The organism is Cellulophaga sp. BC115SP (assembly GCF_009905545.1).
Taxonomy (GTDB): Bacteria; Bacteroidota; Bacteroidia; order Cytophagales; family Spirosomataceae; genus Flectobacillus; species Flectobacillus rivi.
Genome location: NZ_JAAALB010000008.1, coordinates 1 through 221,486, shown reverse-complemented (window position 1 = coordinate 221,486; position 221,486 = coordinate 1). Strand labels below are relative to the sequence as shown.

At 37.6% G+C, this 221,486-nt stretch carries 164 protein-coding genes; 74 read left to right on the top strand and 90 right to left on the bottom strand.

Annotated features, from left to right (window positions below; all coding sequences use genetic code 11):
• The coding region (locus GVN22_RS27725) for a hypothetical protein (protein ID WP_205690827.1) at positions 1-325 on the top strand (325 nt) is incomplete at its 5' end.
• A gap of 72 nt (positions 326-397) precedes the next feature.
• A complete protein-coding gene (locus tag GVN22_RS09130) occupies positions 398-709 on the top strand; it encodes a hypothetical protein (protein WP_166550713.1) in 312 nt (103 codons plus the stop codon).
• Between the two features lie 57 nt (positions 710-766).
• Here GVN22_RS09130 and GVN22_RS09125 read toward each other — a convergent pair whose 3' ends face one another.
• Entirely contained in the window at positions 767-3,163 is a 2,397-nt protein-coding gene (locus GVN22_RS09125) for a TonB-dependent receptor (protein ID WP_166550712.1), read from the bottom strand.
• Between the two features lie 24 nt (positions 3,164-3,187).
• Complete coding sequence (locus GVN22_RS09120) at positions 3,188-4,324, bottom strand: DUF4249 domain-containing protein (protein ID WP_166550711.1); 1,137 nt, start codon at positions 4,322-4,324, stop codon at positions 3,188-3,190.
• Between the two features lie 320 nt (positions 4,325-4,644).
• On the opposite strand from GVN22_RS09120, the gene GVN22_RS09115 reads away from it, so the two are divergent.
• Entirely contained in the window at positions 4,645-6,924 is a 2,280-nt protein-coding gene (locus tag GVN22_RS09115; protein ID WP_240915590.1) for a penicillin acylase family protein, read from the top strand.
• A gap of 311 nt (positions 6,925-7,235) precedes the next feature.
• Here the strand turns inward: GVN22_RS09115 and GVN22_RS09110 are convergent, their stop codons facing one another.
• The 9 genes from GVN22_RS09110 to tilS form a co-directional block, all read right to left on the bottom strand.
• Entirely contained in the window at positions 7,236-8,075 is an 840-nt protein-coding gene (locus GVN22_RS09110) for a universal stress protein (RefSeq protein WP_166550710.1), read from the bottom strand.
• A gap of 115 nt (positions 8,076-8,190) precedes the next feature.
• Positions 8,191-9,591, bottom strand: coding sequence for an MBL fold metallo-hydrolase RNA specificity domain-containing protein (locus GVN22_RS09105; protein WP_166550709.1), 1,401 nt, complete (start codon positions 9,589-9,591; stop codon positions 8,191-8,193).
• Between the two features lie 270 nt (positions 9,592-9,861).
• Positions 9,862-10,224 carry a DUF86 domain-containing protein gene (locus GVN22_RS09100; RefSeq protein ID WP_166550708.1) on the bottom strand — a complete coding sequence of 121 codons (363 nt, stop codon included), beginning with the start codon at positions 10,222-10,224 and terminating at the stop codon, positions 9,862-9,864.
• Positions 10,214-10,516, bottom strand: coding sequence for a nucleotidyltransferase family protein (locus tag GVN22_RS09095; protein ID WP_166550707.1), 303 nt, complete (start codon positions 10,514-10,516; stop codon positions 10,214-10,216). The genes GVN22_RS09100 and GVN22_RS09095 overlap by 11 nt, the downstream gene beginning before the upstream one ends.
• A gap of 48 nt (positions 10,517-10,564) precedes the next feature.
• The gene (locus tag GVN22_RS09090; protein ID WP_166550706.1) at positions 10,565-11,443 is read right to left on the bottom strand and encodes a TraB/GumN family protein; all 879 of its coding nucleotides are present in this window, start codon (positions 11,441-11,443) and stop codon (positions 10,565-10,567) included.
• A 58-nt stretch (positions 11,444-11,501) separates the two neighbouring features.
• Positions 11,502-11,927, bottom strand: coding sequence for a hypothetical protein (locus GVN22_RS09085; protein WP_166550705.1), 426 nt, complete (start codon positions 11,925-11,927; stop codon positions 11,502-11,504).
• Positions 11,928-11,960: 33 nt separating this feature from the next.
• The gene (locus GVN22_RS09080) at positions 11,961-12,542 is read right to left on the bottom strand and encodes a hypothetical protein (protein WP_166550704.1); all 582 of its coding nucleotides are present in this window, start codon (positions 12,540-12,542) and stop codon (positions 11,961-11,963) included.
• A 46-nt stretch (positions 12,543-12,588) separates the two neighbouring features.
• Positions 12,589-13,080, bottom strand: a complete 492-nt coding sequence (locus GVN22_RS09075) for an RNA polymerase sigma factor (protein WP_370520402.1) — start codon at positions 13,078-13,080, stop codon at positions 12,589-12,591.
• 209 nt (positions 13,081-13,289) lie between these two features.
• A complete protein-coding gene (tilS, locus tag GVN22_RS09070; protein ID WP_166550703.1) occupies positions 13,290-14,618 on the bottom strand; it encodes a tRNA lysidine(34) synthetase TilS in 1,329 nt (442 codons plus the stop codon).
• Positions 14,619-14,648: 30 nt separating this feature from the next.
• Between tilS and GVN22_RS09065 the strand changes: the two genes are divergently transcribed.
• Together GVN22_RS09065 and GVN22_RS09060 are read left to right on the top strand one after the other, a co-directional pair.
• Positions 14,649-16,358, top strand: a complete 1,710-nt coding sequence (locus GVN22_RS09065; RefSeq protein ID WP_205690826.1) for an OstA-like protein — start codon at positions 14,649-14,651, stop codon at positions 16,356-16,358.
• A gap of 243 nt (positions 16,359-16,601) precedes the next feature.
• Positions 16,602-17,258: a T9SS type A sorting domain-containing protein gene (locus GVN22_RS09060; protein WP_166550702.1), complete on the top strand. Its 657-nt coding sequence runs from the start codon at positions 16,602-16,604 to the stop codon at positions 17,256-17,258.
• Positions 17,259-17,335: 77 nt separating this feature from the next.
• Here GVN22_RS09060 and coaE read toward each other — a convergent pair whose 3' ends face one another.
• The 6 genes from coaE to nusB all read right to left on the bottom strand — a co-directional run bounded on the left by coaE (position 17,336) and on the right by nusB (position 21,356).
• Positions 17,336-17,932 (bottom strand): dephospho-CoA kinase, encoded by a 597-nt coding sequence (gene coaE, locus GVN22_RS09055; RefSeq protein WP_166550701.1) that lies wholly within the window; start codon positions 17,930-17,932, stop codon positions 17,336-17,338.
• A 56-nt stretch (positions 17,933-17,988) separates the two neighbouring features.
• Positions 17,989-18,663 carry a hypothetical protein gene (locus GVN22_RS09050; protein WP_166550700.1) on the bottom strand — a complete coding sequence of 225 codons (675 nt, stop codon included), beginning with the start codon at positions 18,661-18,663 and terminating at the stop codon, positions 17,989-17,991.
• An 82-nt stretch (positions 18,664-18,745) separates the two neighbouring features.
• Positions 18,746-19,057: a preprotein translocase subunit YajC gene (gene yajC, locus GVN22_RS09045; RefSeq protein ID WP_240915583.1), complete on the bottom strand. Its 312-nt coding sequence runs from the start codon at positions 19,055-19,057 to the stop codon at positions 18,746-18,748.
• An 85-nt stretch (positions 19,058-19,142) separates the two neighbouring features.
• A complete protein-coding gene (locus tag GVN22_RS09040) occupies positions 19,143-19,583 on the bottom strand; it encodes a DUF1573 domain-containing protein (protein WP_166550699.1) in 441 nt (146 codons plus the stop codon).
• Between the two features lie 72 nt (positions 19,584-19,655).
• A complete protein-coding gene (locus GVN22_RS09035; RefSeq protein ID WP_166550698.1) occupies positions 19,656-19,955 on the bottom strand; it encodes a YtxH domain-containing protein in 300 nt (99 codons plus the stop codon).
• A 243-nt stretch (positions 19,956-20,198) separates the two neighbouring features.
• The gene (nusB, locus tag GVN22_RS09030; protein ID WP_166550697.1) at positions 20,199-21,356 is read right to left on the bottom strand and encodes a transcription antitermination factor NusB; all 1,158 of its coding nucleotides are present in this window, start codon (positions 21,354-21,356) and stop codon (positions 20,199-20,201) included.
• 378 nt (positions 21,357-21,734) lie between these two features.
• On the opposite strand from nusB, the gene GVN22_RS09025 reads away from it, so the two are divergent.
• From GVN22_RS09025 to GVN22_RS09015, 3 genes are all read left to right on the top strand, one after another.
• The gene (locus GVN22_RS09025) at positions 21,735-23,522 is read left to right on the top strand and encodes an ABC transporter ATP-binding protein (protein WP_166550696.1); all 1,788 of its coding nucleotides are present in this window, start codon (positions 21,735-21,737) and stop codon (positions 23,520-23,522) included.
• A gap of 164 nt (positions 23,523-23,686) precedes the next feature.
• A complete protein-coding gene (locus GVN22_RS09020; protein ID WP_166550695.1) occupies positions 23,687-24,496 on the top strand; it encodes an ion transporter in 810 nt (269 codons plus the stop codon).
• A 379-nt stretch (positions 24,497-24,875) separates the two neighbouring features.
• The gene (locus tag GVN22_RS09015; RefSeq protein WP_166550694.1) at positions 24,876-26,039 is read left to right on the top strand and encodes a sigma-54 dependent transcriptional regulator; all 1,164 of its coding nucleotides are present in this window, start codon (positions 24,876-24,878) and stop codon (positions 26,037-26,039) included.
• Between the two features lie 83 nt (positions 26,040-26,122).
• Here GVN22_RS09015 and GVN22_RS09010 read toward each other — a convergent pair whose 3' ends face one another.
• From GVN22_RS09010 to GVN22_RS08990, 5 genes are all read right to left on the bottom strand, one after another.
• Complete coding sequence (locus tag GVN22_RS09010) at positions 26,123-26,650, bottom strand: DUF1643 domain-containing protein (RefSeq protein WP_166550693.1); 528 nt, start codon at positions 26,648-26,650, stop codon at positions 26,123-26,125.
• Positions 26,651-26,922: 272 nt separating this feature from the next.
• Complete coding sequence (locus tag GVN22_RS09005) at positions 26,923-28,191, bottom strand: APC family permease (RefSeq protein WP_166550692.1); 1,269 nt, start codon at positions 28,189-28,191, stop codon at positions 26,923-26,925.
• Positions 28,192-28,340: 149 nt separating this feature from the next.
• Positions 28,341-28,883, bottom strand: coding sequence for a nuclear transport factor 2 family protein (locus GVN22_RS09000; RefSeq protein WP_166550691.1), 543 nt, complete (start codon positions 28,881-28,883; stop codon positions 28,341-28,343).
• Between the two features lie 441 nt (positions 28,884-29,324).
• On the bottom strand, positions 29,325-30,794 hold the full coding sequence (locus GVN22_RS08995; RefSeq protein WP_166550690.1) for an amidohydrolase: 1,470 nt from the start codon (positions 30,792-30,794) through the stop codon (positions 29,325-29,327).
• A gap of 57 nt (positions 30,795-30,851) precedes the next feature.
• Positions 30,852-31,577 (bottom strand): nitroreductase family protein, encoded by a 726-nt coding sequence (locus GVN22_RS08990; protein WP_166550689.1) that lies wholly within the window; start codon positions 31,575-31,577, stop codon positions 30,852-30,854.
• Between the two features lie 292 nt (positions 31,578-31,869).
• Here GVN22_RS08990 and GVN22_RS08985 point away from each other — a divergent pair, with 292 nt between their 5' ends.
• On the top strand, positions 31,870-34,266 hold the full coding sequence (locus tag GVN22_RS08985) for a TonB-dependent receptor (RefSeq protein ID WP_166550688.1): 2,397 nt from the start codon (positions 31,870-31,872) through the stop codon (positions 34,264-34,266).
• A 140-nt stretch (positions 34,267-34,406) separates the two neighbouring features.
• On the opposite strand, the gene gldD is transcribed toward GVN22_RS08985, so the two are convergent.
• The 5 genes from gldD to pyk form a co-directional block, all read right to left on the bottom strand.
• Positions 34,407-35,054, bottom strand: a complete 648-nt coding sequence (gene gldD, locus GVN22_RS08980; protein ID WP_205690825.1) for a gliding motility lipoprotein GldD — start codon at positions 35,052-35,054, stop codon at positions 34,407-34,409.
• A gap of 374 nt (positions 35,055-35,428) precedes the next feature.
• Positions 35,429-36,208, bottom strand: coding sequence for a TIGR00266 family protein (locus GVN22_RS08975; protein ID WP_095160179.1), 780 nt, complete (start codon positions 36,206-36,208; stop codon positions 35,429-35,431).
• Between the two features lie 175 nt (positions 36,209-36,383).
• Positions 36,384-37,115, bottom strand: a complete 732-nt coding sequence (locus GVN22_RS08970; RefSeq protein WP_166550687.1) for a 1-acyl-sn-glycerol-3-phosphate acyltransferase — start codon at positions 37,113-37,115, stop codon at positions 36,384-36,386.
• Between the two features lie 184 nt (positions 37,116-37,299).
• A complete protein-coding gene (locus GVN22_RS08965; RefSeq protein WP_229241890.1) occupies positions 37,300-38,106 on the bottom strand; it encodes a LytTR family DNA-binding domain-containing protein in 807 nt (268 codons plus the stop codon).
• A 622-nt stretch (positions 38,107-38,728) separates the two neighbouring features.
• Positions 38,729-40,201: a pyruvate kinase gene (gene pyk, locus GVN22_RS08960; RefSeq protein ID WP_166550686.1), complete on the bottom strand. Its 1,473-nt coding sequence runs from the start codon at positions 40,199-40,201 to the stop codon at positions 38,729-38,731.
• A 430-nt stretch (positions 40,202-40,631) separates the two neighbouring features.
• Between pyk and GVN22_RS08955 the strand changes: the two genes are divergently transcribed.
• Positions 40,632-41,492 (top strand): SMP-30/gluconolactonase/LRE family protein, encoded by an 861-nt coding sequence (locus GVN22_RS08955; RefSeq protein WP_166550685.1) that lies wholly within the window; start codon positions 40,632-40,634, stop codon positions 41,490-41,492.
• Between the two features lie 102 nt (positions 41,493-41,594).
• Positions 41,595-41,891, top strand: a complete 297-nt coding sequence (locus tag GVN22_RS08950) for a putative quinol monooxygenase (RefSeq protein WP_166550684.1) — start codon at positions 41,595-41,597, stop codon at positions 41,889-41,891.
• A 96-nt stretch (positions 41,892-41,987) separates the two neighbouring features.
• Here GVN22_RS08950 and GVN22_RS08945 read toward each other — a convergent pair whose 3' ends face one another.
• The 5 genes from GVN22_RS08945 to GVN22_RS08925 all read right to left on the bottom strand — a co-directional run bounded on the left by GVN22_RS08945 (position 41,988) and on the right by GVN22_RS08925 (position 47,804).
• Positions 41,988-42,500: an acyl-CoA thioesterase gene (locus GVN22_RS08945; protein WP_095160185.1), complete on the bottom strand. Its 513-nt coding sequence runs from the start codon at positions 42,498-42,500 to the stop codon at positions 41,988-41,990.
• Between the two features lie 108 nt (positions 42,501-42,608).
• On the bottom strand, positions 42,609-42,917 hold the full coding sequence (gene nuoK, locus GVN22_RS08940) for an NADH-quinone oxidoreductase subunit NuoK (protein WP_095160186.1): 309 nt from the start codon (positions 42,915-42,917) through the stop codon (positions 42,609-42,611).
• A gap of 7 nt (positions 42,918-42,924) precedes the next feature.
• Positions 42,925-43,419 carry an NADH-quinone oxidoreductase subunit J gene (locus tag GVN22_RS08935; RefSeq protein ID WP_166550683.1) on the bottom strand — a complete coding sequence of 165 codons (495 nt, stop codon included), beginning with the start codon at positions 43,417-43,419 and terminating at the stop codon, positions 42,925-42,927.
• Between the two features lie 71 nt (positions 43,420-43,490).
• Positions 43,491-45,125: a 4Fe-4S binding protein gene (locus tag GVN22_RS08930; protein ID WP_166550682.1), complete on the bottom strand. Its 1,635-nt coding sequence runs from the start codon at positions 45,123-45,125 to the stop codon at positions 43,491-43,493.
• Between the two features lie 264 nt (positions 45,126-45,389).
• Positions 45,390-47,804 carry an alpha-ketoacid dehydrogenase subunit alpha/beta gene (locus GVN22_RS08925; RefSeq protein ID WP_166550681.1) on the bottom strand — a complete coding sequence of 805 codons (2,415 nt, stop codon included), beginning with the start codon at positions 47,802-47,804 and terminating at the stop codon, positions 45,390-45,392.
• A gap of 452 nt (positions 47,805-48,256) precedes the next feature.
• Here GVN22_RS08925 and GVN22_RS08920 point away from each other — a divergent pair, with 452 nt between their 5' ends.
• Positions 48,257-48,733 (top strand): DUF1573 domain-containing protein, encoded by a 477-nt coding sequence (locus GVN22_RS08920; RefSeq protein WP_166550680.1) that lies wholly within the window; start codon positions 48,257-48,259, stop codon positions 48,731-48,733.
• A gap of 323 nt (positions 48,734-49,056) precedes the next feature.
• On the opposite strand, the gene GVN22_RS08915 is transcribed toward GVN22_RS08920, so the two are convergent.
• The 3 genes from GVN22_RS08915 to GVN22_RS08905 form a co-directional block, all read right to left on the bottom strand.
• The gene (locus GVN22_RS08915) at positions 49,057-49,797 is read right to left on the bottom strand and encodes a LytTR family DNA-binding domain-containing protein (RefSeq protein ID WP_166550679.1); all 741 of its coding nucleotides are present in this window, start codon (positions 49,795-49,797) and stop codon (positions 49,057-49,059) included.
• Between the two features lie 323 nt (positions 49,798-50,120).
• A complete protein-coding gene (locus GVN22_RS28400; RefSeq protein ID WP_166550678.1) occupies positions 50,121-51,161 on the bottom strand; it encodes a histidine kinase in 1,041 nt (346 codons plus the stop codon).
• Between the two features lie 176 nt (positions 51,162-51,337).
• On the bottom strand, positions 51,338-51,523 hold the full coding sequence (locus tag GVN22_RS08905) for an HTH domain-containing protein (protein WP_166550677.1): 186 nt from the start codon (positions 51,521-51,523) through the stop codon (positions 51,338-51,340).
• Positions 51,524-51,833: 310 nt separating this feature from the next.
• On the opposite strand from GVN22_RS08905, the gene GVN22_RS08900 reads away from it, so the two are divergent.
• From GVN22_RS08900 to GVN22_RS08885, 4 genes are all read left to right on the top strand, one after another.
• Positions 51,834-53,939, top strand: a complete 2,106-nt coding sequence (locus GVN22_RS08900; RefSeq protein ID WP_166550676.1) for a prolyl oligopeptidase family protein — start codon at positions 51,834-51,836, stop codon at positions 53,937-53,939.
• A gap of 90 nt (positions 53,940-54,029) precedes the next feature.
• Positions 54,030-54,536 carry a histidine phosphatase family protein gene (locus GVN22_RS08895; protein WP_166550675.1) on the top strand — a complete coding sequence of 169 codons (507 nt, stop codon included), beginning with the start codon at positions 54,030-54,032 and terminating at the stop codon, positions 54,534-54,536.
• Between the two features lie 539 nt (positions 54,537-55,075).
• Positions 55,076-55,486: a hypothetical protein gene (locus GVN22_RS08890; protein WP_166550674.1), complete on the top strand. Its 411-nt coding sequence runs from the start codon at positions 55,076-55,078 to the stop codon at positions 55,484-55,486.
• A gap of 58 nt (positions 55,487-55,544) precedes the next feature.
• Positions 55,545-55,889, top strand: a complete 345-nt coding sequence (locus tag GVN22_RS08885; protein WP_166550673.1) for a hypothetical protein — start codon at positions 55,545-55,547, stop codon at positions 55,887-55,889.
• 83 nt (positions 55,890-55,972) lie between these two features.
• On the opposite strand, the gene GVN22_RS08880 is transcribed toward GVN22_RS08885, so the two are convergent.
• From GVN22_RS08880 to GVN22_RS08870, 3 genes are all read right to left on the bottom strand, one after another.
• Positions 55,973-57,892, bottom strand: coding sequence for an auracyanin family protein (locus GVN22_RS08880; protein WP_166550672.1), 1,920 nt, complete (start codon positions 57,890-57,892; stop codon positions 55,973-55,975).
• 54 nt (positions 57,893-57,946) lie between these two features.
• Positions 57,947-59,782, bottom strand: coding sequence for a family 16 glycoside hydrolase (locus GVN22_RS08875; protein WP_166550671.1), 1,836 nt, complete (start codon positions 59,780-59,782; stop codon positions 57,947-57,949).
• 279 nt (positions 59,783-60,061) lie between these two features.
• Positions 60,062-61,174, bottom strand: a complete 1,113-nt coding sequence (locus GVN22_RS08870; protein WP_166550670.1) for a tetratricopeptide repeat protein — start codon at positions 61,172-61,174, stop codon at positions 60,062-60,064.
• 775 nt (positions 61,175-61,949) lie between these two features.
• Here GVN22_RS08870 and GVN22_RS08865 point away from each other — a divergent pair.
• The 9 genes from GVN22_RS08865 (at position 61,950) to GVN22_RS08825 (ending at position 73,428) form a co-directional block, all read left to right on the top strand.
• Complete coding sequence (locus tag GVN22_RS08865; RefSeq protein WP_205690824.1) at positions 61,950-62,531, top strand: RNA polymerase sigma factor; 582 nt, start codon at positions 61,950-61,952, stop codon at positions 62,529-62,531.
• 69 nt (positions 62,532-62,600) lie between these two features.
• Positions 62,601-63,419 (top strand): anti-sigma factor domain-containing protein, encoded by an 819-nt coding sequence (locus tag GVN22_RS08860; protein ID WP_166550669.1) that lies wholly within the window; start codon positions 62,601-62,603, stop codon positions 63,417-63,419.
• Between the two features lie 117 nt (positions 63,420-63,536).
• A complete protein-coding gene (locus GVN22_RS08855; protein WP_166550668.1) occupies positions 63,537-64,202 on the top strand; it encodes a lysoplasmalogenase in 666 nt (221 codons plus the stop codon).
• A 361-nt stretch (positions 64,203-64,563) separates the two neighbouring features.
• On the top strand, positions 64,564-65,145 hold the full coding sequence (locus GVN22_RS08850) for an RNA polymerase sigma-70 factor (RefSeq protein WP_095160236.1): 582 nt from the start codon (positions 64,564-64,566) through the stop codon (positions 65,143-65,145).
• A 48-nt stretch (positions 65,146-65,193) separates the two neighbouring features.
• Complete coding sequence (locus GVN22_RS08845; RefSeq protein WP_166550667.1) at positions 65,194-66,231, top strand: FecR family protein; 1,038 nt, start codon at positions 65,194-65,196, stop codon at positions 66,229-66,231.
• 48 nt (positions 66,232-66,279) lie between these two features.
• A complete protein-coding gene (locus tag GVN22_RS08840) occupies positions 66,280-68,202 on the top strand; it encodes an STN and carboxypeptidase regulatory-like domain-containing protein (RefSeq protein WP_166550666.1) in 1,923 nt (640 codons plus the stop codon).
• 449 nt (positions 68,203-68,651) lie between these two features.
• The gene (locus GVN22_RS08835; RefSeq protein ID WP_166550665.1) at positions 68,652-71,381 is read left to right on the top strand and encodes a TonB-dependent receptor; all 2,730 of its coding nucleotides are present in this window, start codon (positions 68,652-68,654) and stop codon (positions 71,379-71,381) included.
• 22 nt (positions 71,382-71,403) lie between these two features.
• Positions 71,404-72,228, top strand: a complete 825-nt coding sequence (locus GVN22_RS08830; protein WP_166550664.1) for a hypothetical protein — start codon at positions 71,404-71,406, stop codon at positions 72,226-72,228.
• 207 nt (positions 72,229-72,435) lie between these two features.
• A complete protein-coding gene (locus tag GVN22_RS08825) occupies positions 72,436-73,428 on the top strand; it encodes a sterol desaturase family protein (RefSeq protein WP_166550663.1) in 993 nt (330 codons plus the stop codon).
• Positions 73,429-73,488: 60 nt separating this feature from the next.
• Here GVN22_RS08825 and GVN22_RS08820 read toward each other — a convergent pair whose 3' ends face one another.
• On the bottom strand, positions 73,489-73,950 hold the full coding sequence (locus tag GVN22_RS08820) for a hypothetical protein (protein WP_166550662.1): 462 nt from the start codon (positions 73,948-73,950) through the stop codon (positions 73,489-73,491).
• 183 nt (positions 73,951-74,133) lie between these two features.
• On the opposite strand from GVN22_RS08820, the gene GVN22_RS08815 reads away from it, so the two are divergent.
• From GVN22_RS08815 to GVN22_RS08795, 5 genes are all read left to right on the top strand, one after another.
• Positions 74,134-75,648, top strand: a complete 1,515-nt coding sequence (locus GVN22_RS08815) for an oligosaccharide flippase family protein (RefSeq protein WP_166550661.1) — start codon at positions 74,134-74,136, stop codon at positions 75,646-75,648.
• A 202-nt stretch (positions 75,649-75,850) separates the two neighbouring features.
• A complete protein-coding gene (locus GVN22_RS08810) occupies positions 75,851-76,180 on the top strand; it encodes a hypothetical protein (RefSeq protein ID WP_166550660.1) in 330 nt (109 codons plus the stop codon).
• Between the two features lie 87 nt (positions 76,181-76,267).
• The gene (locus GVN22_RS08805; protein ID WP_166550659.1) at positions 76,268-76,558 is read left to right on the top strand and encodes a cell division protein ZapA; all 291 of its coding nucleotides are present in this window, start codon (positions 76,268-76,270) and stop codon (positions 76,556-76,558) included.
• A gap of 327 nt (positions 76,559-76,885) precedes the next feature.
• Complete coding sequence (gene rny / locus GVN22_RS08800; RefSeq protein WP_166550658.1) at positions 76,886-78,463, top strand: ribonuclease Y; 1,578 nt, start codon at positions 76,886-76,888, stop codon at positions 78,461-78,463.
• Between the two features lie 103 nt (positions 78,464-78,566).
• A complete protein-coding gene (locus tag GVN22_RS08795; protein WP_166550657.1) occupies positions 78,567-80,021 on the top strand; it encodes a DNA/RNA non-specific endonuclease in 1,455 nt (484 codons plus the stop codon).
• A 365-nt stretch (positions 80,022-80,386) separates the two neighbouring features.
• Here the strand turns inward: GVN22_RS08795 and GVN22_RS08790 are convergent, their stop codons facing one another.
• Entirely contained in the window at positions 80,387-85,945 is a 5,559-nt protein-coding gene (locus GVN22_RS08790; RefSeq protein WP_166550656.1) for an alpha-2-macroglobulin family protein, read from the bottom strand.
• A 331-nt stretch (positions 85,946-86,276) separates the two neighbouring features.
• On the opposite strand from GVN22_RS08790, the gene GVN22_RS08785 reads away from it, so the two are divergent.
• Both GVN22_RS08785 and GVN22_RS08780 read left to right on the top strand, forming a co-directional pair.
• Positions 86,277-86,714 carry a GNAT family N-acetyltransferase gene (locus tag GVN22_RS08785; RefSeq protein WP_166550655.1) on the top strand — a complete coding sequence of 146 codons (438 nt, stop codon included), beginning with the start codon at positions 86,277-86,279 and terminating at the stop codon, positions 86,712-86,714.
• Positions 86,715-86,931: 217 nt separating this feature from the next.
• The gene (locus tag GVN22_RS08780) at positions 86,932-88,257 is read left to right on the top strand and encodes a DEAD/DEAH box helicase (RefSeq protein ID WP_166550654.1); all 1,326 of its coding nucleotides are present in this window, start codon (positions 86,932-86,934) and stop codon (positions 88,255-88,257) included.
• Between the two features lie 114 nt (positions 88,258-88,371).
• On the opposite strand, the gene GVN22_RS08775 is transcribed toward GVN22_RS08780, so the two are convergent.
• From GVN22_RS08775 to GVN22_RS08755, 5 genes are all read right to left on the bottom strand, one after another.
• A complete protein-coding gene (locus GVN22_RS08775; RefSeq protein ID WP_095160217.1) occupies positions 88,372-89,337 on the bottom strand; it encodes a hypothetical protein in 966 nt (321 codons plus the stop codon).
• Positions 89,338-89,595: 258 nt separating this feature from the next.
• Positions 89,596-90,636 carry a biotin synthase BioB gene (bioB, locus tag GVN22_RS08770; RefSeq protein WP_166550653.1) on the bottom strand — a complete coding sequence of 347 codons (1,041 nt, stop codon included), beginning with the start codon at positions 90,634-90,636 and terminating at the stop codon, positions 89,596-89,598.
• A 121-nt stretch (positions 90,637-90,757) separates the two neighbouring features.
• Positions 90,758-92,533 carry a signal peptide peptidase SppA gene (gene sppA / locus GVN22_RS08765; RefSeq protein WP_166550652.1) on the bottom strand — a complete coding sequence of 592 codons (1,776 nt, stop codon included), beginning with the start codon at positions 92,531-92,533 and terminating at the stop codon, positions 90,758-90,760.
• A gap of 532 nt (positions 92,534-93,065) precedes the next feature.
• Complete coding sequence (locus GVN22_RS08760) at positions 93,066-93,680, bottom strand: inorganic pyrophosphatase (RefSeq protein ID WP_166550651.1); 615 nt, start codon at positions 93,678-93,680, stop codon at positions 93,066-93,068.
• Between the two features lie 113 nt (positions 93,681-93,793).
• Positions 93,794-94,471, bottom strand: a complete 678-nt coding sequence (locus GVN22_RS08755) for a TatD family hydrolase (protein ID WP_166550650.1) — start codon at positions 94,469-94,471, stop codon at positions 93,794-93,796.
• A 210-nt stretch (positions 94,472-94,681) separates the two neighbouring features.
• Between GVN22_RS08755 and GVN22_RS08750 the strand changes: the two genes are divergently transcribed.
• The 4 genes from GVN22_RS08750 (at position 94,682) to GVN22_RS08735 (ending at position 99,150) form a co-directional block, all read left to right on the top strand.
• Positions 94,682-96,160, top strand: coding sequence for a cryptochrome/deoxyribodipyrimidine photo-lyase family protein (locus tag GVN22_RS08750; protein WP_166550649.1), 1,479 nt, complete (start codon positions 94,682-94,684; stop codon positions 96,158-96,160).
• Between the two features lie 127 nt (positions 96,161-96,287).
• Positions 96,288-96,863, top strand: a complete 576-nt coding sequence (gene def, locus GVN22_RS08745; protein ID WP_095160223.1) for a peptide deformylase — start codon at positions 96,288-96,290, stop codon at positions 96,861-96,863.
• A gap of 50 nt (positions 96,864-96,913) precedes the next feature.
• The gene (locus GVN22_RS08740) at positions 96,914-97,789 is read left to right on the top strand and encodes a DMT family transporter (protein WP_166550648.1); all 876 of its coding nucleotides are present in this window, start codon (positions 96,914-96,916) and stop codon (positions 97,787-97,789) included.
• 281 nt (positions 97,790-98,070) lie between these two features.
• Positions 98,071-99,150, top strand: a complete 1,080-nt coding sequence (locus tag GVN22_RS08735) for a M15 family metallopeptidase (RefSeq protein ID WP_166550647.1) — start codon at positions 98,071-98,073, stop codon at positions 99,148-99,150.
• Between the two features lie 215 nt (positions 99,151-99,365).
• Here GVN22_RS08735 and fmt read toward each other — a convergent pair whose 3' ends face one another.
• Positions 99,366-100,289 carry a methionyl-tRNA formyltransferase gene (gene fmt / locus GVN22_RS08730; protein ID WP_205690823.1) on the bottom strand — a complete coding sequence of 308 codons (924 nt, stop codon included), beginning with the start codon at positions 100,287-100,289 and terminating at the stop codon, positions 99,366-99,368.
• A 427-nt stretch (positions 100,290-100,716) separates the two neighbouring features.
• Here fmt and greA point away from each other — a divergent pair, with 427 nt between their 5' ends.
• From greA to GVN22_RS08710, 4 genes are all read left to right on the top strand, one after another.
• On the top strand, positions 100,717-101,190 hold the full coding sequence (gene greA / locus GVN22_RS08725; protein ID WP_166550646.1) for a transcription elongation factor GreA: 474 nt from the start codon (positions 100,717-100,719) through the stop codon (positions 101,188-101,190).
• Positions 101,191-101,425: 235 nt separating this feature from the next.
• Positions 101,426-103,489: a BatA domain-containing protein gene (locus GVN22_RS08720; RefSeq protein ID WP_166550645.1), complete on the top strand. Its 2,064-nt coding sequence runs from the start codon at positions 101,426-101,428 to the stop codon at positions 103,487-103,489.
• A 115-nt stretch (positions 103,490-103,604) separates the two neighbouring features.
• Entirely contained in the window at positions 103,605-104,075 is a 471-nt protein-coding gene (locus tag GVN22_RS08715) for a redoxin domain-containing protein (RefSeq protein WP_166550644.1), read from the top strand.
• Between the two features lie 67 nt (positions 104,076-104,142).
• Positions 104,143-104,736, top strand: a complete 594-nt coding sequence (locus GVN22_RS08710) for a hypothetical protein (protein ID WP_166550643.1) — start codon at positions 104,143-104,145, stop codon at positions 104,734-104,736.
• Positions 104,737-104,914: 178 nt separating this feature from the next.
• Here GVN22_RS08710 and GVN22_RS08705 read toward each other — a convergent pair whose 3' ends face one another.
• From GVN22_RS08705 to GVN22_RS08680, 6 genes are all read right to left on the bottom strand, one after another.
• Entirely contained in the window at positions 104,915-107,746 is a 2,832-nt protein-coding gene (locus GVN22_RS08705) for a T9SS type A sorting domain-containing protein (RefSeq protein ID WP_166550642.1), read from the bottom strand.
• 293 nt (positions 107,747-108,039) lie between these two features.
• Positions 108,040-110,868 carry a T9SS type A sorting domain-containing protein gene (locus GVN22_RS08700; protein ID WP_166550641.1) on the bottom strand — a complete coding sequence of 943 codons (2,829 nt, stop codon included), beginning with the start codon at positions 110,866-110,868 and terminating at the stop codon, positions 108,040-108,042.
• 286 nt (positions 110,869-111,154) lie between these two features.
• On the bottom strand, positions 111,155-111,598 hold the full coding sequence (gene rplI / locus GVN22_RS08695; RefSeq protein ID WP_095160600.1) for a 50S ribosomal protein L9: 444 nt from the start codon (positions 111,596-111,598) through the stop codon (positions 111,155-111,157).
• An 87-nt stretch (positions 111,599-111,685) separates the two neighbouring features.
• The gene (gene rpsR / locus GVN22_RS08690; protein WP_095160599.1) at positions 111,686-111,937 is read right to left on the bottom strand and encodes a 30S ribosomal protein S18; all 252 of its coding nucleotides are present in this window, start codon (positions 111,935-111,937) and stop codon (positions 111,686-111,688) included.
• A 65-nt stretch (positions 111,938-112,002) separates the two neighbouring features.
• The gene (gene rpsF, locus GVN22_RS08685) at positions 112,003-112,365 is read right to left on the bottom strand and encodes a 30S ribosomal protein S6 (protein ID WP_095160617.1); all 363 of its coding nucleotides are present in this window, start codon (positions 112,363-112,365) and stop codon (positions 112,003-112,005) included.
• Positions 112,366-112,570: 205 nt separating this feature from the next.
• On the bottom strand, positions 112,571-113,539 hold the full coding sequence (locus GVN22_RS08680; RefSeq protein ID WP_166550640.1) for a hypothetical protein: 969 nt from the start codon (positions 113,537-113,539) through the stop codon (positions 112,571-112,573).
• A gap of 217 nt (positions 113,540-113,756) precedes the next feature.
• Here GVN22_RS08680 and GVN22_RS08675 point away from each other — a divergent pair, with 217 nt between their 5' ends.
• On the top strand, positions 113,757-114,422 hold the full coding sequence (locus GVN22_RS08675) for a YggS family pyridoxal phosphate-dependent enzyme (RefSeq protein WP_166550639.1): 666 nt from the start codon (positions 113,757-113,759) through the stop codon (positions 114,420-114,422).
• 153 nt (positions 114,423-114,575) lie between these two features.
• Here GVN22_RS08675 and GVN22_RS08670 read toward each other — a convergent pair whose 3' ends face one another.
• The 5 genes from GVN22_RS08670 to GVN22_RS08650 form a co-directional block, all read right to left on the bottom strand.
• Positions 114,576-115,292: a peptidylprolyl isomerase gene (locus GVN22_RS08670; protein WP_166550638.1), complete on the bottom strand. Its 717-nt coding sequence runs from the start codon at positions 115,290-115,292 to the stop codon at positions 114,576-114,578.
• 67 nt (positions 115,293-115,359) lie between these two features.
• Positions 115,360-116,286, bottom strand: coding sequence for a hydroxymethylbilane synthase (gene hemC, locus GVN22_RS08665; RefSeq protein ID WP_166550637.1), 927 nt, complete (start codon positions 116,284-116,286; stop codon positions 115,360-115,362).
• Positions 116,287-116,345: 59 nt separating this feature from the next.
• Entirely contained in the window at positions 116,346-117,470 is a 1,125-nt protein-coding gene (locus GVN22_RS08660; RefSeq protein WP_166550636.1) for a DNA polymerase III subunit delta', read from the bottom strand.
• A 98-nt stretch (positions 117,471-117,568) separates the two neighbouring features.
• The gene (locus GVN22_RS08655) at positions 117,569-118,747 is read right to left on the bottom strand and encodes a GlmU family protein (protein WP_166550635.1); all 1,179 of its coding nucleotides are present in this window, start codon (positions 118,745-118,747) and stop codon (positions 117,569-117,571) included.
• Between the two features lie 344 nt (positions 118,748-119,091).
• Positions 119,092-119,337 (bottom strand): type B 50S ribosomal protein L31, encoded by a 246-nt coding sequence (locus GVN22_RS08650; RefSeq protein ID WP_095160592.1) that lies wholly within the window; start codon positions 119,335-119,337, stop codon positions 119,092-119,094.
• A gap of 821 nt (positions 119,338-120,158) precedes the next feature.
• On the opposite strand from GVN22_RS08650, the gene GVN22_RS08645 reads away from it, so the two are divergent.
• The 4 genes from GVN22_RS08645 to GVN22_RS08630 all read left to right on the top strand — a co-directional run bounded on the left by GVN22_RS08645 (position 120,159) and on the right by GVN22_RS08630 (position 125,704).
• Entirely contained in the window at positions 120,159-122,630 is a 2,472-nt protein-coding gene (locus tag GVN22_RS08645) for a ribonucleoside-diphosphate reductase subunit alpha (protein WP_166550634.1), read from the top strand.
• A 213-nt stretch (positions 122,631-122,843) separates the two neighbouring features.
• Positions 122,844-123,296: a regulatory protein RecX gene (locus GVN22_RS08640; RefSeq protein WP_166550633.1), complete on the top strand. Its 453-nt coding sequence runs from the start codon at positions 122,844-122,846 to the stop codon at positions 123,294-123,296.
• A 311-nt stretch (positions 123,297-123,607) separates the two neighbouring features.
• Positions 123,608-124,780: a pyridoxal phosphate-dependent aminotransferase gene (locus GVN22_RS08635; RefSeq protein WP_166550632.1), complete on the top strand. Its 1,173-nt coding sequence runs from the start codon at positions 123,608-123,610 to the stop codon at positions 124,778-124,780.
• A 75-nt stretch (positions 124,781-124,855) separates the two neighbouring features.
• Complete coding sequence (locus GVN22_RS08630; RefSeq protein WP_166550631.1) at positions 124,856-125,704, top strand: prephenate dehydrogenase; 849 nt, start codon at positions 124,856-124,858, stop codon at positions 125,702-125,704.
• Between the two features lie 56 nt (positions 125,705-125,760).
• On the opposite strand, the gene GVN22_RS08625 is transcribed toward GVN22_RS08630, so the two are convergent.
• The 4 genes from GVN22_RS08625 to GVN22_RS08610 form a co-directional block, all read right to left on the bottom strand.
• The gene (locus GVN22_RS08625; protein ID WP_166550630.1) at positions 125,761-126,363 is read right to left on the bottom strand and encodes a DUF4230 domain-containing protein; all 603 of its coding nucleotides are present in this window, start codon (positions 126,361-126,363) and stop codon (positions 125,761-125,763) included.
• Positions 126,364-126,678: 315 nt separating this feature from the next.
• Positions 126,679-127,956, bottom strand: coding sequence for a glutamyl-tRNA reductase (hemA, locus tag GVN22_RS08620; RefSeq protein ID WP_166550629.1), 1,278 nt, complete (start codon positions 127,954-127,956; stop codon positions 126,679-126,681).
• 422 nt (positions 127,957-128,378) lie between these two features.
• Positions 128,379-129,212, bottom strand: a complete 834-nt coding sequence (locus tag GVN22_RS08615) for a group 1 truncated hemoglobin (RefSeq protein WP_166550628.1) — start codon at positions 129,210-129,212, stop codon at positions 128,379-128,381.
• Positions 129,213-129,716: 504 nt separating this feature from the next.
• Complete coding sequence (locus GVN22_RS08610) at positions 129,717-130,142, bottom strand: heavy-metal-associated domain-containing protein (protein WP_166550627.1); 426 nt, start codon at positions 130,140-130,142, stop codon at positions 129,717-129,719.
• Between the two features lie 396 nt (positions 130,143-130,538).
• On the opposite strand from GVN22_RS08610, the gene GVN22_RS08605 reads away from it, so the two are divergent.
• A complete protein-coding gene (locus tag GVN22_RS08605) occupies positions 130,539-131,450 on the top strand; it encodes an NAD(P)-dependent oxidoreductase (protein ID WP_166550626.1) in 912 nt (303 codons plus the stop codon).
• Positions 131,451-131,866: 416 nt separating this feature from the next.
• On the opposite strand, the gene GVN22_RS08600 is transcribed toward GVN22_RS08605, so the two are convergent.
• The 6 genes from GVN22_RS08600 to GVN22_RS28395 form a co-directional block, all read right to left on the bottom strand.
• Entirely contained in the window at positions 131,867-135,838 is a 3,972-nt protein-coding gene (locus tag GVN22_RS08600) for a T9SS type A sorting domain-containing protein (RefSeq protein WP_166550625.1), read from the bottom strand.
• Positions 135,839-136,017: 179 nt separating this feature from the next.
• Positions 136,018-137,091, bottom strand: a complete 1,074-nt coding sequence (obgE, locus tag GVN22_RS08595) for a GTPase ObgE (RefSeq protein ID WP_205690822.1) — start codon at positions 137,089-137,091, stop codon at positions 136,018-136,020.
• Positions 137,092-137,622: 531 nt separating this feature from the next.
• Positions 137,623-138,195 carry an adenylate kinase gene (locus tag GVN22_RS08590; protein WP_166550624.1) on the bottom strand — a complete coding sequence of 191 codons (573 nt, stop codon included), beginning with the start codon at positions 138,193-138,195 and terminating at the stop codon, positions 137,623-137,625.
• A 336-nt stretch (positions 138,196-138,531) separates the two neighbouring features.
• Positions 138,532-139,311, bottom strand: a complete 780-nt coding sequence (locus tag GVN22_RS08585; RefSeq protein ID WP_166550623.1) for a DUF3050 domain-containing protein — start codon at positions 139,309-139,311, stop codon at positions 138,532-138,534.
• 149 nt (positions 139,312-139,460) lie between these two features.
• Positions 139,461-141,557, bottom strand: coding sequence for an ATP-dependent DNA helicase RecG (gene recG / locus GVN22_RS08580; protein WP_166550622.1), 2,097 nt, complete (start codon positions 141,555-141,557; stop codon positions 139,461-139,463).
• 2,097 nt (positions 141,558-143,654) lie between these two features.
• Positions 143,655-143,711, bottom strand: coding sequence for a hypothetical protein (locus GVN22_RS28395; protein ID WP_370520404.1), 57 nt, complete (start codon positions 143,709-143,711; stop codon positions 143,655-143,657).
• Positions 143,712-144,195: 484 nt separating this feature from the next.
• Here GVN22_RS28395 and GVN22_RS28390 point away from each other — a divergent pair, with 484 nt between their 5' ends.
• The 6 genes from GVN22_RS28390 (at position 144,196) to GVN22_RS08550 (ending at position 151,599) form a co-directional block, all read left to right on the top strand.
• Positions 144,196-144,564: a gliding motility-associated C-terminal domain-containing protein gene (locus tag GVN22_RS28390; RefSeq protein WP_370520403.1), complete on the top strand. Its 369-nt coding sequence runs from the start codon at positions 144,196-144,198 to the stop codon at positions 144,562-144,564.
• Positions 144,565-144,859: 295 nt separating this feature from the next.
• Positions 144,860-147,283, top strand: coding sequence for a gliding motility-associated C-terminal domain-containing protein (locus GVN22_RS08570; RefSeq protein WP_166550620.1), 2,424 nt, complete (start codon positions 144,860-144,862; stop codon positions 147,281-147,283).
• Positions 147,284-147,581: 298 nt separating this feature from the next.
• Positions 147,582-148,133 carry an NADH-quinone oxidoreductase subunit NuoB gene (gene nuoB, locus GVN22_RS08565; RefSeq protein ID WP_166550619.1) on the top strand — a complete coding sequence of 184 codons (552 nt, stop codon included), beginning with the start codon at positions 147,582-147,584 and terminating at the stop codon, positions 148,131-148,133.
• Between the two features lie 28 nt (positions 148,134-148,161).
• Positions 148,162-148,650, top strand: a complete 489-nt coding sequence (locus tag GVN22_RS08560) for an NADH-quinone oxidoreductase subunit C (protein ID WP_166550618.1) — start codon at positions 148,162-148,164, stop codon at positions 148,648-148,650.
• 119 nt (positions 148,651-148,769) lie between these two features.
• Entirely contained in the window at positions 148,770-150,605 is a 1,836-nt protein-coding gene (locus GVN22_RS08555) for an ABC transporter ATP-binding protein (protein WP_166550617.1), read from the top strand.
• A 121-nt stretch (positions 150,606-150,726) separates the two neighbouring features.
• Positions 150,727-151,599, top strand: a complete 873-nt coding sequence (locus tag GVN22_RS08550; RefSeq protein ID WP_166550616.1) for a glycosyltransferase family 2 protein — start codon at positions 150,727-150,729, stop codon at positions 151,597-151,599.
• Positions 151,600-151,790: 191 nt separating this feature from the next.
• Here the strand turns inward: GVN22_RS08550 and GVN22_RS08545 are convergent, their stop codons facing one another.
• Positions 151,791-152,819: a hypothetical protein gene (locus tag GVN22_RS08545; RefSeq protein ID WP_166550615.1), complete on the bottom strand. Its 1,029-nt coding sequence runs from the start codon at positions 152,817-152,819 to the stop codon at positions 151,791-151,793.
• 188 nt (positions 152,820-153,007) lie between these two features.
• On the opposite strand from GVN22_RS08545, the gene GVN22_RS08540 reads away from it, so the two are divergent.
• Positions 153,008-153,205 carry a helix-turn-helix transcriptional regulator gene (locus GVN22_RS08540; RefSeq protein ID WP_166550614.1) on the top strand — a complete coding sequence of 66 codons (198 nt, stop codon included), beginning with the start codon at positions 153,008-153,010 and terminating at the stop codon, positions 153,203-153,205.
• Between the two features lie 123 nt (positions 153,206-153,328).
• Here GVN22_RS08540 and GVN22_RS08535 read toward each other — a convergent pair whose 3' ends face one another.
• On the bottom strand, positions 153,329-154,309 hold the full coding sequence (locus GVN22_RS08535; protein WP_166550613.1) for a glycosyltransferase: 981 nt from the start codon (positions 154,307-154,309) through the stop codon (positions 153,329-153,331).
• A gap of 116 nt (positions 154,310-154,425) precedes the next feature.
• On the opposite strand from GVN22_RS08535, the gene GVN22_RS08530 reads away from it, so the two are divergent.
• Positions 154,426-155,235, top strand: a complete 810-nt coding sequence (locus GVN22_RS08530) for an FkbM family methyltransferase (protein ID WP_166550612.1) — start codon at positions 154,426-154,428, stop codon at positions 155,233-155,235.
• 269 nt (positions 155,236-155,504) lie between these two features.
• Here the strand turns inward: GVN22_RS08530 and GVN22_RS08525 are convergent, their stop codons facing one another.
• The 5 genes from GVN22_RS08525 to GVN22_RS08505 all read right to left on the bottom strand — a co-directional run bounded on the left by GVN22_RS08525 (position 155,505) and on the right by GVN22_RS08505 (position 162,503).
• Positions 155,505-156,665 (bottom strand): glycosyltransferase family 87 protein, encoded by a 1,161-nt coding sequence (locus GVN22_RS08525; RefSeq protein ID WP_166550611.1) that lies wholly within the window; start codon positions 156,663-156,665, stop codon positions 155,505-155,507.
• A gap of 86 nt (positions 156,666-156,751) precedes the next feature.
• Positions 156,752-157,537, bottom strand: coding sequence for a polysaccharide deacetylase family protein (locus tag GVN22_RS08520; protein WP_166550610.1), 786 nt, complete (start codon positions 157,535-157,537; stop codon positions 156,752-156,754).
• Positions 157,538-157,749: 212 nt separating this feature from the next.
• Positions 157,750-158,475 (bottom strand): glycosyltransferase family 2 protein, encoded by a 726-nt coding sequence (locus GVN22_RS08515; RefSeq protein ID WP_166550609.1) that lies wholly within the window; start codon positions 158,473-158,475, stop codon positions 157,750-157,752.
• A 33-nt stretch (positions 158,476-158,508) separates the two neighbouring features.
• Entirely contained in the window at positions 158,509-159,255 is a 747-nt protein-coding gene (locus GVN22_RS08510; protein WP_166550608.1) for a glycosyltransferase family 2 protein, read from the bottom strand.
• Between the two features lie 146 nt (positions 159,256-159,401).
• A complete protein-coding gene (locus tag GVN22_RS08505; protein WP_166550607.1) occupies positions 159,402-162,503 on the bottom strand; it encodes an AAA family ATPase in 3,102 nt (1,033 codons plus the stop codon).
• Positions 162,504-163,142: 639 nt separating this feature from the next.
• Between GVN22_RS08505 and GVN22_RS08500 the strand changes: the two genes are divergently transcribed.
• Entirely contained in the window at positions 163,143-165,386 is a 2,244-nt protein-coding gene (locus GVN22_RS08500) for a beta-N-acetylhexosaminidase (protein WP_166550606.1), read from the top strand.
• 67 nt (positions 165,387-165,453) lie between these two features.
• On the opposite strand, the gene GVN22_RS08495 is transcribed toward GVN22_RS08500, so the two are convergent.
• The 3 genes from GVN22_RS08495 to GVN22_RS08485 all read right to left on the bottom strand — a co-directional run bounded on the left by GVN22_RS08495 (position 165,454) and on the right by GVN22_RS08485 (position 168,370).
• Positions 165,454-166,077, bottom strand: a complete 624-nt coding sequence (locus GVN22_RS08495; RefSeq protein WP_166550605.1) for a hypothetical protein — start codon at positions 166,075-166,077, stop codon at positions 165,454-165,456.
• A 95-nt stretch (positions 166,078-166,172) separates the two neighbouring features.
• On the bottom strand, positions 166,173-167,213 hold the full coding sequence (locus tag GVN22_RS08490) for a sugar phosphate isomerase/epimerase (protein WP_166550604.1): 1,041 nt from the start codon (positions 167,211-167,213) through the stop codon (positions 166,173-166,175).
• A gap of 278 nt (positions 167,214-167,491) precedes the next feature.
• Positions 167,492-168,370: an NmrA family NAD(P)-binding protein gene (locus tag GVN22_RS08485; protein ID WP_166550603.1), complete on the bottom strand. Its 879-nt coding sequence runs from the start codon at positions 168,368-168,370 to the stop codon at positions 167,492-167,494.
• A gap of 82 nt (positions 168,371-168,452) precedes the next feature.
• On the opposite strand from GVN22_RS08485, the gene GVN22_RS08480 reads away from it, so the two are divergent.
• On the top strand, positions 168,453-168,827 hold the full coding sequence (locus GVN22_RS08480) for a helix-turn-helix domain-containing protein (protein WP_166550602.1): 375 nt from the start codon (positions 168,453-168,455) through the stop codon (positions 168,825-168,827).
• A 201-nt stretch (positions 168,828-169,028) separates the two neighbouring features.
• Positions 169,029-170,363, top strand: a complete 1,335-nt coding sequence (locus GVN22_RS08475) for a PAS domain S-box protein (protein ID WP_166550601.1) — start codon at positions 169,029-169,031, stop codon at positions 170,361-170,363.
• Positions 170,364-170,531: 168 nt separating this feature from the next.
• Here GVN22_RS08475 and GVN22_RS08470 read toward each other — a convergent pair whose 3' ends face one another.
• From GVN22_RS08470 to GVN22_RS08455, 4 genes are all read right to left on the bottom strand, one after another.
• Positions 170,532-170,954 (bottom strand): toxin-antitoxin system YwqK family antitoxin, encoded by a 423-nt coding sequence (locus GVN22_RS08470; protein WP_166550600.1) that lies wholly within the window; start codon positions 170,952-170,954, stop codon positions 170,532-170,534.
• A 279-nt stretch (positions 170,955-171,233) separates the two neighbouring features.
• The gene (locus GVN22_RS08465) at positions 171,234-174,830 is read right to left on the bottom strand and encodes a VCBS repeat-containing protein (protein WP_166550599.1); all 3,597 of its coding nucleotides are present in this window, start codon (positions 174,828-174,830) and stop codon (positions 171,234-171,236) included.
• A gap of 303 nt (positions 174,831-175,133) precedes the next feature.
• Positions 175,134-176,930 (bottom strand): RagB/SusD family nutrient uptake outer membrane protein, encoded by a 1,797-nt coding sequence (locus GVN22_RS08460; RefSeq protein WP_166550598.1) that lies wholly within the window; start codon positions 176,928-176,930, stop codon positions 175,134-175,136.
• 64 nt (positions 176,931-176,994) lie between these two features.
• Positions 176,995-180,177 carry a TonB-dependent receptor gene (locus GVN22_RS08455; RefSeq protein ID WP_166550597.1) on the bottom strand — a complete coding sequence of 1,061 codons (3,183 nt, stop codon included), beginning with the start codon at positions 180,175-180,177 and terminating at the stop codon, positions 176,995-176,997.
• Between the two features lie 1,839 nt (positions 180,178-182,016).
• Between GVN22_RS08455 and GVN22_RS08450 the strand changes: the two genes are divergently transcribed.
• The 4 genes from GVN22_RS08450 (at position 182,017) to GVN22_RS08435 (ending at position 189,339) form a co-directional block, all read left to right on the top strand.
• On the top strand, positions 182,017-184,803 hold the full coding sequence (locus GVN22_RS08450; protein ID WP_166550596.1) for a DUF1553 domain-containing protein: 2,787 nt from the start codon (positions 182,017-182,019) through the stop codon (positions 184,801-184,803).
• Positions 184,804-184,877: 74 nt separating this feature from the next.
• On the top strand, positions 184,878-186,359 hold the full coding sequence (locus GVN22_RS08445; RefSeq protein WP_166550595.1) for a DUF1501 domain-containing protein: 1,482 nt from the start codon (positions 184,878-184,880) through the stop codon (positions 186,357-186,359).
• A 248-nt stretch (positions 186,360-186,607) separates the two neighbouring features.
• A complete protein-coding gene (locus GVN22_RS08440; protein ID WP_166550594.1) occupies positions 186,608-187,681 on the top strand; it encodes a twin-arginine translocation signal domain-containing protein in 1,074 nt (357 codons plus the stop codon).
• A gap of 206 nt (positions 187,682-187,887) precedes the next feature.
• Entirely contained in the window at positions 187,888-189,339 is a 1,452-nt protein-coding gene (locus GVN22_RS08435) for a c-type cytochrome domain-containing protein (RefSeq protein ID WP_166550593.1), read from the top strand.
• Positions 189,340-189,540: 201 nt separating this feature from the next.
• On the opposite strand, the gene GVN22_RS08430 is transcribed toward GVN22_RS08435, so the two are convergent.
• Complete coding sequence (locus GVN22_RS08430) at positions 189,541-190,068, bottom strand: hypothetical protein (RefSeq protein ID WP_166550592.1); 528 nt, start codon at positions 190,066-190,068, stop codon at positions 189,541-189,543.
• Positions 190,069-190,556: 488 nt separating this feature from the next.
• Between GVN22_RS08430 and GVN22_RS08425 the strand changes: the two genes are divergently transcribed.
• On the top strand, positions 190,557-191,243 hold the full coding sequence (locus GVN22_RS08425) for a DUF4397 domain-containing protein (protein WP_166550591.1): 687 nt from the start codon (positions 190,557-190,559) through the stop codon (positions 191,241-191,243).
• A gap of 244 nt (positions 191,244-191,487) precedes the next feature.
• Here the strand turns inward: GVN22_RS08425 and GVN22_RS08420 are convergent, their stop codons facing one another.
• The 8 genes from GVN22_RS08420 to GVN22_RS08385 all read right to left on the bottom strand — a co-directional run bounded on the left by GVN22_RS08420 (position 191,488) and on the right by GVN22_RS08385 (position 208,526).
• Positions 191,488-191,712, bottom strand: a complete 225-nt coding sequence (locus GVN22_RS08420; RefSeq protein ID WP_166550590.1) for a ferredoxin — start codon at positions 191,710-191,712, stop codon at positions 191,488-191,490.
• Complete coding sequence (locus GVN22_RS08415) at positions 191,705-192,952, bottom strand: peptidase U32 family protein (protein ID WP_166550589.1); 1,248 nt, start codon at positions 192,950-192,952, stop codon at positions 191,705-191,707. Before GVN22_RS08415 ends, GVN22_RS08420 begins: the two co-directional genes overlap by 8 nt.
• Before the next feature lie 315 nt (positions 192,953-193,267).
• Positions 193,268-198,637 (bottom strand): T9SS type A sorting domain-containing protein, encoded by a 5,370-nt coding sequence (locus GVN22_RS08410; protein WP_166550588.1) that lies wholly within the window; start codon positions 198,635-198,637, stop codon positions 193,268-193,270.
• A 52-nt stretch (positions 198,638-198,689) separates the two neighbouring features.
• Complete coding sequence (locus GVN22_RS08405) at positions 198,690-204,101, bottom strand: T9SS type A sorting domain-containing protein (protein ID WP_166550587.1); 5,412 nt, start codon at positions 204,099-204,101, stop codon at positions 198,690-198,692.
• Positions 204,102-204,267: 166 nt separating this feature from the next.
• Positions 204,268-205,395, bottom strand: coding sequence for a lactonase family protein (locus GVN22_RS08400; protein WP_205690821.1), 1,128 nt, complete (start codon positions 205,393-205,395; stop codon positions 204,268-204,270).
• A 246-nt stretch (positions 205,396-205,641) separates the two neighbouring features.
• Positions 205,642-206,262, bottom strand: coding sequence for a PepSY-like domain-containing protein (locus GVN22_RS08395; RefSeq protein ID WP_166550586.1), 621 nt, complete (start codon positions 206,260-206,262; stop codon positions 205,642-205,644).
• Positions 206,263-206,366: 104 nt separating this feature from the next.
• Complete coding sequence (locus tag GVN22_RS08390; RefSeq protein ID WP_166550585.1) at positions 206,367-207,605, bottom strand: exonuclease subunit SbcD; 1,239 nt, start codon at positions 207,603-207,605, stop codon at positions 206,367-206,369.
• Between the two features lie 99 nt (positions 207,606-207,704).
• The gene (locus GVN22_RS08385) at positions 207,705-208,526 is read right to left on the bottom strand and encodes a DUF3667 domain-containing protein (protein WP_166550584.1); all 822 of its coding nucleotides are present in this window, start codon (positions 208,524-208,526) and stop codon (positions 207,705-207,707) included.
• A 588-nt stretch (positions 208,527-209,114) separates the two neighbouring features.
• Between GVN22_RS08385 and GVN22_RS08380 the strand changes: the two genes are divergently transcribed.
• The 12 genes from GVN22_RS08380 (at position 209,115) to GVN22_RS08325 (ending at position 221,464) form a co-directional block, all read left to right on the top strand.
• Positions 209,115-210,317 (top strand): pyridoxal phosphate-dependent aminotransferase, encoded by a 1,203-nt coding sequence (locus tag GVN22_RS08380; RefSeq protein WP_166550583.1) that lies wholly within the window; start codon positions 209,115-209,117, stop codon positions 210,315-210,317.
• 196 nt (positions 210,318-210,513) lie between these two features.
• The gene (gene nhaD / locus GVN22_RS08375) at positions 210,514-211,803 is read left to right on the top strand and encodes a sodium:proton antiporter NhaD (RefSeq protein ID WP_166550582.1); all 1,290 of its coding nucleotides are present in this window, start codon (positions 210,514-210,516) and stop codon (positions 211,801-211,803) included.
• A 220-nt stretch (positions 211,804-212,023) separates the two neighbouring features.
• Complete coding sequence (locus GVN22_RS08370; RefSeq protein ID WP_166550581.1) at positions 212,024-212,959, top strand: fasciclin domain-containing protein; 936 nt, start codon at positions 212,024-212,026, stop codon at positions 212,957-212,959.
• Positions 212,960-213,072: 113 nt separating this feature from the next.
• Positions 213,073-214,119, top strand: coding sequence for a sensor histidine kinase (locus GVN22_RS08365; protein ID WP_166550580.1), 1,047 nt, complete (start codon positions 213,073-213,075; stop codon positions 214,117-214,119).
• Positions 214,116-214,880: a LytTR family DNA-binding domain-containing protein gene (locus GVN22_RS08360; RefSeq protein WP_166550579.1), complete on the top strand. Its 765-nt coding sequence runs from the start codon at positions 214,116-214,118 to the stop codon at positions 214,878-214,880. Before GVN22_RS08365 ends, GVN22_RS08360 begins: the two co-directional genes overlap by 4 nt.
• A gap of 4 nt (positions 214,881-214,884) precedes the next feature.
• A complete protein-coding gene (locus GVN22_RS08355; protein ID WP_205690820.1) occupies positions 214,885-215,598 on the top strand; it encodes a hypothetical protein in 714 nt (237 codons plus the stop codon).
• A gap of 260 nt (positions 215,599-215,858) precedes the next feature.
• The gene (locus tag GVN22_RS08350) at positions 215,859-216,557 is read left to right on the top strand and encodes an ABC transporter ATP-binding protein (RefSeq protein ID WP_166550578.1); all 699 of its coding nucleotides are present in this window, start codon (positions 215,859-215,861) and stop codon (positions 216,555-216,557) included.
• Positions 216,558-216,645: 88 nt separating this feature from the next.
• The gene (locus GVN22_RS08345; protein ID WP_166550577.1) at positions 216,646-217,581 is read left to right on the top strand and encodes an HlyD family secretion protein; all 936 of its coding nucleotides are present in this window, start codon (positions 216,646-216,648) and stop codon (positions 217,579-217,581) included.
• Positions 217,578-218,717, top strand: a complete 1,140-nt coding sequence (locus GVN22_RS08340) for an FtsX-like permease family protein (protein WP_166550576.1) — start codon at positions 217,578-217,580, stop codon at positions 218,715-218,717. The genes GVN22_RS08345 and GVN22_RS08340 overlap by 4 nt, the downstream gene beginning before the upstream one ends.
• 180 nt (positions 218,718-218,897) lie before the next feature.
• On the top strand, positions 218,898-220,220 hold the full coding sequence (locus tag GVN22_RS08335; RefSeq protein WP_166550575.1) for a TolC family protein: 1,323 nt from the start codon (positions 218,898-218,900) through the stop codon (positions 220,218-220,220).
• A gap of 5 nt (positions 220,221-220,225) precedes the next feature.
• Positions 220,226-220,630: a hypothetical protein gene (locus tag GVN22_RS08330; protein WP_166550574.1), complete on the top strand. Its 405-nt coding sequence runs from the start codon at positions 220,226-220,228 to the stop codon at positions 220,628-220,630.
• A 180-nt stretch (positions 220,631-220,810) separates the two neighbouring features.
• Positions 220,811-221,464, top strand: coding sequence for a MarR family winged helix-turn-helix transcriptional regulator (locus GVN22_RS08325; RefSeq protein ID WP_166550573.1), 654 nt, complete (start codon positions 220,811-220,813; stop codon positions 221,462-221,464).
• Positions 221,465-221,486: the final 22 nt, after the last annotated feature.

The window sequence follows — 221,486 nt, the reverse complement described above, 5'->3', positions numbered from 1 at the left end:
CAAAGAGGCAAAGAGGCAAAGAGGCAAAGAGGCAAAGAGGCAAAGAGGCAAAGAGGCAAAGAGGCAAAGAGGCAAAGAGGCAAAGTTATTTCACAACAATCTAATGACCAATAAATTAGCTATATTTTTTTATTTTTTTGCCTCTGCTTTATTGAGAAAAATCACTCATTCACAATTCATAGTCAGTACTGTACGAAGGATTTTAAAACTGTCTATTTCGGATATCGGATGTGGGATTTCGGAAGTGAATCTTTTATATTTTGTAAAAAATAGAGGTATTTTACTTTATTTCAGAAATCAGAAATCCCAAATCCGCAATTATTAGAAATCCTTGGTACAGTCCTGATTCACAATTCATCATTCACTCATTCACAATTCACCAAATCACTCAATAAATATGGAGAATATCCTAGTCATCAGTCGTCATCCCGAAATCTTGGGTGTAGTGGTGCGCTTGATTAATCAACAGCCCGATTGGAATGCCATCGGAACATGTGTTGATCAAGACGCTCTACAAATTTTTCAGAAAGAAAATATAGCCTTAGTACTTTTAGGAAATGGCATTTTGCCAGACGAGGAGGAAAAACTAAGAGCTGAATTATTGGCTATCAATCCCGCAGTTTTGATCATCCAACACTATGGAGGAGGAAGTGGTTTATTGGTTTGCGAAATTCGCCAAGCACTTGAACATAAGGCCATTATTGGATAAACTATTCTAAGAATAAAATTTAAAATTCATCTCTTAGAATAGTTTATTTTACTGATTTTACATAAAATGAAAATTGTAAGTCAACGAAGGTATTGGCGAACCAAAAATCGTTAATTGATACGCTTTTATCCCAGCTTCGGTGCGTAAATACACTGAATAGGCATTTTTGCGACCATATAAATTATACACGGTAAAAGTCCAACTTCCCTCCCATCGGCGTTTGCGCATACTTGGATTTCGGATTGTCCATGAAAAATCCAAACGATGATAATCACTAATACGAGCATTGTTGCGATCCTGATAAAAAGGATAGGTCACGCCATCAAAAACTACAATCCCTGTAGGAACAGTAAATGGTCGTCCAGTATTATACACCATCGTAAAGCCAAATTCATGATGCGCTCCTTGCCCAATAATCAAGCTGGCGTTGAAGCTATGCGGTCGATCAAAATTATTAGCATACCATTTTCCACCATTGACTTGCTCCTCATATCGGTCGCTTTGCTTGATTTGATTCAAACTTCTTGAATAAGTATATCCTAGCCAACCCGTCAAATCACCTTTCTTTTTACTTAACATTACCTCCAAACCATAAGCCATACCTTTACCTTGTAATACCTGTGTTTCGAGATTTGGTTTTAAGACAAAATCTGCCCCAGGTTTGTAATCAAGTACATTTTCGTTGCGACGATAATATCCTTCCATCGAAAATTCATAGATATTATCCTTAAAATTTTTGAAGTAACCCAAAGAAAACAAATGACTACTTTGCGGACGAATATAGTCGTTGCTGGTAGCCCAACGCGATGTTGGCAGAGGCGTTGTCGTATTTGAAACCACCTGTAAATACTGGCGAATAAAGTTGTAGCCAAACTTCAGTGAAGATGAATTAGTTAAGGAATATTTTGCCGAAATACGTGGTTCAAGCCCGCCATAAGAAGCTATCACTTGTCCAGACCCATATTTTGTAGAATCAATTACAGTAAAATCTGAAAGTGGAACACCACTTTGGTAACGTCTTACAGTACCTGCTCCCATTGCCCAATATTGAGCATATCTTAAGCCCACAGAAACACTCAACTTAGAATTTACAGTCATTTCATCTTCTCCATAAATACCTGCCTCTATACTATTTTCATCTGGAATGGTAATAGGGTTTACACTTGTTGACGCATTAGGCACCAAATTCCCCGGACTGATTTTATACCAAATAGACGAAATCCCACCTGTCAACTTATGTTTTTCATTGGGATTATAATGTAATTCTGATTTGAGCTGACGATACAAAATTGCCGATGTAATATCTACAGTATTACTCGAATTTAACTGGGGCAACATCGTCTTAGGCTGATAATTTGTATAAATAGCCGACGTCTGCCAATCGAGTTGACTACTAAACAAATGAAACCATTTCAATGACGCATTTAAAGATTTGTAATCATACTGCGTAGACGTTGCGTTGATATTGTTGACTGTACCCAACAAATCCGTCTGGAAAAAATCTTTACTAAAATATCCTGAAAAGGTAAAAGTATTTTTCTGATTAGGTTGAAAGAAAAACTTCGTGGCAATATCATAAAAGTTTGCTCGAATATTTTTAAGACGCTCAGAACCCAACTGAAACAAAAAGTCATTAAATGAGCCTCTGGTAGACACCAACATGCTCAATTTGTTTTTAATCAAAGGAGTTTCGATACTCAAACGATTAGAAACCAAGCTTATTCCTCCACTTAGCTTTGTCTGTGTAAGACTAGGATTTTGTAGTGTCACATCCAACACCGACGCTGTTCTACCGCCAAATCTGGCAGGAATACCGCCTTTGTACAACTCTACACCGCTAACGGCATCGGGTGTAAAAACGGAAAATAATCCAAATAGGTGGGTAGGATTAAAAATGGGTGTATCGTCCAACAAAATCAACGTTTGATCGGTAGTACCTCCTCGGATATTTACCCCATTGGCGGCCTCTCCAACCGATGTCACGCCTGGCAACATTTGAATTCCTCTGAGTACGTCCACCTCTCCCATAATTGCAGGGATTTTTTTAATGGTTTTCATACTCATGGGCGTTACCCCCAAGAGTGTTCTATCTACGTTTTTGGTAGCACCTTGTGTCGATACAACTACTTCATCAAGTTCTTTAGCAATATTTAACAGACTAATGTCTAGTTTCAATTCAGCTTTTTTAAAAGTTATCCTTCTTCGAAAAGTTCTATATCCTACCATACTAATGGTTACCGTGTATTCGCCATAAGGCACCAAAGAAGAATAGCTCCCATCTGCTTGGGTATATACGCCTTGGTTATCAATTTTGACGGCAGCACTTTCTATAGGCTTTCGATCAAGAGAATCTATAATTCTACCTGTAAATGATGTGTACTGCTTTTTATTACCGCTTTGCGAATAACCTCCAAGCGACAAAAGCATAAATATGATGAGTAAAAAATGTTTCATGGTCATTTTGGTAGGGTTCAACAATTATTGTTGCCAACCTTTAGGTTGAATTGGCGTTCGATTTGCACTTGGGACACAGCCAGCAGATGGCGGCCTTGTAGGAGGATTAGAAGGTTCCTCCACAATAGAATGCCCAAAAATCAAAGCCATTGGCCCTACGGCGTCGCTTCGGTCAATCCAAAAACTATATTTTTGCACATTTGCGACACCAAAATATCCTACCACTTTCTCATCTGGATTTGATACATTCTGAATATTTCCAACAATCGCAGAAGGAGGTGTGTCGGCTAAGCCTCCTGTACCTTGAGTAAGCTGACGAACCAATTGGTAAAACTTATACACTTCTAGCGAAACACTAATTTGTTCAAGATTGACCAAGCAGCCATAGTCGTTGTAAAAAGGAATTTGAGCAACCAATTTATCTTTAATCAATTTTCCTTGAGAAGCCCTATCATCTTGAATCATGACTTTCGAATTATGCAAAATAGCATAGCAGGCAAACTCGCATGGATAATCATAATAAGACTTATTCAACCCACGAGGTGCGGTAACGCACGATTGCGTTTTGTAATCCAATACCGAGTTATTACAAGTTTTACAAAATGCCAGCTTTTCGTAATGAGTATATCTCCACAAATAAAAATTGTTTGCAGTTGGGTCGTCCTGAAAATCTACGTACAATTCTGTAGCGGAGGTGTAAGTTTTACCATCATTTGACAATACACTTTGTAAATTAAATTGCTTTTTGACTTTCAAAATCGGCGGGGTGGCATTGATTTTCTCTGGGGTTGACTGGTATTTGTCACCTGTTTTTAATTCAAATGCTAACCGATAGGAATAATTAGGATTTAGTTTGAAGTCAGGGAAAGGAATCAGTCTGCCCGAGGCTAAGATTTTCAGTGGGATTTCTTGTTTAGTTTCTTCCACTATCACAGAGGCTTTTACAACATCTGCATCTAAGATTTGAGCAAACTCATTGGAATAATTAGAATAGTAAATCTGAATGGTATCGGGAGCGGCTTGATTATCACTCAAAAAGCCTTCCACAACCAAATGTTTTCCATCTTTTTCAAAATCATATTCGTAAGGGTCTACGCAGGAACATAGCCCCACGGCGATAAGGACGACCCAAAAGTATAGTCGTAAGTAGTTTTTTTTCATAGAATGATAGTTTCTGAAGGTATTAAATTGGCTTGGGCATACCGAAAAATAGTATTGATCTATCTCTCAACGAGCCCGTTACACCGATATATTTCATTTTGCACTAAAGTGCAATCAATTGGATAGTTGGATACAAATGTACCCGAAAGGCTTATTTTATTTTTATTTTTTATTAAAAAATCACAAAAATCATTTTTCAACGAGTTATCGACCAAGTTTTTCGACAAAGCCTCATTTGTGAGTCTTAAATAATTTCTATTTTTACTCAGAAAAAAATTAAGTGTTATTGGTCTTTCGATATTTAAGACAGCCTGACACGCATGACGCAAAGCATTGCGTATCTACAAGCAGAAACAATTTTACTTTTGCTAAAATCATTCACTCAATTATCAACAGCACTCATCAACAATCCTATGAAAAAAATCTCATTACTACTTTTTTACCTTTTACCATTTGCCCTGTTTGCCCAAAAATTTAATAAAGTCGAGATTGCTCGATGGGAAAAGCAAGCACAACAAGTGCAAATCATTCGTGATAATTGGGGTATTCCGCATATTTATGGCAAAACTGATGCTGATGCGGTTTTTGGTTTGCTTTATGCGCAATGCGAGGACGATTTCAAGCGAGTTGAAATGAATTATATCGAAAAGCTAGGACGCCTCTCTGAAATAAAAGGAGAAAGCCAGCTTTATGAAGATTTACTTATCCGTATGGTTATTGACTCTTCGGAAGCAGTAGCTGATTATCAAAAGGCACCTCTTTGGCTTAAAACCCTACTCAATGCGCACGCCGATGCCATCAATTATTATCTTTACAAACACCCAGAAGTAAAACCTGCCTTGCTGACTCGCTTTCAACCTTGGTATTCGTTGCTATGGACAGATGGCAGTATTGGGGCTATCAATACTGCTGATGTTACAACCAACGATCTAAAAAGCTTATACGAAGGAAAAGACGCTTTAGGCTATTTTTACCAAAAACCTGTAGAAGAAGAAATCTTGACAGGCTCGAATGGCTTTGCTTTTTCACCCAAAATCACTGAATCAGGTAAGGCTATTTTGTATATCAATCCGCACGTAACCTTTTATTTCAGACCCGAAGTACACGTAATTAGCGAGCAAGGACTTAATGCCTACGGTGCAGTTACGTGGGGGCAGCTATTTGTTTATCAAGGCTTTAATGAAAAATGTGGCTGGATGCATACCTCTAGTTATACCGATATTGCGGATACATATCTTGAAAAAATTCAAAAGAAGGGTAACACTTGGGTATATCTTTATGAAGGCAAAGAGCGACCTGTAAAAATCAAAAAAGTAAAAATTGGCGTACTGAAAAATGGCAAAATTGAAGATAAAAACTTTGATGTCATGTACACACATCACGGTCCTGTAATGGCAAAGCGCAATGGACAATGGATTAGTGTGAAAGCCAATAACCGCTCGATGACAGGCTTGATTCAAAGTTGGCAACGTACCAAAGCCAATAGTTTTGCTGAGTATAAAAAAACGATGGATTTGTTGGCAAATACCTCCAATAACACAGTCTATGCCGATGCGGAGGGAAATATTGCTTATTGGCATGGCAACTATTTGCCAATTCGTGACAACAAATACGACTGGTCAAAAGCTGTCGATGGTTCTATTGCAGCTACCGAATGGAAAGGATTACACCCAGTAAAAGAGTCGCTACATGTTTACAATCCAACTAATGGCTGGCTTCAAAACTGTAATGCAACACCTTATACCGTAGCAGGAAGTAATAGTCCCAAACGTGTCGATTATCCGAAATACATGGCTCCAGATGGTGAAAATTTCAGAGGAATAAATGCAGTAAGAGTTTTGAGTAGCATTCCAAAGTACAATTTAGACAAAGTCATTGAAGCGGGTTATGATACCTATTTGGCGGCATTTGAAGTACTTGTACCTGCCTTGATAAAAGCGTACGAAAAAGAAAGTCAAAATAGCAACTATTCGTCTCTAGCCGAACCTATTGAACAATTAAAGCTTTGGGATTTTCGTACTAGCAAAAGTTCTATTCCGACGGCATTGGCAATCGAATGGGCCACAAGACTACAGTCTGCTATAGCCCGAGTACAAGTCAAAGATGAGCTAAAAGCCGATCAAGTAGGTCGTACTGAACAATATGTAGCCACAGCATCTACCAAAGAACTCCTAGACCCAATGCTAGAAACCATCCAAGACCTTCGTAACCGTTTTGGTACTTGGCAAGTTGCATGGGGCGAAATCAACCGCTTCCAACGTATTTCGAACGATATTGAGCAAAAGTATGACGATAGCAAAGCGAGTATTCCAGTACCATTTGCCTCTTCGGCTTGGGGGATGCTTCCTTCTTACACAGGAAGATATTATGGCACCAAAAAACGATATGGTGTCAATGGCAATAGCTTTATCTGTGTCGTAGAATTTGGAGAAAAAGTAAAAGCTAAATCTTTATTGGCAGGTGGTCAAAGTGGTAACCCTAACTCCATTCACTTCTTCGACCAAGCCGAAATGTACACCAACGGTCAATTCAAAGAAGTTCTTTACTACAAAGAAGACGTCATAAAATTTGCCGAAAGAATCTATAATCCAGGGAAATAATTATGAGTGGTGAATTGTGAATGGTGAATTTGGATTTGTCCTAAAGCATCAATTGTGGGTATTGATATTGGATTTCGGAGACATAGTTTTTTGAAAATACACTAAAATCCAAAGTGAGTACCTCAAAATTTTTGGCGCTTCAGCAAGAGTTCAAAATCAACTTACACTTATTCACAATTCTTCATTCACAATTCACAATTAAATAAAAAAGCATCAACAAAATTTGTCGATGCTTTTTGAAATCCCTAATACTTATCTCTCTCTATGAAACTAGAATTGAATAGTAAGGTTTTACACTTCTATCCACTTTCTTAAATATGTGTAATAAATACAGGTACTTTCAGATTTTGTAAAAGCTCTTCTGAAGTACTTTTATGTAATATTCTCGACAATACATTTCTGCCATACGATCCCATCACGACGATTGATGTACGATGTGTATTGATATAATTTGCCAGCATTTCGCCAGGATTACCGTGTGGTAATACTTCAAAATGGACTGTACTTACTTGTTTTTTCAGAAAATTCATAAACGCCTCCTCACGAGGAATTGTCATGGAACCTTCTTTTTCTGCCACAGATACTACTGTAAATTCTTTATAGCGCTTGGCAGGAAACAAGTACAAAAATTGTTTTATCGCAAAAACCGATGACGCTGAGCCATCATACGTCAAGGTAATGTGATGAATCGGGTCTGGGTCTTCTGGCACTACGATAACAGGGCATTCGGCATCTTTCAAAAGCTCTTTTACAAACTGATTATTGGCTTTTTGCTTTTCTTCGGTAAACGAAACCTCTCCTCCTACAATAATCACATCCGCAAAACGACTTTCACGTACCAAATCATAATCAGGAATACCCATGTCTTTTACAACCTCATAATGTGGGTAAAACTCCTTGCAATACCACTCAAACTGCTGAATATTTTTGTTGAGTTCTACTTCTTCTTCCTCTGCCAATTTCAACAAGGGACTTGCATCAAAATAGGGTTGACCTTCCAACACGGTAGCCGAAGCGCCATAGCGATAGTACAAATCGTGTAGAAAAACGCCCGTAATAACCGAGCCACTATCTTTGGCCAACTGAATGGCATAATTTACTGCTCCTTTAGAGAAATGAAGACCATCAAACGCTACGATAACTTTTTTCATGACCAATGCTGTTTAGGTTGAATTTCTATGTCAAAACTACAAAGCATTGTTTTATTACTAAATGACGCTAATCACTTCATTATGAGACAGAAATTAGTCGCATTTCTGAGAAAAATCAGACATGAAAAGATTGGTGAGGGGCGGGTATATATACCTCCACAAATCCTTTTTTGATAAGTCTTCTTTTAAAATGCTCTTGTACCTCGGGCTCGCCATGCACGACAAAAAACTGCTTGACCAACTGTGGATCTTGGCAAGACAAAAACTGTGACAAATCTTCATAATCGGCATGTGCCGAAAGACTTTTTATCTCAGCTATTTCGGCTTTTACCTGATATTCTTCTCCAAAAATAGTGACATTCGAAGGACGTAATTTGAGTCTTCCCCCCAAAGAATTGGGTTCACAATAGCCTGCTAACAAAATGGTATTTCTGGAATTTTGAATAGAATTAGCAATATGGTGTTTTACACGTCCAGCCTCTGCCATTCCTGATGCCGAAATGATAATACAAGGCTCTTTTTTCTGGTTTAAATCTTGAGAAGATTCTTTATCAGTTATATATCTTAAGGTCGAAAAGTCAAATGGATTTTCATCATGTTCCATGTATTTCAACAGTTTTTTGTTAAAACACTCTGGATGATTGTAAGTAATTCGCGTTGCCTCAGTAGATAATGGACTATCAACATATACATTCAATGAAGGGATATTGCCACTTTCAATCAAACGATTTAAGATATACACTAGCTCCTGTGTGCGTCCAACACTAAAGGCAGGAATAATCAATTTACCTTCTCGCTCAAAACAAGTTCTCAGAATAACTTTGATAAATTCTTCTTCCGAAACTTGTGCATCATCATGCAAGGAATCTCCATACGTAGATTCACAAATAATAATGTCTGCTTGTGGAAAAGGAGCTGGTGATTTCAAAATAGAATCGTTGTACCTACCCACATCGCCTGTAAATGTCAAATGCTTAATTTCCTCATCTTCTTTAATTTTGAGATTTACCACCGCTGCCCCAAGGATATGTCCTGCTTCGGTAAATTTGAGTTGAATATCCTCATCGATTTGATGCCATTCGTCTAGTTCTTTGGGCACAAATCGTATCAAACAACGCATGACATCCTGTGTTTCATACAAAGGCTTTAAGGCTGATTTGTTAGCGTCTCGACGTTTTTTGTTGATAAACTTAGCATCAGTTTCTTGAATATGAGCTGAATCTAACAAGAGAATTTGAGCTAAATCTTTGGTAGGATAGGTGCAATAGACTTTCCCTTTATAGCCTTCATTAACCAGCTTAGGAATCAGACCTGAGTGGTCGATATGAGCATGTGAAAGCACCATATAGTCAATTTCGGCAGGGTCAAATCCAAATTCTCTATTAAGCGAATCGGTTTCGTTACCTCTCCCTTGAAACATCCCACAATCCAATAAAAGTTTTTTGCCGTTTTTCAGCGTGATTAAATGCTTGCTACCTGTAACAGTCTGAGCAGCACCGTGAAATGATAGTTTCATAGCTTTAGATAAGTTTGTTTTTGGATGAAAACTCTATATACTAAAGGTAGAACGAAACATCACACATTATTCTTAGCACCGTCAATAAAAAAGATGATATAAATCAAGTGAGGAGTAGGCTTTGAGGTATGGGATTTGGGTTAGAATTAGAGTAGTAAAGCCAAAAATAAAAGCATGGTAAGTGCTTGATTCTACAACACCTACCATGCTTGGTATATATATCATGTTTCAACTTGTCTCTTCTAAAGAGCTATAGATTAAGTGAATATATCATTCTATGTTTTGATTAGAGTCGTCCGTATGTAGTATTGTTTCTATCTCAGTCTGTAATTTTGGAATATATTTAATGACAATACTCCAAATCATCTCATCAGAAACAGAATCATATCCATGAATAATTCTGTTGCGCGTATCAACTACCTTACGTGCATCACTAATCTGAATATTTTCATTAACTTTCAATATTCTGTTGATTGCCTCTCCTATAATCTCTATGTTTCGCTCTACTGCCCTTCGCGTACGTAAATCATTTTGATAAACAGCGTAAGTTTTTGGAATATCGATAAAAAAGCTATCAATCTCATTTATTGCATTGAGTATATCGTAAAGCCAAATTTTCACCTCATTTTCCATAAATTATTTTTTTTTGTTGAGTGATTTTCTCTCTAAAAAAAGGGTTTTTGATTGCTTTTTCTTCAAGCAAATCAACAGGCTTTTGAAGGAGCGTTTGTAATGAATACTTTAAATCGAAATAATTATCGGCATAGTCCTCTAATGCGATGTTCTCAAAATCTACAATTAAGTCTATATCACTATCTGAGCTAAAACGACTTGTCAAAACTGAACCAAATACATATAATGATTTTACCTTATGGGATTTACAAAGGTTTACAATCGAATCTATATGTTTTTCAATTGGAGTCATCTCATTCAAAGATAATAAACTACGGTAAATAAATAGACCAAAAACATCTTATTTCACAACAGCTTTCACCGTATATCCTTCTTTTCTCAATAAATTAATCACTCCATTTTCGCCAGGCAAGTGCCCTGCTCCTACCGCAAAAAAAGTAGATTTTTCATGAATAACTTTTTTGATTCTTGGTACCCAATTTTTATTTCGGTCATTCAATAAGTTCTTTTCAAACTCCACATCCATCGTTGAAGAGGAGGTCATATCTTTGAGTAAACCCTCTAGGTTTTGAGATTTATAATCCTTGATCATTTGGCTAAAAGTATTTTTATCGGTATTCCAGTTTTTTACCATTTTGACCAACATCATATCTGCTTGTTGCTCGTATCCCATTTTATCAATGGCCGACATTTGTTCTTCGACCGTCTCTAACCCCAACACCTCTTTCTTTTGAGCTTTCGCCATTTCTACAAAAGTCATTTCGTAGCTTTTGATAGGACAGTTAAGCATTTTCATCACCGTCATTGAACTCAACGCAAAAGGTTTTAACTTTTGTACCTTATCGACATTTATCCCAATAGAATCTTTAAAAAACTGTGATACCAACTGATAATCTCCCTCCTTCATCAGCGATTTGAGCGTTGTCCCTTCAGGCATAAACATCATTTTTTGCATATCCATCATCATCGAAGGCTCGTCCATATCCAACTCCAAATACACTTGTGATGCTTTTGTTACACTTTGTTCAATACTCTGATTCATGACAAAATCCTTTGGGCAAATAGCGTGTATCGTTCCAAAAAGATAGGAAGGCTTAGAAAGTCCATTTCCAGAAATTTCCCATAACAAAGAATGCTGTTTTTCTTGTGCATACAAGCGCGGAAGCAACAATGCACTAAAACATAAAACGATGAGAAAACATTTAGCTAAATAAGTCATGTTGAGTTATGAATTTTGAGTGAAGAGTTTTGAGATTCTACTTTCTTTTACCATTACCTTAGTTTTTCTTCGCATTATTCAGAGAGGTATAGTAGAAGAAAAAGGCAACAAAAAAGCCGATTGGTAATCCAAGCCAAAAACTTTTAATAATCCATCCTAATACGATTCCAAAAAGTAAACCTACCAATAAATAAACCGTTGCCTTTGCTTCTGGGTCGTATTTGTACTCCATAAAGAGATACTGACGTAATTCTTGATAATTACTCAAAAACTCCTCTGAAGGTTCTGGATTTTTGGTTGAAATAGCCTCAATTGTTTTTTTCAAAAGTCTCAAAGCAGTTTGTTGCTGAGCACTGTTTTTCAAAGACTTATTAAGTTTATTAATGATTTTATAAAGCTCAATTACCTTATATTGCTTTTTTTGCTCAGTTGAAAAACTTTCTACTTTTTGTGCTAATAAATTTTTGAGAATATCTGTTTGCATAATTCATGTTCTATTTGAACCACAAAACTAAAACTATTCATTCAATTCTTGCAAAATGCTTTCTAATCGTGTTAGGTGCTGACCATAAAGACGATTGATATACCAACGCATCAACCACCACATCAAAGGAGCCATGCCAACAGCTATTATCGCCGAAGTTTTTATGCCATCTTCCAAAGGACTCAGAATAAGATATGCCCCTAAAAAATTGGCAAATGGTATCAACAATATATTCAGCCAAGTATAGGCTTTGATATAAAGCTTAAACTGTTTAATCAGTTGTGTCAAAGATTCTTTTAATGAAATATCAGCCATTGAAATAGACTTTAAGCGAAACAAACCCCACAGGTAAAACCCTAAACTAGCTATCATAAAAATACCCATCGTTAGCCCTCCTATTCTCCAATGTTCTTCAGCATAAAACAAGGTATAATAAAACCATGCGATTACCACGAAAATAGAAACCAGCAGTTCATACCAGATATTTCGAACCAAACGTTCAATGATATTTTGAGAGCTTTGCTTGGTTAGCCGCAATAAAGCCTCAGCATCCATTGAAGGCTGAGATTCTTCACCTGCATTTTGCCAAATATGTTTTAAATCATCTAGTTCCATGTTGGATATTGTAATTTGAAATGGAGTGATTTAACGGAATAAATTACTATTTTCGACCTATTTCAGTTCTCAATTTCTCTCTGATCCGAGTCATTTTTACTCTAACATTATTGGCAGTTATCCCCATAATATCAGCAATTTCTTCATTTTCTTTTTCTTCAAAATATAACATCAACAAGGCTTTTTCTACCGAAGAAAGATATTCCATTGCTTTGTACAATAGTTGCAGTTTTTCCTCTTGTGCTGAATCAGATATCCAATCAGGAATATCATGATGAAGTTCGTCAAGTGATTGAGAAATAGGTTTTCGTTTAATTTTCCGTAAGTCTGAAATCGCCACATTGAGTGCTATCTGATATACCCAAGTAGAAACTTTGGATTCATGTCTAAACTTTGGGAATGCCTTCCATAACTGTATTACAATTTCTTGAAAAAGATCTTCTCGACCATCAAGGTCACGGCAATACATCCCACAAATTTTGTGGATGATTGCTTGATGAGCCTGTAATGCCGTAACAAATTGTTTTTCAATGGACACGTATGAGTGCTGAGTTTTGAGTGATGAGTTGTCCTTTGTCCTTGCCTAAAATAGTTTGTACTTAAACTCATTTTAAGGAATTTATGACATTTGTCGTCATAACTATGGAAGAATTACAGGAATGGTCTATTTTCTTGTAAAAAGTATAAAAAAATACCCCCGAAAGACACAAATTCCTTCGTGGGTATATTCTCTATTTATTTTCAACCCTAACTAAAACACTCAATCAACAAAATACGAGTAGTTTTATCCGTTACCTTAAAACGGTCATCTACACGCTGGTTGACCACCCACATAGTTGAGCCATTGGAGGTAAGCAAGTAGGTTTCTTTTTTCAGATTTAAAGGCACTTTTTGGTCTGTCAAGAAATCACTTATCAATTTTTTCTTATTCATTCCCAGTGGACAAAACCAATCTCCTTCTTTGTATTTACGAAGTTGTAGCGGGAAACGTACTTTGTCTGCATCCAAGCATGCGTACTTTTTCGCAGTAGGTACTTTATAATCTTCTGGGCGATCAAAAATCTCAAAATCTAATTGGAAATTATCTGTTCTAACCTTAGTATCATTTGCTTCAATGACGCGACTTTCGAAGCTAGTCAAGTTTTTGAGCGTAATAACCAATTCGGTTCTATCCTTCACCAACTCATGCGTAGGTGATAAGAAAGTGCGACCAGGTTCTTTGTCAAAACTAGCAAAAATCTCTTGACACTGCTGATAAGTAAAGTTGAAAGGCTTCAGCAACTCCGTCAGTTTCACTATCGGTTGAGAAAGCGTCTGAATCGCTTTGTAATTCACAAAAAACACTTTGCCATCACTCCAAACAATTTGCTTACGAAGCATTTCGATTTCTTGATAAAAAATCTCCTCCACTGCCGCAATACGCTCTACCGTCTGTTGAATAGTCTGCTCCAAATTTGGATTGATTTGCTTCAATAAAGGCACTACTTCATTACGAATCAAATTACGTTGGTACTTATTAGACTCATTTGAAGAGTCTTCACGCCAAATAATTTGATTTTCAACTACATAGTCAAATATTTGTTCCTTTTCGGCAAACCAAATTGGGCGAATGATTACGCCATTTTTAATTTGGATACCGTGCATACCTGCAATACCTGTACCTTTTGTAAGATTCAACAAGACTGTTTCTAATACATCGTTTTGATGATGCGCCGTTGCGATGTAGTCAAACTGATGCTGCACACGTAATTTTTCAAACCACTGGTATCTCAAAATTCTTGCAGCCATTTGGATTGAAACCTTCTCATTTTCAGCAAATTCAGCTGTTTGAAAAGTAGTTACAAAGAACGGAACTTTGTATTTTATAGAAAGTTTTTTTACAAAAGTCTCATCTTCGTTTGATTCTTCTCCACGAAGTCCGAAATTACAGTGTGCAATGGCAAAGTCTATTTTGGCTTTGCTAAATAAATCACACATTACTACTGAGTCCATTCCACCACTTACAGCCAAGAGGACTTTATCGGAAGAATTAATCAGATTTTTGTTGTTAATAAACGTTAAAAACTCGTCAAGCATGGTTTTATTGGCTAATTTTGTAGCTCTAATATGATGCGACAAAGTTACTCTAAAATACAGCAAATCGGGACATTTATCGGCTCGATTCCTTCTTTTGAGACAAAGAAATCTTTTTTTGCCTCAAAACCGTATATCCTTTTGTTCATGATTTTCAGTCTTTTGGGCTTTCAATCAACTTCTTTTGGACAAAGTCAGGTAGAAATCATCAAGGCAGATAGCTTGGTGGGACAAAATACCCCTTTCATGCAAATTCGTAAGCTTTTGGGCAATGTAGCGCTACGTCAAGGTACCACTCTGGTGTACTGTACACAAGCTATTTTGAATGAAACAACTAATGTTTTGGAAGCTTACGGAAAAGTAAAAATCATTCAAGCTGATACGGTAACAATCACAGGCGATACAGCCTATTACTTTGGTAACGACCGATTGGCGAAAATGAACGGACGTGTCAAACTCGATGATGGCACTATCATTCTGACAACCAAGCAGATGGATTACAACCTCAATTCTCACGTGGCATACTACAATACCAACGGGAAAATTGTGGATAAAAAAAGTACTCTGACCAGTCGTGAAGGTTATTACAATACAGTTACCAAACTTTTTGATTTTAAGCATAATGTTAAAGTGGTAGACAAAGATGGTTCACTTACTGCCGATTCGCTACGATATAGCACACTATCGAAGGAAGCCTTTTTTATTGCACCCACGACAATTGTGAATAAAAAAGACACCACTTATGCCAATCCAGGGAGTCAGTATAATACCATTACAAAAATTGCCAATCTAAAAGGACGTTCGACGGTCAAGACGGATGACTATGTCATGACTGCCGATACGATGATTTATGACCCTCCTACCGAGATTGGGATTGCCAATGGAAATATCGTTTTTGTTTCGAAAAAAGATAAAGCAATTCTTACAGGAGAGCATGGGCGATACGCCAAGAAAATAGGAGTTACCAGAGTTTTTGGGAGAGCTTTACTGAAAAATGTATTTGAAAATGATACCCTTTTTCTGACAGCCGATACCTTGGTGTCATTGGACAATAAGGAAACCAAAACTCGTAAGCTTTATGCGTACAAAAAGGTACAGGTATATAAATCTGACCTTTCGGCCAAATGTGATTCGCTAAGTTATAATGTATCTGATTCGACAATTTATTTTTATCAGAAACCCATTCTTTGGAATAATAAAAACCAATCAGAAGCTGATTCTATCAACATTTTGTTGAAAAATAACAAAGTGCACGTCATGAATATGAAAGGCAAATCTTTCGTAGTTTCGGTAGATACCCTCAATAATTACAACCAAGTAAAAGGTCGTAAGATTGTAGCCAACTTTACCAAAGATTCGAAGGTAGAAAAGGTAAGCGTCGATGGAAATGGAGAAAGTATTTATTTTGCCATAGATGATAAGAATAAGCTTACTGGGATGAATCGTGTTCAGTGTAGTAAAATGAATATGTATTTTGGAAAAAGTAAAATCTCTAAAATTGCATTTTTAGCCAAACCCGATGGCAAATTCATGCCTCCCAAAGAAATCAAAGAAGATGATAAAGAATTGGATGGTTTTAGGTGGAAAATTGCAGATAAGCCTAGTAAAGAAAGTATTTTGAAAAAAGTAGCTTATATCGCACCTGTCGAGACTAAACCTGTACCAAAAGATTCTGTCTCACAGAAGAAAAGCCCCGTTAAAACGCCTGCAAAGCCGTTAGCTAAAAAAAATATTAAAAAATAGTTAGTGATAGTATAATTGAAATATTTTACTATATTTTTGTGTAATAGTACTTGTACGAATTTATTGTGTAAATCGTAAAAAAAATTTTACTTTAGGAGCAACCTTTTCATACATTTATCAGTCTATAGTATAAAGTTTGTATGATTATTGCTTGAAAATAGAAAAACACCAAGCATTATTAAATTTATCATTACAACCTTCCTTATTTTTTGTTTTAAAATTTATTAATATCAATTAGATGAAATGAAACTTCTACAAAAATACATATTGGGTAGTTTATTAATGCTGACAGCAGTGATGTCGAGCATTGAAGCTAGCGCCCAAACCGAAAATAAATATAAAAGCCGTTTGGATATGAAGCCAAAGCAGAAAACTAGCACTTCAGCATCAACGGTTTCATCTTTGAGAAAATCTACTTTTTCTTATTTTCAACCTTATTCGAATACACTTGATCGTGTTGATCGTGGTATTCATTTACAGCGTTCTACTGCTATTAATCAGTATTTTTCTAACTCGTTATTGTCGCAACAATCAGCTAAGACTGTAGCAAAAAATGAGGTTACGAATAACAATGCTGTAGCCGAGACAGCTCGTACAGAGGAAGCATTGAACGCAGAAGAACATTTGTTCTCTAATGATAAACTTTGGGTATCTAATATTTTCCCAAATCCAGCAGACGACCACGCAGATATTAATTTCAATATCTCTTCGCAAGTAAGTGAAGCAAAAATTACTTTCTATAATATTTTGGGAAGTGAAGTAAAAGAAGAGATTTTGGAAAAAGATCAACGTAAGTCTAGAATATCGACAAAAGACTGGCCAAATGGCATTTATTTATATCAATTGACAGCAGATGGACGCTCATTAGTAACCAAAAAATTGTTAGTGAGACACCAATAAAATATTGTAGTGTTAAAAGGTTTAAAAGAGGCTATCTTTTCGGATAGTCTCTTTTTTTGTGCTTTCGTGAACGCCTCTTATTTAAGCAAGCTTTGATGAATCTGCAAAATCTGAGGAATTACTGGAGTTTGATCATCATTTTGAATAAGCCAATCCGAAAATTTGATTCGCTCAGTATCTGAAAGTTGTCTTTCGATAATTGCTCTTATTTCTTCTTCTGAGCGATTATCTCTCAATTTGACACGTTGTACTCTTAAATCAATCGGAGCAATTACACTAATAATTTTATCACATAGATTACCATCGCCTGCCCCTTTTAATAGGGCTGCCTCATACAATACATAAGAAGCCTCCTGATGTTGTATTACCCAGTCTTGCGCATCTTTGCGCACAGCAGGGTGCACAAGGGCATTGAGCTGTTGTAATAATGCTGGTTGTCCAAAAACTTGCGAAGCTACCCAAGTACGATTATAGCTTCCATCAGCCAAATAAGCCTCAGTACCTAACAACGCAATAATATCATTTTTGAGCTCTTGATTTTGGATAATAATCCATTTTGCTCTCGAGTCAGCTTCGTAAATGGGTACGCCCAATAGCGAAAATACTTTGGCGACAGTACTTTTTCCTGAGCCAATACCTCCTGTAATACCTACAACAACGGGTTTTGTTTTCATGTGATAAAAAGATAAAAAAATAGCCGATAGACAACTATCGGCTACTAATTTATGAATTACTTCAATAATTCTGCAACTTCAAAACTCACCGAAACACGTTCTTTATTGGCTTTGAGATAAGAATTTTTAGGAAGTGGAATTCTTATTTCATCGTCATAATTATCTTGAATTCGGCGGCCTGGTACTTTGACACTAAGCGTCTCTCCTAGTTCGTTTAAGGTACTTTCTGGACCTTCCACTTCAATTGTACTAGGATTAAGATTAATCACGCTAGAAACAATGTAGCGATCCTGCAAAGGAATATTCAAACTATCAACACGCAACCTAATGGTGCGTTTTACTTTTTTGTCAAACTCCAATTCAAAGCGGTCGGTTACAACATAATTTACACGAACATCTTTGATATAATCTGAAAGAGAGTCGGCTAACGAACCTGTATTTAAAAACTTTGTTTTTAAAGGTTTATTAATCGAGTAATATACGGGTGCTACATCCAAAGCCAAGGCTTTTCGTAGCAAACTCCATCCGTTACCTGTTACATGTACTGTAATTTTTTCGGGTAATGGCTGAGTCGGGATATACAGAGAATCGTTGTACGTAAAACGAAGTGGAAACGAAATCTTTTGGGAATAACCGTCTTTATTCAATGCGTTCATTATCCAAAAAACTGTTGCAGCCAAAATGCTTAAAAAAAACGCACGATAGTCTGTTTTAGAAGTATTTGGTTTCATCGAAAATTAAATTTCAGTCAGAAAAGAGAAATGTAAATCTTCACACCCACTCTATTTCCTTAGATGAAGTGCTCTCAACTACTTATTCAGCAGTTAATTGAGAAGAAGCATCTTTAGAAATGGCTGTCTTTAGAAATACAATACGTACGCCTTTGCTAGCATCAACCTCAACAACAACTGTTTTTTCACGAACCGAAACGATTGTTCCGTGAGCACCACCTATTGTAACTACTTTGTCACCAGCTTTAAGTGCATCAACATAAGATTGTTGTTCTTTTTGTTTCTTTTGTTGAGGACGAATCATGAAAAAATACATGATCACGAACATACCAACAATCAAAAACAATGATGACATATTACTACCTGCTACTTGTAAAAGAATTGAATTCAACATAAAATTTTTACCAATTTGAAGATTTAACATTTGAAAATATTCCCAAATATGGGAATTATTGGGATTCTTTTGTGTTCAGAAATTCTTATTTTCTTTTAAACACTTCTACTTTAAAGCTAAATGTATTTTCGGAAGGCACCGTGTTGGCATACGCCGTGATGGTTTTATTCTGTTTACCTTCTTTATTTTTACTGTTAAACTTCACCGTAATAAAGCCTTGTTCACCCGGAGCTACTGGCTGTGTTGAATAAGAAGGTGTAGTACAACCACAAGAAGTACTAACATTACTAATTACCAACGGCATGTTACCAGTATTTTTGAATTTGTAGGTATGAACGACAGAATCGCCTTCGGTAAGTGTGCCAAGATCGACAAATGGAGTGTCAATTTGCATCACAGGGAAGCTGTCGGCTGTAGGGCGAAGACCCGCCAATGAATCGGCTAAAGCTTCGCTAGGTGATTTTTGTTTGTTTTGGCAAGCTGCCAATGCTACAAGTGCTGTAGCAACGATAAGAATTTTTTTCATGATGATAAAGGCAAAAAGAAGAACAGACGATTGGGGTGTGTATTGACCAACCGTCTGTATTTTTGAGTTCTATTAAGCTTTTGCTTTAATTTGATTCATCATATTCTCTACATCTTCGAGTAGTCTTTCCGCTTTTTCACGAGCTTCATTTACTACTTTCTTCCCTTCTGATTTTGCCATTGTTTCAGGAATTTCTTTTCCATCAATCAAATCAGTGATAAGGTTTTGTAGTTGGTCACGATATTTTTGCAATTGGAACAACAATTTGCTACGAGTATTTTCTCCTTTATCTGGAGCATACAAGATGCCCAACACCGCACCAACAGCAGCACCTGTCATAAATGCCCAAAAGGTCTTTGATGATTTGCTCATGAGTTGTTTTCGTTAATTAGATTTATAACTGAACCAAGTGTTAAGACGTTAGTAGAGCGGTAAGCTATGGCAAAATAGGTTTGATGTCAGCTAACACGTTTTATCATCTAATTTTCAAACATATATCGTAAACATTGCTGTTTACAATCCATTTCGCACCATAACCAGGCTACTAATCGCCTACTTTTATTATTCAATGAGTTGCGAATATATACATCAACATCCACAACTCATCAATCAAAATTATTTATTATCAATCAAACCACGACCAGACTTACGAACGATACCGTCCTCAGCAAGTTTTTGAGAAAGTACATCTAACAAACCGTTCACAAATTGTCCCGATTTTGGCGTCGAGTAATTTTTAGCAAGCTCGATGTATTCGTTGATAGACACTTTTACTGGGATACTTGAGAAATGAATCATTTCGGCCAAGCCCATTTTCAAGATAATCATGTCGGTCATTGCCAAACGGTCAGCTTCCCAGTTTTTGGTTTGCTCAATGATGATTTTTTCATATTCATCGTCATTGTTAAGCGTTTGGTCAAATAGGTCGGTAAAGTAAAATTTATCGTCGTCCCAATTCAAGGCTAATGGCTGTAACACCAATTCAGCGATGTTTTGGATTTTGAAAGTCTTCGTTGTTAAGCTTTTCAAAACATCTTTATTCTCGCCCCAATTTAAGTCTTTTTCTTCAAAATACGCCACCACAGAGTGATGTTTCAAAATGAAAGTCTTAAGAATATGTACAACAATGGCTAAATCTTCTTCAAAATTATGCTTTGATGTACGAAGGTACGATTGGAATTCGGTATCTGGCAAAACAGCATCCAAGAAAAGTTTACGGATAAAGTTTTGGTCATCTTCTGTCCAACGAAGGTCACGTCTGATAATTTCGTTTTCGAAGTTAGGAAGATTACGAAGGGCAAGAATTACTTGGTTTTCGCCAAAACGAGAAGTTTTATGTTCACTTTCCAAAAGGCGACGTTGTTCGTCCCAAACGGCAACATCTGCCAATTCGACCAACAACAAAAGTAATTTCAAATAATTATCATAGATTTTTTCTACTTCTTCAATCATAGCGTGCTTGATACGCACACGGTCGCGTTTTACCGCATCGCGATAAATTGCTAATGCTTGTCTTCCTGCATTTTTCGAGTCAGCAGGAATATCCTCAGCTTTAACCTCACCCTTGAACAATTCTTCGAAATAGAGTTCAGCCAGCTTGCGTAAACCTTCAAGTTTAGGCATCTGTTCTTCTTTCGGAATCATTAAATCAAGATTTGGTAAAAATTGCTCGGCAATATAATCGAAGGCTAATTGATAATTGGCACGTTCCACTGTGCGGAAGGCATAGATAGTTTGGAATGCTTTTGTACGGAGTAAGCGTCGGTTGACCATTGGATATGCAAAGAACGTTTTTTGTAAATTTTTAACTGCACCATACCTTGGCGCTGAAATTCAGTGTGCAAAATTAGTATTTTTTTTAGAAACATACATTAGTAAAAAGAAAAAAAGCTTCGATTTTGAATAGTGATTTTCGCATTTGGAAGATTAACTCTCAAAATTGTCCATTCTTTTCGCAATTCTTTCTAAATCAACTCAAAACCTCAGGGAGTACCCATTCAATTATGAGGGATAAGCAAAAAAACAAAATCAAATATCCGAAATCCACAATCATCTAATTATGTTTGTAGAAGATTGTACAATAGACCCAAAAACATATCAATGTATCGACATCGCTGGAAACTATTGCGAATGGACATTGGTTAATTATACATGAAAGCATTAAAACATCTCAATAAGTATTTCTTCCAATATAAGTGGTATTTGATTCTGGGTACGCTTTTTACATTTATCTCCAATTTGTTTGGAGTAGTGCCTGCCCAAATTGTTCGCTACGCTTTAGATTTAGTAAAAGAAACAATCTCTCTTTATTTTCTGTATGATGGATTTGGCGCACAAACCGTCGTATATGAAATATTTGCTTTCTCGATTTTGCTCTATGGTTCTTTGATTCTCATCATGGCATTACTCAAAGGGATTTTCTTATTTTTTGTAAGACAAACCCTCATCGTGATGTCGCGCCATATTGAGTATGACCTCAAAAATGAAATTTATCATCATTATCAAACTTTGCCTTTGAGTTTTTATCGTAAAAACAATACGGGTGATTTAATGGCTCGTATTTCGGAGGATGTCGGCAAAGTAAGAATGTACGTAGGGCCAAGTTTGATGTACGGACTCAACCTAATTTCGGTATTTATTTTGGTGGTTGGATATATGCTTTCAGTGAATGCCAAGCTAACTTGGTATGTACTATTACCTGTGCCATTTTTGTCGGGGAGTATCTATTTTGTCAATACTATTATCATTCGTAAATCAGAAGAGATACAAGCCAATCTTTCCAAAATATCCACTTTTGTACAGGAAGCTTTTTCGGGGATTAGAGTGTTAAAAGCTTTTGTTCAGGAAGAGCCGTCTACAGTAGCCTTTACGAAACAATCGAATATTTATCGTGAAAAATCATTGGATTTGGTAAAAGTTGATTCTCTATTTACGCCATTGGTTTCTATTTTGGCAGGTTTGAGTTCTGTATTGGTTGTGTATATTGGTGGACAAGAAGTAATGGCTGGTCGCCTTACTCCCGGCAGTATCACAGAGTTTATCATGTATGTGTATATGCTCACATGGCCGATGATTGCTTTGGGTTGGACAACTTCTCAAATCCAACGTGCGGCAGCTTCACAGCAACGTATCAATGAATTTTTGAATATCAAAACTGATATTGTTTCAACAAAAGATATTTCGCAGCCCATCGAAGGAGCGATTGACATAAACCATGTAAGATTTGTATATCCAGATTCAGGAATTGAAGCGCTACATGATTTTAGTATGCATGTAAAGGCTGGAGAATCAGTGGCTATTTTAGGTACTACAGGATCAGGTAAAAGTACCGTTGCAAACTTGCTTTGTAGAATGTACGATACCACGGAAGGTCAAATCAAAGTAGATGGTTTTGAATTAAAAGAATGGAATGTACAGAGTCTCCGTGGTCAAATCGGTTATGTACCTCAAGATGTATTCTTGTTTTCTGATTCTATCAAAAACAATGTACGTTTTGGTAGCCTAGATATGTCTGATGAGCAAGTCATTCAAGCAACCAAAGATGCCGATTTATACAATAATATCATGGACTTCCCCGAACAATTTGATACTGTGTTGGGCGAAAGAGGTGTTACATTATCGGGTGGTCAAAAACAGCGTTTGTCTATAGCCAGAGCCATTGCCAAAAGTCCAAAAATTCTCATTTTGGACGACTGTCTTTCAGCGGTAGATACCAAAACAGAGCATCAGATTTTGAACAACTTACAAGAAATTATGAAAGGCAGAACATCAGTAGTAATTTCTCACAGAGTATCTTCCGCTAAGTTGGCCGACAAGATTATCATGCTTGATGGCGGTCATGTTATCGAGCAAGGCACGCATGAGGAACTTATGGCAAAAGAAGGGGCGTATAAAGAACTTTTTGAGAAACAACTTCAAACAGAAGAAACTAATTCGTAAATTGGAGCTAACCTTTATAAAATTTTGGAGTGACGATTTAGCTTTAAGATATTCAGCAAAAACGCTCTGCTTGTAAAGGCAGGGCATTTTTTGCTTTAGTATTACTAAATTTGCTCAAACAGATTCCTAATCAGTCATTATATTCTTGAAAACGATAAGTGCTTATGCAGCATACATTCAAACACAAAGTATATCACGTCTTAGAGGTAGCAAGAGGGAAGAAAAATGGGGTCAACTGGCTGGTCAACATTCTAATAATGAGCATTATTGCACTTAATACCCTAGCCATTATTCTCCATTCTGTCCGAAGCATTCGTCGAGAGTTTGATGAAGTTTTTGTTGATTTTGAATATTTTTCAGCTGTATTTTTCACTGTTGAATACTGCTTACGATTATGGGTTTGTACCGAAAATGAAAAATATAAACATCCTATTTGGGGGCGTTTGCGATATATGACTTCGACAGGTGGTATCATTGACTTACTGGCTATTCTACCTTTTTACGTATCTCACTTTACTTCTGACACTGGATTGATTCGTATTTTGAGATTATTTAGGGTATTTAGGTTATTTAAATTTTCACGATATGTCCATGCCTTGAGAGTCATTGAAGGTGTAATTAAGGAAAAAAGAGAAGAATTGGTATTGAGTTTAGTTTTCTTAATTTTTCTACTACTTATAGCCTCCTCGGTGATGTACTATCTCGAAAGTCCAGCACAGCCTAGAGTTTTCTCGAGTATTCCTGCAACTTTATGGTGGGGCATAACTACCATAACATCAATTGGTTATGGAGACATTTACCCCGTAACGATTTTAGGAAAAGTATTCGGCGGGATAATAGCAATTTCAGGAATTGCTATCATTGCATTACCTACGGGTATTTTAGCTTCAGGATTTGCTGAGCATATCAATATTCATAAAAAAGAGAGAGAAAAACATCGCTTTTGTCCACATTGTGGCAAAGAGCTACCATAAACTCTTAACAATAATCAATTTTTTGAGTTCAAATACCTGAAAACTACGTATAGTATGTATCTTTCTGGAAGATTTATGGAAAAATAGTCACTTTCAAAAGTCATTGAACTCAAAGATATTCAAACCCTTTGAATGCCCTGGGCGAAAGAATAGTCTTCATACTAAAAAAGACGAGCAGTTATATAATTTTTACTTTGATAAACCATAATTAATGGCGGCTGTGTAGGTATATTTTTGTTAGAAAGTTAATAAAACTTCATATTATCGAGGTATTTTAGTCTAAAAGCTTCAAAATTTGTGTATTTTTGACAATTACTAATATTGAATATCCAACCCTAATCCAAACGAACCAGTTCGCCAGAAAATTTTAAATCTGCCTATGGCAAAACTATTAATAATCGACGATGAAAAAGCCATCCGTGGCGCCTTACGTGATATTCTTGAATATGAAGGATATAGCGTAGAGGAAGCAAGTGATGGAGAACAAGGGCTAGAAATGGTCAAAAACCATGACTATGATGTAGTTCTTTGTGACATACGAATGCCCAAAATCGAAGGTTTGGATTTGTTGCTACGTGCCACAGAAATGGGCAAAGGGACTCAATTCATTATGATTTCGGCTTTTGGCAATGTGGAAACAGCCGTAGAAGCAACCAAACGTGGAGCCTTTGATTTTATTTCGAAGCCACCAGATTTGAACCGCCTATTGGTGACAGTACGCAATGCCTTGGAAAGAGGTAAAATGATTACTGAAACTAAAGTGCTCAAAAAGAGAGTATATAAACTCAATGAAATTGTTGGAGATTCGGATGCTATTCGCCGAGTAATTGATACTTCTGATCGTGTAGGACCTACCGAAGCTCGTGTGTTGATCACAGGACCGAATGGTTCGGGAAAAGAAATGGTAGCCAAGCGTCTTCACGAAAGAAGTAATCGTGCTCACATGCCTTTAATCGAGGTAAACTGTGCGGCGATTCCTTCCGAATTAATTGAATCAGAACTTTTTGGCCATGAAAAAGGAGCCTTTACCTCTGCCATCAAACAACGAATCGGTAAGTTTGAGCAAGCGGATGGTGGAACTTTGTTTTTGGACGAAATTGGAGATATGAGTTTGTCGGCTCAGGCAAAAGTACTTCGTGCTTTGCAAGAAAATAAAATTACACGTGTAGGTGGCGATAAAGAAATCAAAATCAATGTGCGTGTTTTTGCCGCTACTAACAAAAACTTACAGTTAGAAATTGCAGAAGGACGTTTCCGTGAAGACTTATTTCATCGTCTAAACGTGATTCCTATCCACGTTCCTGCCTTGAATCAGCGTCCTACAGATGTTCCTTTGTTGGTTGATAAATTTTTACAAGATATTGCCGACGAGTACGGTCAGCCAACCAAAGAAGTAACTGATGATGCCATGAAGTATCTTCAAGCACTTCCATGGACAGGTAATGTACGCGAGCTTCGCAACGTAGTGGAACGCTTAGTGATCATGTGCGGCGATGTTATCAACCTCGATGACGTAAAACTCTTCGCTATGCCAGTCATTTAGATTGAGGATTGTTGATTTTGGAATTTTTATATACAAAAGAGAGATGGTCGTAAGACCATCTCTCTTTTGTGTTACATTCTATCTTATTTAAGTTTCTTTATATACTCTTCAATATTAAAATCTGTAAATCCTGAAGCATAGGATGCGTAAAGAGGATGACGAGGATGCCCTGTCTTTGTTAACTCTCCTATTTTAGTCCAACTTATATTATAATCTTTTGATAGTATATAAATAGCTTTAATACAATCAGTAAAGTATTTGCGTAGTTTTATCTTTTCACTCCAACTTGCTAAAATCACAAATGACTCTCTACTATTTAATAATTTTGAAATTTCTTCAATATTCCGAGAAAATAAATTTTCATCCATCTCTGAATGTAAATCATTAGGATATGTAGCTCTTTGTGGATAAAGATTTAGCATAATAAAGCTATCAAATCCATTACCCTCTGCAAAACCCATTACTCTATTAATAGTACGGTCAGGAGTTTTTTCATCAGCAGTATTTGGATTTAACCCAATAACTATTAGAGGTTTCTTTAACATACTTCCCAATATGAAGCGTGCTGTATTATCACTAGTCTTTTCATAAATTTCAATATTATATTTCATTTTTTGCCTTTTAAAATGTTCGAACTTTTTGACAAAATACGATTAAATATTGTAATCACTAGATGACTAATAAGTTAGAAGTTCTCTTAAGGATTTTTTGAAATCCCGCTGTTTGAGCCGAAGGCGAGTTTCGGGATTTCTTGACTTTCTTTTGTTACTTTTCTTGCGTCAAGGCAAGAAAAGTAAGGAGTGGCGAATAGAAATATAGTTACTATTACACAACCCTATTCACTTTAACATTTGCTCAACTTTAACTCTATTTATACTCTCATTTACATTCTCTTCGACCATAAATACGTTATCGCTCCAATTAGCAAAATCCCTAAGCCAATAAAGCTTTCTTGCGGTTTGTCATAAATGATAAATAACAGAACGATTATACTAAAGCCTACATACAAATACTGAATATAAGGGCTCAAGGGACTTCTGAAGCGGTCACCCTCGTGGGGAATCTTCAAGAAACTTGCTACGGCGATTGTTCCCATAAGTTGCAATACAAAAGACGAATAGAGTAATATCTGTTGTAAACTTCCAGATAGCAATAAAATCAAAATCACTGCACATAATAACCATATCGCTCGAATTGGTACATCGTGTTTATTAGTTGGACGAATCCACTTCCATAAAGTATAATGCTGCCCCATTGAGTGTACAATTCTAGAACCTATCCAGATATAAGAACTCATCGTGGCAATCAATTGAAAGCCAATACCTGCGCTAATCCATTTGTTGGCCGTTGGACCTAAAATATTCTGAGTTGCTAAAATCGCTACTTCAGCTTGACCCTTTAATTGAGTATAGGTACCAAACTTCAGAAATACTAACTGTAAAAGAACATATACGATAATCACGCCTAAGGTGCCAAAAATCAAAGCCTTGGGTAAGTCTTTACTAGGATTTCGTATTTCTCCTACGATGTACGCAGCCGCATTCCAGCCTGTGTAGGCATAGGTCACATAAAGGAGTGAAACGGCAAAACCTGTCTTGGTAATTTCATTCCAAATTGGCACTTGGACATTAATAGCATTTTGAGGAATCGGTGCATACCAAATACCTATTCCTAATAAAAAACCGATGAAAAGTACCTTTACAACGGTTGTAATATTCTGAAAAACACTACTATGTTTGAGTGAAAATGAGTGCAATAAACTGATTAAAATAATCAGCAAAACGATATACCAACGCAAATTCGGGATGTCAAACGGGCTCAAATAGGCTTCCATTGCAAGGGCTGCAATAGCTACAGGAGACGAAAAGCCTACAATCAAAGAAGCCCAAGCGGTGAGATAACCCCAGAAAGGATGAAAACCTTTACTGACAAAAATATAATCGCCACCAGATTCATTATAGTGCGTCCCTAGTTCGGCGAATGTAAATGCGCCAATCAATGCTAAAACACCTCCTAACACCCACAGCAATACAATACTCCAAACATTTTGTACATCGACTAATTGATATCCCAAACTGGTAAAAACACCCGTTCCAACCATATTGGAAATAACTAACATAGTGGCGGTCTTCCATCCTATTTTGTGCGACATAGGGCTTTTCTTTAAATAATGTCAAATATTTATTCAAATATAAAGGCACAAAGCATTTTACAGCTTTGTGCCTTTATTCCTTTTTAAATACTTTTTACAAAGTAAAATTCAATCTTGCAAAAATGGATGCTCATTTGAGGTGCAAGCAATTACTGTTTCTTTTCAGACTTAACAGAGGACTTTTTATCTTTTTCTGAAACTATAGTTTCTTCTTTGACAGTACTTGTTGAGGCTGGCATACTTGTATGATTTACCATTTTCCATTCACCTTTGATTAACTCTACAATTCTTAACTCTTGAGAAGTTTCTTTCTTACCATCCAGAGTTTTTACTTGTTTATAAGTTACCCAGACATAGGTAGGGTTTACCTTTCTAAAGTTTGTTTTTTCTCTTGCGAAAGTAGGCTTTGCTCCTTTTTTACCTTCATTAAACCAAGTGGTTGCCCAAGAGCTCAAGGCATCCCAACCATCCTTCACAATCAATTGACCTTTTTCATATTGGGCAAAGTATGTCTGTGGAGTTTGACGATAAAGTGTCATCCATGTTTCGTAATCTTTGGCGTAAAAAGCTTTAGTCTCGTCGGCTATTAGTTGTTTAATTTTACTTTGGTCCTCGGGACTAAGAGTATTTTGAGCCTGAGAAAGGTTCACAAAAAGTAATAAAGCAATGCAAAGAGATCCTAGTATTTTCATAAGTAAGAATGAGTAAAATTAGATTTAAAATTATAAGGCCTTATAATAAAGGTAATAGATTTTGGATGAAAAATATCCGTTCTGTTTCTAAAGATTAGGGAGTTTTGCTTAAAATCAGTATCAACTAAATAGTAACGAATGATTTCATAAAATGTCATTCTTAACATGAATTTTTTCTTGCAAACATGAGTTATACCTAATTTAGTGTTTGAACGATTTGGCGAATGAGTGATTATTCTTGATGAAGAAATTTACCTGTTAAGAGGCAATACTTTGCGTCATAACAGGTATCATTCTGAAATATAATATCAAAAAATAAGCGGTCGAAAATAACTTCCAACCGCTTTCTTAACTTTACTATGCTATATATAACTCAGTTTGAGAAGCAAAGCATTGCATCTCTACCAGTAAAATAATCGCTCAATTGTGGGTGACTTATATTTACTTTCTATAATCCAAAGCTGGTTTTCTATCGCCCAACAAGGCTTCATATTTAAAGTCCGCTCCTCCTCGTTTTTCGAGCCACTCAGCTTTAGCTTTATCGATAGTCGCTTGGTCATTCATCAAGTCAAGCGCTGTGATTGCTAGCGTTTTTGCGGCTACAATCATCCCTTTTTGACCAATAGACATACCACTTGCTGCGGTAGATTGCCAGCTATGTGCCGACGAGCCTGGCACCCAAGTTGCAGTTCCTAAACCAACGGTTGGTACTACCCAACTCACATCGCCTACATCGGTCGAACCTCCTGAAGTTGCACTCTCTGAAGCATCATTAAAATTCTTTATCTTAGCAGCATTGTTAATATCTTGCTTTTGCTCACCAAGAGTTTCAGCTATTTTCTCTGCAAATTTTTTCTCTTCCTCATTGTACACAACTCCACCTACTTTTTGCATATTTTGATGAACAAGCGTTGCTAAAGTTACGTTAGGTAAAAGATTATATACACCTCCCAATACTTCCCATTCAACTTTTGTACCTGTACCTAGTGCTGCACCTTGCGCGGCATTTTCAATTCGTTTCCAGATACTCTGTAAAATTGCTCTGTCTTTGTGGCGAGCATAATAATACACCTCAGCATAAGCTGGCACTACATTTGGCGCCTCTCCACCCTTGGTAATTACATAATGGATACGAGTATCTTGTGGAATATGCTCACGCATCATATTAATCATATAGTTCATCGACTCTACCCCATCAAGTGCCGAACGACCACGCTCGGGTGCGGCCGCTGCGTGCGATGCGATGCCTTTAAAACGGAATTTAGCATTTTTATTCGCCAATGACGTACTTGCATCCGCCGCATTCGCTGAACTTGGGTGCCAGTGCAATACCACGTCTACATCGTTGAAATACCCTTCGCGAACCATATATACTTTACCCGAACCACCCTCTTCGGCTGGACAGCCATAAATTTTGATGGTTCCTGGCTTACCTGATTTTTGCAACCAATTCTTTACTTCAATAGCCGCCGCCACCGACGCGGTACCAAAAAGGTTATGTCCACAACCATGTCCTCCTTTTTGATTAGGAATAGGTTTGATTTCTGGGGTAGCTTCCTGCGCCAAGCCTGGCAATGCATCATATTCACCCAAAATACCTATTACAGGTTTTCCTGCACCATAAGTTGCTACAAAGGCCGTTGGTATCCCTGCAATACCTGCTTGTACCTGAAAGCCCTCTTTTTTCAATTGCTCTTGCAATAAAAGAGAACTTTTTTCTTCCATATAGCCAAGCTCTGCATAATCCCAAATTTGTTTTGAAATCTTGGCATATTCATCGAATCGTTTGTCAAGATTACCAATCATAGCTTGCTTCTCAGCTTCCAAAGGATTCGCTATAGCAGCCTTCTTTTTTTGTGCCATACTTGCGAATGATAACATCGAAAGCACTAACAAAACGCATTTTTTCATAAATAAAGGTAAGTTTTAGTTTTAGTAAAGTGAATGTTGTGGATTTTAGTATTAATGTCAAATTTTCCGAATCACTTGCTCAGATGGCACTCTTGTTCTTGCTGCATAAACGCCATCTTCTGTTCCTTTGCCACAAGCCACAATCATACAAACCTCCGCTCCTGCTGGCGCACCAATCAATTTTTTGACCAAACGACTATCAAAACCTTCCATCGGACAAGTATCATATTCGTGCGAAGCCATACTCAACATAAAAGTTTGGGCTGCCAATGCACATGATTTGTGTACCATCACTCGTTGGTCGGCATGCGATGAGACTCTCAGAAAGGGACGATTAAATCCTTTGACTAGAACAATAAGCTTGCGAAGCAAAGTCATAAAGCCAAACCAGTCATTGCGATAAAACAATGGCATCAGTTTGCCATAATAATCCATCGCTCGTTTATCACGACCTGAAAGTTCTTTTCCTTGAAATTGCTTTTTGAGATTGTCCAAGTTCCATTGTGCCATATTTTTCCAACGGTCTTGGCGAGTCAAGAAAATAATCAAATGAGGGGCTGTTCGAGCGGCAGACTGATTGAAACAGGCCTTGGCTATAGCTTCTTTTTTGTCAGGACTACTAACCCACACAAACTCCCAAAGTTGCATATTACTGCTATTGGGCGAAAGCGTGGCCAACTCCAAACTTTTCTGGATAATCTGCTCGTCTATTTCAGCTTGAGCATCATATACTCGAACCGAACGGCGATAGTCAACAATCTTGGCAAAAAAATCTTGCTGCATGTGTCGTATGTTGATGAATTAAATTGGGCTTGTCTTACAAAGTTAAAATTCTTAGGCAAAAAACAAAGCAAAATCAAGGTATATCTCCATTAAAAAATCATTTTGATACAATTAAAAATAGCGATTAAACTTTTCTTTCTTCTGATTTTTAGACAAATAAGTATTGACAAATATATTTTTTAGCCTATTTTTGCATAAATTTTTAGACTAATCTAAAAATTAAATAAACCAAAACTAAACCATATCTCATCTTATAACTTTCTAAACCCAACAAAACCCTTGTTTCACTCTCATGAAAAAATTATTACTATTACTTGGCATATTGTATTCTATTAGTACTCAAGCACAAGTACGACTCCAAGGCAATGTGATTGCTTCTGACACAAAAGAAGAAATCATTGGCGCCAATCTGTATTTGGTAGAACTTCGTCGTGGCACTCTGAGTCAATCCGCTGGAAAATTCAGCTTTGAGGAAGTCAAAAAAGGGAGTTATATGCTTCAGATAAGTCATATTGGATACAAAACTTTCACTCAAAAAATCAGCATAAAATCAGATACTACTTTTCAAATTGCCCTCACGCCAAGTGCAGTTTCGCTCGAAGAAGTCATTGTCTCTGGCTCGGCAAGCAAAACGGTTGTTAAAGAAAGCCCTATTCCCATTGCCGCACTCTCTAAAACACAATGGCTTCAATCAGGTAGTACCAACCTTGTCGATGCAATTAGTAAACTCCCTGGCATGTCGCAAATTACCACTGGCGCTACATTGTCAAAGCCTATTATTCGTGGACTTGGCTTTAATCGAGTTATTACGATGCACGATGGAGTTCGTCAGGAAGATAATCAATGGGGCGAAGAACACTCATTACACATCGACGAATATTCAATCGATCGATATGAGATTATTCGAGGAGCAGGTTCGTTGATGTACGGCTCAGATGGTATAGGAGGCGTTATGTCAGTCATTTCAATTTTGCCTGCTGAAAATACGCCTTTAGCAGGAAACATTTTGTACAATTATCAGAGTAATCAAGGATTTCATGGAGTATCTGGTACTCTGGTACACAATCAAAATGGCTTACTTTGGCAAGCGAGATTTAGTATGAAAGATGGGCAAAACTATCAAAATAAATATGATGGTCGAGTTTGGGGTTCAAACTTCAATGAGCTCAATTTTTCAGGAATAGTCGGTGTACAAAAGAAATGGGGATACTCCCGTTTGTACTTTTCAAAGTTTGGTCAAAATATCAATATCATCGATGGACAACGTGATTCACAAGGGCATTTTGTCAAAGCTATTTTAGAAAATGGAGAAGAAAAGTTAGTTACTGTATCTTCTCAAGAGCTTGAGGGACGAGCCATTAACCCCAGTAATTCGCAAGCGCTGAGCAATTATAAGTGGACAAGTAGCTCCTTATTTCAGTTGGGTGCTTCCTCTTTGAGCTTTGTTTTTTCTTACACTCAAAACCATCGTCGTGAATATGGAAATATTTTCAGACCTTCTGAACCTGATTTATATTTCTTTTTACAAAACTATTACTACGATATTCGCTTACATTTGCCCGAACGCAATCAATGGGAAACCAGCATTGGTAGCAATGGTTTATGGCAAAACATGAATAATAAAGGTAATGAAACGCTATATCCTAATTTCAATTTGGCAGATAAAGGCATTTTTGTTTTTTCGAAAAAGAAATGGAATAATTGGATTATTAGCGGAGGACTTCGCTATGACTATCGCCAATTAAATATCTCACAACTTTATGTAGATGCGAATGGCAAATTTCAGACATCGCCTCAAGGAGCTGTAGAGGAGCGTTTTAGTGGACTCAGTAATTCTTACAGTAATATCACAGGAAGTTTGGGTGTCGTTTATAAACTCAATTCAAACCTAAGTCTGCGCACCAATACCGCCAGAGGCTTCCGTGCACCATCTGTTCCAGAATTATCATCAAATGGCGAACATGCAGGGACCTATCGTTATGAAATTGGGAATGTAAATCAAAAATCGGAAGTTTCTTTACAAACAGATATTGGTTTTACATGGGAAAATCGCCAATGGTATCTTGATGTGAGCTGGTTTAGAAACCAAATTCAACACTATACTTATTCTGAAAGAGTTCAGGCGCCAAATGGAAAAGATTCTTTAATTAATCAAGTGCCTGTGTTTAGATATGTACAGGGCAATGCGCTTTTGCAAGGCTTGGAGGCGACTATCAACTTTACTCCTGTACCATGGCTGAGTTTCAATCAAAGCTATTCAATGGTAAAAGGCATTAATCAACAAGCCATTAACGACTCGTCAAAGTATTTGCCATTTATGCCACCAGCGCGATGGATTAGTCAAGTAAAATGGAGTAAAAAAACTTGGGGAAAATATGTGGAGAATGTGTATTTCTTAGCAGAATTAGAACATCATCAAACCCAAAATCAGGTGCTTTTGGCTTACAATACCGAAACGATTACACCAGCATATACCCTAGTAAATCTAGGCACAGGTATGACTTGGCGGAACAAAGACAAAAAAACAATTGCGTCGCTCTATATCAATGTCAACAACCTCTTTGACTTGGCATATCAAAACCATCAAAGCCGACTAAAGTATCTCGACACAAATCCCATTACTCAAAGACGTGGAGTTTATAATATGGGCAGAAATATCAGTATAAAATTGGTCGTACCGATTAAGTAATTGTGAATTTTGAATGAGTGACTTGTGAGTGTTTTTGTGAACTAGTACAAACCTTCCATCATTTTCTAGTCTTTCTGTAAGAATTTTAAATAGGGCTTTTTAAGAAATTCACAATTCTTCACTCACCATTCACAATTCCACTAATGCCACTGCAAGGTATTAATCAAGCGAATGACGTCTGTTTTGAGATAGTCAATTACAGGAGCTAAAGAATCACTTTTTGTGGCTGTATTGAAATACAAAGCACCTCTTAGATAATGCTTGGTGGAGTCGGTCGTATAGAATTGCACATACGTTGGCACTTCGCCTTCTAATTCTATCAACTTAGCCGTTTTGCCAGACTTAGTTTTCATAACCAAATCTTTGATAGAATAAGCCTTAATATTATGCCTTGCTGCCAAACGGTGAGCATCGTCAATAAGTTTAGCCAGCTTTTGTTGGTCACCATTCAATGACTTATAAGTCAATTGAATCATTGCTTTCATTTCTGGATAATAAATATAAATCCAGTGTGGCTCCGCCCATCGAACAGTATCAGGCTTAATAATCGCATACTTCGAGTACTCAAAGCTATATGGGTGCTTTTCAGTTAGCATTTGATATTCAGCTTTGGGTAAATCAATACGATTATAGCCTTTGGGCTTGGGCGTAAAACCATCATCATCTTTTTTTTGACGACAAGCAGATACGCTCATCAAAAGGATGACTAACAAAGCAGAAAACCTCACAGCCATCAGACCATGAGGTTTTCTTTGAATCGTATATGTATGAATTTTTTTGAGATTCATTACAAAAGTAGTTATTGGTGATTGTGTCCTATTCCCTATAGCTAGAAGCTTTGGATAGGCTGATAATACTTGCAAAACTACATTATTCAAGTATAAAATCTAAGAGGGTGTTTAAATTTTGAAAGTTCCTTAAAATAAACACCTCATAGTTTGTTATATCTTTTTTATGAAATCCTACTGTTTGAGCCGAAGGCGAGTTTAGGATTTCATGACTTTCTTTTGCGGCCGCCGCTGCGGTTACTTTTCTTGTGTCAAGACAAGAAAAGTAAGCAGTTGCGAAGGGATTTTTTATTCCTTTTACAACGAAAAAACTCAAATATGTATAAAGAGGAAACGTTCTTATGTAAACTTTATTGCAAAATTTACACCTACGATTAATCTTCGAATAAATTACCTAATCCACCCAATACCGAACCACCTTCCTTGTTGGTATTTTGACCATACGGTGAAAGTGTACGAATTAATTTAGAAAGAGGCATTGATTGAATCCAAACACGTCCTGTGCCACGCATTGTAGCCAAAAATAGCCCTTCTCCACCAAATACCATTGATTTCAAATTACCTGCACGTTGAATGTCATAACTCAAGGTTGGTTCAAAGGCTACGATACAACCTGTATCAATTCTAAGGGTTTCATTGTTCAAGTACTTTTCGACAATAGTACCACCAGCGTGTACAAACGCTAAGCCATCGCCTTGTAGTTTTTCAAGAATAAATCCTTCGCCACCAAAGAATCCAGAACCAATACGTTGGTTGAATGTAATAGATACCTTCGTACCTAAAGCTGCACACAAGAAACTATCCTTTTGAGCAATTAAAGTATTGCCAGGCATAGTAGCCAAATTAATAGGAACGATTGTACCTGGGTGGGGCGCTGCGAAAGCTACTTTACGTTTACCATAACCACGGTTGGTAAAGTGCGTCATAAACAACGATTCTCCTGTCAACAAGCGACTCCCAGCTTGGAAAATTTTACCCAAAACAGAGTTATCAGCATTTGAGCCGTCGCCCATTTTAGTTTCAAAAGTAATACCATCTTCCATATAAACCATGGCGCCTGCTTCGGCTATCACAGTTTCGTTAGGATCTAATTCAATTTCTACAATTTGGATATCTTCACCAATAATCTTGTAATCAATTTCGTGCGAGTACATAGTTTGTTTTAGTTTTTAGATTCAGTAAAACGTTAATCTTATGATGCAAATTAAGATAAAGAATTAGTTCTAAAAATAACATTTGTGGATAATTGGCAAATTTGTTGAGTAATCGGTGTTTAAAACTGACGACCTTATCTCTGTCAAATATCCGTACTTCAAAAACTAGCAAGTATTAGGAGTTGTATTCCAAAAGCGTACTTTGAATTACTTGAAATACCTCTTCTTTCAAGGTCTCTACATCTTCCTGAGTTTTTCCTATTGTTGAAATAGGCTCATGTACAACCACACGCAAAGGCATACGAGTCAACGAAGGATTGCTATCAAACATAATTTTGTAGTTATTCACAAACGTAACTGGCACAATAGGCACCTGTTGTTGTATTGCCATTACAAAAGCCCCATCTTTTAGAGGTTTGTGCATCAATGGAGGCTTTTTAGACTTGATTCCACCTTCAGGGAAAATCACGATACTTCGTCCATTTTGCAAAGCTCTTACCGAACGAGTCATCGATTTGGCTCGACTACTACGGTCTTCTCTGTCTACCTGAATATGTAGTTTAGAAAACATATATCCAAACAGAGGCACCTTCTTAATAGCACTTTTACCCACAAATGCGTAGTAGTTTTTCAACACAATCCCCATGGCAGCAATATCCAAATACGAAAAGTGGTTGGCACAAAAAACATAAGCTTTTTGTGTATCTGGTTGAAAACGGTATTCAACACGAATAGGAACTCCAATAATTGGAAAATATAGTTTTCCCCACAAACGATTCAGATAATGAGCTTTAGGTTTCCATGATTCTTTTTGAAGAAATAACCAGAAAAAAGGAAACAACAGCAAGAAAATAAATATCAGCCAAAATGCTGCCCAGATATTATAAAGAGTTTTAAAAATACGCATAGAGACAAAATTAGAGAAAAGTCTTCAGTTGAGAGAAGATAATTGTCAGGAAAGAATTGAGGAAACAATAAAAAAGCTTGATAGCTGTTGCTATCAAGCTCCTAAAATATTGTATTGCAAGAATCATATTTAGTCTGTACATATTGCTAAAATCATAGATATGAGTTATCAATATGTAACTTATTTAGATTCCCATCATTTCTTTGAAGGCTACTGAGTTTCTGGTCGAAATCTCTAGTTCGATACCATTATTCAATACCACTTTCATACCACCTTTGTAGTAAGAATCTATATCGTGGATATACTCAGTATTAATGATTTGCTGACGATTTGCTCTGAAGAAAATCGTAGGATCGAGGCGTTCTTGGATTTTATTTAATGAACGGTGAATCATCGGACGATTATTGCCAAAATGGAAACGGCAATAGTTACCAACTGATTCAATCATAAATACTTCAGACAATCTAACGAAATAGCACTTTTCGCCATCTTTCAAGAAAATACGTTTGTCGGGTGACAATCGACCTTCTGAAACGGCTGCTGTAGCTCTTTCTTGCTGAATTTCTGAACGTACTTTCTCAATCGTTTTAGCCAAACGCTCTGTCTTTGTAGGCTTCAGAATATAGTCCATTGCCTCAGACTCAAATGCTTGGATTGCGTATTGATTATAGGCCGTTACAAACACCACTTTTGGAACAAACTCTAATTCCTCTAGTAAATCGAAGCCATTTTTTTCTGGCATTTCAATATCTAGAAAAATCAAATCAGGTTGAAGTCGGTGTATTTTCTCCAAAGCCTCATCTACGTTCTCAGCTTCATCAATGATCTGAATGTCTGAAAACTCCTGTAATAAGTACTTTAGCTCTTGGCGCGCGAGTCTCTCGTCATCTACCAAGATAGTTTTAATTTTCTTACTCATCGGTTGTAAATTTAACAAGTCGTGATAATGGCGGTTACCAGCTCTTGGAGAATAAGGCAGTCTATTAGCCATACCTGAGTAACTGATTTTCAATTAATTAACAACAACAGTTCAACACCTGTGAACTAATCAGGATTGATATTTTAGTAAATACCTCGGATTTATTGCTAATATAGCAAATTCTATTGCATTTTGTTTGTGTCCTCATCGATTATTTCGAAAAACTCAGCCCTATTTTTAGTCAAATAGATTCGAAAAATCGTCTTTGCTCAAAATGTTAATTTTTTCTTCAAATGATTAAAAATTAACATCAAAAACCATGAGGATTGCTAAGGAAGTTTTACCAAGTTGCTTCAGGAATAACTGTGTCAAATCCCATTTCTCACGACTATCATGTATTTTATGGATAAAATTAACAACTTTCTTGACAACTATACCTACCGTCTAATAAGAAATAACGACAGTCTCTTTATTTCCCCTCTTACAACTGATTTTTCACAAAGCTCCATTTTTAATAGTTTATTCCCATAAAAATACAATCATTCCCTTATCATCTCCTAATAAGCTCCATAAATCTCGAGTTTATTGCTCAATTATTACCATTTGGTAACTACCAAATTTATGATTTCAAAAAATATAATAATAAAAAAGACGTACCCGAAGGATACGCCTTTTCTTTTATGGGAAGGTAATATTATTCAACTACACCTAATTGTACAGTGTTAGTTTTCAAATCTTTGTTTGAAGGAACGCTCAGCGTAGTTACATAAGTATCTCCTTTTGCGAGTAATCCTTTTGCTACCAAGATGTCAGTCATACCATTTACAGTAGCTTCTACATCTTTTCCATCAGCTTCGTAATAGAATACTTTAGCACCCCACAACAATCCCATCACAGTCATGATAGCTTTGTTTGATGTGAATACATAAAGGTTTGCTTTTGGACGGTGAGCCGACAAACGGAACGCAGTGTAACCACTGTTTGTGATACAAAGAATCGCTTCTGCTTTAGTATCACGTGCCAAACGACATGCACTAGCAATCATTCGGTCGTTCAATGCGTATTTAGAATCATTGTGTGCCAATGAGTGGTTTTTGAAGTAAATAGCAGCCTCGTCTCCTTTTACGATTTCGATTTTGTTTTGTTGTTCTTCAACCACCTCTTGGATGTGAGCCATTGTTTCTACTGACTTCACAGGGTAAGTACCTGAAGCAGACTCTGCACTCAACATCGTTGCAGAAGCACCTTGCAATACTGCATTAGCAACGTCAGAAGTTTCAGCACGTGTAGGAACTGGATTCGTAATCATTGATTCCAACATTTGTGTTGCAACGATTACTGGCTTACCAGCTTGCGTACACTTCTCAACCATTACGCGTTGCAAATGAGGTACTTCAGCACCATCCATTTCAACACCCAAGTCACCACGAGCTACCATGATAGCATCAGTAGCGGCAATAATTTCGTCTAGGTTATCGATAGCCTCTGGTTTCTCGATTTTAGCGATAACTTTAGTATCTTTTCCGTAAGCAGCGATTTTTTGTTTGATATCATAAATATCATCAGCTTTACGTACGAATGAAAGCGCAACCCAGTCAACACCATTGTCCAAACCGAAGTACAAATCTGCTTCGTCTTTTGGAGTCAAACATGGCAATGACACTTTTGTACCTGGAAGGTTAATACCTTTTTTAGACTTCAAGATACCACCATAAATTACTTCGGTAACTACCTCTTTTTTCTTTTTGTCTACTGCTAATACTTTTACTTCTAAGTTACCATCATCCATCAAGATACGCTCTCCTGGATTTACGTCTAAGTACATTGAAGTGTAAGTAGTACCTACTCTTTCTGATGTACCTACAACGTTTTCGTCCATTACGAAAGTAAGCGTTTTTCCAGCAATCAATTCTACGCCATTGTTTTCAACAAGTTGAGTACGAATTTTCGGACCTTGTAAATCTTGAAGAATTGTTAGGTTTGTACCTAATTCTTCAGAGACAGCTCTGATGTTCTTTACTCTCTGAAGGTGGTCTTCATGAGTACCATGCGAGAAATTAAGTCTGAATATGTTTGCACCTGCTTGGGCAAGTTTGGTCAACATCTCTGGTGATTCTGATGCTGGGCCAATCGTAGCTACAATCTTGGTCTTTCTTTGATAAGACATCTTTCGGTTACAGTTTAAGGGATATGATTGGGGAAAGTTATCGAATTCTTCTACTTTTTACAGCTATTGAGCTCTCGACAACTCGACAAAAAATTCAAATGATGTTGCAATTTACAATTTATGAATCGAAAATAGAATCTTATTTTGAGTATTTATTCCGAACCCTAGCTTTAGGCATCATAAATTGCATCTAAATTAGGCAAATTTGGAATAATATGCACCAAACCGAAGAAAGTTTGCAGTTTATTTCTTTTTAGTTAACATGATTTCGAATGTATTCTTACAAAAAGAATATATTTTGGTTAGATCTATCCTTGTTGCTCTTCTAGCGTTTTTTCGCTCTTCCTTTATCTTGTGGCAATTCAAAACTTTTAAATTTCCGCTATTACTCCTATCTTCGAATCTACTATCCAATTTTTTCTAATCAACTATGTTAAAGTCAACTTACCTCGCTTGCGCTATCGCAGCTATCGGACTTTCTTCTTGTAGTCCCAAAACTTTATTCCAAGCACAAGATTTCACCAAAGAAAATCTTTTTACTCAAAACATAGAAGGTCCTAACTTTGACTCCAAGGGACAACTTTATGTCGTTAACTTCCAAAAAGATGGTACCATTGCCAAGGTTATGCCTGATGGCTCATGTGAGTTATTTCTTACATTGCCACAAGGAAGTACGGCCAATGCTATCCAATTTGATGATAAAGGTGCTATGTACTTAGCGGATTTCTCAGGACACAATGTGCTGAAGGTAGATATGCAAACAAAAGCGGTATCGGTATTTAGCCACAACGACCGTTTTAATCAACCAAATGATATTTGTATTACTCGTAAAAATGTTCTTTTTGCCAGTGATCCCAATTGGAAGCAAAGCACAGGTCAAATCTGGCGAATCGATACAGATGGCTCTTCGCATTTGTTGACATCGGATATGGGGACAACCAATGGTATTTGCTTGAGTCCCGACGAAAAGACGTTATATGTCAATGAAAGTATCCAGCGAAATATCTGGGCATTTGATGTCGATGCTCAAGGAAATATCAGTAACAAACGTCTTTTTACCTCCTTTAAAGATGGAGGTTTAGACGGGATGAAATGTGACAAAGCGGGTAATTTATATACTACACGCTGGGGATTGGGTAAAATTCTAATTTTTAATCCTTCGGGACAATTGATAAAAGAAGTCACTACCAAAGGAAAACAAACTAGTAACCTCGTATTTAGTCCAAACCAAAAAGAAGCATTCGTGACATTACAAGACCGTAAGGGTATGGAAAAATTTAAGATAAAATAACAGGGTATCAGTCTTATGGCTATCAGGCAAAATCAAACATATTGCCTGATAGTCGCAAGATTGATACGCTATAGCCATAACAAAACAAAACCCAAGAATAAGATGATTATTAGAATTGTAAGAATGACTTTTCAGGAAGATAAAGTGGATGATTTTCTTGAAATTTTTAATAACTCCAAAAATAAGATTCGGCATTTTGAAGGCTGCCATCACCTCGAATTACTCAAAGATGCCAACCTACCAAATATATTTATGACTTATAGTTATTGGGAAAGCGAAAACCATTTGAATCAATATCGTGATTCTGAGCTTTTTCAAAAAACTTGGGCAGCAACTAAGGCATTATTTAAAGAAAAGCCTATTACCTTTTCGTCAGAAAGAGTAGAAATCATTGAGTGATTTGCGATTGAGTGAATGAGTGATTTTATATATAATCAATCATTCACTCAATTATTCAATTTTGAATAACTTATGTTATATCGTTACTCGAAACGTTTATTCGAAAATCGATTTTAGTTCGACAGCATCCTGAGCTTTCATACGACCAGCCAATACCAAACGCAATTGACGACGACGTAATGCTCCTTCGTACAATGCAATTTCATCTTCAGTTTCAGGAACAGCCTGAGGCACATCAATAGGGCGCCCTGATTGGTCCACTGCCACAAAAGTAAAAAAGGCTTTATTGGTTGAAACTCGTTCTTTTGCAGGAATATTTTCCGCCCACACATCAATCACCACTTCCATCGAAGAACTAAATGCACGAGTCACTTTAGCTTGTAGTGTTACTACACTTCCAAGTGGAATAGACTCCTTGAACGACACGTTGTCAACAGACGCTGTTACTACGATTCGGTTCGAGTGTTTTTGTGCACAAATAGCTCCTACTACGTCCATCATTCTCATGAGATTTCCACCCATCAAATTTCCAAGCGTATTGGTATCGTTTGGAAAAATCATTTCGGTCATGGTAGTAAGCGATTCTGATACTGGTTTGCTCTTTGCCATTGTTTAAATAAAAGTAATTTCTACCTATTACTAGATTGATGAAGTTATATATATCAGACCTGGGCAGACAGGCTTGAATTCGAAAGAGAGAAGGATAATCGAGAGAATCTATTTCTTCAACTCATTTATCTCGTCAAGATTAACGGTTTTGAAATGTTCATAAACTTTCAAAACAATAGCCAAAGCAATTACTGCCTCACAAGCTGCCACAACGATTACGAATAAAGAAAATATTTGACCTTGAAGACTAGGATCATTTTTACTAAAAGCCACCAAATTCACATTGACAGCATTGAGCATTAATTCGATACCCATCAGTACCACAATAATGTTTCGTTTGACAACCACCAAAGCAAGTCCGATGCTAAACAACAAGGCACTTGTAAGTAAGTAGTAAGGCAAAAAACTGTTATCCATGAATTGATTAATTTTTAGTTTTGGTACTTAAATACGCTGCTCCAATCAGTACTGCCATCAATAATATACCTGAAACTTCAAAAGGCAATACATAGTTGGTCATTAGCTCTACTCCTATCGTTTGAGTAGTAGAAGTAGGTTCTAAAGCCTCAAATAGGCTATCTTGAATGGTCAGAAATCTTGCTCTACCAAAAGTATATAACAAAGTGGCACTAAAACCCAACATCACAAATACCCCAAGAACTCGGTTGGAACTTTCGGTGGTAATATCGTTGCGTCCACGGCTTTTATTTCCTTGTTGATTGGTTAGCATTACGCCAAAAATAAGGAGTACTAATACACCTCCGACATAAACTAAGATTTGGGCTACAGCCAAAAAATCTGCCCCTGCCAATACATACAATGCCGATACTCCTAAAAATGTACCAAGCAAACTAAAGGCTGCATACAAGACATTTTTGGTAAGTAATACGACCAAAGCCGAAGCTAAAGTCAATACCATGAAAGCTATAAATACAAATTGTATCAAAACTCTTGAGATTTATGGTTGGTCAAATATCTATTTCAAAAACCTTATTCTGGTCTTTTAAATTTTGGTCGAAACACAGGACGAGGCTTAGGCGCTTCTTCATTCGTAGCAGTATCTTCCTGTTTGGTCTCTTCTGCTTTTGTTTCCTCTTGTTCCGCTTTAGCAACTGGCTCAGTTATTTCTTCTTCTGTCTTTGCAGGAGCTTTAAACTTAGGTCTAAAAGCTGGACGAGCAGGTTTGGATTCTTCCGCTGGTGCTACAACTTCTGGAGCTACTTCTGCACTGGCCTCTACAACTGGCCCAGATGCCTCCTCTGCTGGCTTTGAGGCTGGCTTAAATTTTGGTCTAAAAGCTGGACGAGCAGGTTTGGATTCTTCCACTGGTATTTCAACTTCTGGAGCTACCTCTGCACTGGCCTCTACAACTGGCTCGGATGCTTCATCTACTGGCTTAGTTGCTGGCTTAAATTTTGGTCTAAAAGCTGGACGGGCAGGTTTGGATTCCTCAGCTGGTGTTGTAACTTCTGGAGCTACCTCTGCACTGGCCTCCACAACTGGCTCAGATGCCTCCTCAGCTGGCTTTGACGCTGGCTTGAATTTTGGTCTAAAGGCAGGAAGAGCTGGCTTGGATTCTTCTGCTGGTGCTCCAACTTCTGGAGCTACCTCTGTACTAGCTTCTACAACTGGTTCGGATGCCTCCTCGACTGGCTTAGTTGCTGGCTTGAATTTTGGTCTAAAAGCTGGACGAGCAGCAGGCTTTATTTCATCGGCAGCAGTTGTAGCATTTTCATCGGTAACTTCTGTCGTATTTCCAACAGAAGTTTCGGTTGAAGGTGCAACCTTCATTTTTGGCTTAAATGCTGGACGAGCTACTGGTTTCGGCGTATCTTCTGTAGAAGTTTCGTCTGTAATAGGCTTCGACTCAGAGCTTTCAACCTTCATTTTGGGTTTAAAAGCAGGTCTTGGTGCTGGTTTTGGAGCTTCGGCAGTAGCTTCAGTTGCAGACTCAGCTGGAGTTTCAGTATTAGCTACAGGACGAGTGGCAGGCTTAAATGCTGGTTTTGGCGCAACTTTCGGTTCTACTTTTTGAGCAGCAGTTTCCTTTTTGAATGCCTCTTTCTCGAGCATATACTGCTCATACAATTTTTTCTTTTCGTCAGCTTGTTCCTCTGTAAGATTTCCAAAAGCAAAATTGTGCTCGGTAATGTCAAATACAGAAAAGTCATACTCTTTTTTCATGGTAAGACATTCGGTAGGACATACCGTCGTACATAAGCCACAGAAACAACATTTTGACATATCAATATCAAACTTGGCAGCATACAAACGAATCGCCGAGCCATCTGAGGCATAACTGACTACACCAGTTGCTTTGATAGGTTCAATTTCTATACAATCGACAGGGCAGATTTTAGCACATTTATCACATACAATACAATCATCCATTTCGTTATGCAACTGATAACGCCCATTATCTGGTACTGGTAATTGCTCATAAGGATATTGAGTTGTGACAATTCCTGTTTTTTGATCGAAATACTGTGGGTCATCTACAAAAATCGGTTTGCGACTTTGACGAGCATCTTTAAAGTGTTTGAAGGACAAAGACAACCCTTTCAAAGAAGTTTTGATACCCTCTTTGATATTTCCCCAATATGTATTGTTAGCTCCTTTTTGCATAATTTGGTACAGAATAATATCATTTGGAGAGTTTTTTGATAAAATTTTATTCTTAAAATTTTACTTCTCCAGACAATTACCACAAAACTACTCTATAAAATACTGATTTTATAGAGTAAACCATTTTTTTTGGAAAATGAATCCGAGAGGATAGTTTTTAGTATCAATTTGTACCTGTAAGATGAGTATTCTTTATAAAAAAATTCGGTAAGAAGATTCTTACCGAATTTTTTTATAAAGAATATTTTTCCCAAAATGTAATCCCTAATATAAATCAGGGAAACGACTTGGTTGAGCCTCTGACATCATTTCATATACAGCATCAAATACCGTATCAGCATTAGGTTTTGAGAAATAATCGCCATCAGAAGTATAGGCAGGACGATGCGGTTGGGCAGCAATACAAACAGGTTTTGAATCGAGCCAACGATACGCATTCTGTTTGTCTAATACCTCTTCCATCATATATCCTGTACCTCCGCCCGGCATATCCTCATCGGCAAAAATCACTCGATTCGTTTTCTTGATTGACTCTACGATTTTGTGTCCTAAATCAAAAGGCAATAAAGTTTGAACATCTATTACCTCTACTTCTATGCCCACTTGTGCCAATTGAACTGCCGCTTCCATTACGATACGACACATAGAGCCATACGTAACAATGGTAACATCACTACCTTCACGAAGTATATCAGGAACTCCCAGAGGCACGCGAGTATCATGCAAATTTGAAGGCAGTTTTTCTTTGAGTCGATAACCATTTAGGCACTCAATCACAACAGCAGGATCGTCGCTATTAAGCAATGTATTGTACATGCCTGCCGCTTGAGTCATGTTGCGTGGCACACACAAATGTACCCCTCTCAAACCATTCAACAATACGCCCATTGGCGAACCTGAGTGCCAGATACCCTCTAAGCGGTGCCCACGAGTACGCACAATCATCGGAGATTTCTGTCCTCCTTTTGTACGATAGTGCAAACAAGCTAAATCATCTGATAGAGTTGCAAATGGGTAAAATATATAATCTAAATATTGAATTTCTACAATTGGACGTAGCCCACGCATAGCAGCTCCAATACCTTGTCCTACTATGGTCATTTCACGGATACCAGTATCGGTTATTCTCCACTCTCCGAACTTGTCTTGTAATCCTGCAAGTGTTTGATTAACATCACCGATTTTCCCTACGTCTTCACCAATAATAAAAACTCGTGGGTCTGTTGCTAACCAATGATCAAAGTTTTTATTTAAAACTTCACGACCGTCTACCATAGGAGCATCTTCATCGTAGATAGCTGGTTGTGCTGAAATATTGAAAGCCGATTTGTCAGAAGTTGAAAATTGAAAGGAGTTAAAGCGATCAAAATTAGCCTCTTTTGACTTTTCAAGCCATTCTATTAATCCACGTTTAGCAGGAAAATTTTCGAATCTTAGCAAACGTAACGCTTTCTTTACCGCCACCACGCTATCACGATGGATAGGATTCATGGTTTTACGAAGTTCTTCTGCTATTTGCTTGATTGTAGCACCATTTTTACTTTCTGCTGCCGCTTGATTCATCAAAGAAAGTGCATCTTCTTTTTCAGGCTTAATCGAGTCCATATAGGCCTGCCAAGCATCTTTCTGTGATTTACGAGCGATTTTTACCGCTTCTTGATCAATTGTTAATAGTTCTTCCTCTGTAGCAAAATCATTATCCAGAATCCATTTTCTGAAATGGGTATTACAGTCAAAGTCTATTTCAAATTGTAAACGTTCGGGAGATTTATAGCGCTCGTGAGAGCCAGAAGCAGAGTGTCCTTGTTGTTGAGTCACCTCTTCCACGTGAATCAAAGAAGGGATATGGTTTTCACGAGCCAGCTGAGCTGCTTTATGAAAAGCCTCCATCAAGCCTACATAATCATAAGCCTTTACGGAAATAATTTCAAGACCTGCCTCATCGTCTGTTCGTTGATAGCCAGCCAGAGCCTTTGAAATAGAATGCTTGGTAGTTTGATATTGAGTTGGCACCGAAATTCCATAACCATCGTCCCAAACTGCCATTACTAGTGGTATCTGTAAAACGCCAGCGGTATTAATGCATTCTAAGAACATACCTTCAGAGGTAGAAGCATCACCAATCGTCGAAAAGCATACTTCATTGCCTTGTTTAGAAAACTTTTCAGCTATTTCGCCCTGAAGTTCTGGAACATTACGATAGAGCTTTGAAGCGTACGCTATACCAATCGCTCTTGGTATTTGTCCAGCAGTAGAAGATATACCAGCAACAGAATTAAATAATTTTGTTTGGTCAACCCAATGCCCATTAGCATCTAGCCATTGTGTAGCATGGTGGTTGTTCATAGTACGCCCGCCAGTGTGGGGGTCATGCGCTTTATCAGGATGACCGTACAGCTGTGCGAAATACTGTTGCCAAGTCAAATCACCTACAGCAGCCACAATCGTTTGGTCACGATAATACCCAGAAATAAAGTCACCTGCCTTCATGGCTCTTGCTAGGGCAATTTGGGCGAGCTCTTTGCCGTCACCATAAATACCAAACTTGGCACGTCCAGCAAACACTTCTTTCCTTACTAGTAAAGAACATTCACGGCTAATACGTGCAAGACGGTAATCCTCGATAACCGACTCTTTTTTAAATAAAATTGTTTCTGACAGTAGTTCGTTTTCCAACACGGCAATTTCGGGCTGATAAAAATAGAATTAAAGATACAGTTGATGGTGTGTTTAAGACTTATAAGTTAGAATCAAACATCTACCCTTTGGCTTAAAGCTGTATCAAAAATAAGATAATTTAATTAGTATAACAAACAGTCGAAATTTTGGAGAGTTGTTAATAATTTGTTAAAGGTTCTCAAAGATTTTGCCAACCTTTTGATGTAGTTTACTTTTGTTTCGGAATAAATCAATTCACTCAAGAAAAACTGAAGTAATATTTTGAATCTGTATTATTTTATACTTTTTTCAAAAAAATATAATTTTTCAGTCTTTTTTTAGAATAAAATCCGCTTAAAGCTCATTAGTTTGGTCCTTTAAATAAGTTTTGCGGAAACAAATTCCTTACTTTTTCGTATATTTATTACGAAAGCTTGTAAAGCTATTTAATAACAACTAAACATTCTGTTCAAATGAAAAAACTATTTTTCTTTTTCGCATTTTTGTTCACTGCAACATTGGCAAATGCACAAGGAGTAATCAAATTCAAAACTGAAAGTCACGATTTTGGTAAAATCGAAGAAGGAACACAGGCTACTTACACATTTGAATTTACTAACACTGGTACTGCACCTGTAGTAATTTCTAATGCTCAACCTTCTTGCGGATGTACAACTCCAGATTGGACTAGAGAACCAGTACTTCCAGGAAAAACAGGGAAAGTAACTGCTTCTTTTAACTCAACTGGTCGTCCTGGTGCTTTCAACAAAACTGTTACAGTTATCAGTAACTCAGAAACTCCAACAATCGCTTTGACAATCAAAGGTGAGGTAGCTCCAAAAGGAACTGCAACTGAAGTAGCTCCTGCAGTGGCTCCAGTACCAACAGTAACTAAAAATGCTGCTCCTGCTGCTCCAGCAAAGCCTGCTAAGAAAAAATCTGGTAAATAATCGGAAGATTCTTTAGCTGAGGCTCCATCGGTTTTCTAAAAAATATTTGATAGAAATCCCTTTTAGCCTCTTAATCATACAAAAAGGTGTCGAAATTTCGACACCTTTTTTGTATTACAGCAGTATATGGTCGTTGAAATGATTTATATTAATGTGTATTTTACCAAACTGTTGCTCTTACGGAGCCGAGGTAAATGATTGACTATCGCTTTTCAATCTTCTGGATAAACAGGTATTTCTTTGTTATATAAAATTCGTTTTGAATATTTATCCAATGAAGCGTAAGCTATTTTAGGCAAGGACAATTCACAATTCCGCACTTGTTAGCTTTGCCCTATTCTTTTGAAGAATTCTTCAGAATAATGCTCGCTTACAGGTATTTGCATATTGCCTATTTTGATTTTGAGATTACGAATAGACTCAATTTTAGGCATTGCTACGATATACGATTTATGAATACGGAAAAAATGTTCCGTAGGAAGTTTCTCTTCAATAGCCTTCATGGTCATGCGAGTCACTATAGGTTTGGTAGAGCCTTCCAAATGAATTTTGATATAATCTTTCAGTCCCTCAATATACGTAATGTCTGATATTTTGACTTTTACCAAAGAATAGTCAGCATTGACAAAAATAGAATCTGTTTCATACACCAATCCTTTTTCTTTTTCCTCGACTTCCGTAACCTGAGCGCTTTTTAATTTCAGGTTATGTAAATCGTAAGCTTTGTTTACAGCTTTTAGAAACCTATCAAAAGAAACAGGCTTAAGTAGGTAGTCTACCACATCCAAATCAAAGCCCTCTAATGCGTATTGTTGATAAGCCGTAATGAAAATTACCATTGGAGGTTCTTTGACACTTTGTAAGAATTGAACTCCTGTAATTCCAGGCATTTGAATATCTAAAAAAACTAAGTCAATCGACTCATTTTGAAGTGTTTCAATAGCATCAAAAGCATTTTTACAACGTTTTACTAAGTTTAGAAAGGGAACTTTGTTGATATTATCTTCCAATAAATCTAGGGCGAGGCTCTCGTCGTCCACCGCTAGACAGTTTAGTTTTATCATATTTTGAGAAGTATTTGAAAATCAAAAAGCAACTAATAAGCTAATGGGCAAAATGACATTAATATTACCCGCATTAGGCATTAAGCGTTATGCTGTAGACCAAAAGGTTAATAATATTTTGAATGAGACAATAAAAACCTTTTTGCCTAATGCTTACAGCTAATTGCCTATAGCATTAAGACTATTAGTTACCGAAAAGAGTTGCCTTAGGCTTCACGAAAGTATGAAAAGTACAGCATTTTACTAACCTTGTGTGACCTAGACGCAATACATTTATAGCCTAACAACAGCTAGATTAGGCTAAAATACAAGAATCCTCCGACTTAAACTTCAATGTGTAGACGAACGTCATACCAATGACTGTCCTGTGTGATGATGAGTTGGTGTTGTTCTGGATATAATAAGGTTAAACGACGTTTTACGTTACTGAGACCTATGCCAGAGGCGTGGTCTTTGGCTTCGGGTTTAGGATTTGTTTTATTTTTTACCGAAAATACCAAGCCTTTATCATCTACCTCCATAGCAATATGAATCTCTGGGCTTAGAATCATACCAATACCATGTTTGAAGGCATTTTCAACGAACGGTATAATGAGCATGGGTTCGAGTAAAATATTCGATTCTTTTTGGGGTTTCTGAAAAGAAACGACAACATCATCTCCAAAGCGAATCATTTGTAAGTCGATATAGCTTTGTAAATATTGAATTTCTTTGCTCAATAATACTTTTGTCCCTTCAGACTCATACAACATATAGCGCATAAGTTCTGAGAGCTTAATGACCACAGGTTCAACCATATCAGGCTTGCGTCTTGATAAAGATACAATGCTGTTGAGCACATTGAACATGAAGTGTGGGCTTATCTGCGAACGCAAAAACGAAAGCTCAGATTTGAGCCTCTCATTTTCTTGTTCTTTGCGAACTTCTTCTTTGTGGATATTATCGGCCATAATGCGGTAGCTGGTGCTAATTGCCAAGACAAACAACGTTTGGAATATAGTACCCAAACGAGGGAACCTTGTTGCATTTGGTCCAAATAATAATACCTTCCCTAAACCATTTAAGTAAAAAAGTGTTGTCATTGCCACAATTAGCGCAATGATATACAACCACACGTTATTACGTTTTGTCCAAATCTTGGTGATCAAAACTTGCGAATTGAGATAGAAGAATGGGATATTGAGCATACTCAACAACGTAAAATACATGGTTGCATTTGCGTTGGGCGGAGGCAGGCTAGGATTGATTTTGGGAGGATCTGGCGTTGTTCCTCTTAGTAAATACGGCAATGACAAGAAGCATATCCACCCAATAATGTGGAAAAGCACTTGTTGTTTGTTGATATTTTTGATAGAAATAGTCACACTCAGTTTTTTCTACAAACATAAGTACTTTACACTTTCCTCCCAAAAGAGAAGTGTAAAGTATTGTATTTCAACGACGAAAATGTTTTTTCTTGAGACAAGGAAGCTGCTAGTTATTCTATTCTAAGAAGTACTGGATTGTTTGTGGAACATTATTCGGATTTCTAATGAATATGCTAAATGGAGACTATTACTTTCCAATATCCGCCGTTGTCGCCTCCAACTCTTTCGATTTTGTTTTCTGTTTTCAAGCTTTTAATAGCTCTTTCAATAGTTCTCTGGCTTTTGTCTAATTCTTTTGCTAAGGTTATTGTAGTAATATGAGGATTGTGATTGATTAGTTTAAGAACCTTCTCCGACATTTTCTCCGACATTTTCTCCGACACAATTATTTCTTTTTGTTTGATTTCGAGGGTTACACTCGCAAAATCATAATTAAATGTGGGAGTAGATAGACCGTAGATGATGCACTCATTGATAATTCTTATAGTACCACGTCTCTACATGTAAAAGCCAATTAATAAGACTGGTGACACTTCCGAAATCCCACATCCCAAATCCGCAATAGTTGTACAGCCCTGACTCACAATTCCGCTAGGGCTATCTAAAACTCAAAATTTATCCGTATTTTCGAAAAAACTCTTATTCAACAAACCTAATTCTTCATCGAAAATGAACAAATCCCTTTCGCTAGTATCAGCCTTGGTACTGGCTCCTATGTTAAGTATGGCGCAGTGGAAATACCCCGAAACAGCAAAAGTAAATCAAGTCGATAATTATCATGGTACACAAGTAGCCGACCCGTATCGTTGGCTCGAAGATGACCGTTCTGCCGAAACAGCACAATGGGTAAAAGCTCAAAATACATTGACTTTTGATTACCTCGAAAAAATTCCTTACCGTAACGCCCTCAAAAAGCGTATCGAGGAGGTGTTCAATTATACAAAGCTTTCGGCTCCTTCTCGCAAAGGCGAATGGTTCTATTTTTACAAAAACAATGGATTACAAAATCAATCAGTGTTGTATCGCCAAAAAGGTTTGAATGGTGCGCCAGAGGTGGTGCTTGATCCTAACCAATTATCGCCCGATGGTACTACTCGTTTGCAAAGTTTTGTGATATCTAAAGATGGCAAATATGCAGCCTATACCCTTTCAAAAGGTGGTTCGGACTGGCAAGATGGCTATGTGATGGACTTGACAACGAAAACCAATTTGTCAGAAAAAATCGAATGGATTAAGGTTTCTACGATTTCTTGGCAGGGCAATGGCTTTTATTACAGCCGTTATCCCAAACCAGAAGGAAGTGCACTGGCAGCCAAAAATGAAAATCACCAAGTTTGGTTCCACCGTGTAGGTACATCACAATCTGATGACCAATTGGTCTATCAAGATTTGAAAAACTTACAACGTTTCCACTATTTGCAGGTAACAGAAGACGAAAAATTTGCTATTTTGATTGTCTCTGACCGTGGTAAAGGCAAAGAAGGAAATGCGCTTTTCTACAAAAAAGCAGGACAAGAGTCTTTCCAACCTATCGTGGCAGAAGTTGATAAATTTAGCTATTCGGTAATCGACAATATCGGCGATGAGTTTTTGATAGAAACCAATGAGAATGCTCAAAACTCGAAAATTCTTCGTTTTAATCCTGCCAATAAATCTTGGAAAGTAGTTATTCCCGAAAAAGCTGAACCGCTTCAAGGTGCTCGTACTGCGGGCGGAAAATTATTCCTTTCTTATCTCAAGGATGTAACGACTCGTGTATATGTACACGCAATGGATGGTAAATTAGAAAACGAAGTGAAATTGCCAGGCTTAGGTACTTGTTCGGGTTTTGGAGGCAATGCCGACGATAAGTTCGTATTTTATACTTTCACGTCGTTCACTTTTCCTCCGACAATATACCGCTATGATATTGCTACCAAGAAAAGTACAGTATTTACTAAACCTGAGTTAAGTTTTGACCCATCTGCGTTTGAAACGAAACAGATTTTTTATACCAGTAAAGACGGAACCAAAGTTCCTATGTTTATTACTTACAAAAAAGGACTTCAGCTCAATAGCCAAAATCCAACTTTATTGTATGCTTATGGAGGTTTCAATGTAAGCTCATTGCCAGCTTTTAGCGCTACTTTGATTCCTTTCTTGGAACAAGGTGGGGTATATGCTTTGGCAAATATTCGTGGTGGAGCTGAATACGGTGAAAAATGGCATGAGGCAGGAATGAAGCTCAAAAAGCAAAATGTATTTGATGATTTCATTGCTGCTGGCGAATACCTAATTGCTCAGAAATATTGTGATAATCAGCATTTGGCACTAAGAGGAGGCTCAAATGGGGGCTTGTTGGTAGGAGCAGTGATTAATCAACGCCCAGACTTATGTAAAGTGGCGTTCCCGCAGGTAGGAGTAATGGATATGTTGCGTTATCATAAATTTACCATCGGTTGGAACTGGTCTCCAGAATATGGTAATTCAGATGATGCTACCGATTTCAAGAATTTGTACCAATATTCTCCATTGCACAATATCAAATCGGTGGCATATCCTGCCACTATGGTAACTACCGCCGACCATGATGACCGTGTTGTACCAGCGCATTCATTCAAATACACAGCCGAGTTACAAGCAAAAGCAGGGTCTGTATCTAGTAACCCTTTGTTGATTCGTGTAGATGTAAACTCTGGTCATGGGGCAAGTAATACTGCCAAAAGCATCGAGCAAACAGCGGATATTTATGCGTTTTTGTTTTATAACATGGGCTTCGTTCCGAAAAAATTGTAAAGAGGGGATAGGGATTAGGCAAAGAGGCACTAGTGAAAAATAAAAATACTCTTTGCCTAGTGCCTCTTGCCTAACCCCTCTCAGAAAACTATGCTACCAAAAATCATTTTTGCTTCTCTATTTTGGGTAATGCTAAGTTTGACAGCTTGTCAGACCACCCAGAAGATTTATGTGGTTCGCCATGCTGAAAAAGATGTGGCTTTTCAAGGAAATGACCGTATGCGTCCACTCAATGCTCAGGGACACCAACGCGCTGGAGCTTTGTATCAACGCTTAGCAAAAGCTGGTATTCAAAAAATCTTTGTAACAGAGTATTTGCGCGTGCAACAGACCGCTGATTCGCTTCGTATCAAAAATCGGATAGACACACTTTGGTATAGTGCCAAAGATGTTGTTTTGTCAGACGATTTGGAAAAAGTAGGTGTTCAAAACAAGACTGTTTTGATTGTTGGGCATAGTAATACGGTTCCTGATATCATTCGAAAATTTGGTGTAAATTTTGAAACCAAGATATTGCCAGATACAGAGTATGATAATCTATATATTATTAGCAGGAAGAAAGGCAAAGTGCTCAAGTTTGAAGCAAGTAAATATTAGTGAATAATAGGATGAGAAGTCCCCTGTATAGCTAGACTATGCAGGGGATTTTTGTTTGGTACAAAAAAATATTGAAATATTTATAAGTAAAAATGCTTATTTCTTTTTTGGAGAAAGTACCCTTAATTATACCGACATTTGTCAATTTTTGTATGAATAATTGCTATAACAATAGTTTTTGTACCTTCTTTTGGAAAAAAGAAATAAAATCCAGTTATAAGCATGCTAAATATCAACTTCCAATAAATTAAAGTACAAAAAAATATTTGAAAAATTTAGTTTTTATGTTTTTTGAAAAGAGGGCTTTCAAAAAATGCTGGTTTTGAAATAAAAAGTGATTTTTGTTGATAAAGGGTATTTTAAAAGTAGTATTCAGTTCGAAAAAAAGCCTAAAATCACTAGAAAAAGGGCTAAAAATCAACTTTTTGTCAAAAAATGAGGTGCTTGACATTGATTTTTTTTATTGTAAACTTTCGGTCGTAATTCTTACTAGAACAACAAACGAAACAAAATAAAACCACAATAAAATAAGAAAAGATATGGAAGCGACGATGAAAGCAAATCAGTTTTTGACTCCTAATTTATATACAAGCATAAACGAGGTAGAGATCTTAGATTGTTTAGTTGACTTTGGATATATGCCAAAAGAATTCAACCAAAATCAAGTTATCTCATTCGTAAAAGATGAGAATTTTTACCTAGTACTATTTATGGTACGCGAAGATGGACAGAAGGGTTTCTTAATGTATGAAATATTAGATTTTACTATGCACGAACAAGAGCTCTATATGATGTCTCATCTTTTCAGAAACTTAGTAGCGTCTAATAAAAATAACTATACTTATCGTAAGGCTCAGTACAAACTAGACGAAATGTTAGGTATGGTTCCTACATTCAGAGCGTTGTACAAAAAACGTTTTGATGTAGATGATTATGGAATGGCTGCATAAGTTTTTCTTGATGTGAATTTTCTGAAACAAATCACATACAATTAAAATTTATTGAATCATGAAAGTATCAGTTTTTGGGGCGGGTTTGTTGTTGATGGCAAGCTTTGGAGCACTCGCCCAAGAAATCCCAGCGGGTGACCCTGGTTACAACACTGGCAACTACAAGCACCCCAACAAGGCGGCTGCGGCTGCCAAAAAAGCAAAGTACATTACACAAACCGAGCAGGTAGTTTCGAACAGGAATTACAAGCAGAGTTTAGGAAGTAAAACGGTAGAAAGTGGTTTAGTAATTGAGAGAACGTCGTCAACGGAGCCTGTTAATTACAAAATGCCATACACCAAGAAAGTCAAAAAATCTACAATTGCCCTTCAAGATACTAGTAAAGGTGTTGCGGGAGAGTAGTGAAGATTAATTTTAGAATGGTGAATTATGAGTTGTGAATGAAAGTAATTATTCACAATTCGTAATTCACCATTCTACATTATTTAGTCGTGATTCTCCAATTTGTTCAAATCTGCTTGAGCCTTCTTCTTGCCAAGCGCATTAATCCACGCTGCAATTTTTAGTACATCAGCCTTTGGCACGTGTGTCATCGATGCCATTTCTGTGGCATAGTCTGGCCAGTTTTCTGGTTTTGGGTGATATACCAATTCCAAAATTTGCTCATTTGTATAATTTCGTTTCGCAACCTCTGTAAACGGAGGTCCTACTACACGTGTAGCTTCTGCATGACAACTGGTACAAGCATGTTTTTTCAATAAAGTCGCTACTTGTTTGCTATCAATTAAACCTGCATCTGCTACCTTTTTAGTACCATTGATAGGAGTCGTCTTTTTCGCTGGCGTGCTTGTACTTGGTGCTGGAGCAGTGCTAGCTTTTACTTTCTGAGATTCTGTTAACTGAGCCGCTTCGCCATCAGGAATATTGTTGAGCGTATAATACCCGACTTCATGCAAAAGAGGTTGTCCTTCCTCGTTTAAGATACCCGATGGGCGAACTTCATGGATATATCCTTTGCGTAAGTTGTCAATTACTAAACGAACCTTCTTGCGGTCTGCTGATACAATAATCCCTTTCAATGGGGTCTTTTCTTGATTAATAATCGGACTACCGTAATTGTGGTGATATTTGTATGTGAAGCTTTTTAGCTCATAATTTGCTGCATCAGCGGCAGTTTTAGCATCCACAGGTTGTGTAAATTCAATCTCAAAACCATCTGGTCTTGCGCTAATTGTTTTCATTTCGAAAGGCAAACGACCATTCCAAACCAAGCGCTGTAAACCATATAAATCTTTTCCAGTAGAACCCCAACCACGTGAAGTCATCCCTACGAAAATAGAACCATCGTTACCCCAACGTGCACGTACTGTACCTGATTGAAAACCTTCGCGGAATGGATAACAAGCACCTTGATATTTGCCATTTACTTTCTCCAAACTCATACGCATGGCTTTTGATTGTCCTTGGTCAAATACGATGTATTGCCCTTGGAATGGACCAAATTTGCCATTGGTTTCATCTTCAATCATGTCAGCTGTCGAAATACCCATGATAGCATGAGGGAACCACACTGCTGGTAATTTCAAAGCCTTTACTTTCTTGGCAGCTTCGTACATAGGCTCGCCAGTATCAGGAAGGTCCTCTCTCGTTAATTTTAAAGGAGAATCTGGTTCTTTTGTCCAATACAAACCACCTGCGTTTCCTGCAAAATCCCCTTTTTCAAGATGTGTCACACGTCCTGAACCAACCCAGTCACCTTGGTTTTCGCCAAATAAAACATCTCCATTAGAGTTTACTGTAAAGCCTGCTGGTGAGCGCAATCCTGTAGCAACTGGCTCTAGTTTACCATCTTTGGTTACTTTTACCAACCATCCACGCCATTTGGCCAATTTACCTTCTCCATAACCTACCCATGCCACGTTGAAAGTAAGATACATATCGCCGTTTTTATCAAAAACTGGACCATAAGAATACTCGTGGTAGTTACCAGATAAGTCCCAATTGGCTACATTTTCGTATAAATCAGCTTTGTCGTCGCCGTCGGTATCTGTTAATTTAGTCAATTCACCACGTTGTGTACAGTAAAAAGAACCATCACGGTATGCCAAACCTAATGATTCGTGTAAACCGCTCGCAAAGAGTTTGTAACTAGGTTTTGTACCATTAGTTTGGTAAGGGTTTTCGATAATCCAAACTTCACCACGACGTGTACAAACACCCAAACGACCGTCAGGCATAGGAGCAAGACCACCTGCCTCTAAGCGAATACCATCAGGGATGGCAACGGTTTTTATTTCATAAAAATCTTCTTCTGTTAAAGGCTTTGGTTTATTTTGTGCTATTCCCGAAGATGCTCCAAGTCCCAAGAGTCCTAGGGTGAGGAGTAATTGATAATATCTTTTCATAAATCTTGAATGCTTAAATAGAAATGTTGAAAAATCTGTGAATACAATGATTTCTTAGAAAGTCACTTGATAACTTACCTCTTTTAATCCACTCACAGGAATCAATAATTGGGTTTTGCCGTTTGACTGACGAACCACAGCTTGCTGATTGGCAGTATCGCCCAATAGCTCTATATAATACGTTTGGTTATTAATGGCATACAAATTTTTACCAACATTCTTAATAACTTCCCCTTCTGCCACAAGTGCGTACAATGGCTGTGAACTGATTGCATTGCCTCCGATTTGTAAACGACGAACCAAGCCTTCGTTTTTCGTAGAAGAAATCGTTTGGTCTTTGATAGACAAACCATTGTATTCATAAGTAAATACAGGATATGCCACGCCATTTTCTTGCTTAATGAGCTGGTAACCTTTGTATTTCAACTCAGTTTTATTCAAAGAATCTGGAAAAGAAGCATTGGCACTAGCAATAAAAGCCAACGGGAATTTACCATTTGACTGTACCGTAACACCCATTGGTGCGGCAGTTTGAGGCTCGCCACGGTCATGCCACATTTGTGTCACATCCAAAAATTTACCTCTCCAACATTCCAAGAAACCTCCTTGGTTAAGGTCATAAGAGAAGTTTAACCCTCCTGGCAAACCTACACTAATAGCATGTGTTTTTTTACGGTCATTATATACAACAAAAGAGCGTTGTAGTTTTGGCTCTTGGTCGATTGTGATTTCTACTAATGGAGTAGCTTCTGGTTCTGGCAGTGACGTACGCTCAGTGATAGACTGACGATGTGTACCTACACGTTCAACAAAACATCCTAAAGCTCTAGGACCCCAACCGAAGTCTTTAGCATAATATAAGGTATATTTATGAGCCCCAGCTGATAAGGTTCTCTTACCTTGTACGTCTTCATTGTACCAGTGACTACCTGTAGTAATTGTGTCTCCATCAATCAATAATGCTCCTGTTCCTGTCCAGTTGGTAGTGAAGGTATAAGTATCCTTTTCTGGAATAGTAATTGTTCCATCAAATCTCAGCAAAAAGTCAGATTTTGCTTGAGCTAGTTTCATAGAAGGTTCTTTCGTAGTTCCAGTAGCTTCAGGCTTTTGATCTTTTACCTTGAGGTCAGCCAATTTGCCTTTGTAGTAAGCATAATCGGCAGTTCCCATTTGAACTAGTGGTTTGTCAAAAACTTCATAACGAATATTTTTGAAAGCAACTTGACCGTGGTCTCCTTGAATCATCAATGGCGCTTTGCTGGTTTCTTGAGTCGAAACTGCGCCACGAGTTACACCCAAAAGCTCTACGTTTTCGTGAAGCAAAACGCCATTTAACATGATTTTGACAAATTTCGCATTGGCAATTTTTTTGCCGTTAGCGTCAAATCTTGGTGCTTGAAAATCAATTTCGATATGATTCCAAAGCCCTGGTGCTTTGATAGCATTTTGGCGTGGAGGATGTCCTTCATAACCTTCTTTTCCTGCACCACGTGATTCGTCCCAACGGTGGTAAATAGCACCAGCATCGCCATCACTTGGGCGAAGTTTTAACCAGCTATCTAAAATTTGAACTTCATAACGGCTTTGTAAATAAATACCCGAATTAGAACCCTTGGGAATCATGTAGTCGAGCGACAAACGAATGTCACCATGTTCCAAAGCAAATACCAAATCGTCAGTACGTTGATATTTGGCTGCTTTTAAGGTATTGACCAAAATACCTTTTCCTGGACTTGTTACAAGTGCTTCGCCTTGCGGTGTTCCTACAATTTGCCCTTCGATAGACCAGTTGGCACTAGGTTTTTGGAATTGGCTCAAATCATTGAGCGGTATTTCGGTTTGTGCATACACCGAAACTGGAAATAGGAGAAAAAATAGTCGCTTCAACATTAGGATGAATAGTAGTTTTACTAGTTAGTACAAGGCACAAAGCACGCATTCCAATGAGCCTTTTGACGGTTGAGGATTGTTGGTTTTGTGTTTAAGATTTTCTAATAATCAAATATATCAGTGAATTTATAGAGTTCTACACTGTTCTATATTGGTAAAGATAAAAGACGTTTTCTTAAAATTTGAATATTTTTAGAAAAAATGTACTTAAAGTGACAGAGATACAAATCGAAAAATGAATTACCTATTGAGTTTTTAACCTTTCAAAGCAGTATAACTCTATTCTTTACAATTTTGCCAATACAATTTCTCTGCACGTTTGAGACCTTTAGATGACAAGAAACTCCAATCCATACAAGCATATTTCATAATTCCTGCTGACTGGTAGCATTCGGCACGTTTATAAAGTGCATCAATAGAATCTTCAGTCATCAAAATACATTTGGTGAGTAAGCTCACCGCCTTGTCATACTTTTTACGAGCCATTAGACCCATCGCACGATTGTAGAAATTGTCATAAATCTCAGGATCGTAGGCAATAGCCTTAGGATCTTCTTTTTCTGTTTGAAAAGCATATTGGATTCTTGACTTATAGTTTTTCTCTTTCCATCTGGCGGGAAGCCATTTTCTACTAGTGTTTTGTATTGCTGCTATTAGATAAGGATTATATTCAGGATTTGTACTTGAGGTAATGACAATATTTTCAACTAATCCTCTGGTCGTCACATCAAATGAAACCTCAAAACGAGTATTGATATCTTTGGGCAAATGTGATACAAACTCATCTTCGATGAAGTTGTACGAAACGCCATAGGTGTCGTCAAATGCCTGTTCAAAGTCTGGTACATTACGTAGCCATTCGGAGTTGCCTCTGAATTTGGGATAGACTTCTTGGTTAAATAAAAATATAGTATCCTTTTTAGGAGTATCTACAACAATATTGGGTTTGATTAGTTTTCGCAAGTAAATGTCGCCAGGCGTATCCTTCGTAGCCAAATAGTGAAATCTAAATTTCTCGCCTTCATCCATATTTTTGGCATAAACACTAAATGTCATTTCATAATCATTGATTTTATCGATTTTGTAAATGGCTTCATTAATTGTAACCAACGAATCGATAATACGATAGCGAAATGAAGCAGCTTGTTCACCTTGCACAAATGAGCCAGTTCCATTTTTTCGAAATATTAAGCACATCACTGTTTTTCGTTCGGCAGCAGGGTCTTGCAAAATGCTACCATCTTGCATATCTACATAGTTTTTCTCCCAATTGTATTTGGTTAATAATTGAAAGACTCGAACAGGATAACTTAAAGAATCAATTTGAGATTGAGCAATGATGACGGTCTGGACAAGGCATACTAATAGAAAGGACAAAACATTTTTTTTCATAGGACTATCGTGTTTGTAAGCGGGTCATAAAAGTTGATATATAAGGTATTTGAAAAGAGGTGAAGTTGATTTAAGGATAAGGTCAAAAGTTTGATTGTAAAATAAATGTAAAAAATAGTAGTTTCAAACAATCCAAACCTAAACCATTCTCGTAAGTCTGTTTAAAGACATCAATCAATAATAATTATTTATGAAACAGCTTATGTTCTCCACAGTTTTGCCAGGAACAAATGCTGTATTTTCTGCTCAGACTCAAAATACTGCAGCTTTTGGCCAAACGAAAACCCTGCTATCAGGAAATGGAAGCAGGCAACCAGTCCCGAAACGGCAAGCTACCTAATCGGTCGTAATTCTGAAATGAACGTATTAATGAGAAACTTCATTTGAGTAGTTGAGCAATCAAATTGAACATTTGCAATAGTATAATTTTTCGAACAACCTTGATTCTAAGTAATTGTAAAATATATAGGCCTGCTTGCCAGTGTCCACAAATATTTGTGAGATTTGGAGAGATGGAATAATCCAATGACGATCAGAATACTACATTTTGAAAAAATTGTAAGATTCCATCTCACCAAATAAATAGGTGTGGTTTAATAATGGGTAATGTGCAAAGGGCTTTCAAATCTGAAAGTCCTTTGTTTTTAGATAGTTAATTCAAAACATTTTTCTATCTTTGTTTTTACCCTATCATACTCTATTAGACTAATTCATTGACAGCCTCACTAAATATTTACGTCCCATTATTAATTTAGAGACCATTAAACACACCCCTATGTCAAAGCGAAAAACAGTCATATCTGAAGACTCATTGGTGGCTTTATTGCGAAATAAAGACCAGCGTGGTTTTTCGATTCTGTATGATAATTATTCTACTGCTTTGTTTGGAGTCATACACAAAATTGTACACTCCGAAGAAGTAGCTGCAGATGTTATGCAGGATTCCTTTGTGAAAATTTGGAAAAATATCGATGGTTACAATCAGTCGAAGGGTACACTATTTACTTGGATTCTGAATGTAGCGCGCAATACTGCCATTGATAGGATTCGCTCTCAAGAGTATCAAAACTCTCAGCGAAACCAAGACTTAGATTCAACTATAAATTTGATCGACAGTCAAGGCTCTAGTCAGTTTGATGTAGATGCCATTGGCTTAGGTAAAGTTGTCGAAAAATTAAAACCAGAGCATCGTCTAGTAATTGATTTGTTGTATTTCAAAGGCTATACACAAGAAGAGGTTTCAAAAGAGTACGGAATTCCATTAGGAACAGTGAAAACGCGTGTTAAGTCAGCTATCAATCATTTGAGAGAGTACTTTGTCAGTTTTTCATTGATGCTTCTGACATGGCTTATTTAGAGGAAATCAAATAGCCATTCCAGTTAGTATTAAAAGTTGGATCTTTCCCACTATAAAATTTTTTTAAAAATGAATATTCAAGAATATATAGCATCAGGTGTTTTGGAAAGCTATGTGCTCGGAAATACCACTGCCGATGAAACAGCAGAGGTAGAGAGCCTAGCCCAAGCCTATCCAATCATTCAGCTAGAAATAGACACTATCCGAGATAGTATTGAAGAATATGCCTTAAAATTTGCAAAAACGCCTCCTCCCGAGCTGAAATCAAGAGTGATGAATGCACTACTGGAGTTGGAGGAAGCCGAAAAGGCAAATATACAGGCAGTTGCTCCAGAGACCAAAGTAGTAAACTTTACTCCTGAAAGTAAAGGTGCTTCTTTCTCATTCAAGTACGCAGCTTCATGGGTACTACTTGCATTGAGTATAGCAGCCAACTGGTTTTTGTATAGCAACTGGCAAAAATCAGAGGATAAAGTGGTAGCCTTAGAGTCGCAAACACAAATTTTGGCAAGCAACGAACGTGCTCTCAAGGCTAGTTACCAAGAAAACATCAATACCTTGTTGAATCCCGAAACGAAACGAGTGCAATTGGGTGGGCAAAAACCTGCGCCAGATGCCCAAGCGATTGTTTATTGGAACTCTGCTACGCAAGAAGTGTATTTGTCTTCGGTAAAATTGCCTGTTGCTCCTGAAGGAAAACAATATCAGCTTTGGGCAATTGTGGATGGAAAACCTGTAGATGCAGGTTTGTTAGATAATCCAGAGACTTTTGAAAAAATGAAGTCGTTGGGCAATGCTCAGGCATTTGCGATTTCGCTAGAAGCCAAAGGTGGTAGCACCACTGAGGCAGGACCGAAAGGCGAGATTTTTGTACTTGGAAATGTATAGGTTTAAAGTTGAAAATAAATTGAGTGTAAAAACCTCGCAGGAAAATTCTTGCGAGGTTTTTGTTTGAATAGCGAATAAATCGCAACTTCACAAAATACTTGATTCCTATATTTGACTATGAAAAACCTTAATGCCCAAAGGATACTGATACTCTTTGGTATCATATCTGCTCTTGAATTGTTCTTCTTAATTTTTCCATCTGAAAACTTTCCCATTCGGTATTTTACCAAACCTCTACTTTTACCCTTGTTGATATTATATGATTATCAAAATCAACAGGATAGAAAGCCATTTTTCTCTACATTCCGAATTGCCCTTGCCTTTGCGTGGCTGGGCGATGTACTTCTGATGTTGCCCAATGCTTTTGTGCCAGGCTTATTGGCTTTTTTGATGATGCAGATACTATATATCAGGATTTTCTGGCAAGATTGTGCCACACCTCGAAAGGGTTTTGTTTTCTGTCATTTGTGGATTATGTTACTATTAGTGGGCTATCACCTGATGATTATGTTGCCTGTTTGGCCATATTTGGGCACTATGCAGATTCCAGTATTGGTATATTCAATCGTCATAAGTATTATGGTTTTAGCAGCTATTAATCGCATAGGAGAGATGCCAAATGCGCTAAAAGTTGCTGTTGGGGCGGTGTTGTTTATGGTATCTGATAGTTTGATTGCTATTACCAAATTCGGTTCAGATTTTGCTTATAGCGGCTTTTGCGTTATGTTAACTTATATCGTTGCCCAATATTTGATAGTAAAAGGTAGAGAAATACCGAAATAGTAGATACAAATCGTAGCAAAAAATTGTGATGTATGTTGTATCTAAAATACTTGCAGTACGACAAGGATGAATCAAAAGCTTATTTTTTAAAAAATTGAAAAAAGATAGGGGATATATACTAAATGGTTGTCATAGAAGTAATTAAGGAGAGTTAATGAAAATATTATTTTTATACGTTATTTATAAGCTCAGGAGATTTATTAAAATACCCTATACCTTTTATAACTAATAGATGCCGTTTAAAACTAATTGCTTAAGATTAAAAAGTGAAGCTGTGTAACTTTGTGATGTCTTGATTAAAATTGCTTTTTTTAATCAAATTGATTTTCTTTAAACTTAAATCCATCACAAGCTCTTGGCCTTGCAACTTACTGATACCGACATACTCGAAGCAATTCGACAAGGAAATGAACGTGTTTTTGAAGTAGTCTTCCGAAAATACTATCAAGCCTTGTGTAATTATGCCTTTGGCCTTCTCAAAGATATGGACGATGCCGAGGAGATTGTACAAGGGATGTTTCTGAAAGTATGGGACCAGCGTCAGGACTTAGAAATAACTGTTTCGCTGAAATCATATTTATATCGAGCTGTGCATAATACTTGCTTAAATCGTATTAAGCACCTCAAAATTCAAGATACTTATCGCCAGCATGTGGGAGATTTTATGGAAAATAACCACGTGTCAGCTACCGATGAATTATATAAAGCAGAATTAGAAGCGCGTATTGCCGAGGCCATCGAAAAACTTCCAGAACAATGTAGATTGATTTTTCGGATGAGTCGTTTTGAGGAACTTAAATACCAAGAAATTGCTAACGAACTTCAACTGTCGGTAAAGACGGTCGAAAATCAAATCGGAAAAGCGCTCAAGATATTAAGACAAGAATTAGCAGAGTATTTGCCAAGTATTCTTTGGCTTGGACTTTTGTTATTTCACCACTGATAAAAAGATTCTTACTTGTGCCAAGCGTACACTTGGCGTTGAATAAATATGGCAGAGCATCAAAACATAGACGAACTTTTAGCAAAGTATTTGGCAGAAGAAAGCCCAGAGGAGGATTTTTCCGAAATCCAAGACCATCTGAATGAGCTTCCTGATGGAAATACCGTCTTTGAACATTCCAAAATTATTTGGGATGCCAGCGCTGCATTTCAACAAAAAAAACCTTGTGATATAAATGCTGCTTGGCAAAAAGTCAAAAAGCAAATGTCTTGTCCTTCCAAATTGGAAGATCATACGCCAATTGTTCATCTCAACGAGTCTTCCACCATTATTCGTCCACTCTCCGAAAAACGAGTAATTCCTTTTCAGAGAGTGATAGGTATCGCAGCAAGTGTAATTGTATTGATGGGAGTATTGCTTTTTCTCTTTTGGAAACCAGCACCTGAGTCAGCACCGCTACAAGAATCAATTGCACAAGAAAAAGTACTTAATTATACTTTGCCTGATGGCACTAAAGTGAGCTTGAATCGTGGTTCGAAAATTTCGTATCCTTCTACTTTCGAAGGACAAACACGTGAAATTACTCTGCAAGGGGAAGCCTTTTTTGATGTCGCTCATGATGCCCAACATCCCTTTATTATTCATGCACAAGGAGCAGACATAAAAGTATTAGGAACATCCTTTAATGTAAATGCCTATTCGAAACAGGTAAAAGTCTGGGTAAAAACTGGTAAAGTTCAAGTCAAAAAATCTGCTTCAGTTATACAATTGCTCCCTGGCGAGCAAGCGGAAGTCCAAGGCGACGATGTTGTACGCTCGGCCAATGTAGATGCCAATCAAGCTGCTTATTTTTCTCAAAGTTTTAATTTTGAAAATACCGATTTATCTTCTGTTGTAACGACCTTAAGTCAAGTTTATGGGGTAAAAATAACCTTAGCCAACGAGGCGATGAACCATTGTAAGCTGACTGTAAATTTTGAAAAAGAGTCTTTAGAAAATATTCTTGCCGTAATTGCTACAACTTTTGACATAAATGTACAAAAGCAAGGTCAAAATTTCGTTTTAGAGGGAAAAGGTTGCCAATAATTTCCTAATTTTGGAGCCGCATAAACTCTCTTTAAACAACTTGTATCTATGTCTTTTAGTGTACGAAGCATAATAGCGTTTTGGACTTTGTCTGTATGCTTATTGGTACACTCCAATGCACTTGCACAATCTGCGAATCTTGAACGGGTAGTCACTGCTCGTTTTTCGGACGTTTCCGTAGAGGAAGTTCTGTCCTATTTGTCTGCTCAGGGAAATTTTAAGTTTTCATATAATTCGTCATTAATCGATGAAGACAAATCTGTTGAGTTAATTCTTGTCAACAAAACCATTCGTGAAGCCATCGGTTTGCTATTTAAAGGAACGATTCGGTACAAAGTGCAAGGTCAGTATGTGATTTTGCTCAAGGCCGAGCGCGACCCTCTATATATTAGTGGCGTGGTGTACGATGCTATATCGGGTAAAAAACTTCCCAATGTCAGTATTTACGAACGCAATAGTTTGGCGTCTACGGTTACCAATCAGAATGGTTATTATCGTATAAAGCTCAATCATACAAAAACTATTTTTAAATTGTCAGTATCAGGCCCAGAATATGAATCACAGACTTTGGTTGTCAAGCTTTTACAGTCAGAAACCAAAGATTGGGCACTTCAACCTAAGGTCAAACAGCCAGAATTGCCCTTTGATGATAATTCACCCTATTTCCCCAACTTGATCGACACGGTTGCAATCCCCAAAGAGGTTCCCATCTTAGTGCCTAGAGTGCCAGTGACAGGTTTGCTACTTTCTGAATATAGCGTAGCGGATACCACGGATAATATTTTTCCGATTTATCGAAAAGATTCTAGTCGTTTATTTCGATTTTGGGATGAAATCAAGTCGAGATTTAGCAAAATGATGATTGCTCGAACTCAAAGAATCCACGACAAAAACGTAACAGATACGCTATCTCGTCCTTTTCAACTATCATTATTGCCATTTCTAGGAACAAATAAGCTCCTTTCAGGAAGTATCGAAAACAGAGTTTCGGTCAATATTGTGATGGGCTATTCGGCAGGAGTTCGCAAAATGGAATTCGGAGGTGGTCTGAATGGTGTACGCCGAAATGTCAACGGTTTTCAGTTTGCGGGTGTAGGAAATATTGTAGGGAAAAATGTAACAGGTGTGCAAATGGGTGGGGTTTTCAATACAGTTTTGGGCGAAACCCAAGGTGTTGCGATGACGCTGGGCTGGAACCATACATGGAAAAATATGACGGGTTTACAAGCCGCTGGTCTTATCAATATTACACATAAAGAAACCAGAGGAGCGCAATTGTCAGGTGTGTTAAACGTAACAGGCAAGCTGTCGAAAGGTCTTCAAATGGCGCCAATCTTGAATGTTGTGCTCAAAGAATCAAAAGGATGGCAAGTGGGGCTTCTTAACTTTTCACATAAAATCTCGAAAGGAGGACATCAAATTGGCTTTTTGAACTTTAGTGATTCATCGGCCACCGCACCAATCGGCTTTTTGAGTTTTGTGGGCAAAGGTAACGGCTATAAACGATTTGAAGTAGCTATAGATGAGATACAGTCCGCTAATATCACTTTCAAAACGGGTGTTCCTGCATTTTATAATATCTTGACGCTTGGCTCCAATTTTGTTCGTGCCTACGAACTGGTAAATATTGGCTATGGTTTCGGACGAGCCTATAAACTAGGAGGAAGATGGATGATGAATACCGACGTTACGAGTGGACTGATGGTTGAGTACAATCAGTACGGAGAGGTTAACCAAGGGGTTTTATGGCGCTTTGATTTAGGCTTCGAAAAATTTCTAGCACGTAACTCAACGCTCACCTTTGGACCATCTATCAAAGCGCTGGTAATTGACCCCGCCAATTCATCGTATGCCAATGGTAAACCATTCAAAAATATGCCAACTTATCAGGCGATTCGTTCTACAGAAAGATTTACACTTTGGTATGGTTTTCAGATGGGATTACGCATCAAACAACGATATGGAGACTAATGTGGTGCTGAGTGAGGAGTTGTCCTTTTTACTTGCTCCCAAAAAGCGCCGTAGGAGAGAGAAAATTCAATCTAACCGATATTCTTTCTCACCTACAGCGCTCTTTTTTTAATAACTAGGGGATACACTTTTCTTAATAATCAGACCTCTCTCTACATTTTGGGAAATTGCGGAAGGTAACGCAACTTATGTTGGACAAGTATAACTACTTTTGTCCAAAACATTTCTCACCCCCAAAACACCCTTTGTGCCTTTGCCCCTCTGCCACTTTGTGCCTCCAATAACAATATCGCCGAAATTCCCACTTCCATCTACAAACCTATGCGATAGAGCGATTTCTTATATTGAAATGGCAACGTTTAACGGTTCTTCTTTAGTCCCTGATATTGGGAAAATGCAAAAACTGCATCATAAAAGATTAACCAATTTTATTCGTTACACTATCAAGCATGAGAAAAATACTATTACTGTTCGCATTGATTTGCATTCAATGGTCTTTTCAAGCGTGGGGTCAACAAACACCCATTTCGGTCAATACGACAGGAATTACCATTGCCGATGAATTCTATAATAATGCTCTTCTTTCTGAAATTTGTCAGGATTTAACTAAAAAAACAGGGGTAAAAATAGATGCTGACCCTACCCTTCTGAGCAAATACCGCATTAGTTACTGGTTTCAGAAAATCAAAGCAGAAATTGGCTTTACTAATGCGTTAAAAAATACAGATTTGAAGATATATGTCGACGAAAACAGTATCCTTCATATCGTACCCAAATCTCAAAAAGTTACCGTTGCCAAAGCCATTACCGAACAACAGTACAAAGGCAAATCAGAAAAAACAAATTTTAGTATTTCTGGTAAAATCGTAGATGCGCTCACTGGCGAATCACTAGCTTTTACCACTGTTACTGTAAAAGGTAGAAAAACTGGTGTGCAGACCAATGTTGATGGGCTTTTTACAATACAAAAAATACCTTCCGATACTAGTGCCTTGGTGATTAGCTATATAGGTTACAGAACCTTGACTTATTACCTGAACCCCCAAACACCAACTAGCAACCTTCGTATTGATCTTGTACCTGCCAACGAGGAACTAGACGAAGTAAAAGTAACAGGCGAAAAAACCGAAATCATGAAGGTCAACGAAACCGTTGGAATGTTTATGATGACTCCTAAAAACATTGCGAAGCTTCCCAATGTCGGTGAAAAGGATATTTTTCGAGGTTTCCAGCTAATGCCTGGGATTAGTGCAGCCAATCAATCATCATCGGGCTTGTATGTACGTGGTGGTACGCCAGACCAAAATCTCGTTTTGTACGATGGTTTTACGGTGTACTATGTCGACCACCTTTATGGCTTTTTTAGTGCCTTCAACTCCAATGCCATCAAAGATGTACGTTTGTTCAAAGGAGGTTTTGAGGCAAAATATGGTGGTCGTGTATCCAGTGTAGTTGATATAACTAGTAAAGACGGTAACCAAAAAGAGTTTAACGCCACCGCTGATGTCGGTTTGTTGAGTGCCAATATTTTGGCGGAAGGCCCTATTACAAAAAAAATGACCTTCGTGGTAGCAGCTCGCCACTCATGGGCTGGACCGATTTACAACAAAATCTTCAATACCTTCAAAGCTCAACAAGCTGCTAATAGTAGCAACAATGCAGGCTTTACAGGCGGATTTGCTCGTAGATTCCAGTCTGGACAAACGGTATCATCTTACTTTTATGACCTCAACGGAAAGGTTACCTACCGTCCTACCCAACGAGATAACATTACATTGAGTTTTTATAATGGCGAAGATTTTTTGGATAATTCACAAAATCTTTCACTTCCATTTGGTGGCGGTCGAGGAGGTGGTTTTGCCAATACCGATGTATCAAACTGGGGCAATACAGGTTCAAGTTTGAAATGGTCACGCCAATGGACTGAGCGTTTTTATACCAATACCCTCTTTAGTTTTTCAAACTATTACAGCAACAGAGATAACACCAACCAGAATACGATTACTCGTACCGACGGCACAACTCAAAATGTCAAGTTTGGTTCTTTGGAAAACAATGACTTAAAGGATATTTCTTTTAAATCAGATTTTGAATATCGTCTATCATCTCATCAGTTAATTGAAATGGGCGTGCAAGCTAGTCATTTGCAGATAGATTATGCCTACAGTCAAAATGACACCACTGTAATTTTAGGAAAAAATGATAGAGGAAATTTGATTTCGGCCTACCTCCAAGACCAAATCAAATTTGGTGATAGTAAATTGGTGTTGAAACCAAGTTTAAGAACCACTTATTACGACGTAACCAAAAAGAACTATTTAGAACCTCGACTTTCAGCGACTTTTTCTTTAACCAAAAAATTGATGCTTAAAGGTGCATTGGGACAATACTATCAGTTTGCCAAACAAGTGGAGCGCGAAGATATCACCAATGGTAGCCGTAGTTTCTGGTTGTTGGCCAATGACAGCTACTTACCTGTGACATCTTCTAAGCACTATATTATTGGGGCTAGTTATGAAATAGACGATTATGTATTTGACGTAGAAGCCTATTACAAAGACATCGACAACGATACTCGTTACACCCTGCGCTTTGTACCGACAGTAGGCAGAGGTTTGTCTGCTAGCGAAACCTTCTTTACGGGTACAGGAAAAGTAAGAGGTATTGACTTTTTGATTCAGAAAAAATTTGGAGACTACACAGGTTGGATAGGCTACACCTTAGCCAAGTCAGAAAAAAGTATTGTACAGTTTTCAGCAACGCCGTTTCCTTCTAACTACGACGTTCGCAATGAATTCAAAAGTGTAAATATGTACAAAATGGGACACTGGGATTTTTCTCTTACATGGATATATGCCTCTGGTATGCCATATACCTCTATTACAGGTGGCTATATCATCAAATTGTTGGATGGTACCGAAAAAGACTACACGAGCCCATCAACGACCAACGCCAATCGTCTGCCAGACTCACACCGTATGGATGTGGCGGCTACCTACAACTTCAAACATGGCAGTATTGGCTTGTCTATTTATAATTTATATGGTCGCCAGAATGTTTGGTACAAAAAATTCCAAACCATTACCGACAGCGATACCAACGAAAAGTATTTGTCGGTTACCAATGTGAATTACTTGGGCTTTACGCCAAACATCACCTTTACTTATAAATTGAAATAATCCGTAAAAGCATTTACATATCATGAAAATATATCATTTCATAGTAGCCATTTTGTTGGGAGGCATCTTATCGAGCTGTAGTAATGAAGGCTCAGTAGAAGTTACCGACAATGCAGTAATAGAAGCGTATCTTGTGGCTGGGCAATATATTACCATGCACGTCAAAAAAGAAATCCCATACAGTGACCAAAGTATCAGCTCAGAAGAACCAATAGATGGGCTCAAAATTACAGTAACTGGAGATGGAAACACGTATTCACTTGTATCGCTAGGAAATGGCGACTATCGTTCAGATACTACAGTAAAACTCAAGGTTGGCGTGAGTTATAGCATGAGTTTTGTCTATAATGGAAAAACCATTTCTGCCACCACGATTATTCCCAGCAAACCCGAAAATTACGCCCTTGACCAAAGCTCTATTTATCTATCACAAATTGATTTAAGTAGCGGTGGTAGACCTATGGGCGGCATGGGCGGAACCAACATTCAGGTAACTTGGGACAACACCACGAGCGATTATTATTTTGTAGTGGTAGACAATATCGAGACAGACCCAACACCCATTTACATTTTGGCTGATGATGCTGACTCTACTATGTTCACACGTAGATTTAGAAGTCAGCCCGTACAAGGAACATCCACCAGTGTAAACCCTAACGAGTTTCAATACTTTGGTATGCACAATGTGATATTGATGCACGTAAACCCAGATTACGCCGCTTTATATCGCAGTTCAGGCTCAACCTCACAAAATATTAGCACCCCTCCTACCAGTATTACGAATGGTTTGGGGGTATTTACAGGAGTAAATGCAGATACACTCAAGTTTGAAGTAAAACAACGATAATATAAAGTATTCTACGAAAAAACACTTCATTTAGTAAAGTATTCGTAGAATATTTCTTTTTTTACAAAATCTATATTATAAAAAATATCAATAATAACCATAAATAAACGACTATAACCTATAATCCTCACAAATCAATAAATCAAAGTAAAAGTTATTTAATTTTATTTATTTTGCAAAAAACTCAATTATATAAAGTTTTACGCTATGCAAAATAACTTAAATGCTCTAAAAGACCTACTACACGAGCTCATCATTTTTTTTAGAATAGAAGGCCTTTTCGCTATTATTCATGATGGTAACTGGCGAGCATTCAAAACTGTCGACGGTATCTTTACATTGTTGATGCCATTAGCTCCCATTATTATTGTCGCAGAGATTTTCCTTCTTATCATTACCCATCAATTTAACAGAAAGTTTTATAAAATACCTTTCCTTATTATTATCATTAACCGTATCCTTGAAAAGGTTTTAAAGTTATCTATTACAATTTTCTTTATCGCTTTATTCAAGGATTATGCGTTATTCCATCTTAGTTTAAAATGGTATTTTATACCCTTGGGCTATCTTATTTATGAACTAAATTCATTTATAAGACATTATGCAGCACACAAAATCAGACTACTTTGGTGTAGTCATGCAGTACATCATTCTGCGACAGAGATAACTTCTTCTGTTACTTTAACTACTGCATATCTCGAAAACATCTATACAGATATTTTTGCAGCCAGTTTTTGTACCTTAATGGGATTATCCCCTTCATTATTCTTTTTCGTAATGATTCTGGATAGTATCTGGGGTGCGTTCGTTCATGTCAGTGAAAAAGCCCTCAAAAATGGAAGACTTGGGTTTCTGGAAAAATTAATCCTAACGCCATCGCACCATAGAGTACACCATGCTAGCAACGACCTGTACATGGATACCAATTTTTGCTCAATTATCAACATTTGGGATAGACTTTTTGGTACTTATCAAGAAGAGAAAACCTACGAACCCGTTAAATATGGCATTACAAGACCAATGGATGCCAATAACTTTTGGGACGTTTATTTCGGCGAATATGTGGCATTATGGAACGATGTAAAAAATGCCAATGGTATTAATAAAATCAAATACATCTTTATGCCTCCAGGATGGCATCCTAATGGCGAACAACAAACCGCTGCCATATTGCGACAAAAAGCAATAAATCGAGAATAAAAATAAAGCCTCCATGTCATAGAGAAGACATAGAGGCTTTATTTTTATTCATGTTATTTATTATTTCTTCTGACCTCCAAATTGGTATCCTACTCCCAACCAAGAACGAATAATGCCACTTGTACCTTGAATGTTATTGATGTAAGGCGATATTTCGTAATTAACACTTAATTGTGGTAATTTTTCTAAAGGATAAATTCTTGTTCCTATCGAGCCAAAATATCCTTTGATCAAATCATCTTTATTGACAATAGCTCCAACAAACCCAAAGTTTACCCCACCCCCAACGTAAAAATTAGCTTTCCCTGCCTTTGCTACATTCAGCATCAAAGCTGGTTCAGTATTCAATGATGAAGAAAAGGAATTTAATTGAAAACGGCAGTCTACCCATAACCTTTTGGTTGCATTGCTCGATACCGAAAGTATATTATTCCAAGGGTAATAACTAACGGCTTGCGCCTGAAGCTTTATTGTACTAGTTAAGGTTAATATCAAACCTAAAAACAAGAGGCTTTTCCTCATAATTTTGATTTTTTAGTATAAATAAAAATGATTCCTATAAGTCCACAAACAATGATAGCAGCTCGAAACCGCTGAGCTGATTTATGTCAAAGATAAAAGAAGTCTTACGGCGAACCAACAATAAATCATCAACTCTCTGTAACTTTGCCTCATTGATAAAAAATACACTGAACTCTCTCTGATATGTCAGTTTTAAAAAAATTGGCGGGCGAAACCGCATCTTATGGAATTTCTACCATTTTGGGGCGTTCGCTCAATTTCCTATTAGTATTTATTCATACTGCAGCATTTCTGCCCGAAGATTTGGGTATCAATGTCAAGCTATACAGTTATGTGGCTGTAGCTAATATCCTTTATACTTATGGCATGGAAACGGCTTTCTTTCGCTTTGCCGCCGAAGATAAGACTCGTTACTACAATCTCATACAAACTGCATTATTGGTTACCAGTACCATTTTTTCAGGAGTACTGATTCTTTTTTCGTCTTCAATTATCACGAATTTAGGTTACCCACATCGCGAATTAGACCTAATATGTTTAGCTGTGCTCATTTGGATAGACTCTATTACTGCTATTCCTTTTGCACGCTTACGATTAGAAAAAGCCACTAAAAAATTTGTCGCTGCAAAGATTATCAATATCCTCATCAATGTTGGACTCAATATCTTTTTCTTATTGGGTCTGAAAAAAATCTCAGAGGGCGACTACCTAACATTTTTACAACCATTAGCCCAAACGTTGTATGTTCCTTCGATTGGAGCTGGCTATATCATTATTGCCAACCTGTTGGCGAATATGTCCTATATCTGGTTATTGAGAAAAGAAATCTTCGATTACAAATTTGAGTTTGAATGGCCACTTTTCAAGGAGCTATTGGTATATGCGTATCCTATTATGATTATGGGTTTAGCAGGTATGGTCAATCAGGTTTTTGACAGAATTCTGTTAGAGCAATTTTTACCAGAAAACTTTTACCCAGGTCGTACCTCGCGCCAAGCCTTAGGAATTTATGGCAATGCCTATAAACTTTCTATTTTTATGGCTTTGTCGACACAAGCCTTTAGATATGCAGCCGAGCCTTTTTTCTTATCAAAAAATAAAGAAAAAAACTCTACCGAGACCTTGGCCGAAGCTACCAAATGGTTCACCATCGTTTGTATTTTTATCTGGCTGGGCGTATGTCTTAACCTTGACTGGCTCAAAAAGTTATTCTTACGCAAGGCCATTTATCAAGAAGGCATTACGGTTGTTCCTTTGTTGCTCTTGGCAAATTTATTCTTAGGAGTATATTACAATATTTCTGTTTGGTTTAAGTTAAATAACAAGACTTATTTTGGCACGATTATTACTTTTATAGGTTTGGCAGTAACTGTGATTTTAAACATCGTACTGATTCCTAAACTTGGATACATGGGATGTGCTTGGGCATTTCTAATTTCATGTTTTACGATGACTGTACTTTGTTATTATTGGGGACAAAAGTATTATCCTGTTCCGTATAGAATCAAATCGGCAGTTGGTTACATTGTCAGTGCAGGGGCGCTAATTTATTTTACATTATCGATACCAATCGCAAATCTTTGGATTTCTATTCCATACCATGCCTTGTTATTGGTTCTATACACAATAGGAGTAATTGTAGTAGAGCGTAAAACTATACTTCCTCAAAAATGGCAAAAACGCTTTAAATTGAGTTAAAATGGTCATTTTACCTAGAGATTTTGGGCATTAAGCCCGAAGAAAAACCATTCAATAAAAAAAGGCTGATAATTGCTCAATTATTTAAGAGAAAATTAAGAAATTTGTATTAGTTTTAGTTTTTTGTAATACATAAGACTATTTTCTTCATACAATCCGATTAACACAGTAATTCTTACTTTATTCAAAATCCATTTTGCTCATGACCGAATTTCAGATAAGAACCATTATTGATTCCTTAGAAGTAAAGCTAAGGAAATTGGTCATGGCCTATACTGAACTGAAGGATCAGTTGAAAGAGTCGCAAAAGGAAAAAGAATTACTTAAAAAGAAGATAATCGAGATTGAAAAAGAGAATTTAGATTTACAGAAAAAATTAAACGAACAGTCTAAAAACTTTAAAAAGTCAGATAAATTTACTAAGATTGTAGCGAACAATCTCAAAAACGCAGGTGACCCTGCCGAATTGAAGGAAAAAATCGACGAATATATTTTGGAAATAGATAAGTGTATTAGTCAACTAAGCGTTTAAAAATCTCTAGGTAACTGGATATAGCATATATAAATTTATAGCTCAGACAAAGCCGAGACGGTATGAGTCATTAAAAATCCTAAACCAATGGCAGATAAAATCCCTTGCAATATCAATGTAGGTCTTAAGGAGTTCAACCTGATGGTAGGACGAGAGGAGGAAGAGTACGTTCGCAAGGCAGCAAAGTTGATTAATGAAAGAATGGATTTTGTGAGAGAAAAAGTTGGTCTCTCCGAATCATACGAACTACTCGCTTTTGTAGCATTAGATTACGCCATCGACAATCTAAAGTTTGACAACAAGCACTCTGATCTCCAAAAAACTGTAATGACCAAAATATCAGAAATGGATACTCTTGTTGATTCCATTTTAAAGTAAAGTCTTAAAGTATATTCGTGTGCACTAAATGTTTTGCTTCTCCATACTGAATATTTTAGAAAGTATTTTTAAGCCAAAACATCAAGATAGATTATTTAATTAGAATATTTTGATACAACGCCTTGCTTCACAGCTCGAGCTTCAAGATATATGGTATTCTAGTATCTGTATTTTTATAGATATTGGCTAATCTTCAGCTTTGATATTCCCCCTCTTCGGTAATTGCCTGTTTTAGTATTTTTTTTCACAATCGTTATTTAACTATTGACTTATGCTCGCTACCGAGCTTGATTCACTAATAAAGCGATTCTAAAACGGTATTCTAAAATGTTAACTCCAATCATTGCTGCTGTAGTTTCTCTTGTGGCAGGTATATTTCTTGGCAAAGTGATTTTTGCAAAAAATACACAAAAAATCGAAGATGAGGCTATCGCCAAAGCTTCAGATATTGTAAAAAATGCTGAGTCTCAAGCTGAAAATATTAAAAAAGATCGTATTCTCGAAGCAAAAGAGAAGTTCCTTAAGTTAAGAGCCGAATTTGAAGATGACTCTAACAAAAAGAAACAAATCCTTATCCAAAACGAACAAAAACTCAAAGAAAAGGAACGCAGCATTCAACAATCGATGGAGCAAACTAAGCGCCTCGAATCTGAATTGAATAGCCAACGCCAATCGTTGAACGCGAAGGATGAAAATTTAAAACGTAAGTTAGAGGAAGCAGACCGTAAACGTGACGAAGCTGAAAAAATGTTAGCTTCACAAGTAGCTCAATTAGAAAAAATTGCAGGTCTTTCTGCCGATGAAGCTCGTCAACAATTGATTGACGCATTGCGTGGTGAGGCTGAAACTAAGGCATCTTCTATTATCAAAAATACCATCGAAGAAGCGAAGTTGACAGCTACGAAAGAAGCTAAAAAGGTTGTTATTGAAACGATTCAACGTACAGCTGCCGAAAATGCTATCGAAAACTGTGTGTCTGTATTCAACATCGAATCTGATGATGTAAAAGGTAAAATCATTGGTCGTGAAGGTCGTAACATTCGTGCATTAGAATCAGCTACTGGTGTTGAATTTATTGTAGACGATACTCCAGAGGCGATTATCATTTCAGGTTTTGATCCTGTTCGTCGTGAAATTGCTCGTTTGTCATTACACCGTTTGGTACAAGATGGTCGTATTCACCCAGCTCGTATTGAAGAAGTTGTAGCTAAAACGAAGAAAAATATTGAAGAAGAAATCATCGAAATCGGTGAGCGTACTGTAATCGATTTGGGTATCCACGGTTTGCATCCAGAACTCATCAAGATGGTTGGTCGTATGCGTTTCCGTTCTTCTTATGGTCAGAACTTATTACAACACTCTCGCGAAGTAGCCAAACTTTGTGCTACTATGGCGGCTGAATTAGGCTTGAATGCGAAGTTGGCTAAACGTGCAGGTTTGTTACACGATATTGGTAAAGTATGGCCAGAAGAAGCTGAATTACCACACGCTATCTTGGGTATGCAGCTAGCAGAAAAATACAAAGAGAATGTAGAAGTTTGTAACGCTATTGGTGCTCACCACGATGAAATTGAAATGACATCTATGATTTCTCCAATCGTTCAAGTATGTGATGCAATCTCTGGTTCTCGCCCAGGTGCTCGTCGTGAAATGATGGAATCTTATATGCGCCGTTTGAAAGAACTTGAAGAATTGGCAACAAGCTTCAATGGTGTTCAAAAATGTTACGCTATCCAAGCTGGTCGTGAACTACGAGTATTAGTGGATTCTGAAAATGTATCTGACGAAAAAGCAAGCATGTTGTCGTACGATATTTCTCAAAAAATCGAAAAAGAAATGCAGTATCCTGGTCAAATCAAGGTAACTGTAATTCGTGAAATGCGTGCTGTAAATTACGCGAAATAATTTCACACAATAAATTCACAAAAGCCTCATTAAACTAATATGTTTGATGAGGTTTTTTTATGTCAAACTCTTTCACCCCAAATCCATATAATTGTTATTTCCTATGAAAACACACTTTCAATCATTATTTAAAAACCTAACCATTTTCATTGCTAGTTCGTGGTTGTTCTATTCATGTGTGAGCGTTTACACACCAAACAATACGAATACAAACACGAATACCAATACCAACAAGACTACTAATGTAGTTAAGGTAGTCAGTAATTTTCCAGAGAACTTTGACCAAGTAAGTAAAAACAAATACGAAACAGCAACTATTACCACTAATTCTGGAGATTGGTATTTTGAAAATGCCATGATGGGAAGTACTGACAATGACGTCAAAAATGGAGCAAAAGCGATTCGTATCAAAGAGGATGGCTTAGTTCGTTTTGATACAGACTTGACATCAGGTATTTACCAAATCAAATTGAAGGCGGGGCTATATCAGTCAGATAAAACCGCTGCTTTTGAAGTTCGTATTTCAACCAATAGGGGGAATACTTGGAACAAAATCGGTAACACGATCACATTGACTGATAAGTTTTTAAAAGACTTTACTTTTACGGTAAATACTACTGTTCCAACCCGATTTGAAATAGTAAAAGTGGATGGCACCAACGGACGATTGAACATCGACGACGTAAGTATTTCGGCTTACTCAGGGAGTGTTTCGCCAACACCCAACCCATCTCCTACCCCAACACCTACTCCCAATCCAAGTCCAAAACCTAATCCTAAACCAGCACCCAATAACGTAGCGACAAAGGACAACAATTTGTTGCTGGGCAACCCAAACAATGCCATCAGCAATACCAGCTATTCGAATAATTTCTTGATGTTGAAAAACTCGTATGCTTTATCTTACAACAAATCGAAAGCAACAGCCAATTGGGTAAGCTGGCATGTAAGTGCGGCATGGAAAGGCGATGCTCAAAGACAAAATGATTTCAGACCCGACAGCTCTCTTCCTCAAGGTTGGTCGGCAGTCAATACTAGAGACTATACAGATTCGGGTTTTGATAGAGGACATATTTGTCCGTCAGACGACAGAGATGGAAGTGTCGAAGAAAATCAGGAAACATTTTTGATGACCAATATGATGCCTCAAGCACCAGATAATAATCGTGGTGTTTGGAAAAACTTAGAAGAATATGGACGCAGACTCGTAGAGCAAGGTTATGAATTATATGTCATCGCAGGTCCTTATGGTCAAGGTGGCTCTGGTTCAAATGGTGAAGCTCAAACCATTGGAAACAAAAATACCATTGTAGTACCTAAATCCGTTTGGAAAATCATTGTCGTATTACCTGTTGGACAGAACGACTTATATAGAATTGGCACAGATACTCGTGTGATTGCAGTAAATATTCCAAATACCAACCAAGCTGGAGCTTCCAATTGGCGTGACTATCGTGTATCCGTAGATGCCTTGGAGAAACTCACAGGCTTTGACTTTCTTTCAGATGTACCAAAAGATATTCAAAGTGTAATTGAAGCGAGAGTGGATAATAACTAAGATGGCTTTAGGCTTTTAGTATAACCTACTAGGGTGCGACTTAAGTCGCACCCTAGTAGGAAAATTTTAGAAATACTACACTACAGCAAATGAGTAATTATGTGAAAATTTGTATTCTAGCCGTAGAGACGCAATGATTGCGTCTTAAGATGTATCATAGGTTAAAAGTAATCACCTACTCACTATTAGGAGTGTACTAAGGCTTATAAAAACCACTTATTTCGGATATCGGATGTTGGATTTCGGAAGTGTAACCTTCTATATTTTGTAAAAAATAAAGGTATTTTTCTTTATTTCCGAAATCAGAAATCCAAAATCCGCAATAGTTAGAGTTCCTTCGTACAGTTCTGACTCACTATCCTCTATTACTCAATAACCACGCTCTTCTCTCCTTCTCTTCCAAAAAATACAGGGAAATACATGAGTTCTATTTTGGCAGGATTAAGACTAAATTTGCCTGCAAAAGTACTGGTTAACTCTATTTCATAGCGATACTTTCCTGCACGGATTTTGGTAAAATAATAGTTCTGCTTATTCTTATATTGCTCGGTATAATAGCTGTTGTTAAACCAATAATTTTGCACCTCTTTGGTATACATACAACCAGCAGGGATAGGCACTTCGAGCATGACATAATCAGCATCTTTCTTTACTTCTACCTCCACTATCAACTTGGTTTTTTGAGCCGTTTTTAGCTTGGTTTTATTACCTTCAAAATAGGTATTTACCACAAAATCTGATTCAACCTTTTTAGGATGAGTATTTTGTTTTTGCTCAAATACACTCACAAATACTGGTGCTGACGACAAACTCTTCACTTTGACTTTATCTTTTACCACAATCTCTTTTTGATATGGAAATGTAGTTTCTACCGTCGTTTTTCCATCTATTTCTATTTGTAAACTTGGTTTTGAAACCGTACCATCCACTTTGACATCTTTGCCCAACACTTCGAGTACCAAAGCACTCTCATACGTATTGCGCCAGTAGCCTGTGTTGTTTCGTACCTCATAAAAATACTGGCGAATCTTATTGAGCTTGCTTTCGTATCCGCCTACTTGTTTGAGTATTTGATATACTTTTAAGGTATTCAAAAATTCATTCTCGTAAACAAATACTTCTCTCATACCGTAATAAATACCGCCTAAAATAGTCGTTTTTTCTTCTTTGAAAATATCCGCCAAGTCTACTTTTTGACCTTGTGAAAGTAATAGGAGTTTGTAGTTAATTTTATCGGTCAGTATTTTCACAGAGTCGTATTTAGGTAAAAAGGCATTTACTTTTAGCAAGGTGTCAAGTTTTCGAAGTAAAAGGAGATTCTTTAATTTTTCAGAAATAGACTTGTTATCTACTTGATATAATTCTTTTTGTGCATATAACTTAAAGTCAAATTTGACCTCAAAACCTTGTTTTTGCGCCTGATAAAGTGTTTCTACTACGTGGCCAGAAATCCACGAAGAGGTTGGTGCAATACCCCACCATCCCCATTTTTGTTCGGTATTGACATTGGTTAATAGCTGAGAAATAATCTTCCTCACATCTTTTTCATAAGTAAAAGCCTTTCCTTTTTGTAAATCTATACGATGTTGAAGCAAATAAGCTTTGAGCTTCGAAGCCAGTTGTTCATTACAATAGTATTGATAGTTATGCAAATGCTTGATTTCTTGCTCGTACACTTCCAGCGAAGTTGCCAAAGCCGAAATATTGAGGCTAGCTTGTTTGGCATTATAAGTCAAACTGGAATCCTTTTCCAATACCTTGAAAGTTCCTGTGGTTTCAATCGTTCCTTGTGGATATACGGGAACTTTACGTTCCTCCGCATCTTGGATATTGGTTTGGGTTTTGATACCAAAGTATAATGCAAGGGTATCTTTGGTAGATGCCTTTACAAATACTGAGTCCATTTTTGAGCCTAATACGCTTATTTCGTTCGACTTGAGAGATACTTCTTTTTGTTTAAACTGCGTTTTTACCTTCAAAGAATCCGTTCTGTAGTTTTTTACTTTTCCATAAACCTGCACCGAATCACCCTCTACCAAAAATCTAGGTACAGTAAGATTGGCTGAAACCGCCCTAAAACTTTTAATGACAGTCTGCATCATACCTGTTTGTCGATTGGCACTTGTGGCAGCTATACGTGTATTCCAAGTGGTAAGATCATCGGGAAACTTTACTTTAAAATGAGCCTTTCCTTGGTGGTCGGTGGTTAGTTTAGGTTGCCAAAAAGCATCATCCTTAAAGTTTTTACGAATGGCTGGGGTTGTTTCTACTGCACCTTTTTTCTGTAATACAAAAACACCACCTTGGGCACGTGAGCCATACAAAGCCGTAGCCGTTTGTCCTTTTAATACTTCTGATACTTCATATTCTCGATCATCATATTCATTAACTAGTTTGCCGTTGAGTACATACACAGGCGGAAAAGCTTGCATATCGTCATCAGTTCTAATTTCAGGGGGTAAAAATTTAAGACTTGAAGTACCTCGGATAGCTACTCCCGCCACCCTACCCACGAGTGCTTGTTTTAACTGAGCGCCATACCCCACTACAACAACCTCATCTAAGTGTGTTTCACTCTCGAGAAGAGTAATATTATTCAAAATAGCATTTTTGACAATATATTCGGTAGGACTATAACCAATGGCAGTCACCACTAAAACCGAGTTAGGAGGACATATCAATCGATACTGTCCATGCTGGTCTGTCATTACACCTTTTTTAGTACCTTTTATATTAATCGAAACTCCTGAGATAGGTTGGTTTTCTGAATCTGTTATGGTTCCAAAAATTGAATTTTCTTCTGTGCTAAATCTGTAATTAATGGGTGTCTCTAATTGATATATCTGTTTTAGTTGGTTAAGCTTACTGGTTTCAAATCCGTATAAACTTTGTAATACCAGACCATTCATTCTCTCCGATTTATGGTTAGATTTTTGAATATCGTTATCTGAGATTAGTATAGCGTTCAGACCTCCTAAATACAGTTTTCGTACAGGTATTTCAGAAAAATCATTATTATTCCAAAGTAAGTAAAGTGTATATTCACACTGCTCTAGCTCATGCATCACCGATGTGCTTGCAGGATAAATACGAATAAAATTAGGTTCGTTATCTTTGAAAAGAATAATATGTTTGAGATATCGATTTTCTCTAAACGCTTTGTATAAGAGGTTTAGCTTCGTATGATTTTCAGTCGTTGTGGAGGGAACTTTGTATTGAGCTACAGGTTTAGCCTCTTTTTCCTTCTCTATTTTGTCTTTCAATAAAATTTCTTCTTCGGTCCATGCCACTTCGTCAAAATCTATATGAGTAGGTACGTCTTGAGCTTGATTAATATTTTCAGAAGAGTTAAAATTATAGCTTGTATAACTTTCATTCGGTTTCATTTTGATAATAGGAGCTAATACTTCGTAGCGATATCCTTTTTCAAATTTGAACTCTAGTGAAGAAATGTTAGGTGCTAAAAAGTCAACTTGGGTTTCAAATACGGGACCTATGATTTGTTCCTCAGGTTGTTTCTTATCAATATAAAATACTCTTTCTTTTTGTTTGATATAGCTATTTTTAGGCAGTGAAACCGTTTTTCTGATTGGCATCAACAAATCATTCAGCATAGCTAGCTCAGGTGGCGTGGCCATCGAACTCAAAGGCGTAACTTCTATATTTGGATGACCTTTAGTAGGGTCTATTCCTAAAATCGTTTTATGATTGGGTTTAAAGACCACATTGTTTAGCTCAACAATTTTGGTTGAGGTACGAATCAAAAGGTTGTGAGGCTGGTTGTCTGTCTGAAAGCTATATCTCTGTGACTGGGCAGCTAAACCCAAATACACGGGAACGTGGTCAACTACCAGATACTTGATGTCTTGGTATTCCCCATTTTCTATGATATATGGTGCAAACTCCGTTCGGTTTTCGACAGGAATAGTAGCTGTAAACAAGCCATTTTGGGGAAATAAGAATTGGTAAAACAAGCTATCTCTCACAGCAAAGCGCTCCAGCCAATCTGGCTTTTTGATAATAGTGTTACGATACTGATCTCGAGTATCCTTGGTAAAAAAATTATTAAAGACTTTCCGAGCTTTATATATTTTACTGTAATTCTTCAAGTAGGTATCTGATGACTCCTTAAACTTATTGGTAAAAGCAAAGGCGGTAAGGTCAACATTAGGTTGTGGCTTGTCAAAAGCATCTTTAACCGAAACAGTCATATCCACCTCCTGCCCAGGCGAAATCACAGAGGGGGCGTCTAAGTCAAGTTGGAGTAATTTGTCTGAGAACCTGAAAACATCACTGACTGTTTTGACTTTGTCATCTTCGAGATAATGATAAGCAATAGAGTAATCCCTTTTTCTTTTAGCATGAAAAGAAATACTTTTAGACGTTGTATCAAAGCTTTCTTCCAGCTTTCGATTTTTGTAGTACAAAGCGTACCAAAATGGCGTATGCTCAGGGTTTTGAATAGTTACTTGTAAAGAGTCTACATTTCTAGAGGCAGTAACACTAAAAGGTATTGCTGCTTGCCTTTGTTGTTTACTGCGAAGCTCTTCAGGAGTTCTTTTACGAGAATAATAGTTTAAATAGGCAGTTTTGGAAAAAACTTTATTATCTGTGGTTATAAAATCGACTGTGATTTGAAAACTTCCAGAAAAGTTTTTCTTCAAGGAATCAGGAAAAGTGATAGTTTCTTTGCCCGAAGCAGGCATATTTCCCGATTTTGTCCAATACAACGTAGGGACAAATACCTGTTGGGTATCTATTTTATAGATATGTTGTGTCTGAACTTTTAAGCTGTAGCGGGCGTCACTTATGGCTATACCATTTTCATCAAAGGCCGAAAGAGCCAATTGAATCGTATCGCTTTGATAATAAGCATTTTCATCAATCTTTATCTCAAATAACTCAGCATTAAGAGCATAATCTGCATATTGAAAGGATGTGGAAGCTAACACATCCTCATCCATAAATCGTAAATATTGTCTTTGGTTTAGTTTGAGCTTGAGACTATCTGCCAATACAAAGTATCCTTCAAACAAACCTTTGCGATAGGGTTTGAGCTTAGTAATAACCTTTTTAGAATATGCACCGATTTTTACGTCTAAAAACGGCTTATCCAGATAGCGCCCTTTTCTATCCATCAACACCACCTTAAAGCGAACAGTATCTTTGGGTAGATATTTGGGTTTGTTCAAAAACACTACAGAGTTTTGTTGCCATTCACTGTATTTTTGTTCTAGTTTTTGCTCTTTCTTCTCTTCAAAATAGTTACTAAACCCCTCACGAAACATTGCTTGGATATTTCGAACAAAAGTGGGAGGATTATGATATTTTATCCAATTGACAAGCGGAAAGGTAAGATATTTCAGAGGAAAAGAATAGACTATACGGTTTTTGAGTTTTTTGGCATAAGAAGGATAGTTTGTTGTTATGATTTCATAATAACTTTCACCTTCATAATCTATTTGTAATAATCCTTTATTATGGCGTTTGGGGAGCTGATAAAGCCCTTTTTCAGTTGAAAATTTTACTTTTTTACCTTCCAAAAACACCTGCGCGTTATTAACAAAACGATTATTATCCCCAATCAATACCACATTAAAATCAGTTTGATTGTTGAGTAATTGTAGCTTAAAAGGACGATTTTCTAGGAGTTCCAACCTCAATCGGTCGTGGTCGAGCGAAGCAATGAGGTAGTTCCCTGATTTCTTAAAAGATTCATCCAGAGCAATGGTATCTACACAATTGTTGAAATATGAAGAATCTACAATACTCAAACTATTGAGTGTAATATTCTTGGTTTGCAAGCTATTGAGGGCATAAACCAGCCGATAATGACTTTCTTTTGAAGCTTTGTGAAGGAATTGAGCCAGTCCAATCTGAGAAAATGATAGGATAAGACATAGAACTGTCAGGTGTTTTTTCATAGAGATTTTGGTATATTGTATGTGTTTTTCAAAGATAATGGAGACGAATAAACAGTTTTAAACTGTTTAAAAAAGTAAGTCCAAGACTAAGTCTTGAACTAGGCACTTCAATTTTTTCCAGTAATCAGAGGTTTAAAATCGTCTTTTGATAAATTATTTGAAGTTAAAGGCTTATCGCTGAAATACAAACAATAAAGTTAAACTATTAGGTGTCCAGCTCTGGGTATTCGGCAAAAATATATCTATGGTTATAAAAAAGCATTTTGAAACTTTTGCCTATTGCCTAAAACAGACCAATTAAATTTAAGTTTTCAATAAACATTCATCAACTATGATTGAAATAAATGTGCCACAGAGTGCAGAACAGTGGGAGAAATATTATGATTTACGTTTTAAAATCTTACGTGAACCATGGGGACAGCCCAAAGGTAGTGAAGTGCTCAAGGACGAAGACGAAGCTACGCATGCTATGGCTGTAGATACTGAAAGTGGACAAATTTTGGGCGTGGCTCGTCTACAAAAAAATAGCCCGACCGAAGGACAAGTTCGTTGTGTGGCGGTCTCAAAAGAAGCCCAAGGCAAAGGTGTTGGCAAGCTTTTAATGGCTTATCTCGAAGAGGCAGCTCGTCAACAAGGCATGACGCAGATTGTGCTAGATGCTCGTCAAAATGCCGTTGCTTTCTATAAAGCCATTGGTTATACCATTATTGCAGATTCGTATTTGCTTTTTGGAGAAATCCCTCATTTTAAAATGACGAAGGATATTTAGTATTTTTCATCCATCTGTAGAGGTATCTATTCTGTAATTTTTCAAACTAAACCAAAAACTAGTTAACTGAAAATCAAAACAATAGCGATTACATTTTTAGACTATTTCCAAGAAATAATCTTGATAAAGAATAGCTTTTTACCAAAGATATATCGTAACTTTGTAAAAATTAGTACTTCATAGCTCGGCCAAGGTCGAGCTATCGACTTTTACAACCATGACATTCGAAGATTTAAATATCAATACGTTCTTATTAAATGCCCTCAATGATTTAGGGCTCACAGAACCAACTCCCATTCAAGAGCAGGTTTTCTCGGTAGTAATGTCGGGAAGAGATGTTTGTGGCATTGCCCAAACTGGTACGGGAAAAACCTACGCTTATTTGTTGCCCGCTCTACGACTTTATCAATTCTCCAAAGAAAAACACCCTCAGATTATCATTTTGGTGCCTACTCGTGAGTTGGTTGTGCAAGTAATGGAGTCTGTAAAAGCACTTACCACTTATATGACGGTGCGTACTGTAGGGATTTTTGGCGGGGTAAACACCAAACCACAAACGGCAGAATTACTCCAAGGAGTAGATATCTTGGTAGCAACACCAGGGCGTTTGGTGGACTTTTTGATGAATGGAACCATTAATCCTAAAAACGTAAAACGTTTGATTATTGATGAGTTCGACGAAATGCTTAATTTGGGTTTCCGCGCTCAATTGACAGTGATTTTTGACAAATTACCTTCAAAACGTCAAAACTTACTTTTCTCTGCTACGCTTACCAAAGATGTTGAAACTTTAGTCGAAACCTTCTTTAACTCCCCTGTTCGTATTGAGACAGAGGCAGTTGGTACTCCACACCAAAACATTACCCAATCTTATTACTTTGTTCAAAATTTTTACACGAAAGTAAACCTTTTGAATCTTTTGTTAAAAAATGACGAAAGTATGACGAAGGTATTGGTATTTGTGGCAACCAAAAAGTTAGCAGATACTTTGTATGAGCAATTGCAAAAAACTCTTCAACATAAGGTGGATGTTATTCACTCAAATAAGAATCAAAACCACCGTTTCAATAGCGTTGGCTTATTTGAGTTAGGGTATTGCCAAGTATTGATTGCGACTGATATTATTGCGAGAGGTTTGGATATTGATGAAGTTACGCACGTAATCAACTTTGATATGCCAGATATGCCTGAAAACTATATTCACCGCATCGGACGTACAGGTCGTTATGACAAAAAAGGGATTGCGATTTCTTTTGTTACTAAAAATGAAGTAGAATATTTGAAGCAGGTAGAAACGCTCATGAACATTGAGTTGCCTATTTTGGATTCGCCAGAAGGTTTAATGATTTCAGAAAAATTGCTAGAAGAGGAAATTCCGAAGGCAAAAATGAAGTTTATTACCAAGCTTCCTGATATTTCTGACAATAGTGCATATCATGACAAAACGGATAAAAATAAAAAGGTAAACGTAAGAAGAGATCATAAGGCTGAAATGAAGCGTAAATATGGTAAGTCTTACGAAAACCGTTCTCGCAAATCGTAAGAGAGAGAGCGTTTTATTCTACAAGTTTTTAATCAAAAAAGGGTTCGGAAAATATTTTCCGAACCCTTTTTTGATTAATAGCCAATAAACTTCTATGGTTTGAAATAGATAGCTCTATTTTTGAATTTTCACATCAAAAACTACCTTTCCTTGGGCATAAGCCGCTGTACCTTTGGTAATAGATTTTACACGAATCAAGCCTTTCTTCACTTTGGTTCCTGAGCCTTTTGAGTAAGCATATATTTTACCTTCTTTTACCAAAACTGATTGTTTGGTTGAAGAAATACTTAAAGCTTGTAAGGTAGTGTTATTAGCGGCATCGAAGTCGATACCTACTGGAGCTTCTTGGAAATAAGTAGCATTGCCACCCGCTGTCGAAGAGCCTCCACAATCAGTATTTGATGCAGGTACAGTTGTCGAATATCCCTGTAAAACTCTTTCTGGGTTTGATAAAAATTGTGGTTCGTCAGCCGTACGAGTCGACGCATAAGTGATATCCACAAATTTGATATTTGAATCTATGTCACACACTTTGTACACAACACCTGTTGAAGAAGCAAAACGTGAGCCTAAATCATTGCTTTGTGCACCAAGCTCGATATTATTCCAAGAAGCAATTTGTTCTTCTGCTCCAATAGAAATTTTAAGGGTTTTACGAGAAATTGCACCACTATTATCTTGTACATCAAAATGAATATAGTTTACGCCAGTACTCGCCGAAACGGTATATTCAAACGTTTGAGTTTGTTCGTCTACATTTTTCAATTTCACCTCAAACAAAGGTTGGTCGGTAGTACCACGATAATTTGCTTTGTCTGCTACATAAACACGAGCCACACGAGGCTTGCCACCATCTGGTGATTTTTTGATTAAAAGCGTTACGGTTACGTTGTCGCCCGAACCTGCCAATACCTCTGGATTAGCATTGAGCGTTGGGTCGGTAAAGCTTACATCCAATTTGCCTGTAGCCGCAGGTAGTTCATTGTTTGGGCCAGGAGCCACCACATCAGGAATGGTATTACATGAATAAAGAACAGCAAAAGAGGCTAAGAATAGAATTAAGAAAGCAATTTTTTTCATGATGTTTGAATTGTGTTTTGAATGAGATTGCTGAATAATCACAGCAGTATGGTAAACGGAAAATGTTCAATGTAGACAACCATATAACTGCTAGGTCACGAACAAATGCATAGATAGTTGATTAAACGGTAAAAAAAATAGGACTTTCCTTAAAAAGTCCTATTCATTACTAAGTTTATTTCAATCTTGATTTTGAGTAAATAGGGGCTTTACAATAGAGCGAGGCTATTTCCCAACTTCTTTTACTCTTTATCAATATTAAGAAATTACAACTTCTTCAATGCCCAAAGCTTTGCCTGCTGTTGGGGTTACTTGGAATTCAACTGGAGCTTTACTCTCATCTTTGAATGCTTTGCGAGGCTTGATACTCAAGATTTGGAATAACTCTTTATCTGAATTCACATTAGGGTTTGGCGTTGTCAACAACACGTCTCCAGAGAAAACGGAGTTAGCACCTGCCATAAAGCAAAATGCTTGACCTTCGTAAGAAAGCTCCAAACGACCAGCCGACAAGCGAACCATTGATTTTGGCATGATAATACGAGCCGTTGCGATTGTACGAACCATATCCCAAACCGAAGCAGGGTCTTGTCCTTCAAGTGGTGTACCAGCAACTGGTACAAGGTTGTTGATAGGTACTGAATCTGGATGTTTTGGTAAGTTAGCCAAGGTTTGAAGCATACCAACACGGTCTTTCGACGATTCGCCTAAACCAATGATACCACCCGAACAAACAGAAAGATTTGCTTTACGCACGTTTTCTAGCGTATTCAAACGATCGTCGTAAGTTCTAGTAGAAATAATATCATCATAATGTTCTTCTGAAGTATCTACGTTGTGGTTGTATGCGTACAAGCCTGCATCTTTCAACTTTTGAGCTTGTTCTTCTGACAACATACCCAAGGTACAGCATACTTCCATACCCAAAGCATTTACGCCTTTCACCATTTCCAACACTTTGTCGAAATCACGGTTGTCACGAACCTCACGCCAAGCCGCACCCATACAGAAGCGAGAACTACCTGCATCTTGTGCACGTTCAGCAGCAGCCATAACCTCCTCAACTTCCATCAATTTCTGAACTTTTACGTTCGTGTGGTAGCGAGCCGCTTGCGAGCAGTAAGAACAATCTTCTGGACAACCACCAGTTTTGATTGACAACAATGTACTTACTTGTACTTCTTGTGGGTCATGGTGTTGACGGTGTACAGTAGCTGCACGATATACTAAGTCTAAAAAAGGAAGGTTATAGATTTCTTCAATCTCTTCTCTTGTCCAGTTATTTCTAATCATATCCATATTGTTTGCAAATTGATACGCTGCGACACATCGCAATCGTGTTACACAATACCAAAATTAAAAAGGACTTCCCGTTCCACCAAACGAGAAGCCCTTTTGTGTAGCATATTTAGCAAAATAACTATTTGAATTCAATCGCAAAAGGCATCAAAGCCAAATAGCCCTCTTGTGTCTTAACTTTCTGAACCTGTTTTACATAAGATGCCATTTCACCAAATTGTGCTTTCAAGAATTTAGCTTCCATTTCATCTTCTTTCTTATCCATAAGTTCTTCGAAGAATGATTTTGGTGTTGGATAATATCTTACTTTGTAATCATCTGTTTTCACTTTAGCCATTTTGGCAGCAATTTCGATAGCCTTGTTTAAGTCTCCCAAAACGTCCACCAAACCATTTACCTTGGCCTGCTCACCTGTCCAAACACGACCTCCTGCCAAAGATTTCAATTTGTCGATGTTCATGTGACGACCTTGAGCAGCTTTTGAAGTAAAGGTTTCATAACCTGCATTTACACGAGCTTGGAACCAGTTTTTCTCAAAATCAGTCAACTCTCTTGTTACCGTAGGAAAATCTGAATGGGCATTGGTATTCACACGATCGTGAGTGATTCCTAATTTATTTTTAAAGAAGTTTTCAAAATTGAAGAACTGTGCAAAAATACCGATTGAACCCGTAATCGTAGTTGGCAATGCTACAATGGTATCTGCTCCCATAGCCATATAATATCCACCAGATGCGGCATAGTCACCCATAGACGCCACTACAGGTTTTACTTTTTTGGCTAACTGCACTTCATGCCACATCACATCCGAAGCCAATGAAGAACCACCTGGGCTATCGATACGCAATACAATAGCTTTTACTTTTTTATCGTCACGTGCTTTGCGAAGTTCAGCCACAAAGTCATCTGAACCGATATTTCCTGAACTTGCTTTAGCTCCCTCGATAGTGCCTTCTGATACTATTACGGCAATACGGTTGTCAGAATCATTGAAAGGAATAGCAGATTCAGCTTTCATGAATTTACCTAAACCAACATAAGTCAATTTGTCATCGGCATCGATACTCAACTTCTTTTTCAAGGCTGTTTCATATTCATCCAAATAGCCAACGTTTGTCACTAGCTTAGACTGTAATGCACCTTTAGGTTCGTAAGCGGTCAACTCATCAGCTACTTTTTTCAATGCCTCCGCACTAATTCCTCTTGAAGTAGCAATTTGAGACATGATTTGGTTATTGATCGACCCTAGCAATTCGTTGTATTGAGCACGGTTTTCCTCGCTCATATTTTCACGAATAAAAGGCTCAACCGCCGATTTGAATTGTCCTACACGAAATACCACTGGCTTTATATCCAGTTTATCAAGCGTTCCTTTAAAGAACGAAATCTCTGCACTAATACCATTAAAATCTAGCCCCCCTGCTGGGTTCAAAAAGATTTTGTCTGCCACCGAAGTAAGGTAATAGCCTTTTTCTGTAAAAGACTCTCCGTAAGCATAGATAAACTTCCCTGATTTTTTGAATGCCAACAAGGCATCTCTAATTTCTTGTAATTGAGCATATCCAGCCATAGGATAATGCGCTTGAAGAGAAATCCCTTTGATATGTGTATCGACTGCCGCACGTTTGAGCGCTTCACGAATTTGTACCAAACCGATTTCGTCGCTGTTATCGGCAAAAGGACCACCAAGGTTTTTCAAAGGATTTTCATCCTCTGCCACATTTTCAACAATGGGATGATTAAGATCTAATTTTAAGACAGTGTTCTCTTTCAAGGCTGTTTTATCCTCGCTACCGCCAATGGCTGCTGCGATGCCTATCAAAATAAAAAAGCCAAAAAGGAAGAAGAGAAAAAGACCAACAATGGTCGCAAATACATTTTTGAGGAATCCTAGCATACTTTTAAAAGATGTTAAAGAAATACCTTACAAGTAGTTCTTTGAGAATGTGTTATTACGTTTTGGTTTTGTGTATTAGTAGTCAACTTCAGAGCAAGGCAATTGAAATATCCCTGAAAGTTTTAATGTTACTCAAACTACAAAGTTAAATTTTATACGCATTGTACAAGTATTTTGTTTGAAGTATTGAGTAAATGACAATTTGTAGTTTCAATCACCCAAAAATAAAATAGAGCTAAGGTATCTCTAGCAATTTGTGTTGTGTGGAAAAAGACAGGGATAAAAGGTGTAGGTAAAACATAAAAATAAAAGCCCAAGCAACAAGGTTGCTTAGGCTTTTAACATATTAGTTTTGAGACATAAAGTACTCAATTAATTTCGATGCGCTATTAACGTCTTTTTCAAGCACCTGTAACTCAAACTGAGCATCTTTCGAAACCTCCGCTTTGATACCTGCCAACGACAAGCGTGACTGAATATCTTCGGCAGAACCAAGTGTTTCAAACTCAGCAATTGTTACAAGCTCTAAGCTTCACCCGAACATGTTACGGTAATCTTCACGAGATTTCAAGATTACTTGGTGAGCTACTTCGCTACCATAAACATCGTCGATATCTACAGCTACTTTTTCTTCACCTGGGATATTTTTGTAAGTCAAGAAATAGTGAACCAAACGGTCGATAATGCTTTTTGGACAATCTTTGATGTCTTTCCATTTACCGTACATTGAGTCGTCCTTCAATACAGCAATGATTTTGTCATCAGCTTCACCTTTGTCAATCATACGAATACCACCGATAGGGATAGCTTCACAAATGATGTCACCATGCGTAATAGCGCGTTCAGAAAGAACTAAGATATCAAGTGGGTCACCGTCACCTTTTTCAATGTCTTTACCAGAAGCGTTACGAGCTAAATCTGCCGTTAATTCTCCACAGTAAGTTTGAGGCACAAAGCCGTACAAAGCAGGTACAATGTTAGAGAATTTTTGAGGACGGTCGATTTTCAAATACCCTGTTTCCTTGTCGATTTCGTATTTTACTGTATCAGTTGATACGATTTCGATAAATGAGTTAACAATTTTCGGCATATCCTTTCCGATTTGGATACCATGCCAAGGATGGGCTTTATAAAAATTACGTTGCATAAGTAATAATTGCAGTCTCCACTGCGGGTTGTTGGTGAGATTACCCACGGTCTTTCATCAAGGATAGAGGGCGAGGGTATTCCTCGGCTAGTTACTGATTGATAGCCTTGATGTTAGACTATTAGTTTAAAATTAGCGTATATTTTTTCTTGTAAATATTCAACTTCAACCTCTAATTGCTTAGAAGCAGCCACAAAGATACTTGATATTGTGCAATTCTTATCGTCTGTCTCAAGAAATAACTGCTTAATTGGGATAGATGTGATTAAACGGACAGCATTAGATTTATCTTGTAAAAGTGCTGAACCCAAAGATATATACATTTGATGCTGAACAAGTTGCTTTAAAATTTGCTCATTATTGTTAAAGCCATGAATCAACCAAGGGGACTTAGGTCGTAACAATTTTTTAATTTGGATTATTTCCGAAAAAGCTCGCACGCAATGAATCACTATAGGCTTCTGTAATTCTTCAGCGATTTGGATTTGTGTTTTAAAGACATTTATTTGAAAAGTCCAATCTGTTTGACAGATTTTGTCCAAACCACATTCGCCAACAAACAAGACTTTGGGATGAGCTAAAATCCTTTTTAACAAAGCCAAATCCGCTTCTAGTTGACCTTCTTTCAAATACCAAGGATGTAATCCTGCCGAAAAATATTGATTTGGCAAAGAGCTTTCTATCTGCTTTATCCAAACCTCCATAGGAATAGACGAATCTATAATCAGGTTTTCTACCTGAATAATAGCATCGTCCGCTTCGATATGATGAGTGTGGATATTGAGATACATGCTTTTATTGAGTAATGAGTGATTGGTGATTGAGTGATTTTTCCAAAAATCTATCTTGGTGATTCGCAAAACATTGCGTCTCATCACTTCAAAATTAAAACAATTCTTCCACAAATTGATTTATCATAGACAGGTTACCGTATTCGGCAATGAGCTATGGTTTATGCTTTTCGTTCATTAGCCCATGTTAAAAACGAAACATTATATTCAATGTCATCTATCTCGGTTATTTGGTTCAAAAGAGATTTACGATTGCTCGATCACCTGCCTTTGCAAAAAGCGATTGAATCGGGGAAGTCACTATTGCTTTTGTATATCTTCGAACCAAGCTTAATCCAAGATGTACATTATAATCCACGCCATTGGCAGTTTGTGTGGGAGTCGCTCATTGATTTACAGAAAAGACTTTTCCATATAAATCCCAATGCCAAACTTTGGGTAGTTAGAGATGAAGTTTTGCCCTTTTTCCAAGAACGCCTTTCCTCCTATCCTATTCATTCGTTATACTCTTACCAAGAAACAGGGATTGCAGCAACTTTTGAGAGAGATAAGAAACTTTCAAAGTACCTAAAAACACAAGATATTCCTTGGTGCGAATATCAGTGCAATGGTGTAAGAAGAGGGCTCATGCATCGTGAAGATTGGATGAAATCGTGGTACGCTTTTATGCATGAAGCTCAAGCTATGCCTGACTGGTCGGAGGCTACGTTCTCAGACATAGATTTATCAGGTATTGAAATCACAAATTTTCAAGACATTTGCCCCAATTACTCTCCTGCGCAGCCTATGCAGCCTGGAGGCGAATCTTATGCCCAAAAATATATGCACAGTTTTTGGAAAGAGCGGTGCAGATTTTACTCAAAACATATTTCAAAACCACTCGAAGCTCGCAAATCCTGTAGCAGACTATCTCCTTATATTGCTTGGGGAAACCTTTCCATAAAACAAGTGTATCAGGAGAGTTTACAACAAAGTAAAAAATATCCCTTTCTTAAAAACCCACTAGAAAACTTTCGTTCGAGACTACGCTGGCATTGTCATTTTATCCAAAAATTTGAATCTGAAGAACGTATTGAGTTTGAAAACCTCAATCGTGGATATGATGATTTATTTTTTTCTGATAATCATCAACATTTTGAGGCTTGGACAAAAGGTCAAACAGGCTACCCTCTTGTGGATGCTTGTATGCGCTGTTTGGTAAGTACTGGGTATCTCAACTTTCGAATGCGTGCTATGCTTGTATCATTTTTGACCCATAATCTTGCCTATCATTGGAAGCCAGCGGCTTTATTTTTGGCTCAACAATTTCTAGACTTTGAGCCTGGCATTCATTATCCACAAATTCAAATGCAAGCTGGAGTAACAGGCATCAATACCGTCAGGATTTATAACCCTACCAAGCAAGCCCAAGATCATGACCCTGAGGGAATTTTTATCAAACAATGGGTTCCAGAGCTAGCCAATTGTCCTGTAGCATTGATTCATGAGCCTTGGAAATTGACCCCTATGGAGCAGCATTTATATCAAATAGAAATCGGAAAAACCTATCCTTTTCCTTTGATGGATATAGAAAAAGAGCATCAAAAAGTAAAGGAGCGGATTTGGGGACACAAAGCCAAATCGGAAGTTAAGCAACACAAAAAGGCTATTTTGACAAAACATGCGATACCTTTTCAACAAAAGTCTTGATTTAGGCTCAGCTAGATTGCAAAGAAGTGTAGTGCAAAGCTGGTTTTTTCTGTACCTTTGCATCCAAATTCTGAAATAACAAAGATAGTCCTCATGATAGGACCTATACACAAAGCAAATTAGCACAATGATTTATCCGATTATACCTTACGGCGACCCCGTTCTCAGAAAAGAAGCTGAAGATATTGAAAAAGGCTCGATTGATGTTAAACAATTAGCCGAAGATATGTTCGAAACCATGTATGCGGCTTCTGGCGTAGGTTTGGCTGCTCCACAAATTGGTATGAGCATCCGTATGTTTGTCGTAGATGGTCGCCCATTCAATGAAGGCGAAGATCTTGACGAAAGAGATAAAGATCCTTCGGTAGTTGATTTCAAAAAAGTATTCATCAATGCTGAAATCTTAGAAGAAGATGGCGACGAGTGGGGTTTTGAAGAAGGTTGTTTGTCTATCCCAGGTATTCGTGCAGATGTTTACAGACCAGAATTTGTAAAAATCCATTATTACGATACCGATTGGAACGAACACACAGAAGTTTATGAAGGTCTAGCAGCTCGTATTATCCAACACGAATACGACCATATCGATGGTATTTTGTTTACCGACCACCTTAGTCCTGTCAAAAAACGTATGCTTAAAAATAAGCTCAGTGACATTTCGAAAGGCAAGGTAAAAGTTGACTATAAAATGAAATTCAAATAGCATCTATCCCAAATCTAATAACACAGATTTGGGATTTTTTGTAACTACTCATGAAAAATATACTTGCAGGCTTATTCTTTGCGATGTTGTGGGCTTCGGCATCGGCTGCGACCAAAATTGGATTATTAGATGCCCAGCCATTCGTAATAGGCAACTGTCGATTCTTTATTGCGGGGTTTATCATGTTGAGTGCGAGTTTGATTTTCCAAAAATCTAGACTCCCACAAGGGAAAGAATGGCAACAGCTAGCTATTTACGGCTTTTTGAATGTGACCTTATATTTGGGATGCTTCGTCTTGGCTATGAAAAAAGTTTCTGCTGGTATTGGTTCGCTTTCTACGGCTACCAATCCTTTGATTATTAGTGTCATTTCTGCGATTTGGATGAAACGAGCTATCAAAAAAGGAGAACTAACAGGACTAATTTTAGGGATTGCTGGCGTAGCTATTGCGACTTATCCTTTATTAGTAAAAAGCTACGCAAGCGTAGATGGACTATTGATTTTGGCAACTAGTATGATTTCCTATTCAGTAGGTACGATTTATTATTCGCAACAAAAATGGGATTTACCATTATTGACAATCAATGGTTGGCAAGTGCTTATAGGAGGCGTCATGTTGCTACCTGTTACGTTTTTGATGACAGACTGGGAAAACAATCACTATACAGTACGCTTCTGGAGCTCGGTATTTTGGTTGGTTGTTCCAGTGTCTATTGCAGCAGTACAGCTTTGGTTATATTTGCTTAAAACAGATGCAGTCAAGGCTTCACTTTGGTTATTCTTGTGCCCTATTTTTGGTTTCTTATATGCCTCTGTCCTCCTCGAAGAGCCTATTACCACTTATACTTACATAGGAACGGCATTGGTAATTTTGGGTCTTTATGTAGCACAACGAGAAAAATTTCAGTCTAAATCATCAACCTAGGCTCGAATTGAATTAATTTGGCTAAAGAAATAATGTTGAATGGTGAACTAGTACTGTACCAAGGATTTTAAACAATTTCAGATTGGGGATTTCTGATTTCGGAAATAAGGTAAAATACCTTAATTTTTTACAAAATAGAGGAGCTTACATTTCCAAAATCCCCAAAAGTAGTTAATTCATCCGCAATCTAGTCGTCCCCAAAACAGATATTTTTTGCCGAACACTTACGGCCTAATGCACATAAAAAACCGAAAGCCCATTATAATCCCGATACGCTATTTATGTTAAGAATCCCTAAACTATTATTGCCTTTATTATCTCTTTCTTTGCTTGCCTGTAGTTTTTTAAAAGATTCTGTAGAAGACGCCACATGGCAAGACCTAGGCTGTGATACCACACAAAAAGTAAGCACTTTGGCTATTTATGACATGGTGCATCCTTTTTATGAAACAGATACTTTTTTACAACTCAATATCAAACCCACTGCTATCTACGTAGCCACAGTGGGAGTGCGTCAGGAGGTTGAAATGACTGCTTACAAGCTTGATTCGCTTAATCAAATCACGGCGATACCTAATCCAGCAGGAACTATCGGAGTAACACCTACTTGGGTCGAGCAAGCTTATTTGGGAGCACTCATTCATACGCCTCATTACTTGTACGACCGTTGGACGAGAATTCTTGAAAATGACCGTGCCATTTTCCTAGCCAAACGAGATTCTATCAAAACCATAATGGCCGAAAAGCACAGTAGTATCAAGGTTATTTCTGATTTACGCTCTATTGCCAACCAACGCAAATATCTATCTCGCAAACGTACCGCCTCGCCTGTATCTATGCATAACTTTGGTTTAGCTGCAGATTTTGCCATTTTTAGAGGTCACCGAATCTCGAATACGCTTGCCAACTACAAACCTTTGGATACACTCACTGCTCAATATGGACTCACTTGGGGAGGTAATTTTGTAGGCTTTATGGACCCTGGACATATCCAATATTTTAAGAATGGAGCAACTTTGGTTCAGAAATACCCTGTATTAAGATTTGAATTTGAACCCTATCGCGAGTTTTATCTCAATACTGTAGAAAAAGCAGTAAAAGCGGGAAGAATAAATCGAGTAGTTGATACAGCGGATTTATTAACCTTACTTAATGAACTTCGCAGAAATCAACCTTGTGCTTGTGGAAAAATCAAAAAGCAAATAAATACCAACACCTTAGAAAAAGTCAAGGTATTACTTCAAACAACGCCATACAACTCATTAAACGATATTGTATTGATTGGAGATTTGAGTCATCAAACGCTTTCACTTGTGTCAGCAAAAGGCATTATTACCCTAGAGCTAGGAAAATGGAGATAACGGAATGGCTTTACAACTTTGTCAAAGACTACACTTTGACAAAGTTGAGCCTAGTGTAATTAGGTATTTATCGCTAAAATTAGTGAATTAAGCAGAGGAAAAATCCTCAAAGTTATGCTTGCATAACTTTATGTCTTGCAAATGTAAGACGCTTTATCACCGTAAACAACCTTTTTAAGATAAAACTTTTGTTAACTATTTATATAACAGCACACTTACAACTTATATCCTCTCAAGAAATCTTGAATACCCATACGCTTCTTCATTTCTAATTGAAGCTCCTCAATGGCTAGCCAACCTTCTGCACATTTAAAATAAAGATAGCTTTTATGATCACTTACCCACTGCCCAACTGGAATATCCTCGTTGGATTCAAAATCAGTCACAATACTTGTTTTATAAACTTTACAAGACTTATCACCTAGGAAAGTCCATGCGGCAGGATAAGGCGACAAACCACGTACAAAATCGTACACTACTTTAGCAGGTTTTTCCCAATCAATCTGGCAGGTTTCTTTAAAAATCTTCGGTGCATGATGTAATACTTGATTTTCGTTTTGAGGGTCTTGAGGATAACTCCCCGACTCGATAGCACGTACCGTTTTGAGAACCAGTTCCGCACCTGTATGCATCAATCTCTCATAGACAGTACCAACGTTATCGTCTTCATGAATAGGTTCTTTTTCTTGAAAAATCACAGAACCTGTATCTATTTCATGTTTCAAAAAGAAGGTAGTCACACCCGTTTCTTTTTCTCCGTTAATAATGGCCCAGTTGATTGGAGCAGCGCCACGATACTGAGGCAACAATGAACCATGTAAGTTAAATGTACCCAAAGGTGGCATTTGCCAAACCACTTCTGGTAACATTCGAAAAGCAACTACAATTTGTAAATCTGCCTGATAACTTTTGAGTTCTTCCAAAAATGCAGGTGCTTTCAACTTTTCAGGTTGTAGAATCGGAATGTGTGGTGCATTGTTCAATACATATTCTTTCACAGCCGACATACCCAATTTTTGTCCACGACCAATAGGCTTATCTGGAGCTGTTACCACAGCCACTACCTCACAACCATTGTCTACCAAAATCCTTAAACTTTCTACCGCAAATTCGGGCGTACCCATGAATATAATTCTCATATTTTTTTGATTGTCTATTTTTCTCAAAAATCTAAAACGCTTTTTGATAGCCTCTTTTCACATTTTATAAAACAATTTATCATCAAGTTTCGTTAATGAAAAACAGGGTTAAAAACAGGTAGTTATATTTATTCTTTTAAAAACACAAAATGTATTTCTTTTTTGAAAAAGCGTAAAAATAAGCTATCTTTGTAATCTCAATTCACACAAAATGAAAAGAACACAAGCAATAACGGCACAAATATAACTTCGATTTTCTACAAAGGTCTTAAAATCTTGTAGAACGGTCAGAAGCCGTTCTTTTTTATTTGTCTGAGTTGAAACTTTAATTGGGAATTCCGTCTTTTTGCTGGCAAGAAATTGTCAGTAATTTTTTTTGTATTCACCACCAAATCAGTCTAAAACATTTTAAACATAGCAGAAAAGTATGGCAAAGGTACAGTATTATACGCAGGAAAAACTTGATGAGCTAAGAGCAGAACTTCATTACCTTAAAATTCAGGGGCGTGCAGATATGGCTAAACAAATTGCTGAAGCTCGTGACAAAGGTGATCTCAGTGAAAATGCGGAGTATGATGCGGCCAAAGATGCACAAGGATTATTGGAATTAAAGATTTCTAAAATGGAAGAAATCGTGGCTAATGCACGTGCTTTAGACGAATCTACTATTGATATTTCTAAAGTCTCTATTCTATCGAAGGTAAAAATCAAAAATCGTCGTAATGGAATGGAAGTAACTTACACGATTGTATCGGAAGAAGAAGCTGATTTAAAGGCTTTTAAAATCTCTATTTCTTCGCCATTTGGAAAAGGTTTATTTGGTAAAAAAGTAGGTGATGTTGCCGAAATCACTGCTCCTGCTGGAAAACTAGAATTCGATATTTTGGAAATTTCTCGCTAATATTCTCTGCTTTACTTCCTCTAAGCTTTTAATCTAGCGAAAAGTCCATAAATATTTTGGAATAAATTTTGCAAAAGCCCTCATTGAGATAAATCAATGAGGGCTTTTTTGTAGTTTTATGATAATATTCAAAACATTACCCTTCAAGAATGTAACGAAGTGCTTGCTTAGCAAATTTTTTTGAGCATCTATCGTTGTCAAACTAAAACCCTGAAATAAGACCTATATTTCGTACATGCAATTTTTATATCCTAGTTTTTTGTGGGCTTTGCTAGCGGCAGCCATTCCTGTTATTATTCACTTGTTTAATTTCCGCAGGACCAAAAAGGTTTACTTTACCAATGTCGCTTTTTTAAAAGCCGTTAATACGACCACTTCATCTTTTCGTAGACTCAAGCATTTGCTCATTATGGCGGCTCGAATCCTTGCGATTATTTGCTTGGTATTGGCTTTTGCGCAGCCTATTCTTACACCAAAATCAGGGAATATTGCTAAAAGTGCTGGTTTGACGAGTATTTACATCGATAACTCTTTATCGATGCAAAATGAATTGAACAAGAAAAGTTATCTCGATAAGGCAATCAGTAAAGTAGAAGAACTGTTAACGGCATTTCCACAGGGTTCGAGACTTCAATTGGTTACTAATGATTTTTCAGCACAAGAACACAGTTTGAATAATGCCCAACAAATCAAAGAGCGTACTACAACGATTGATTATACACACACACCTCGCACCGTCGAAAACGTGCTCAAGCGCCAAATCAGTCTTGCAGCCAAACATCAATCTCAAGGTGGCAATCAATTTATTCTTTTTTCTGATTTTCAAAAAAGTACTGCTGGCACTCTTAATCGCTTAAAAGTAGATACTTCGAGTACGGTTTTTTTAGTTCCTGTGCAGGCCAAAGCTATCCAAAACGTTTTTGTAGATTCGGTTTGGTTGAATACTCCTTTTATCAGAGAAATGCAAGTAAATACGTTGACGGTAAAACTCTCCAATACTGGCGAAAGAGCAGTACAAAATCTTCCCGTAAAATTATTTGTCGACGAAGTACAAATTGCCTCTGCCATAGCCAATATAGATGCTCATGGCACTACCACTGCTAATTTTAATTTTACTGTAAAAGATAAAGGCTTCAAAAAAGGAAGAATTTCATTTGATGATACGCCTGTTACCTTTGATAATGACTATTACTTTGTTTTGCACGCTGCTCCCAAAATTCGAGTATTACATTTGTTTGGACAAAGCGCTCCAGAAAAATTTGTACAACACGTTTTTGAAAATGATAGTGTGTTTGTCTTACGCAGTATTTCTGCTAGTAATGTAGATGTGGGCCAAATCAGAACTGCAGATTTGGTGGTACTCGAAGGAGTACAGGTAATAGATGGTAGTTTGAGCGTTAGTTTACAAGATTTTATCAAAGCTGGCGGTTCGGTCATGATTATTCCTCCTAGTGCACCAGATATAGCCAATTATAATTCATTTTTGGGGAAATATGGTATTCGTAATATTCAACTTAAGTCGAACACACCATCAGAGTTAAGTATTTTGGCAGAACCAAGTAAAGCTGGGGGATTCTTTGGAGACATTTTCGATAGTTCAAATCTTCGTGCTATGCTACAAATGCCTTCGCAATCGGCGAATTTGACATGGCAAGTTGCTGGTGAAAAGCTCTTACAGTTTCGCAATGGTATGCCTTATTTGAGCAGTACTAGCGTAGGTCAAGGTGAAATATATTTGGTGGCATCTCCACTCGCCAAAGAATGGGGAGATTTTGCTCGAAATGCTTTATTTGTACCTATTATGTACAAAATCGGTGCGCTTAGTGTGCGTCAAGAACCTTCAGCGTATTCATTCAAAGACAATACTTTTACACTTGAAGTAGACAATGCCAATGCTAACACAAGCTTTAAACTCAAAAAAGGAAAACTTGAGCTAATTCCAATTCAGCAACTCAATGGCAAGCAACTAACGATTGAACTTCCTAAAGCAAACCAACTCAACGAGGGTCAAGAAATTGAATCAGGCTACTATGAGTTGATGAATAATGGAAAAGTTGATCGTATTTTAGCCTTCAATCATGACCATAGCGAATCACAAATGGAATTTTATTCGAGTGAAGAGTTAAAATCTATTTTTGGTACTCAGAAAAACGTACAGGTTTTTGACCAAATTGACGATACAGATTTTGTCAAAACATTTAAAGAACAAAACTTTGGAAAAGCTTTGTGGCGTTATTTCTTGATTGGAGCACTTATCTTTTTGGCAATAGAAATCTTACTAGTGAGATTTTTCAAATAATTTGTGGAAAGAGCTTTTATTAGTGCTAAAAGCTATCCAAAAACATTTTTGCAATCACTTAGTTATTTTATAAAATCAAGGTTTGCTTGATTTCACATCTAAAACAATTATCAAAATGGCATTACAAAAAGGCGATAAAGCTCCAGCATTCACGCTTTATAACACAGAGAAAGCTGAAATTTCATTGGCAGATTATCAAGGCAAAAACGTAGTATTGTTGTTTTTCCCATTTGCATTTACGAGCGTATGCACAGCAGAATTATGTGAAATGCGCGATAATATTCTTACCTACTCAAGCCTTAAAGCTGAAATTTTGGCGGTATCGGTAGATTCTTTATTTACTTTAGGAAAATATAAAGAAGAGCAAAATCTTCCGTTCCATTTGCTTTCAGACTTCAATAAAGAAGTTTCAACAGCTTATGAAAGTATTTACGATACATTTGCTTTCGGTACCAAAGGTGTTTCAAAACGTTCAGCATTCGTGATTGATGGCGAAGGTATTATTCAATACGCTGAAGTATTGGAAAGCGCTGGCGATGTTCCAAATTTTGCCAATGTAAAAGAAACATTAGCATCACTGGCTTAGTTTAAGAGTAATGAATGGTAGTTTATTTTTTACAACTACCATTCATTCACATCCATATCTTTTACTTATGCTAAAATATCTTACCATATTCGTTGGTGTACTTTTAGGGTCTGGTTGTTTTTCACAAACAACAGACCCTAATTTGTTTTATAAAGAGCAAGTTCGAATCAATCAAGACGGTATGAAAGTATTGGGAGGTTGGGCAGCAGCGAATATGATTGCTAGTGGCATAGCCACTGGACAAACACAAGGAAGTGTCAAGTATTTCCATCAAATGAATATTTATTGGAATATCGTGAATGGGGGCTTAGTGGCACTTAGTACGCTGCAAGCAAATAAACAGCTTCAACATCTACCCAACAATTGGGAAGCAAATAGAGTTACACAGAAGAAAATTGAAAAGCTTTTTCTCATCAATACAGGGCTTGACTTAGTGTATATCGGTACAGGAGCATATTTACTGGATAAAAGCTCAGCGAGCTGTAGTTCCTCCGAAATGCTCAAAGGATATGGACAATCACTGATTTTACAGGGAGGATTCTTATTCTTATTCGATGGTGCCATGTACTTACTTCACCATAAACATGGTGTAAAGCACAGCAAGCTCCTCAACCAAATAGCTTTTGATGGACAGAGGATATCCATCACATGGGTGTTTTAGATTTGAGATTGAGAGAATAAGCGATTATTGTTTATTATAGATTCTATTTGATGAGACATCAATATATCTAAATACTCATCTTCTTGATTTCAGTATCAAAAAAGGCGGTCGAAATTAGTTTTCGACCGCCTTTTTTGATACCATATTTTAAAATGCTATTCTTTCCACACAACTATACCTAGCGATTAATTTGTACATGTTTAGTTGCCGTAAAATTATCATTCCTGATTCGTATCAGATACGGACCTTCGGGCAACTGTGTTAAATTAATATCCTTTTTAGTTTCGAAAGTTGCTATATCAGATGCATAAACAAGCGAACCACGGTTGGTGTACACTTCAACTTTAAGATTTGCCCAAGGGTAGCGAGTATCTAAAGTAAAAGCTCCATTACTTGGATTTGGATACACTGAAAAGCCTCCATCTTCATACAACTGTATATTTTTTCTGTCGGAAACGGGAGAAAGACAAAATTTCGTTCCGTAGCTCAGAGTTGAATAAAGCTTTTTGGCTGTTACTTGAACATCGCCTGGGTCACTTAACTTAATTTGGCTAGTCGAGCCGTCTAGCTGCGTACCATTTAATGTCCAAATGTATTGTTCTGTTTGAGGATTAGCCACGCCAATAGAATAAGGACTATAACGCACAATTTCATCTACCGAAACTTTAGCAGGAGTAGGTTTTACTGCTACGTAAATCGGTGAAGATAGAGCCGAATTACAGTTGTTATTATCCGTTTGGAAAGCTTTAAATGTTCCAGATAAAGTCACATTAAGATTCTGTACGAGATATTGAGCTGTTTTGCCACCTTGCACTGCTACCCAAGTAGGATAGTTTCCATTCGCCAAAGCCATTTGTAGCACAGTGTTATCACCATCACAAAAAACAGTATCCTTGCTCCAAGAGGTTATAGGTGTTGCAGGAATTTGATTGACCTTAATCGTTAATGGCGATGAACTCAAAGAGAAACAACCTTTAGCATCTACGGTTTGTACCGTATAATTTCCACTTTGACGAACATTGAGAGTTCTCGTTGTAGTACCAGTATTCCATTTATAACTTACAGCTCCTGTATTTGAAGAAATTAAATCGACACTAGTATCCGAACAAAAGGTAGTTGGACCATTTGGGACAATATTAGGAGTAGTGGGTAAAGGATTGACCTTTACAACAACAGCATTGGAAGCAAAGGACGAGCAACCCTCCGAGTTGATAGTTTGAACGGTATATGCTCCTGACTGATTTACAGAAATCGCTGCAGAAGTGGATCCTGTAGACCAGCGATAGGCTAAATTTTGTCCCGAAGATGTTAAAGTAACCTGTGAGTCTGCGCAAAACTCTAAGGCACTATTAGCACTAACTGTTGGTTGAGCAGGAGAAGCTTTCATGAAAGTTGTTAACGGAGCTGATTGCGTCAAACAGCCAAAATTATCGACAGCTGTAACGGTATAGTTTCCTGCATTATTAAGAGAAATACTTTGTCCTGAGGCTCCAGTACTCCAACGAAATGCAACGCCATTTGAAGCCGAAACGGTCAACCCATCGTTCTGACATACCCCAACAGTTCCTGAAGGGTTTGTTGTAACAGTTTGAGGACTAGTGGTTCTTACTAAAATGGGCGAGAACTGCATCACATTTCCACGGCTGTCAATTGCACGAGCGTAATAGGTACCATTAGAAAGTGTTACTTTTTGTTGAGTAGAGAAAATAGCACTTTCGAAATTCACACTGCGAGACCATTGATATTGATTATAACCAGATGGCATTGTTACATCCAGGGTATTATTTCCACAGGCAAAAGACAATTGAGGCTGTACTGTTGGTGCTTGTGGCACTGAATTCTGGAAAAAACTATCATTAAGAGAGTTACTCCAAGCTTGTCCTAACTGTAATAGCCCATCACCATAAAAGTGTAAACAATCCGAGCGACCGGGATTTTGTATATTATCGGTATAGGGGCCTAGGAATGCATTGGTCATACTAGACGCTACAGTGCGTTGTGCAGCCAATACAGGCTCCCATGACTCAGATGCATTGGAAGGGTTACAATTATTGGGCGCAACACTAGCAGAGGTTTGTGAAATAACCCAAGCAATATTTTTTCCAAGGTGTTCTCTTGTTTTTGAAATGATAACTTGAAGTTTTGCCGTGTAATCAAATTGGGATGTTTTGTATGGGAAGTTATCTGTTTCTCCCTGACACCACAATATTGACCGAGCCCCCAGCAATGGAACAAAATAATGTAAAACTGACTCTAAGCTACTGTAAGGTAATTGGTTAGGATAGTACCCTCCAAGATATATATTATATGCACTACCTCCAATAGAGGTCACAAACCAAGAATCAATAGAAGTACCATTAAATCCAGCATTTAGGAAAAGAATAGGAACATTGAGCCTAGCAGCCAACAAATCCCCAAGTTTTCCCCAACAATAGGCACCTTTCCCTCTAGGAGCAATATAGGTATCGGCACTTAGTTGCGTAAATGGACTCAATGTCGCATAAGAAGTCCCTCCGTTTATTTGGTCATTGGCGTTGCCAAACGTATTTACTCTATCGTCTTGAGCCCCTTGCTGCCCCATATTAAACAGACCTTCAGCATTGGATTGCCCTGCAATAATAAACACCTCACCTACTCCAAATCTATCGACAGAAGTAATATTTCCTACAACATTATTGTTGAGCACACCTCTAATTTCCATTCTATACCATCCTTGATTAATGGTCATCGAACTTGAAAATCCTCCATTCGTTGGAAAGTCCTTCAGCGTTTTCCAATCACTCCATTCCCCAGGATTACCTTGACCTGTATTGATAGCAATTAATCTAGCTTCAATTCGGTCTACTTGCTGTTCGTATGTTCCTGAAACAGTAATTGTGGCAACACCAGCATTATTACGTTGATAAACAGCACGGTTTAGCGGGGAAGTAACAGTAAACTGCCCTAAACTTACACTAACACTTCCCAATAAAATAATAATGACACCTAATAATTTTTTCAAAAAAAGCATAAATCTATATTCAGTTTTTATTCCTTCTAAAATCTACTAAGGCTTTTGCAAAACTTGTTTATTTTAAGTTAATGCACGGTTAATTATATTATTTCTAAATGCAAAAATCTTACAAAGAAATCGCTTATCTGGCATATTACTATCCTAATCATAATCAAACTTAGTAACTGGTAATGAACATTTACAAACAAACATCACTTTATAGATGATTTAAGGTTGTCATCTATAAAATGATGTTTGTTACAGGTAATATATAGTGGATAACTTTATAGGAAATAAATACTTGCCACTTCCTAACGTGTAATAATAAGCTGCTTAGTTAAACGGTAATTTTGAGAATCTACTCTTAGTAAATAATTACCAGTTGGCAGGTTGCTTAAATCTAACGTTCGACGGCTATTAAAATCAAATTTTTCGGTTGCATATACTTCTATGCCAGCCATTGTATATACTTTTATAACGACACCTTCTAGATTATATTTACTATCTACACTAAACACTCCACTTGTTGGATTTGGATAAATAGAAACCCCTTTATCATCAGGAAACTTAAATTCAGTTGTCTCTAATATCGAACTAGATTTAGTATCAAAATAAGTTACCAATGATGTTTCTGAGGATAAACATACCAATGGAGACGTTGATGCTAATATTGGATATCTTCTTTTTGACTGCAATGTATAAACTCCTTCAGTTATAGCACGAATCAAAGTATCCTTTGTAGCAAGCGCTTGCCCACTTAGACTCCACGTGTATTCATCAACAGGTTGTATTGAGCGTGCGGCCAATAAATATGGTCCTACTCTGTAAATAACTGGAGGTACAGGCTTCGCTTTACGAACAGCCCAAATAGCATTAGAAGGTTTAGAGTAACAGCCTTTCGCATCCACTACGTATCCTTTAACCAATGCTGTTGTAGATATATCAATGGATGAAGCATTCTCTCCACTCAAAGCTGCATTTCTCTCCCAATTAAACCCAACATAATTGGCGTTAGCAGGAGTCAACGTAATACGTGTTTTAGAACCTTCACAAAACACAGTATCTGAAGTAGCCCTAATGGTTGGGCTAGTAGGCAAAGGATTCACTACAGTAGGTACACCAATCGATGATGCCGAATAACACCCGTTTGCTCCAAGTGTACGCACACTGAATGTTCCTGCTGTTTTAATATCTACATCTTGTGTTGTTAAACCATTGCTCCAAAGGTACCCTACAGCATTTACATTTGAAGAACTTAACTTAGCACTTTGTCCATCACAAAATTCTGTTGAGCTTTTTAATGCTATCGTTGGTTGTACAGGTCTTGGTTTAGAAACTAGTGTTACACCATTTGATAGTGGTGACAAACAAGCATTTTGATCAATAATACGAACAGAATAGGTGCCATTGATTCCAATGTTCAATGTTTTAGTTCTTGCAATAATAGTATTAGAATTACTTGCAACCCATTCATATAACGCACCATCAGACGAAGTAAGTCCAACCGTTGTACCTTCACAATAATTCAAATCAGCATTGACCGAAACAGTCGGTGCTGCAGGAGAAGTATTGGCCTTTACTGTAAATGATGGGATTTGAATAATGTTACCATTGGGCTTGGTAATTTTGGCAAAATATGTACCCGAACCAACTGTTACATCTTTGGTATTACCCATAATTTCATAATTACTACTTACCCATTGATAAGCAGAATATCCAGCAGGTAAACTTAAGCCAAGCTTTTGATCTGAAATACAGGTCAGATTTACAGCAGGAATTGTATCTGCCATAATTGGTGCATTTAAATCAAAGAAATTCCTAGAGTCATTACTACTCACTGGGCTAGTTAAAGAACTAATCCAAGAATTAGCGGCATCATCTAAACCAGCTCCTGTGAAGTGAACGCATTGATCTCTATCTCCAATTTTATCAACTTGGATATTATCTGTAAAAGGTCCTGGGAAAATAGGAGAAAATGATTGATCAGCAATCGCAAGATTTTGAGCACGAACAATAACAGGAGATGGTTTTGGAGGCAAAGCTCCAGCAACGCCACAATTTAGTACACCTGAATAAGATGTTCTAGCCACCACCCATGTTAAGTTATCGTTTCCTAAATCTTGACGAGTTCTAGTAATCAATCGCTTTAAATTATCTAGATAACTGGCTTCTGTTACAGGCAAAGGTTTTTGTTGAGAAAGTGGCAACGAAGCATTTTGTTGCTCTACCGAAAGATTTAGGAGGTTTTGAGTTTCCCCTTCCATCCACAAAATTGCCCTTATACCCATATTAATCCCATAGTATCCCAATACTGCTTTTAAATTAGCATAAGGGTAACCAGGAGCATATCTATTTATGTTACTTGAATCAAATTGAAAATCACTCGGTACCCCAACAGTAGGGTTTTCAGCACTTTCACGCCAAACTCGTACAGATGCGCCACCCCAAGCCACATTAAAGAATACAATAGGTACATTTAATTTAGCGGCAAGTGCATCTCCTACTTTTCCCCAATAATAGGGACCAATACCCAAAGGTCCAATGGTTACATCTTTAGATAGCTGAGAAAACTCAATAATAGAAAACGAATCTGTAGTAGTAGTAACAAAACTTTTATTTTTAGAGTCAAAGTTCTTAATATAGGAAGAAGGTGTACCGTACCCGGGGTCATTAATAAAGTTTGCGCAATTGACACGATCATCTGAAGAGGCAGTCTCATTTGCCGATCTCAAGCCACTACCGCCAGCATTAGACTGACCTGCGATTACAAAGACCTCTCCAACGCCTACTCGTTCAATACGGCTTACATTACCTACAACAGCACCACGAAGTAAACCTCGTACTTCCATCGAATACCATCCTCCTGTTAAAGTTACGGTCCCTTTAAAAAGTCCTCCTCTTGGGTTTGTTTTAAAAACAGTCCAATCAAGAGCTGTTCCTTGTCCAGTTTTTACAGGAATAAATCTTACTTGAAGTTCGTCTACGGGTTGTGAATAACTTCCTACAATAGTAACAATAGCCTTATTGGCTAAATCTCTTTGAATTACTTGACGTTGTACAGGAGAGGTGATGGTAATCTGGCTTACTACAGCATGGCTTATAAACCAGAAGCATAGTAGTAATGGTAATTTTTTAAGCATATCCACTTTAGATTAAATAATGGAGGGTTTGAGTCGAACGTTTATTAGAATTTCTATAAAGACATCAAGAAAACCGATATTTGTTATATCCATTTTACATAGACGGCATTTTAGTCGATTTGGTTGCTCTAAGAATTCATAAAACTTATCTTTCTTTTGTGATTCAAGAGACAATATTCAAAAAACCAGTGTTTTAGAATAATCCAACAAAAATAAGAAAAGCATCCCAGTATTGGGATGCTTTTCTTATTTTTCTACAAAATTCGAGTAGATGGCATCGTAATGATTAGTCAGCTACTACTGTGAATTTCACTTTATGTTTCACATCTTTGTGAAGGTCAAGTGTTGCAGCGTATTCGCCTACAAACTTAACTTCAGAATCCAAAGAGATTTTCTTACGATCTACTTCAAAACCTTTTTCCTTCAATGCTTCAGAAATTTGAAGAGTCGTAACACGACCAAAGATTTTACCACTTTCACCAACTTTAGCAGCGATTTCAAGTGCTAACTCTCCGATTGAGTCAGACAATGTCTGAGCATCTAACTTGATTTTCTCAAGTTTGTGAGCGATTTGTTTAATGTTCTCAGCAAGAATTTTCTTGTTTGATGGCGTTGCCATTACTGCGAAACCTTGCGGAATGAGATAGTTACGACCATAACCAGGCTTTACCGTAACAACGTCGTTTTTATAGCCAAGACCTGCGATGTCAGTCTTTAAGATGATTTCCATTTTTGTAAAAGATTTTTAGTCAATGATTGCAAAGACAATCCTAAACTTCTAACTCTAATTTTTTGCGTATCGACAACGCGACAATTACTATTTCAAACCGTCTGCTACGAATGGCATTAAAGCCAAGTGACGAGCACGTTTAACAGCTTGAGCTACTTTTCTTTGGTATTTCAAAGAAGTACCTGTGATACGACGAGGAAGAATTTTTCCTTGTTCGTTAACCAACTTCAATAAGAAGTCTGGGTTTTTGTAGTCGATATACTTGATGCCTGATTTTTTGAAACGGCAATATTTTTTGCGTACTACGCTTTTGTCAACTGGTTCGTTTACTAAAGTCATGATTTCTTAAGTTTAAGTTGTGAATCGTGTTTTTTAGAAATGCTAAAACATTTCAATTCAACAGCTTATTCAGCTTTCGCTTCTTGTTTTTTACCTACTAAACCTTTTCTCTTGCGGTCGTTGTATTCAATCGCATGTTTGTCAAGTACTGTTGTCAAGTAACGAATTACTTTTTCATCACGCTTGTATTCAAGTTCCAATTTAGCAACGATTGTTGGTGCTGCAGTGAACTCAAAAATTTGGTAAAATCCAGTGTTTTTGTTCTGAATAGGGTACGCCAGCTTACGAATTCCCCATGCTTCTTCGTTAACGATTTCAGCACCGTTATCGGTCAAAACTTTTTTGAATTTTTCAACGGCGTCCTTTGTCTGCTGTTCTGACAAAACGGGAGTTAAGATGAACACCGTTTCATAATTACGTAATTCCATAAAAATGATATATTTTATAAACTGTTTTTTAAAAGGATTGCAAAGGTAATTATTTTCAAACAATTGTCAAAATTTTCTTACGAAAGTTTTGACAATCAAGCTAATATACCCTAAAATAATAAGCGATAGAAAATAAGTATCGGGCAATTTAGCACCTACAACCTATCTTCTACCGCTTATTATATTGGAATGATGAACCCTTTTTCTACTTCACTTCAAAAGTTCCTTCTCCAATCTTAAAGCCTTCTGCATACAACTCTATGGTGTGTTTGCCCTCTTTATAAGCCTGTCCACGACTGTAGATAAATTCTACTGATTGATGCGAGTCATCATATACAATACGTTGTTTGGCTGTGTAAGTCAAATCACGACCGCGATACCCAAAATTACCTGACCCTGTAGCCATATCAGCAACAGTACTACCTGAAGGATCGATGATTCTTAAGTAAATCACTTTTGCTTCTTTGTTGGTCAACGGATTTTCTTGTAAATAGAAGGTAATTCTAATTTTATCTACCTTTTTCGATTTATACACCCCTCCATCGCTCTCTTTTCCTTTATTAGAAATAGCATAGACGTTGATATTTTCGGCACGAAGCGCTGCGGCTTGTGTAACCTTATCGGATAGTTCTTTATTTTTTGCTTCCATTTCACGCTGACGAGCAGTGAAGTTATTAGCTGAATCAAATAAGGCTTTTTGCGCTGACGAAATACCTTCACGCAACAACTCCGCCTCACGGCTTAATGAATCATTTTGAGCTACCAAAATGCCATTTTCTTTACGTAAACGAGTTATTTCATGTTCTTTTTGGCCTAATAATGCTTCGTACTTTTTAATCTTTGCTTCATATTGCTTCATTGAAAAACCTTTATCCAACTTTTCAAGTGCAAGTTTGTCTTCACTTAGTTGTTTTTTAGCTCGTTCTAACTCTCGTACATCTCCTCCCAAACGCTGTATTTCGGCAATTTTCATATTGAGCTGATTGGCAATCGAGTCTAACTTTGTATTGGCCGTCAATAATTCCTCCGCGTGCTCTAGTTTCAAATCTTCAATATCTTTATTGTGTTGCCTCTCACGCAAATACAAATACCCCAAAGCAACAGTCAGCATGGCGAGTACAGCAACGGCTACTTTTAGTTTTTGTTCACTTTGTCGATTTGGATTATACTCCATTGTTATTTGATATTTATGAGTTTGATAATCTTTAATGAGCAATTACAAAAGCTCTTAAAAGTATAAAAAAAACGTTATATGAGCATATTTAATTTTACAAAGCTAAGATATTACCGCAAAAACTAAAAGAACTTGTAGGGTATTACGACAAAGTAGTCAAATTTTACGCTTTCTGTGCTTTATCTTTGTATCATATTGCAAAACAATCCTACTCAAGATGACTATTGCTCAAAATATAGCTGATATTAATACGCAACTTCAAGGCACCCAAGCACACTTGATTGCTGTGACCAAAACCAAACCCATAAGCGATTTAGAACAAGCTTATCAAGCTGGTTGTAAGGTATTTGGAGAAAATAAAGTTCAAGAAATGGTATCTAAATGGGAAGTGTTACCCAAGGATATTCAATGGCATCTTATTGGGCACTTGCAATCCAATAAGGTAAAATATATAGCTCCGTTCGTTAGTTTGATTCATTCGGTAGATTCTTTTAAGTTGTTACAAGAAATCAACAAGCAAGCTGTTAAAAATGAACGGGTTATCGATTGTTTGCTTCAAATCTATATTGCCCAAGAAGATACCAAATTTGGACTTTCCGAAGAAGAGGCTATTGAACTACTAGAATCTCCAGAATTAAAGGAACTCCAACATATCCGCTTGGTTGGATTGATGGGAATGGCAAGTAATACCGATAATCAAGAACAAATTAGGGTAGAATTTAAAAGCTTAAAACAGCTTTTCGACCGTATTGCAAAGACTTATCAATTACCTAACACGGCTTGGAAAGAGATTTCGATGGGAATGTCAGGAGATTTTTTGATTGCCGCCGAAGAAGGGTCAACTCTTGTGAGAGTGGGCTCTGCTATCTTTGGACATAGATAAAATTGAGTGATTGTGCGATTTAGTGACTGAGTGATTATTTTTAATTTACATACCCGTGAAGACACAAAGTATTACGTTTTTACAGGCAAAATTCATATAAAAATAATCACTCATTTACTCAATCACCACTCACTAAATTCAAGATGACTCCTATTACAACCAATCTGTGTAACCATATTGAGCCGTAATCTTTTTCTTCTTTATTTTCTTACAAGAAATCTTCATCGCAATATCCTTCAAAGGGCGGTTATTGCTATCTCTTTTTTGAGTAGCCACCGAGTCAATTACCCAAAGGTTATCTAACACCTGTCCGAATACTGTATAATTCCCATCCAAATGTGGCGTCCCTCCTATTGTTTTATACACTTGCTGTTGCTCGGGTGTATAAGTACGCAAAGGACTTCTTTTCATTTGTTCTGCTAGTGTTTTGTCATCCCAAACTTTACCCTGTACTACATAAAACTGACATCCTGAAGACGCTTTTTCTGGGTTATTATCTCTAGCAGCCGCGATTACTCCTTTTTTATGAAAGATATTGGGTAAAATTTCAGCTGGAACTCTATATCCTACATCGCCTTCGCCTAGCATGGTTCCTTGTGCTGCTCCTTTTGACTTAGGGTCACCACCTTGAATCATAAATGTGTTGATAACTCGGTGGAAAAGTAGGCCATCATAGAATTTTTTATTGACTAATTTCAAAAAATTCTTTTTGTGCAAAGGTGTTGAGTTATACAAAATCCCATGCATATCTCCCCAGGGAGTACTAATAGTCAATAAATAATCTCTACGTTTTTTGAATAATTGCGCCGATGTGACCTGACTAATTCCAAAACACAATAGACTTAATAACAACAATCGGTTTAGTTTCATATATAGCTCTAGTTTGTTGATGACGAATTAGAGGTATCTAAAAGACGAGATACTTTGCCTAATCGGTTTATAAATTTGCTTTTATCTCTTGCAAAATACGTCCTCCACCCAAATCTAAAATTTTCTCGGCCAAAGCAAAACCAACTTCCTCTGGATTTGAGCCTGAAAGAACCTCTTTGATAATTTCTTTTCCGTCCAAACTAATGATACCTCCTGTCATCGAAATGGTATTTGTTTCGGCATCATATTGAGCCAAACCAAACACAGGAATACTACAACCACCTTGCAAACGCTTCAAAAATGCTCGTTCGGCCAATAATTGTTTTTCAGTATGTGGGTGATTCAATAAACTTCTAATCTTGCCTTTGATGTCTGCATCCAAATTTACCGCACATTCAATCGCTACCGAACCTTGTCCTACAGCAGGCGTAAAAGTATCTGTGGTAATCAGTTGAGCAATATGCTCTTCGTATCCCATGCGATGCACACCTGCAAATGCCAACAATAAAGCATCACAAACACCACTTTCGAGTTTGCCCATACGAGTTTGTAAATTACCACGCATATCTACGGTTTTGATATGCGGATAAAAATGCTTGAGCATTGCCACACGACGAGTAGAGGACGTTCCAACAACAAAAGGCTGTCCGCTTTCCAAGGTCAAGCTTTTGTCAAAACTAATCAAGACATCGTTGACTTTTTCGCGTTCTGAAAACGCAATAATTTCGAAATTTTCACCTAAATCAGACTGCAAATCTTTCGCCGAGTGTTGAGCAATATGGATTTCACCAGAAAGAAGTTTTTCTTCTAACTCTTCTGTGAAAACACCTTTTGAGCCAATTTTTGATAAAGAACGATCCAAAATTTGGTCGCCTTTTGTTTCAATAATCACAATTTCGACTGGTAAACCACCTGCCTCTAATGTTTCTTTAACAAAATAGGCCTGCCACAAAGCTAATTTCGACCCTCTCGTTCCTAGTTTAATCGTTTGCATGCTGATATATAATTAGTATGTTGTGATGAGTGAGATTGTTTTCATCCACCAGAATTTCTTTATTTCTGTTTAAATAATTTGGCAATCTGTAAAGACAAATCTAAGTGCAGGATTTTGGCACGAGCATTTCTTTCAAGGTAATAATGTGTTTGTGAAAACTCACCACTAATCAACTCTAAGGCACGTAAATTAACCGCTTTTGAAAAATTTTGTACAAAAGTTAACTCATCGCCTTCAAGTCTCACGAGACTTTCTGCACCGCTTTTCCACATCAACAAATCTCTAAAGATATTCAGTCCATACTCCATCATACCTTTTTGGTCTTCTTTTGAAAAAGCATCAAACTCATCTGCCAATTTAACCAATGCTGCCACATCGGGCTTGTAAGCCATTCGCATCCAATTGGCAAACCATTGATGTTTTCCTTGTCCTTGATTTTTACTCAAGGCCAAAGCCTTATTGAGATTACCTTCCGACAAATAAGCGACCTGCTTGGCACGAGAACTTTCCACATGAGCCTTCCCGGCTAAATACGAAGTAATATCCTCATCCGAAAATTGTGGGATACTCACACGTTGAGTCCTTGATAAAATAGTAGTCAACAACTTGTTGGCGTCATTGCAAACCAATAAAAAAAGCGTTTTGGCTGGTGGTTCTTCAAGGATTTTGAGCAAAGCATTCGCAGAGCTTTGGTTGAGCATTTCGGGTTGCCAAATCAACAAGATTTTATATTCAGCCTCAAATGCTTTTAAGGATAATTTTTGTATAATTTTTCTGGCTTCCTCTGCCGAAATATTGCCTTGTTTGTTTCCTTCTACTCCTATATGTTCAAGCCAATTGGGCAATGCCCCGTATGGTTGTTCAGCTGTAAACTCACGCCAAAGAGGCAAATAGGCGTCAGATTCTGCTTCTTTTACCTTCTTTGTCGTTGCTGTTGGGAAAATATGGTAAAAATCAGGGTGAACTAACTTGCGCATTTTAGCACAAGAAGCACAACGCCCACAAGCATCATCGGGTTGTTTGTCCTCACAATTGATATAGGTAGCGTACGCCCAAGCCAATGCCAAATTACCCGACCCCACTGGCCCATGAAACAACTGCGCATGCGCAACATGATTGCTCTGCACCGAATGAATAAGGGTCTTTTTAATGGATGATAAACCGGGTATTTCTCTAAATAACATAACTTTTGAACTGGCTTTGAGCTATTGGGAAAACAAATTGCTTTACCCTTTTAGACTTTCTATTTATTTTCCTGAAAATATTTAGGAAGCATTGAATCTTAGAATGCGCTACGATGCGCTTCAGTTTGTTCAAATACTGCTTTTAGAATATTTTCTTCTATTCCTTCAAAAACACGCCCTCGGCGCTCCAATACTGCACGAGCCACTTGGTTGGCTTTGCGCAAATGGTAGGTTTTGAACCCTGCGCTACCACCCCAAGCGAAGGATGGTATATGCTTTGGCTGGAAATCTGCTCCAAAGATATTACAATTTATGCCAACCACCGTACCTGTATTGAACATTGTATTGATACCACACTTAGAATGGTCACCCATAATCAGTCCTGCAAACTGCAACCCTGAGTTTTCGAAACGATTTGTAACGTAACTCCAGAGCTCTACTTTCGAATAGTCATTCTTCAGGTTTGAATTATTGGTATCTGCTCCCCAATTGCACCATTCAGCAATGACCGAATTTCCCATAAAACCTTCATGTCCTTTATTCGAGTTCCCAAATATGACGACATTACTTACCTCTCCGCCCACCTTACAACCTGGACCTATGGTAGTATTAGGTCGCATTTTGCCATCAAGATTTACGACAGAACCTTCCAAAATAGCAAAGGGTCCTTGAATTTTGGCACCTTCCATGATAATGACATCTTTGCCAAGGTAGATAGGTCCTTTCTCGGCATTGAGTGTAGCAGCTTTAATATTGACTCCTTCTTCTACAAAAATTTGCGATTCGTTATATACCGCTGTAAAACGGTCAGTTATTGGCTGAGAAGTTCGTCCACGAGTTATTCGAGCAAAATCGGCTTTGATTTGTTCCCCATTTAAAAGAAATATATCAGTCAATTGGCGAATAATCGTCGCAGTACCATCCCACTCTATCACCTCAATGGTATCGAGCGTGTCAAGCAAAGATGCCGATCGGTACGCCAAAGTAACACCCTCTAAGCTTAAAAGTTGTCCTGAGCTTAACCCTCGAATAGCCTCCAATAAAGCTGCATTAGGGCAAACGGCTCCGTTGATAAAGATATTATCTGATTGAAGTTGGAGTGGATATTTCTCTTGCAGATAATCTTGTGTCGCAAAAGAAACCGAATCGTCGAGATAGTCTTGCCATTTTTCGGTAATGGTATCTATTCCAAAACGGATTTCGCTAACTGGACGCACAAAGGTAAGAGGAAGCAAAATCGCTCTAATTGAGGAGTCATCAAATATGATATAATTCATCGGTATATATAAATTTGAATAGAATGAGTGTGTTGCACCGAATTTTTGCTGTGTTCCAGCAAACCTAAAAGATTCTTGGAGAGAATACTAAATTTTCGAATTAAATTAATGAGCTATCGACGATAACGATGTGTTAAGAATAGCCCAATCTGATTCATAGTACTTTTCTAAGTTTCTCAAAAATTCAGTACTTTTTTTATTGTGTTTGATTTTGCCTCAAAAATACGCAATATATTACTTGTTGTAAACGTCTTTGAATTGATTTTTAAAAACAAAAGCCTCTTAGCACGAAACTAAGAGGCTTTTTGGTACAACATGTAAGCCAAAGAGACTTTGTTGTGAAATTATTTCTTCTGACCGAAACGTTTGTAGAATTTATCAACACGTCCAGCAGTATCAAGCAATACGTTTTTACCAGTATAGAATGGGTGAGATAAAGAAGAAACCTCTAGTTTGAATACTGGGTACGTTTCGCCTTCAAATTCTGTTGTTTCAGTAGTGTTAACGCAAGACTGAGTCAAAAATTTAAAGTCAGCAGACAAGTCATGGAAAACAACTGGTCTGTAATTTGGGTGAATGTCTTTTTTCATTTCTATTTTTTAGTTTTGAGACGATTCCCTGCCGTCTCGGTTAAATTGAAGCGTTTCGACAAGTCGTGGCTGGGAGGTTAGCGTTATCAGTAGGCCAATTATCTGAAGATAAGGCGATAACGTTTCACAAACAAGAGTCTCGAAACGGGACGCAAATTTACATTTTTTTTAGTGCTTTCAAAAACTTTTTTTCATGAAAATATTAATAGACAGCCGTTTACTCGCTAAAGATTTTTTTTTGAAAAAAATATTGTAGTAATATTCCAAGTTGCACTTTGTCTAGTGAACTGATTATCTAAAGTTTGAGTTGTACATTATAAATAATCGCTAGAGATGGCCTTGCGAGAACTATTTTTTTTCATTGCGTTGGGTAGATAAAATTACTAACTTTGAAGAAGAGAGAGCCTCACAGAAAACCAAACATCTCCGCTCAGTTTGAGCTAACTATTGTTTATTATTAAATCATTTTGACTGACAAGTTTCTTGATGCATCAGATTTGTACAGCTCAATAATGAACAATCTCGTTAAAAAACGCCTACTCCAAATTTCCTTAGTTTGGTAAGTAGAGCATCTAGGCCATTTTACTGCTAATACATTAATAATCTGCAAATTGAAAAAAGATTTGCAATTAGTAAAAGCTAATAAATTCGTAGCTTACGTGGACAGCTACGCTAAATTTCAAATGTTCATCGTTTACAAGATATTCGATAGATAATGTTATAATCTTTTAAGTGAAAGTTTAAAATGTGTCTATCACCCAAAAATCCTTTTAGAAGAAAATTAGTGGCTAATGCTTTAACCCCTAAAATCAATAGTTGATATGTACGTTATTAAAAGAGATGGCAGACGTGAGTCTGTAAAGTTTGACAAGATTACCGCTCGAATCGAAAAACTTTGCTACAGCCTCGACCCTTACTTTGTGCAACCGTTGGAAGTAGCCAAAAAAGTAATTACTGGCTTGTACGACGGTGTGACAACGACTGAATTAGATAACTTGGCTGCCGAAACAGCGGCTTCGATGACTACCAAGCACCCTGACTATGCGGTGTTGGCAGCGAGAATCGCTATTTCGAACTTGCACAAGAATACCCAAAAGTCCTTCTCAGCAACGATGAAGAAGTTGTACAACTACGTCGATCCTAAGACTGGTGAAAATGCAGCTCTTTTATCGAAAGAAGTTTATGATGTCATCAAAAAACACGCTGGTGAACTAGACGCTGCTATCATTTATGATCGTGATTTTGGCTATGATTATTTTGGTTTCAAAACTTTAGAAAAATCATATTTGCTCAAACTAGACGGTAAAATCGCTGAACGTCCACAACACATGTTGATGCGTGTAGCTGTAGGTATTCATTTCGATGATATAGAATCAGTACTTGATACTTACAACCTTCTTTCTGAGCGTTGGTTTACTCATGCTACTCCTACCCTTTTCAATGCTGGTACGCCAAAACCTCAAATGTCATCTTGTTTCTTATTAACAATGCAAGACGACTCTATTGAAGGTATTTATGATACATTGAAACAATGTGCTAAAATTTCACAATCAGCGGGTGGAATTGGCTTGAGCATTCATAATATCCGTGCTATGGGTTCTTATATCAAAGGAACCAACGGTACTTCAAATGGTATTATCCCAATGCTTCGTGTATTCAACGATACAGCTCGTTATGTTGACCAAGGAGGTGGAAAACGTAAAGGTTCTTTTGCTATTTATTTGGAACCTTGGCATGCTGATGTATTCGATTTCTTACAACTTCGTAAAAACCACGGTAAAGAAGAAGTTCGTGCACGTGACTTATTCTATGCACTTTGGGTACCAGATTTATTCATGAAGCGTGTGAAAGACAATGATGTTTGGTCGTTGTTCTGTCCTCACGAATGCCCTGGCATGGATGAATCTTACGGTGAAAAATTCGAAGAACTTTACACTAGCTACGAAAAAGCAGGTAAGGCTCGTCGTGTAGTAAAAGCACAAGATTTATGGTTCGAAATTTTGGAAGCACAAACTGAGACAGGTACTCCGTTCATGCTTTTCAAAGACCACGCAAACCGTAAGTCAAACCAAAAGAACCTAGGTACTATCAAGTCTTCAAACTTATGTACTGAGATTATCGAATATACTTCAAAAGACGAAGTAGCGGTATGTAATTTGGCTTCTTTGGCTTTACCAAAATTCATTAAGCAAAATGAAAGAGGGTTCTTAGAATTCGACCACCAACGTTTGTATGAAGTAACAAAAGTGGCGACTAAAAACCTCAATAAAATCATCGACCGCAACTACTATCCAGTAGAAGAGGCTCGTCGCTCAAATATGCGTCACCGTCCGATTGGTTTGGGTGTGCAAGGTTTGGCAGATGCCTTTATCTTGTTGCGTATGCCATTCGAATCTGATGAAGCTCGTCGATTGAATAAAGATATTTTCGAAACGATTTACTATGCTTCGATGGAAGCTTCGATGGAACTTGCCATCAAAGAAGGTTCTTACGAAACATGGGAAGGCTCACCTATCTCACAAGGTATTTTCCAATTTGATATGTGGGATGTAACGCCTGATTCAAATCGTTGGGACTGGGAATCGCTTCGTAAAAAAGTAGTTGAAAATGGCGTTCGTAACTCTTTATTGGTAGCTCCAATGCCAACAGCTTCTACTTCTCAAATTTTGGGTAACAACGAATGTTTCGAACCATATACTTCAAATATTTATGCTCGTCGTGTATTGTCGGGTGAATTTGCGGTGGTAAACAAACACTTGTTGAAAGACTTAGTGAAATTAGGTTTGTGGAGTGATTCTATGAAGAATAAATTGATTTCGGCTAATGGTTCGGTTCAAGGTATTCCAGAAATCCCACAAGACTTAAAAGAGCTTTACAAAACAGTTTGGGAAATCAAACAAAAAGCAATTATCGAAATGGCTGCTGACCGTGGTGCTTATATCTGCCAGTCTCAGTCATTGAATATCCACATTCAAGACCCGAACTTCGGTAAGCTGACTTCTATGCACTTCTATGCATGGGAGAAAGGTCTTAAAACAGGTATGTATTACCTACGTACTAAGGCCGCAGCTGATGCTATCAAATTTACAGTTGAGAAGCAAGCCGATGTAGCCATCGAGCACGCAAACGTTGTACACGAACATGACCTTAATTATGAGGCCTATGCTGCCAATGCGAAAGCTAGTGCCAGCACGTTCAACATTCCAGGACTGAACAACGTAACAGAACAAAACTGGTCTGCGATGCAATGCTCTCTTGACGACCCAGACGGTTGTGAAGCATGCGGGTCTTAATTATTGGCTTGGGGCTTTGTAGCGAGCTATTAGTTTGCTGTACTAGCTAAAGCAATCTAAAATCCCTCAATCTGTCATGGATTGAGGGATTTTGTGTTAAAATTGAAAGGTTACAAAAGAAAAGGCATATATGTTATTGAGGATGTTATGCTAAACTACCCGATAGCTAACTGCCTAAATCCTGAATCACTACTTACACTTACCTACATTTCTATGAATAAAGAAATTCTCAAAAAAGCCGCAGGATTCTGTGCGTATCAGGAAAGAACCCATCGAGAAGTCAAAGAGCGACTCGACGAATGGGGCGTGTGGGGTGATGAAGCCGATGAAATAGTAGTTTGGCTTATTGAGAATAACTATCTCAACGAAGAGCGATTTGCCAAAATTTTCGCAGGGTCTAAATTTAGAGTCAAAAAATGGGGTAGACTCAAAATTCGTCAAGAACTAAAGATGCGTGGCGTATCCGATTATTGCTTACAGGTGGGCATGAAAGAAATCGACCCCGATGAATATATTCAAACGTTGGAAGATGTTCTTCACAAAAAAAGAGGTGAGATTAAAGATACCAATCCATTAGTAGTCAAACAAAAATTGCTTCGTTACGCTCTGAGTAAAGGATACGAGCAGGATTTAATTTGGGATGCCCTAGGTCGAATCGTACTTTAATAACTTGTAGAACCATGTCTTTGGCATTGAGATTTTTAGCTCTTTTCAACAAATTCTCTTTTTTTTTGTCAAATAATTTTTTTCAGACTACCTTTGAAGTCATGAACCAGTCAATCAACACATACCGTGCTTATTATTACTACGCTTTGCAGGCTTAGTCGGTTGTGTTATGACTTTAATTTGAAAAAATCAAAAAACTAATAATACACAAGCCGACTCAGTGAGTCGGCTTTTTTGTTAACCAATTATTCGATAGCCCTGATTATTTAGTAAAGAAAAACTTTTACTAAATAATATGTCCTAGTAAAACAATGAACATAAAACCAGCATCCCGCATGAACTTGGTTCAGGAGTACTACTTCTCTACCAAACTAAAACAAATAGCAGATATGCGTGCATCAGGCATTGATGTGCTCAATTTAGGTATTGGAAGCCCAGATTTGCCACCGTCTGTCGAAACCATCGACGCATTGACAGACAGTGCTGCACATCCCAAACACCACGCCTATCAAAGCTATGTGGGGATTCCTGCTTTGCGTGAAGGTTTTGCTCAGTTTTATCAAAAATTCTATGGCGTAACACTCAATCCTGTTAATGAAGTATTGCCTTTGATTGGTTCGAAAGAAGGTATTATGCACATTGCGATGGCATATCTGGAAGCTGGCGACGAGGTATTGGTACCCAACCCTGGCTACCCAACCTACCGAGCAGCGTCGCTCCTAACAGGTGCTACTGTGGTAGATTATGACTTGGCTGAAGACAATGGCTGGTTGCCTGATTTGGATGCTTTGGCACAGAGAGATTTGTCAAAAGTAAAATTGATGTGGGTCAATTATCCACACATGCCAACGGGTGCACAAGCTAATACTGCATTTTTCGAAAAACTCAGAGATTTTGCGATTGCTCATAACATCCTGATTGTAAACGACAACCCATATAGCTTTATCCTAAATGATTCTCCACAAAGTATTTTGGCGGTTGAAGGCATGAAAGATGTGGCGATTGAGTTGAACTCTCTTTCAAAATCACATAATATGGCTGGCTGGCGTATGGGGGTTTTAGTTGGAAATGCCGAATTAATAAGTCATGTGTTAAGATTCAAATCGAATATGGACTCTGGTATGTTTTTACCATTGCAAATGGCAGCAGTAAAGGCACTCCAAAATCCTCAATCTTGGTATGACTCTTTAAACGAGATTTATAGACAACGTCAAACCAAGGTGTTTGAAATTATGGAGTTGTTGGATTGCAAATATGACCCAAAACAAATAGGAATGTTTGTATGGGCTAAGATTCCTGATTCATATACCAATTGCTATGAGCTTTCAGACGAAATTCTATTGGGCTCGGCAGTATTTATTACCCCAGGAGGTATTTTCGGAACGGCTGGTGAAAGATATATTCGTATCTCGCTATGTGCCGAAATCACTCTGTTTGACCAAGCTATCCAACGCATTCGTCAATCGAAGGGAATCTGTTCTTAGGACAGCGGGCTAAGTTTTTAAATATATTTCAACATTTATCGGAAACGATAATTCCATCATTGAGCATTTACAAAAATGAATATATCAGTAGTCGGACTTGGTCTTATTGGTGGATCAATGGCCTTAAGTCTTAAAGAAAGTGGGTTTGCGGATTCGGTTATTGGCGTAGATAACAAAACCGAACACGTTATCAAAGCCCTCGAACTCCAGTTGGTCGACCGTGTGGCTTTGCTTAATGATGCCATCAAACAATCAGACATTATTATCTTGGCTGTCCCTGTAGATGCTTTGGTAAAGCTTTTACCTGAAGTTTTGAATCATGTTTCTGAAAATCAGGTAGTCATAGAAGTAGGTTCCACCAAAAAACCTGCGGTAGATTCTGTCAGAAATCACCCTAATCGTGGAAATTTCATTGCTACTCACCCCATGGCAGGTACTGAGTTTTCGGGACCAGAAGCGGCGATTCGAAATTTGTTCGATAATAAAACTTGTGTGCTCTGTGATGTACAAGATTCGAAGCCAGAGCTCGTGAAGATGATTGAAAAAATGTACACCGAGGGACTAAAAATGCGATTGACTTATCTTGACTCGGCTGCACATGATGTGCATACTGCCTATATCTCGCATATCTCGCATATTTGTTCATTTGCTTTGGCCTCTACAGTTTTGCAAAAGGAAAAAGATGAAGAAAGTATCTTTAACTTAGCAAGTTCTGGTTTTGAGTCAACAGTACGTTTGGCAAAATCGAACCCTGATACTTGGATTCCGATTTTCAGACAAAATCAAGATAATATCATCGATGTACTGGACGAGTATATCAATACCTTATTAAAATTTAAAGGTTTGATGTTAGCCGACGGTTACGACAAATTCAAAGACTATTTGACTCAAGCTAACGATATTAAACGTATTTTGAATAAATAAGAGAAGAAGAAAGGGGCAATAGAATTATTCTATTGCCCCTTTCTTCTGTTTTGACTTTATTTCAATCTTCTTGGCGTATCCTTCATGGCATATTTAAGGACTACTTTTTTTCCAGAAACTTTTTCGATAAAAGGTTTCAACATCTGCTCAGCGGATTCTTTAGTTTGTTCCAAAATACCCATCGATTGAGCTGATTGTTGCACCTGAACTTCGGCTTTTTGAAAAGCTTCATCTACTAATTTTGCCTCATCCATGAAGGCAAATTGTGTATCATAAACCTTCGATTTGGAATGGTCTATTTTGTAGTTACAAATCTCAGGTTCAGGCAGATGTACAACTACTGTATCCTTTAATTCCTGTAAATCGGCTACTTTGATTTTTGTTAAATCGATACAACCTGTGGCTTCACCTGTCACAATTAGCAAGACTTTGGCATCTGGTAAAAAATTCTTCTTGATTTTAGATTCTACTACATCCCTAAAATTATATTTTACCAGTTCTATTTTACCCATTGAGGTAATCTCTTGAAGTAAAATATTATGACTTACCTCTGGCGCTTCAGCATTGTCATTTTTCAAAAATTTATATTGTTCCCAAAGCCAAATTCCACCAGCAATAAGGAGAAACAGCAATAGCAAACGGATGATTGTTTTGAGCATAGCCTTAAAAATTAATTGTGTATTAGGCTTGTACGAAGGATCATAAAAATCATTTATTTCGGATATCGGATGTTGGATTTCGGAAGTGTAAGCTTCTTTTTTTTGACAAAAAAGGTATTTTAGTTTTTTCCGAAATCTGAAATCCAAAATCTGAAATTGTTTAAAATCCTTCGTACAGTACTAATTGTGTATCGGTAAATGTAAATAGGGTATTCGACATTTTTACATTTATCAAGGTAACAAAAAAAGCCTACAAATAATTGTAGGCTTGAGGAATATTATCTTTATTAAACGCTATCTCTTAATCGCAAAAAATTAATGAGAATAAGACGATTCATTTTGTTTTTCTAAATCAAAAATCTCGTTGATAACATCTACCAATTGGTCAGCTTCGCCACGTTTACATGCAGCTTTAAGTTGTAAAACTGGCATCTTGATAATTTTCTGAACGATACCCATCGTGATTTTATCAAGTTTCTCTGACTCTTCTGGAGAAAGATTTTTCAAATGACGTGCAAGCTCTTCTTTACGGATTTGCTCTAGGGCATTTTTCAATTTATTGATGGTTGGAGAAACCACCATTTCTTTTGACCAATCTTCAAAACCAGCAGTAGCTTCTGAGATAATTTGTTGAACGTGAGGAATAGATTCCAAACGAGTTTGTAAAGCCTCATCCGCTCTTTGGCGTAGCGTATCAATATTGTAAACCAATACACCTGGGATCTCTTCCAGATTTTCCTCCACACTACGAGGTACAGATAAGTCAATAAAATATTTGAAAGTAAGAATTTCCATTGATTGAATCATCTCTTTAGTAATCAATGGTTTATCAATCATGACAGATGAGATAATCACATCAGCACGTTTGATTTCTTCTTCCATATCCACAAAATCAGCAATACGGAAATTATGTCCTTCGGCAATGGCTTCGGCTTTAGCACGAGTACGGTTCATAACCGTAATCTCAGCAAATTCTTTGTCTGCCATATTCTTGCAAACATCGATACCGATTTCACCAAGCCCTAGAATTAATACTTTTGGTAAAGCAATATTTTGAGTCATCTCCTCAGTCAATGCTACGGCTGCATACGACGTAGAAGCTGCTCCATCACGGAAGGCAGTTTCTTGCGCGACACGTTTGTTAGCAAAGAAAATCGTATGCATCAAACGGTGCAAAAATGGACCAGCCATATTTAAGTCAGCCGCAATTTGATACGATTGTTTTACCTGATTCGGAATTTGAAGGTCGCCTACTACTTGTGAGTGTAGACCAGTAGCCACTTCAAACAAATGCTGTACAGCATCTGCTTGAGCATTGTATTGTTGGAAATATGCAAAATATTCGTCAGTCGTAGCAATGCCTTTATCAAGCAACAAAAGCTTTATAATGTCAGTATTGCGGTTTTCCTCTGACACATAGTAAACTTCCGTACGATTGCAAGTCGACACCAAAATAACTTCTTGGATATCGAACATATCTCTGATTCTGAGGGAGAAATTTTTGATTTCATCCTCATTCAAAGCCACTTGCTCACGTACCGCTAAGGGAGCTGACTTATATGATAAACTGATTGATTTGAATTGATTTTGCATAACACTTAACTATTCCAAGCACAAAATTACAACATGAATAGACATTAATAACTCCATTTTTCGCTAATTATTTATACTTAAACATAATTTAGAATGAGTATAAATAATTACAAGATTTTGAAAGATTAAAACTTGGAAATGTACTATTTTAAGGCTTAATCTTCCGTAAAATTTCATACTGCGAGTTAGTAAAATTTATCGCTCACGAATATGACTTTTGTCACATTCAGACATGACAATTTTTGCTAGTACTCCAAAATTAGGTTGATGATAAGAAGGTAGCTATTCAATTTTGATAGAAAAACAGGAAGAAGTTTAAACGCAAGGATGAACTTTTGAGAACGAGCTATTGATAAACCATCTGAACTTTTATCAAAAGCTCATTCTCAAAATCATTAAAAGACATCTTTCACTTTACTCAACTATTGACCAACGATATCGGCACGCATACCACCCAAAGCAGTCAACAATTCGATTTTAGCTTTAGACTGAACGTTGTATTTCACCAAAGAAGCTTGCAAATCTTCTACTAACGCATTGAAATGTGCATCAGTGATTTTCATTCCTTTGTGAGCAGTTTTCATGTCTAAGCCTGTGTACTTTTCAGGACCACCAGAAGCCTGTCCCACTTGGTTGATAAGATTATTGCGTAACTTCATCAAACGAGCTTGATCAGCGGCAGCAGCAGCAAAAAACGAGTTGATACGAGTATCAGCAGCTACTTTACCGATAAAGTCATCAATCACAGCCGAAATACCCGCATTGGCACCTAATCTGTTATACAAAGATACCTGTCCTTCAACGATATCGCCTTTCATACTAGCCAAGGCTGTCAATAATTCAGTTTTTTCGGTTGCTCCTACTTTAAATTTGTCTAAAGAAGACGTTAAATCTTCTACCAAAGCACCAAACTCGCCATCGGTAATACCCATTCCTTTATGAGCTGTTTTCATGTCTAGTCCAGTATATTTTTCTGAACCACCAGTTGCCATACCAACTTGGTTGATAAGGTTGTTACGAAGTTTAGTCAAACGAGTTGGATCAGCAGCAGCATCTGCAAAATAGGCATTGATTCGACTATCACTTGCTACATTGGCAATAAATTGGTCAATTACAGCAGAAATGGCTGTGTTTCCTCCAAGACGCAGATACAATGACTGTGTTGGTTGCATCGTATCATCATCTTTTTTACAAGATGTAAACATGAGCATTCCAGACATGAGGATAGCTCCCCATAGTTGCGCAGATTTTTTCATATTTCTTTGAAATTTGATTGGTGATTACAAAAGTTGTCCACACCCGCAACGGTCAACCTTTGCGAATTAAAATAGAGAGAAAACGGGCTAATTTTACTTAAGTTAGTGGGCAAATAAAAATAATTTTACCCGCTTTAAGCTCTAGGCTTTATGCTGTAGGCTAAAAGTTGAAAAGAATTTCTCATGAAATAATTTAAGTTTTTTTGCCTAATGCTTACTGCCTAAAGTGTATTAAGGCAATTTCATTTTGCATTAATACTCATGTCGATACGCTCAACACTTGAAACAAAGTAGGATTAATACATTACAATGGTGTTGTTTGATATAGAGTAAGGAATTGGGGTTAAAGAAGAAAGTACACAAAACTTAGCAAGGCATTCTATGTACTTTCTTCTTTATCAATTAATAATAACAAGAAGCCACATTTCTGTTAAATGATACAGAAATTTAATGACTATACGTAATCTTTTACGACAAACAAAGGACGGATCTTGTCGCTAAGAATTATCTAAAACATAAAGCTTTCTTGGCATCTAATACAAAGTCAATGTAACCCATCGGAATCGGACATTTGGGTCCCTCCATTTGGCTAAATTCAAGTTTTGTTGCCATGACAGGAAACTTCTCAACTTTCTCTTTGAGTATTTCCTCATTTACTTCATCAGCATGATAAGTCACACTAACTGTCTGATTCTTAGGATTCACAGTTGAGGCTGTTACTCCTGTAGTACTTTCCAACGAAGATGCCAAGGATGTGCTATCGGTCGTTGAAAGGGGCTTTGAGAGATTGAATACCACCAATTGGATGGGTTTCAAGTTCAATTTATCTGCTAACGATGGTTCTTCCCAGTTTGCATATACTACAAAGGCCAAAAAGAGAACGCCTACAGATACCGAAACTGCTTTTACTATTTTTAATAAAGTTTTCATATATATTTCAGGATTTAAATCAATTGTAAGGATTATCTACACGTATTTTCAAGGTAAATGGTACTTGTTGTCAAGGATAGTCAATTACTATTTTTCTTCAATTATTAGTGGAAGTTTTAACAGAGAAATAGGGTTAATAATGATTTAAAGATAATTTATAACTACTGGCTGATTGCGTAAAGGCCACAAACAACCATCGGCAGGTAAACCGATAGTTATTTTCGACTTACAAACATATCTACGGCTTATCTGAAAGTTCGGATTTACATAAATCTATTTTTTTCTATTTTTTTCTATTTTTTTGATTTGTGAATAAAACGGTAATACTCTATCATTGCGGCATGACACATTCTGGGCAAATAACAGATTGATTTGACTTATTTTATATTGGATAAAATGCAAAAAATTTTGATTACAGGAGCCAATGGACTATTAGGGCAAAAACTAGTTCAATTATTGGCAAATAATCCAGAGATTGACCTAATTGCTACGGCAAGAGGTAAAAGTAGACTTAGCATTTCGGAGGGATTTAGCTATCAAGAGATGGACTTAAGCAATCCTGTCCAGATACAAGAGGTAATCGATAAAGTGCGTCCTGATAGTATTATCCACACAGCAGCTATGACCAATGTGGATATATGCCACCAAAATCCTGAAGGTTGTTGGGAGGCCAATGTAACGGCGGTTGAGTATTTGATTGAGCAATGCCAACGCCACAATATCTATTTATGCCATGTATCTACCGACTTTGTTTTTGACGGAGAAAATGGCCCTTACCAAGAAGAAGACCAGCCCGCTCCTATTTCGATTTATGGTAAAAGTAAATACGAAGCCGAATTGCGTGTACAAGCGTCTGGGTTACGGTGGAGTATTATCCGCACGGTTTTGGTCTATGGAATTGTGCCTGATATGAGCCGAAGCAATATTATTCTTTGGGTAAAAAGCTCTTTGGAAAAAGGTCAAGCAATTAAAGTAGTTAGCGACCAGCTTCGGACACCAACTTTGGCTGAAGATTTAGCTATAGGTTGTTGGCTGGCTACCCAAAAGCAAGCTCAAGGTATTTATCATATTTCGGGAAAAGACTTTATGAGTCCTTATGATATGGCTATTGCCACTGCCAATTATTTTGCCTTAGACAAAACCCTCATTACTGAAGTTACCGCAGATACTTTTACACAGGAAGCTAAGCGACCTCCTCGAACAGGCTTTATTTTAGACAAAGCTATTAATCAATTGGGGTATAATCCTGTTAGTTTTGAGGAAGGAATCTCTGTGATGGTCAAACAACTCAAAGAAATTCAGCAGTAATACAAGCATGAGTCATCCTTAGTTTAGTGATTTACAATTGAGTGAATGAGCGATTATTCTAAAATTTGTATTCTAATTGTAGAGACGCAATGCTTTGCGTCTTACATAGTAGTATCAAAGCATGAGTCATCCCTAATTCTAGTGTATTTTGGGAAAGAGATCCTGTTTTTGTTTGTCTGGATTCGACATTTAGATAATTGAATTTTAAAGAAGGCTAAAATTTGCTCAGATATTAGAAGTATCTTGACTATCACTTAAAAAGGCGTTCGAAAAATTGATTTCGAACGCCTTTTTTGATACTATACTTCGAATGATACCTTTAGACGCAAAGCATTGCATCTCTACCAGTAAAATTCATATTAAAAATAATTACTCATGCACTCAATCACAAATCACTCAATGGTATATTGAAAAACCTATCTAATTACAGATACATGTTTTGTTTTTTCGTAACCATCTAGTTTTACGCGAACAATAAATGAATTGAAAGGTATATTACTCAAATCAATTTGTTTACGTGAATCAAATTTTTCGACTACGTAGGAAGAGAGTAAACGACCTACTAAATCATATACCGCAACCTGAGCACCTACCAAATCATCAGCCACTTCAACCGTAAAGATACCAGTAGTGGAAGGGTTTGGATAAATACTTAATCCATCAAGATTAGGGTCAGCTTTGAAAGCCTTCACTACCGAAGTTTTTGAGAAACAAACCAGCTTATTATCAGGCAAAGCTATAGGAGTATAGGTAAAGCTAGAACGAACTTGGTAATTGCCATCCATTCTTACTTTGATATTTTTAGCATTACCTGTAATTACTTTTCCATTCAACAGCCACTCATATCCGTTTGTATCGCCATCACCTGTCGACTCAATAGTATAAGAACCTACTTGTGTAACTACAGGTGTCACAGGAGTTGCTCTGACATCGATAAATCTCTGTGTAGAGGCAGGAGAAAAACATCCGTTAAAGTCCTGAACACGTACTGTATAATTACCCCCACGTTTGGCATACCAAACATTATTGGCACCATATCCTAATGAATCAGCACCAACCCACCAATAAGCTTTGAAGTTACTTATAGTACTAATTTGAACACTATCACCAGAACAAAATATGGTATTACCATTTGCAAAAATATTTGTTGAAGCAGGAAGCGCATTTACCTTAGCTTCGATTGGATTAGAAGGCTTAGACAAACACTTAAAACCATTGATAGTTTGAACCGTATATAAACCTGCTTGATTAATCGTAATACTTCTGGTACTAGCGCCATTACTCCATTTGTAGCCTACATCAGCAGACGAATTGAGCGTAAGACTTTTATCAGCACAGAAAGGATTTTGTCCTACTGCTGTAATAATTGGAACAGTTGGCAATGGATTTACCGTAATTTTTGCAGTATCAGAATACGCAACAGATTGACAACCATTAGCATCTGTAACCTGTACAGCATACCCTCCTGCTCCTTTGGCATACAAATCTCTTGTTACTACTGACAATGCAGCACCATTAAAAGTCCATTTGTAAGATGCTGTATTATTAGGTAATGTATTTGGCAAACTAGAACGTAACAAAGCACTATCGCCATCACATATAATTTTACCATTTACAGCTTGAATAACAGGCTTGGCTGGTAGGGCATTGATTTTAACAACCTGTGCTGTTGAATATGCAGAATTACAAGTTTGTGAGTCCTGTACCTTCACGCTATATTGACCCGATGCTTTTAAAATAACTGTACTTGTTGTCGCTATCTCTTGCTGAGTTTCTTCATTTCTCCAACTAAACTTTTCAACATTACCGTTGGCATAGAGCGCTACTAAAGTAACTGTATTCCCTTCACACACACTCGTAGGAGTCACTGCAAAAATAGTAGGAGCAAGCGGAGCAACTAATACTACAATTCTTGATTTATCAGAATTTGGAGAAATACACCCTTTGGCAGATCTTGTTTGTACACTATACACTCCTGCTTTATTAATAGTAATTGCTCTATCAAAACTTGTACTTTGAGTAGCACTTGTAGAATCCGTCCAGATATATTGAGTTTCAGAAACAGATGAGGTTAGTATAACACTTTTATCAGGACAGAATGTCAATGGACCACTAGCAGTTATCACTGGTTTAACAGGAAGAGGGTTAACAACTACTGGTACATTGGTTGATGCTAAGACCGAACGACATCCTTTATCGTTAATCGCAATGACATTATAATTACCTGTAGTACGAACCGTGATAAATGGTGTTGTTTCACCTGTATTCCAAAGATAGTTATCTGACTGAGAAGACGTAAGCACTACTTGTCCACCATCACAAAACTCCAACGCTGAGGAATATCCAATCACAGGCTGAGCAGGTCTGCCATTAATTGTGACTGCATACACTGATGAAACTATCGATTTACAGCCTAATGTATCTGTATAAACAACAGAATAATTACCTGCATTTTTTATAACAATATTTTTTGTAGTTCTGCTATCTGTCCATAGAAATGTTCCTTTTACATAGTTATTTGTAACACCAAGCTGAACACTATCGCCTGTACAAACCCCTAAGTTAAGGCCATTTTGAAGAATAGGGTTATTAGTAAAAGTTACAAGACTCAAAGCTGGTGTAGCAGGTCGAGCATTCATCTTAGTTGTTACAGGATCAGAAGCAACAGAGTAGCAACCATTTGCATCCAAGGCACGTACGGTAATGATAGAAGATTTTCTAATAATCAACTTTGTTGTCGTATTGGTAACTGTGTCTGCATCTGTGTTTCTATACCAGACATTTTTATTGGCAGTATAAGATGAAGATAGTCCTACAGTAAAGCCTTCACAAAAAATAATCGGAGCATCAACTGTAATGGTAGGTTTAGCAGGAAGTGTATTAACGACAACTACTACAGAGTTAGACACTGGAGACAAACAACCAAACGAATTAGTAAAGGTAAGGTTGTATGTTCCCGCAGTTTTCACATATATAGTCTGGGTAGTTTTGGTATTACTCCATAAATATGAACCCGATCCTTTATTGTCAGAACTTAGCAAAATACTATCTCCTGCACAAATTTTAACAGTTCCATTTGGTGTTATTACTGGTGCCGTTGGTACGGGATTTACAGTAATTACCATTGGGTTTGATGCAGGTGATTTACAACCACTGCTATTTACTGCACGCACTGTAACTGAATTAGAAATTGATACTCGAATAGTATTAGCACCAGTTGTTGTTGTATCTCCACCAATCGAACGACTCCACAAGTTACTACCAGCACTATAAGACGAAGTTAACGTGACATTTCCACCGTTACAAAATGTAGTTACTCCACCCGCTGAAATCGTGGGTTTTGCTGGTAAAGCATTTACAACAACAGTTACTACATTTGATGAAACTGACTCACATCCACTAGCATTTTTAAACTTAACAGAATAGGTACCTGCTGTTTTTGCATAAATACTTTGACCCAACGATGCGTTACTCCATGTATAAGTACCTGTACCTTTATTATCTGAACTAAGTAAGGTACTATCTCCTGCACAAATACTTACGCTTCCGCTTGGCGTTACAACAGGAGCAGATGGATAACTACTCATTGTTGTTGTAACAGCATCTGAAGCAGGTGACACACAACCATTGGCATCCCTTGCAACAACATATACAGAGTTGGCGTCACTCACTGTTAATTTGGCAGAACCAGTTGTAGTTGTCGAACCACCCACAGTTCTTGACCAGATATTGCTTCCAGCTGTATATGATGAACTAAGTCCTACCGAACCGCCAGTACACAAAGACAAACTTCCATCGGGAGTAATGGTAGGTTTTGCTGGTGCAGAAGGATATAGTGATAAGGTAATCACATTAGAGGTTGCAGAGCAATTAGAAGTTGCATCTGTAGTACTAACTGAAAAGGAATAATTACCCCCAGTTACAATAGAGTTACCTGCAATTGATAAGCTTTGTAATGAACCAACCGAAGTGCCATTTCTGCTCCATGAGTAATTGGCAGCGGTTGTAGAGGAAAGTGTTATACTACCAGTCCCACAAAAAACACCAGAAGTAGAGCCATTTGCAGAAATTACAGGAGTGGTAGGTACAATTTGAGCAACCGTATAAGCGCTCACCGAAAGCCATGCTCCTCCAACTGTTTCTTTGTATCTAGCCGAATAGGTACCAGGGCTCACGATAATAGTACTATCAGAACCAATAACAGTCGATGTTTGTGTATTAGTCCATTCATAGGCGGCTTTACTTTTAGGTAGTCTAAGCTTTACCGTGCCGTTTCCAGTACAAATATAAGTTCCTGATACAGGTGTGATGGTAACTTGTGAAATTCCGTATAGTATCGTCAAACAATTCAACAATACGAAAAAGAAGAGTTTGAAAATTTGTTTCATAATTGCTAATATTTTACTCTTTTGGGATGCTTTCTAAATGAGATGTGCATTCTTTATATGGGTCAAAGTACTTTATTATATTTCTTCTTTAAAAAGCAATTAGATGGGGTTGGCAAGATGTACTTATTTTGCAAGAGAATAAGTACATCTTTTCTTAGGTGAGCTATTAATATTATAGATTATTCAGCGAAATCGTGATCGTTGCCTTCTTCGATTTCTTCCTCATTTTGTTCTTCTTCTGGTTGTACGAATGATTCTTGAGCTTTCTGTAATGAGCCCCAAATCATATCTTTCAATTCCATAAGTCCTTGTTGCATTACTGATGAAATCATTACATAAGGAAGATTTTCTGGAATCTGTGTTTTAATTCTTGCTAAATCTTCATCTTCCGTAACTAAGTCCATCTTCGAAATGGCAATCATGCGTTCTTTATCCAACAAAGCTGGATTGTATTCTTTGAGCTCATTCAGCAAAATTCTGTATTCTTCTGTAATGTCTTCGGCCGTAGCTGGAATCAAAAACAATAAGATAGAGTTACGCTCGATATGGCGCAAAAAGCGTGTTCCTAATCCTTTGCCTTCAGCTGCTCCCTCGATAATACCAGGAATATCAGCCATAACAAATGATTTGAAATCACGATAAGAAACTACACCAAGGTTTGGAACCAAAGTGGTAAAGGGATAATCAGCGATTTCTGGTTTTGCAGCTGAAAGCACTGACAATAAAGTTGATTTTCCTGCATTTGGGAAACCAACAAGACCTACATCGGCCAATACTTTTAGTTCAAGAATCACCCACATATCTTCGCCATCTTCACCAGGCTGAGAATGATGTGGTGCTTGATTGGTTGAGCTTTTGAAGTGCACATTACCCAAGCCTCCTCTACCGCCATGCAACAAGATTACTTCTTGCCCATCTTTGGTAACTTCTGCCAAAACTTCTCCTGTCTCAGGGTCTTTTGCAATCGTTCCTAGCGGAACTTCGATATACATATCTTGACCTTGTGCGCCAGTACGTCGGCCACCTTCGCCTCCGTTTCCGTCTTTGGCAAAAATGTGTTTTTGATATTTTAAGTGGAGAAGTGTCCAGTGTTGGGCATTCCCTTTGAGGATAATATGTCCTCCACGACCACCATCGCCACCGTCTGGTCCACCTTTGGGAACGTGCTTTTCACGACGAAAGTGAGTTGAACCTGCACCACCATGTCCAGAGCGAACGTTGATTTTTACGTAGTCAATGAAGTTTGATGTCATAATTACTAATTGAGATTTATAAAGGGCCTATGATTGTGGCCAATTGTAATGATTAAATACTATTTATTGAGATTTTCAAGCAGAGTGGTCAGGAGTTGTCAGTTTTTAGAAAACCCCTTCTGCTATTTGATAGTTCAATAAGGGAATTTGTCATAATAAAGTCTTATTCAACATTTCAACTTTATTGACAGAATATCTCCTATAAAACTTGGGGTTAGGTTTTTGACCTAGCTGAAGACCCATAGCCACGGCTATAGACATATTTTCAGCGAGATTGAATAAGAATTGGCAGCTTCTATTGTATCCTTTTGCAAAAATAAGCAATTATAAGGCATTGACCTATAAGGAAGTAAATAACTAATTAATCGGGATAGCAAATTACGTTATTTCGTAAAGCAGTTCTTCTATTTTACGCTTGGGTCTACTGGGTTATAATAAACTAGGCTTTAGACAAAGGAATCGATGATTTGATTTGTCCAAAGCCTAGCTTTATGAGTGGTAAATGATGCGTGCGTAGTTACAAATAGCTAACTATTTTACTGCATCGATTGCACTACAAATATTTTGAAAAATTTCTTCAATAGCACCAATACCGTCTACTTTACTCACTTTACCTTGTGCTTCGTAGTATGGCAACACGTGGATTGTTTTTGAGAAATATTCGTCAATTCTTTTCAAAAGTTTCTCTGCATCGTCGTCTGCGCGTCCACTTACTTTTTGGCGCTCAGCAATACGAGTTTTGATTTCGTCTTCTGTAACATCCAACTGAACTACTCCGTTGATACTTTGTCCGTTTTTCACTAAGAAAGCATCTAAAGCTTCAGCCTGAGGAACTGTTCTTGGGAATCCGTCAAAAATAAATCCTTCTGCTTGTGGATTATTTTTTACTTCTTCTTCCAACATTTCGATAGTAATCGAATCTGGAACTAAAAGTCCATCTGCAAGAATTTGTTTTACACGCTTACCAAGCTCAGTATCGTTGGCAATATGCCCACGGAACATATCGCCCGTAGAAATGTGTACTAAATTGTATTTTTCAATCAATTTGGCTGACTGTGTTCCTTTACCTGCCCCCGGAGGTCCAAACAAGACGAGATTTAACATTGGTTTAAACGTTGTTTTGTGAATTGAAAATTGTGTTTTGTTATAAGAGTTGCAAATTTACAAGAAGCACTTTGAATTACCGTCCTATCTACTAATTATTTAGCAAAAGGAATTATTTTACATTTCCTAGAATCAGGCATCTTGAAATCTGTCTTTTGATGTTTTTGGGGAATATCTCAAAAACAAAAAGCGGAAAACCTTGTTATACAGGGTTTTCCGCTTTTTATCAATCTATTAACTATCTTAAAAAAATGGGTTCTACTAATATGGAGGTTTTCCCAAAAGTCACCATATTATTTCAAGAATCCTTAATCTTATTCATTCTTTGCTTAATTACTATACCTCAACGGCTTGTACTTTAGCTTCTACTCCGTCCCAAAGTACTTTTCGCATTTGTAAAGCCTTTACCGAATAGGTTAGTGCTTCTTGCCATTTTGTTTCATCTGTTCCGCAAAGTTCTGTTACCATCTGAATCGCCAAATGACTGTGGTGATCGCCATCTACTTCGATATGGCGCTCTAGGTAATATCTAAACTTGGCAATACGCTCAGGCATTTCGGCGTGTAGGTCTTTCACCATGGCAATAAACATGTCTGGAATCAAATCTTCACGACCAAATGTAAACACCGCGGCTTGAATATGTGGCTGGTTGGTAGCAATTACTTCAAAGGTAAAATTGACAAAATCCTTTACACTTTGGCTTACTCCTACAGTATCCAACGCCTCTGAAACACTTGTTTTTTGAGATAATAACGCTAAAAACTGTTCAATTTGAGATAAGTCTGCACCTGATTGTCTCATGGCATCCAAATATAACTCAAAATGGCTCATACGAACGCCTTCTTCGTCAACATCACTTTCTTCGCCATTGACAATTTCGTTAATTAAATAACGGGTTTCGGCACTTCCTACAGGAACCCAAGGTACTTCGACACACGTAAGGTTGCGCTGAAGAGCTTTGAGAATCGACATAAAATCCCATACTGCAAAAATATGGTCTTGCATAAAAAGCTGCAAATGCTCGATTTGATTGATTTGATGATATACTGAGTGATCGGTCAATGCCTCTCTTAAAGGGGCTATTGCTTCTTGGATTTTATTGATTGAATTATTCATGACAAACTTTTGCAATTGTAGATTTGGGATTGCTGATTTTAAATTTTACAATATTATTATTTACGAGAAAGGTATTTACTTAGATTGACGCAATCAAATATAGCAACTTTACCTAAGCTACTATACATTTTTCTGCGCTTAATATAACTTTAACTAATTCTCGACCAGTTACTTTGATTCGTTTTTAGCGAATCTATTTGCTCACGAATCATTGAATGTTCTTCTGCACTCAAATTGGGATCGGCTTCTAAAATGGCTTGAGCACACTCTCTTGCTACTTTCAGTATTTCGCCATCTTTCGCCAAATCTGCAATTTGTAAATCGATAATACCACTTTGCTGTGTACCCGAAATATCACCAGGACCTCGTAACTGTAAGTCTACATCGGCTATTTCGAAACCGTCGGTGGTGCGCACCATTGTTTCGATACGAGTACGACTATCCTTCGACAATTTGAAGTCGGTCATCAAAATACAAAAGCTTTGTTCGGCGCCACGCCCTACCCTTCCTCTAAGCTGATGCAACTGTGCTAATCCAAACTTTTCGGCACTTTCAATCACCATGACTGAAGCATTAGGCACATTCACACCTACTTCAATTACTGTGGTTGCAACCATAATTTGGGTTTCTGCCTTTACGAATCTTTGCATTTCAAAATCCTTATCGGCAGGCTTCATTTTTCCATGCACAATACTTACTTGATATTCTGGAAAAGCTCTCACTATACTTTCATAGCCATCCATCAAGTCTTTATAATCCAACTTTTCGGATTCTTCTATCAAAGGATAAACCACATACACCTGTCGCCCTTTCTGGATTTCATCACGCATAAAACCGAAAACATTGAGACGATGAGAATCATAGCGATGAACAGTTTTAATAGGTTTACGACCTTTGGGTAGTTCATCTATCACCGAAACATCCAAATCACCGTAGAGCGTCATTGCCAAGGTTCTTGGAATAGGCGTGGCCGTCATGACCAAGATATGTGGGTGCATATATTTGTTTTTCTCCCAAAGTTTAGCTCGCTGTGCTACACCAAAACGGTGTTGTTCATCAATTACACAAAGTCCTAAATTTTGGAATTGCACTATATCCTCCAACAAAGCGTGCGTTCCAACGATGATTTTTACAGAGCCATCTAGTAAGCCTTCGTGAATCAAGGCACGAGCTTTTTTCTTAGTCGAACCAGTAAGTTTTTCGATTCTTATTCCTAGCAATTCGGCAAACTCTTTCAACCCTTGATAATGTTGATCGGCCAAAATTTCGGTTGGCGCCATTAAACAAGCCTGTGCTCCATTGTCGATTGCCAACAACATACAGATAAAAGCCACAATAGTTTTCCCCGAACCTACATCTCCTTGCAAAAGGCGGTTCATTTGTCGCCCCATGCGCATATCGGCAAAGATTTCTTTAATGACTCGCTTTTGCGCATTTGTCAACGGAAAGGGAAGATACTCATCGTAAAAAGTTTTTAGTAAAGCTGCACTTTTAAATATCTGACCTTCATAATCAACTCGGCGTAGCACTTTTTGTTTGATTAAGCGAAGTTGATTATAAAATAATTCTTCAAACTTCAAGCGTCGACGAGCCTGATGAAGCCACTGGTCAGAATGTGGCAGGTGAATATTATAAATGGCGTCTCGCTTGGCGACCAAACGATATTTTTGTAGCAAAAACGTAGGTAAATTTTCTCGAATCAGAGGATAGGCTTTTTCCAACAAAGCCCTTTGCATTAATGCAATCTGTTTGGATTCGATGTACTTTTTGCGGAGTTTTTCGGTAACACTATAAACGGGTTGGTAATAGCCTCCTTTTTCATTTGTCCCATTGAGTAACTCCAGTTCGGGATGTTGCATTTGTGGGCGTCCCTGAAAAAAGGATGGTTTACCAAAAAGTACATATTCAGCTCCCATACGAAGGTGCTTTTCGAGCCAAGTAATCCCCTGAAACCAAGTCAATTCCATTGAACCTGTACCATCGGTAAAAGTCCCTGTCAATCTTTGTTTGAAACCCTCTCCTACCTTCTCAAGCGTGCGCAAACGACCTTTGATTTGGGCATATTCCATATCTTCAGTCAAGTCGGATATATAGTGAAACTGCGTTCGGTCTTCATATCGAAATGGATAATACTGAATCAAATCCCCAAAAGTAAAAATCTGCAACTCTGTATTGAGTAATTGTCCACGCTGTGGTCCAACGTTTCGGAGTAACTCAATTCTAGTTTCAAAAAAATCGTTTTGCATGTTGTTATTTTTAAATGACAAGGGCACAGCTTCAAGCCTCTGAACTTTCGTCAATTGGGTCTCAGGTAAATATGATGTAAAATATTTACAAATTTAACTTCTTCTCACATATCTTTCATGCGAAACAGCCATTGAGCGCTTTTTATCTTCCTAAATATTTTGTAAATTTAGTATGATTAGATTTTAACAAGTAACTATCTCAAAAAGTTATAAACACCCTTTTGTATCTGACTATTAATCATTTACAAAAGAGCAATATCAATACCACTGAAGTCGATTTCTGTCATTGAATAGATTATATTTACAAAAACATTCATTTACTAATTTGCTCCATATTTTAAGAGTTTTGTAGTAAATACTCCGTTCTCCCATCTACCCTTTTATCCTCAATTACTTTATAGTTTCTATCGTCAATGAGTATGAATGAGTTGTTCTAGCACAATTATTGCTAGAAATCCCTTAAGGCCCGCCAGCTTTAGTGAATCCGCTTAATGTAACACAACACTATAAGCCCTTATTTCAAATGACCAAGCACATTTTCAGGTGTTTAAGCTTTTGTTTATGTATGATTATCTCAAATTATGTACACGCAGCTTCGGTGCTGGGGGGTAATTTAGAACTAATCAGCAGAAGTAGCACTACAAATGGAAAATTTCGTCTATTACTTCATGTGTATTATGACAAATCTGGTGGCGCGCCAACTAGCAGTGATGATAATCTCAAGGTAGGTATTTTTCAGAAAAGTAATAACACACTCAAGGCTTCGCTTACACTCAAGGCTTCCTCGCTCACAGGAAAAGAGGTGTCTTTCAACAATCAAGATTGTGCTAATAGTCAGCAACTTGGCATTTTGCAAGTAGACTACGAAGGTGACTTTGTGGTGTCCTCGGCAGACTACGCTGATGCGGGCGGTTACTATGTTGTTGTAGAAAAATGCTGTAGAGCCAACGTAACCAATATTAGCAGTCCAACATCGACAGGAGCATTATTTTATTTGGAGTTTCCTGCGCTCAAGCAGTCGGGCAATGAGTTTTATAATTCCTCCCCCGAATTTCATGCTATTACAGGTGCGTATATTTGTAAAGGACAAGCATTTAGCTATGACTTCGGGGCAAACGACCGTGACAACGACCAACTCTCTTATGCCTTGGTAACACCCTACAAAGGCTCATCGACAAGCTCCAATAGCAATCCTACACCAACAGGTTCGGGTAGTTATGCGACCGTAAGCTGGGCAGGTGGAAGCAGTGCCTCCGCACAAATCCCAGGGAGTCCTGCACTGAGTGTTAATGCTTCGGGTATATTGTCGGTTACAGCCAGTACAGTGGGCACATATTTGTTTTGTGTGGAAGTTACAGAAAAAAGGAATGGTGTAACGATTGGCAAAACTCGTAGAGATTTTGTATTGAAAGTGATAGATTGTTCAGCAACAGTATCTGCCACACCTGTCATTAGCGATGCTTCTGGAAGTCCTATCAGTACAGGAACCGTTTGTAAAAATGGTTATATCGACTTGTCGACTACAGCTAGTAGCAATTATACTTATCAATGGCAAAAAGATGGTTTAAATATCGCTGGTGCAACGGATTCTAAGGTGAAGGCTGAAGGTGCAGGAACATATACCGTTTTGGTATCAGCCAAAAATGGTTGCGGACTTCCTAAAGCCTCCTCAAATGTTACCTTGACAGAAAGACCTGGGTTGGATTTATATCTAAGTCATGTATATCGTGATGCTTGTACCAAGTTTCTCCTAAATGTGAAAGAAAACCCTCCTGGTTCTACTTTTCAAGAAACTGATTTTCTTTATACATGGTATATAGATGGTGTAAAGCAAACAAAAACATTTAATGGTATTCAATACGATATTACGAATTTCGCTGTAGATGAATTTCCACTCCCTACTCAGGCTCAAAAAATTGAATATACTGTTACATTGAGAAATGCAGCTACTAATGCAAATAATTGTACCTATATTCTGAAAAAAACAATTGATTACCCTACTCAACCCAATGCCACACTAACTACTAGTAGCGGTCTGACTGATTATTGTGATTCGGATGACTTTGTAATAAGTGCTCTTAATAGCTCAGACTTCGATTACGTTTGGAGTAAGAATAATGCTATTATGCCAAACGAAAAAAGTAATTCTATCAAAGTAAAAGATTTAGGTACAAATACTTTTCAATTAAAGGTCTCAACAGTATCAGGTTGTACCAAAACAAGCGACATCACTGTCACAGGCACAGCCTCAACCCCAGTTACTTTTAGTTTAGATCCTATTTGTTTGCCAACTACTGCAACAATTGATTTAACAAAATTTGTTAATCCATATAACTCTGGAGGAGTTTTTAAGGACTCACGAGGAACAACTTTGACCAGTACAACCATCAATCCTACTACCTACGGAGCTGGTTCGTATGACATTACTTACACCTTTGGCGCTAATGCGGGCTGTCAATCCAAAGCTACAGCTAACCTCAAGATTGGTGCAGCACCTGTATTTACGCTAAGTCCTGATGTAGTTATTCAAGCGGGAGAATCTACAACTTTAACTAGTAGCTTGGCAACCAGTACCAACCTTGCGGATTATACTTTACTATGGTCACCAGCGACGGGACTTAGTGAGGTAAACACGCCTGTGACGGTAGCAACGCCCAACCAATCGACCAATTATGCGTTGAAAGTAACGGATAACGCCACCCAATGTGCCGATGAAAAAATCGTAAAGGTTTTTGTCAGTGGAAAAGTTGTGAATACATTTACGCCAAACGAGGATGGAATCAATGATTTTTGGGATTTGTCAGACATCACAACCTCATTTCCCAATGCTTCGGTAAAGCTATTTAATCGTTGGGGCAACGAAGTATTTAATACCAATGACTACGCAAGTAATCCATTCAAAGGAATTATAGATGATAAAGAAGTCAAATCATCAACCTATTATTATGTTATCGAAATCCGAAAAGATTGGCCTACGCTTACAGGATATTTGACCGTAATAAAGTAACCATTTTCGACAGAAAACAACCCTATAGTTTTCAAAGAAAAGAAGTGTATTCAATAAGATAGAAGGTTTTTATGTATTTTTACAAACACCTTTTATCCAATTGGATACACTTTTTTCGTTTATTAGCTAGATCGTATTTCAAAAGATGTCAAACATGATTTATTCTATCCGTGTCGAGTGTATCACTCGATAACTGGCGGTAGCACAAAAGTTTTTTTTGATTACGAGCATTTTCCAATAACAGATACCCTATTAACTAATAACGTACTATTACTTATAATAAACCCAATTGCTAATGAGGTTACGTTTATTAATCATCCTACTTTGTTTAACAACCGTGCAACAGATGTTTGCTCAAGACCCTTTTGTTGGAGGGTATTTGCAGCTTTCGAAAGTTGCGGGAACAACCAATCAATTTCAACTTACTGTTCATTTATACATCTCTTTACATAATGCTACCAATCAGGCAGACTTAGCATCTGGCGCACTCACTAAAGATTTAAGAGCTAAGGTTTTTCGAAAAAGAGATAATGTAGATGTCACCACCAGTATTGATGCTTCTGGAGTTATTGATTTTTCAGGAGGGTCTTCTACGGGTATCGACTTGACCTATCCCAACAATTGCAATATTGGTACCTTAAAGTCAAAAGATTTAGTATTAGGCAAAAATATCACACTCGACTTTACCCGACTCTCAGACCCAGATGGTTATTATGTCATTGCAGAGCGTTGTTGTCGAAGTAGTCAGTTGATTAATATTGCTAATCCTAGCAGTTCGAGTTTGATACTGTATCTTTTCTTCACTAATGCTATTAACGAAACTCCTGCATTTCAAGAAGCACAAGGAAGTTTTTATTGCTTAAACCAAGCCAACTTTGTTAATCTACCTGTGATTAACTCTGGTGGTACTAGCATAGAATATTCTTTTGAGCCACTCTATAAAGGCTTAAGCTCACCGAGTTCGCCTCTGGTATTACCACAGTTGGCTTCTCCCAAAGAAGTAAGTTGGATGTCGGGATATTCAACTAGTTCTCCGATTGCCTCAAGCATTCCGATTGTGTTATCCAACGCAGGAACAGTGCAGTTTCAGCCTAATAAAGAGGGATTATATGCCATGAAAATTATGGCTACCCAGAAAATGGGCGGAAATATCATTAGTCAAGCTCAGGTTGAATATGATGTTTTGGTAAAAGACTGTAAAGAAGTAGAAAAGCCAAGAATATATGAAGCAGGAAGTACCAGTACTGCTCATAAAAATACGATAACCCTTTGTCAGAAAAGTTACCGAGTACTCGAAACACAGGCAAACCCAAACGCTACCTACCAATGGTATTATAACGGTAACCCTCTATCTGGTGCTACCACCAACAAACTTCGTATCAACGACGATGTTACTGGTGATTATAGGGTTGAAATCAAGGATCCTACTGCTACATGTAAGCCTACAGATACCTCACTGTTAACCAGAGTTATCGGCGATGGAGGTGTTGGACTGTCGTTAACGCCATCTTTAGGTACAACAATATGTGAGGACAAATCGCCAGGGACGATTACCCCGAATATTTCTGGAGCGACATCAGCAAACTTTACCTTCGAATGGACACTTGATGGTCTAACTCTTAATAGCAACAGCACCATCGACTACGACCGTTCAGGTGTTTACAGATTGGTGATTACCCAGAAAAATAGTCCATTCTGTACTTTTGATGCTTCACTCAATATTGCCGTAAATCCACTACCTCAAGTTGATGCTCAAAATGTTTCAAATAAAACTTATATCTGTGAAGGTGACGTGGTAACGCTTAAAGCCGAAGTGAATGCTGGTACAACGTGGCTGTGGCAAAAAGACGGTGCCAATTTTAGTACTGATCAAACCATCAATGTAACTCAATCAGGAAATTATCAGTTGCAGGCTACCTCAGATAAGGGCTGTAAAAAGAACGCTCCCGAGGTTGCGATTACGGTATCCCCTAAACCAACAGTTACCTTTGCTCCTATTCCTTCATTTTGCGAAGCCAAGAATCTTTCAACAGATTTGAGCATCTATGTTACACCTGTTAGCTCCAATGCAGGAGTATTTACTGGAAAAGGGATGACAGGTTCGGTATTTGACCCATCCAAAGCGGGTTCGGGAGTGTGGCCAATTGTATATGAATACACCTCGGCTGATGGCTGTAAAAATTCTGCTACTAGCAATGCTATCGTTGATAGAGTTCCTAGAGTTCAATTAGGAGAAGATATTACGATTTTCAGAGGGCAACAAGTCCAAATTCCCGTAGTGGGTAGTCAAGGTTCGGGATATAGTTTTACTTGGTCGCCTACAACTGGCTTATTGAATCCGACAGATTTTTCTCCTATAGCTGCGCCTATTTCGCATCAAGAATATACCCTTGAAGTCGTAGCCAATACTAGTAGATGTAAGGCAAGTGATAAAATCAATGTTTTTGTTTATCCCAAAATCGACATTCCTAATTCTTTCACCCCTAATGGCGACAGAATGAATGATACTTGGGAATTGGATGGCATCGATGAATATCCTAATATTGAAGTAAAGATTTATAACCGATGGGGCAATGAAATCTTTTATTCAAAAGGATACAATCAACCTTTTGACGGTATCCAAGAGGGCCAACGCATTCCTACAGGAACCTATTACTACGTCATCAAACCCAACGTAAACCTCCCTGCGCTAACAGGATATGTGACGGTGGTGAAGTAGTTTTTTTGAGGGGGCAGGGATTAGGGGTTAGGCAAGGAGTTAGAGTTTAAGTAAAATATTACATAACTGATACTTAAGAATTGACATAGCGTAAAAAATGTTAAATAAACTCCATCACTGGTGCCTAATGCCTCACTACTAATGCCTCCTTAAAACGCCTTTTTTCCCCTTCCTTCATCATAATTGCAGAGGGGTTTGTATCTTTGCAGGCTAGGGAATCAAAAACGATATTGTGCTGTTGATTTAGAATTGGTATTCCTTAACATCAATCACATACCTCAATCTAACATTTTCAGATATGAAGGGATTACTCGACCAGCAATTCGAAGAAAATAATATTGTACTTAGTCAAGTAGAAGACTTGCTCAATTGGGCACGTTTGAGTTCGTTATGGCCCATGGGCTTTGGCTTAGCCTGCTGTGCAATCGAAATGATGCAGACCATGGCTTCGGGCTATGACCTCGACCGTTTTGGGGTATTTCCACGCCCTTCGCCGCGCCAATCAGATGTGATGATTGTAGCGGGTACTGTTACCTTCAAAATGGCTGACCGTATTCGTCGTTTGTACGAACAAATGCCTGAACCTCGCTATGTGATTTCGATGGGTAGTTGCTCTAATTGTGGTGGACCTTACTGGGAACACGGTTACCATGTGGTAAAAGGTGTCGACCGCATTATTCCTGTGGATGTGTATGTGCCAGGCTGTCCTCCTCGTCCAGAAGCTTTGATTGGTGGTTTTTTGAAATTGCAAGAAAAAATCCGTCAAGAAACTATCGTAGCACCTAAAGCCATTTTAGATATGGAACAGGAAGAAGCTCGTAACCAAAAACCAGCGTTTGCTTCAGCTTAATCAATAGCCAAACTTAGCGCCCTCAAACATGACTTTCGACCAAATCAATGACCTAATTATTTCTGAATTAGGTTCAGATATCATTCTAGGAAAAGACCATCAATGTCTACATATTACAACGGATAAAATTGCTGTTGTAGCAAAGTTTTTATTCGAAAATGAAAACTGTTATTTCGATATGTTGTCGTGCATTACAGCCTTAGATAATGGTGTTGAAAAAGCGACAATGGAAGTAATTTATAATTTGTACTCCATTCCTTATGAGCACAAAATGATGCTTAAGGTGATTGTCCCACGCAATGCCAAAGACGAACCTGCTCCAAGCATACCTACGCTAAGCCATATCTGGCGTACAGCAGACTGGCACGAGCGCGAAGCGTTTGATCTAGTAGGTATTCGTTTTGAGGGACATCCAGATTTACGAAGAATCCTATTACCAGAAGATTGGGACGGACACCCACTCCGCAAAGACTATCAAGCACAAGAATATTATCACGGTATTCAGGTGAAGTATTAGTTTAGGGTATGGGCTATTGATATTCGGCTATTGGCAAAGTTTGATATAATATTTAAAACTAGAGACTCCTAACTGCTCAAATTATTCATAACTCAAAACAAACTCAAAATCATCATTCGTTGAAAACATATTTAAGTATCTTACAATATACCACTTCACTCAAAAAGTATATTGCGCCCTATTTTATACTATCTTTATTAGCCAGCATATTTGGAGTACTCAACTTTGCTCTACTTTCACCTTTATTGAAGGTTTTGTTTAATCAGGTCGAAAGCGGAGAAGCAGAAAAAAGAGTTACGCAACTTCCTGATTTTAGCTTGAGTAAAGAGTTTTTCTCTGATACTTTCAACTACTATTTGTACAATATGTTGGATGTATATGGTCGTATGGGCGCGCTCCAGTTTGCCTGTGCTATCATTGTGGTATCCGTTTTCCTTTCAAACGTATTCCGTTACCTTTCTCAAAGAATCCTTAAAACTGTTGAATCCGAAACGATTGCGAGTTTGAGACATGCCGTTTTTCAGAAAACAGTTAGTCTGCATTTGGGCTTTTTCAACAATGAGCGCAAAGGTAATTTGATGTCGCACCTGACAACCGATATTCAAGAAATCGAAAACTCTATTGCTCGTGCATTTACCGCTTCATTAAAAGAGGTGTTTGCCTTGGTGGTATATTTTGTATTCTTGTTTATGATTTCAGCTAAACTAACACTTTTTTCTATTCTTATATTACCTCTTTCAGGAGGAACTATTGCAGCAATTGCACGAAGACTACGTAAAAAGGCTCATGAAGTTCAGGAAAATCTTAGTACGATCATCAGTACAATTGATGAGGTACTTGGTGGAATGAGAGTGGTAAAGGCATTTAATGCGGAAGTTACCATTCTAAAGCAATTTGAGACTTTAAATACAAAATATAAAAAATCTGTCCAAAGGATGTTATATCGACAAGAAATGACCTCACCCACTTCAGAAACATTGGGTGTAATTGTTATTGCAGGGATTTTACTATATGGAGGCTCTTTGGTTATAAACACGGAGGGAGGTCTTACAGCTTCCGCATTTATCAGTTATTTAGCGCTCTTTTCTCAGGTACAGCGCCCAGCAAAAGTAATAGCCGATGCATTTAGTGGTATTCAACGAGGAATAGCTTCAGCAGAGAGGTTGCTCATATTAATGAACACAACGCCACAAGTACAAGACCAACCGAATGCCATTAATTTACCAAGCTTCGAAAAAGGAATTGAATTTAAAAATGTGTCATTTAGCTATAATGGTGAAAATGATGTGTTAAAAAATATTTCATTTACTATTCCAAAAGGTCAAACCGTTGCACTAGTTGGTGAGTCGGGCGGGGGAAAATCTACCCTAGCCGATTTAGTTCCTCGTTTTTATGACCCTACAGGTGGCGAAATTCTCCTCGATGGTATCGACCTAAAAGCTATTTCGGCTGAATCGCTACATCGTCAAATGGGGATTGTGACACAAGAATCTATATTGTTTAACGATACCATTGAAAATAATATCGTATTTGGTGCCAACGCCACAGAAGCGCAAATTATCGAAGCTGCCAAAATTGCGAATGCTCATCAGTTTATTTCTCAGTCTCCAGAAGGTTATCAAACCGTTATTGGTGACCGAGGAAGTCGTTTGTCGGGTGGACAACGTCAACGCTTGAGTATTGCGAGAGCGGTACTGAAAAACCCTCCAATTTTGATTTTGGACGAAGCCACTTCCGCACTAGATACGGAATCAGAAAAATTGGTACAAGAAGCATTGACTAATTTGATGAAAAACCGTACCACCTTGGTCATTGCTCACCGTTTGAGTACTATCCAAAATGCGGATAAAATTATCGTTATTAGTAAAGGACAAATCGTAGAAGAAGGAACACACGAAGAACTTGTGCAAATTCCAAATGGCTATTATGCCAAACTAAGCAGCCTACAAAGCTGATACGATTTCGGATTGGGGATTTTTGATTTTGGAAGTATAAATCTTGTTAAAAATCACTCATTCGCCAAATCACTCAATCACTCAATTGGGTTCCACTACAATATTAAAGCTATCAAAAAAAATGAAGATTGCAGGATTTACTTTTGTCCGAAATGCTATCAAATACGACTATCCCATCATCGAGGCTATTACTTCGATATTGCCAATATGTGACGAACTGGTAGTTGCCGTAGGAGATTCGGAAGATGGTACCTTAGAACTAATACAAAGTATAGATTCACCTAAAATCAAAATCATTGAAACGATTTGGGACGATTCTTTACGTGAAGGTGGACGTGTGCTAGCAGTCGAAACCGATAAGGCTCTGGCAGCTATTTCGCCCGATGCTGACTGGTGTTTTTATATCCAAGGCGATGAAGTGGTACATGAAAAGTACCTTCCTGTCATTAAAAAAGCCATGGAGGATAACCTTCACAAATCTGAAATAGAAGGACTATTATTCAAATACTTGCACTTTTATGGCTCTTACAATTATGTAGCCGATGCACATCGTTGGTATCGTCGCGAGATTCGAGTAGTGCGCAATACAGGCAATGTCTTGTCTTACCGTGATGCGCAAGGCTTTAGAACAAAAGATAACCAGAAGCTCAAAGTCAAACTCATTGATGCCTTTATCTATCATTATGGTTGGGTAAAACCTCCCGAAATCCAAAAAGAAAAGATTAAAAGCTCTAGTCGCTTTTGGCATAGCGAACAAAAAGTGGAAAAGATTTCACAGGAATTAGAGGATTTTGACTATTCCGAAATTGACTCATTAACACATTTCGACGGCTCTCATCCGCAAGTCATGCAGGCCCGTGTAGAGCGAATGAACTGGCTTTTTGATTTTGATATTAAAGAAAAGAAACTCAATTTTAAAAACTCAATAAAAATGTGGATTGAAAAAACAACAGGTTGGAGAATTGGAGAATATAAAAATTATAAAATATTCTAAATACAGAATGAAGTCAAATACTTTTTGAGTATTTCTCAACCATCATCTGGAGGAATCAAATTTTATTTAAACCTTTATGAAGATAATTTCAAGTAAGGTGATACAAAAATTTTACCTAGAGATACTGAACACAAAGTTCATCTCTAGGTAAAATTATAAATTCTAATCTAAATAGAATATTTTATCACTAGTTATGGATGATAATCAAATAATCCACTTCCATTAACTTCGTGAAAAGAATTTGTTTGGTCATTCGTAGTATATGTTGTGAAACGACCTGCTATTGATACGTTGTAACTATCACCAGTTATGCCTGTACCTTTACCTACCGTAACTGGTCCTCCAGAAACAATAATATCATAATCTGAAGATGTCTCAATTTCATTACTTGATCTAGACCCATTTGTGGGTACTCCTACCAGTACAGCTCCATAAACGCCATTCAAAATTGTCGTATATGAAAAATTCCATGAAATTTTTCTAGGTTCGCCTGCTCGTCTCCATTGTGAGCCCTGATACTCATAAATAACTTTCACAAATATTCTATCGAAATAATATACAGCGGCATTATCTTCCCAGTTGTAATCTCTCCAAATATTAAATTGATAAGTAGAACGTCTTCTACTACCCGAGTCGCCCCATTGGTTAAAATATTTTACATATACATTATAGGCATTACCAAAACTCCAGTTTGAAGCATCTGTTTTAATTTCAGGATTTAGTATCTCTGATTTTACAATACCTACAGCACCATGTATCTTACTTAATGAAGGGTTCAATTTAACCTCACTTAATACCTTTTCATCTCTGTTAGGGATAAAATGCTTCTGACCATTATTAAACCAAACAAGGTTTTCACCAATAACGTACTCACCATCAGCATTTAACAGAGTTTCATAATAACTAGGAAAATTAAACAATGATAGCTTTTTACTCTCAGTATCTTGAATAGAGTTATTAATAGAGCGAAGTGAAACAAAAGAGTTTTGCTTTTCCCAAGCATTCAACTCCTCTTGTGTTTTCCCTTCGAGGGAAGCTACAACCTTATTAAAATGCTCGATACTTTTAAAAACCAAACGTCCTTTTTCTACCGTAATTTTATCATTTTGAGTAGAATTAACAGGGTTTTCCTGAGGCTGAATTAAATCATTTGTACATGAGGATAATAACACTACAAATGAGAAAATAAATAGAGACAACTTGTATTTAAACGATTTCATAAATGAAGAATTTAAATTTTAAAAAAAGAAAAAACCACATGCGCATATAGTTATTGATTCAAAATTATTCTCTCTACGAAAAAAAAGCTATCAAAAATTTGATAAAAATTATCAAATTTTTGATAGCTTTTTTGAACAATTATCATTTACTTGGAAACGTTTTCTCTACTTATATACAAATATATTTTATGAATTTATCTACATTATTAATTCGCTCTAGAAAAGCAAAAAGAATGTCTCAAGAAGAAGTTGCTTTTCAGCTAAATATTTCACAAAGTACTTATCACAATTGGGAAACAGGTAACTATACGCCAAATACTAAGTATTTAGCTAAAATTTTAGAAGTTTTTGAATTAGATATTAAAGACATACTTAATACAGCTTAGTCTTTTTATTTTCATTAATAATGCCGTACAAGGTGTAAAATTATTATGAAGATACTTACTACATTCTATAGATCATTATTTGAAAATTTAGAACAGCTCATCTCATAATATCACCTTGTATGATTAAGTGTAATAAGGTAAATATTTTGGAGTATCAAAAGTTGCTTTGGGAGCAACAGGATTAATTTTCTTACCTGATAAAACTAATTCATAATATTTTAGATAATTCAGTGCCATTTTACGAGACGAAAAAGTATCTCTCACATATTCATGGCTTATCTTAGGATTGAAGGATTCAGAATACTTTAATTTTTCAATTAACTCATCCTCTTTATTTGACAAAAAACCAACCTCTGACGTAATTAACTCTGGAAGTGAACCGTAAGGAGTACCTAAAACAAATGCACCCATATATAAACTTTCAATAATTGCAATTCCAAAAGGTTCATGCCACAAAACAGGGAATAGTAAAGCTTTTGAATAATCCATCAAGTGGAATTTAATTTTTCCTCCAACCATACCGAAAAACTTGACATGCAAATCCGGTGTGAAACGAAAGCCCATTCTAAAATTAATACGTGAACCTCCCATTACCATTAATTTTTCATTTGCCTTTTTGGAAATGTTTACAGCTCCATTTAGATTTTTAACTTTCCAAGAAGCATTAGCAAGAAAATGTACATGTTTCCGTTGATTTGAAAATGATGGAGTAGGATATTCATCGAAATCCAAACCATTATATACAAAAGCATTAGAATTATGCCTAAACGCATGGTTTTGTGAAACAAAAACTGTATTCTGGTCTAAAACCTCATCAGATTTTGGATTTCCTTGAACCATAAGAATATAAGGCTTATGAAAATCAGCGGGAGGAGGAATACTCAAATGTACGACATCTATATAGTCAGGAATTTGTTCAGTCAGAGATATATTGGGATTATAGAATAGGACTTCTGCAAAAGGACAAGTAGAGCCTTTTGCTACTAGTAAAGTAACCCTATGTCCTAATCTAACTAAATCATTAGTAAGCCACCAAAGAGCTCTTTCAGTTCCACCATATTCAATGACTGGCAAAACTGCGTTATGAAAAATTAGTATATTCATTTCGCTAAAATATTATTTCAAAGTTTATCTAGTTAATTCTTCATATTAACTTTAATTTTGTGCATTAAACAATAGTCATTTGTTATAGTTACTTATTAGTTTTAAACAATATATTAATGTTCAATTACCTAAAAAAGAAGTACACTAAGTTTGTGGCCAAACGCAAATTTAGTGATTATGGTGACGCGACCTCTGTCATCTCAATCCAAGGAATCGGCAATATCAACTTCACTTGTTGGTTAAATCCTTTAGAACAAGAGAAAACTATCTCACTCAGTCAGGTTAATTTCTATCGTAAATTCCTCAAAACTGGCGATTTTGTCATTGACATTGGCGCGCACATTGGCGACACTACTCTTCCAATGGCTTTGGCAGTTGGTGCACAAGGCACAGTTCTAGCTTTCGACCCCAACCCTCACGTTTTTAAAATTTTACAGAAAAACGCCGACCAAAATCGTCACATTTCCAACATCATTCCTTTACCTTACGCTATTGCAGTGGAAGAAGGCGAGTATTCGTATGCTTCTTCTGAGGCCAGCTTCAACAATGGTGGAATCAGTGGAAAAAATGGAAAATTTGGTTTAGGAGAAAAAGTGAAAGGCGTCAACCTTCAAAACTTTATTCACACTCAATATCCCGAAGTGAGTAAAATCTCCTTAATTAAAGTAGATGCAGAAGGGTATGATATTCAAATTTTGAAATCAATCAGTAAGCTTCTTGACCAGTACAAGCCCACCTTGATTTTTGAATGTTTCAAAGATTTATCTGAGCAAGATCGCCACGATTTGTTTAACTATATTAGTCAAAAAGGCTATAAAATCAACAAAATGGATGATTTTGAAGAAGATGCAGCCATTACGCCTATTCCTCAAAAACAAAATATGTTAGATTGGAAACACTTCGATATTATTGCTTTTGCAGAATAGGTATTAAGTGCTGAGTGAGGAGTATAGAGTTTTGAGTGAAGGCGCAAAGTGGCAAAGGCACAGAGGCACAAAGTGAATTATTACATCCCTAGTTCAAGACTTAGTCTTGGACTCATTTTTTAAAACAGTTTAGAAACTGTAACAATATCTAGTCCGAGACTAAGTCTCGGACTAGATAAGCCTAAATGCAATTATGCCTTCACTCAAAACTCCACATTCCTAACTCAGCACTCAAATCACTTTGTGCCTTTGCTACTTTGTGCCTCCTCTCAAAACTCCTCTTTCTTACTCGCCAACATTTCCCAATGTACTTTTACCCAAACTAGTAACATGGGTAATACCATTAGAGCATATTTTCTTAAAAATTCATTTCTAATATATTTGGGCATCAAGTCAGTAGGACCAAAACTTGTCACCAATAAAGCAAAAATAAACAACGCTTTGTCAGTCGTGGTTTTAGCACTTTGCATATACCAAATCACTGCGCCTACAAACCCAATCAACAAGGTGGATGCTTCGGTGCCTGTACTTGCCAATACGACCAACATCAACGTCGAGCATAAAAGCAATAATTGATAACGGGTATTGAAAAACAAGTTGATTCGTATATATGACAGCGCAAATACCAAAACCGCTGGTAGGATATACCATAAATTTGAAATACTGGCATCTTGCGCCAATCTTCGTACCATACCCATCACCGAAAGGTCTTGATAAGGATTCGTCAAAACTTCGTTGATATCATTCTTTTTCACCAATACTTCAAGCCATTCTTGGTAAGTCTGAAGGATGTAAGCTGGCGAACTAAACGCCATTGGTAATACAAACAATACCGCTATCCAAAACAAGCCATAAGCAATAAGTTTGAGTTTATTTTTGGAGAAAAAGAAAAATGCCAGCCCTACTACTCCATATAGCTTGGTCATAGTACCCAACACAATACAAAAGGCTGCCCAGAAGTCTTTTTCTTTCTTGATAAAAGTATAAGCCAAAATAATCAAAGCGGTCACAATACCATGATACTGCACATTGATAAGGCTGGTAATACAGCTATTGAGACAAAGCCATGACATAATAGCTTTGGTTTTTTCGTCGAAAGAAGGTAATTCATAAATCGCGAAGAGTAGTGCAACGGCATTGGCCACATTCCACAAAATTACCCCAAGCAAAGTCGGCACTAAGGCAAAAGGTGCTATCATTACCGCAAAAGGCGGCCCATACAAAAACAAATCTACGTATTCGTCAGGATGATAGGCATACAAGTGCTCTTGATGAATCAAGTGCCAGAAGCTGGTCTTAAAAATAATGAAGTTGTTGATATGTGCGTGAGGATTATCGCCCGTAAAGTATTGCTTCATGGCTATTGCCACTGCCACTGCAATCCAAATCAACAGGATGTTGCGCTTATTGAGCAAAAAGTCGAATTTCATAAAAATTACTATCTATGTATCTAGCGGTTGGAAAGAGAATTTTATTAGATATTCAATGGCTTTACTTGAGCGTTTTTTACAGAGGTTTATTTCTTCAGCTTCAACTCCTCCACATATTCCTTCATGGTGATGAAGGTTACTCCTTTAGCTTTTAGCCAAGTAATATAGTCATCCAAACGCTGTAAAAGTACTCTGTCTGAGTGCTTACGTACATACGCAGGAATGGTGGTATAAGCCGAAAGGTCGGTAAACTCCCAAGGGTGGAAATACAAATTAATAATCCCATAGCGATTGAGGGCGCTATTCGAAAACATTTTGTAAATACTAAATGGTAAGTTTTTAAAACTCAACCAAAACATCGGAAAACGCAAATTTGGGGTAACCGTCGCAGGAATTTGCCATAATCTATCCTGCACAAAAGGGAGCTTCGGTTTGTCTAAATGGTTGTAACGTCCTGGCAAAAAAGTAGGATTCAACGAAGCATTATACACATAACCAGCATCTGCAATATCCTGATTTTCGACAGGCATCATCCTTGCCATTCTGAATCCTTCAACAGACTGTCCTGTGATTTGGGAAAGTAATTTCTTGGAAGCAGGTAAATCAATCTTTGCATCGAAGCTACTATGATACATTCCATGAGAAGCAATCTCATGTTTCTCGGCCAAAGTTTTCATTAACTCAGGCTGAGAAAGTGCATATTGTCCTGTGCAAAAAATAGTGCTTTTTACTTGATGTTTATCTAATAATGCCTTCAAAAGCAATGTCCCACGAGTCGAAACCTCTATCTGTTCCTCCATCGTGATTTGTTGACCGTATTCCAAAGGCACATCAAACTCTTCTACGTCAAATGTTAAGATTGCTTTTAGCATAATAATAAAAAAAATTAGTAGACTTACGTATTAGTGCTGAATTACGAGTTATGAATTGTGAATATAAATCACTAAAAACCAACAAGTTAATCATCTCGTAATTGCTCAGTAGCTGACGCAAAATACTTGTTGGAGAAAACTCCAACAAGGGCGGTGAAGGGCAGTAAAGGACAACTCATCACTCAAAACTCACAACTCATCACTTCTATTTCTTACTTACTTCGACTAAAAATATTTTGAAAACTCAGTAGTTCTTGTTTTATCGTTTTCCAGCTCATTTGTGAAAAACTAATTCCATCACGCACATGTACTTGTATTTTGGCCAAGCGTAAATCTTTACGACGTGACGCCAATACCACAAACTCCATATCAAATAAAAACGAGTTGATATGAGTTTTGAGAAATACTTCTTTCCCTTTTTGATTAAATCCTTTTAAACCAGATTGAGTGTCTTTTACGAACATCGATGGAAAAAAAATATGATTCATCGTGCGTAAAGACAGGGAAAATATTTTTCTCAAAAACGGTAATTGACTATAATAATGGTCGTCACGAACGCCCAAAACCACATCATAATTTTCGTCGTTCAATAACCTAAACATCTCCCAAGCGTTTTCCATACGATAGGGATAATCGGCATCGGTATAAATAATCAAATCACCTTGCGTTTTAGCAATGGCAGTACGCAAAGCAAATCCTTTTCCCCTATTTTGGGAATACGTAACATACTCGAAAGCAGGGATATTTTCTCGGAGATATTGTAAATGGGCTTCTGTCACGCCTCTTATAGAACCATCATCAACCAAATACAATTTAACCTCCACTTGTGAAGGGAGTTGCGAAACAAATATTTTATAATAATGTAAAAGCTCCTTTTCCCAACCTTCGTGGGGATTGTAGCACGGATGTACGACATCCAATTTAGTAGTTCGGTTCACTGTTTAAAGAGAGCAAAAAAATAAAGGCGCAAGTTATGATTTTTCTTTCTGATTCATTTCATAAAGCTTCATGTATTTGAAAAATGCGCCTTGTGCGTTGCAATACGAAATCAAATAGCCTTCGTAGCCATACAAAAATCCTTTTTTGAGTAAATAGTAATTCCAAAAATGAAAGGTCTTCTTGAAATAGGCAATCACGGGATGTGTACCTTTTTTATGCTGATTCTGCACCGCAAAAAGGGTCGAGTAATAGTTCATTTTTGCCAAAAGCTGATCAGCCGTTTCATAAGAATAATGATGAATAACTCCCTCAATATCTACAACTTGTAAACCTTTAGTATTCAATCCTTCATGAACATCTTTGTCATTAAACTGTGTGCTTTTTTTATGAAAAAGTCGTGTTACTTTGTCGTTTCCCCAACCTGCTCCGTTGATGTATTTGCCATTGTAATATTGTTTTCGTAAAAAACGATATAGATGGTTAGGATTAAGCGAAAGATTCTGAATATTTTGAATCAAAATCGGGTCTAATACCTCATCGGAATCAACCCACAAAATCCAATCATTTTTACAAAAGCTCACAGACAAATTGCGCATCTTACCAAAGCCCAAAAATGGATGCTCATGCACACATACATTGGGATATTGGCGAGCAATTGCCAAAGTCTGGTCGGTCGACCCATTATCGAGCACAATTACTTCATCGAATCCCTTCAAGGCATCCAAACACTGCGCCAATCGCGCCTCACTATTTTTGGTAAGTATTGTTACGGAAATCATATTGAGTATTGCTGATGTCGGATTTTTGATTTTGGATTAATACTCTCAAATTTTAACACCATTTAGTTTTACTATTTAGCAATGAATATCCCTCTATATTCTTTAATCAAATCCGATATCAAAAATCAAAAATCTAAAATCCGATATCACTTAACTTGGCTTCCCATTTCTGGGTGGTTTTCTACGGTGATATAGCTTTCTATTTCTTGCTGTAAATCTTCTACGTGGGAAATAACGCCGACGATGCGGTTTTCTTTTCGTAAAGATTTTAAGGTCTCAAAAACTTCTGTTAGCGAATCTTTATCCAACGACCCAAAACCTTCATCCAAGAAAAAGAAATTATTGGTTGATTGAGTTTGAGCATGGATATTATCTGCCAACGCCAGTGCTAAACATAAGGCAACTTGAAATTTCTGTCCACCAGAAAGCGTTTTTACGGCTCTGGTTCTTCCTTCATTGAGTAAATCTCTCACTCTAAAATCAAATTCTGAAGGACGTGTCTCATAAATTTCGAGTTGCAAAGCCTGTCGGGTCATTTTGCTAAAGCGCTCATTGGCTTGATTACAAAGGTTTTGCAAATACATCCCTGACACAAACCCTACAAACCCCTGACTTTTAAACAATTTCGCCAGCGTATCTATGTCCGCACGACGAATCTCCAAAGCTTCTTTTTCCTTCGATAAATCCGCTTGAGTAGCTAAGTCTTGTTCCAATTGCAGTTGACGTCCTTTGAGTGCGCCAGCCTCCGCTTGCAAGGTATTGATTTCTTGTTGTAAAGAAGCAATATCCGCCAAAAGTTGCTGATGTATATCGACATCATATCGCAAACCTTTCGTTTCTTCCGATAGCGATTTATGATGCTGTTGTGTCGCTTGCCATTGCACTTTGAAAGTTTCAATAGCTTTTTGTTCCGCATCGATTGCCAAGTTCCAAGCTAAAATCTGCTCTACTTCCTGTTGCGATACATAGCCCATTTCGTTCATCGCCGATTGAAGTTGTTTTTCAAAATCCTGCATCACCTTGTGATGTTGTTCGAGATTTTGTTTCAAAGCCACAATTTCACCTTCGAGACGATTATTTTTGTCTTGCAACAATTGAAGGTCTTTTTGTAATTGCTCCACATTTTTGACCAAATCCTGATATTGATTTTGTAATCTTTGAATATGGTTGGCAATACTGTCGGCCGTTTCTTTTTCTAATGTCAACATATCTAGGCGCTGTATTTGCGCCTGAGTAGTATTTACCTCCGAATCTTTTGCCGAGATTTCAACTTCTATTTTTTGTAAAGTTGGCAAAAACGTCTCTTCCAAATCCTTTTGCCAAACTTGCAGTTGTTGCTCTTGAGCACTTCGTCTTTCTTCAAAAGCTTTTATTTCCTTTAGTTGTTGTTCTGAAACAGAAAAAGCTCTTTGAAGGTATTCTTCATCCTCTTTCGAAAACTCTGACCATACAAAAATCTGATCATGCTCCTGTATCTTAGTCTGTATATCCTTGTACAAAATACCCTGTTTGTTGCGTTCAGCATTCCACACAGCTATATTTTGTTCTATCGCATCCCATTGTGCATTGAGTTGCTCGATTCTTTGCAAGCGATTTTGCCACGCTTTTTGGCTTGTCTTTTCTGCTTGTATTTTCTGAGAAAAATCCTCCGAAGATGTCAGTTTATCAGGATGATGAATTGCGCCACACAGCGGACAAGGCTCGTCATCGTTCAAGGCGTTGGCATAAGCCTGCAAAGCCTTCTGCATTTCGAATTGCGCAATATGTTGCTGATGAAAATCTATTTTCTGTTGAAAATCCTGTTTGAGTTGCTCTACTAAAATACTACGTTGCTCTACTTCTGATTTTAGAGAAATTTGTCCTTGAAAAACCTCATCTTGCTCAATTGCCTGAAGTTGTTGTTCAAAACCTTCAGTCTTTTGTTTGGCTTCTTTGCCTGCATCTATAATTTGTTTTCTTTGTTGCAAAAGGTTTCTTTTTTGCCCAAACCACGTAGCCACTTGCGAAAGTTTGTGCAAGTCAACCAGTTGGGATTTGATTTTTTGTAAACCTTCCTCAATTTGTTGACGTTCCGTTTGTCCTGTTTGAATTTTGCTACGCTGTTGTTCTACCGCTAATTTGCCTTTTTCCAAACGCTCTTGCAACTTCAATTTCTCGCTTGTAGCTTGTTTCCATTTCAAAGCCCAGCTCCATTCTTCCGCTTCTTTTAGCAGGTTTTCTTTTTGTTCAAATGCAGGTTTTAGCTCATCGAGCTTCGCTTGTGACTGTTGTATTTGTTGTAAAAAAGTCTGTTGTTCAACGGTTTTATGAGTAAATGCCAGAGAATCTTTTTGTTGTTCTGCCAAGCGTGCCTGCTGCTGCGCCAACAAAGGCTTGAGTTGCATCAAGACCTTTTGGTAGACTTTCAGGCGATTTTCTCTTGTTTCAAAATCTGGTATTTGCGCCTCTAGTATCTGAAGTTGCTTCGCGGTTTCTTCCAAACTCTTAAATAGTTTGGCTATCCAATCCAAGCTTTTTTCATCAGCTACTTTATCGTTGAGTGCTTGATTTTTAAGCCCTAACAAAGTTTGCAATGCCAAAATTTGATCTTTGACTGCCTCTAACTGTTCGGGCGTACTTTGTCCTAATTGGGCAATTTTACCATTCAGATGTTCAAGCTGTTTTTCATTGGTCTCTTTTAATACCTTTACCTTAGCCGCCAAGTCAAAACGCTCCAATTGAAATATCTCGTTCATCATCTGGGTACGTTTCGACAAAGGCAATTCGATAAACTCCTGAAAACGCCCCTGAGGAATGATAATCGTCCTTTTAAAGTTTTCGTAAGAAAGACCTATAATTTTTTCGGAAGCATTTTCGACTTCAATAGGCGCCCAATCTGAAATTTCGGGCATCCATTGATAGGTTTTTCTTTCAAAAGTTTTTACATCGTCAAACTTCTTGCTATTTCTACGACCTTTTACCGTAAAACGATACAAGTGATTGTCTTTGCCCGCACGACACTCAAAATCGATGAGTAGGTCATCTGAGCGAAGATTCATCATATTATAGTTTCGGTCGTCGCCCGACTTGTTCATTCTTTCGGTATCGCCGTACAAGGCAAAGGTAATCGCCTCTAAAATAGAGGATTTACCAGAGCCAACTTTTCCAAAAATCCCGAAAATAGATGCTTCGGTCAACTTGGTAAAATCAACTACCTGCGTTTCGCGATATGAATACAAGCCCTTTATGGACAACTTAATAGGAATCATATAAGTGATGAATTTTGAGTGCTGAGTTAGTAGTGTACATAGGATTATAAAAACCATTTATTTCGGATATCGGATGTTGGATTTCGGAAGTACAAGCTTCTATTTTTTGTAAAAAATAAAGGTGTTTTACTTTATTTCTGAAATCAGAAATCCTAAATCTGCGATGGTTGGAAATCCTTTATACAATTCTAGTGCTGAGTTATGAGATTAAACTCTTTATTGACGCTTTCACACTAGTTTAATCCACAAATCGGATGCAAATTAGTACTTCGTGAGTAATACCACAACAATTCAAGTTTGGGAAGACGTTCTATACAAATGAGTATAAAAGCCCCAATATCATTTTATACCTTTGGAAATGATAGACTACAAGTAGGTTGAAATTTTATAAAATACTAAAAAAGAGAATCTTACAAGTACAAGTATCCATTTTTATGAAATCCTACTGTTTGAGCCGAAGGCGAGTTTAGGATTTCTTGACTTTCTTTTGCGGCCGCCGCTGCGGTTACTTTTCTTGTGTTAAGACAAGAAAAGTAAGGTGTGGCAAATGGGAATTTTGTTTCTTCTCAAAATGCCGAATAAAACTTTCAAGCATACTGTCAGGTCATAATCACCCACCCAATTTCAATTAAAATCAATATGAAAAAACAACTTTTGCTTTTATGGTGTCTGCTTTGTTCGGGTACAATACTAGCGCAAAATCGTTATCCAATTATTCCTCAACCCCAAAAGATTATTCCTCAAAATGGGAGTTTCGAGCTAAACAAGCAGGTAGTTATTGTAGACAAAACCCACAACCCACAAACGTTGGTGGCGCTTCAACCACTGAAAGATAAATGTCGCTTGGCAGCGGGTTTGGCATTGCCTGTCGTGAGTAAAGCGAAGGGCAAAAAGCCTATTGAGGTAATTTTGGATGCTAAAATGACTCAGGCTGAAGGATATAAACTGAGCATCACACCTCAGCAAATCCAACTTAAGGCAAAAACACCCGCAGGGATTTTTTATGGGGTACAAAGTTTATTACAACTCCTGCCAACGGATATAGAACAAAAAATCCGTGCGAATGATACACAATGGACGATTCCTTGCGGAACGATTGAAGATGAACCACGTTTTGGTTATCGCGGGATTATGCTTGATGTGTCTCGTCATTTTATGCCTGTTGATTTCTTGAAAAAGTATATTGATGAATTAGCAGCACTCAAAATCAACCGTTTTCATTGGCACTTGACCGACGGGCAAGCTTTTAGATTTGAAAGCAAGAAATATCCTCTTTTACACACCGCCAAGTCTCCACAATGGCCAACCAATGAAGGTTTTTATACACAGGAACAAATGCGCGAATTGGTCAAATATGCTCAAGACCGTTTTATTACAATTATTCCTGAAGTGGATGTGCCAGGACACTCGCAAGCAGCCTTGGTTGCTTATCCACAGTATGCTTGTCAAGATAGTACAGGCAAGCAGTTATTGTTTCAAGGAGAGTTTTGTCCAAAACCCGAATCAGCACAATTTATTGCTGACATTTTAGATGAGGTAATTAGTATTTTCCCAAGTGAATACATTCATATTGGTGGTGACGAAGCTAGCAAAGTAGCTTGGCATAAATGTCCAGTTTGTCGTAAAACTACCCAAGATTTAGGTTTAAAGAATGTAGATGAATTACAGAGTAATTTTATCAAAACGCTTGAAAAACACCTCAATAGTCGTGGTCGTAAGATGATTGGTTGGGACGAAATTCTAGAAGGAGGATTGGCACCAAATGCAACAGTTATGGCATGGAGAAGCCTAGAAAGTGGTGGTGAAGCTGCCAAAATGAAGCATAATGCCATTATGTCGCCAACCTCGCACTGCTATTTGGATTATTATCAATCAGAAGATCCAAACGAACCTTTGGCATTTGCAGGATTTATTAACCTTCCAAAAATTTATAGCTTTGAACCTATTCCAGAAAACTTAACGGCAGAAGAAGCGAAGTATGTGTTAGGGCCACAAGCAAACCTTTGGACAGAGCAAGTACCTGTTGGTAGTCATGCCGAATATATGACTTTCCCAAGAGGAGTAGCATTGGCGGAAGTAGGTTGGTCGAAAAAGGAAGATCGAAATTATGCTAACTTTCTAGATAGATTATCGAGCTATTTGACTCGCATGGATTATCGTTCAGTTAACTATGCCAAACACTTTTTTGAAATCAAAACACAAACTTCAAGAGATGCCAATCAACGTATTAATTTGTCGTTGCTATGTGATAATAATGGAGCGCCTATCTATTACACAACCGATGGTAGCACGCCGACACAGCAGTCAAATTTGTACACTGGTCCTATTTTGATTTCGCAAACTACCAATATCAAAGCTGCCACCGTAATGAAAGGTAGAATGGTAGACGAAATCACTCGTACCATCAGCATCAACAAGGCTACGGGAGTACAAATGGAATTGACAACACTTCCTAGCAAACGATACTTTAGAGGGGGAATTGGTGCCATAACCAACGGTACTTTTGGCGGTAATGGTCGCTTCAATGACGAAGAATGGCTTGGCTGGAATGACCAAGATTTTGAAGGTGTGATTAAATGGAATCAGGCAACAGACTTTTCAAAAATCACGCTTCGCTTTTTCCATAAACCTTCAAGCTGGGTTTGGATGCCTAAATCGGTGAGTATTTTAGCATCAAATGACGGGATAAACTATACTACTTTATCGACGGTCAATCCAAGCGTACCTGCACAAGAGGGCGTATTGACGATACCAATGTCGTTGGGAAATCAACAATATAAGTTTCTCAAGATCAAAGCTCAAGCCTACGGAACCATTCCTGCCAATATGACTGGTGCTGGAGATAAAGCATGGCTTTTTGTGGATGAGGTTGTAGTGGAGTAGTTTTTTTGAGGGGATAGGGGTTAGGCAAGGAGGCATTAGTAATTAAACTTTACTTTTGCCTTTTTGCCTAACCCCTGTCCCCTTCTAATTCTCTACTTATATTTAATCTCGCTTGTTCCTCATATTTTTGAGTAAAGTAATCTGTTTTGAAAATCTGGTTCATTTCGAGAAAGTGTTTTAAGACCTTCTTTCTCCCAGGATTGTATAATAAATCTGGATAAATTGCATATTCATTTCTCACCTGCTTCGCATATTGTTTATAAACCTCCCAGTCTTTTCCTAAAATAGATAAGTCGGCGTCTGTAAAATAATTAACATCTTGATTTTCAGAGACCACGTGCGTTTTTGTTGCCAAAATCATCTCAATAACTCTGGCTACGATTTCTTCCGAAACCCCTAAGCTTTTCATTCTTTTTTCAGCCAAAGCTGCACTTTTTTCTTCATTATTAGATTTTAACGTGTCATACACTGCATCATGATAGAATAATGCCCACAAGAGAACCTCCCAATCTTGAATTTGAGTCTTTATCGATACTAATTCATGATATAAATTTTCTAAGTGAGTCAAATTATGATAGTGTCGTCTAGGCTGCGAATAGGCATCGCGTAGCTCTGTCCAATATGTTATCATCTTCGAATTATCGCGAGTATACCCTTGAAGTAATTCTGAGAAAAGGTGTTGTAGGTTCATGTTATTAAGTGAACAGGCACAAAATTAGGGTATAGGCATCAGGCAAAGAGGCAAAAGTAAATACTAATGCCTCCTTGCCTAACCCCTCTCCCCTATTATGCCAACGCTTGTTTACAAAACTCTAAACATTTTTTTACTTCTTCTACCGAATTTGAGCCTTTCGGGATTTGATATTCTAATTCGATAGTTGCAGGGAAATTGTACTTATTATCACGTATCAATTTGAGCGCATCAGCGATAGGCGTATCGCCTTGTCCCCATGGCAAATTGCCACGACCATTGGCTTTTGTCTGGCGATCCTTGATGTGCATACTAACAATTCTTTCATGATATTTTTTGACCATCTCCAAAGGCGTTGGGTTTCCTGCTGCCACAAAGTGTCCAAAATCAAAATTTAAAGCATTGGCAGGTGACTGCGCCAAAGCTGTATCCCAGAAAGTATAAGTTTGTTGCTCGTGACCATGGTAACCTACTTTGATACCAACTTTTTCAGCCATTTTACCCAATTTCAAGGTATGAGCATCATTACTTGGATGCTCCAAAGTAACCTGAGTAGCACCCAAAGCCTTTGCAGCACGCATACCATATTCAATTTCAGTATCGGTATTTTGCATACCAAAGGCATCAGGTTTGAAAGCATAAATAGAAACGCCTGCTTTCTTATAGGTTTTGCCTAATTCTTCAAACTTACTAATAGGAGCTGTAGCACGCCATTGTGCCATTTCTGCACGATAAGCTTTCATTTTAGTTTCAGCTTCGTCTAGTTGTTGCTGCTCCTCAGGAGTCAAGGTCTGCTTTTCGTTGCGTTTACGCATCAAGGGAAATACAGTACGGAAATCTACAGGATTTTTAGGTGCGCCAGCAAAGCTTTCTGCTGGACCGCCCATCAATTCAATCGCACTAATACCGCAATCACGGACATATTGTAAGGTTGCCTCCGCACTTTGATCAGGCATTTCACGAAACGAATAGGTAATTACACCGATTTGTACGCCTTTAATCAAAGAGCCAGATTTTCCGAAATTGTCGATAATGGCAGGCATCCCCCAGAGTTTTCCATTGGCCATGAGTGTACCTGTAAGCAAGGCAGCGCCAGCACCTAAAAACTGACGGCGAGAAGAATTGTAATCGTTCATTTTCAAATAGTTAAATTGGTTTATGTAAAAATTGAAGGGAATAGGTACAGCGTGGCGAAAATCAAATATTCAATCAACTCTGTACATCTGATGTAATGTTACGCAATCTGTATTTTTTAGCCAAAAAATTACGACTCTCAATCGACCAAATGCCTAAACTATTAGACAGTTATGGCATATTTGAGGTCTATTTTATCATGAAGATAAAATAAAAATCCACAGCCCAAACAAGAAGTTGTTTAGACTGTGGATGAAATCATAATTAGGGCTTTTTAACCTTAAAATGCGCCTGCAAATTCTTTGGCAAACGCCTGAATTTTGATAGAACCAATTTGTGCTGCACCATTTGCCTCAAAATCCTTTTGTAATTTTCCTTCACGAATTGCCGTGCCCATTTCGGTATACAAATTTGCCATTTCGGCTGGTAGACCTGCTTGTTGCATTCCTTGTAATGATTGTTCGTCGGTAAACTCTACCCAAGGAAGTTGTTTACCCAAAACATCACCAAATGCCTTTGCTACCTCCGCTAAACTTACATAGTCACTTACCACATAGCGAACCTGATGCCCTGTAGTACTTTTTTGTAATTCCTCCGCTACTGCTTCGGCGATATTTTGTGGATGCACCAGTGGAATTTTGGTATCAGCTGGATAGTTTGAACCAATGATTCCCATTCCTTTGATTAATGGAACATCGTTATAGAAATTTGTGTAAAAATACCCCGCACGCATAAAGCTCACATTCACATTTTGGAGTAAAGAGCGATACAAATTTTCGATATGATAAAGTCCTGCGATTGGTCCTGTTCCATTCTCGTATTCCGCCCCAATACTACTGAGCATTACTACTTTTTGAACTCCTGATTTGGCAATAGCTTCAGCATACGATTTACCTGCATTAACAGTATTTTCGATGATGTTTTGACCACCCATGTTTGGAGGAGTCATCACAAATACTGCATCAGAACCTATAAAAGTTTTTACTAAAAAATCAGTATCCGTAATCGAGCCAATAGCAGCTTGAGCACCAAGTGCTTCGATGGCAGACTTTCTATCTTCGTTGCTACTGATCACGGTTACTTCGTTAGTATTTGCTACCAATATTTTCACCAAATGTTTTCCTATGTTTCCTAATGAACCTGTGACTGTAATTTTCATGATCTTATATTTTGTTTTTTGTTGATACAAAGGTATTTTTGTACTTACTTTTTTACAAGTACTTACTCTAAAGTATGTATCCATGACAGCCATCAAAGAATCATCGACAATACAACAAAATAAGAAAACAGCCTTGGAGCTGTGTCCTGTAACTTTTACGATGGAAAAGATTGGAGGATACTGGAAGCCGATCATTATTTATCATTTATCTACTGAAAGTAAACGATACAGTGAACTCAAGAAGGCGATTCCTGCTATTACTGAGAAAGTATTAATTCAGCATTTGAAGCAGTTAGAAGCAGATGGATTGTTAATCAGAGAAGCAAAACCCGTAGTGCCTCCTTTTGTGACTTACCAGTTGAGTGAATCTGGGAAAAAACTTCTTCCTGTCATACACGCCATGGCGACTTGGGCTTTTGAACATCAGGAGAAAAGTACTGATCTGGGAGGCAAATAGTTTGAAAACTATTAAAAATAGGTTCAAGTATTGGACTAGAACCTCGGTAGTGGTTTTAAAAGTATAGTAGCATTCGGAAATTTGGGTATCTATAATAATTTTGCAATAGTAATTTAATTACCTATAACACATCATTATTGAACCTATCATTTTATATCCCTTACTATGCTTAACTCTCATCTAGTCGACGTAGTCCAGACTATGCTCAATTTTAGCGAAGAACCATCCCTATTTGTTTCCCCCAATCATGAGATTATTTCATACAATGCTCATTTCGAAACAATGTTACAATGGTATAACTCACTGCCAGTTAAACAAACAAAACTCATCACCGAATATCAGCTTCCTATTACCCAAGACAATTACTATCAACTCTTTGAAGAAATAATTTCTGGTAAAAAAGTAGACACCAATTTAGCCCACCCAAACGAATCGAATGCTATTCATTCCCGTATCAAAGGCGAACCCATTTATGGCAGCCAAGGTACGATTCAAGGTGTACTTTTATCCTTCAAAAACTTCACTCACAACGCTTTTATCCATAAAGAAATCGGTACGCTTAAGCATTGTTTTGAATCTATCCTTTCAGAAGCTCATGAAGGTGTCTTATTACTCGACGAGAATCTCAGGATTTTGTATTACAACGAAGCCCTCACCAAACAATACGTATATGAAAATAATCACCTACTCCAACAAGGGGTGAAAATTTTAGATATTGTCAACGATGCCGATAAATCACAAACTGAGTTTCTACTCAAATTAGCTTTACGTGGTGAAATAATTGATAGAGAAGTACCTATTAATGCTTCTAATGGACAGACTTATTGGTTTAGGATTAAAGTATTTCCCATCAAGAATCCAACAAACCAAATCATAGGGGTTACCATTTTATCGCTTGATGTATCAGAAAAAAGGAAATTTGAGCTTTCTTTTCAAGAAAGTGAAATCAGGTTTAAAAATATCATCGAAAATACGCCTATCGCACTGGCAGTGCTCGATAAAAACTTCAAAGTGATTCAACTCAATTCTGTAGCAGAGGAGCTGCTAGGCTATACCTCTCAAGAATTAATAGGAACAGACCTCAGAAGTATCATTTATTGCTCCTACTTTGATGACAGAGAAAGTAGTCCATTTTTCGAAAATTCTGATGCTTTCTTTACAAATCTTACCTCAGAAAGATTTATCTCTACAATTAATAAAGCAGGCGAACTTGTTACCGTTGACGTAACCATCAATGCCTATAGGTTTAACACCAATAAAACTATTGTACTAGCAGCAAGAGACGTTCGTGTTTTGCTCAAACAAGAAGAAAAGCTACAATTACATTCGGAGCTATTCAGAAAAATCGCTTGGCAACAATCTCACGAAGTACGAAAACCACTGGCTAATATCATGGGAATTACCAATTTACTACTCGAATCGGGTTCTTCTGCTAGCATGGATATGTATTTGGAGTACTTAAAAGAAGCGACTGTAGAACTAGACACCATTATTAAAAATATCGTTGACCAAACGTATTTGACACAAGGGGAATAATCTATAACCTTAAACGCCAAAATCAGCTAGCTCAAGTCAAAAACTTAAACCTGTGAAATTGTATTAGCACCTAGTTCAAGTCTATGACTTGGACTCACTCTTTCTAAAGTTTGTAAACTTTAGAAAGAGTGAGCTAACACTTAATAAACAGCATTAATCTATTCTCTATTAATAGTCTTTTTTCTTAATAATCTTACCATTCTCCCATAACTCATAAGTCATCAACTTACCATTATCACTGTAGTAAAACCATTCTCCTTTCATTTTATTATCGTCATATACACCCTTTACTGTAAGTAGACCATTATCATTAAAACATTCAAATAATCCATTTAACTTTCCATTCTTACAGTGAATTTTTTTAATGATCCTTCCAAAGTCATTATAAAAAAGACCCTCACCATTTTCAATTCCATTTACATAGGTAACAATATTGTTAATAAATCCAACATCATTATACTCTATCCACAAGCCTTGTTTTAGTCCATTAATTTCTACTCCTTGGGGTAGTACAATTTTTTTATTTATGACTACATATTTAACCTTAACGTCTTTTTTTTCTTGGCATGAGAATAGTGTAAGTGCTATCATACACAGCATTAGTACAATCCAACTGATGTTTTCTGAGTAGGTTTTTCGTGTGATTTTAGGAGTATTTAAACTATTCTTATACATATATTATTTTTGCTAAGTAATAGGTAATATTAAACTAACAATATATCTGTGATACAATTTAACAATATCCTTCTAATGATGAACATATTCCATTAACTAATGTACTATTCTCGAATAACCTCTTTTAATTTATATCACCTAGCTCAAGTCTAAAACTTGGACTAGGTGCTCTTTAAAATTTATAAACTTTTCTTTTTAGTAAACTCTCTTTTGATGATGGTAGTTGGTAATCTCAATTTGTTTTACGCTTGAGTTAAGATACAGATTACGAGCCGATTGAGACAAATAAGTATTGCCATAATAAAACTCTTCTTTTCGTTTTTTACCATTTTTCAACCAAACAATAGCCGATTGGTCTTTGGCTTGTAAAGGAATGATTTTCGTTGGTTTTTGTGATAGAAGCACTTCCCTTAAAGCTCCTCTATTTTGCGAACTCAATAATCCTATTTGCGCCTTCGCTGTCGGAATCATTACCAAAGCTTTGGTATCTCCATCGAGACATAAGCCTGTTTTGACTAATGGTAAAGTACTGAAGTTGCCCTCCCCATCTCCTAGTAATATTTCTCCCATCCCTGCATCTAATCTACCAATACTGATTTCATTGCCATAATCATTGCCACTGAGTAATAAGTCCAAATTACCATCGGCATTCCAGTCGGATACTAACATGGCATTAACACTCGAAAATTGCGCTACATTTGGTAAAGCTTTCAACTTGAAGGATCCATTACCCAAGTTTTCAATGTAACTTGTTTTTGTCCAATTAGCAGTCAATATCGTAGCGGTACTCAATTCGCTCGGGGTAAGTACTTCATGGATAGTAGCTTTGGCGTATTTATGATACTTATCAAAGCGTTTTCGAGTCTGAATCATCTGTTTCACCATATCATCACGTGTATTAAACGGAAACTCTTGACGCTTACCCAAGGTGTCTTTAAGATATACCGTCGGGATGGCATCATAACTTCCATCGGTATTAAAATCGCCATGATATAGCCTTACAGGCATATCGTCGCTAGCGCGATAGAGGGTATTTTCACCTTGATTCCCTAATACATAGTCCATATCACCATCATTGTCAAAGTCGCCTGAAACAATGCTATTCCAAAAGCCTTTATAGCTTGTCAACTCCTTATTTGAGATATTCTGAAGACGTCCTTTATTATTTTTCAAAAAGGTTGGCGACATCCATTCTCCTGCTAGTAGCAAATCTTCCCAACCATCATTATCATAGTCGGTCCACAAGGCGTCACATACCAATCCTATATCTTTCAAAGCAGGCGCCATGGTCGCTGTCACGTCAGAAAATTTCAATAATGGGGCTTCGTTACGAAGGATGTAGCTATTGGTAGCTTTAGGATATTTATTGGGTTCGACACGTCCACCAATAAAGAGGTCGAGGTCGCCATCGTGGTCAAAATCACAAGCTTTAACACAAGAGCCACTTTTCAAGAAACTTGGTAAAATACCATTTCCTAGTACAAACTTTCCTTTACCTTGATTAATATAGATATGGTCTTGATAGCCATTATCACCCACAGGCAATTCATTACTTCCACTTACAACATATAAATCTAAATCGCCATCATTTTCCAAATCGAACAATAAGGCTCCCATTTCTTCCCAATTCTTATCAATCGCTTTTTCGGGTAGTAAGTCTTTTTTCTCGAAACTTCCGTCTGGTCTTTGTAACCCAAACACACCTTTACGACGAAGCGATCCTCCCATATAAAAATCCTCCAAACCATCTTGGTTGACATCGCCAACGGCTATGCATGGTCCCAATTGAGACAATTTATGTGGAATGAGTTTTTGAACATTAAAGTCTATAAAATCCTCCTCTTCATGCACAAAGTCTTTGCCGATTTTTTCTTGGTTTTTCGTAAAAAGAAAGTCAGTATTCGGTTCCGATTTTGTAGCTGGCTTGGCTTGAGACTCATACACCACAAGTTGTTGATTGGCTGGCACATTCGTTATCGTTTGCACTAATCCACTTGACCAAGTCACTATTAATTGATCTATTTTTTTATAAGAACCTAGTCCAAAATGCGCACCAGTTTCTACTGAGGATAAATAACCTCGGTAAGGTGTATTTTCATAGAATTGTTGTTCTCCTTTACCATAAATAGCCTTCACTGTCGCACCTAGTCCATTTTTATTGGAAGCATTGCCTACAAATTTGAGACGCAGGTAGTTACTTTTTTCTGGTAATTGTTGGCGTACATTATTACAAAAAACCGAAGCCGAATCATTGATATTATTAATGATATAATCCAAATCGCCATCGTTATCCAAATCCGCATAGGCGGCGCCATTTGAAAAACTTGGTTCGGTGATTCCCCAAGATTCTGTCACTTCTTCAAACTGTAAATTACCTTTGTTACGATAAGCTTTATTCTTAACTTTTACCGAAGGAATTAAATCCAACAACTGCACAGGAGCGACATAAGCACCCACTTCAGCACGATAGACCATAAAATCTTGATCAGTAATATCTTGCGGGAAACCGTTGGTAATAATTACATCTCGTAAACCATCATTATCAAAATCGGTCACCAGTGGCGTCCAACTCCAATCAGATTCTGCCAAACCAGTCAGCAAGCCTACTTCGCTAAATACTGGTCGGTGGGTATAGGGGTTTATCCCACGGTTGAGCTGAAGGGTATTTCGAGGATATTGGAATACATATCCAAACTTTTCGTTGTTTTGATAGGCTTGGTAATTGTTACCTAGTGTCATCATCTTTTTACGATAATTATCCTCAGGCATCATATCCAAAGCCAAAATATCAACCAAACCGTCGTTGTTAATATCTGTCACATCATTCCCCATCGCAGAGTGTGAGGTATGCTTAAAATACAAAGCGGCCTCATCTTTAAAACCAATGTGTTTACCATTTTCATGCTGGTTGATATACAGCAGGTCATTGGTCAGGTAGTCGTTGGTGATGTAGACATCTTTCCAGCCATCTTGGTTGATATCAGTAATATTGATCCCTAAACCAAAACCTTCAAACAGAATTCCTTCTTTGTGTGAAACATCTGTAAAAACGGCATGCTTCAGCGTTGGATTCCAGTCATTGCGATATAACTTATCTGTCAATGGCGAACTTCCATCTGAAACACGAGGGTGATACATATTAGGAAAACGAACATCCGCCATCTCATTTACAGCGATATACACGTCCAAATCGCCATCATTGTCATAATCAAAAAAAGCGGCTTGGGTAGAATGTGTTGTATCGGCAAGACCATACTCTTGCGCCATTTCCTTAAAATGCGGAATTCCTGCCCTATCTACTCCCTGATTGACATACAGCAAATTAGCTCGCTGACCAGCGGTTTTTCGAGCAGTTGTACAAACATAAATATCCATCAAATTATCTTGATTGATGTCTACAACCGCCACACCAGAACACCAGCGACCTTCGCCTGTCACCTTTGCTTCTTTGGTAATATCTTTAAAATGTAGTTGATTCGTTTTGGAGTCGTTGAGGTATAGCTGGTTAGAAACGTGGTTGCCTGTGAAATACACGTCCACCAAACTATCATTATTAAAATCGGCCATAGCCACTCCTCCCCCATTATTGATATATTCGAAAGTCAGAATGTTCATAGTATCATTTTCAGAGATACGATTCGAAAAATGAATACCAGAGTCTTTGGGGTCAATTTTCTTAAAAAGCCCATCTTTTGATGCACTTCCACAAGCATAAAGCCCTAGTAAGCCTAAGCCTACTAGGGTGATTAAATATAGAAAACGGTATGCAGTTACGGTAGAGGTTTGAGGCATATTATAAGTAAAAAAGTTATTAATTAATAGTATATCAGTTATTGAATTACACTCATAATCAGCATGTGTTTCTAATACAATTATGAATATATTTTTGCCTAATGCCTGCGACTTATAGCCTAAGGCGTATTAATTGTGAATTAGAATATTCATCTCGCAAATTGTACTAGCTTCTTAAATATTTACGTTGAAAATATTCTAATGTTCTTCTTATTTAAAATAACAATTTTATATACAGTAAAAACAGAGATGGCACAGGGTACCATCTCTGTAAAGACACCATTTTTCAGTTATCAATCCAATCTATTTATAAGCTGGGTCTTGAGTAAGGGTCGGTTTACCATCCTTCTCAGAGCGGTCGATTGCTTCTTGAGGAATTGGGAAAAACTCATGTTTACCTTTTACAAATACACCACCTTTTTTGTAAACACGTTTAGTGCTTTCTACGGCATTGTAAGCATTCAATGTTTCGGCAGCAATACCCCAACGCACTAGGTCGAAGAAGCGGTGACCTTCCATCGCAAACTCCAAGCGAGTTTCGAAACGAACTGCCTTACGAGCCGTAGCTTGATTTGACCAAGCAGAAGCATAAGGCTTCACATTGTAGTTGGCAGCAGGAACTGGAGCACCTTTTGAATCAAACACCAATGTGTAGGCATCACGAGTAGCACCTTGGGTAGCCTTCTGAACAAAACCAGCAGGGTTGGCAGCACGAGCACGAATTTGGTTAACCAAGTCTCTTGCTCTTTCAAGGTTGCCTAATTCTACCTCACATTCAGCTAACCACAACAAAATCATACTATAACGCATAATGCGGTAGTTGTTACTTGTAAGGTTTGCCCAACCATTTACACCAGTAAAGGCTTTTGAAGGAATATGTTTTTTCGGAGAATAAGGACCTGCATACGTTTGGTCACGAATAAAATCACGGTTATGGATTTTGTAATCAATAAACAAAATTCCACGACGACCTACAGTATGATCCAAACGAGGGTCTAGCATACCTTCATACGGCGTATAAGCAGCATCCAAATCAACTCCTTGGTCATTTTTTACATCAGAATCATTGAAGCTATCCAATAAAGGAAGACCATTAGCATCTGTTTTATAAGCATTTACCAAGTTTTGAGATGGTTGGTAAAAACCACAACAGCCCCAAGGCGATGTATATGGGTGAGCCAAACCTACACCAGCATCAGCAGCATCGCCACTAGCACTTGAAGACGCATACTGAATTTCGAAGATAGACTCTGCGTTATTACGAGTATTCGCATCATGGTTGTCTCTGAAATTATCCATCAACTTAAATTTACCACTTGCCACAATCTGATCTAACAAGGCCTTAGCAGCTTGTAACTTAGCAGTATTAGCTGCACCAGTCGATATATTCCAACCTTGGTACATGTAAGCTTTTGCCAGGAAAGCCATCGCAGCCCATTTTGTTGGGCGACCAACTTGTGCCTGAGTCGCAGGTAAAGCATCCATCGCAGCCTTGAAATCAGCTTCAATAAATGGCCAAGCGTCTTTATCATTTGGCACTTTGGTACTTTCCAAATCGTTCAAATTATAGATATTCTCGTCGATATATGGGATGTTTTTCCACATTTTTTTTGCTTCAAAATGGAAAAGTCCACGTAAGAAACGAGCCTCTGCTACAATTTGTTTACGACGATCATCGCTAACATCCTTTACATTTTTAAGGGTATTTATCACATCATTTGAGCGTGCAACCCCTTTAAACAAACCTCTCCATTTATTTTTGATGTGGTTGTTAGTAGGTTGAAAATCCCATTTTTCGATAAATGATTGTTCTGGTTGGTCACCCGCGTCAGTACCTTTATAGGCATCATCAGAGGCAATTCCACCAAATACCCAGCTTTGAATATCGTTATTCCAAGCATCTTGTCCATCCAAACCCTGACCATCAATCATGGCATAAGCACCCAAGAGGATACCTTCTACCCCTTTGGCTGTTTGGAGAGACGATGGGCTATATTGACCTTGTGGCTCACGCGTCAAGAATTCATCACTACAAGCCGTAGCAATACCAACAACGAGACCAGCCGACAAGCAAAGTTTTATAATATTTTTACGTTTCATATTTTTTCTCTTTTGGTAAAAAACGAACATTAGTTTTCTTACAAATCAGATACTGTCATCGTGCCTAGAATCCTAGATTAACACCCAAAATGAATGTTCTAGAAACTGGCATATAACCACCATCAAAGCCCAAAGTATTGTCTGAACCTGTTTGGATTTCAGGGTTTAGACCAGAATACTTCGTGAATGTTGCCAAGTTTTGTGCTTGCAAATACACCTGAGCATTGTCAAGACCTAGCTTGCTACCAATTTTACGAGGCAAGTTGTAAGTAAGTTGAACGTTTTTGATACGGAAATACGAACCATCTTCTATAAAGTAGCTTGATGGACGGCTACTGATTTGGTCGTTAGCATCCATGATAGGTACAGTACCCGACTTGTTAGTTGGCTGCCAAGCATCATACAATGCACGTTTCGAACGGTTACCTTGGAAAGTGTTGAAGTCAGAGAAATAACGAGTATAGTTGAATACATCATTACCCTGCGTACCGTTGCAGAAGATAGTCAAATCAAAGCTTTTATAACCAAAATTGAGGTTCAAACCATACGTAAAGTCTGGGTGAGGATTACCAATAATAGTACGGTCATCGTCCGTGATTTTGCCGTCGCCATTAATATCTGCAATCTTGAATTTACCTGCCTTATTGTAGTCACCATAAGCTGGCCAAGCTTTAGCTTCATCATCAGACTGGAAAATACCCAATACTTTATAACCATAGAAAGAAGAAATTGGTAAACCCGCTTGCGTTACTGTAACAGCAGGTACACGCGAACCATAACCGAAGTAACGTGTATTTGGACTAGCATCTAGTTTGTCTACGTTGTTGCGATACGTAGAAAAGTTAGCACCAATTCCATAACGGAAATCACCTACAGAATTTTTGTAGTTCACGCCAAAATCAACCCCTTTGTTAGTCATTCCACCTACGTTGAAAGCTGGCGCCGTTGCATCGCCCGCAGTAAAGGTAATAGGTGTTGTAAATAACATATCGGTAGTTTTACGATTCCAGATATCCAATTCAAAAGTCAATTTGCTACCCAATAATGCGGCATCCAAACCTATGTTTGTTGAGGTTGTTGACTCCCATTTTGCATTCGGGTTACCAAACGCACTAGCGTCATAACCAATCGTTGGTGTAACTTGATTTCCATCGATAGGATAACCAGCGTGGTAAATATCAGAGCGATAGGTAGTGTAGGCATTGTACTTACCAATTTTTTGGTTACCTGTTTTACCCCAACCAAAACGCAATTTCAAGTCATTGAAAAACGGTAGTTGATCTTTGATAAATTTCTCTTCAGATAAACGCCATCCAAAGCTGGCCGCAGGGAAAAACGCATTACGTGAAGCAGATAAGAAACGAGACGAAGCATCGTTACGAACAATCAACTGAAGTAAATATTTACCTTCATAAGAATAGTTAAATTTACCAAATTGTGAAGACAATGTATAGTCATTACCTACTGAGCCATAGTTAGATACCTTTGTTGGGTCTCCAAGGTCAAGATAGCTCATAATAGGCACAACCTCGAAAGCATAACCATTACGACTAGCACCAAAATACTCACCAAATTGCTTGATTGATTCTAAACCAATGTAAGCATCAATTTTGTGAGATTCATTGAAAGTCTTGTTGTACGACAATGTATTTTGCCATACCCATTGGTAATCATAATTGGTACGTGAAGTAGAGCTATTGTTAAAGCTACCTTCAACATATTCTGGGTTGGCACGACCTAATTCTTTCTTATTCTCAGTGGTAATATCTACCCCAAAGCTAGTTTTAGCAGTAAGGTTTGGCAAAATGTCAAACTCCATAAATACGTTACCAAATCCACGCATACGATACAAACGGTCATCTTTTTGACGGTACAATGTAGCATAAGGGTTTGAGTTGTTACCTAAGTTGGCACCACGGCTACCTGCAAAATTGCCTGCAATATCATAAATCGGCAATAATGGATGGTGCTTGTACGAACCCGAAACGGCATTTTGTTCTTCGTTGTTATTGTATCCACCTTTACGGTTATCAATTGAAACCGTGAAGTTTTCACCAACTCTCAAGCGTTTTTTCAAGGCTGAAAATTCGGTATTAGTACGCAACGTATAACGATCATAACCGATGAATTTTACGACACCATCTTGACTAAAGTAACCCAAAGACAAAGCATAGCGGCTATTATCAGTACCGCCAGATGCTGTTAATTGGTAGTTTGAAATTGGAGCTGTTTGTGTTAGCTCGCCCCACCAATAGGTATCCGCTGATTTAGTGATAGCATAAATGTTATCTGGTGTCAGTGAATACAACTTAGGATCTACCCCAGGTGTACCTGCTTTACCTGCACTTGGGAAAACATAGTCTGGGATTGTTACTTCGCCATTTGGTCCAAAGGTATATTGTCCATGCGAAGGCGTTTTACCTGCATACTTATCAGCTAAATACAAATACTGACCTAATTCTTTGGCATTCAAAGATTGTACATCATTCGACACTTTTTGGCTACCATAGTAGGCACTGAACGTAATTTTTGGTACACCTGCTTTTCCTTTTTTCGTAGTAATGATTACTACACCATTGGCAGCACGCGAACCATAGATAGATGCAGAAGATGCATCTTTCAAAATTTGAATAGTTTCAATGTCATTTGGATTAAGGTTACCCTGATTTTCAGTAGGTACACCATCGATAATGAAAAGAGGGTCGTTGTTACCAATCGTACCGAAGCCGCGAATACGAACAGTTGCATTACCTCCTGGTGTAGCATCGTTCACGATACTCAAACCAGAGGCACGACCTTGTAATTGTTGAGCAAACGTAGTTGCAGGAACAGACTGTAAGTCCTTAGCATTCACTGTAGTTACAGCACCTGTAATATCTCGTTTTGACTGTGTACCATAACCTGTCACAACCACCTCTGTTAGGTTGGCCACATCTTCTGATAATCTTACTGTAATATTGGATTGAGATCCAACTCTAACTTCTTGGTTTTGAAAACCCACAGACGTAACAAGTAATACATCGCTAGCTCCTTTAACTGCGATAGTAAACTCTCCGCCTGCACCCGTAGCAACCCCCACCTTAGTGCCCTTTACCATAACTGAAGCTCCAGGTAAACCTTGTCCGTCGGCCGCTGACAAAACTTTACCTGTTACTTTTCTTTCTTGGGCTTGGGCAGTCCAAGTAATCAAAAATAGACAACACAGGGCAATGACCCCCGCTAGTTTTTGTAGTAATTTGTTGTTCATAGAAATAGTGTTTGGAAAAATGTAACAATGATATTGAAGCGATTTTTTGTTGCTTAATATACCTCCTTTCTTTGCTTAAACGTTTAACTGATTATTTATAAAAAAAACTTTTTCAAAAAGCTCTACACTAATGACTCAAAGTGAAACAATAAGTATATACGTAGTCCATCACAGCAAAACAAACGTCTTGCTCAATTATGATAGGGTTGCTGGAAATGTGATTGTATGCTACAGTAGCCTTGGTAACTTTATGATTTAGAATTGGTTTAAATTGTTGGTTTTGAATAAAGCATATAAGTGCCAGCCTGTGTGTATAACACACAGAAACATGAGAGCATTTTATCAATCTCCTATGCTAGAAAGCATACGCAAATAACATAACACCATGACTATCAAGGCATTTGTTACATTCATAAAATAATTTAAAAATTCAGAAGCTAATAGATAAAGACTATTACTCAACGGACATGAGCAAGCCTATGGGAGCTTCACTTTCATATTTGTTTTTTGTGTGGGTATTAGAAGACAGCTTTTGAGCTTTTGTAATGGAAATTATAGAGCAAAAGAGAGCTAATCAATCCAACAACCGATATACATGTTTTTTGGAATAACTGTTTAACATCCACTAAGAGCGGCCCTTCCTAGGAGATTGTTTAAAGTGGGTGATTGTACTTATTTATAGAAAACTGATTTATAATATTCATTTTTTGTGAAAACAACACAGAGATGTGTTAAAGGAGCTTGAGAATTTAACCACGTAAAGTGCAACGACGAGTTAAATAGGTCATATTTCACGGTGTAAATTTTAAAATTATTTCTTAATTAAAAAAATAAAAAATTGTTTTTTTAAGATATTTTTTTGAATCGTACAAAGTTTTTAACAATTGCTAATAAAGCAGGATAGGCTTTATTATGATAAGCCTACTTTGCATTTCTAATATTTGTACTATCGTAGAAATTCTTTTACAAGAAGTGTTCTATAGTGTTATACGTTTCAAAAGTCTGTTATTTTCTTAATAAAAACTTCTAGTTTACGTCTCCACTCTTTCTAAACTTTACGACCATGTCTTTTGAGGAATAGGCGTGTATTGTCTATCCATTTAGCTTTTATCCATTTTTCTAAAATCTCTCAGTGGTATAGCCATATCTATCGTAAAAACTCAACTATAATAGTCAATTTCTTTGCTTTAGAGTTTGCTGTTTTAAGGAATAGGAGGTTACTCATGCAATTAGATTGCTGAATGATGCTGTAGAAGCTTTTTCCAACAAATCTATCTTTTCTCTGCGATAGTTATTTTACCATAATATTATCCATCTTTTTCATTAAAATTGCTATTTAAATAAAATCATACAAACACTAAATTTGCATTGGAACTAATATCTCTTTTTTAAAATACGGGTATAAACGCTAATGAATTTTCAGAGAAGTAAAAGATGTAATACACTTATTTCTCTGGTTCTTAATTCTGCTGTAGTGAGAATCAAAACCTTGTTATCTTAATAAAAGTCTAATCGCTATTTACAAATAATGTTATTGCTCATATTCAAGTTTATACAACCCAGTAATTTATCCATCTTAAAATTATTTTCTACCTTAAAATCATATTAATAAAAGCCTGTTCACAGCGCTATCACTGCACTTACAGACAGTATTTAAAAATTTTATTTTCTACTTAGAGTATAAAAAAATCATTATTCATTACAATTATGTAAGAGCTATGAGATGATATATTTATTTTTCTCTGACCTTACACTTCTACATCTGTATTAAGCCTTTAAACCCAACATTTACTCACACGCTTATTCCATAAATTAACTCATTACGGAATTATAACTCTTATGAATACCAATAAATTACTCTTCATTAGTGGCATCATTTTAATCGGAGGATACTCTGTATACTCTTTTTGGGGAGGAAACAACACCGTTGATTACAGCACAGAAGTAAAACCGATTTTAAATAAACACTGTATTTCCTGCCATGGTGGCGTAAAAAAGCAGGGAGGATTTAGTCTATTATTCAGAGAAGAAGCATTGGGTAAAACTGAATCAGGAAAGCCTGCGATTATCCCAGGAGATGCCAAACATTCTGAGTTTATCATCCGTCTGACGCATAAAGACCCAGAGGAAAGAATGCCATTGAAGAAAGAACCTTTGAAAAAAGAAGAAATAGAAATCCTGACAAAATGGGTGAACCAAGGCGCAAATTGGGGTGAACACTGGGCTTTTGTCAAACCAGAAATGTCTCAAGTTCCTAACAAAAGCTTTTTTGCAGGCTTGTTTAATTGGTTTTCTCAAAAATGGGAAAAAAATGATATTGACTATTTTGTAAAACATAAGCTTTATGAAGAGGGGCTCTCTCCTTCGAAACAAGCCGAAAAATCTATTTTACTTCGCAGAGTTTGCTTAGACTTAACTGGCTTACCTCCTACCGAAAAGCAACTACAAGACTTTTTGAATGACAACTCAGAAAATGCTTATGAAAAAGTCGTGGATTCTTTACTAGCCTCTCCTCAGTACGGCGAGCGTTGGGCTGGTATGTGGCTAGACATGGCAAGGTATTCAGATACCAAAGGCTACGAAAAAGACGAAGCTCGGAATATCTGGCAATATCGTGACTATGTCATCAAGGCTTTTAACAAGGACCTCCCTTACCATCAATTTATCAAGGAACAATTAGCAGGTGATTTACTAAAAAATCCTTCTGAAGAACAATACATCGCAACGGCATTTCATCGCAATACCGTAAATAATGATGAAGGAGGGACTGATGATGAAGAATTTAGAAACGCCTCGATGGTTGACCGCGTCAACACGACTTGGGAGATGTTTCAGGGGACTACTATGGCTTGTGTACAATGTCACTCGCATCCTTATGACCCGATTCGACATGAGGACTATTACAAGTCAATGGCATTTTTTTACAATACTCGTGACGAAGATATTCCTGACGATTCGCCATATCTCCGACAATTTAACCAACCAGAAGATAAGGCAAAGCTTGCTCAGTTGAAAAGCTGGTTGAAAAGCAATTTTGGCACAGCCAAGGAGCAGGAACTATCCCACTATTTGACTTTTCTAGAACCTAAAATTCACCCACACGCAGGAGACCAATTTATCAATGGCGCCTTAGCAGACAATAAGTATTTGGGCGTTCGTAATGGGGGCTCTGTTCGCTTCAAAGCTCTACCTGTAGAAGGCAAACGACAGTTATTAGTAGCCTATGGCAACAAAACTGGCAGCCCAACTTTTATGGAAATACACCTTGGGTCACTGACAGGCAAACTCCTAACAACTATCAAACTAGATACCACCCAAAAAGGCGGATGGACTAATTCATGGGATTATCAACTATATGATTTACCTGCCATGAGTGGTCGTCAGGATTGGTACCTTGTTTTTAAAAATGCCAAAGTAAAACCAGATCAAAGTACCTGTGTCATAGGAAGTTTTACTTTACTACCCGAATTTCCTGGAAAAGATAGAACGGATTTTAGTCAAAGAAAAAAGGATTTTCTAGCCTTAATCAGTGCCAGCACCGAAAACACACCAGTGATGCTAGATTCTCCCAAAGAGTTTACTCGTCAAACTCACGTTTGGGAGCGGGGTAATTGGTTGGCCAAAACACAGGTGGTAGAGCCAGATGTCCCTGCCATATTTGGTGGATTACCTAAAAATGCCCCTAAAAATCGTCTCGGACTAGCCATGTGGTTGGGAAGTGAAGAGAATCCATTAACTGCTAGAGTAGCGGTCAATCGCTTTTGGGAACAAATTTTTGGCATAGGGCTAGTCGAAACCTTAGAAGATTTTGGCACACAAGGATTCACGCCTACGCATCCAGCGTTGTTGGACTATTTAGCAGTGAAATTTATGACCGAGTACGAATGGAAACCAAAGCGGTTATTAAAAGAAATGGTCATGTCGGCTACGTATCAACAAGATTCTAAAGCTACACCAGATTTGTTAGAAAAAGACCCGATGAACCGACTCTTAGCTCGTGGACCAAGAGTTCGTCTGTCTGCTGAACAAATTCGAGACCAAGCCTTGCTAGTAAGTGGTTTATTAAGTCCGAAAATGTATGGAAAAAGCGTAATGCCATATCAACCAGATGGGATTTGGAATTCGCCTTATAGTAGCATGGCTTGGAAAACCAGTGAAAAAGACGACCAATATAGAAGAGCCTTATATACCTATTGGCGACGTTCGACGCCCTATCCTTCGATGATTACTTTTGATGGGGCTAATCGTGATATTTGTTTGGCAAGAAGAATCCGAACCAATACGCCTTTGCAGGCTCTTGTCACGCTCAATGACCCTGTGTATTTAGAATGTGCCAAACATTTAGCCCAGAAGATGGACCTGATTCAAGGCTCGTTTGACTCGCAAATTAGTAATACTTATCAATTTGCTATCGGTAAACCCATCTCTGAGAGAAAATTAGCGGTGTTTAAAAAGCTTTATACAAATTCACTACAGGCATATCGACAGAATAAAAGTGAGGCAGAAAAGCTTCTCAACATTTGCCCTGATGATAACATAAAACCCAAAAACATTCCAGATTTGGCCGCTAAAACCCTTGTAGCTAGCACCCTACTAAATCTGGATGAGTTTATTATGAAAGAATAATATTGATTGGGGATTTGTGATTTCGGAGGTCGGATTTTTTGAAACCTAAAAGCTTTTGTTCATTGAATAAACGTATGAAAAATTTACAGCAAGAACTTCTTTTTGAAAAACTTCGCTACGAAACCCGTCGGCATTTTCTCAAACAATGCACTACGGGCTTGGGTATGATGGCGATGGGCTCTTTTCTGCAAAGTTGTGGAAGTACTCCTCAAAATACTGTGGCGAGTGCTGCCAATCCGCTAGCACCTAAAATGCCTCATTTTGCGGGAAAAGCCAAATCTGTCATTTACTTGCACATGGCAGGCGCACCTTCGCAACTAGAGTTATTTGATTACAAACCCGATTTGATGAAATTGGATGGTAAAGACTGTCCGCCTTCATTTTTGGAAGGAAAAAAGTTTGCCTTTATTCGTGGTGTTCCGCAAATGATGGGACCACAAGCCCAATTCCAACAAGTAGGTCAAAGCGGTGCATGGGTTTCGGATAAAATGCCGTATTTACAATCTGTGGCAGACGACATTTCTTTTATCAAGGCCATGTACACCGACCAATTTAACCATGCGCCTGCTCAATTGCTACTTCATACAGGTTCGGCTCGCTTGGGGCGACCAAGCACTGGCACTTGGGCAACGTATGGCTTGGGCTCTGAGAATCAGAATTTGCCTGGATATATGGTGCTTACTTCTGGCGGAAAAAACCCAGATGGAGGCAAAGCCTTATGGGGTAGCGGATTTTTACCTTCGGTGTACCAAGGTGTTCAATGTCGTAATCAGGGCGAGCCTGTTTTATATATTTCAGATCCAGCAGGTATGAGTCGTGATTTACGCAAAAGCACCATAGATGCCATTACTGAAATCAATAAAGAATCTTACGAAGAATTCCACGACCCTGAAACCTTAGCCCGCATTTCGCAATACGAAATGGCTTTCAGAATGCAGACTACCGTACCCGAAGTAATGGATATTACCAAAGAACCAGCCTATATCCACGAAATGTATGGCACGCAATTAGGCAAAGAATCCTTTGCGAACAACTGCCTATTAGCCCGAAAATTAGTAGAACAAGGCGTACGTTTTGTACAACTTTTTGATTGGGGCTGGGACTCCCACGGTGGAGGTTCGGAAGATTCTGATGTGGCAAATGGTTTGACCAAAAAATGTTCGACCGTCGACAAAGCGATTACAGCTTTAATCCAAGACTTAAAACAAAGGGGGTTACTAGACGAAACACTCATCGTTTGGGGGGCCGAATTTGGGAGAACTCCTATGGCCGAAAACCGAGAAGGCAAAGCAGCAGCCTTCAAGGGAAGAGACCATCATACCGAAGCTTTTACAGTTTGGATGGCAGGCGGAGGCATTAAGGGTGGTTACTCGCATGGCGAAACCGACCCTGTAGGCTATGTGGGCATCAAAGACCGCACCTCGGTTTTTGATTTACAAGCAACTATTATGCATTGCTTGGGCTTCAATCATGAGGAGTTTACCTATCCATTTCAAGGAAGGAATTTTAGATTAACCGACACTAGTGGAAAAGTCATCCGTTCGGTTATAGCTTGATTGGGCTGTAGGTATTAACATTCTGATGCCTAGACAAAATTAGACTAGCCTATATCTATAATTCTCAATTATTACTGTACGAAGAATTTCCAAACTATTTCAGATTTGGGATTTCTGATTTCGGAAATAAAAAAATAGAAGATTACACTTCCGAAATCCGATATCCGCTATCCGAAATCGACAGTTTTAGAAGCCTTCGTACAGTATTGATTCACAATTCGTAATTTACCATTAACATACTATCATTTATGTACGAGCATCAATCAAGAAGAAATTTTCTAAAAACCAGCAGTTTAGCTATGGGTGCAGGTTTAATCACCAATACTAGTTTAGGCAATAAAACATCTCAAAAAATGGAAGAAATCATCATTGGACACAATTCCCACAAATACAAAGTAGTAGCAGGATGGGGCGTATTAGATGCTGCTAAAAACCCTGTTAACGACTGTCACGAAATGGTTGAAGATGCTAAAGGTCGTTTGATTATGTGTACCAACGAAACCAAAAATAACATCTTGGTTTATGATAAATCAGGAAAATTATTGGAGGCTTGGGGCACAAGCTATCCTGGCGCACATGGACTATCTATCTCTAACGAAGGTGCCGAACAGTTTTTATTTATTTGTGATAACAACCGTCACCAAGTCATCAAAACTGACTTGAAAGGGCGTGAAATCATGAAATTGGAATATCCTAAAGAGACAGGGGTTTATGAATCTCCCAACCGTTTTGTGCCTACAGAAACAGCTATTAACCCTGCCAATGGCGATATCTATGTAGCTGATGGTTATGGTTCTCAATACATTATTCAATATGATAGCAAAGGAAGATACATTCGTCATTTTGGAGGGTATTCAAGTGAATATACAGATGATAAATTTGATACTTGTCACGGTGTTTTGGTAGATACACGTGATAAAAAGAATCCAACTTTATTGATTACAGACCGTTCACATACTTGTATCAAAAGATTTACACTCGATGGAAAATTCTTAGCGGTGTATCATTTACCGGGCACTTTCGTATGTAGACCAGTACTACATGGCGACTATATTTTTGCAGCAGCCTACAGAAGCTCCGACCAATCTTGGAATAACTCAGGTTATATTCAGGTTATGGATAAAAATATGAAAGTAATCTCAACCCCTGGTGGGTCTGAGCCAACTTACAAAGATGGTAAGCTACAACGTCAGTACAAAGACGACCCTCACAATGTGTTTATGCACCCACATGACGTATATGTGGACTCTGACGAAAACGTATATGTTCCTCAATGGAATTCTAAAAAAACCTATCCCATCAAACTAGAAAGAATTGCTTAAGTATTATTGCATTAATAGGCGGTAAGCTATAAGCCGTAGGCATTAAGCAAAAAGCTTCAATTATTTCATGAGAAACACTTTTGAACTTTTGGCTCACGGCTCAAAGCTTAGACATTCGTCAAAAGAAACTATAAAAGTATTTTGCCTAACGCATACAGCTTACAGCCTAAAGGCCACGTTTACAGGATTTTCCAAATTAATATATAATGATAGTATTACAAACCAATGCCTCTTCGGATTGGGCCATTTTTTTAGGGCATTTTCACCCTGTTGTGGTTCATTTACCTATTGGAATGTTGGTAATGGCGGCCATTTTAGAATGGTTTTCTCGTAGAAAAAATTTACAGACTCTTCAGCCAGCCGTTGCCCCTATTCTTTTTACGGGCTCACTTACAGCTGTGCTGTCTTGTATTTTTGGCTATTTGCTTTCCTCCTCTGGCGAGTACAATGAAGATACGCTCTTTTGGCATCAGTGGTTAGGTATCGCCGTAGCGGTTATTTCCTTGTTGGTGTGGTATCTAAAAGTATATTGGCAGCATATTGCTACTATGAAAAAAGTCTATCTCCCTACCCTGTATATCATGGTTGCCTTTATTACCATCACGGGGCATCTTGGGGGTAATATGACACATGGTGAAGATTATTTGTATGCCAACACACCTGAGCCTTTTCGCTCGATGTTTGGACTACCCAAACGAACAGCTACTGGATCAGCCACAAGGAAAATAGAGAATATTGATGAGGCGTTAGTCTATCAAGATATTATTGCCCCAGTCATGGAGCAAAAATGCTGGTCTTGCCATAATGCCAATAAAATCAAAGGAGAGTTGCGCATGGATCAGCAAGACTTACTCTTGAAAGGAGGTAAACATGGTGCTATTATCAAAGCAAATGACCCTGCCAATAGCGAGCTTATAAAGCGTTTATTATTGCCAGAGGAAGACGAACATCACATGCCTCCAAAAGGCAAAACGCCACTTACTGAGCAAGAAATTGCACTATTGCATTGGTGGATTCAGCAGGGTGCGCCTTTTGACAAAAAGGTATCCCAATTAAAACCTGATGAAAAAGTAAAACCCTTGCTGACATCACTATCAAGTGGCAACAATGCTCAAGAAAATGGTGAAAGTATTTCAGCAGTTTTTAAAGAAAGTGTATCGGCAGCCAACGAGGAAGATATTCAAAAACTCCGTGCCTTAAATGTGGTTATTATGCCAGTTGCCAACGGACAGCATTTTCTTCAAGCCAACTTTGTGAATGCTCCTAACTTTGATGATGCGCAAATCAATTTACTGAACAACTTATCAGAGCAAATCATTTGGTTAAAATTGGGGCGTACAAAAATAACCGATAGGTCTATGGTGGTGGTTGCAAAGTGTAAACATCTTACGCATTTACACTTAGAGCATACAGCCATTACAGACGCAGGTTTAGCACAATTACAAGAGTTACAATATTTGGAATATCTTAATCTTTTTGACACTAAGGTTACCGATTCAGGCATTCAATCTTTAGCTAAATTAAAGTCCCTAAAAAATATCTATTGCTGGAAAAGCAAAGTCACCAAGACAGGCATTCAAGCATTGAAAAAAGCCTTACCGCATGTTGAAATACATACAGGTTGGGAAGAGACCACGCAAGTTTCGACGAAGGAATAGAGCTGAAATACTATTAATCCCGAATTTAGTGGTTTGCGATGATAGAGAATTTGTCCTCTAAATGTAGAGACGCAATGCTTTGGGTCTTAAGCCAAGTCAGACATAGTATAAGAGTACTAAAAAAGGCGGTCGAAATTAGTTTTTCGAACGCCTTTTTTACTAAACAGTTGTCTTGTTCTGAAATAGCAATACAAGAAAAAGCTACACAAAATCTTCCATCTTAAAATTAGTCACTTTGAAAGGCTTCTTTAGGTTTTTAATAGTTTTCTCATACTTCTCAGGGCTATATTTATCGAAAGAACTCGTTATGATATTCTTTAAATAAAAGCTATTGTTTTCATAAATAAATTGGAAGTTCTTTTGAACATAAAACCTTGAACCATACTCTATTGATATTTCAAAGCCTACACTTGTTTCCTTAATCCAATTTACGGAGAACCCCTGCGCTATATCTGGAGTTAAAAAAAATATTTTACCTTGGGTTACATGATCTTTTTGAATAAGCAATTGTCTTTTACCTGTCTTGTAATCTTTAATATCCAGCAAAGCGTATTTCAATTTTTTCAATACAATTATAGTTGTATCAGCACTCTTCAAACCATTGTCGTTGTTTACTGCTATTGGAGTAATTGCTTTATAATGAGCACTTGACGCGAAAGTTTCGCAATGCATATTCAATTGATTACAAGTTGTGAGAATAAAGCTCAAACAAATGCTTAAACTGACCATGTGATGTTATTGTGTTTTAGATATTTTGTGTTGTAGATTACCTGAGCAAGTTGAACTAATAGGCGAATTATTTTACACTTTATTCAAAGTCTTTTTTATTTATAATCTTACCATTTTCCCATAACTCATAAGTCATCAATTTACCATTATGGCTGTAGTAAAACCAATTCTCCTGAGTAGATTTTTCGTGTGATTCTAGGAGTATTTAAACTATTCTTGTACATATATTATTCTTGTGAAAAAGCAGTTGGCCAAAATGATTCAAAGCTAATACAATGCTATCCTGCAACTTTGAGTACTACAATATCTTGAAAATGGCAGGCATTTCCAAATTCTGTCTGAAGGTATAATTTTGCTTAATCTGCCACTTTAATAATTAGCAACATTGGGTATATACCCCACTTGTTAAAGAATGTTAAATCCAGAAAAGGCTTACAACCATCCTCTGAAGTCATGCCTCATTGAGATAAATTTAAACCTTCTCTTTTATGAAATTTACACACATCTCTTTTGCTCTTGTGGCAGTATTGTCCGTTTCTTGTAAGAAAGTTTACGAGGTAAATCCCAACGTAGAACCCAAACCAGCTAAGCTATCGGTATTCAACGCCTGTACAGATTGTGGAGCAGTAAGTTTTTACCTAGGTACCAAAAAGTTTCTTGACAAGGATATTGACTTTATGACTGAGCTTGGCTACCAAGATTCCCCAACGAATAAAATGGAGTTAAGTTTTAGTGCTAAAGGTTCGACAACTATCATGGCAAAAAAAGAAATTACCTTATCAGAACAAGGTAACTACACCGCGTTTGTGGCTGGCACTAAAGCCAATCCTTCTATTATGGTTTACAATGACGATTTATCCAAACCCAGTCCTAAGTTTGCCCATATTCGCTTTGCCAATTTTATGGCCGAGAACAAGGGTTTACATTTGTATATGAAAGGTCAGAGCACTCCCCTATTCTCTCAAACGGGTTTTGCTGGAGTGCAGACATTTGAAGCTATTACGCCAGGTTCGAACTATACATTTGTAGTGAAAGATGCAAGTAATGACTCTCTATTATTCCAACTTGATAAGATATCGATTGCTACTGGTAAAATTTATACCCTAGTTGCTAAAGGAAGTTTGACAGGTACTGGAAATCAGAAAGCTTCTTTATCATTGATTACCAATAAATAAGCTATTACAATGCGCCGTAGGTATGACACATTCTAGTATTTTCTGTCATATCTACGGCGCTCTAAAAGAATACCAAGGGTTAAAATCATTTACTAAATAGTCCCTTAAATTCGAAACTAATACTGTATGAAGATTGTGGTTTGTGATTGCACAAAAAATGAAATACTGGTAATTCTGTTGAACAACATAAAAGCCTTCATACCATTTAAATTGTCATGATTCATTTATCATTCTAAGAAGCTTCCTATCTCACAATCTGAATAACCTTTACGGGACAAGCTTCCAAGGCTTGTTCATTCTCGGGGAGTTCGTCCTCGTTAAGTTGAACTTGATAAATCCCTTTTTTTTCGATAGCACCCAGCAACACCGCCTTACCATCTTTTTTGGACATGCGCCAACGATTATAGGCTATTTCAACACAGGCATTACAACCAATACAACGATTTCGGTAATGAATCAACTTAAACATGAGCAGGTATAATTTTATAGAGTTTGTCAGATGGACGTATCTTTTCAGCCACTCGTATCGCTATGGTTTCGCCCCTACCCGCCTTTATGACTGGACTTCCCTCATGATTTCGGATTTCTTCTGCTACAGCCTCCACATATCCTGTGGTTGGCCCAGTAATAATTAACTGATCGCCTATATTTATTTCTTGGCTTTCGAGTAAAAACTCACCCACTCCGATTTTTTCAAAATACTTCACTCCTTTTCCTAGATATACCTTTTTCTGAGTAGCGACAGAACCGTATTGGTTACTCCACTCGCCCATTTTACGACCTAGGTAATATCCATCCCAAAAGCCTCGATTATACACTTTGTTAAGTTCAGTTTTCCAATGTTCAATCTTTTCTGGCGTATAAGTACCTTCTGCGATAGCATCCACAGCCTGTCGGTAACACTGCGTAGTAGTAAATACATAATCGGCAGCACGTCCACGACCTTCAATTTTTAGCACTTTCACGCCTGCTTCGATAATTTTATCCAAAAAATCAATGGTACATAAATCCTTAGCCGACATGATATATTCGTTATCGATTTCGAGTTCAATTCCCTCTTCTTTATCAATGACTGTATATTCTCGACGACAATTTTGGATACAAGCCCCACGATTTGCCGAAGCATTATGAGAATGTAAACTCAAATAACATTTTCCAGAAACAGCCATACACAAAGCACCATGCGCAAAAATCTCAACTTGTACCAAGTTACCCGATGGACCAGTAATCTGATTTCGTTGAATCTTTTTTACGATATCACCAACCTGTTTTAAAGTCAACTCACGAGCCATCACCACCACATCGGCATAATCAGCATATAATTCGACCGTTTCGATATTGGTAATATTAGACTGTGTTGAGATATGGAGTTCCATCCCTTTTTTGCGACAGTAATTCATCACAGCCAAGTCAGAAGCAATCACAGCCGTGATTCCAGCCTCTTTAGCTTGATCGATAATTCTTCGCATCAAAGAAATATCATGGTCGTAAATAATGGTATTGAGGGTGATATAACTTTTGACCCCGTGTTCGGCACACACACGAGCCACTTCGGGCAGGTCATCGACAAGAAAGTTGTTGGTTTGGCGGGCGCGCATATTAAGTTGTTCTACCCCAAAATATACCGAATTAGCCCCTGCTTTGATAGCGGCCATCATCGACTCCCAAGAGCCAGCTGGAGCCATGATTTCTATAGATGATTGTGTCATTTTGCAAAATTCTTTGAAAATCTATCTCAAGTGAGATACGATATAGACCTGTCTTTTGAAAAACAAGTCTTCCTGAAAACCCGCAAAATTAGGTGTAGAGTTATTTCTTCTATATAATAAAAGTAGGTGTCACAAACTGATAAATATCAATTTGTGACACCTACTTTTATATATTAACACGGGTGAATAAATTCACCCGCTAAATGGAATAACTGCTTAAGAAATACTCTTAAACGCAAAAAAGTGTTAAACTTCAACCTAAGGGGCTTTTTTCCCTTAGACGAATAGAGTTTAAACAGCTTCATTATAAACTCATTACTCCTTTATCACCTTACGGCTAAAAGTTTTATCTCCGACGGTCATTTGCAGAAAATAAACTCCTGTAGATAATGTACTAATATTCAATTGACCTTCATGCGCTTGGGAACGTGTTGTATTATGCTGAACCTCTAACACTCGTCCTTGGGTATCACTTAAGCGCAAATCATAAGAAGCAGGCTTATCGGTTCTAACTTTCCAGGTTAAATAATCTGAGGCTGGAACGGGATACACCTCCACATGAATACCGCCTTCCTCCTCTATACCTAAAACCAACACGGTTACTTTGGCTGTTCCACTTACTGTACCTGTACCACAGATATTTTTCACTTCTGAAAGCGCATAAGAGGTCGTTGATAAAGGATTTACCGTAATCTCAAATGGCGTTTTCTGAGCGGTAAATTCTCGTCCATCCGACAATTTAAAAGTCCATGGAGCATGAGAACCCAAGTCCACCTTCAACTTAGCTTCCTTGCCATAATCAATCGACTGATCACCTGAGATACTGGCTGTAGCGGGGATGTTGGCGTATAATCCAACAAACACACTTGGAGAATATTCGTAGCACCCATTTTTCTGTACTAATACTCTATAACGACCAGTTTGAGTGGCTTGGTAAGCAAAGGAGGTTGCATTTGGAATTTCTTCATTATTTTTCTCCCATTGATAAGACAGCCCTAATTCATTGTTTGCTTGAAAAAGTACTTTATCTATCCCACAATATGACATAGAGTCTTTAGGCAAAATAGAACTTAGGAACCTAGTTTTGGTAATATTGAGTTTGTCAGATACCCCTTGGCAAACTCCATTGGCAGTTTTTAGTTCAACTTTTAATTGATAGACACCTTCTGATTGAGTAAATAAATTAGGACTGGTACCAATCACCTGATTATTTTTTACCCATGAATAAGAAAGTAGTTTGGAGTCTATCGTGTTATTATTCACATTGGCCCGAAGATTTATTAATTGATCTTGACAAAGCGAAGAATCTATTCCAACAATATCTGTTTTTAACTTATTAAGTTTTATCGTAATTGGCCCAGTAGTCATAACGCACCCTGATTTGTGAGAAATTTTCAAATGGTATATCCCCTCCTGATTAGTCGAAAATCCTTTCACAGAATCTTTATCAAAGGCGGTTTTCACTTTTATTCCATTTCTAAAAACCTCATATTGATAAGGTCTCATTTGAGTATCCAACCCTCCTATTTTAGCAAATGGATGAATTAGACTTGCACAACTCGTCAAAAACGTTTGATTTTTGGGAATACTATAGGTTACTAACGCTTCATCAGAGTCATTAAATTGGAAAGCACTCAATTCATTTACGATACCAATCGTAACGACTTTAGATAACATAGAACAAGTTTTATCATCGGAATATTTAAGTTTTAGTAAAGCTTGATACTTCCCAGGCTCGGCCAAACGTGCTACTCCAAACGTATAATTGGTGCCATCTATCCTACTAGGTGCTACCAAACTGGTCTTCTCCGTAGTTACTCCATTTTCATTTTCGCTACGATAAATTTCTACCCCATCTTTGTACCAGATTTGACTATACCCAATCAACTTTGTCGGTGTTGGACTCCAAAATCCATTTCCACTAATATTAAAGCTTAGCATAGCTACATCTCCCTTACAAAGAGAGTAGTTGTTGGTTGAGTCATTGTTAGTAGTAGCATCATATACGGGGAGTTCAAATGGTTTATTTAGATAAGCCGTTTTTTCAGATATTCCGAAACAATCTCCAAATTTTACGCGTACGTGGTAGTTTCCTGTTTCGTTTAATACTAATGAAGAAGCTGTTGCATTCGTTATAATCTCATCATTTTTATACCACTGGTATGAGTAAAATACGTTTGGGTTGTTTACTCGAAGTGTATGCTCAGGCTTATTACAGTTATAAAAAGCACTTAATTCATTTTGTTCTAATGATGTTAATATGGATAGTTCTTTGGTTGTGTTTTTTTTCACTTCAAAAGTATCAGATATAGACTCACATGAATTCAATTTCATTTTCACTTGATATAAACCACTTTCTTTAGCTTTAAACTCAGATCCACCATTTTCTGAAATAGAATCGCCTACTTTTATCCATTCATATCTGGCAGAAAAAGCACGTCTAACATTACTTTTAATATTGAGAGTGGTATACTCACAAGAGATAATTTGTGAACCTTCAATATAGGGTTTAGATAATGTTTTTAACTTAACCGATACCGATTCTGACTCCCACATGCATCCAGATGGCATTTTTTCTACTACTTTATAAATACCAGCTTTGGTAACTTCATAATTAAGTGAAGTGGCTCCCGTAATCAAAGTATCATTCAAGTACCACTGTACCAGATTAGTCTGTGTGTAAGCGGCTCTTAGATGCAATGTGTCACAACCAATGTAATTATTGTGAGTAACCTCTTCTCCATCGCTTAGTAGATTAATAACTGGGTAAGTATTATATTCTCCAGGACCATACCTTACATTGATGTATTTGGGGGTGGACTTCAAGGTGCCATCTTCAGATTCAATCCATATATGAACTTGCCCTTTGACTTGTGGCACTGTTATCTCAATAGGATTTGTTCCTCGACCTATTACCTTCCCATCATCGTACAAAACTTTGAAGGTAGTACCAGCAGGCACATTACCTAAAATCTTGAAAGGTATTGTAAGCTTTGTTCCATAACACGGTGGAGAACTCGTTAAATTAGACAGAACATCCTGATCTAACACAACCTGACGGCATTCAGAAGGACTAATGGTTACCGTAGTTTTTAAGGTAGTAGTACATATCGTATTGTTTGAAAAACCTGTAATCAAATACTCTCCTTGTTGCGCTGCGGTAAATTTGTTTATGATGATAGGATTTGTATAACTATAACGATTATTTAGGTCAAGGTTATTAGGACCTTTCACTTGGTAATATTCGACATTCTCAAAATTTTGACTGAGTGCTGATTGAGGTTTTGGAAAGATAAATTCACCATTTTCACAAACAGTAAAAGAGGTTGGATAGTGCATATCCAGAGGTTGATTGACGTCGACAGTTACGGTGGCTGATGCCACACAAGTATTTCCATTATTAATTGTAACAGTATAAACTCCTGCATGGGAGTCATTTACATTAGGTATTACAATATCGTTTTGTGTAGCTGTAAATCCATTCGGCCCCACCCATTTAAAATCCTTGAAATTACTAATCTTAGGAATCGACAAGCTACTGCCGTGACAAACACTTAATTTGCTTGGGACATCCAGTCCAATTGCAGTCGGCATTGACATTACAGAGCAATAATCGTTTAGTATCTGCACTTGATACTTGGCAGCATTGGCACCATTTACTGTAATTTTAGGTAAGGATGCCACCTTCATTAAGATGTCATTTTTGTACCACAAATATTGGGAGTTCGGCTGAGTTGGAATCTCAAACGAATATTGCCCTTGTGAAACACAAGCCACTTGAATTGGCACATTTTGAGCCTTATCTATTTCAACAACCAGTGTATCTGTAGCGTATGTGCAAAACATATCAGTATATTCAATCCAATATTTTCCAGCTTCGCTAATCAACAGTTTACAACCAACTATTTTACTGTTATCTATAATTTTGCCATTTTTTTTCCATACTTTCTTCAGATCTGTTGAAGCGCATCGAGGATCTATCATCGGGTAGCTTGTTCCTTTGCATAAATGTATCACTCCTTTGTTCTCAAAGTCGGAGTCTACGCTCTCCATCTTTATATCATTCAGCGTTATGGTATCACTATAAACCACACAGCCATTGATATTATTCATAGCTTTGAAGCGGTAAAGACCTTTTTGGGTTAGGTTTTTAGCCCAATATCCTCCCCATACAAGCGTATCATTTCTATACCACTGTAGAGTCCATTCATTCTCGTTAGGAAAGTACGAATTGATATACATAGTTCTATTGGACCTCTTGTAAAGACAGGCAAATGGATCGATAGTATCCATAACATTGATTGCTGTCACACTTTGCTTTCCTTGCTTTACGATTAGAGTATCTCTTGAAATACATCCACCTTGTTTCACCTCTAAAGTATATGTTCCTACTTCATTGTATTTGATTATATGGGCATTTCCATTTACCTCCAATTTATTCTGTAACACCCCATCTTTAAAAAAGCTAGCATTACCTTGTGCCAAAAAACTGACCCCAACAAAACTAGGGTAGTTGTTACAAATCAAAAACTCTTTGCCATAGTAGTTAGGCCCCCCAGCAAAAGCGTACAAATCACTTAAAACGTTGTCGCTCAAGATTACTTCCTGCTTAGCTGAAGTACCCGAACACAAACCATCACTAAGCGTATATCGATAAACGCCAGGTTCTTTTACTGTTAAATCATACCAATTTTGACCTACCAAAGGCTCGTCATTCTTAAACCATTGTATTTTCCAAGTTTGTGTATCATAAACGTCTTGATTGTAAACACTGGAATATAGAGTAACTTTGCCATCATTTTTGCACAATTTGATTGGAGTACTTGAACGGTCATAATTATATGAAACAGTAAAGGACTCTACTGTTTTCACAGCAAATGAATTTGTTGTGTATTCACAATCTTTTGTTTTAATAATGGCATAATAGGAAGCAGTTTCTGATACATATATTGAAGCAAAAGAGGAAATTTTCTGACCATTTTTATACCAACTCACCTGATCGGAGCTAGCAAAATTGGTTGTATCGACAAAAAGTTGCGGCTTAGAACCTTCACATATATTAATGAGAGTTGTTCCTGATTTATTAATATCCGCATTAATATATCCTCTATCATCGAATGCTTTTTCTCCAAATTTTAATTTTACAATATTTTCATAAAGACAATCGGGTTTTGAAAACTTTACAGATATTGAATCCTGAACGATACAATTATATTTATCTTTAATTTTAAGGCGATACATTCCTTCAGACTTCTTGGTAATACCTTTTACGACAGCAAATACATCATTTGATGTAAAATTATTCGCCCCGGTCCACTCATAACTCAGTCCATCAATGTATCTATTAAAATACGTCTCAAAATACAATCCTCCGCCAACAACCGTCTGACTGATTGGCGTTCGACCAGACAAATCCTCTTGACCGACAATAACATTTAGGTAGGTAATCTTACCATCGATCGTGACATAATATACTCCTGAGCTTGCGAGAGTAGTTTTTTCAATAACTGGATTTTGAAGAGTGGAACTAAACCCATTTGGACCACTCCATTGATACTTTGTACCTCCAGAGGCTGTAAGCGTCAGTGTTTTCCCAAGGCAAACAGGTGAGTTAGATGACGCTTGTTGTCCATAGAGTCCACAAGAAGCATATAAAAATAGAAGAATAAGGTAAAGGTGTTTCATGATGTTTTAACTTTTTGGATAATAATCTATATGTACAGCTACTTTTCGCCCATTACTCCTTTATCACCTTACGGCTAAAAGTTTTATCTCCGACGGTTAGTTGTAAGAAATAAACGCCTGTTGGTAATGTACTAATATTCAATTGACCTTCATGCGCTTGGGAACGAGTGGTATTATGTTGCACTTCTAATACTCTACCTTGAGTGTCGCTTAGGCGTAAATCATAAGAAGCAGGCTTATCTGCTCTAACTTTCCAGGTCAAATAATCTGAGACAGGAACGGGATACACCTCCACATGAATACCGCTTTCTTCTTCTATGCCTAATACCAACACGGTTACTTTGGCTGTTCCAGTTACTGTACCTGTACCGCAGATATTTTTCACCTCTGAAAGCGCATAAGAGGTCGTTGATAGAGGATTTACCGTAATCTCAAATGGCGTTTTCTGAGCGGTAAATTCTCGTCCATCCGACAATTTAAAAGTCCATGGGGCATGAGAACCCAAATCCACCTTCAACTTAGCTTCCTTGCCATAATCAATCGACTGGTCGCCTGAGATAATGGCTGTAGCTGGGATGTTGGGTAGTTGCCCAATTTTAACAGATAGGCTCATATCCCAACATTTTTCATCGTAAACTAAGCTTCGATAAACTCCTGACTTATTTACTGTCAAAGATGCGGTCGTGGCATTTTCGATTTCTTGTTGATTCATTTGCCAATGGTATCGTAATCCTTTTGCTTCTGGCAATTTCAATTCTACCGTTTTACCTTCACAGAAATACGCAGAATCAGCAGGAGTAATGGGCAAGGATAACTTAGGTTTATATACAAGTATTTTTTTTGATTCGCCTGTACAATTTCCTGAAGATACTTTCAACTGATAAATGCCCTCAGAGACTTGTTTCACATGCGCATCTGTATTCTTGATTGGACTATTGTCCTTATACCATACGTACTGATAGTTTTTTGAAAACTGGTCTGAAGCAGCAACATATATCGATGATTCAATGCTATCATCTATTGTGTTACAAATTTTCAGAGAGTCATTCGTAATATAAAAAGGGAAATCAGATCTTAGCTCAACCTTGATTGAATTAGGATAATAATTGATTGGTTGTGTTTTAGCAACACAACCTGTTACATAATTTACAATCAAGCGATAGGTCGCCTTTTCTGAAATCGTAAACTTATTTAGTGTATCTAAGGATGTGGTTGTTTTGACCGTTACATTATTTTTCTGGATCGTGTATTTCGCTACATTAACCCTTCCCGTCGTTGATTTTATATATTCCTCAAATGGTCTTATCTCATTAGAACATGCTCTTAATTCTCTTACGTTAGGATACAAAGCGGTACTTAAGCCTGAATGAATAAATCGAAGACCAACGGTATCTTTTGCCCAGACTAGCGTAAGGTTTTTTGAAGAAAAATCACAACTTGAACCATCTTTAAATTTTGTACTCACCACCACTTTATAGGTACCAACTTCTTGAAGCCCTGCCTGACCCCAATCATAGGAGTAAGTGGAAAAAGTATTAGTTGAAAAAGACGAGGTGGTATTGGTATTATTTTCATATTTATGGACATAAATAACTTGATTGTCTTTATACCATGTTTGGGTACCACTTACCAAGTTTTTCTCTTGCGCCGAAGTAAGATTATTAAACATCGAAAAACTTAGGTTTATACCACTTCCACTACAAATACTGATGGTATCTGGCTGAATACTATTGTAACGGTTTAGATCATCAGCTAATGTAGTAATAGAAAATTCAATAGTGGGTGGTACTAATGGATTATTAATCACGACCTCATTTGATAACCCAAAACAATCTCCTGAGCTTACTTGAAGCCTATATCTCCCCGACTCAGTTACTGGCAAATTATCAGTGTTTACATTAGGAATTTTAACATCATTCTTTAACCAAGAAAACACGATACTTTTGGGTTCTATTATACTCGAATAGAGAACATAATTGGTAGAATTACAAGCAAGAGGTTGTGCTACTGCCATATCTCCCAAATAAATAGAAACAGGTATTAGTTTATCTTTTCGGGTATTAATTTGCAAGGTTTCAGAATTTGAACGACAGGCACCCAGAGACATCGATACCTTATACACACCTTCCTTGTTAATTTCTAAAGTTGGCGATTTTGTAGTGGCAATAAGCGTATCATTCCGACTCCAAGAATAGCTTGCATTATTATATGAGCTGGCTCTAATAGTCATACTCTCTCTGCCACAATACAAATAGTTATCGTTATTATAAGTGTAAACATTAATGGGTGGATAAATATATTGAAAGCTAACATTTACCTCCTCACTTTTTAACGAACAGCCCGAAGCAAATGCTACTTGAACAGCATATTGCCCTCCTTTATTCTGTTTGACAGTATAGTTTAAATCCTTTGTCGTGGTCAAAGTTTGATTATAATACCATTGAGTATTTGATTTGTCCAGCGCTAAAGCAGATATATTAGCAATCTTCAATACCAGCGAGTCACATCCTGAAAAATTAGTTTTACTAATCAGTTCACTCTCTAACGATGGTAATAATTGGGGTACACTATTTTTATCTACTGAATTGATGGTAAGGGTTCTTCTGGAAGAAACAACTCTTCCATCTGATGTTTCAACCCACACATTGGCTACATCAAACCATTGAGGAATCGTAATTTTAATGGGACTACTTGTTCCAGTACCTACTGTAATAATGGCACCATTTTTCTCCATTTTAGCCACAATCTGTTGATTAGAAGGAAAATCTCCTATCAAAGTGAAGGGTAAATCAAATGTTCCGTTAGGACATGGTGGCTTAAGGGAGTTGAGGGTTTGTTGGTCTATCTGGAGGTCTTTGCAAGTAGATACCGTTTTTAATTGAGTGGTAACTTTCACAGGACACGACGAATAAGGGGAGTAACCTACCAGCGTGTAAGTCCCTTCATAGGTCTTGTTATAAACAGGAATAGTAACATCAAAGGTATTTAATGTACCCTTCTGATTGATATTTGGTCCGTATAACTCGTAGGTTTCAGCAGGAAAAGATACATTCTTATTTTCGGGTAAAAACAAAGGATTAGGAAACTTAAAAGTAAATCCTTCACAAGCCTCTAGAGTCGAAACATAAGTCATTGTAGGAACGGCTGATACATACACTGAAACATCTGCTGTAAGAGCACAAGCAATATGGGTATCCCATGCTTTTACTGTGTAAACACCACTGTTGGCAAGTGAAGGATTAGATATTTGTAGTTGTGCATTTGAAGAAGTAAAACTATTTGGTCCACTCCACTGAATATTTTTTAAATTGGTTTGTGCTGACAAAGTGAACGGTGTGCCAGAACAGGCCGTTATCATACTTTTTTCGACTGCAAGTATATTCTTGACATTCAAAAAAGAAGAAATGGAGGGACAGCTTCCTTGTGTGTATGCCACAACTTGATAGCTATTATTACCTCCTTGACCTATTGGTAAATTTGGCGAAGTAGTTGCGCCTAAATAAACTCCCTTTGAGTACCAAAAGAAGGTATTTGCAGTACTAGAACCAGCGTTTAGTTGCAATGAGGTTCCATTACAGCTCATACTTAATATTGGCTGTGCTAGTGTTGGGGTAATTTCAACTGTTACTGTATCTGAGTAATTAGTACAATCTTGTAACTGCCATTCTACCCAGTACTTCCCTCCCTCGCTGACTGTCAAGTTACAAGGATTATCGGTATCTGGCGAAATAGTTTTACCATCTTTTTTCCATGTTTGAGTAATATAAGTGCTCTGACACTCTGGGCTTGAAAGTGTGTATTCATTACCCGTGCAAATTTTTATATTCTTCTTTTCAAAAGTTTTATAGACAAATGGTGTTTTAGCTGGAGAAATAGTTAATAATTGACTTTGAGCCACACAACCAGTCTTGCTATTTTTAGCAATAAACTGGTATACCCCAGGTTCTCTCATGGATGTCCCATATCCAGTTTTAAACTCTTGTACATCTTTATACCAAATACTACTCCAATCACCACCAATATAATCTTTCATATAAAGATAGGACGTAGCCTCATTAGGGTTTTTGCAAATGTCAAAGTTCATTATGCTATTTCTAATGGGTACTGCAGTTGCTTTACTTCCTTTCGTAATCGTTAATGTGTCGTAAGCCTCACAGGCACCATTCTGTACCTTCAGTACAAAAGTTCCAAATTTATCATCAGTTGAAACGAGGGTCTCCCATTCAGAATAACTTCCAATGAGTTTTCCGTCTAGAAATAACTGCTTTGCTCCTGCCCCTTCAACCCACAAATAAGTGTAATCTGACCAGTCGTTACAAACCAAAAAATCTCTGGTGTCATATTTATTAAGAACGCTAGTTCTAATAGATAAATTAGCCTCTATCTTATTAGTCTTTTTTACGACAAAACCTTCCGATATACCTGAGCAAAACGCATCACGTACTACTAATTTGTACGTACCCTCATCTGATACCGTAATACTTGATCGAGATGTGTTGTCGATAGGTTTATCATTTCTTAACCATTGCCAATTCACATAGTTTTGGTCTACAGTTTGCCCATCAGCACTACCATTCAAAGTTATTGAGCCATTTTTATCACAAATAATATTGCTATTTACACTGGTCGTTATTAAAACTGATGTATTGGCTGTTAGCTTGATATTAATGGGAGAAGAAACATACCTACATGCACCTTTGGTCACAATGGCGCTATAAGTTCCATCAGTATCTATACCAATTGTTGGTGTCCCTATTGAAACTTGCTGTTGATTTTTAAACCAAGTAACCTTCACATCACTTCCCCAGTAGGTAGTATCGATGGTTAATTTATCAAATGTATTTTTACAGAAAGTGTAATCACGAGGAGATGATGATGCTATATAAATTTCCTTACTTGTACCAGTCTGACTTGACTGAAGAAATGCTGTTAATGAATAAGGACAATCTGCATTTGTGAGTTTGATATTAATCGAGTCCTTTTGAATACAACCGTAATCATCTGTTATTTTTACTTTATATAGTCCTTGTACATTCTCATTGAAACCCTTAAATACAGGTATCTTGTCATTGCTACTAAATCCATTGGGGCCTGTCCAAGCATAGGTTATATAGTCGGATTCTAACCCGGGAACAGAAATTAACGACAATTTTGCACCTGTAATTTCTTGAAACATATATCTTGGATACTGCGGGCGTTGCCCCACAACTACTTCTTGTGTAAAGCTTTTTTGGTCAATGATTACAGTATATCTTCCAGAGGCTAATGCGGTCGCATTGGGTATCGAAGGATTTTGGAGATTTGAAGAAAAGCCATTGGGTCCTGTCCAACTGTAAGAACTTCCTCCACTGGCAGTCAGCGAAACCGTACTCCCAATACATACAGGTGAATTTGATGAAGCTTTTTGAGCGGAAACTAACTGATAGTTAAATAGTAGCAAAATAATTAGGTAAAGGTGTTTCATAATATGATGTTGAATTTTAGACTACAAAGAAATGAAGTTTTTCACTCGATAAAAAACTTATTCTTCACTCAAAATCAAAAAAGGCTTAGTGATATCAATCACCAAGCCTCTCGGTATAATCGCAGTTAATTTTACGTTACTTTATCGTATTGGAAAATATTATCCCCTACAACGCATCTGCAAATTTTAAACATACGGGCATCGACACTTCTATAGAATAGCCTGTGTATTTAAGCTTACCTGTTTTTTTATCTCTACTAAATACAGTAACATTATCGCTGTCCTGATTAGCAACTAATACATAATTACCTGTTGGGTCTATCGCAAAGTTTCTTGGTGTTTTGCCTTCTACTGGTGTATTATCTACCCAAGTCAGTTTGCCTGTTTTGGCATCAATGGCATATACCGTAATACTTTCGTGTGCGCGATTGGAAGCATACAAAAATTTACCATCAGCCGAAACATGAATATCTGCATCCCACTTGAGTCCTGTGTAGTCAGACGGTACTGTCGAAATCGTCTGTATGGGTTTCAAGGCACCTTTTTCATAACGATATGCTGTAACTGTTGCCGTTAATTCTTCAATAACGTAAGCGTATTTATTGTTAGGAGAAAATACAAAATGGCGCGGCCCTGAACCTGGTGTCGAGCTGGTAAAAGCAGGTTTACCAGGGTTTAAAAGTCCTTTTTGCGTATCTAACTTATAAGTATAAACTTTATCCATCCCCAAATCTGGCACAAAAACATCGGTATTATTTACTGCAACATTCACAGAGTGAACATGTGGTTTTTCTTGACGATTTTTATTTACCGAACTCCCTGTGTGTTGAATAGTCTGTGTGGCTTTCCCTAGCGTTCCATCTGATTCTACAGGGAGAATACTCAAACTTCCTCCTCCGTAATTACCTACCATAACCCATTTGCCTGTACGGTCGGTAGTTACATGACAAGAACCTGGCCCTCCTGCTGATTGTGAATTGAGATACGATAATACCCCTTGTTTTCTGTCAAATCTGAAAGAATTTACTGTGCCATCGCCATCGGTTTCTCCTACCGAATATACCATTTCTTGCGTAGGTGAAACTGCTACAAAGGAAGGATTTTTGACACCACTAACCGAACTAGCATATTGCAGTTTTCCTGTCGCTGGATTAAAACGATACACATAAATGCCTTTACTAGTTTTGGCAGTGTATGTGCCCACAATCATGTAAAATTCTTTAGATGCTGTTTGGGCTAGGACATTGACCATGGTCGTCATGGTAAGTCCGACGAGTAGAAATAGTTTTTTCACGGGATAGCTGAAGGTTTGAAATAAAATACTTTGATAAAACGAAGTTAGTATTCTGAAAGTAAAATATTGTACTTTACCCAATAAAAAACCACGCTCTTACAACAAGAGCGTGGTTATATGCATCATACAAATTACACTTTTAAATTATTTTATCTGCCATAAGCTGTTGGCGTTATGCTGTAAGCAATCATTGAACATTAGGTCATTTTCAAATCTTCAAATTCCCTAATTTTCAAATCAGATAAATCAATGTCCTCTACCTTTGCCTTTGCCACGACCACCATTCATTGGAGGAATATCAGCTACTTTAACAAAAGTACCTGCCGAGTCAAATATCAAGACCACTCTAGTTGTATCATTTGCGATGCCTACAAACAAGTTTCCATCGGCATTAGTCCCTGCTTTTTTGATGGTATAACCTGAATAATTGGTCGTAACATAGCTAGTCACTGAAGCAGGTAGCGTTGTAATATCTACTGCTGTTAGTTTAGCTTTCTTGCCATATTTTTCGATAATTTGAATAAAATTACCGCTTGCATCAAACAATAATCCTGTATGTGTACTATTCAAAGATATTCCTACAACATATTGTCCTAATGAGTCTGTCGCCGCAAATTTCACTTGTGCTCCTGCGTAGTTAGTAGTGATATAAGAAATAACCTTGCTAGGTAGAGCGGTAGAATCAATAGGCGTTAATTTGCCTTTACATTTAGTTTTTGTGGTCGAATCAGCAGCAGTACGTGCAGCTGACACTTGGATTGCCTCTAAATCACCATCACTTGAAGGTGTAGCACCATCTTGTGATTGACAAGCTACCATATAAAGGCCCACGACAGCCATCAACAATAATAACAATTGTTTTTTCATGTGTACTTATTGGTTTAACTTTTATGAGATTAAAAAATATAGTTGAAACGTTTCATAAGTACATGACTGCTGGTCGACAAAAACCGTTGCCTACTCGACAAAATTTATTCAAAAATCTCTACTGATTGTATTTCTTTAAAAAGCTCCATCAATGATTCGCTTGGGGCTTGACCTTTTCCTTCTTTGCTATTTTTAAAATATTCCACAAAAAGCTCTTCCATGCTTTTGTTATCTATACTCACAATTTTGGAAGTCCCATCATTTCCCTTTTGCAGATTTTTTACCTCAGGGATAATAGGCATCATCATCGGATGCGACTCCATTAGCCTTTTCTTATCTGCCGATTCTAAGTAACTTTCTGTTACCATCGTAATCTGAACAATGGCATCTTGGTTGTCTTCCAACCAAGTCATAGCCTCCTCTATTTCGGTAAATTTGTTTCGTAATAATTTTTTACCTTTGGTTAAGGCAATAGGTAACACATTGACAGGCTGACCAGCTTCTGCCTCTACCACAATAATATATTTGGTCTGATTAGCTTCCGAAAAACTATACGCCAAAGGGCTACTCGAATAAATAATCGGACAAGGTTCTGTATCAATCGTTTGGAATCTGTGCAAGTGTCCTAAAGCTACATACTGCGTTTGAGGAGGAATATTTTCAGAGAAAATAGCTGATGCTCCTCCTACATGGAGAATCGGTTTCTCATCATCTGGTTCCTCTGGCTGTTCTCCTCCATTTTTCATCATAAAGAGGTGTGTTACCAAAAAGTTAATCCCTTTTTCGTCGAAATATTGGTCTGCCAACTGCTTCCAATGCTGTGCCAAATGCTGGCGGAGGCTATCTTCTGTATCCTCCACTCCCAAATAGGTTTTCAAGCGCACCTCGTTGGCGTATGGTGTCAAAATCAAACGTAGAGGCGTTTGCTGCTTGGGTAATGCCAACTCAATATATCCATTATCTACATGCAACACCTCAATGCCTCCCTCGGTAGAGAACGGACGCAAATACGCATTAGGATAGCCCACAAACACGATTCCACAAGCACGGGCTAAAGCATCGGGCACTTCGATACGCTCAGGAGAATCATGATTTCCTGCAATGGCGATCACGGCTCGTGTACCATTTTTGGACAATCTGTGTAAAGTTGAATACAACAATTCGGTGGCTTCAGAAGAAGGATTAAAGTTATCGAACAAATCACCCGCTACAATCACGGCATCTACGTCCTCTTTGTCGGCAATCTCCACGATTTCGGCTAGTACCTCTCGTTGTTCTTCCAAACGAGAGAACATATCCAATCTTTTACCCAAATGCCAATCTGCAGTATGTAATATTTTCATTTTAAAATCAATTATGTATAATGGGCTTTGGGCTGTCAACTGTGTACTTTGGTTTAGTACAATACATCGAACTCAAAATTTATCTCCCAGCACTCTTATTTATTTTCCTCCAGTCACAGCGTTTATCAAGGCGGCTTTATCTCCAAAAAGCGAGATAAAGAATCCTCCAAAACCAGAAATCACGGCAATTACGATAGCCGCTGCGAATATAGAAAGTAATGTTTTTCCAATCGCTGACCAAGTGCTTTTCTCCTCGAAAAACTGCTTATACGCCCAAATCATATATACGATGCTAATGAGAGAGGACATGAGAGATTGAATATAGAAGCCAATGATACTTTGTTTTGTAAAAATCAAAAAAGGAAATAAAAACAACTTTATCAACTCAGAATGTGAAATCACAAATAAATGTAAAACAATACCTTCGACCAAATTATAACGCTCTTTTCCCAAAATTTTAACCGAAAAAAAACCATACAAAAGAATACTAATCATAAGTTGATAGGTATAATTTTCAAAGGCAAAATGGAGGGCTTTTTTGACAAAGGGCATTATAGCTTTTTGTTCTTTTGTATTCATATTTTGCATCATAACATTCATATTGAACAAGTCATCCCAATAATGAATGTAAATCCAAGTAGCCACCCCGCCAATCAATAAAAGATAGTTGACAGGATGAAAATGATTCACTCTTTTTCCCTGTACATACTCCCGCACCGAATGCCCTGGACGAGTACTCATCATTTTTAAGGTATATAACAAGCCTCTATTAAAATAGGTAAAGGCATTGAGCAGTTCCGAAAATATATCGTTGAAAACCAACCTTTTGGTAGTAGCTTTTTGTCCACAGTTCGGACAATAGTGCCCGTGGTATTCGTTTTGACAGTTTTTACAATGGATTAAATCGTGCGAATGACTCATACAAATATAGGTTTGGCTAATAATGGAGAGGTTGAAAATGGTGAATTGCAAGTTCGTACTGTACGAAGGATTGAGTTATTGATTTCAGATATCGGATGTTGGATTTCGGAAATATAGCCTACTCTTCACCTGCAAAATACTGAATTCTTTGTCAATGAGCAATCAGAAAAACTTGAACACCCCATTGAAGCTTTTTAAACTTTTTCGTTATGGGTGAATAAATTCACCCGCTAAGTGGAAAACTTGCATATTGTTAGCCATTCACCTAGCGCCTCACCCCTATCCCCTAAAAAAACACTCAAACACTTTGTGCCTTTGTGCCTGTTCACTAAAACTAAAAACTATACCCTAGTGCCTATACCCTATCTCCTAGTGCCTCACCCTATCCCCTGACCCCCAAAAATTACCATTTCAGTAATTTAAGCATCTTTTTTTTGTCAAGTTTACAAAAAATAAAAGCCAATATTAATTAATCAAAAAAAAGTTAGTTTAAGCAATCTCCTTCAAGTAACTTTGTGCAATTTTGGGGGTGACTGTAATTTGCTCAAATCTTCCTCGTTTTTTTCATAATCCGAAACAACAAAAACAATGTCTGTCGAATTATTATCAAGTCGAATCAACGCATTAGAAGAGTCGGCTACGTTGGGAATGACCAAAAAAGCTCGCGAATTGGCAGCTCAAGGTCACAAAGTGATTAGTTTATCTGTAGGTGAACCAGATTTCAAAACACCAAAGCACATTTGTGATGCTGCTAAGGACGCTATCGATGCTGGTTTTCACGGTTACTCACCAGTGGCTGGTTATCCTGACTTGCGTAAAGCAATTGCCGATAAATTAAAACGTGACAACAACCTTGAGTGGGGTCCAGAAAATATCGTAGTTTCTACAGGAGCAAAACACGCATTGGCAAATGCTATTTCGGTATTGGTAAACCCTGGCGAAGAAGTAATCATCTTTGCTCCTTATTGGGTATCATACTCTGAAATGGTAAAATTAGCTGAAGGTACTTCTGTAATTGTAGAAGGTGCTTTTGATAATAACTTCAAAGTAACTCCAGAGCAATTTGAGGCAGCAATCACACCTAAAACGAAATTGGTGATGTTTGCTTCTCCAAACAACCCTACTGGTTCGGTATATACTGAAGAAGAATTGAGAGCTATTGCTGCTATTGTTGAAAAACATCCAAATATCTTCGTTTTAGCTGACGAGATTTATGAATATATCAACTTTACAGCGGGTGGTCACTTCTCAATCGGTTCTATTCCAGCTATCAAAGACCGTGTAATCACTGTAAATGGTGTTGCAAAAGGTCATGCGATGACTGGTTGGAGAATTGGTTTTACAGCATCTGCTAAATGGATTGCTGAAGGTCTTGAGAAATTACAAGGTCAAGTTACTTCTGGTACTTGTTCAATCGCTCAGAAAGCTGCTACTGCTGCTTTCAATGGTCCTTTGGATGAGGCTTACAAAATGAAGGAAGCTTACGACCGTCGTCGTCACCTTGTAGTTGGTTTGTTACGTGAAATCCCAGGTTTCAAAGTAAATATGCCAGACGGTGCATTCTACGCATTCCCTGATATTAGCTACTACTTTGGTAAAACAGATGGCAAAACAACGATCAACAATTCAGATGATTTCTGTATGTGGTTGTTGGCTGAGGCTTTTGTTGCTACTGTAGCTGGTTCGGGCTTTGGTGCGCCAAACTGTATGCGTATTTCAACTGCTGCTGCTGACGAACAATTAGCAGAAGCTTGCGAAAGAATTAAAACTGCTGTTGCTAAATTGAAATAAGTATTGATGTACTAAAAGTGATATTTGACATTGGAGGGAACAAAGATTAGTAAGCCAGATTTGCTTTCATAATTCATCACTCGCCATTCATCACTCATATAAAACCCCTGTTTTGGTTCTTCCAAGCAGGGGTTTTGACTTTATACTGTATTTTGCTACTTTCGAGGCTCTATCGAGTATCATTATCCCTTTTATTATGTTATCGACTATCATCATTGTATTTGTGGTTGGCTATTTGGCCATCGCTCTCGAACATCCTATCAAAGTCAATAAAACAGCAACAGCATTACTTACAGGCGTGGCTTGCTGGACGGTCTATGCACTCGGAAGTGCCCACGAACCAGAAAAGGTAGTCGACGAGCTTTCACACCATTTAGGAAGTGTTGCCGAAATCCTTTTCTTCTTATTAGGTGCTATGACCATTGTGGAGCTCGTTGATGCTCACCAAGGCTTTAAACTTATTACCGACCGTATTACTTCTAAAAATAAAGTAACGCTTCTCTGGATTTTAGGACTGATTACTTTCTTTTTGTCTGCCGCTTTAGACAATCTAACTACTGCCATTGTGATGGTTTCGGTAGTACGTAAGTTAATTAAAGACCCAGAGACGCGTAAGCTTTTTGCAGGTATCGTAATCATTGCCGCCAATGCAGGTGGAGCTTGGTCTCCGATTGGGGATGTTACTACCACCATGTTGTGGATTGGAGGACAAATCACCGCAGGTAATATCATGAAAGGCTTATTTTTACCAAGCTTGATTTCTTTGTTAATTCCACTGTTGTTTATGACCTCTCGACTCAAAGGAAAAGTAAAATCTTTACCTGCCGAAGAGGATATCCATTCGTCCGAAAATGCACATCAACTCATTGTAGAGGCTCAAAACTCAACCATTATGCTTGTTCTGGGGCTAGGAAGTTTATTATTTGTACCAATTTTCAAAACTATAACACATTTACCTCCTTATATGGGAGTTCTATTAGGACTAGGAATCGTTTGGGTTGTTTCCGAAATTTTACATAGTGGAAAAGACGAAGAAGAGCGCAAGCCATTTTCGGTAGCACACGCTCTTAGTAAAATTGATACCTCAAGTATTCTATTCTTCTTGGGGATTCTTATTGCCATTGCGGCCTTGGAATCAACGCATTTACTTACAAATTTGGCTATGTGGATGGATAAAACTATTGGTAATCAAGATATTATTGTCACTACGATTGGATTAGCTTCTGCCGTTATCGACAACGTTCCTTTAGTGGCTGCGTCGATGGGCATGTATGATTTGGCTCAATATCCTGTCGATAGTAAACTTTGGGAATTTATGGCATACTGTGCTGGTACAGGCGGAAGTATCTTAATTATAGGTTCGGCGGCAGGTGTAGCAGTTATGGGTATGGAAAAAATTGATTTTATCTGGTATATGCGTAAAATCAGTCTTCCTGCCCTATTGGGTTATTTTGCGGGCATTGCTGTGTTTTTGTTACTTTATTAGAAAACAAAGCTATACTTCTACATTGCGCTATACATTTTGAATCAAATGTATAGCACAATTTTTATTTAAAACACCTCCTAAATCCAAGGCTACCATAATACAGTTCACGGAAAAGAACTTAGTATTCGCACCATAATATAGTCGCTTCACTCCATTTTCAATATCCAATTTCAAGGAGCTCAAGTTATAAAGTTGAATTAAACATTAATCCTTTATACTTATGAAAAACCTTAGAAAAACCGGACTAGCCTTATTAGGTTTCGTATTACTTGGCTTGAGCGCATGCTCAAAAGACGACGAAAACAACACTGTCATGACAAAAGACATCACAGATGTTGCCATTGCTGATCCACAATTTAGCACCTTAGTTTCTGCCTTAACTAAAGCCAATCTAGTAACTGCGCTAAAAGCGACGGGACCGTTTACGGTATTCGCTCCTAATAATACAGCATTTACAAAAGCTGGTATTACTAGTTTGGATGGTGTTAATAACACCGACCTTACCAATATCCTGACCAACCATGTGGTTTCGGGAGAGGTAATGGCTGCCAATGTGACTTCGGGTACGGTACAAACACTAAACCCTAGTAGCCCAATTTATATTTCGAAAAACGCAGATGGCGTATTTATCAACGGAAATATCAAAGTAATTGCTACGGATGTGGATGCATCAAATGGCGTAATTCACGTAATTGATAATGTGATTGTACCTCCAACCAAAAACTTGGTTACGATTGCGGCAGAAAATAGCAACTTCACTGAGCTTGTAAGTCTAGTGACTGCTGCCGATCCAGCTGTGGCAACAGCCCTTTCTCAGGCATCAGCAAACGGACTAACCGTTTTTGCTCCTACTAATGCTGCTTTTACAGAACTTTATAAAACTGTTCCAAAAGCAACCTTGTTAGACCCAGCCAATCGTACGTTATTGACCAATGTATTGTTGTACCATGTCGTACCAGGACGTGTATTCTCAACAGACCTACCAAATGTTTCGGGTGAGGTTGCAACCGCTAATTCAGCAGCGAAAGTGACATTCAACTTAGCAGGTGGAGCTAAAGTGATTGGCAAATCAAGTGGAAACTCAAATATTACCTCAGCTAATATTTTGGCTACAAATGGCGTAATCCATGTAATCGACAAAGTATTGTTACCATAAATAGTAGATAGTGTCTTTACTTAGCCCTCGTCGACCTTGGACGGGGGTTATTTATTTTCAAACATACCCGCATACAAAACCGTTATCGATATACCACTCTTTCTACTTAATCTATGCAAAGTCTATATGCTCATTCGTTTCGTTTCTTGTGGGTTGCTATTCTCACTGTGTATTCTTTTGCCAATACACTAGTTACCGAAACCCTCAACTACTATCCTATTCCTTTGAAAGAGCCAGAGCTATTGTTCTTGTTCTTCCTATTAATTTTGGGTATTTGGGAAGGGAATAGGCTTATTTTCTTATTTATTTCTCGATTTCATTATCCCAAACTATGGTATAAACTCCTTTTGGGTATGGCTAGCAGCATTTTGCTTACCGCTATTTTGGCTGTTGGCTTGGGATACATCTTTGCAAGCATTTGGGAAGTCAAACACAATGATTCTTTCGGTTTATTAATCAAACTATTTTTGATGTTTGCTTTCAGAATCAACCTTTTTCTCAATATTCTAAATACCATTTATTTGTACGTTCATGAGTTTGAAATGATGGCATTAGAAACCGAAAAGCTCCGTCAAATCAGTACTCAAGCACAACTTCAGGCTATTCGAAATCAAATAAACCCTCATTTTTTATTCAATAACCTGAGTGTTTTAAGTTCTTTGATTAGCACCGATACCACCAGCTCAATCCAGTTTGTTAAACAATTTTCCAATGTTTATCGATATGTTTTAAAACACCACGATAAAGAATTGATTACCATTTCAGAGGAACTAGATTTCACTAAATCCTATCTATTTCTTTTACAAAAGCGTTTTTATGAAGGTATTCTTGTTGAAATCAAGGTAGAAGAACAATACCTCAATTGGCAAATTGTACCGATGGCATTACAAATGTTACTCGAAAATACCATCAAACACAATATTGCTACCAGCGCCAGTCCTTTGAAAATCACACTCTATACCGAACACCCTTATTTAGTTTTATCAAACAACTTACAACCCAAACTGGTTAATACTACAGAATCCACCAATAAAGGCTTGAGTAATATCATTCAACGCTATCAATTCTTGAGTCCTTTGAAGGTAGAAGTGATTAAAACTACACATGAATTTCTGGTAAAAATTCCCATTATTAAATTATCCTCTGAAGATCTATTATGAAAGTATTGATTATTGAAGACGAATATCACTCTGCACAACGAGCCAAAAGTTTGCTCCTTGAGTACGACCAAAACATTAATGTGGTAGACACCGTCGACTCGGTTGAAAAAGCTACCAATTGGCTTGTCAAACATCAAGAACCAGACCTGTTATTGGTAGATATACATTTGGCAGACGGTTCAAGTTTTGATATTTTCAAGAAAATACCTGTCAAAAATCCTGTCATATTTACGACAGCCTATGACCAATATGCGATTCAGGCCTTCAAAATTAATAGCATAGATTATCTTCTAAAACCATTGGATTTTGAAGATTTGAGCCAAGCGCTCAACAAATATCATCAGCTCAGCTACGATAGAAAATCCATCGACTCGCTTGACATTCAGCGAATTATCCAGAGTATAGAAACCAATCAGAAAAAGTATAAATCTAGGTTTTTGGTCAAGTTTGGCGATACGCTACAGTATAAAACACTGGACGAAATTGCCTACTTCTTTGCTGACGACAAAATCGTGTATTTGGTTTGCCACGATGCCAAACGATATATCATTGATTACACTTTAGAGCAACTCGAACAGCTTTTGCAGCCAGACTTTTTCTTTCGTCTCAACCGAAAAGTCATTACCAAAATTGCCTCTATTGCGACTGTCAAAGCCGTCTACAACGGGCGTTTGCTTGTCAAACTTAAGCCAAACTTTGAATCAGAAATTTATGTATCCAAAGAGCGATGTTCAGAATTTAAGACATGGCTAGACCAATAATATTATGAAAAACTATCTCATTAAGACCTTTTATCTAGCATTCATTTTTTTGATAAATCAGACTATTGGTATAGCGCAGCATCGTGTACATCTGAAGAATGGAAGTCAAATTTTAGGAAAAATATTAAATTCGGATGCCTCCTCAGTTGCTATCCAAACCATTGATCAATCTATATGGGTTTTTACTAATTCAGAAATCCAACAAGTAGATACCCTGAGTCAGAATTTTGGAAAAACAACTTATAAAAGAAAAGGATTTGTCAATTATACCGAACTCGGGCCGCTTGCCATGAGTAATCGAGCATCCAATGGTGTTACAACCTCAGCTTTCTCGTTTCAAACAACCAACGGATATAGATTCAATCCGCTCCTCTATCTTGGCGTTGGTGTAGGGGCAGATTTGTATGCCGTTCAGACTTTTGTCCCTGTTGTGCTGAGTGTTCGCGGTGATTTAAGTACGACCTCCGCCAAAATTCCATTTTACTTTGTGGAGGGAGGATATAGTATCAATGCAACATCCAATGATGTTCCGACCATCAAATACCAAGGCGGTGCAACCTTTGCGGTGGGTCTAGGTATCAAACTTCTTTTTCAAGAAAATAACGGATTTTTACTCGGACTCGGCTATCGTTATCAAGAATCCTCCGTGACAGAAAAACTCCAAAAATCTACCGAAGTATTCAATCGATTAAGTATTAGAGTAGGTTTTAGTTTTTAAATAGCCATTTTTTGCCTCTACTAGTTCAAGACTCAGTCTTGAACTTACTTTTTTAAGCAGTTTTAAAACTGAAAATCAATCGTATACAATTCCTGCATTCAATACCTTTTAACACTTCCTAAAACTTCTTCAAACAATTTACCAGTTCCAGAGGTTTTATATATGTTTTTGAACTATTATAAAAAATATAGTACGAAAACATATATAAAATACTAATAATTGTATTACTTTTGACAAAGTAAAATGTTATCGTACTATTTATGGAAATTGTAGCAAGTGTATCTAATGCCTCAAAGCAGTACAAAACTGGCGATACAGTAATTACTGCCCTACAACCTTCTAGCTGTGAATTCCGAAAAAATGAGTTAACACTCATTATAGGCCCTTCGGGTTCTGGAAAAACTACTTTGCTATCACTCCTAGGCTGTGTGATTTTCCCGAGTACGGGCGAGGTTACTATTTGCGACCAAGTAATCAATGGGCTTAATCAGAATCAACTTGCTAAGGTTCGCCTTCAAAATATTGGATTCGTTTTCCAGAGCTTCAATTTATTGGCACCACTCAATGCCCTCGAAAATGTCATGCAACCACTATTATTATTAGGCATTTCTAGAAAAGAAGCACGTCAGCGCGCTACAGAGGCCTTACGCAAGGTAAGTATGGAAGACCGTATGTATAACCTTCCGAAGATGCTGAGTGGTGGACAACAACAAAGAGTTGCCATTGCTCGTGCGCTAGTAACCAACCCTCCATTGATGCTATGCGATGAACCTACAGCAGCCCTCGATACCAAAAGCGTATCCGTAGTCATGGAAGAGCTCAAAACACTCTCGACTTCAGGGAAATCTGTGGCGGTTGTTACCCACGATTTACGATTAAAAAAGTTCGCAGATAGAATTATTTACGTCAACAACGGTATGATTTCCGACCATCAGGAAGAGGAAGATATGCTCCTATAACTGACAACTAAGGTTTGTTACGTATACCAAAAAGAGTTTGATTTTTTAGAAATATGCTTTTGTACTTTCATTCAAAATAACTTTCCAAATGAAGCATTACATACTATTGTGCCTATCAGTAGCTCTACTGATGAGCTGTAATAAAGACCAGTCAAAAGAATCATCTAATCAAAAACAATCCAATCCTAAAGCTCCTACAAAATTGGTAGTAGCCATCGGAAGAGTAGAACCACAAGAAGGTATTATTAAGCTATCGGCACCTGTGGGAGGTATTGTCAAAAAAGTCATGAAAGATGATGGTGACAAGGTACAACTCAATGAAGTTATTTTACAACTCGATGACGATACCGAACAAAATAAAATCAATGAATTGAAAGTCAAAATAGCGACTCAACGTACTCAAATAGACATTTCACAATCGAAAGTAGCAGAGGTTACGGCCAATCTAAAAAACAAAAAACTACTTTTGGAAAGAGCAAAACAGCTGATTGCTAAGGGTGCCGAAACCCAACAAGTCTACGATAATTTAACAACAGACCTAGAGGTTTTGGAAGCCAATCTCAGCGCTGCCAAAACGCAAGTACAATTGGCAAATAGTGAGTTGAATGAACTTCAAACACAATTACAAACCCTTTACCGTGAGGCTAACAAAAAGATATTCAGAGCTCCTTTTTCGGGTATAATCCTTGACAGAACCGTCAATCAAGGCGAATCTGTTAGTCAATTTGCCAGCTATGCAGAGGTGGCTCCTCAAGGAAAGCTTATCATCAGAGCCGAGGTAGATGAAATGTTTAGTAGCAGTATCAAAATTGGTGACGCTGTCGAAATTGTCAATATTGGTAGTAGCAATGTTATTGCAAAAGGGCAAATTTCGTCGATGGCTCCTTACTTGAAAAAGAAATCGCTCTTTTCTGAAAAAGCAGATGACCAAGAAGATCGAAGAGTTCGTGAAATACGCATTTCCGTAGTTGATGATAAGAACCTCGTAATCAATGCCAAAATTGAATGTAACATCAAGCTATGATACAAACGGCCTTTAAATTTATCAAATACGACACCGCCAAAAGTATTGGCGTAATCGTAGGTATTGTGATTAGTATTTTCCTGATTGGTCAACAAATTGGTATCCTTGGCTTCTTGACAGGGCTAATGGGAGGACTCGTAGAAAACTCCCGTAAGGATATTGCCCAAATTTGGGTCATCGACAATATTACCCGCAATGCCAACGAACTTGGCAAGCTAGACGAACGGTACGTTCGAGAAATTAGAAGTGTTGATGGAGTAGCCAATACTTACCCAGTAGTAGTATCAAATGGTCTAGTAAAATTCAAAAACGGAAAAACAGCCTCTGTTTTATTAATTGGAAGTGAAGCACCTGTTTTTGTGGCAGGCCCAAATCCTGTAAAGGTTTTTAAAGGCAAAATCAATGACCTAGCCCAAGACCAAGCTATGTCGGCAGAATTCTTTGACCAAAAAACCTTTGATGCAGAACTAGAAGTAGGCACTAGAGTTGAGATTAATGGAAAGGAAGCCCAAATTAGCCTGCAAACCAAAAACGCCAGAGGCTTTGCAGGAGCGTTCTTTTACACTACACTCAGCAAAGCACGTTACTATGGTGGATTTCCTGAAAATAAAGTCAGCATCGTCGCTATTCAAGTAAAACCAGGCTACGATGTAGCGTCGGTCATCAAAAGCATTAATACCAAGTTTTATGGTATTCGTGCTTGGGATGCCAACGAGCTTCAGGCTTCCACGATTAGCTTTATTACTATTTCCTCCAATATCGGTACAAGTATTGGGTCGTTAGTTGTGTTTGCTATCATCAGCGGCTTCTTTATAATTGGGCTCACACTGTATTCGGCGGCACTCGACCGTATCAAGGATTATGGTACTCTCAAAGCCATTGGTGCAACCAACAGTTATGTGCGAAATTTGATTTTACTCCAGTCCTTCTTTTTTGCCATCATTGGTTTTGTAATAGCCTTTGCACTTTTACTAGGTTTCAAAAAAGGCGTAGAAAATGCTGGGTTAGCGATTAACTATTCGAGCTTGGAGATACTGGGCTTGTTTATCATTACGCTATTTATCTCAATGGGAGGCTCTTTGTTTGCCATCAAAAAAATCAACGGCGTCGAGCCAGCCTCGGTATTTAGAGGATAGCGGTTAGGTTTGAATTGCGGATTTGGGATTTCTGATTTCGGAAATAAAGTAAAATACCTCTATTTTTTACAAAATATAAAAGATTACACTTCCGAAATCCCACATCCAATATCCGAAATAAATGGTTTTTATTATCCTTCGTACACTCCTAATTCATCATTTGATATATCTTGATATTTTATGAAATCAATACTAATCATCATTTGTTTGCTATTGGTACATTCCATGTATGCTCAAATTACAGTCAATGAATGTATCGAAAATGGTTTAAAACATAAACCTAATATCAAAACAGCCCAAGCAGATCTTGCTGTGGCTGCGCTAAAAAGTTTGGATGCTCAATCTAAATTTTTGCCTCAAATTGCCTTAGCGTATGAATACCGCTACAACCCGATTATCTCCACACAGATAGTACCAACGGGGTTATTTAGCAGTACGCCAACTTCGGAAACACAGGCTATTCGTTTTGGTACCAAATGGCAACAAAATGCAGGCGTTACTGTGTATCAGCCCTTGATTGATTTGTCACTAAAAAGTAAGATTAAGGAAAGTAAAATCAATGAGTCTTTGGCAAATTGGGATCTCAAAAAAGCAGAAGAAGATTTTGTCTTTGAAATAATCAATTCCTACAGTCAAATACTTCTTTATCAGCTTCAAAGTCAAGAGTCCGCCTCTGATTCTGTTCGTAGTTATATCTCTATGTCTATGTTAGAGGCAAAGTTTAAAGAAGGAAAAGTATTGAAAACCGAGTTGAATACAGCCAAAATCAATCATAACAATAACCTTTCGGCATTTCAGAAGGCTTTTTCAAACTTGATTAATGAGAAAATTTACTTGAACTATCTTACCAATATCAGTCTCGAAAAGTTGTTATCTGATTCATATATCCCTATCAACGATGTTTTGAACAATACGCCCAACAATACCACATTTGAATCAAGTATTGATTTTCAGAAATTCTTAACAAAAGAACAACTGCTCAATCAGCAGATTCAAACTGAACAAACCCAATATCGACCAACGTTGGGAGTTCAAGGATTTATTGGCGCCAACCAATACACACAAAGCATCAATCCCTTTTTGGCTAATTCATGGTTTGGCAATAGCTACGTAGGATTAGCGGTAAAACTGCCCATTTTTGCACCTGACAAATCCATTAATTTGAGCAAACAACTCCAAAAACAACTTACAGTAGTCGAAAACCAGAAGGAAGAATTTAAGTCTCAAAAAAATAAGGATATTTTACAAAACACCAATACCATCGAAAGGCTACAGAAAGAGATTGTTTTTGCCGAAAAAAACATCGCCCTTTTAAAAGAAAACCTAGATATTTATCAAGCTCGACTTCAAACAGGACAGCTTGAAGCCTCAGAGTTAAATACGCAAGAAAGCGCTTTACAAAAAGCCCTTGTGCAACAGTTACAACTCAAAGAGCAACTCAATAAGACCTTTATGGATAGGCTATATATTAGTGGTAACCTTCTCGAAAAATTCAAAAAATAAATCACATGACTCTCAAACCTGATACCATCAAGCACAGCATTCAAATAACTCATTCATCGATTGAGTCTTTTGGTTACGAGTTAAAAACCTGGAATTTTGATGCTGACAATTTTAGTTTATCATTTTCCAAAAAGAATATTTTTCCAAATGATGATAAAAGCTTTTCGATTGACGCTTTACTGCTTCAATCCCTTGAGCTATACAAACGATTTGTGGAATATGGCGACCATTTCCAGCTCACTAATTTTCACTGTATTAATTTGATTATAAATAAGCAGTCTATCCATGATTTCATTATTGAAATAGATTGGTTATCTACCCCAAACACCCACCAGAAATTTCTTGAGGCTTATTGCTACAATGAATCTGGACAGCTTTTGGGCAAAGGCACTGCCCTGTTGAATAAGTAATAATTACGTACCTTTGAGAAAAAAAATTATCCGTTTTAAGCTCTAGGCTTTATGCTATAAGCAAAAAGAATCAAAATATTTCATACGAAATTACTAGCTCATTGCTTACAGCTTATTGCCTAAAGCTCAATAATGCCAGTTTGCATTATTACGTATCACTTCATAACGGTTTTGAGACCCATGAATAAGCAAGTTTTAATTGAAGTAATAGAACATCTCGACAAATTTCATTCAGAATATAAAGGTGGAGATGATTATACCATGGATGATTTCTTGGGGTATCTCAACACACAACGTCCAAGTAAAGATATTGAGATGCGTAAAGTGGGCGGCGACCAAGCGCAACATTTAGATACTGTACGACAAGAGAGTAACAGCGATGTGGCGATCTTGGTAACATTGTTGTTTCGTTATGCCAAAGGATATATCAAGAAAGCCTTACAAGACAGCATCATTCAAACTGCTGACGAATTTGCCTTTTTGATTACTCTTATCACTTTTGAAAGCCTGACCAAAACCGAATTGATTTCGAAACAGGTAATGGAAAAAACATCTGGAGTGGAAGTAATCAAGCGCTTAGTTGGACAAGGGCTCATTCATGAGTTCTCTGATTTGACAGACAAAAGAAGTGTGAGGGTAAGTATAACAGACAAGGGTAAAATGGAGGTAATGAAAGTGCTTCCAGAAATGAGTAAAGTCTCTCGAATCGTAGTAGGAAATTTAGTGCCATCAGAAATCACGACACTCTCCTATCTCATGAAAAAGCTCGATTTCTATCATAACGACATTTTTATGAATAACAAAAATGCCAGTCTGGATGAGTTACTGAAATAGGGGTTAGGGGTTAGGGGTTAGG

Coding starts and splice junctions, on each gene's coding strand:
- GVN22_RS09130 (WP_166550713.1), top strand. CDS start 398: ATGGAGAATATCCTAGTCATCAGTCGTCATCCCGAAATCTTGGGTGTA.
- GVN22_RS09125 (WP_166550712.1), bottom strand. CDS start 3,163: ATGAAACATTTTTTACTCATCATATTTATGCTTTTGTCGCTTGGAGGT.
- GVN22_RS09120 (WP_166550711.1), bottom strand. CDS start 4,324: ATGAAAAAAAACTACTTACGACTATACTTTTGGGTCGTCCTTATCGCC.
- GVN22_RS09115 (WP_240915590.1), top strand. CDS start 4,645: ATGACGCAAAGCATTGCGTATCTACAAGCAGAAACAATTTTACTTTTG.
- GVN22_RS09110 (WP_166550710.1), bottom strand. CDS start 8,075: ATGAAAAAAGTTATCGTAGCGTTTGATGGTCTTCATTTCTCTAAAGGA.
- GVN22_RS09105 (WP_166550709.1), bottom strand. CDS start 9,591: ATGAAACTATCATTTCACGGTGCTGCTCAGACTGTTACAGGTAGCAAG.
- GVN22_RS09100 (WP_166550708.1), bottom strand. CDS start 10,224: ATGGAAAATGAGGTGAAAATTTGGCTTTACGATATACTCAATGCAATA.
- GVN22_RS09095 (WP_166550707.1), bottom strand. CDS start 10,516: ATGACTCCAATTGAAAAACATATAGATTCGATTGTAAACCTTTGTAAA.
- GVN22_RS09090 (WP_166550706.1), bottom strand. CDS start 11,443: ATGACTTATTTAGCTAAATGTTTTCTCATCGTTTTATGTTTTAGTGCA.
- GVN22_RS09085 (WP_166550705.1), bottom strand. CDS start 11,927: ATGCAAACAGATATTCTCAAAAATTTATTAGCACAAAAAGTAGAAAGT.
- GVN22_RS09080 (WP_166550704.1), bottom strand. CDS start 12,542: ATGGAACTAGATGATTTAAAACATATTTGGCAAAATGCAGGTGAAGAA.
- tilS (WP_166550703.1), bottom strand. CDS start 14,618: ATGCTTGACGAGTTTTTAACGTTTATTAACAACAAAAATCTGATTAAT.
- GVN22_RS09065 (WP_205690826.1), top strand. CDS start 14,649: ATGATGCGACAAAGTTACTCTAAAATACAGCAAATCGGGACATTTATC.
- GVN22_RS09060 (WP_166550702.1), top strand. CDS start 16,602: ATGAAACTTCTACAAAAATACATATTGGGTAGTTTATTAATGCTGACA.
- coaE (WP_166550701.1), bottom strand. CDS start 17,932: ATGAAAACAAAACCCGTTGTTGTAGGTATTACAGGAGGTATTGGCTCA.
- GVN22_RS09050 (WP_166550700.1), bottom strand. CDS start 18,663: ATGAAACCAAATACTTCTAAAACAGACTATCGTGCGTTTTTTTTAAGC.
- yajC (WP_240915583.1), bottom strand. CDS start 19,057: ATGTTGAATTCAATTCTTTTACAAGTAGCAGGTAGTAATATGTCATCA.
- GVN22_RS09040 (WP_166550699.1), bottom strand. CDS start 19,583: ATGAAAAAAATTCTTATCGTTGCTACAGCACTTGTAGCATTGGCAGCT.
- GVN22_RS09035 (WP_166550698.1), bottom strand. CDS start 19,955: ATGAGCAAATCATCAAAGACCTTTTGGGCATTTATGACAGGTGCTGCT.
- nusB (WP_166550697.1), bottom strand. CDS start 21,356: ATGGTCAACCGACGCTTACTCCGTACAAAAGCATTCCAAACTATCTAT.
- GVN22_RS09025 (WP_166550696.1), top strand. CDS start 21,735: ATGAAAGCATTAAAACATCTCAATAAGTATTTCTTCCAATATAAGTGG.
- GVN22_RS09020 (WP_166550695.1), top strand. CDS start 23,687: ATGCAGCATACATTCAAACACAAAGTATATCACGTCTTAGAGGTAGCA.
- GVN22_RS09015 (WP_166550694.1), top strand. CDS start 24,876: ATGGCAAAACTATTAATAATCGACGATGAAAAAGCCATCCGTGGCGCC.
- GVN22_RS09010 (WP_166550693.1), bottom strand. CDS start 26,650: ATGAAATATAATATTGAAATTTATGAAAAGACTAGTGATAATACAGCA.
- GVN22_RS09005 (WP_166550692.1), bottom strand. CDS start 28,191: ATGTCGCACAAAATAGGATGGAAGACCGCCACTATGTTAGTTATTTCC.
- GVN22_RS09000 (WP_166550691.1), bottom strand. CDS start 28,883: ATGAAAATACTAGGATCTCTTTGCATTGCTTTATTACTTTTTGTGAAC.
- GVN22_RS08995 (WP_166550690.1), bottom strand. CDS start 30,794: ATGAAAAAATGCGTTTTGTTAGTGCTTTCGATGTTATCATTCGCAAGT.
- GVN22_RS08990 (WP_166550689.1), bottom strand. CDS start 31,577: ATGCAGCAAGATTTTTTTGCCAAGATTGTTGACTATCGCCGTTCGGTT.
- GVN22_RS08985 (WP_166550688.1), top strand. CDS start 31,870: ATGAAAAAATTATTACTATTACTTGGCATATTGTATTCTATTAGTACT.
- gldD (WP_205690825.1), bottom strand. CDS start 35,054: ATGAATCTCAAAAAAATTCATACATATACGATTCAAAGAAAACCTCAT.
- GVN22_RS08975 (WP_095160179.1), bottom strand. CDS start 36,208: ATGTACTCGCACGAAATTGATTACAAGATTATTGGTGAAGATATCCAA.
- GVN22_RS08970 (WP_166550687.1), bottom strand. CDS start 37,115: ATGCGTATTTTTAAAACTCTTTATAATATCTGGGCAGCATTTTGGCTG.
- GVN22_RS08965 (WP_229241890.1), bottom strand. CDS start 38,106: ATGGCTAATAGACTGCCTTATTCTCCAAGAGCTGGTAACCGCCATTAT.
- pyk (WP_166550686.1), bottom strand. CDS start 40,201: ATGTCTTATCAAAGAAAGACCAAGATTGTAGCTACGATTGGCCCAGCA.
- GVN22_RS08955 (WP_166550685.1), top strand. CDS start 40,632: ATGTTAAAGTCAACTTACCTCGCTTGCGCTATCGCAGCTATCGGACTT.
- GVN22_RS08950 (WP_166550684.1), top strand. CDS start 41,595: ATGATTATTAGAATTGTAAGAATGACTTTTCAGGAAGATAAAGTGGAT.
- GVN22_RS08945 (WP_095160185.1), bottom strand. CDS start 42,500: ATGGCAAAGAGCAAACCAGTATCAGAATCGCTTACTACCATGACCGAA.
- nuoK (WP_095160186.1), bottom strand. CDS start 42,917: ATGGATAACAGTTTTTTGCCTTACTACTTACTTACAAGTGCCTTGTTG.
- GVN22_RS08935 (WP_166550683.1), bottom strand. CDS start 43,419: ATGGTATTGACTTTAGCTTCGGCTTTGGTCGTATTACTTACCAAAAAT.
- GVN22_RS08930 (WP_166550682.1), bottom strand. CDS start 45,125: ATGCAAAAAGGAGCTAACAATACATATTGGGGAAATATCAAAGAGGGT.
- GVN22_RS08920 (WP_166550680.1), top strand. CDS start 48,257: ATGAAAAAACTATTTTTCTTTTTCGCATTTTTGTTCACTGCAACATTG.
- GVN22_RS08915 (WP_166550679.1), bottom strand. CDS start 49,797: ATGATAAAACTAAACTGTCTAGCGGTGGACGACGAGAGCCTCGCCCTA.
- GVN22_RS08905 (WP_166550677.1), bottom strand. CDS start 51,523: ATGTCGGAGAAGGTTCTTAAACTAATCAATCACAATCCTCATATTACT.
- GVN22_RS08900 (WP_166550676.1), top strand. CDS start 51,834: ATGAACAAATCCCTTTCGCTAGTATCAGCCTTGGTACTGGCTCCTATG.
- GVN22_RS08895 (WP_166550675.1), top strand. CDS start 54,030: ATGCTACCAAAAATCATTTTTGCTTCTCTATTTTGGGTAATGCTAAGT.
- GVN22_RS08890 (WP_166550674.1), top strand. CDS start 55,076: ATGGAAGCGACGATGAAAGCAAATCAGTTTTTGACTCCTAATTTATAT.
- GVN22_RS08885 (WP_166550673.1), top strand. CDS start 55,545: ATGAAAGTATCAGTTTTTGGGGCGGGTTTGTTGTTGATGGCAAGCTTT.
- GVN22_RS08880 (WP_166550672.1), bottom strand. CDS start 57,892: ATGAAAAGATATTATCAATTACTCCTCACCCTAGGACTCTTGGGACTT.
- GVN22_RS08875 (WP_166550671.1), bottom strand. CDS start 59,782: ATGTTGAAGCGACTATTTTTTCTCCTATTTCCAGTTTCGGTGTATGCA.
- GVN22_RS08870 (WP_166550670.1), bottom strand. CDS start 61,174: ATGAAAAAAAATGTTTTGTCCTTTCTATTAGTATGCCTTGTCCAGACC.
- GVN22_RS08865 (WP_205690824.1), top strand. CDS start 61,950: ATGTCAAAGCGAAAAACAGTCATATCTGAAGACTCATTGGTGGCTTTA.
- GVN22_RS08860 (WP_166550669.1), top strand. CDS start 62,601: ATGAATATTCAAGAATATATAGCATCAGGTGTTTTGGAAAGCTATGTG.
- GVN22_RS08855 (WP_166550668.1), top strand. CDS start 63,537: ATGAAAAACCTTAATGCCCAAAGGATACTGATACTCTTTGGTATCATA.
- GVN22_RS08845 (WP_166550667.1), top strand. CDS start 65,194: ATGGCAGAGCATCAAAACATAGACGAACTTTTAGCAAAGTATTTGGCA.
- GVN22_RS08840 (WP_166550666.1), top strand. CDS start 66,280: ATGTCTTTTAGTGTACGAAGCATAATAGCGTTTTGGACTTTGTCTGTA.
- GVN22_RS08835 (WP_166550665.1), top strand. CDS start 68,652: ATGAGAAAAATACTATTACTGTTCGCATTGATTTGCATTCAATGGTCT.
- GVN22_RS08830 (WP_166550664.1), top strand. CDS start 71,404: ATGAAAATATATCATTTCATAGTAGCCATTTTGTTGGGAGGCATCTTA.
- GVN22_RS08825 (WP_166550663.1), top strand. CDS start 72,436: ATGCAAAATAACTTAAATGCTCTAAAAGACCTACTACACGAGCTCATC.
- GVN22_RS08820 (WP_166550662.1), bottom strand. CDS start 73,950: ATGAGGAAAAGCCTCTTGTTTTTAGGTTTGATATTAACCTTAACTAGT.
- GVN22_RS08815 (WP_166550661.1), top strand. CDS start 74,134: ATGTCAGTTTTAAAAAAATTGGCGGGCGAAACCGCATCTTATGGAATT.
- GVN22_RS08810 (WP_166550660.1), top strand. CDS start 75,851: ATGACCGAATTTCAGATAAGAACCATTATTGATTCCTTAGAAGTAAAG.
- GVN22_RS08805 (WP_166550659.1), top strand. CDS start 76,268: ATGGCAGATAAAATCCCTTGCAATATCAATGTAGGTCTTAAGGAGTTC.
- rny (WP_166550658.1), top strand. CDS start 76,886: ATGTTAACTCCAATCATTGCTGCTGTAGTTTCTCTTGTGGCAGGTATA.
- GVN22_RS08795 (WP_166550657.1), top strand. CDS start 78,567: ATGAAAACACACTTTCAATCATTATTTAAAAACCTAACCATTTTCATT.
- GVN22_RS08790 (WP_166550656.1), bottom strand. CDS start 85,945: ATGAAAAAACACCTGACAGTTCTATGTCTTATCCTATCATTTTCTCAG.
- GVN22_RS08785 (WP_166550655.1), top strand. CDS start 86,277: ATGATTGAAATAAATGTGCCACAGAGTGCAGAACAGTGGGAGAAATAT.
- GVN22_RS08780 (WP_166550654.1), top strand. CDS start 86,932: ATGACATTCGAAGATTTAAATATCAATACGTTCTTATTAAATGCCCTC.
- GVN22_RS08775 (WP_095160217.1), bottom strand. CDS start 89,337: ATGAAAAAAATTGCTTTCTTAATTCTATTCTTAGCCTCTTTTGCTGTT.
- bioB (WP_166550653.1), bottom strand. CDS start 90,636: ATGGATATGATTAGAAATAACTGGACAAGAGAAGAGATTGAAGAAATC.
- sppA (WP_166550652.1), bottom strand. CDS start 92,533: ATGCTAGGATTCCTCAAAAATGTATTTGCGACCATTGTTGGTCTTTTT.
- GVN22_RS08760 (WP_166550651.1), bottom strand. CDS start 93,680: ATGCAACGTAATTTTTATAAAGCCCATCCTTGGCATGGTATCCAAATC.
- GVN22_RS08755 (WP_166550650.1), bottom strand. CDS start 94,471: ATGTATCTCAATATCCACACTCATCATATCGAAGCGGACGATGCTATT.
- GVN22_RS08750 (WP_166550649.1), top strand. CDS start 94,682: ATGTCATCTATCTCGGTTATTTGGTTCAAAAGAGATTTACGATTGCTC.
- def (WP_095160223.1), top strand. CDS start 96,288: ATGATTTATCCGATTATACCTTACGGCGACCCCGTTCTCAGAAAAGAA.
- GVN22_RS08740 (WP_166550648.1), top strand. CDS start 96,914: ATGAAAAATATACTTGCAGGCTTATTCTTTGCGATGTTGTGGGCTTCG.
- GVN22_RS08735 (WP_166550647.1), top strand. CDS start 98,071: ATGTTAAGAATCCCTAAACTATTATTGCCTTTATTATCTCTTTCTTTG.
- fmt (WP_205690823.1), bottom strand. CDS start 100,289: ATGAGAATTATATTCATGGGTACGCCCGAATTTGCGGTAGAAAGTTTA.
- greA (WP_166550646.1), top strand. CDS start 100,717: ATGGCAAAGGTACAGTATTATACGCAGGAAAAACTTGATGAGCTAAGA.
- GVN22_RS08720 (WP_166550645.1), top strand. CDS start 101,426: ATGCAATTTTTATATCCTAGTTTTTTGTGGGCTTTGCTAGCGGCAGCC.
- GVN22_RS08715 (WP_166550644.1), top strand. CDS start 103,605: ATGGCATTACAAAAAGGCGATAAAGCTCCAGCATTCACGCTTTATAAC.
- GVN22_RS08710 (WP_166550643.1), top strand. CDS start 104,143: ATGCTAAAATATCTTACCATATTCGTTGGTGTACTTTTAGGGTCTGGT.
- GVN22_RS08705 (WP_166550642.1), bottom strand. CDS start 107,746: ATGCTTTTTTTGAAAAAATTATTAGGTGTCATTATTATTTTATTGGGA.
- GVN22_RS08700 (WP_166550641.1), bottom strand. CDS start 110,868: ATGCTTAAAAAATTACCATTACTACTATGCTTCTGGTTTATAAGCCAT.
- rplI (WP_095160600.1), bottom strand. CDS start 111,598: ATGGAAATCATCTTAAAGACTGACATCGCAGGTCTTGGCTATAAAAAC.
- rpsR (WP_095160599.1), bottom strand. CDS start 111,937: ATGACTTTAGTAAACGAACCAGTTGACAAAAGCGTAGTACGCAAAAAA.
- rpsF (WP_095160617.1), bottom strand. CDS start 112,365: ATGGAATTACGTAATTATGAAACGGTGTTCATCTTAACTCCCGTTTTG.
- GVN22_RS08680 (WP_166550640.1), bottom strand. CDS start 113,539: ATGGAGTATAATCCAAATCGACAAAGTGAACAAAAACTAAAAGTAGCC.
- GVN22_RS08675 (WP_166550639.1), top strand. CDS start 113,757: ATGACTATTGCTCAAAATATAGCTGATATTAATACGCAACTTCAAGGC.
- GVN22_RS08670 (WP_166550638.1), bottom strand. CDS start 115,292: ATGAAACTAAACCGATTGTTGTTATTAAGTCTATTGTGTTTTGGAATT.
- hemC (WP_166550637.1), bottom strand. CDS start 116,286: ATGCAAACGATTAAACTAGGAACGAGAGGGTCGAAATTAGCTTTGTGG.
- GVN22_RS08660 (WP_166550636.1), bottom strand. CDS start 117,470: ATGTTATTTAGAGAAATACCCGGTTTATCATCCATTAAAAAGACCCTT.
- GVN22_RS08655 (WP_166550635.1), bottom strand. CDS start 118,747: ATGAATTATATCATATTTGATGACTCCTCAATTAGAGCGATTTTGCTT.
- GVN22_RS08650 (WP_095160592.1), bottom strand. CDS start 119,337: ATGAAAAAAGACATTCACCCAAATTACAGACCAGTTGTTTTCCATGAC.
- GVN22_RS08645 (WP_166550634.1), top strand. CDS start 120,159: ATGTACGTTATTAAAAGAGATGGCAGACGTGAGTCTGTAAAGTTTGAC.
- GVN22_RS08640 (WP_166550633.1), top strand. CDS start 122,844: ATGAATAAAGAAATTCTCAAAAAAGCCGCAGGATTCTGTGCGTATCAG.
- GVN22_RS08635 (WP_166550632.1), top strand. CDS start 123,608: ATGAACATAAAACCAGCATCCCGCATGAACTTGGTTCAGGAGTACTAC.
- GVN22_RS08630 (WP_166550631.1), top strand. CDS start 124,856: ATGAATATATCAGTAGTCGGACTTGGTCTTATTGGTGGATCAATGGCC.
- GVN22_RS08625 (WP_166550630.1), bottom strand. CDS start 126,363: ATGCTCAAAACAATCATCCGTTTGCTATTGCTGTTTCTCCTTATTGCT.
- hemA (WP_166550629.1), bottom strand. CDS start 127,956: ATGCAAAATCAATTCAAATCAATCAGTTTATCATATAAGTCAGCTCCC.
- GVN22_RS08615 (WP_166550628.1), bottom strand. CDS start 129,212: ATGAAAAAATCTGCGCAACTATGGGGAGCTATCCTCATGTCTGGAATG.
- GVN22_RS08610 (WP_166550627.1), bottom strand. CDS start 130,142: ATGAAAACTTTATTAAAAATAGTAAAAGCAGTTTCGGTATCTGTAGGC.
- GVN22_RS08605 (WP_166550626.1), top strand. CDS start 130,539: ATGCAAAAAATTTTGATTACAGGAGCCAATGGACTATTAGGGCAAAAA.
- GVN22_RS08600 (WP_166550625.1), bottom strand. CDS start 135,838: ATGAAACAAATTTTCAAACTCTTCTTTTTCGTATTGTTGAATTGTTTG.
- obgE (WP_205690822.1), bottom strand. CDS start 137,091: ATGACATCAAACTTCATTGACTACGTAAAAATCAACGTTCGCTCTGGA.
- GVN22_RS08590 (WP_166550624.1), bottom strand. CDS start 138,195: ATGTTAAATCTCGTCTTGTTTGGACCTCCGGGGGCAGGTAAAGGAACA.
- GVN22_RS08585 (WP_166550623.1), bottom strand. CDS start 139,311: ATGAATAATTCAATCAATAAAATCCAAGAAGCAATAGCCCCTTTAAGA.
- recG (WP_166550622.1), bottom strand. CDS start 141,557: ATGCAAAACGATTTTTTTGAAACTAGAATTGAGTTACTCCGAAACGTT.
- GVN22_RS08570 (WP_166550620.1), top strand. CDS start 144,860: ATGAGGTTACGTTTATTAATCATCCTACTTTGTTTAACAACCGTGCAA.
- nuoB (WP_166550619.1), top strand. CDS start 147,582: ATGAAGGGATTACTCGACCAGCAATTCGAAGAAAATAATATTGTACTT.
- GVN22_RS08560 (WP_166550618.1), top strand. CDS start 148,162: ATGACTTTCGACCAAATCAATGACCTAATTATTTCTGAATTAGGTTCA.
- GVN22_RS08550 (WP_166550616.1), top strand. CDS start 150,727: ATGAAGATTGCAGGATTTACTTTTGTCCGAAATGCTATCAAATACGAC.
- GVN22_RS08545 (WP_166550615.1), bottom strand. CDS start 152,819: ATGAAATCGTTTAAATACAAGTTGTCTCTATTTATTTTCTCATTTGTA.
- GVN22_RS08540 (WP_166550614.1), top strand. CDS start 153,008: ATGAATTTATCTACATTATTAATTCGCTCTAGAAAAGCAAAAAGAATG.
- GVN22_RS08535 (WP_166550613.1), bottom strand. CDS start 154,309: ATGAATATACTAATTTTTCATAACGCAGTTTTGCCAGTCATTGAATAT.
- GVN22_RS08530 (WP_166550612.1), top strand. CDS start 154,426: ATGTTCAATTACCTAAAAAAGAAGTACACTAAGTTTGTGGCCAAACGC.
- GVN22_RS08525 (WP_166550611.1), bottom strand. CDS start 156,665: ATGAAATTCGACTTTTTGCTCAATAAGCGCAACATCCTGTTGATTTGG.
- GVN22_RS08520 (WP_166550610.1), bottom strand. CDS start 157,537: ATGCTAAAAGCAATCTTAACATTTGACGTAGAAGAGTTTGATGTGCCT.
- GVN22_RS08510 (WP_166550608.1), bottom strand. CDS start 159,255: ATGATTTCCGTAACAATACTTACCAAAAATAGTGAGGCGCGATTGGCG.
- GVN22_RS08505 (WP_166550607.1), bottom strand. CDS start 162,503: ATGATTCCTATTAAGTTGTCCATAAAGGGCTTGTATTCATATCGCGAA.
- GVN22_RS08500 (WP_166550606.1), top strand. CDS start 163,143: ATGAAAAAACAACTTTTGCTTTTATGGTGTCTGCTTTGTTCGGGTACA.
- GVN22_RS08495 (WP_166550605.1), bottom strand. CDS start 166,077: ATGAACCTACAACACCTTTTCTCAGAATTACTTCAAGGGTATACTCGC.
- GVN22_RS08490 (WP_166550604.1), bottom strand. CDS start 167,213: ATGAACGATTACAATTCTTCTCGCCGTCAGTTTTTAGGTGCTGGCGCT.
- GVN22_RS08485 (WP_166550603.1), bottom strand. CDS start 168,370: ATGAAAATTACAGTCACAGGTTCATTAGGAAACATAGGAAAACATTTG.
- GVN22_RS08480 (WP_166550602.1), top strand. CDS start 168,453: ATGACAGCCATCAAAGAATCATCGACAATACAACAAAATAAGAAAACA.
- GVN22_RS08475 (WP_166550601.1), top strand. CDS start 169,029: ATGCTCAATTTTAGCGAAGAACCATCCCTATTTGTTTCCCCCAATCAT.
- GVN22_RS08470 (WP_166550600.1), bottom strand. CDS start 170,954: ATGATAGCACTTACACTATTCTCATGCCAAGAAAAAAAAGACGTTAAG.
- GVN22_RS08465 (WP_166550599.1), bottom strand. CDS start 174,830: ATGCCTCAAACCTCTACCGTAACTGCATACCGTTTTCTATATTTAATC.
- GVN22_RS08460 (WP_166550598.1), bottom strand. CDS start 176,930: ATGAAACGTAAAAATATTATAAAACTTTGCTTGTCGGCTGGTCTCGTT.
- GVN22_RS08455 (WP_166550597.1), bottom strand. CDS start 180,177: ATGAACAACAAATTACTACAAAAACTAGCGGGGGTCATTGCCCTGTGT.
- GVN22_RS08450 (WP_166550596.1), top strand. CDS start 182,017: ATGAATACCAATAAATTACTCTTCATTAGTGGCATCATTTTAATCGGA.
- GVN22_RS08445 (WP_166550595.1), top strand. CDS start 184,878: ATGAAAAATTTACAGCAAGAACTTCTTTTTGAAAAACTTCGCTACGAA.
- GVN22_RS08440 (WP_166550594.1), top strand. CDS start 186,608: ATGTACGAGCATCAATCAAGAAGAAATTTTCTAAAAACCAGCAGTTTA.
- GVN22_RS08435 (WP_166550593.1), top strand. CDS start 187,888: ATGATAGTATTACAAACCAATGCCTCTTCGGATTGGGCCATTTTTTTA.
- GVN22_RS08430 (WP_166550592.1), bottom strand. CDS start 190,068: ATGGTCAGTTTAAGCATTTGTTTGAGCTTTATTCTCACAACTTGTAAT.
- GVN22_RS08425 (WP_166550591.1), top strand. CDS start 190,557: ATGAAATTTACACACATCTCTTTTGCTCTTGTGGCAGTATTGTCCGTT.
- GVN22_RS08420 (WP_166550590.1), bottom strand. CDS start 191,712: ATGTTTAAGTTGATTCATTACCGAAATCGTTGTATTGGTTGTAATGCC.
- GVN22_RS08415 (WP_166550589.1), bottom strand. CDS start 192,952: ATGACACAATCATCTATAGAAATCATGGCTCCAGCTGGCTCTTGGGAG.
- GVN22_RS08410 (WP_166550588.1), bottom strand. CDS start 198,637: ATGAAACACCTTTACCTTATTCTTCTATTTTTATATGCTTCTTGTGGA.
- GVN22_RS08405 (WP_166550587.1), bottom strand. CDS start 204,101: ATGAAACACCTTTACCTAATTATTTTGCTACTATTTAACTATCAGTTA.
- GVN22_RS08395 (WP_166550586.1), bottom strand. CDS start 206,262: ATGAAAAAACAATTGTTATTATTGTTGATGGCTGTCGTGGGCCTTTAT.
- GVN22_RS08390 (WP_166550585.1), bottom strand. CDS start 207,605: ATGAAAATATTACATACTGCAGATTGGCATTTGGGTAAAAGATTGGAT.
- GVN22_RS08385 (WP_166550584.1), bottom strand. CDS start 208,526: ATGAGTCATTCGCACGATTTAATCCATTGTAAAAACTGTCAAAACGAA.
- GVN22_RS08380 (WP_166550583.1), top strand. CDS start 209,115: ATGTCTGTCGAATTATTATCAAGTCGAATCAACGCATTAGAAGAGTCG.
- nhaD (WP_166550582.1), top strand. CDS start 210,514: ATGTTATCGACTATCATCATTGTATTTGTGGTTGGCTATTTGGCCATC.
- GVN22_RS08370 (WP_166550581.1), top strand. CDS start 212,024: ATGAAAAACCTTAGAAAAACCGGACTAGCCTTATTAGGTTTCGTATTA.
- GVN22_RS08365 (WP_166550580.1), top strand. CDS start 213,073: ATGCAAAGTCTATATGCTCATTCGTTTCGTTTCTTGTGGGTTGCTATT.
- GVN22_RS08360 (WP_166550579.1), top strand. CDS start 214,116: ATGAAAGTATTGATTATTGAAGACGAATATCACTCTGCACAACGAGCC.
- GVN22_RS08355 (WP_205690820.1), top strand. CDS start 214,885: ATGAAAAACTATCTCATTAAGACCTTTTATCTAGCATTCATTTTTTTG.
- GVN22_RS08350 (WP_166550578.1), top strand. CDS start 215,859: ATGGAAATTGTAGCAAGTGTATCTAATGCCTCAAAGCAGTACAAAACT.
- GVN22_RS08345 (WP_166550577.1), top strand. CDS start 216,646: ATGAAGCATTACATACTATTGTGCCTATCAGTAGCTCTACTGATGAGC.
- GVN22_RS08340 (WP_166550576.1), top strand. CDS start 217,578: ATGATACAAACGGCCTTTAAATTTATCAAATACGACACCGCCAAAAGT.
- GVN22_RS08335 (WP_166550575.1), top strand. CDS start 218,898: ATGAAATCAATACTAATCATCATTTGTTTGCTATTGGTACATTCCATG.
- GVN22_RS08330 (WP_166550574.1), top strand. CDS start 220,226: ATGACTCTCAAACCTGATACCATCAAGCACAGCATTCAAATAACTCAT.
- GVN22_RS08325 (WP_166550573.1), top strand. CDS start 220,811: ATGAATAAGCAAGTTTTAATTGAAGTAATAGAACATCTCGACAAATTT.